This is a genomic window from Acinetobacter sp. BHS4, assembly GCF_018454425.1.
Taxonomy (GTDB): domain Bacteria; phylum Pseudomonadota; class Gammaproteobacteria; order Pseudomonadales; family Moraxellaceae; genus Acinetobacter; species Acinetobacter pittii.
In genome coordinates this window covers 2,419,778-2,647,646 of record NZ_CP075323.1, presented here as the reverse complement: position 1 = coordinate 2,647,646, position 227,869 = coordinate 2,419,778, and the positions used below count along the sequence as shown (strand labels likewise).

Annotated in this window: 250 protein-coding genes, 2 tRNA genes and 4 pseudogenes (1 of these 256 only partly in view); 163 read left to right on the top strand and 93 right to left on the bottom strand. The window is 38.7% G+C overall.

Features of this window, described 5'->3' with window-relative positions:
- Positions 1–583, bottom strand: the 5' portion of a protein-coding gene (locus KIP84_RS12815; RefSeq protein WP_213688659.1) for an NAD(P)/FAD-dependent oxidoreductase. Its footprint begins 905 nt before the window's first position; the window shows 583 of its 1,488 coding nt (coding positions 1–583); its start codon is at positions 581–583; its stop codon lies off the left edge, out of view.
- Between the two features lie 135 nt (positions 584–718).
- On the opposite strand from KIP84_RS12815, the gene KIP84_RS12810 reads away from it, so the two are divergent.
- Positions 719–1,732 carry an AraC family transcriptional regulator gene (locus tag KIP84_RS12810; protein WP_213688658.1) on the top strand — a complete coding sequence of 338 codons (1,014 nt, stop codon included), beginning with the start codon at positions 719–721 and terminating at the stop codon, positions 1,730–1,732.
- Positions 1,733–1,774: 42 nt separating this feature from the next.
- Here KIP84_RS12810 and ttdB read toward each other — a convergent pair whose 3' ends face one another.
- From ttdB to KIP84_RS12795, 3 genes are read right to left on the bottom strand one after another with little or no spacing between them, the layout of a single operon-like run.
- Positions 1,775–2,383 carry a L(+)-tartrate dehydratase subunit beta gene (ttdB, locus tag KIP84_RS12805; protein WP_000722967.1) on the bottom strand — a complete coding sequence of 203 codons (609 nt, stop codon included), beginning with the start codon at positions 2,381–2,383 and terminating at the stop codon, positions 1,775–1,777.
- Positions 2,380–3,279, bottom strand: a complete 900-nt coding sequence (ttdA, locus tag KIP84_RS12800; RefSeq protein WP_002163154.1) for a L(+)-tartrate dehydratase subunit alpha — start codon at positions 3,277–3,279, stop codon at positions 2,380–2,382. Before ttdA ends, ttdB begins: the two co-directional genes overlap by 4 nt.
- A 49-nt stretch (positions 3,280–3,328) precedes the next feature.
- On the bottom strand, positions 3,329–4,627 hold the full coding sequence (locus KIP84_RS12795; protein ID WP_130173972.1) for an MFS transporter: 1,299 nt from the start codon (positions 4,625–4,627) through the stop codon (positions 3,329–3,331).
- A 237-nt stretch (positions 4,628–4,864) separates the two neighbouring features.
- On the opposite strand from KIP84_RS12795, the gene KIP84_RS12790 reads away from it, so the two are divergent.
- Positions 4,865–5,785 (top strand): LysR family transcriptional regulator, encoded by a 921-nt coding sequence (locus KIP84_RS12790; protein WP_002163157.1) that lies wholly within the window; start codon positions 4,865–4,867, stop codon positions 5,783–5,785.
- A gap of 59 nt (positions 5,786–5,844) precedes the next feature.
- On the opposite strand, the gene KIP84_RS12785 is transcribed toward KIP84_RS12790, so the two are convergent.
- From KIP84_RS12785 to KIP84_RS12770, 4 genes are all read right to left on the bottom strand, one after another.
- Positions 5,845–6,723, bottom strand: a complete 879-nt coding sequence (locus tag KIP84_RS12785) for a class I SAM-dependent methyltransferase (RefSeq protein WP_213688657.1) — start codon at positions 6,721–6,723, stop codon at positions 5,845–5,847.
- Between the two features lie 113 nt (positions 6,724–6,836).
- Positions 6,837–8,360 (bottom strand): NAD(P)/FAD-dependent oxidoreductase, encoded by a 1,524-nt coding sequence (locus tag KIP84_RS12780; protein WP_213688656.1) that lies wholly within the window; start codon positions 8,358–8,360, stop codon positions 6,837–6,839.
- 22 nt (positions 8,361–8,382) lie between these two features.
- Positions 8,383–9,216: an SDR family NAD(P)-dependent oxidoreductase gene (locus KIP84_RS12775; RefSeq protein WP_017386375.1), complete on the bottom strand. Its 834-nt coding sequence runs from the start codon at positions 9,214–9,216 to the stop codon at positions 8,383–8,385.
- 65 nt (positions 9,217–9,281) lie between these two features.
- The gene (locus KIP84_RS12770; protein WP_005070390.1) at positions 9,282–10,241 is read right to left on the bottom strand and encodes a metal-dependent hydrolase; all 960 of its coding nucleotides are present in this window, start codon (positions 10,239–10,241) and stop codon (positions 9,282–9,284) included.
- Positions 10,242–10,767: 526 nt separating this feature from the next.
- On the opposite strand from KIP84_RS12770, the gene KIP84_RS12765 reads away from it, so the two are divergent.
- Positions 10,768–11,388: a TetR/AcrR family transcriptional regulator gene (locus KIP84_RS12765; RefSeq protein ID WP_002163161.1), complete on the top strand. Its 621-nt coding sequence runs from the start codon at positions 10,768–10,770 to the stop codon at positions 11,386–11,388.
- 78 nt (positions 11,389–11,466) lie between these two features.
- On the opposite strand, the gene KIP84_RS12760 is transcribed toward KIP84_RS12765, so the two are convergent.
- Positions 11,467–12,189 (bottom strand): pirin family protein, encoded by a 723-nt coding sequence (locus KIP84_RS12760; protein WP_017399397.1) that lies wholly within the window; start codon positions 12,187–12,189, stop codon positions 11,467–11,469.
- A gap of 606 nt (positions 12,190–12,795) precedes the next feature.
- Here KIP84_RS12760 and KIP84_RS12755 point away from each other — a divergent pair.
- The 3 genes from KIP84_RS12755 to KIP84_RS12745 all read left to right on the top strand — a co-directional run bounded on the left by KIP84_RS12755 (position 12,796) and on the right by KIP84_RS12745 (position 15,778).
- Positions 12,796–13,023 (top strand): hypothetical protein, encoded by a 228-nt coding sequence (locus KIP84_RS12755; RefSeq protein WP_002163179.1) that lies wholly within the window; start codon positions 12,796–12,798, stop codon positions 13,021–13,023.
- A gap of 320 nt (positions 13,024–13,343) precedes the next feature.
- Positions 13,344–14,663: an NCS2 family permease gene (locus tag KIP84_RS12750; protein WP_005070381.1), complete on the top strand. Its 1,320-nt coding sequence runs from the start codon at positions 13,344–13,346 to the stop codon at positions 14,661–14,663.
- Positions 14,664–14,779: 116 nt separating this feature from the next.
- On the top strand, positions 14,780–15,778 hold the full coding sequence (locus KIP84_RS12745) for an adenosine deaminase (protein ID WP_213688655.1): 999 nt from the start codon (positions 14,780–14,782) through the stop codon (positions 15,776–15,778).
- Positions 15,779–15,822: 44 nt separating this feature from the next.
- Here KIP84_RS12745 and KIP84_RS12740 read toward each other — a convergent pair whose 3' ends face one another.
- Positions 15,823–16,377, bottom strand: coding sequence for a cytochrome b (locus KIP84_RS12740; protein ID WP_206218435.1), 555 nt, complete (start codon positions 16,375–16,377; stop codon positions 15,823–15,825).
- Positions 16,378–16,617: 240 nt separating this feature from the next.
- On the opposite strand from KIP84_RS12740, the gene KIP84_RS12735 reads away from it, so the two are divergent.
- Together KIP84_RS12735 and rnhB are read left to right on the top strand one after the other, a co-directional pair.
- Positions 16,618–17,007: a hypothetical protein gene (locus KIP84_RS12735; RefSeq protein WP_213688654.1), complete on the top strand. Its 390-nt coding sequence runs from the start codon at positions 16,618–16,620 to the stop codon at positions 17,005–17,007.
- A gap of 70 nt (positions 17,008–17,077) precedes the next feature.
- Positions 17,078–17,644 (top strand): ribonuclease HII, encoded by a 567-nt coding sequence (rnhB, locus tag KIP84_RS12730; RefSeq protein ID WP_002163155.1) that lies wholly within the window; start codon positions 17,078–17,080, stop codon positions 17,642–17,644.
- Positions 17,645–17,711: 67 nt separating this feature from the next.
- Here rnhB and csrA read toward each other — a convergent pair whose 3' ends face one another.
- The 11 genes from csrA to KIP84_RS12675 form a co-directional block, all read right to left on the bottom strand.
- Positions 17,712–17,966: a carbon storage regulator CsrA gene (gene csrA / locus KIP84_RS12725; protein WP_000906487.1), complete on the bottom strand. Its 255-nt coding sequence runs from the start codon at positions 17,964–17,966 to the stop codon at positions 17,712–17,714.
- A 246-nt stretch (positions 17,967–18,212) separates the two neighbouring features.
- The gene (locus KIP84_RS12720; protein WP_002115333.1) at positions 18,213–19,493 is read right to left on the bottom strand and encodes an aspartate kinase; all 1,281 of its coding nucleotides are present in this window, start codon (positions 19,491–19,493) and stop codon (positions 18,213–18,215) included.
- Between the two features lie 209 nt (positions 19,494–19,702).
- Positions 19,703–19,918: a hypothetical protein gene (locus KIP84_RS12715; protein WP_213688653.1), complete on the bottom strand. Its 216-nt coding sequence runs from the start codon at positions 19,916–19,918 to the stop codon at positions 19,703–19,705.
- A 1-nt stretch (position 19,919) separates the two neighbouring features.
- Positions 19,920–20,237 (bottom strand): hypothetical protein, encoded by a 318-nt coding sequence (locus KIP84_RS12710; protein WP_213688652.1) that lies wholly within the window; start codon positions 20,235–20,237, stop codon positions 19,920–19,922.
- 3 nt (positions 20,238–20,240) lie between these two features.
- Positions 20,241–20,525, bottom strand: a complete 285-nt coding sequence (locus KIP84_RS12705; protein WP_213688651.1) for a hypothetical protein — start codon at positions 20,523–20,525, stop codon at positions 20,241–20,243.
- The gene (locus KIP84_RS12700) at positions 20,522–20,731 is read right to left on the bottom strand and encodes a hypothetical protein (RefSeq protein WP_078224784.1); all 210 of its coding nucleotides are present in this window, start codon (positions 20,729–20,731) and stop codon (positions 20,522–20,524) included. The genes KIP84_RS12705 and KIP84_RS12700 overlap by 4 nt, the downstream gene beginning before the upstream one ends.
- Positions 20,722–20,979, bottom strand: a complete 258-nt coding sequence (locus tag KIP84_RS12695; protein ID WP_000654796.1) for a hypothetical protein — start codon at positions 20,977–20,979, stop codon at positions 20,722–20,724. Before KIP84_RS12695 ends, KIP84_RS12700 begins: the two co-directional genes overlap by 10 nt.
- A 1-nt stretch (position 20,980) precedes the next feature.
- On the bottom strand, positions 20,981–21,943 hold the full coding sequence (locus KIP84_RS12690) for a hypothetical protein (protein ID WP_213688650.1): 963 nt from the start codon (positions 21,941–21,943) through the stop codon (positions 20,981–20,983).
- A complete protein-coding gene (locus tag KIP84_RS12685; RefSeq protein WP_213688649.1) occupies positions 21,940–23,058 on the bottom strand; it encodes an ATP-binding protein in 1,119 nt (372 codons plus the stop codon). Before KIP84_RS12685 ends, KIP84_RS12690 begins: the two co-directional genes overlap by 4 nt.
- Positions 23,059–23,070: 12 nt before the next feature.
- Positions 23,071–23,394: a hypothetical protein gene (locus KIP84_RS12680; protein WP_213688648.1), complete on the bottom strand. Its 324-nt coding sequence runs from the start codon at positions 23,392–23,394 to the stop codon at positions 23,071–23,073.
- Between the two features lie 2 nt (positions 23,395–23,396).
- On the bottom strand, positions 23,397–23,837 hold the full coding sequence (locus KIP84_RS12675) for a hypothetical protein (protein WP_031985107.1): 441 nt from the start codon (positions 23,835–23,837) through the stop codon (positions 23,397–23,399).
- A gap of 194 nt (positions 23,838–24,031) precedes the next feature.
- Between KIP84_RS12675 and KIP84_RS12670 the strand changes: the two genes are divergently transcribed.
- Positions 24,032–24,247 (top strand): hypothetical protein, encoded by a 216-nt coding sequence (locus tag KIP84_RS12670; protein WP_000560785.1) that lies wholly within the window; start codon positions 24,032–24,034, stop codon positions 24,245–24,247.
- 428 nt (positions 24,248–24,675) lie between these two features.
- Here KIP84_RS12670 and KIP84_RS12665 read toward each other — a convergent pair whose 3' ends face one another.
- From KIP84_RS12665 to KIP84_RS12655, 3 genes are all read right to left on the bottom strand, one after another.
- On the bottom strand, positions 24,676–25,185 hold the full coding sequence (locus KIP84_RS12665) for a hypothetical protein (RefSeq protein ID WP_000923285.1): 510 nt from the start codon (positions 25,183–25,185) through the stop codon (positions 24,676–24,678).
- A 172-nt stretch (positions 25,186–25,357) separates the two neighbouring features.
- Positions 25,358–25,534: a hypothetical protein gene (locus KIP84_RS12660; protein WP_000370480.1), complete on the bottom strand. Its 177-nt coding sequence runs from the start codon at positions 25,532–25,534 to the stop codon at positions 25,358–25,360.
- Positions 25,535–25,548: 14 nt separating this feature from the next.
- Positions 25,549–26,313 carry a LexA family transcriptional regulator gene (locus tag KIP84_RS12655; RefSeq protein WP_213688647.1) on the bottom strand — a complete coding sequence of 255 codons (765 nt, stop codon included), beginning with the start codon at positions 26,311–26,313 and terminating at the stop codon, positions 25,549–25,551.
- A gap of 77 nt (positions 26,314–26,390) precedes the next feature.
- Between KIP84_RS12655 and KIP84_RS12650 the strand changes: the two genes are divergently transcribed.
- The 54 genes and pseudogenes from KIP84_RS12650 (at position 26,391) to KIP84_RS12385 (ending at position 65,911) form a co-directional block, all read left to right on the top strand.
- The gene (locus KIP84_RS12650; RefSeq protein ID WP_000165919.1) at positions 26,391–26,576 is read left to right on the top strand and encodes a Cro/CI family transcriptional regulator; all 186 of its coding nucleotides are present in this window, start codon (positions 26,391–26,393) and stop codon (positions 26,574–26,576) included.
- Positions 26,577–26,585: 9 nt separating this feature from the next.
- On the top strand, positions 26,586–26,942 hold the full coding sequence (locus KIP84_RS12645) for a hypothetical protein (protein ID WP_000041063.1): 357 nt from the start codon (positions 26,586–26,588) through the stop codon (positions 26,940–26,942).
- Positions 26,943–26,997: 55 nt separating this feature from the next.
- Positions 26,998–27,273 (top strand): hypothetical protein, encoded by a 276-nt coding sequence (locus KIP84_RS12640; RefSeq protein WP_002054973.1) that lies wholly within the window; start codon positions 26,998–27,000, stop codon positions 27,271–27,273.
- On the top strand, positions 27,270–27,566 hold the full coding sequence (locus tag KIP84_RS12635; protein ID WP_002059544.1) for a hypothetical protein: 297 nt from the start codon (positions 27,270–27,272) through the stop codon (positions 27,564–27,566). The genes KIP84_RS12640 and KIP84_RS12635 overlap by 4 nt, the downstream gene beginning before the upstream one ends.
- Positions 27,563–27,925: a hypothetical protein gene (locus KIP84_RS12630; RefSeq protein ID WP_032068932.1), complete on the top strand. Its 363-nt coding sequence runs from the start codon at positions 27,563–27,565 to the stop codon at positions 27,923–27,925. The genes KIP84_RS12635 and KIP84_RS12630 overlap by 4 nt, the downstream gene beginning before the upstream one ends.
- The gene (locus KIP84_RS12625; protein ID WP_000280082.1) at positions 27,918–28,847 is read left to right on the top strand and encodes a DUF1376 domain-containing protein; all 930 of its coding nucleotides are present in this window, start codon (positions 27,918–27,920) and stop codon (positions 28,845–28,847) included. Before KIP84_RS12630 ends, KIP84_RS12625 begins: the two co-directional genes overlap by 8 nt.
- Entirely contained in the window at positions 28,840–29,589 is a 750-nt protein-coding gene (locus tag KIP84_RS12620) for a hypothetical protein (RefSeq protein ID WP_213688646.1), read from the top strand. The genes KIP84_RS12625 and KIP84_RS12620 overlap by 8 nt, the downstream gene beginning before the upstream one ends.
- A complete protein-coding gene (locus KIP84_RS12615) occupies positions 29,586–30,041 on the top strand; it encodes a hypothetical protein (RefSeq protein WP_005124477.1) in 456 nt (151 codons plus the stop codon). The genes KIP84_RS12620 and KIP84_RS12615 overlap by 4 nt, the downstream gene beginning before the upstream one ends.
- Positions 30,041–30,442 (top strand): DUF559 domain-containing protein, encoded by a 402-nt coding sequence (locus KIP84_RS12610; protein ID WP_000097329.1) that lies wholly within the window; start codon positions 30,041–30,043, stop codon positions 30,440–30,442. Before KIP84_RS12615 ends, KIP84_RS12610 begins: the two co-directional genes overlap by 1 nt.
- The gene (locus tag KIP84_RS12605; protein ID WP_001277128.1) at positions 30,439–30,915 is read left to right on the top strand and encodes a hypothetical protein; all 477 of its coding nucleotides are present in this window, start codon (positions 30,439–30,441) and stop codon (positions 30,913–30,915) included. The genes KIP84_RS12610 and KIP84_RS12605 overlap by 4 nt, the downstream gene beginning before the upstream one ends.
- On the top strand, positions 30,887–31,141 hold the full coding sequence (locus KIP84_RS12600; protein ID WP_000861102.1) for a hypothetical protein: 255 nt from the start codon (positions 30,887–30,889) through the stop codon (positions 31,139–31,141). The genes KIP84_RS12605 and KIP84_RS12600 overlap by 29 nt, the downstream gene beginning before the upstream one ends.
- A gap of 485 nt (positions 31,142–31,626) precedes the next feature.
- A complete protein-coding gene (locus tag KIP84_RS12595) occupies positions 31,627–31,845 on the top strand; it encodes a hypothetical protein (protein ID WP_001017700.1) in 219 nt (72 codons plus the stop codon).
- A 211-nt stretch (positions 31,846–32,056) separates the two neighbouring features.
- Positions 32,057–32,317 carry a hypothetical protein gene (locus KIP84_RS12590; RefSeq protein WP_000171851.1) on the top strand — a complete coding sequence of 87 codons (261 nt, stop codon included), beginning with the start codon at positions 32,057–32,059 and terminating at the stop codon, positions 32,315–32,317.
- An 81-nt stretch (positions 32,318–32,398) separates the two neighbouring features.
- Positions 32,399–32,617 (top strand): hypothetical protein, encoded by a 219-nt coding sequence (locus KIP84_RS12585; protein WP_213688645.1) that lies wholly within the window; start codon positions 32,399–32,401, stop codon positions 32,615–32,617.
- Positions 32,618–33,005: 388 nt separating this feature from the next.
- Positions 33,006–33,557: a hypothetical protein gene (locus tag KIP84_RS12580; protein ID WP_004793740.1), complete on the top strand. Its 552-nt coding sequence runs from the start codon at positions 33,006–33,008 to the stop codon at positions 33,555–33,557.
- A 1,014-nt stretch (positions 33,558–34,571) separates the two neighbouring features.
- Entirely contained in the window at positions 34,572–34,748 is a 177-nt protein-coding gene (locus KIP84_RS12575; protein WP_213688644.1) for a hypothetical protein, read from the top strand.
- Positions 34,749–35,682: 934 nt separating this feature from the next.
- The gene (locus tag KIP84_RS12570) at positions 35,683–36,138 is read left to right on the top strand and encodes a hypothetical protein (RefSeq protein WP_213688643.1); all 456 of its coding nucleotides are present in this window, start codon (positions 35,683–35,685) and stop codon (positions 36,136–36,138) included.
- Positions 36,139–36,198: 60 nt separating this feature from the next.
- Positions 36,199–36,666 (top strand): hypothetical protein, encoded by a 468-nt coding sequence (locus KIP84_RS12565; RefSeq protein ID WP_213688642.1) that lies wholly within the window; start codon positions 36,199–36,201, stop codon positions 36,664–36,666.
- Positions 36,635–37,276, top strand: a complete 642-nt coding sequence (locus KIP84_RS12560; protein WP_213688641.1) for a putative metallopeptidase — start codon at positions 36,635–36,637, stop codon at positions 37,274–37,276. Before KIP84_RS12565 ends, KIP84_RS12560 begins: the two co-directional genes overlap by 32 nt.
- 58 nt (positions 37,277–37,334) lie before the next feature.
- Positions 37,335–37,805: a DUF2280 domain-containing protein gene (locus KIP84_RS12555; RefSeq protein ID WP_213688640.1), complete on the top strand. Its 471-nt coding sequence runs from the start codon at positions 37,335–37,337 to the stop codon at positions 37,803–37,805.
- The gene (gene terL / locus KIP84_RS12550; RefSeq protein ID WP_213688639.1) at positions 37,795–39,222 is read left to right on the top strand and encodes a phage terminase large subunit; all 1,428 of its coding nucleotides are present in this window, start codon (positions 37,795–37,797) and stop codon (positions 39,220–39,222) included. Before KIP84_RS12555 ends, terL begins: the two co-directional genes overlap by 11 nt.
- A complete protein-coding gene (locus KIP84_RS12545; protein WP_213688638.1) occupies positions 39,219–40,661 on the top strand; it encodes a DUF4055 domain-containing protein in 1,443 nt (480 codons plus the stop codon). The genes terL and KIP84_RS12545 overlap by 4 nt, the downstream gene beginning before the upstream one ends.
- A 10-nt stretch (positions 40,662–40,671) precedes the next feature.
- Positions 40,672–41,775, top strand: a complete 1,104-nt coding sequence (locus KIP84_RS12540; protein ID WP_213688637.1) for a minor capsid protein — start codon at positions 40,672–40,674, stop codon at positions 41,773–41,775.
- On the top strand, positions 41,772–42,002 hold the full coding sequence (locus KIP84_RS12535) for a hypothetical protein (RefSeq protein ID WP_213688636.1): 231 nt from the start codon (positions 41,772–41,774) through the stop codon (positions 42,000–42,002). Before KIP84_RS12540 ends, KIP84_RS12535 begins: the two co-directional genes overlap by 4 nt.
- Positions 42,003–42,023: 21 nt before the next feature.
- On the top strand, positions 42,024–42,239 hold the full coding sequence (locus KIP84_RS12530) for a hypothetical protein (protein ID WP_032063798.1): 216 nt from the start codon (positions 42,024–42,026) through the stop codon (positions 42,237–42,239).
- A gap of 52 nt (positions 42,240–42,291) precedes the next feature.
- A complete protein-coding gene (locus KIP84_RS12525) occupies positions 42,292–42,606 on the top strand; it encodes a Gp49 family protein (RefSeq protein WP_213688635.1) in 315 nt (104 codons plus the stop codon).
- A 115-nt stretch (positions 42,607–42,721) separates the two neighbouring features.
- Complete coding sequence (locus KIP84_RS12520) at positions 42,722–43,489, top strand: DUF6651 domain-containing protein (protein ID WP_213688634.1); 768 nt, start codon at positions 42,722–42,724, stop codon at positions 43,487–43,489.
- A 27-nt stretch (positions 43,490–43,516) separates the two neighbouring features.
- Complete coding sequence (locus KIP84_RS12515; protein WP_151744877.1) at positions 43,517–44,464, top strand: major capsid protein; 948 nt, start codon at positions 43,517–43,519, stop codon at positions 44,462–44,464.
- Between the two features lie 68 nt (positions 44,465–44,532).
- Positions 44,533–45,198 (top strand): Ish1 domain-containing protein, encoded by a 666-nt coding sequence (locus tag KIP84_RS12510; RefSeq protein ID WP_213688633.1) that lies wholly within the window; start codon positions 44,533–44,535, stop codon positions 45,196–45,198.
- Positions 45,199–45,202: 4 nt separating this feature from the next.
- Positions 45,203–45,592: a hypothetical protein gene (locus KIP84_RS12505; RefSeq protein ID WP_213688632.1), complete on the top strand. Its 390-nt coding sequence runs from the start codon at positions 45,203–45,205 to the stop codon at positions 45,590–45,592.
- A 3-nt stretch (positions 45,593–45,595) separates the two neighbouring features.
- Positions 45,596–45,964 carry a glutamate 5-kinase gene (locus KIP84_RS12500; RefSeq protein WP_213688631.1) on the top strand — a complete coding sequence of 123 codons (369 nt, stop codon included), beginning with the start codon at positions 45,596–45,598 and terminating at the stop codon, positions 45,962–45,964.
- Positions 45,965–46,002: 38 nt separating this feature from the next.
- Positions 46,003–46,674: a hypothetical protein gene (locus KIP84_RS12495; protein ID WP_213688630.1), complete on the top strand. Its 672-nt coding sequence runs from the start codon at positions 46,003–46,005 to the stop codon at positions 46,672–46,674.
- Between the two features lie 47 nt (positions 46,675–46,721).
- A complete protein-coding gene (locus KIP84_RS12490; RefSeq protein ID WP_213688629.1) occupies positions 46,722–47,129 on the top strand; it encodes a hypothetical protein in 408 nt (135 codons plus the stop codon).
- Positions 47,101–47,469, top strand: a complete 369-nt coding sequence (locus KIP84_RS12485) for an HK97 gp10 family phage protein (protein ID WP_213689843.1) — start codon at positions 47,101–47,103, stop codon at positions 47,467–47,469. The genes KIP84_RS12490 and KIP84_RS12485 overlap by 29 nt, the downstream gene beginning before the upstream one ends.
- A gap of 1 nt (position 47,470) precedes the next feature.
- Entirely contained in the window at positions 47,471–47,869 is a 399-nt protein-coding gene (locus tag KIP84_RS12480; RefSeq protein WP_213688628.1) for a hypothetical protein, read from the top strand.
- Positions 47,870–48,058: 189 nt separating this feature from the next.
- Positions 48,059–48,265 (top strand): hypothetical protein, encoded by a 207-nt coding sequence (locus KIP84_RS12475; RefSeq protein WP_213688627.1) that lies wholly within the window; start codon positions 48,059–48,061, stop codon positions 48,263–48,265.
- Between the two features lie 96 nt (positions 48,266–48,361).
- Positions 48,362–48,715 (top strand): hypothetical protein, encoded by a 354-nt coding sequence (locus KIP84_RS12470; RefSeq protein WP_213688626.1) that lies wholly within the window; start codon positions 48,362–48,364, stop codon positions 48,713–48,715.
- Positions 48,715–49,686: a phage tail protein gene (locus tag KIP84_RS12465; protein WP_213688625.1), complete on the top strand. Its 972-nt coding sequence runs from the start codon at positions 48,715–48,717 to the stop codon at positions 49,684–49,686. The genes KIP84_RS12470 and KIP84_RS12465 overlap by 1 nt, the downstream gene beginning before the upstream one ends.
- Positions 49,687–49,782: 96 nt before the next feature.
- Entirely contained in the window at positions 49,783–50,700 is a 918-nt protein-coding gene (locus tag KIP84_RS12460) for a phage tail tube protein (protein WP_213688624.1), read from the top strand.
- A 70-nt stretch (positions 50,701–50,770) separates the two neighbouring features.
- Positions 50,771–51,280: a hypothetical protein gene (locus KIP84_RS12455; RefSeq protein ID WP_207291027.1), complete on the top strand. Its 510-nt coding sequence runs from the start codon at positions 50,771–50,773 to the stop codon at positions 51,278–51,280.
- A gap of 501 nt (positions 51,281–51,781) precedes the next feature.
- On the top strand, positions 51,782–52,075 hold the full coding sequence (locus tag KIP84_RS12450; RefSeq protein WP_096639727.1) for a DUF4258 domain-containing protein: 294 nt from the start codon (positions 51,782–51,784) through the stop codon (positions 52,073–52,075).
- Between the two features lie 14 nt (positions 52,076–52,089).
- Positions 52,090–52,548, top strand: a complete 459-nt coding sequence (locus KIP84_RS12445) for a helix-turn-helix domain-containing protein (RefSeq protein WP_000274930.1) — start codon at positions 52,090–52,092, stop codon at positions 52,546–52,548.
- A gap of 104 nt (positions 52,549–52,652) precedes the next feature.
- Positions 52,653–53,333: a hypothetical protein gene (locus tag KIP84_RS12440; RefSeq protein ID WP_000721572.1), complete on the top strand. Its 681-nt coding sequence runs from the start codon at positions 52,653–52,655 to the stop codon at positions 53,331–53,333.
- A 25-nt stretch (positions 53,334–53,358) separates the two neighbouring features.
- Positions 53,359–53,598: pseudogene (locus tag KIP84_RS12435) on the top strand (hypothetical protein).
- 128 nt (positions 53,599–53,726) lie between these two features.
- Positions 53,727–58,604, top strand: coding sequence for a tape measure protein (locus KIP84_RS12430; RefSeq protein WP_213688623.1), 4,878 nt, complete (start codon positions 53,727–53,729; stop codon positions 58,602–58,604).
- Between the two features lie 90 nt (positions 58,605–58,694).
- Positions 58,695–59,282, top strand: coding sequence for a hypothetical protein (locus KIP84_RS12425; RefSeq protein WP_213688622.1), 588 nt, complete (start codon positions 58,695–58,697; stop codon positions 59,280–59,282).
- Between the two features lie 35 nt (positions 59,283–59,317).
- Positions 59,318–59,794 (top strand): hypothetical protein, encoded by a 477-nt coding sequence (locus KIP84_RS12420; protein ID WP_213688621.1) that lies wholly within the window; start codon positions 59,318–59,320, stop codon positions 59,792–59,794.
- A 60-nt stretch (positions 59,795–59,854) separates the two neighbouring features.
- Positions 59,855–60,253 (top strand): hypothetical protein, encoded by a 399-nt coding sequence (locus KIP84_RS12415; RefSeq protein WP_213688620.1) that lies wholly within the window; start codon positions 59,855–59,857, stop codon positions 60,251–60,253.
- A pseudogene (locus KIP84_RS12410) lies at positions 60,253–60,759 on the top strand (DUF1833 family protein). The gene KIP84_RS12415 and the pseudogene KIP84_RS12410 overlap by 1 nt, the downstream one beginning before the upstream one ends.
- Positions 60,756–61,118, top strand: coding sequence for a hypothetical protein (locus tag KIP84_RS12405; protein WP_213688619.1), 363 nt, complete (start codon positions 60,756–60,758; stop codon positions 61,116–61,118). Before KIP84_RS12410 ends, KIP84_RS12405 begins: the two are co-directional and overlap by 4 nt.
- A complete protein-coding gene (locus KIP84_RS12400; protein WP_213688618.1) occupies positions 61,111–64,548 on the top strand; it encodes a host specificity factor TipJ family phage tail protein in 3,438 nt (1,145 codons plus the stop codon). The genes KIP84_RS12405 and KIP84_RS12400 overlap by 8 nt, the downstream gene beginning before the upstream one ends.
- A gap of 68 nt (positions 64,549–64,616) precedes the next feature.
- Entirely contained in the window at positions 64,617–65,006 is a 390-nt protein-coding gene (locus KIP84_RS12395; protein ID WP_033848481.1) for a hypothetical protein, read from the top strand.
- A 41-nt stretch (positions 65,007–65,047) separates the two neighbouring features.
- Positions 65,048–65,593, top strand: coding sequence for an N-acetylmuramidase (locus KIP84_RS12390; RefSeq protein ID WP_213688617.1), 546 nt, complete (start codon positions 65,048–65,050; stop codon positions 65,591–65,593).
- Positions 65,594–65,911 carry a DUF6527 family protein gene (locus KIP84_RS12385; protein ID WP_032006863.1) on the top strand — a complete coding sequence of 106 codons (318 nt, stop codon included), beginning with the start codon at positions 65,594–65,596 and terminating at the stop codon, positions 65,909–65,911.
- A 107-nt stretch (positions 65,912–66,018) separates the two neighbouring features.
- Here KIP84_RS12385 and KIP84_RS12380 read toward each other — a convergent pair whose 3' ends face one another.
- Positions 66,019–66,792 carry a hypothetical protein gene (locus KIP84_RS12380; protein WP_213688616.1) on the bottom strand — a complete coding sequence of 258 codons (774 nt, stop codon included), beginning with the start codon at positions 66,790–66,792 and terminating at the stop codon, positions 66,019–66,021.
- Positions 66,793–66,971: 179 nt separating this feature from the next.
- On the opposite strand from KIP84_RS12380, the gene KIP84_RS12375 reads away from it, so the two are divergent.
- The gene (locus KIP84_RS12375; protein ID WP_213688615.1) at positions 66,972–68,618 is read left to right on the top strand and encodes a phosphoethanolamine--lipid A transferase; all 1,647 of its coding nucleotides are present in this window, start codon (positions 66,972–66,974) and stop codon (positions 68,616–68,618) included.
- Positions 68,619–68,876: 258 nt separating this feature from the next.
- On the opposite strand, the gene KIP84_RS12370 is transcribed toward KIP84_RS12375, so the two are convergent.
- Positions 68,877–70,079 (bottom strand): site-specific integrase, encoded by a 1,203-nt coding sequence (locus KIP84_RS12370; protein WP_213688614.1) that lies wholly within the window; start codon positions 70,077–70,079, stop codon positions 68,877–68,879.
- A gap of 286 nt (positions 70,080–70,365) precedes the next feature.
- Positions 70,366–73,002 (bottom strand): alanine--tRNA ligase, encoded by a 2,637-nt coding sequence (gene alaS / locus KIP84_RS12365; protein WP_039757442.1) that lies wholly within the window; start codon positions 73,000–73,002, stop codon positions 70,366–70,368.
- Between the two features lie 269 nt (positions 73,003–73,271).
- On the opposite strand from alaS, the gene KIP84_RS12360 reads away from it, so the two are divergent.
- From KIP84_RS12360 to KIP84_RS12340, 5 genes are all read left to right on the top strand, one after another.
- Positions 73,272–74,291 (top strand): type I glyceraldehyde-3-phosphate dehydrogenase, encoded by a 1,020-nt coding sequence (locus tag KIP84_RS12360; protein WP_005076995.1) that lies wholly within the window; start codon positions 73,272–73,274, stop codon positions 74,289–74,291.
- A gap of 311 nt (positions 74,292–74,602) precedes the next feature.
- Complete coding sequence (locus tag KIP84_RS12355; RefSeq protein ID WP_014206187.1) at positions 74,603–75,769, top strand: ATP phosphoribosyltransferase regulatory subunit; 1,167 nt, start codon at positions 74,603–74,605, stop codon at positions 75,767–75,769.
- Between the two features lie 63 nt (positions 75,770–75,832).
- Positions 75,833–77,152, top strand: coding sequence for an adenylosuccinate synthase (locus KIP84_RS12350; RefSeq protein ID WP_002121613.1), 1,320 nt, complete (start codon positions 75,833–75,835; stop codon positions 77,150–77,152).
- 123 nt (positions 77,153–77,275) lie between these two features.
- Positions 77,276–77,593: a hypothetical protein gene (locus tag KIP84_RS12345; protein ID WP_002121533.1), complete on the top strand. Its 318-nt coding sequence runs from the start codon at positions 77,276–77,278 to the stop codon at positions 77,591–77,593.
- A gap of 115 nt (positions 77,594–77,708) precedes the next feature.
- Positions 77,709–78,488, top strand: coding sequence for a M48 family metallopeptidase (locus KIP84_RS12340; protein WP_002121572.1), 780 nt, complete (start codon positions 77,709–77,711; stop codon positions 78,486–78,488).
- 54 nt (positions 78,489–78,542) lie between these two features.
- Here KIP84_RS12340 and KIP84_RS12335 read toward each other — a convergent pair whose 3' ends face one another.
- Positions 78,543–79,592 carry an NADP(H)-dependent aldo-keto reductase gene (locus KIP84_RS12335; protein ID WP_213688613.1) on the bottom strand — a complete coding sequence of 350 codons (1,050 nt, stop codon included), beginning with the start codon at positions 79,590–79,592 and terminating at the stop codon, positions 78,543–78,545.
- A gap of 159 nt (positions 79,593–79,751) precedes the next feature.
- Positions 79,752–80,459 (bottom strand): cAMP-activated global transcriptional regulator CRP, encoded by a 708-nt coding sequence (crp, locus tag KIP84_RS12330; RefSeq protein ID WP_005070320.1) that lies wholly within the window; start codon positions 80,457–80,459, stop codon positions 79,752–79,754.
- A gap of 240 nt (positions 80,460–80,699) precedes the next feature.
- Here crp and KIP84_RS12325 point away from each other — a divergent pair, with 240 nt between their 5' ends.
- From KIP84_RS12325 to KIP84_RS12315, 3 genes are all read left to right on the top strand, one after another.
- Positions 80,700–80,819 (top strand): hypothetical protein, encoded by a 120-nt coding sequence (locus KIP84_RS12325; protein WP_002121587.1) that lies wholly within the window; start codon positions 80,700–80,702, stop codon positions 80,817–80,819.
- Positions 80,820–80,897: 78 nt separating this feature from the next.
- Positions 80,898–81,320: an OsmC family protein gene (locus KIP84_RS12320; RefSeq protein ID WP_002121528.1), complete on the top strand. Its 423-nt coding sequence runs from the start codon at positions 80,898–80,900 to the stop codon at positions 81,318–81,320.
- Positions 81,321–81,415: 95 nt separating this feature from the next.
- Complete coding sequence (locus KIP84_RS12315; protein WP_213688612.1) at positions 81,416–81,841, top strand: GNAT family N-acetyltransferase; 426 nt, start codon at positions 81,416–81,418, stop codon at positions 81,839–81,841.
- On the opposite strand, the gene KIP84_RS12310 is transcribed toward KIP84_RS12315, so the two are convergent.
- Positions 81,838–82,647: a M23 family metallopeptidase gene (locus KIP84_RS12310; protein WP_213688611.1), complete on the bottom strand. Its 810-nt coding sequence runs from the start codon at positions 82,645–82,647 to the stop codon at positions 81,838–81,840. The genes KIP84_RS12315 and KIP84_RS12310 overlap by 4 nt on opposite strands.
- A gap of 337 nt (positions 82,648–82,984) precedes the next feature.
- On the opposite strand from KIP84_RS12310, the gene KIP84_RS12305 reads away from it, so the two are divergent.
- Together KIP84_RS12305 and clpB are read left to right on the top strand one after the other, a co-directional pair.
- Positions 82,985–86,950 carry a Dyp-type peroxidase gene (locus KIP84_RS12305; protein WP_213688610.1) on the top strand — a complete coding sequence of 1,322 codons (3,966 nt, stop codon included), beginning with the start codon at positions 82,985–82,987 and terminating at the stop codon, positions 86,948–86,950.
- A gap of 322 nt (positions 86,951–87,272) precedes the next feature.
- The gene (clpB, locus tag KIP84_RS12300) at positions 87,273–89,852 is read left to right on the top strand and encodes an ATP-dependent chaperone ClpB (RefSeq protein WP_017399356.1); all 2,580 of its coding nucleotides are present in this window, start codon (positions 87,273–87,275) and stop codon (positions 89,850–89,852) included.
- 50 nt (positions 89,853–89,902) lie between these two features.
- Here clpB and KIP84_RS12295 read toward each other — a convergent pair whose 3' ends face one another.
- On the bottom strand, positions 89,903–90,397 hold the full coding sequence (locus KIP84_RS12295; protein WP_213688609.1) for a CinA family protein: 495 nt from the start codon (positions 90,395–90,397) through the stop codon (positions 89,903–89,905).
- 265 nt (positions 90,398–90,662) lie between these two features.
- Between KIP84_RS12295 and KIP84_RS12290 the strand changes: the two genes are divergently transcribed.
- Positions 90,663–91,079 (top strand): hypothetical protein, encoded by a 417-nt coding sequence (locus KIP84_RS12290; protein ID WP_130118647.1) that lies wholly within the window; start codon positions 90,663–90,665, stop codon positions 91,077–91,079.
- An 18-nt stretch (positions 91,080–91,097) separates the two neighbouring features.
- Here the strand turns inward: KIP84_RS12290 and rlmKL are convergent, their stop codons facing one another.
- Positions 91,098–93,308 carry a bifunctional 23S rRNA (guanine(2069)-N(7))-methyltransferase RlmK/23S rRNA (guanine(2445)-N(2))-methyltransferase RlmL gene (rlmKL, locus tag KIP84_RS12285; protein ID WP_213688608.1) on the bottom strand — a complete coding sequence of 737 codons (2,211 nt, stop codon included), beginning with the start codon at positions 93,306–93,308 and terminating at the stop codon, positions 91,098–91,100.
- A gap of 240 nt (positions 93,309–93,548) precedes the next feature.
- Between rlmKL and KIP84_RS12280 the strand changes: the two genes are divergently transcribed.
- From KIP84_RS12280 to KIP84_RS12260, 5 genes are all read left to right on the top strand, one after another.
- A complete protein-coding gene (locus tag KIP84_RS12280; protein WP_014206195.1) occupies positions 93,549–93,893 on the top strand; it encodes a hypothetical protein in 345 nt (114 codons plus the stop codon).
- Positions 93,894–94,017: 124 nt separating this feature from the next.
- Complete coding sequence (locus KIP84_RS12275; protein WP_002121555.1) at positions 94,018–95,034, top strand: aspartate carbamoyltransferase catalytic subunit; 1,017 nt, start codon at positions 94,018–94,020, stop codon at positions 95,032–95,034.
- 12 nt (positions 95,035–95,046) lie between these two features.
- Complete coding sequence (locus tag KIP84_RS12270) at positions 95,047–96,282, top strand: dihydroorotase (protein WP_213688607.1); 1,236 nt, start codon at positions 95,047–95,049, stop codon at positions 96,280–96,282.
- A gap of 213 nt (positions 96,283–96,495) precedes the next feature.
- Entirely contained in the window at positions 96,496–97,917 is a 1,422-nt protein-coding gene (locus KIP84_RS12265; protein ID WP_213688606.1) for an OmpA family protein, read from the top strand.
- A 93-nt stretch (positions 97,918–98,010) separates the two neighbouring features.
- Complete coding sequence (locus KIP84_RS12260) at positions 98,011–98,790, top strand: F420-dependent NADP oxidoreductase (RefSeq protein WP_213688605.1); 780 nt, start codon at positions 98,011–98,013, stop codon at positions 98,788–98,790.
- Positions 98,791–98,803: 13 nt separating this feature from the next.
- Here KIP84_RS12260 and KIP84_RS12255 read toward each other — a convergent pair whose 3' ends face one another.
- From KIP84_RS12255 to trmB, 3 genes are all read right to left on the bottom strand, one after another.
- Positions 98,804–99,430: a glutathione S-transferase gene (locus tag KIP84_RS12255; protein ID WP_213688604.1), complete on the bottom strand. Its 627-nt coding sequence runs from the start codon at positions 99,428–99,430 to the stop codon at positions 98,804–98,806.
- A 298-nt stretch (positions 99,431–99,728) separates the two neighbouring features.
- The gene (locus KIP84_RS12250; RefSeq protein WP_017386358.1) at positions 99,729–100,103 is read right to left on the bottom strand and encodes a hypothetical protein; all 375 of its coding nucleotides are present in this window, start codon (positions 100,101–100,103) and stop codon (positions 99,729–99,731) included.
- A 172-nt stretch (positions 100,104–100,275) separates the two neighbouring features.
- A complete protein-coding gene (gene trmB, locus KIP84_RS12245) occupies positions 100,276–100,992 on the bottom strand; it encodes a tRNA (guanosine(46)-N7)-methyltransferase TrmB (protein ID WP_213688603.1) in 717 nt (238 codons plus the stop codon).
- Between the two features lie 145 nt (positions 100,993–101,137).
- On the opposite strand from trmB, the gene KIP84_RS12240 reads away from it, so the two are divergent.
- Together KIP84_RS12240 and KIP84_RS12235 are read left to right on the top strand one after the other, a co-directional pair.
- Positions 101,138–103,576 carry an ExeM/NucH family extracellular endonuclease gene (locus tag KIP84_RS12240; RefSeq protein WP_213688602.1) on the top strand — a complete coding sequence of 813 codons (2,439 nt, stop codon included), beginning with the start codon at positions 101,138–101,140 and terminating at the stop codon, positions 103,574–103,576.
- Positions 103,577–103,783: 207 nt separating this feature from the next.
- Entirely contained in the window at positions 103,784–104,395 is a 612-nt protein-coding gene (locus KIP84_RS12235) for a glutathione binding-like protein (RefSeq protein WP_086227573.1), read from the top strand.
- A gap of 60 nt (positions 104,396–104,455) precedes the next feature.
- On the opposite strand, the gene KIP84_RS12230 is transcribed toward KIP84_RS12235, so the two are convergent.
- Entirely contained in the window at positions 104,456–104,800 is a 345-nt protein-coding gene (locus KIP84_RS12230) for a hypothetical protein (RefSeq protein WP_002121546.1), read from the bottom strand.
- A gap of 172 nt (positions 104,801–104,972) precedes the next feature.
- Positions 104,973–106,538, bottom strand: a complete 1,566-nt coding sequence (ahpF, locus tag KIP84_RS12225; protein WP_005076939.1) for an alkyl hydroperoxide reductase subunit F — start codon at positions 106,536–106,538, stop codon at positions 104,973–104,975.
- A gap of 256 nt (positions 106,539–106,794) precedes the next feature.
- Between ahpF and KIP84_RS12220 the strand changes: the two genes are divergently transcribed.
- Together KIP84_RS12220 and KIP84_RS12215 are read left to right on the top strand one after the other, a co-directional pair.
- Positions 106,795–107,013 carry a DUF1653 domain-containing protein gene (locus tag KIP84_RS12220; protein ID WP_002119929.1) on the top strand — a complete coding sequence of 73 codons (219 nt, stop codon included), beginning with the start codon at positions 106,795–106,797 and terminating at the stop codon, positions 107,011–107,013.
- Positions 107,014–107,058: 45 nt separating this feature from the next.
- Complete coding sequence (locus KIP84_RS12215) at positions 107,059–107,646, top strand: O-methyltransferase (RefSeq protein WP_014206205.1); 588 nt, start codon at positions 107,059–107,061, stop codon at positions 107,644–107,646.
- A 65-nt stretch (positions 107,647–107,711) separates the two neighbouring features.
- Here KIP84_RS12215 and KIP84_RS12210 read toward each other — a convergent pair whose 3' ends face one another.
- Both KIP84_RS12210 and ahpC read right to left on the bottom strand, forming a co-directional pair.
- A complete protein-coding gene (locus KIP84_RS12210; RefSeq protein WP_005070287.1) occupies positions 107,712–107,927 on the bottom strand; it encodes a KTSC domain-containing protein in 216 nt (71 codons plus the stop codon).
- A 194-nt stretch (positions 107,928–108,121) separates the two neighbouring features.
- Positions 108,122–108,685, bottom strand: a complete 564-nt coding sequence (gene ahpC / locus KIP84_RS12205; RefSeq protein WP_003652649.1) for an alkyl hydroperoxide reductase subunit C — start codon at positions 108,683–108,685, stop codon at positions 108,122–108,124.
- Between the two features lie 352 nt (positions 108,686–109,037).
- On the opposite strand from ahpC, the gene hrpA reads away from it, so the two are divergent.
- Both hrpA and KIP84_RS12195 read left to right on the top strand, forming a co-directional pair.
- On the top strand, positions 109,038–112,895 hold the full coding sequence (hrpA, locus tag KIP84_RS12200; RefSeq protein ID WP_213688601.1) for an ATP-dependent RNA helicase HrpA: 3,858 nt from the start codon (positions 109,038–109,040) through the stop codon (positions 112,893–112,895).
- A gap of 95 nt (positions 112,896–112,990) precedes the next feature.
- Positions 112,991–114,097, top strand: a complete 1,107-nt coding sequence (locus tag KIP84_RS12195; protein WP_032004013.1) for a beta-ketoacyl-ACP synthase III — start codon at positions 112,991–112,993, stop codon at positions 114,095–114,097.
- A 100-nt stretch (positions 114,098–114,197) separates the two neighbouring features.
- Here the strand turns inward: KIP84_RS12195 and KIP84_RS12190 are convergent, their stop codons facing one another.
- The 7 genes and pseudogenes from KIP84_RS12190 to benA all read right to left on the bottom strand — a co-directional run bounded on the left by KIP84_RS12190 (position 114,198) and on the right by benA (position 122,358).
- Entirely contained in the window at positions 114,198–115,454 is a 1,257-nt protein-coding gene (locus KIP84_RS12190; RefSeq protein WP_213688600.1) for an OprD family outer membrane porin, read from the bottom strand.
- Between the two features lie 44 nt (positions 115,455–115,498).
- Positions 115,499–116,857 (bottom strand): aromatic acid/H+ symport family MFS transporter, encoded by a 1,359-nt coding sequence (locus tag KIP84_RS12185; protein ID WP_213688599.1) that lies wholly within the window; start codon positions 116,855–116,857, stop codon positions 115,499–115,501.
- Between the two features lie 478 nt (positions 116,858–117,335).
- Positions 117,336–118,529: a benzoate/H(+) symporter BenE gene (benE, locus tag KIP84_RS12180; protein WP_213688598.1), complete on the bottom strand. Its 1,194-nt coding sequence runs from the start codon at positions 118,527–118,529 to the stop codon at positions 117,336–117,338.
- 57 nt (positions 118,530–118,586) lie between these two features.
- Positions 118,587–119,372 (bottom strand): 1,6-dihydroxycyclohexa-2,4-diene-1-carboxylate dehydrogenase, encoded by a 786-nt coding sequence (locus tag KIP84_RS12175; protein WP_213688597.1) that lies wholly within the window; start codon positions 119,370–119,372, stop codon positions 118,587–118,589.
- 18 nt (positions 119,373–119,390) lie between these two features.
- Positions 119,391–120,407 carry a benzoate 1,2-dioxygenase electron transfer component BenC gene (gene benC / locus KIP84_RS12170; protein WP_017481377.1) on the bottom strand — a complete coding sequence of 339 codons (1,017 nt, stop codon included), beginning with the start codon at positions 120,405–120,407 and terminating at the stop codon, positions 119,391–119,393.
- Positions 120,408–120,459: 52 nt separating this feature from the next.
- Positions 120,460–120,979, bottom strand: a pseudogene (gene benB, locus KIP84_RS12165) (benzoate 1,2-dioxygenase small subunit).
- On the bottom strand, positions 120,976–122,358 hold the full coding sequence (benA, locus tag KIP84_RS12160) for a benzoate 1,2-dioxygenase large subunit (RefSeq protein ID WP_031947818.1): 1,383 nt from the start codon (positions 122,356–122,358) through the stop codon (positions 120,976–120,978). Before benA ends, benB begins: the two are co-directional and overlap by 4 nt.
- A gap of 106 nt (positions 122,359–122,464) precedes the next feature.
- On the opposite strand from benA, the pseudogene KIP84_RS12155 reads away from it, so the two are divergent.
- Both KIP84_RS12155 and KIP84_RS12150 read left to right on the top strand, forming a co-directional pair.
- A pseudogene (locus tag KIP84_RS12155) lies at positions 122,465–122,594 on the top strand (hypothetical protein).
- A gap of 44 nt (positions 122,595–122,638) precedes the next feature.
- Positions 122,639–123,598, top strand: coding sequence for a LysR family transcriptional regulator (locus KIP84_RS12150; protein WP_057069826.1), 960 nt, complete (start codon positions 122,639–122,641; stop codon positions 123,596–123,598).
- A 52-nt stretch (positions 123,599–123,650) separates the two neighbouring features.
- Here KIP84_RS12150 and KIP84_RS12145 read toward each other — a convergent pair whose 3' ends face one another.
- From KIP84_RS12145 to KIP84_RS12115, 7 genes are all read right to left on the bottom strand, one after another.
- Positions 123,651–124,532: a transporter gene (locus KIP84_RS12145; RefSeq protein ID WP_213688595.1), complete on the bottom strand. Its 882-nt coding sequence runs from the start codon at positions 124,530–124,532 to the stop codon at positions 123,651–123,653.
- A gap of 185 nt (positions 124,533–124,717) precedes the next feature.
- Complete coding sequence (locus KIP84_RS12140; protein WP_213688594.1) at positions 124,718–125,779, bottom strand: phenol 2-monooxygenase domain-containing protein; 1,062 nt, start codon at positions 125,777–125,779, stop codon at positions 124,718–124,720.
- A 14-nt stretch (positions 125,780–125,793) separates the two neighbouring features.
- Positions 125,794–126,156 (bottom strand): phenol hydroxylase subunit P4, encoded by a 363-nt coding sequence (locus KIP84_RS12135; protein ID WP_213688593.1) that lies wholly within the window; start codon positions 126,154–126,156, stop codon positions 125,794–125,796.
- Positions 126,157–126,215: 59 nt separating this feature from the next.
- Positions 126,216–127,742, bottom strand: a complete 1,527-nt coding sequence (locus KIP84_RS12130) for an aromatic/alkene/methane monooxygenase hydroxylase/oxygenase subunit alpha (protein ID WP_213688592.1) — start codon at positions 127,740–127,742, stop codon at positions 126,216–126,218.
- Between the two features lie 45 nt (positions 127,743–127,787).
- Entirely contained in the window at positions 127,788–128,054 is a 267-nt protein-coding gene (locus tag KIP84_RS12125; protein ID WP_000049450.1) for an MmoB/DmpM family protein, read from the bottom strand.
- An 11-nt stretch (positions 128,055–128,065) separates the two neighbouring features.
- A complete protein-coding gene (locus KIP84_RS12120) occupies positions 128,066–129,064 on the bottom strand; it encodes an aromatic/alkene monooxygenase hydroxylase subunit beta (protein WP_213688591.1) in 999 nt (332 codons plus the stop codon).
- Between the two features lie 20 nt (positions 129,065–129,084).
- Positions 129,085–129,372, bottom strand: a complete 288-nt coding sequence (locus KIP84_RS12115) for a phenol hydroxylase subunit (RefSeq protein WP_057062323.1) — start codon at positions 129,370–129,372, stop codon at positions 129,085–129,087.
- 369 nt (positions 129,373–129,741) lie between these two features.
- On the opposite strand from KIP84_RS12115, the gene mobR reads away from it, so the two are divergent.
- Positions 129,742–131,412: a phenol degradation transcriptional regulator MobR gene (gene mobR, locus KIP84_RS12105; RefSeq protein ID WP_063098446.1), complete on the top strand. Its 1,671-nt coding sequence runs from the start codon at positions 129,742–129,744 to the stop codon at positions 131,410–131,412.
- A gap of 57 nt (positions 131,413–131,469) precedes the next feature.
- On the opposite strand, the gene KIP84_RS12100 is transcribed toward mobR, so the two are convergent.
- Positions 131,470–131,670, bottom strand: coding sequence for a heavy-metal-associated domain-containing protein (locus KIP84_RS12100; protein ID WP_077164555.1), 201 nt, complete (start codon positions 131,668–131,670; stop codon positions 131,470–131,472).
- Between the two features lie 166 nt (positions 131,671–131,836).
- Here KIP84_RS12100 and KIP84_RS12095 point away from each other — a divergent pair, with 166 nt between their 5' ends.
- The 3 genes from KIP84_RS12095 to KIP84_RS12085 all read left to right on the top strand — a co-directional run bounded on the left by KIP84_RS12095 (position 131,837) and on the right by KIP84_RS12085 (position 135,220).
- Entirely contained in the window at positions 131,837–134,308 is a 2,472-nt protein-coding gene (locus KIP84_RS12095; RefSeq protein WP_213688589.1) for a heavy metal translocating P-type ATPase, read from the top strand.
- 75 nt (positions 134,309–134,383) lie between these two features.
- On the top strand, positions 134,384–134,785 hold the full coding sequence (cueR, locus tag KIP84_RS12090) for a Cu(I)-responsive transcriptional regulator (protein WP_001020650.1): 402 nt from the start codon (positions 134,384–134,386) through the stop codon (positions 134,783–134,785).
- Positions 134,786–134,812: 27 nt separating this feature from the next.
- Positions 134,813–135,220, top strand: a complete 408-nt coding sequence (locus tag KIP84_RS12085) for a GFA family protein (protein WP_005076906.1) — start codon at positions 134,813–134,815, stop codon at positions 135,218–135,220.
- Between the two features lie 607 nt (positions 135,221–135,827).
- Here KIP84_RS12085 and KIP84_RS12080 read toward each other — a convergent pair.
- Both KIP84_RS12080 and KIP84_RS12075 read right to left on the bottom strand, forming a co-directional pair.
- Positions 135,828–136,184 carry a four-helix bundle copper-binding protein gene (locus KIP84_RS12080; protein ID WP_005070246.1) on the bottom strand — a complete coding sequence of 119 codons (357 nt, stop codon included), beginning with the start codon at positions 136,182–136,184 and terminating at the stop codon, positions 135,828–135,830.
- A gap of 458 nt (positions 136,185–136,642) precedes the next feature.
- On the bottom strand, positions 136,643–136,972 hold the full coding sequence (locus KIP84_RS12075; protein ID WP_029769000.1) for a hypothetical protein: 330 nt from the start codon (positions 136,970–136,972) through the stop codon (positions 136,643–136,645).
- Positions 136,973–137,413: 441 nt separating this feature from the next.
- Here KIP84_RS12075 and KIP84_RS12070 point away from each other — a divergent pair, with 441 nt between their 5' ends.
- Entirely contained in the window at positions 137,414–138,007 is a 594-nt protein-coding gene (locus KIP84_RS12070) for a LysE family transporter (RefSeq protein WP_005802640.1), read from the top strand.
- A gap of 48 nt (positions 138,008–138,055) precedes the next feature.
- Positions 138,056–138,274 carry a hypothetical protein gene (locus KIP84_RS12065; protein ID WP_213688588.1) on the top strand — a complete coding sequence of 73 codons (219 nt, stop codon included), beginning with the start codon at positions 138,056–138,058 and terminating at the stop codon, positions 138,272–138,274.
- 252 nt (positions 138,275–138,526) lie between these two features.
- On the opposite strand, the gene xseB is transcribed toward KIP84_RS12065, so the two are convergent.
- Together xseB and xseA are read right to left on the bottom strand one after the other, a co-directional pair.
- Complete coding sequence (gene xseB / locus KIP84_RS12060) at positions 138,527–138,721, bottom strand: exodeoxyribonuclease VII small subunit (RefSeq protein ID WP_002119890.1); 195 nt, start codon at positions 138,719–138,721, stop codon at positions 138,527–138,529.
- Positions 138,711–139,976, bottom strand: coding sequence for an exodeoxyribonuclease VII large subunit (gene xseA, locus KIP84_RS12055; protein WP_213688587.1), 1,266 nt, complete (start codon positions 139,974–139,976; stop codon positions 138,711–138,713). Before xseA ends, xseB begins: the two co-directional genes overlap by 11 nt.
- A 255-nt stretch (positions 139,977–140,231) precedes the next feature.
- On the opposite strand from xseA, the gene KIP84_RS12050 reads away from it, so the two are divergent.
- Positions 140,232–140,308, top strand: a tRNA-Met gene (locus KIP84_RS12050).
- Between the two features lie 175 nt (positions 140,309–140,483).
- A complete protein-coding gene (locus KIP84_RS12045; RefSeq protein WP_002119938.1) occupies positions 140,484–140,717 on the top strand; it encodes a hypothetical protein in 234 nt (77 codons plus the stop codon).
- A 152-nt stretch (positions 140,718–140,869) separates the two neighbouring features.
- Here the strand turns inward: KIP84_RS12045 and KIP84_RS12040 are convergent, their stop codons facing one another.
- A complete protein-coding gene (locus KIP84_RS12040) occupies positions 140,870–141,541 on the bottom strand; it encodes a LexA family transcriptional regulator (protein ID WP_002119885.1) in 672 nt (223 codons plus the stop codon).
- A gap of 672 nt (positions 141,542–142,213) precedes the next feature.
- Between KIP84_RS12040 and KIP84_RS12035 the strand changes: the two genes are divergently transcribed.
- The 3 genes from KIP84_RS12035 (at position 142,214) to KIP84_RS12025 (ending at position 143,644) form a co-directional block, all read left to right on the top strand.
- Complete coding sequence (locus tag KIP84_RS12035; RefSeq protein WP_213688586.1) at positions 142,214–142,468, top strand: hypothetical protein; 255 nt, start codon at positions 142,214–142,216, stop codon at positions 142,466–142,468.
- 210 nt (positions 142,469–142,678) lie between these two features.
- Positions 142,679–143,068, top strand: coding sequence for a hypothetical protein (locus KIP84_RS12030; protein ID WP_002119864.1), 390 nt, complete (start codon positions 142,679–142,681; stop codon positions 143,066–143,068).
- A gap of 30 nt (positions 143,069–143,098) precedes the next feature.
- Complete coding sequence (locus tag KIP84_RS12025) at positions 143,099–143,644, top strand: glycosyl hydrolase 108 family protein (RefSeq protein ID WP_213688585.1); 546 nt, start codon at positions 143,099–143,101, stop codon at positions 143,642–143,644.
- 96 nt (positions 143,645–143,740) lie between these two features.
- On the opposite strand, the gene KIP84_RS12020 is transcribed toward KIP84_RS12025, so the two are convergent.
- Positions 143,741–144,358, bottom strand: coding sequence for a LysE family translocator (locus KIP84_RS12020; RefSeq protein WP_063098453.1), 618 nt, complete (start codon positions 144,356–144,358; stop codon positions 143,741–143,743).
- Positions 144,359–144,597: 239 nt separating this feature from the next.
- Here KIP84_RS12020 and KIP84_RS12015 point away from each other — a divergent pair, with 239 nt between their 5' ends.
- From KIP84_RS12015 to KIP84_RS12000, 4 genes are all read left to right on the top strand, one after another.
- On the top strand, positions 144,598–145,530 hold the full coding sequence (locus KIP84_RS12015; RefSeq protein ID WP_032056596.1) for a lauroyl acyltransferase: 933 nt from the start codon (positions 144,598–144,600) through the stop codon (positions 145,528–145,530).
- A 343-nt stretch (positions 145,531–145,873) separates the two neighbouring features.
- A complete protein-coding gene (locus tag KIP84_RS12010; RefSeq protein WP_005070223.1) occupies positions 145,874–146,089 on the top strand; it encodes a cold-shock protein in 216 nt (71 codons plus the stop codon).
- A gap of 222 nt (positions 146,090–146,311) precedes the next feature.
- Positions 146,312–146,536, top strand: a complete 225-nt coding sequence (locus KIP84_RS12005) for a hypothetical protein (protein WP_002117453.1) — start codon at positions 146,312–146,314, stop codon at positions 146,534–146,536.
- Positions 146,537–146,890: 354 nt separating this feature from the next.
- Complete coding sequence (locus tag KIP84_RS12000) at positions 146,891–147,700, top strand: pyrroline-5-carboxylate reductase dimerization domain-containing protein (RefSeq protein ID WP_213688584.1); 810 nt, start codon at positions 146,891–146,893, stop codon at positions 147,698–147,700.
- A gap of 15 nt (positions 147,701–147,715) precedes the next feature.
- Here the strand turns inward: KIP84_RS12000 and KIP84_RS11995 are convergent, their stop codons facing one another.
- Together KIP84_RS11995 and KIP84_RS11990 are read right to left on the bottom strand one after the other, a co-directional pair.
- A complete protein-coding gene (locus tag KIP84_RS11995; protein ID WP_002117441.1) occupies positions 147,716–147,832 on the bottom strand; it encodes a hypothetical protein in 117 nt (38 codons plus the stop codon).
- A gap of 178 nt (positions 147,833–148,010) precedes the next feature.
- Positions 148,011–148,496: an Lrp/AsnC family transcriptional regulator gene (locus KIP84_RS11990; protein ID WP_213688583.1), complete on the bottom strand. Its 486-nt coding sequence runs from the start codon at positions 148,494–148,496 to the stop codon at positions 148,011–148,013.
- A gap of 364 nt (positions 148,497–148,860) precedes the next feature.
- Between KIP84_RS11990 and KIP84_RS11985 the strand changes: the two genes are divergently transcribed.
- Together KIP84_RS11985 and KIP84_RS11980 are read left to right on the top strand one after the other, a co-directional pair.
- A complete protein-coding gene (locus tag KIP84_RS11985; protein ID WP_151283288.1) occupies positions 148,861–149,628 on the top strand; it encodes a class I SAM-dependent methyltransferase in 768 nt (255 codons plus the stop codon).
- A gap of 283 nt (positions 149,629–149,911) precedes the next feature.
- The gene (locus tag KIP84_RS11980; protein ID WP_060465949.1) at positions 149,912–150,250 is read left to right on the top strand and encodes a hypothetical protein; all 339 of its coding nucleotides are present in this window, start codon (positions 149,912–149,914) and stop codon (positions 150,248–150,250) included.
- 167 nt (positions 150,251–150,417) lie between these two features.
- On the opposite strand, the gene KIP84_RS11975 is transcribed toward KIP84_RS11980, so the two are convergent.
- Entirely contained in the window at positions 150,418–150,897 is a 480-nt protein-coding gene (locus KIP84_RS11975) for a hypothetical protein (RefSeq protein ID WP_213688582.1), read from the bottom strand.
- A gap of 80 nt (positions 150,898–150,977) precedes the next feature.
- On the bottom strand, positions 150,978–151,505 hold the full coding sequence (locus tag KIP84_RS11970) for a hypothetical protein (RefSeq protein WP_032053445.1): 528 nt from the start codon (positions 151,503–151,505) through the stop codon (positions 150,978–150,980).
- A gap of 631 nt (positions 151,506–152,136) precedes the next feature.
- Between KIP84_RS11970 and KIP84_RS11965 the strand changes: the two genes are divergently transcribed.
- On the top strand, positions 152,137–152,697 hold the full coding sequence (locus KIP84_RS11965; protein ID WP_069119820.1) for a TetR/AcrR family transcriptional regulator: 561 nt from the start codon (positions 152,137–152,139) through the stop codon (positions 152,695–152,697).
- Positions 152,698–152,765: 68 nt separating this feature from the next.
- Here the strand turns inward: KIP84_RS11965 and KIP84_RS11960 are convergent, their stop codons facing one another.
- Complete coding sequence (locus KIP84_RS11960) at positions 152,766–153,701, bottom strand: metal-dependent hydrolase (protein WP_069119818.1); 936 nt, start codon at positions 153,699–153,701, stop codon at positions 152,766–152,768.
- 300 nt (positions 153,702–154,001) lie between these two features.
- Positions 154,002–154,235: a DUF2171 domain-containing protein gene (locus KIP84_RS11950; protein ID WP_002113991.1), complete on the bottom strand. Its 234-nt coding sequence runs from the start codon at positions 154,233–154,235 to the stop codon at positions 154,002–154,004.
- A gap of 249 nt (positions 154,236–154,484) precedes the next feature.
- Here KIP84_RS11950 and KIP84_RS11945 point away from each other — a divergent pair, with 249 nt between their 5' ends.
- Genes KIP84_RS11945 through KIP84_RS11930 form a run of 4 tightly spaced genes read left to right on the top strand, consistent with a single transcriptional unit; the run spans position 154,485 to position 157,495 of the window.
- Positions 154,485–155,498, top strand: a complete 1,014-nt coding sequence (locus tag KIP84_RS11945; RefSeq protein ID WP_213688581.1) for an acyl-CoA dehydrogenase family protein — start codon at positions 154,485–154,487, stop codon at positions 155,496–155,498.
- Complete coding sequence (locus KIP84_RS11940) at positions 155,486–156,280, top strand: PIG-L deacetylase family protein (RefSeq protein ID WP_213688580.1); 795 nt, start codon at positions 155,486–155,488, stop codon at positions 156,278–156,280. Before KIP84_RS11945 ends, KIP84_RS11940 begins: the two co-directional genes overlap by 13 nt.
- On the top strand, positions 156,255–156,854 hold the full coding sequence (locus tag KIP84_RS11935; protein WP_213688579.1) for a class I SAM-dependent methyltransferase: 600 nt from the start codon (positions 156,255–156,257) through the stop codon (positions 156,852–156,854). Before KIP84_RS11940 ends, KIP84_RS11935 begins: the two co-directional genes overlap by 26 nt.
- The gene (locus KIP84_RS11930; protein WP_057076984.1) at positions 156,851–157,495 is read left to right on the top strand and encodes a glycosyltransferase family A protein; all 645 of its coding nucleotides are present in this window, start codon (positions 156,851–156,853) and stop codon (positions 157,493–157,495) included. The genes KIP84_RS11935 and KIP84_RS11930 overlap by 4 nt, the downstream gene beginning before the upstream one ends.
- A 4-nt stretch (positions 157,496–157,499) precedes the next feature.
- Here the strand turns inward: KIP84_RS11930 and KIP84_RS11925 are convergent, their stop codons facing one another.
- A complete protein-coding gene (locus tag KIP84_RS11925) occupies positions 157,500–157,862 on the bottom strand; it encodes a DUF3592 domain-containing protein (RefSeq protein ID WP_032056580.1) in 363 nt (120 codons plus the stop codon).
- Between the two features lie 242 nt (positions 157,863–158,104).
- On the opposite strand from KIP84_RS11925, the gene KIP84_RS11920 reads away from it, so the two are divergent.
- The gene (locus KIP84_RS11920; RefSeq protein WP_032056578.1) at positions 158,105–159,352 is read left to right on the top strand and encodes a mechanosensitive ion channel domain-containing protein; all 1,248 of its coding nucleotides are present in this window, start codon (positions 158,105–158,107) and stop codon (positions 159,350–159,352) included.
- 86 nt (positions 159,353–159,438) lie between these two features.
- On the opposite strand, the gene KIP84_RS11915 is transcribed toward KIP84_RS11920, so the two are convergent.
- Both KIP84_RS11915 and KIP84_RS11910 read right to left on the bottom strand, forming a co-directional pair.
- Positions 159,439–159,843, bottom strand: a complete 405-nt coding sequence (locus KIP84_RS11915; protein ID WP_032056577.1) for a hypothetical protein — start codon at positions 159,841–159,843, stop codon at positions 159,439–159,441.
- 133 nt (positions 159,844–159,976) lie between these two features.
- Positions 159,977–161,242 carry an MFS transporter gene (locus KIP84_RS11910; RefSeq protein WP_032056575.1) on the bottom strand — a complete coding sequence of 422 codons (1,266 nt, stop codon included), beginning with the start codon at positions 161,240–161,242 and terminating at the stop codon, positions 159,977–159,979.
- Between the two features lie 111 nt (positions 161,243–161,353).
- On the opposite strand from KIP84_RS11910, the gene KIP84_RS11905 reads away from it, so the two are divergent.
- The 5 genes from KIP84_RS11905 to KIP84_RS11885 all read left to right on the top strand — a co-directional run bounded on the left by KIP84_RS11905 (position 161,354) and on the right by KIP84_RS11885 (position 164,978).
- Positions 161,354–161,800 (top strand): helix-turn-helix domain-containing protein, encoded by a 447-nt coding sequence (locus KIP84_RS11905; protein WP_032070619.1) that lies wholly within the window; start codon positions 161,354–161,356, stop codon positions 161,798–161,800.
- A gap of 85 nt (positions 161,801–161,885) precedes the next feature.
- The gene (locus KIP84_RS11900) at positions 161,886–162,215 is read left to right on the top strand and encodes a hypothetical protein (RefSeq protein WP_032056572.1); all 330 of its coding nucleotides are present in this window, start codon (positions 161,886–161,888) and stop codon (positions 162,213–162,215) included.
- A 517-nt stretch (positions 162,216–162,732) separates the two neighbouring features.
- Entirely contained in the window at positions 162,733–163,257 is a 525-nt protein-coding gene (locus KIP84_RS11895; RefSeq protein ID WP_032056571.1) for a type II toxin-antitoxin system antitoxin SocA domain-containing protein, read from the top strand.
- Positions 163,258–163,264: 7 nt separating this feature from the next.
- Entirely contained in the window at positions 163,265–164,554 is a 1,290-nt protein-coding gene (locus KIP84_RS11890; protein ID WP_050679203.1) for a hypothetical protein, read from the top strand.
- Positions 164,555–164,666: 112 nt separating this feature from the next.
- A complete protein-coding gene (locus KIP84_RS11885) occupies positions 164,667–164,978 on the top strand; it encodes a hypothetical protein (RefSeq protein ID WP_032056568.1) in 312 nt (103 codons plus the stop codon).
- Between the two features lie 14 nt (positions 164,979–164,992).
- Here the strand turns inward: KIP84_RS11885 and KIP84_RS11880 are convergent, their stop codons facing one another.
- On the bottom strand, positions 164,993–165,469 hold the full coding sequence (locus KIP84_RS11880; RefSeq protein WP_213688578.1) for a hypothetical protein: 477 nt from the start codon (positions 165,467–165,469) through the stop codon (positions 164,993–164,995).
- A gap of 427 nt (positions 165,470–165,896) precedes the next feature.
- On the opposite strand from KIP84_RS11880, the gene KIP84_RS11875 reads away from it, so the two are divergent.
- Positions 165,897–166,166, top strand: coding sequence for a hypothetical protein (locus KIP84_RS11875; protein ID WP_223155605.1), 270 nt, complete (start codon positions 165,897–165,899; stop codon positions 166,164–166,166).
- Between the two features lie 25 nt (positions 166,167–166,191).
- Here the strand turns inward: KIP84_RS11875 and KIP84_RS11870 are convergent, their stop codons facing one another.
- The 14 genes from KIP84_RS11870 to KIP84_RS11805 form a co-directional block, all read right to left on the bottom strand.
- Positions 166,192–166,488, bottom strand: coding sequence for a hypothetical protein (locus KIP84_RS11870; RefSeq protein WP_002057891.1), 297 nt, complete (start codon positions 166,486–166,488; stop codon positions 166,192–166,194).
- Between the two features lie 104 nt (positions 166,489–166,592).
- Complete coding sequence (locus KIP84_RS11865) at positions 166,593–166,796, bottom strand: hypothetical protein (RefSeq protein ID WP_049590649.1); 204 nt, start codon at positions 166,794–166,796, stop codon at positions 166,593–166,595.
- Entirely contained in the window at positions 166,793–167,047 is a 255-nt protein-coding gene (locus tag KIP84_RS11860; protein WP_213688577.1) for a hypothetical protein, read from the bottom strand. Before KIP84_RS11860 ends, KIP84_RS11865 begins: the two co-directional genes overlap by 4 nt.
- On the bottom strand, positions 167,044–167,460 hold the full coding sequence (locus tag KIP84_RS18855) for a hypothetical protein (RefSeq protein WP_228308294.1): 417 nt from the start codon (positions 167,458–167,460) through the stop codon (positions 167,044–167,046). Before KIP84_RS18855 ends, KIP84_RS11860 begins: the two co-directional genes overlap by 4 nt.
- Positions 167,457–167,693 carry a helix-turn-helix domain-containing protein gene (locus KIP84_RS11850; protein WP_032023928.1) on the bottom strand — a complete coding sequence of 79 codons (237 nt, stop codon included), beginning with the start codon at positions 167,691–167,693 and terminating at the stop codon, positions 167,457–167,459. The genes KIP84_RS18855 and KIP84_RS11850 overlap by 4 nt, the downstream gene beginning before the upstream one ends.
- Complete coding sequence (locus tag KIP84_RS11845) at positions 167,690–169,171, bottom strand: UvrD-helicase domain-containing protein (RefSeq protein ID WP_213688576.1); 1,482 nt, start codon at positions 169,169–169,171, stop codon at positions 167,690–167,692. The genes KIP84_RS11850 and KIP84_RS11845 overlap by 4 nt, the downstream gene beginning before the upstream one ends.
- A 71-nt stretch (positions 169,172–169,242) precedes the next feature.
- Entirely contained in the window at positions 169,243–170,274 is a 1,032-nt protein-coding gene (locus tag KIP84_RS11840) for a RecT family recombinase (protein ID WP_213688575.1), read from the bottom strand.
- Between the two features lie 12 nt (positions 170,275–170,286).
- Positions 170,287–171,267 carry a lambda-exonuclease family protein gene (locus KIP84_RS11835; protein WP_213688574.1) on the bottom strand — a complete coding sequence of 327 codons (981 nt, stop codon included), beginning with the start codon at positions 171,265–171,267 and terminating at the stop codon, positions 170,287–170,289.
- 8 nt (positions 171,268–171,275) lie between these two features.
- On the bottom strand, positions 171,276–171,563 hold the full coding sequence (locus tag KIP84_RS11830; RefSeq protein ID WP_213688573.1) for a hypothetical protein: 288 nt from the start codon (positions 171,561–171,563) through the stop codon (positions 171,276–171,278).
- Between the two features lies 1 nt (position 171,564).
- Positions 171,565–172,152: a hypothetical protein gene (locus KIP84_RS11825; RefSeq protein WP_228308293.1), complete on the bottom strand. Its 588-nt coding sequence runs from the start codon at positions 172,150–172,152 to the stop codon at positions 171,565–171,567.
- A gap of 114 nt (positions 172,153–172,266) precedes the next feature.
- A complete protein-coding gene (locus KIP84_RS11820; protein WP_213688572.1) occupies positions 172,267–173,148 on the bottom strand; it encodes a DUF2303 family protein in 882 nt (293 codons plus the stop codon).
- 66 nt (positions 173,149–173,214) lie between these two features.
- Positions 173,215–173,589 (bottom strand): hypothetical protein, encoded by a 375-nt coding sequence (locus tag KIP84_RS11815; protein WP_213688571.1) that lies wholly within the window; start codon positions 173,587–173,589, stop codon positions 173,215–173,217.
- Positions 173,590–173,751: 162 nt separating this feature from the next.
- Positions 173,752–174,057 carry a hypothetical protein gene (locus KIP84_RS11810; protein ID WP_068525136.1) on the bottom strand — a complete coding sequence of 102 codons (306 nt, stop codon included), beginning with the start codon at positions 174,055–174,057 and terminating at the stop codon, positions 173,752–173,754.
- Positions 174,058–174,059: 2 nt separating this feature from the next.
- A complete protein-coding gene (locus tag KIP84_RS11805; RefSeq protein WP_213688570.1) occupies positions 174,060–174,785 on the bottom strand; it encodes a S24 family peptidase in 726 nt (241 codons plus the stop codon).
- A 103-nt stretch (positions 174,786–174,888) separates the two neighbouring features.
- On the opposite strand from KIP84_RS11805, the gene KIP84_RS11800 reads away from it, so the two are divergent.
- From KIP84_RS11800 to KIP84_RS11640, 33 genes are all read left to right on the top strand, one after another.
- A complete protein-coding gene (locus tag KIP84_RS11800) occupies positions 174,889–175,077 on the top strand; it encodes a hypothetical protein (RefSeq protein WP_057071015.1) in 189 nt (62 codons plus the stop codon).
- An 8-nt stretch (positions 175,078–175,085) separates the two neighbouring features.
- Positions 175,086–175,442: a transcriptional regulator gene (locus tag KIP84_RS11795; protein WP_213688569.1), complete on the top strand. Its 357-nt coding sequence runs from the start codon at positions 175,086–175,088 to the stop codon at positions 175,440–175,442.
- A 58-nt stretch (positions 175,443–175,500) separates the two neighbouring features.
- Positions 175,501–175,722, top strand: coding sequence for a hypothetical protein (locus KIP84_RS11790; protein WP_213688568.1), 222 nt, complete (start codon positions 175,501–175,503; stop codon positions 175,720–175,722).
- The gene (locus tag KIP84_RS11785) at positions 175,719–176,591 is read left to right on the top strand and encodes a hypothetical protein (RefSeq protein ID WP_213688567.1); all 873 of its coding nucleotides are present in this window, start codon (positions 175,719–175,721) and stop codon (positions 176,589–176,591) included. The genes KIP84_RS11790 and KIP84_RS11785 overlap by 4 nt, the downstream gene beginning before the upstream one ends.
- Positions 176,588–177,199 (top strand): hypothetical protein, encoded by a 612-nt coding sequence (locus KIP84_RS11780; protein ID WP_213688566.1) that lies wholly within the window; start codon positions 176,588–176,590, stop codon positions 177,197–177,199. Before KIP84_RS11785 ends, KIP84_RS11780 begins: the two co-directional genes overlap by 4 nt.
- The gene (locus KIP84_RS11775) at positions 177,196–177,564 is read left to right on the top strand and encodes a hypothetical protein (RefSeq protein WP_213688565.1); all 369 of its coding nucleotides are present in this window, start codon (positions 177,196–177,198) and stop codon (positions 177,562–177,564) included. The genes KIP84_RS11780 and KIP84_RS11775 overlap by 4 nt, the downstream gene beginning before the upstream one ends.
- Positions 177,561–178,442 carry a DUF1376 domain-containing protein gene (locus tag KIP84_RS11770; protein WP_213688564.1) on the top strand — a complete coding sequence of 294 codons (882 nt, stop codon included), beginning with the start codon at positions 177,561–177,563 and terminating at the stop codon, positions 178,440–178,442. Before KIP84_RS11775 ends, KIP84_RS11770 begins: the two co-directional genes overlap by 4 nt.
- A gap of 1 nt (position 178,443) precedes the next feature.
- Positions 178,444–179,196, top strand: coding sequence for an ATP-binding protein (locus tag KIP84_RS11765; protein ID WP_213688563.1), 753 nt, complete (start codon positions 178,444–178,446; stop codon positions 179,194–179,196).
- Complete coding sequence (locus KIP84_RS11760; protein WP_031946179.1) at positions 179,189–179,617, top strand: hypothetical protein; 429 nt, start codon at positions 179,189–179,191, stop codon at positions 179,615–179,617. Before KIP84_RS11765 ends, KIP84_RS11760 begins: the two co-directional genes overlap by 8 nt.
- An 11-nt stretch (positions 179,618–179,628) precedes the next feature.
- Positions 179,629–179,838, top strand: a complete 210-nt coding sequence (locus tag KIP84_RS11755) for a hypothetical protein (RefSeq protein ID WP_213688562.1) — start codon at positions 179,629–179,631, stop codon at positions 179,836–179,838.
- Positions 179,839–180,588 (top strand): terminase small subunit, encoded by a 750-nt coding sequence (locus KIP84_RS11750; RefSeq protein ID WP_213688561.1) that lies wholly within the window; start codon positions 179,839–179,841, stop codon positions 180,586–180,588. It abuts the gene before it with no gap.
- Complete coding sequence (locus KIP84_RS11745) at positions 180,581–180,916, top strand: hypothetical protein (protein ID WP_213688560.1); 336 nt, start codon at positions 180,581–180,583, stop codon at positions 180,914–180,916. Before KIP84_RS11750 ends, KIP84_RS11745 begins: the two co-directional genes overlap by 8 nt.
- Entirely contained in the window at positions 180,906–181,178 is a 273-nt protein-coding gene (locus tag KIP84_RS11740) for a hypothetical protein (protein ID WP_213688559.1), read from the top strand. The genes KIP84_RS11745 and KIP84_RS11740 overlap by 11 nt, the downstream gene beginning before the upstream one ends.
- A complete protein-coding gene (locus KIP84_RS11735) occupies positions 181,178–182,800 on the top strand; it encodes a terminase (RefSeq protein ID WP_213688558.1) in 1,623 nt (540 codons plus the stop codon). Before KIP84_RS11740 ends, KIP84_RS11735 begins: the two co-directional genes overlap by 1 nt.
- Positions 182,801–182,877: 77 nt before the next feature.
- Positions 182,878–183,159, top strand: coding sequence for a hypothetical protein (locus KIP84_RS11730; protein WP_151748956.1), 282 nt, complete (start codon positions 182,878–182,880; stop codon positions 183,157–183,159).
- 1 nt (position 183,160) lies between these two features.
- The gene (locus KIP84_RS11725) at positions 183,161–184,849 is read left to right on the top strand and encodes a portal protein (protein WP_213688557.1); all 1,689 of its coding nucleotides are present in this window, start codon (positions 183,161–183,163) and stop codon (positions 184,847–184,849) included.
- Entirely contained in the window at positions 184,846–185,175 is a 330-nt protein-coding gene (locus tag KIP84_RS11720) for a hypothetical protein (RefSeq protein WP_213688556.1), read from the top strand. The genes KIP84_RS11725 and KIP84_RS11720 overlap by 4 nt, the downstream gene beginning before the upstream one ends.
- Positions 185,144–185,809 (top strand): hypothetical protein, encoded by a 666-nt coding sequence (locus KIP84_RS11715; RefSeq protein WP_213688555.1) that lies wholly within the window; start codon positions 185,144–185,146, stop codon positions 185,807–185,809. Before KIP84_RS11720 ends, KIP84_RS11715 begins: the two co-directional genes overlap by 32 nt.
- A 17-nt stretch (positions 185,810–185,826) precedes the next feature.
- Complete coding sequence (locus tag KIP84_RS11710) at positions 185,827–186,822, top strand: major capsid protein (protein WP_213688554.1); 996 nt, start codon at positions 185,827–185,829, stop codon at positions 186,820–186,822.
- Between the two features lie 14 nt (positions 186,823–186,836).
- Positions 186,837–187,241 carry a Bbp16 family capsid cement protein gene (locus KIP84_RS11705; protein ID WP_213688553.1) on the top strand — a complete coding sequence of 135 codons (405 nt, stop codon included), beginning with the start codon at positions 186,837–186,839 and terminating at the stop codon, positions 187,239–187,241.
- Positions 187,242–187,243: 2 nt separating this feature from the next.
- Positions 187,244–187,501 carry a hypothetical protein gene (locus KIP84_RS11700; RefSeq protein WP_213688552.1) on the top strand — a complete coding sequence of 86 codons (258 nt, stop codon included), beginning with the start codon at positions 187,244–187,246 and terminating at the stop codon, positions 187,499–187,501.
- Positions 187,502–187,569: 68 nt separating this feature from the next.
- Positions 187,570–187,935, top strand: coding sequence for a Gp49 family protein (locus tag KIP84_RS11695; protein WP_213688551.1), 366 nt, complete (start codon positions 187,570–187,572; stop codon positions 187,933–187,935).
- Positions 187,936–187,949: 14 nt separating this feature from the next.
- On the top strand, positions 187,950–188,504 hold the full coding sequence (locus tag KIP84_RS11690; protein WP_213688550.1) for a hypothetical protein: 555 nt from the start codon (positions 187,950–187,952) through the stop codon (positions 188,502–188,504).
- A complete protein-coding gene (locus KIP84_RS11685; protein ID WP_213688549.1) occupies positions 188,504–190,516 on the top strand; it encodes a hypothetical protein in 2,013 nt (670 codons plus the stop codon). Before KIP84_RS11690 ends, KIP84_RS11685 begins: the two co-directional genes overlap by 1 nt.
- Positions 190,513–190,986 (top strand): phage protein Gp13 family protein, encoded by a 474-nt coding sequence (locus tag KIP84_RS11680; RefSeq protein ID WP_032055960.1) that lies wholly within the window; start codon positions 190,513–190,515, stop codon positions 190,984–190,986. Before KIP84_RS11685 ends, KIP84_RS11680 begins: the two co-directional genes overlap by 4 nt.
- Complete coding sequence (locus tag KIP84_RS11675) at positions 190,983–191,669, top strand: hypothetical protein (RefSeq protein ID WP_228308292.1); 687 nt, start codon at positions 190,983–190,985, stop codon at positions 191,667–191,669. The genes KIP84_RS11680 and KIP84_RS11675 overlap by 4 nt, the downstream gene beginning before the upstream one ends.
- Positions 191,670–193,964, top strand: coding sequence for a transglycosylase SLT domain-containing protein (locus tag KIP84_RS11670; protein WP_213688548.1), 2,295 nt, complete (start codon positions 191,670–191,672; stop codon positions 193,962–193,964).
- Positions 193,930–194,640 carry a surface-adhesin E family protein gene (locus KIP84_RS11665; RefSeq protein ID WP_213688547.1) on the top strand — a complete coding sequence of 237 codons (711 nt, stop codon included), beginning with the start codon at positions 193,930–193,932 and terminating at the stop codon, positions 194,638–194,640. Before KIP84_RS11670 ends, KIP84_RS11665 begins: the two co-directional genes overlap by 35 nt.
- An 89-nt stretch (positions 194,641–194,729) precedes the next feature.
- The gene (locus KIP84_RS11660; RefSeq protein ID WP_213688546.1) at positions 194,730–201,554 is read left to right on the top strand and encodes a GNAT family N-acetyltransferase; all 6,825 of its coding nucleotides are present in this window, start codon (positions 194,730–194,732) and stop codon (positions 201,552–201,554) included.
- Positions 201,555–201,670: 116 nt separating this feature from the next.
- Positions 201,671–201,910, top strand: a complete 240-nt coding sequence (locus KIP84_RS11655; RefSeq protein WP_213688545.1) for a hypothetical protein — start codon at positions 201,671–201,673, stop codon at positions 201,908–201,910.
- A gap of 110 nt (positions 201,911–202,020) precedes the next feature.
- Positions 202,021–204,486, top strand: coding sequence for a hypothetical protein (locus KIP84_RS18850; protein WP_228308291.1), 2,466 nt, complete (start codon positions 202,021–202,023; stop codon positions 204,484–204,486).
- A 119-nt stretch (positions 204,487–204,605) separates the two neighbouring features.
- A complete protein-coding gene (locus tag KIP84_RS11645; protein WP_213688544.1) occupies positions 204,606–204,977 on the top strand; it encodes a hypothetical protein in 372 nt (123 codons plus the stop codon).
- Between the two features lie 9 nt (positions 204,978–204,986).
- On the top strand, positions 204,987–205,526 hold the full coding sequence (locus KIP84_RS11640) for a glycosyl hydrolase 108 family protein (RefSeq protein WP_213688543.1): 540 nt from the start codon (positions 204,987–204,989) through the stop codon (positions 205,524–205,526).
- Between the two features lie 50 nt (positions 205,527–205,576).
- Here the strand turns inward: KIP84_RS11640 and KIP84_RS11635 are convergent, their stop codons facing one another.
- Positions 205,577–206,269 carry a hypothetical protein gene (locus KIP84_RS11635; protein ID WP_213688542.1) on the bottom strand — a complete coding sequence of 231 codons (693 nt, stop codon included), beginning with the start codon at positions 206,267–206,269 and terminating at the stop codon, positions 205,577–205,579.
- 179 nt (positions 206,270–206,448) lie between these two features.
- Here KIP84_RS11635 and KIP84_RS11630 point away from each other — a divergent pair, with 179 nt between their 5' ends.
- The gene (locus KIP84_RS11630; RefSeq protein WP_213688541.1) at positions 206,449–206,649 is read left to right on the top strand and encodes a hypothetical protein; all 201 of its coding nucleotides are present in this window, start codon (positions 206,449–206,451) and stop codon (positions 206,647–206,649) included.
- 24 nt (positions 206,650–206,673) lie between these two features.
- Here the strand turns inward: KIP84_RS11630 and KIP84_RS11625 are convergent, their stop codons facing one another.
- From KIP84_RS11625 to cysS, 3 genes are all read right to left on the bottom strand, one after another.
- A complete protein-coding gene (locus KIP84_RS11625; protein WP_213688540.1) occupies positions 206,674–207,687 on the bottom strand; it encodes a site-specific integrase in 1,014 nt (337 codons plus the stop codon).
- A 213-nt stretch (positions 207,688–207,900) separates the two neighbouring features.
- Positions 207,901–207,976: transfer RNA gene (locus KIP84_RS11620), tRNA-Gly, on the bottom strand.
- Between the two features lie 63 nt (positions 207,977–208,039).
- Positions 208,040–209,461 (bottom strand): cysteine--tRNA ligase, encoded by a 1,422-nt coding sequence (gene cysS, locus KIP84_RS11615; protein WP_005076856.1) that lies wholly within the window; start codon positions 209,459–209,461, stop codon positions 208,040–208,042.
- A gap of 213 nt (positions 209,462–209,674) precedes the next feature.
- Here cysS and KIP84_RS11610 point away from each other — a divergent pair, with 213 nt between their 5' ends.
- From KIP84_RS11610 to KIP84_RS11560, 11 genes are all read left to right on the top strand, one after another.
- Positions 209,675–210,652 carry a KpsF/GutQ family sugar-phosphate isomerase gene (locus KIP84_RS11610; protein WP_002122342.1) on the top strand — a complete coding sequence of 326 codons (978 nt, stop codon included), beginning with the start codon at positions 209,675–209,677 and terminating at the stop codon, positions 210,650–210,652.
- Between the two features lie 3 nt (positions 210,653–210,655).
- Positions 210,656–211,195, top strand: coding sequence for an HAD-IIIA family hydrolase (locus tag KIP84_RS11605; RefSeq protein WP_002122322.1), 540 nt, complete (start codon positions 210,656–210,658; stop codon positions 211,193–211,195).
- Positions 211,196–211,232: 37 nt separating this feature from the next.
- Positions 211,233–211,781: an LPS export ABC transporter periplasmic protein LptC gene (gene lptC, locus KIP84_RS11600; RefSeq protein WP_213688539.1), complete on the top strand. Its 549-nt coding sequence runs from the start codon at positions 211,233–211,235 to the stop codon at positions 211,779–211,781.
- Positions 211,765–212,313, top strand: a complete 549-nt coding sequence (gene lptA / locus KIP84_RS11595) for a lipopolysaccharide transport periplasmic protein LptA (protein ID WP_002122334.1) — start codon at positions 211,765–211,767, stop codon at positions 212,311–212,313. The genes lptC and lptA overlap by 17 nt, the downstream gene beginning before the upstream one ends.
- A complete protein-coding gene (gene lptB / locus KIP84_RS11590) occupies positions 212,313–213,056 on the top strand; it encodes an LPS export ABC transporter ATP-binding protein (RefSeq protein ID WP_002122331.1) in 744 nt (247 codons plus the stop codon). Before lptA ends, lptB begins: the two co-directional genes overlap by 1 nt.
- Before the next feature lie 273 nt (positions 213,057–213,329).
- Positions 213,330–214,796: a TolC family protein gene (locus KIP84_RS18975; RefSeq protein ID WP_017481420.1), complete on the top strand. Its 1,467-nt coding sequence runs from the start codon at positions 213,330–213,332 to the stop codon at positions 214,794–214,796.
- The gene (locus tag KIP84_RS11580) at positions 214,793–216,934 is read left to right on the top strand and encodes a type I secretion system permease/ATPase (RefSeq protein ID WP_005802602.1); all 2,142 of its coding nucleotides are present in this window, start codon (positions 214,793–214,795) and stop codon (positions 216,932–216,934) included. The genes KIP84_RS18975 and KIP84_RS11580 overlap by 4 nt, the downstream gene beginning before the upstream one ends.
- Positions 216,931–218,127: an HlyD family efflux transporter periplasmic adaptor subunit gene (locus KIP84_RS11575; RefSeq protein ID WP_005076849.1), complete on the top strand. Its 1,197-nt coding sequence runs from the start codon at positions 216,931–216,933 to the stop codon at positions 218,125–218,127. The genes KIP84_RS11580 and KIP84_RS11575 overlap by 4 nt, the downstream gene beginning before the upstream one ends.
- Before the next feature lie 92 nt (positions 218,128–218,219).
- Positions 218,220–218,819, top strand: a complete 600-nt coding sequence (locus KIP84_RS11570; RefSeq protein ID WP_213688538.1) for a YigZ family protein — start codon at positions 218,220–218,222, stop codon at positions 218,817–218,819.
- Complete coding sequence (locus KIP84_RS11565) at positions 218,812–219,423, top strand: chloramphenicol acetyltransferase CAT (protein WP_002115833.1); 612 nt, start codon at positions 218,812–218,814, stop codon at positions 219,421–219,423. The genes KIP84_RS11570 and KIP84_RS11565 overlap by 8 nt, the downstream gene beginning before the upstream one ends.
- A gap of 155 nt (positions 219,424–219,578) precedes the next feature.
- Entirely contained in the window at positions 219,579–220,421 is an 843-nt protein-coding gene (locus KIP84_RS11560; protein WP_002115820.1) for a universal stress protein, read from the top strand.
- Between the two features lie 116 nt (positions 220,422–220,537).
- Here KIP84_RS11560 and KIP84_RS11555 read toward each other — a convergent pair whose 3' ends face one another.
- From KIP84_RS11555 to mutS, 5 genes are all read right to left on the bottom strand, one after another.
- The gene (locus KIP84_RS11555; protein WP_002115787.1) at positions 220,538–221,206 is read right to left on the bottom strand and encodes an O-methyltransferase; all 669 of its coding nucleotides are present in this window, start codon (positions 221,204–221,206) and stop codon (positions 220,538–220,540) included.
- Between the two features lie 138 nt (positions 221,207–221,344).
- On the bottom strand, positions 221,345–222,067 hold the full coding sequence (locus KIP84_RS11550; RefSeq protein ID WP_005802595.1) for a D-Ala-D-Ala carboxypeptidase family metallohydrolase: 723 nt from the start codon (positions 222,065–222,067) through the stop codon (positions 221,345–221,347).
- 131 nt (positions 222,068–222,198) lie between these two features.
- Positions 222,199–222,522 carry a ferredoxin FdxA gene (gene fdxA / locus KIP84_RS11545; RefSeq protein WP_002051033.1) on the bottom strand — a complete coding sequence of 108 codons (324 nt, stop codon included), beginning with the start codon at positions 222,520–222,522 and terminating at the stop codon, positions 222,199–222,201.
- A gap of 343 nt (positions 222,523–222,865) precedes the next feature.
- Positions 222,866–223,396: a GNAT family N-acetyltransferase gene (locus KIP84_RS11540; protein ID WP_213688537.1), complete on the bottom strand. Its 531-nt coding sequence runs from the start codon at positions 223,394–223,396 to the stop codon at positions 222,866–222,868.
- Between the two features lie 61 nt (positions 223,397–223,457).
- Positions 223,458–226,097 carry a DNA mismatch repair protein MutS gene (gene mutS, locus KIP84_RS11535; protein ID WP_213688536.1) on the bottom strand — a complete coding sequence of 880 codons (2,640 nt, stop codon included), beginning with the start codon at positions 226,095–226,097 and terminating at the stop codon, positions 223,458–223,460.
- A 403-nt stretch (positions 226,098–226,500) separates the two neighbouring features.
- On the opposite strand from mutS, the gene KIP84_RS11530 reads away from it, so the two are divergent.
- Complete coding sequence (locus tag KIP84_RS11530) at positions 226,501–227,841, top strand: aspartate aminotransferase family protein (protein WP_086400066.1); 1,341 nt, start codon at positions 226,501–226,503, stop codon at positions 227,839–227,841.
- Positions 227,842–227,869: the final 28 nt, after the last annotated feature.

Below are 227,869 nucleotides of genomic sequence, written 5' to 3'. Positions count from 1 at the left end.
CAGGTACAAACTGAATTGCACTTGCACCTGTACCGATCACTGCAACACGTTTACCAGTTAAATCATAATCATGGTCCCAACGTGCTGAGTGAAATGCTTTACCTTTGAAGTTTTCAATGCCTTTAAGTTTTGGATAAGCAGGGCGGTTGAGTTGGCCTACCGCACCGACTAGAAACTCAGCTTCAAACTGTTCACCAGTCGTACTTTGAATGTGCCATACACCTTGCAGTGCATCAAATTTAGCACTGGCAATTTCAGTATTAAATTGAACATGCGGACGAATATCATATTTATCCGCACAGTGGCGTAAATATTGATAAATCTCTTGAGATGTTCCATAGCGATTTTTCCAGCCTAGCTCTTGCTCAAAAGAAAAAGAATACAGATGAGAAGGCACATCACATGCAGCACCTGGATACGTATTGTCACGCCAGACACCACCAACATCGCTAGCTTTTTCAAAGAGTGTAAATTGTTCAAAACCTGCTTGTTTGAGACGAATGGCAAGTCCTAGACCACCAAAACCTGTACCAATAATGGCGATACGTACATTTTTATTTGAATTAGACGACGAGTTAAACATGGGCTGCTCTAAATCCTTAAAAACAGTGAGCGAAAGAATCGCAATTTCCTGTATGCAGAATAGACGTTTATTAACTTGATTTAGAGGATGGATGAGGACAAAATATTGTGATTCGAGGACATTCTGAGCAATACAGTGAAGTATGCATGGGCTTTTGAACGCAGTGTACATAGTGTTCGGTTAATGGCTGATTTTGCGGGGGAATCAGGCATTTCTTATGAGACGATTTTAAAAGGGACTGGGCTTAGCCAACAACAATTACTCGACCCTAATATGGTGGTGACAGGCCATCAGGAATTACAGTTGATTCATAACTTGGTGGAGCAACTAGGAAACAAGCCCACATTAGGCTTAGAAGTGGGCATGCGCTATCATTTCACCACATTTGGGCCATTAGGTATGGCTCTGATGAGTAGCGCTAGCATTCGTGAAGCGCTGGATTTAGCTTTAACCTATTTTACTTTAACCTTTGCTTTTACCCGCTTTGATGTATCTGATACCTTACAGGGAATTCGCATTGAAATTGATGAGCAAGATATTCCATCTTTAGTACGTCAATTCATTATTGAACGCGATGCCGCTGCGCTCATTACGGTACAGCGAGATTTGGTGCAGGACAATTTTTGCCAATATTTGGCTTTTTCTTTCCAACCCAAAGGTGATGCCGAGCCATATCGGAATTTATTTGGGGTTACGCCAGAATTTGGCGCAGCTAAAAGTTTTGTAATTCTGGATCCGCAAAAAGTGGATCAAAAATTACTCATGGCGAATGAGTTGGTTTTGCACACTGCAGAAGAGCAATGCCGTCAAATATTAGAAAAGCGCCAATCACAAAATAAATTTACAACCTTAGTGCAACAGCAGCTGATGAGTATGCGCGGGGAAATGCCATCTATGGATATAGTGGCTGAACGTTTGCATTTAAATGTTCGTACTTTACGCCGTCATTTGGCATCAGAGAGGATGACTTTTATTCAGATACGTGAAGAAGTTAGACAGGTTCTAGCTGAGCAATATTTGGCATTACCAAAAGTTTCGGTTGAGCAGATTGCCGAGTGGTTAGGTTATGCAGAACCTGCCAGTTTTATTCATGCTTATAAAAGATGGCATGGGAAAACACCTCATGCCATGCGTTTAGTACAAAAATAAAAAATGAAAGGCGCTTTTGCTTTCCTTTCATTAAGGAGCGGTTTATTTAATAAAGCTTAGTTGCTTACTGATTTTTTCTAAAATCGGGGCTTTCTTGGCCTGAAATTCAACTTTGTTTTGTTGAATCAGGTTGTTGCCTTTGGTGTCGATAGAAATAATGAGCGGACCAAATTCTCTTACACGATTTATCCAAAGGGTTTCTGGCATACCTAGGTCTTGCCATTCAGCGCCTTCGATCTCTTCAACTAAAGTTGCTGCGAGTACTGCACAGCCTCCTGGGAAAATCGCATGAACGGCAATATTTTCCTGACATCCAGCAGCTGTTTCTGGTCCCATGCCACCTTTACCTACAATAAGCTTAACGCCAGTTTGCTTGATAAATTCCCGCTCGAATTTCTCCATCCGCATACTGGTTGTTGGGCCAATCGAAACCATCTCGAAGTCGTTTTCACCTTTTTTGCGCACAATAGGGCCAGCATGAAAAATCGCTCCGCCTTCAAGATTAACTGGCAGTTCACGACCTTGTTCGATCAGTCTGCGATGGGCAACGTCGCGACAAGTCACTAAACGACCAGTCAGATAAACCACATCACCGACTTTAAGGTCTAAAAGATCTTCATCTTTAATAGGAGTTGTCAGAATTTTTTTCATAGTACAACTCCTTCATGAGACAAGATTTCATACGACATATCTGGATTAATCTTAATTTTGCCACGGCGATGTGCCCAGCAACCTGTATTTACGGCAACCCCAATGGTTGATGGGTGGCGTGCAGAAGATTCAATATTGACTCCCATTACGCTGTTATTTCCTGTGAGCCCCTGAGGACCAATACCAATTTCATTAAGACCTTGTTCTAACAGTTGCTCCATCAAGGCAGCGCGTGGGTTATCACTTGTTGAGTCAACCGGACGCATAATGGCGAGCTTAGAAAGGCGAGCCGCTGTTTCAACTGAAGTCGATACGCCAACACCAACCAGTAAGGGTGGGCAGGCATTAACACCGCGTTCGGTAATAACATCCATCACAAATTCAGCAACGCCTTCATAGCCTTGACCTGGCATTAAAACTTTTGCTGCACCTGGTAAGGTACATCCGCCACCAGCCATATAGACATCAATGGTACAAGTGTCGAGTTCAGGCACAATACGCCAATCTAACCATGGAATTTGGGTACCTGTATTTGTACCGGTATTTTTTTCATCGAAGGTTTCAACAGCGTTGTGACGTAAGGGGCCTATGCGTGTTGCTTCGGCAGTAGCTTCGCTCAAAATATCTTGAAGTTCACCAAGCAAAGGGAAGTTAGCACCTGCTTCAACAAAATATTGAATGACACCGGTGTCTTGGCAGCTTGGGCGGTTGAGTTTATCTGCAGCTTGCTGATTTTCTTCCATCGAGTCATAAACTGATTTAGCCAATGGATTAGTTTCTAAGGTACGAAGTTCAATTAACTTGCTTTTCACATCTTTGGGTAAGCGTTTTCCAATATAAGCCGTAAATTTGGCCATGGTGTCCGTAAGGGACTGGACTGCGATATCTTTGTCCATGTTGTGCTCCTTGAAGAAACTTGTTCAGATTTAATTGATGTAAATAGGGTTATTGGGTGGCTTTAGCAGTGTTTACTTTCACTTTTTGGGAGAAGCTCAGCACTAGTGTTAGTAAGGTCGAGATAATAAGTAGACCGGCAACAAAATAGAGTCCACCTGTGAAATCTCCAGTTTGATCTTTAATCCAGCCGATCATGGCAGGGCCTGCAAACCCACCTAAATTTCCGATTGAATTAATCGTTGCAATGCCTGCTGCTGCGGCTGATCCTGACAAGAACATGGTTGGCATGCTCCATAGCGGTGGCTTGGCACAACTAATACCGACATTCACAATGGTAAGTGCGGCAATTAATCCAATGACATTGTGTGTGCCTGCTGCAATTGCGAGACCAACTGCTGCGGTTAAACATGCAAGAGCAACATGCCATGTACGTTCATTGGTGCGGTCAGAGTGTCGAGACCATAAAACCATGGCAATGACAGAAACAATTGGTGGAATGGCATTTAAAAGCCCCACAGTCATAGAAGTTACGCCAAGCTGTTTAATAATTTGTGGCGCCCAGATGCCGAGTGTATAAAGCCCAGCCGACGTTCCGAAATAAATCAATGCAAGAGCAAGTACTCGTGGGTTGGCAAGACCGCGAAGAATGCTGTGATGCTGTGGTGCATTTTTCCCTACATCCTCTTCCTTCATGGTTTTTACAAGCCATTCACGTTCATCCTGTCTTAACCAAGTAGCTTGTTCAGGGCGATCCGTCATATATTTAAAAACAACAACGCCTAAGATGATTGCTGGTATTGCCTCAATAATGAACATCCACTGCCAACCAGCGAGACCCCAAATTCCATGCATTTCAAGTAATGCGGCAGAGATTGGTGAACCCACCGCGGTAGCAATCGGAGCGGCTGCCATGAATAAAGCAATCACCCCAGCGCGATGGCGAGCAGGAAACCAGTAAGTTAAGTACAAAATAATGCCGGGAAAGAAGCCAGCCTCGGCAACACCGAGTAAAAATCGCATAATGTAAAAGCTGGTTGAGCTTTCTACAAATGCCATGCCTGCTGCGATCAACCCCCAAGTCACCATGACTCTAGCAATCCAGATGCGGGCACCGACTTTATGCAAAATAATGTTGGATGGGACTTCAAATAAGAAATAACCCAAAAAGAAAATTCCGGCACCAAACCCGAGAACCGAGGCTGTAAAGCCTAAGTCTTCTTTCATGGTGAGTGCGGCAAAACCAATATTGACGCGGTCGATATAGGCTATAAGGTATAACAACATAATAAACGGTACGATTCTCCAAGTAATTCGACGTAACGTTCGCTTTTCAATATCCATTTCCATGTCATGACTCCATATTCATGACTACCAATCCTGATTGGTAGTTTTCGCTTTCTTTACCGCTATTGATTCGGCTAGATGGCTTTTCCCGTTCATCCACAGCATTCCTTCTGCGGACATTTTTATGCTCTTAAATAAGAGATGGCTTATGTCGGGAAACATTGAAATGGATGTTAAACCCTTTAAAAAACTGATGAATCGATATAAAGTTAAATCACTATTGCAAAAAACTTAATAATCATGAATGCAGATACGGAATTAGCTTTCTTTTGTTTATTGGTTAAACAAGGAAGTCTTGTCGCGACGGCACGAGAGTTAAACTTGACTCCACCTGCGGTTTCCAGACGTTTAAATCAACTTGAAGAGCGTTTAGGTGTAAGGCTTTTAAATAGAACAACACGCCGAATTAGTTTAACCAGTGAAGGTGAGGTCTACTTTGAAAATGCGGTTCGTATTTTAAAAGAGATTGATGAAATGGAGCGTTTGGTTTCAAGTAGTCGGGCAGCACCCAAAGGGGTATTGCGTGTGAATGCTCCTTTAGGCTTTGGCCGTTCTTATATTGCGCCAGCGATTTCTACATTTGCCAAAATCTATCCTGATGTCGATGTCCAACTGCATTTAACAGACCGCCCGATTAATCTGCCAGATGAAGCCATTGATGTCTCAATCCGCTTTGGCGAAATACCTGATTCACGTCTAATTGCAAAAAAATTGGCAGCCAACCGCCGTTTATTATGTGCATCACCTAGCTATTTAAAAACGGCAGGGCAACCACTCACTCCTCATGATTTAACACAGCATCAGTGTATTGTGATTCGGCAAAATGATTCAGCTTATGGGAATTGGCGGTTAAGTCATGGCAAACAAGTTGAAACTGTTAAAGTTCATGGGCAACTAAGTACCAATGATGGGGCAGTTGCATTAAATTGGGCCTTAGAAGGCTATGGTATTTTGATGCGAGCAGAGTGGGACGTAGCAAAATATTTAAGAAGTGGTAGATTAGTTCAAGTGCTAGCGGACTATGAAACACCACCAGCAGATGTCTATGCGGTGTATTTAGAGAGACTGAATCTGTCACCTAAAGTCGCGCACTTTTTAGATCATTTACGCCAATTTTTAAATCAGCATGTCGATGGGCCAGAGCCGCGTTCAAGCTGGTAATGGTGCTATTAATCTTGATTATAAAAAAGCCAACTTAAAGTCTAAGTTGGCTTTCAATATTATTTTCTATTTAAACGCAAATGCAGCAAACGCGTTGCTGAGGTGTGGCGAATTTCATCAATCCTTCCATTAAAATAGCGTTCAGTGATGGCTTCACCTGAAAGATCTTCGACTACTTCAAATCCCATCTGCTCCACTGCATGATGTAAGTCTATTGGTTTAAATTGACCTAATAAAGGCTCTTTCAACAAATGGGTAAACTGCGCAACCCCCATACTTCCAAGTCGCTCAATACCGTTTAATTCCTGAAAATCGGTCGAATAGTCGAGCACCACTTCGCTGCCGTTTGCAGCAAATTCAGCAATACTTTTTAAAGTTTGCAAGGTCGTTTGCGGGTTTAAATAGTGCGTTGTACCTAACCATGAAAAAAATGCAGGAGCAGATAAATCATAGATACTTCTGGTCAGAGCTTCTGAAATAGACTCTTTCTCAAAGTTAATCGCAACAAATTCAACGGTAGCAGGAATATTGCCTAGCTTTTTTAGTTTGGCTTGTTTGGCCGCTTGAGTATCAGGATGATCAACTTCAAAAATTTTCAAAGCAGGGTAATGGTGTGATTCACGTAGTGCAAAAGAGTCTAGGCCAGCACCCACTAATACATATTGTTGAGTGTTCTGTTGAACTACCTGAGCAAGTAAATCTTCGGCATAACGGGAGCGCCCAACCACTTGCCCAGTAAGTAAACCTAAAGTGCGGTTTAACACCGAAGAATTCATCACTTTAACAATCAGTGGGTTAGAGAGCAGTTTTTTCCAGCCTTTACTCGTTAGTTCAAAAGCATAAGGATCTGAAAATACAGGGTTCTGTGTATTTTGAAAATGATTGGCTCGTAATGCAGCAGCGGCTTCAGCAGTACGGCTTGATTGTCCTTCTTTCATCTTTATCCTGTTTTTTTATTTCTTGAAGATATTCAACAAAGAAGGCAGTGCATTTCATGAAAACCTAAAATACACTGCCTATTTCTTACAACAGATTTGATCGAAATTACAAATTAGTAAGTTTTCGTCGTTTGATACGTCACTTCATAATCTTTCAAATCTACTTTTTTCAAACGCTGTTTAAGTTTTTTTAATGACCAAGGCCATGCGGCAAAGTTACGACCGTTGGCATCAAGGTAATAACTCTTACATCCGCCACTATTAAATACAGTTGTTTGCAGGTGTTTTTGAACCAAGTCATTGTGCTTTTTAATCACATCAGATTTAACATTTAACTTGCTAATTCCTTTGTTTTTAATTTTCAATAAGCCATCTACGATATAGTCGAGTTGTGCTTCTGCTAACCCAATGAAAGAATCATAGACCAATACGTTTGGACCCAAAACTAAAAATGCATTCGGTACATTCTCAATATTGGTTCCTAAGTAAGCCTCTGGTGAAGTGTTTTTCCATAAATCATTTAAACGTTGTCCTTTTTCATTAAACACACGTTTACCGATTGGTGGGTGAGATACTTCAAAGCCTGTACCCCAAATAATCACATCAACTTCGTGGCGTTCACCATTCGCAGCAACCACCGTATTGCCTTCAACTTTCACTAAACCATGAGGGATCAGGGTCGTGTTCGGTGCCTGTAGTGCTGGATAATAATTGTTAGCAAACAAGATACGTTTACAACCAATATCAAAGTTTGGCGTTACATTTTTACGTAGAACTGGGTCATTAATTTGCAATTTAAGTAATTGCTTACCCAATACATTGACTGGTTTTAGGGCAAGTGGATTACGTAAACCAAAGTTAATTGCATTCAGTGTTAACGCTACACTTTTACGCCAGCTCGCCTGAATAGCTGGATATTTAGCAATGACTGATTTACTAAACTCGCCCAAGTCTGTATCTGGTTTTGGTAATACCCAAGGTGCTGTACGTTGGAACACAAACAGTTCTTTCGCTTTTGGTTGAATTTGTGGCACAAACTGAATAGCAGATGCACCAGTACCAATCACGGCAATGCGTTTACCTGTCAAATCATAATCATGGTTCCATTTTGCTGAATGGAACATTTCGCCTTTAAATGTTTCTAAGCCTTCAAGACGTGGAATTTGAGCTTCGGTAATTGGACCTGTGGCAAAAATAACCGTTTTAGACAAATATTGACCAGTAGTGGTATCAAGCATCCATACATGACGTGAGTCATCCCATGCTGCGTTAAGCAACTCGTTGTTAAACTCAATTTTAGATGCAATATTAAACTCGTTACTCACATCTTCCAGATAACTCAAGATTTCTGGTTGGCGCGCAAATAAATGGCTCCATTTTGCACTTGGTGCAAATGAGTAAGAATAAAGAGCAGAAGGTACATCGCAGCCACAGCCTGGATAGGTGTTCTCACGCCATGTTCCACCCACGCGGCTAGCTTTTTCAATAATTTTATAATTGGTATAACCAACTTGATCTAGGCGAATGGCAGCAGCGATCCCGGAAATGCCCGCACCCACAATAAAAGTATCGAAAATATGGCTTGGTGATTTGACAGCTTTTTTTGCTGATGCATTTGTTTTCATTTGAGCAGTCATATGTGTACTACCTATAAATTTCTTATTTAAATAATTTGTACGATGTACCAAGGAACTTGGTATACAAGCTTGGGGATGCGCGTTTCATGAGCCAGAATAACTTCGCATCAATTTGAGGAATGGTATACATCTCATCCTGATCAAGGCGATTAAGGGTTAATCTTGCAACATCATCACTTGTGGTGAGCGCATAGTTCATCAGTGCATGGTCTGCCAGCTTTGAATAGCGCCCCGGAATTCGACCATTTTTAATGATATTGGTAGGTACCAGCGTCGGGCAGAGCACGTTCACCTTAATGTTAAACTTACGCAGTTCGGCAGAAAGCGTTTCTGAAAGCGCACGCACACCCGCTTTAGTCACGTTATAAGCAGTCATTTCTGGGGCAGCCGTGTAAGATGCCGCAGATGCCACATTAATAATCGCGCCGTAACCTAACTTTTTAAACTTGGGAACAAATGCATGACAACCATGAATAACTCCCCAAAGGTTAATATTCATGACCCAGTTCCAGTCTTCTAGGCTGAGTTCGTCAAATTTACCGCCTAAACCTACTCCAGCATTATTAATGACAAGAGTCACAGGATGCCCAAGTAAGATTTCAGCAGTTTCAGCAAGATGGTTAACCTGTTCAGCATTACCCACATCACAGCGCATAGCAAAAGCTTTTGCACCTTCTTGTTCAAGAAGTTTTACTGTTTCTTCAGCAGCTTCCAGATTAATATCTGCACACACTACGCTGCCACCACGTTTCGCAAGTTCAATTGCAAAACTTCTACCAATCCCACTGCCTGCACCCGTCACTACAGCATAAGCTTTTTGGCTTGGTTTAACTTTCTTTTTGCCAAATAAAATCATGATTCATCCATAAATAGCTTGAAGAGATACCAGCTACCTATTCGATAGCTGGAAATGCAGGACGATTAAGACATGCGTACTGGTGGGGTAAATTCTTTAACAAAGTAAGGAGCAATTGCGCCGCCTTCGGTCAGCAATTTCTTTTTGTAATACTCAAGATATTCAGTCGTATCATGATCATTTGGATGAAAATCTGGGCGTAAGTAGTCAAGAATTTGACCAATCGTACTGCCGAAAACTCCATCTTTTGGACCAAAGATTAAGCCTACACCGCGACGAGCATCTTTCCAGAATTTCAAGGTCAGCATCTCTTGTGGCTTTCTTAAAACAGGCACAAATAATGTAGTCGCAGGGATTAAACCTAAAATGGTAAATAACGCGAGGAAGAAACCAGACGCGCGTAGTGCATAACTACCATTTAAAAGTTGATAGACATCGTAGGCAATATCTTTATGCTCAGATTCTTCAAGCATATGCCACATCCACAATGCACGGCTTTTTTCGTCATCTGAATAATAGAAGTTCTTTTCGTGCTTCATCATGTATTCAGCAAGTACCGCAGTAAAATGCTCAATACCTGCCATCATTGATAATTTGAGTGGCTGTGGAAACTTTAAGAAAACATACTTAAAGAAGTTTGAGCCAAGAAAGCGATATAGTGCAACAGGATATTCAGCATCTTGAAGGGCATCGTTATATTCATTGTGCAATTTAGAATGAATTGCTTCTTGGCCAATCAACGACGTTACTCGCTGCTTTAATATTGGATCTTTAATAAACTCACGGTGATGGCGAGCGGTTTCAATCACCAGATCTTCACCGTAAGTTAAAAACACCGAAAGTGTGGCAAAAAACAAAGTAGCAAATTGATTGTCCATATAGAATCTGACATCAATTTCTTTACCATCAAAACCAATATTTAAATGTCTGATTGGAATTGAGCTTTTGCTAGCAAAATCTGGTAGCTCAATTTCACGCTGAAATTTAAGTTTGTTGAATGATTTTTTAACTGCGGTCGAGATCATGGCGACACCCTGAGGCAAAGTAGTGGTGCATTTTGATGAAAATTAATAAACTCAATGATCAACAAAGCACTGTAAAATTCCATTTTCAAAAACAGATAATTCTCTGTATTGACTACGGTGTTGTTGCTCCGTTATTTGTTTGATTATTTGGCTGAATAACGGAAGAAGAACCGAGGCAGACAAAAGAGCTGCTTAAAGAGTCTTCTTTAATTTTTTCATATTAATCTGACATTATGTTCGGATTCAATTCGGGTAAATTTTTAAATATATAAAAGTATTTTATAGACATTCTTTGTAATAATAATTTTAAATAAATTTGATTTATGTTTTTGAAATATAACAGATTAAATTTGTTTTTGATCTCGGAAAATAGTAAATAAAAGCATCGATTGATTGATAAGTTGAGATCTGTTTTTCTCAGTTTTTCTGATTAAGTTTGACAACTATTCGGATTTTGTTTTTTTATTTCTACCAAGTCAGATTACATGCTAATCTGACTTTATGTTCGGATTATTAATTAGATCGTATGACTACGCGTAAACCACGTCAAACTCGAGCTAAAGTCACTGTCGACACGATTATTGAAGCAGGTTTTATAGCCGTGGCACTTCATGGACCGAGTGGAACCACGACACGTCATATTGCAGAAATTGCAGGAGTGAGTGTCGGGTCTTTATACGAATATTTTAAAAATAAAGAAGAAATTTATGATGCAATGAATCACTTTTTTGTTCGCGAAATTCTGGACATGATTACAGAGCTTACACCGACAATTTTACAGTTGGAGTTAGAGCCTGTTATTGAAATGATTTTTTATACTTTTAGTGATTTATTAAAGAAAAATAATGACCGTTATTTGACTGTTTTACGTTATGCAGGAGAGTTGCAGTACGACAAATACATTCCCAAAATTGAACAGGCTTTAATGGAAGTCATCATGAAATATATGATGCATAATCCAAAATACCTAAAAATCAATAATTTGCCTGTAATTACCTATATCTGTATTAATAGTGGAATTTTTAATGTCGCACGGCATCTTATTTTGCCCAACCCTTATATTAGTTTTGATGAAATGGTGCAGGGGCTAACTACTATGATCATGAGCTATATCAATACAGAGATGGCTCGTTCAGAAGAGCACTGAGCTGAGATAGAATTTTTATAAGTCCAAGTAACGATAAAAAGCCCTCACATAAAAGTTTATGTGAGGGCTTAATTGATCTTATGGCATGGTTGGAACTTCTTCAGGACGCATATCGAAAATCAAAATTTCGGCGTTATCACCATTGGTAAACGATAAGCTTCCACCTTCACGAATACGTGCAGCATCGCCGGTGTTAAAGGTTTTACCATTTACATCAACACGACCTTTAGCAACGTGTAGGTACACATAACGACCATCAGGAATCACAAAGTCAGCAGTTTCTTCACCATCAAAAAGACCTGAGTAAATATTAATGTCTTGTTTGATCGATAAAGTTTTCTCGCCACCTTTCGGTGAGATGATCAAATGCAATTTACCGCGTTTGTCTGCTTCATCAATATGAACTTGTTGATAGTCTGGCTCTGTATTCACTTCATTTGGAACAACCCAAATTTGCAAGAAATGAACGCCTTCTTGAGCTGAGTGGTTAAATTCACTATGAGCAACACCACGACCTGCACTCATCAGCTGAATGTCACCCGGCACAATCACAGAGCCTGTACCCATCGAGTCTTTATGCTCTAATGCACCTTCAAGTACATAGGAAATAATTTCCATATTACGGTGAGGGTGAGTACCAAAGCCTTTAGATGGAGCAACGTTATCATCGTTAATTACAAGCAGATCCGAAAAACCAACTTGTTTAGGATCCCAATAGTTAGCAAATGAAAAGCTATGTTTTGATTGTAACCAACCATGATGTGCTGCACCACGCTCGTGAGATAAACGCATATCAAACATGATGTATTCTCCTGATTTAATTTTTTATCTGAGTACAGTTTATCGTAGCGTTTATTGGAATGAAGCTAGGAAAATAGAAAGCTTGGTGCGATTTATAGAACGATGAAACTTGGACGTAATTTTGCTAGTCAACCAATAGAGTCAACGGAGAAAAAATATTTTTTAAATAAGATGAAGATTTCTTTGAGATGAATTTTTACTTTCCATGCTAAACACGCAATATAGAAATTAGTCGCTAAAGAAACAATTTTAAAGAAAAGTACATTAACGAAAATAGCTCCTTTTTATCTCATTTAAAGCTTAGCAAATAAAAACAAATTTCAAGCCATATACACATTTGTCTATGCTCTATCTTTAAAATAACTTAAGAGTTAAAACCGATAAAAAGATAATATTAAAAATAACTAAAATAAGCTCTTATTAAATAAAGTTACTTTTCAATGGAAAAGTTTAGTATTTATTAGGTTTTTTCATGATATTTTTAAAATAACTTTTATTTTCAATAATTTGAATAAGAGTGTGTTATTGTAAATAAATGTGAAAATATTCACAAAGCTATAATTTTTTGTTAAGATCATTAACATTAAAAACATAGAGATAATAATAATGATCAATAAAGTATTAATAGTGTTGTGTGTGGGTATCGTCTTTGTATTAGGGTATTGGGCTTATTTAGATACTCAAAATAAAAGACATCAAGAGCTAATGCAGATCATACAAGAAGCTGAAAAAAACCTGCAAAGTATCGAACGAAATCCGAATCATGCTCATCACAGCAATTTAGCTTCTTTTCATATGCAACAATATATAGGCGAGAAAAAAATTATTTTCTAGCAATAACGAGCTATAAATTTCTAACTTTTTACAGTGTCATTGGTCATATCTTTTCATAAATTTTGATCATGTTTCTGTTGAATCTGTTAAACTTATTGAACGTATAGTAAAAAAGCTGCATAGGGGTTATGCAGCTTTTTTGTGTTTCAAGAGGGGCTGTGGTTGTTTGCTATATAAAGCTAGAAATCAAATGAGTGGCATATTTGTTGCTTCTTAAATTTGAGATTCTTGTTTATAGGACTGAACAGAAAAACAATATTGTTCAGAGACCTACATAGACGTAAATATTCCACAGTTCAGATTTTGCATAGAGGCTACTTATGGCGGCGCCCAATTCTTCGGCAGGCTGGTTAGAGCGTTTATTTAAGCTAAGCGACAATAAAACCACTTTCCGAACTGAAGTTCTTGCTGGTGTAACTACATTCCTAACGATGTGTTACATCATTATTGTCAATCCACTCATTTTATCTGAAACCGGCATGGATCATGGTGCCGTATTCGTTGCGACCTGTTTGGCAGCAGCAATCGGATGTTTAGTAATGGGGATCATTGCTAATTATCCAATCGCACTGGCCCCTGGTATGGGTTTAAACGCTTACTTTACCTATTCGGTTTGTATGGGAATGGGCGTGCCATGGCAAACAGCTTTAGCCGCTGTTTTTGTTTCAGGCCTTGTCTTTCTTGCAATTAGCTTCTTTAAAATTCGTGAAGCGATTGTTAATGCGATTCCAATGTCACTTAAGTTTGCAATCGGCGGTGGTATTGGTTTGTTCCTAGCACTGATTGCACTAAAAAATGCTGGAATCATTGTTGATAACCAAGCGACATTAGTCGGTTTGGGCGATATTAAACAGCCTACAGTATTATTAGCGCTATTCGGATTTTTAATGATTGTGGTTTTACACCAATTAAAAGTTCGTGGTGCAATCATTATTAGTATTTTAGTGGTTACGGCCATCGCTACTGCTTTAGGTTTAAATGAATTTAAGGGTGTAGTGGGTCAAATTCCTTCAATTGCACCAACATTCATGCAAATGGACTTTGAAGGTCTATTTACAGCAAGTATGGTCGGCGTCATTTTCGTATTCTTTATTGTCGATTTATTTGACAGTACAGGGACTTTGGTTGGTGTTTCGCACCGTGCAGGTCTTTTACAAGACGGTAAATTACCTCGTTTGAAGAAAGCATTATTTGCAGACTCTACTGCAATCGTTGCAGGTGCTGCATTAGGTACATCTTCAACTACACCATATATCGAATCAGCTTCAGGTGTAGCAGCAGGCGGACGTACTGGTTTAACAGCTGTTGTAGTTGCAGTCTTATTTATCTGCTGTTTATTTTTAGCACCTCTTGCTCAATCTGTACCAGGTTTTGCAACGGCGCCAGCTTTATTGTTCATTGGTGTGTTGATGATCCAAGGGATCACTCACATTGATTGGGATGATATTACTGAAGCTGTTCCAGCATTTTTAACCATTGTATTTATGCCATTCACCTATTCAATTGCTGATGGTATTGCAATGGGCTTTATTAGCTATGCATTAGTTAAATTATTCACGGGTAAGGCAAAAACTGTACCGTACATGGTATGGATTATTGCTGCGCTTTGGGTATTTAAATTTATCGCGTTTGGCGGTTAATATGATTTTTTATAATTTTCTTCTTGAGCTATCTTAGACATAGTTTTCAATAAGAAGAAAATTATAAAAGGGTGTGATTTTGACCACACCCTTTTTTCTTTAGACGTGGAGTTAATATGAATCAAGTCGAGCTGATTCGCGCCTTACCAAAAGCCGAATTGCATGTGCATATTGAAGGGACTTTCGAACCTGAATTAATGTTTGCAATTGCCCAGCGCAATCAGATTCAGATTCCTTACAAATCTGTTGAAGAAGTAAAGCAAGCTTATAACTTTCATAATCTTCAATCATTCTTAGATATTTACTATGCTGGCGCGAATGTTCTTGTACATGAACAAGACTTTTATGATTTAGCGTGGGCCTATTTTGAGAAATGTGCCGAAGATCATGTCGTTCATACAGAAATGTTCTTCGACCCGCAAACCCATACAGACCGTGGTGTTGCATTCTCAACTGTGATTAATGGTTTAAAACGTGCGTGTGCAGATGCTAAAGCTAAGTTTGGTATCAGCTCTCAATTGATTATGTGTTTCTTACGTCATTTAAGTGAAGAAGCTGCATTTGAAACGCTTGAGCAAGCGTTGCCGTTTAAGCAAGATATTATTGCTGTAGGCCTTGATTCAAGTGAAGTAGGGCATCCACCAGCTAAATTTGAACGTGTTTTTGCTAAGGCGAGTGAAGAAGGCTTCTTAATCGTGGCTCACGCTGGGGAAGAAGGTCCTCCTGAATATGTATGGGAAGCTTTAGATCTACTCAAAGTGAACCGTATTGATCATGGTGTACGTTCTGAAGAAGACAAACAATTAATGGCGCGTTTAATTAATGAAAAAATGCCATTAACGGTTTGTCCTTTAAGTAATTTAAAGCTATGTGTTGTTAAGGATATGAAAGATCACAATATCCGCCGTCTTTTACAAAAAGGCGTACACGTGACGGTTAACTCAGATGATCCTTCATATTTCGGTGGATATATGAATGATAATTTCTTTGCCATTCAGCAAGCTTTAGACTTAAACAATGATGAGTTGAAGCAACTCGCAATTAATTCTTTTGAAGCTTCATTCATTTCAGATGAAGAGAAACAAAAGTGGATTGCAGAAATCCAAAAAATCTAAATAAAAAAAACCGCCTATCTCAGGCGGTTTTTTATACATCAGATTTATTTAGGTTGTTTAGTCATACTATTTAAAATATTGTCTTTATCAATAAAGTGATGTTTTAAAGCTGCTAGTACATGCCCAACAATCAGCAAGCCTGCAAACCAAGAAATATAAATATGTAAAGGTTTAACGATAGCTAAAAGCTCATCATTTTTTTGAACTAAACGTGGAATATCAAATAAATATAAAACTGGAGCCGGATGGTCTGCACTCCAACTAAATAGACATCCAGTGATAGGTAAAGCCACCAAAATCACATAAAGGAATAGATGACCAATGTGAGCCAGAGTTTTCATCATTGGAGACATGCTGTCAGGTAATTTTGGAGCTGGATGTGTATAGCGCCATAAAATCCGGATAATCACCAAAAAGATAATGGTGGTTGCAATATTTTTGTGCAGCGTAATGACATCACCTTTAATGGTACTAGTATCATAACTTAAAAAATTACCACTATAGAAACCAATAGCCCATGCTGCGATGAAAATGATTGCCATCACCCAATGCAGAATTTGTGCGGTACGGGTGTAATACTGAGATGAAGCAGCAGGCATAGAAGACCCTTTTTTTGTCGTTTTGATTTGTGATTTTAGGGGAAAGCACAGATTTTGAGAAATGTTTTAAATGTGACAGAGCGTGCTAAAAACAGAACGTTTTACCCCAAAAAAAAGCATTTGATGAGCTGAATTTCGCTCGGCAAAATAGTTTGCATAAATGCATCAAATTATTTGTTTCTTCTAAAGTTGAGTTTAGGCACAATACGCGCTGCCAACGTTCAATCAAAGGAAAAAATGATGAAAAAATTGATGCTCGCTCTAGCACCAGTTGTTTTAGCTTTAACAGCATGCGCAACAACTACAGGCACTGGTACAGGTGCTGCTTCTGCACAAACCACAACTCAACAATTAGGCGTTGCTGCGTTAAAGGTTGCTGTAAATGCGAAATGTATTACAGAGATTAATAATGTTGCGGCTTGGAAAACAGCAACAAAATATATGACTGCTGAGCAACGTGATAGCATCCAAACCAATGTATGTGGTTGTGTGAGCGAAAAAGCTCCAAACAGTGTGACAGCAGTAGAATTAGCTGCAGCTGCACTTGATGTAAACACACGTGCTACAATCGTAAACCAAGTGGTTTCTAAAACTGTAAATGCTTGTGTGACAGAAGCTTTACAAAAGTAATTAATAAATTATGTGTTAAAGAAGGCTGATTACTATTGATCAGCCTCTTTTGTTTAAAGGTAGTGAGTTGATGTTTATTGCTGGTGTAGATGAGGCGGGACGGGGGCCTTTAGTAGGTTCGGTTGTGGCAGCAGCCGTTATTTTAGATCCGAATAATCCAATTTTAGGATTAAATGATTCTAAAAAATTAACTGAAAAGAAACGTGAAAAGTTGTTTATTGAAATACAAGAAAAAGCCTTAGCTTGGTCAATTGCTGAAGCAACACATGCTGAGATTGATGAGCTAAATATTTTACAGGCAACTTTTTTGGCTATGCAGCGCGCTGTCGATGGCTTAAAAACTCAACCTCAAAAAGTGATTGTCGATGGTAATCAAATTCCTAAAGGAATTATTATTCCTTGTGAAGCTATTGTTGGTGGGGACGCAAGCCATGCTGAAATTAGTGCAGCAAGTATCTTGGCAAAAGTGACACGAGATCGACAAATGGCGGAATTAGATCAGCAATATCCGTTATTTGGTTTTGCCAAACATAAAGGATATCCAACCAAAGCACATTTTGAAGCGATTGCCGTGCATGGCGTGATTGATCAGCATCGTCGTAGTTATGCACCTGTTAAACGTGCTTTAGGTCTATAAATACAACCACTTAAAAAATTTAAAGCGACTATAAAGTCGCTTTAATTAGGGAGAGAACAACTTCATACTAACGATTGAAGTTTTTCTGTGCATAATTATCATCTTCATAAGAAACTTGATAATCTTGATCAAGATGTTGAAGGTGTTCATGCATTGCACGTTCATGTTGAATACGTTGATAAATTTCTTCGCGATGAACAGAAACCTCTTTTGGTGCATTCACACCAATACGAACCTGGTTTCCTTTGACGCCAAGCACAGTAACACTGACTTGATCCCCAATCATTAATGTTTCCCCGACACGGCGGGTCAGAATCAGCATGTTTATCTCCTTGCTAAACGCTTAAAACTGCAATATTGGTACCCAAATAAAAAGCTCAACCTCAGTTTTCAGTCAGATTCTAACAGAAATATGAGAACAAAGTCATATTTTGATAATCTCTGCCAAAAAACTTTCCGTTTAATATAACAGAGCCGCTATAAAAAAAACTATAGCGGCTCTGTGTTTTCTTTGATTATTGTCGGACAAGTAAACATTTTTTAATGAATTCTTGACCGGTTGGTAAAATTAAGCGCGGGCGCTGCTTTCACCATGTTCACGATCCAAACCAAAAGCGGTATGTAAGCAGCGAACAGCAAGTTCAAGGTATTTCTCGTCGATAATCACAGAAACTTTAATTTCAGAAGTTGAAATCATAAGAATGTTGATACCTTCATCAGCAAGGGCAGTGAACATTTTGCTCGCTACACCTGCGTGTGAACGCATACCTACACCAACGATAGACACTTTAACGATGTCATCACGTGTTGAAACTTCACGTGCGCCAATATTTTTAGCAGTTTCGTTTAAGATTTTTTCAGCTTTCGCTAAATCAACACGGTTTACAGTGAAAGTAAAATCTGTTGTGCCATCTTCTTCAACATTTTGCACTATCATATCGACTTCGATATTGGCATCACTTACTGGTGATAAGATTTTAGAAGCAATGCCTGGTTCATCAGGTACACCTAAAATCGTTAATTTTGCTTCGTCACGGTTAAAAGCAATACCTGCAATAATTGGCTGTTCCATAGTATCTTCTGCCTCAGTAGTAATGAGTGTACCAACATTTTCTTTAAATTCGTCGTCAAAAACGCCGTCGTCGTCATTATCAAAGCTTGATAATACACGTAAAGGAACTTGATATTTCCCGGCAAACTCTACTGAGCGAATTTGTAAAACTTTAGAACCTAATGATGCCATTTCTAGCATTTCTTCAAAAGAAATACGGTCGATTTTTTTGGCTTTAGGAGCAACGCGAGGGTCAGTAGTGTAAACACCATCTACATCAGTGTAAATCTGGCATTCGTCAGCTTTTAAAGCAGCAGCAAGAGCAACACCAGAAGTATCTGAACCACCTCGACCTAGTGTTGTGGTATTTCCATTAGCATCAAAGCCTTGGAAACCAGCAACCACAATAACACGGCCTGCATCTAGGTCATTGGTCATGACATCTGTATCAATAGACTCGATACGCGCCTTGGTAAATGCACTGTCAGTTTTAATACCGACTTGACGTCCGGTATAGGATTTAGCTTCCACACCAATCGAATTAAGTGCCATAGCTAACATGGAAATCGTCACCTGTTCACCGGTTGAAACCATTTGGTCTAACTCACGTGGGTCAGGTGTTTCGGTAATGGCTTTAGCGAGAGCAAGTAAGCGGTTTGTTTCACCACTCATTGCAGATACGACCACAACAACCTTGTGACCGTGATCATGCCAACGCTTCACACGACGAGCAACATTTAAAATGCGCTCGGGGGTACCCATAGAAGTACCGCCATATTTTTGAACGATTAATGCCATATCGCCTAAACCCTTATAATTAAACGGGAAAAGTATATTCTTGCTTCCTTGGTTTCATTATATGTACACCATTATGTACATAAATGAAATTGCTGAGTTTATCTAGCAAGCCGTGATTCGGCGGACAGTATATAGTAACGTAAATATGCTAACAATCATTGATCTGGACTAATTTCATCAAGTTTGCTGATTGTTAGCTTCTATATTACTTATATTGCTTTCTTTAACTGTTCTTTCTTTTGGCATTCATTTTCCCATTCGATTACATCAGAAGTGAGATATCGTTTCATTGTTCCGCCTTCTGAATCAAAAGCAGGGGCAGGAAAAGGAATGCCCCAAGGGGTTCTTTCTTCCCAGCGATTTAAAGTGCGCTTAGTAATATGAAACATCTCACAAACACTATTGGATGTCAGATATTTATCCACTTTATCTCTCCTTACTTTCCGCTTTAACTTCGTACTCTCCATTCACCCAGCCATCCTCATAATCCAAGCCTGGTCTTTCAATTTGGATGGCATGCTCTTTAACATCTCTCCAATTCATATTGTTTGCAGCCCAATCATGAATTTCATAGTCATCAGATTCAAAGAGAGGGACGGTGTCAGTAATTAGACTTTCTTCGAAAGATATTTCATCAACACCTGCATAATACTTTGCGCGATTCTCAGCAATGATGCGAACTGGTACAGCCCATTTGCTTTCGTCTGGCATAGTCACGATATAGTTTTTATCCAAAATACTCATCAATCAGTTCCTCAATTCATTGCGTTCTTGTTTCAAACGCATCACTAAGTTATTCAGAGTAACGCTCACAGTTTTCTCAAAATTCTTAGTGGATTGAAATTCTGCAAACTGAGACAAAGCCAAACCAAAAATATGGTATGCAAAAACTTTTGCTGCTTCAGGATCGTTTTTAAGTAGCTCTTCAGTACTTGGGCAAATAATATTTTGAAAGATATGTGCTGCTACTTCAGCAGGTGTACCTTCAATACGATTAGGTGTTAGATTCACTTCACCAATAACTTTACTCATTCCTTTATGCCCTCATTTAATATTTCCCACTCACCCCAATCGCCTAAATAACCAGATTTTGAAATGCTTGTTGTAATCACTTGACCATCATCACAAGTTACTTTCATTCGATTGGCGTCTATGCGAACAGCTTTATAAACAACATCCATTTGTAAATTTGCTGGTAAAGGGCTGGGGCCATTTACAGACTTAATTCTTACTTCCATTTTTGAGCCCTCAAATATTCTTCTTTAGTCCACTCAACAAACTCTTTATAAAGCTGCTGAGCGGGTTTATTTAACCGGTTGTTGTAGTCTATTGTTATGCGGCGCCAAGCTACTGGTACGGCATAATGTTTCGTTAAAAGCATTGCTTGGTTTAACCCTTGCTGGACTATTACAAAGCCCAGCAAGTGCAAGTAATTAGTAAAACCAAGTAAGTGCTTGTTATTCACTTTCTTGAATTGGTCTTTCATTCTAGTAACCGTCTCCTAATAGATAATCAGAATCAGGCTCTTGGGTTGAATTAGATGTAGGATTATCTAACTCGAAGCGGCGTTTTCTTATATACCCCATAAGCTTCGGTTGAATCTGTGGATCTCGTGCAGCCACGTCTATTTCCAAAGCATCTAACGTTGTAAGGTCTGGTGCATTTTGGATCTGGACCATTAAAGAAGGTGGTTCACCTGAAGGAGCCTTTTCTTTTTCCAACTCTTCAAGCCGTTTATGAGTAGCAAGTAAAAGAGGTTCCATTTGCTTATCAGTCCACGCACGTGTATAGCGATAAAAAGCATTTACTTCGTCAGGAGTTTTTGATTCCCTAACTCGTTGCAGAAGGGTATCAAGGTTTTTTTGATATTCAGGATCTAATGTCGGGTCATTAGTATCTGGAACTAACTGGTCCTCAGAAGTGGTGATATTAGTTTGTTCAGTAATAACAATTGCAGGCTGAGTTTCTGCAGGAATAACTTCACTAGTCTTTTCAGCTTTTGTTTTTTTGCCTCTTTGTTTTTTGGGTTCCTCACCAAGACGAATAACACTAAGATCATCAGTGATTTCATAACCGAGTGCTTTTGAAATAGCTTTTAATTGAAGCTTGGCATTTTCTGCATCACGCTGCACAAAACCACTATTAATAGCCTCAATGAGTGCAGAGGTTTTAAATCCAACAATATAAATGGAAGGTAAATATGTATTAATTACAAAAACATCCTGACCCGCTTTATACTCATCAATTGTCAATGGTTTAGTGAAGGTAATACCAGCTAATTCAATAGTTTCAAGTTTGATGCAAAACTCATAGCCTGATTTAGCAAAGATGGTTGCAGGGAATTGGTCTAATTCCGAAAACTCCAGCATGTCACCAACTGGTCTACATAAAACCGTAAATCCATTTTGAAGAGCATCAAAAGCTTCTGAAGCTGTTAGTAAATTATTCATGCTGTCATCCCCGTTTTTGCTAATGTTTCAATGTCTTGTTTAACTGCTGTAAGTTTTGCTGCTTCAATTTGGATAAGGGCATCAATGCCTAAATGCTCACAAACCGTTTTTACATCTAGGCCACGTTCAGCAATAAAGTTTTGAAGTTCGTCACGCTGCTCTTCCGAAATAGTTGAAGGTAAAACTTCCAGTTCCAGCCACTTCCTTTTTTCTTTGTTGTAGGTGAATCCTAGGTTAGTTGCGTAGTGCTTCATGCATTCCCACATGTTTTTAATATGTGGATGGTTTTGATCTAATGTTTCTAGCAATACATTAAAATCAGAAGGGTACTGCGCCTCTTCACATGCTTTATTCCATTGCTCCCATTCTTGCTGCAATTTCATAGTTGCCTGCTGCTCAGGGGTCAAGGTGTTTAAATGGTCCTTAGTACGCTGAATTAAATTAGCCATAAAGTTAGCGTTCTCGGGTTTGCGTAGATCTGGAACAATAATGTTTCCTAAAGCACCAGAATCTTTAGTATGAAAACCTTCGCCGCCTTTGAACTTAAGTACTTTGTTGGTATTACCTTTTGCATCAGTTTCTTCTGCAAGATAGGCCATAGCATCAGCTAGCCGGTAAATCTCTTGACGGTTTTTGCCGCCTAGATCTGGACGAACCAAAGTCAAAGTATCGTTTTTATCTTCAGTAGCATGAGCAATGAAAATGACATCTTTGCCAAATCCAATTAGTTTATTGACGAATAAACTAAACATGTTGTTGGCAACACCTTGAACGTTCAGCTTTAAAGAACCATCACTTTTAGTGTTTTTTTGATTGCTTGCGAGGTAACCTTTAATCAGATCAAGGACACGGCCAATAGTATCGAAAACAACTGTATTGTATGGAGCTAGGTCGTTCTCTGTGATATTAGCTATATCAAGCCATGTTTCAGCTACTACCACATCACCACGGCGATTTGCCCCAGTACGGTAAGCACCTTTGTCAGCATCGATAATAAGTGGTTTATCAGCAGTCATGCCCAAGGTTGTTTTATGCATACCTGGGTCGCCATAGAAGTAAACTTTAATGGCATTTACTAAGATTGGCTGAGAAGGTCGAATAATGTTTAAAGCCATAATATTTTTCTCCTATCTACTACCAGTAAAGCCACGTTTTTGCTTATAAGCTTTACGGTCAGGTGAAGGGATGTGTGAGCCGCCTAGATCTTTAGCTAGTTGCTTAGAGCGTTGAAAGCTGATCTCTTGAGTTAATACTTCCCAAACTTTCGGATATTCAGTTTTGAACTTTTCAACATCTAAAGGCGTCTTAATTTCGTCTTTAACTTTGTAAAGAACTGAGCCATTACCATTAGAGACGTATACTTGCCATCCAATACGTACAGAGTAAAGCCCAGTATTGTCACGGCCTAAATATGACTTATAGCCATCAGGGTGTTTTTTGAAATTAGACATCTTTAAGCCTCCAACAACTTGTTACGTTCGATGAAGCCTTTTAGAAGGCCATTGATGTTTCGGATGTCTTCAAATTCGGTGAAATCGTTATATGACTTACCATTAACATCAGTAATTTCATTTACTGTGAGTTGAGTAATTTCAACAGCAGTGAATTCAGAACCCGGAACGCCGTAACTGTCTGGATGAGCTTCAAAATCAAAGCTAACGTTTAAACGGAAACTATCTAATTTGATTACGGCAACGCCAGAATGTTTACCTGTGATTTTGGCAGTTAAGACACCGTAAGTACTTGGTTGAGTCTTAGGGGTAAATAGAGAAGGGGCTTCTTTTGCTTGGAAAGCTGGCTGCAATTGGCAAGCAACTAAAGAACCACCAGAAATTGCAAGAGCAGCCATGCTGACAAATGCAAAGGAGTTGAAAGGGGTAGCTTTTACGTTCATAATTGATCTCGCAGTTTGCAAAAGCACATCGGACCTGGGGAGGGGCGGTGTGCTTTTTTGATGTCTACGAGATAAATATAAGAAAACTTAGTTTTATTGTCAATAAGAAATCTTATTTTAATTTAAGAAAGCTTACTTTTATGCTTTAATAGACAAAAGAAAACCCACACGGGGTGGGTTGGATGGAGTTTGTTATGATCGCTAAGAATAAAAGAAACAGTTGTTGTGCACGCCTAGATATTTGGGATGAATCTCCAATAATTTTAGAAGGCGAGCTAAAGCTGATTGTGCTAGAAGCGCTATATGCTGGTGAATTAGATTTAGAGTGGAGACGCGAGTTCTTTTCAGATGCCATTGAAAAGTTAGAAAAACTAGCAGGTCACCACCCAACTCCTAAGCGTGCTTCTTAAGTGTAATTTCTGAGCGGAAGTTTCTATTTGACTTAATGTTATCAAGATAAAATTGGTCTTTGTCTGTTGATGATATGAATTTATTTATCGTATCCCTATCCATCATTGTATAGCAGATCCTATCACTGTTTTTAAGATCAATTTCAAGAGCATGATCGTTTAAGACAATATAGAAATTAATTAGTTCAGAATTAATATTTACAATTTTACTCACGTGAAATACTCCTCCCGATATGTTTTTAAAGGATCGTGTCGGGTCACGATAGGTAAGTTTATGAAATTAGAAAATATAGTAATTATTGAAAACAGACTTTTCCAAAACTCAACTCAAATTTACTTTGAAAATTTTCCATTTGATGGTGATGAGTTTTATGTGCCAGTTGGTGATTACACTAAGCCAATTGGTTTCCTAAAGTTTAAGCAAATTGCTAAGCCAGGCTGCTTTGAATTATCCGAATTAGTGTCCCTAGATTATCCCAGCCCAAATCCACAATTTTCGTTGTCAGGTGTTTTATACTCTCGCCAGAAAGCGATCGAAGCCCATCAATCAATTTGCGCTTATCAGCAGGCGGTAAATCGGTTGCCATGATTTTTGATTCTAATAAAGTTTTAAATTGGTCTGCTTCGAATTTTATTGTCACCACTCCAAATATTGCAGATAAACCTCCATCATTAGCCATGAAATCTGCACCCTTTTGGGTTAAGCGAGTATACCCAAGTGTGAATGTTGAGTTTTGTATTGCTCCAAAGCCAAGCTGAAGAAATATACTTTTAGGCTCTAATAATTCATGGGATTGTAGATAATATAAATTTGCAAATACCTTCTTCCTAGATTCGTCTTCAAGTTGGTACACTTCATGTGAAAAATCATAAGCTAAAGGGTAGGTTGAAGCCATTTTTTCCATCAACTCCAATTGCAAAACTCTATCAAGCAACATGAATTTCTCCAAACATATGTTATTCTCAATTTATCAATTATCTTGTGATATTGGTGGGCGCAAAGGCTAATGCTGCCAACATTAGTCAATCCAAGACCTTCCTAACCTTGGATGGAAAGACCGACTTATCATCGGTCTTTTTTTATTATTTAATTTTCTGTCCAAGCTTTCCTTATTTTACCAACTGCACTACTTGTTCATTTGTAAGGACTGGAATAAAGACTTTATCACCAATGTCCTTTGAGAGGATCTTCACTTCTTCGGCTGTTAGCACCAAAGCTTCACCATGTTTCGCAGCATCATTGATGCGAGCAATAATCTGGTTGATTGGTCGTTTTGAATTGTCCATAAGTCTTCCTGTGATTAATGCGAATAAGGATGTTCTTGTCTGTGCTGACTTGGTGGTACGATGTCAGTAATAGCTGTAATGCTTTCTACCTCATCCATTTCAAAGAAAAATCGCTCACCACCATTCACAGAAAGCAAGCTTAAAACCCCGCCATTTATGCCAACAAATTCTTTAATTGTGCATCTTCCATCCTTCAAGCATACCTGAACAAACTCATTCGGCACGAGTTCCGCATCTGGATCACAAACCACATACCATCCATTACGGATAGCTGGAAACATTGAGTCGCCAGTGCCTTTAATACCATAGGCTCTTGGTCCTGCTGAGTGAGTTGGAACATACCCATCTCCAGCATTGCCTTCATAACCCATATCTGTGAAATAGCCATCCATGCCCATCTTTGAATAAGCCTTAACAGGAACATATCTTTTTTGGGTGGGGAATGGTTTAACAGGTAATTCAAGAAATTTAACAGCATCTTCGCTATCGGGAATATTGTATTTTTTCTTAAAAGCTTCGATATCCAGAACTTTCAATTGCGCAACAGTGCTATCCAACTTAGGTCCGCTTTCATCTCCATTAGTTATATATGAAGTCGACACTCCGAAATAAGCGGCCATTTTGCTTAATGGGTCTGCTTTAGGAGCATAAGCATCTTTCTCCCAACCAGTGACATTAGGCGCACTAACCCCGACGATTTTTGCCAACTCGCCTTGGGTTAATTTCTTTTCTCTTCGTAAGGCGCGAATACGCTGACCCATAGTTTCTAGATTCTTCATATAAGTTATCTTACATCTTGCAAAAATAAGTTATCTTTGTTTTAATACTAAGAAATCTTATTTTTGAGGTTGCACAAATGACCAAACAGGAAGCTTATGAGTTGCTTGGTGTCAATGGTGTTGGCTTAGCAAAGTTATTAGGAATTGAGCCACCTGCTGTTTACCAGTGGCCAAATGAAAAGATTCCTTTAGCTCGCGAATACCAAATCAGAGATTTGGCAAATGGCAAAGAACCAATCAAACGAACTACTTCAAATGCTTAGGACCTAACCATGAGCAAATTATCAGTTGATATATCTGCAAGCGCCAGAAATGGCGTATCCCGCATATTGCATGGTCTTGATATAAGCAATCAAAAAGAGATTGCTGAACAATTAAAAGTTGATCCAAGCACTATTACTCGGCTTAAAACGGATAAGAAAAACAATGGCTTGAATGAAATTGAAATGTTTTGCGAGCTATTGAGTTTACTTGGTTTAAAAGTCGTTCCTAAAGATTATCAGAGCATTGATAAAGAACGTGTTGCTGCACTTTTAGTTATGTCTAAAAGCTGGATGAACCGTATAGAAACGGTGGATGACTTATTTCATGACGAAATCAGTGGTCAAAAAGAAAAGCTTGGATATTAAAAAACCACTACCTGCTGTAACAGGAGTGGTTAGGCATTCAATTGAGGTGGATCAAATGAACACAAACAATTTATCAGAACAACCAATCGAACTCAACTCACCAGATTTTTTAATAGGTGACGTTGTAGTGCTTACTAAAGAGTGTCGAAGTTTTAAATCAAACGATTTATTTGAGGTTAAAAATAAAACTTTGACTAGTTTATGGACCATCAAATCAGAGAATCATTTGATTCTGGTTTCTTCAAAAGAAATCCGCACAGCAACAGTTGCTGAACTTAATGCCAAACGCCGACTAACAAGCGCTGAGCAAGCATTAGCGGAGGTGTCATGAACAGCTTTACACACCAAATCAAAGATTCTCGCCAGCAAAGTGAAATCCAATCTTTCTATGAGCCTGCATTGCGAGTACTTGGGCACCTATTTGAGGTGAAAAAGCAAAATTTACGTAACAAAGGTTATGACGAAAATAATGCGGCGGTAACCAAAGTTGAATTTTCAGAGGCTATGGCTCGTCAATTTCGCATAACGCAGTGGTTGGCACAGCAGATTGTAACCAGCTTAACCAAGGCGTGTTTGGTTGATTCTTTTGGAGGCTATGTTAAGCCAAAGGGTGGTGAAAAGTGAGATATGCAGCAAGAAGAAAACAGGATATTTCCGTTTCCACCACACCGCTAGAGGTGGTAATTCCACTGGAACAACCAGTAAAGATCTATTCGGCTAAAGAATTAGCAGCTATGCCACTTTCAGTTATGAATGCCGCAATTGAGGCTCAGGAAAGATTTTATCAACTTGAAGAATTAACCCATATGGGGGGGCAGGCTATAGCAGTTCGCCGTCTCATGAAGGATGGGCACAAACTAATTCAGGTGAAAGAAAAGTCTCGTATTCGCTACAAAATCAACAACGAATTTATTCCTCCAAGAATTATTCGTCAGTTGGAAATGCGCGGTCTTGTAAAATTAGGAGCAGTCACTGATGTATAAATATCTCCACCATATCAGCGACTTTATGGTTGCTACAGCGCACCTTAGCCCAGTTGAAGAGTGCTTTTATCGCCGTGCTCTCGATTTTTATTATTTGAATGAAAAACCATTACCCAAAGAAACCCAGTCGGTTTTTCGTCGGTTACGTGCAAATACCCAAGAAGAAAGGGATGCAGTATTAATTGTGCTGCAAGAGTTTTTTGTGGAAGAGGAAGACGGGTTTCACAACAAACGTTGTGATTCAGAAATCGCCGCTTATCAAAAAGTAGGGGATAAAAATCGTGAAAATGGTAAGAAAGGTGGGCGTCCACGTAAGGAAAAACCAAAAGAAAACCAAAGTGAAGGCGACTCGGTTAATTCTGAAAACCCACAAAAACCCAGTGGGTTAATTTTGGGTTCTGAAAGTGAAAGCCAAAAAAACCTTAACCATAAACCGTTAACCGATAACCAATATATAGATAGTAGTAGTAATGCGCGTGAAGAAAATTCGCAATTTACACCAATCCAATTTGCTCAGTATCAGATCGATGATCACAAGCGTTACTCAATGCGTGAATTCATTTCTGAATACAGCGAGTTTCAATACGATTTCATCTCACTTGCTCAACAAAGATTTGTTTCTGTACCTGAAATCGACTTGAGAACCATGATTCAAAATTTCGGTGACTGGTACTTTGCAAACGAATCAAGCTCGTTGAATACACCAAGCATCTGGTTGGTTAAGTGGTTCTCTTGGGTTCAAAACAACGAGAAACAAGTTGCTGCTAACCGCAAGAAGCAAGAGCAAATCACTTCAGTTGGGCAAAAAACACAAGAGCCGGGTTACTTCGCAAATCTTTTTGAAGAACAAAACCAGTCTCAAATCGTGGATGTAACCCCTTCAAAAAAGTTTCTAGTGAGTGAGGAGGTAGGTCATGCATGAGATTACCTTGAACGAAGTGCGTCAATTAATCGCTTCTCTTCGCACTGTTTACGCTGCTCAGTTCAATAAGCAATTTCCAGCAACAGGCGAAAGCGCAATTCCTCTGTCAGTGGTTGAGCAAATCGCACTTAAAACACTGGTTGGCGTTCAACAAAACCAATTTAACAACGCACTTGGTCGTTTACTTACAGCAGGTGGACGCTTTATGCCGTCATTTGCCGAGTTTCGCACCTGGTGTATCGGTGAAAGTTGGATGTCTCCAGAAGAAGCTTGGTCTCGCGCATGTAAGTTTACAACTGACCGTTCCGTGGTTATTACCCAAATCACTAAGTACGCCTTAGACGAGGTTAGGTATTTGATCGAAGCCGGCCAAATGCGAGGAGCTCAAGATAATTTCTTCGGGACCTACAACGTGATGGTTGCTAAAGCTCAGTTAAAAGGCCGTCAGCAAGAGTTTTACACTCCACCGCTACAACTAGAACACAAAGAACCTAAACACGTTCCTGTGAGCAATGACGAGGCTCAAAAGCATCTCAAATCATTGATGGAAAGATTAAAAATCAATGGTCGTAAACCTGCACCAGTTCAAAAACTTGAGGCAAAAGAAAAAGAGCCTGAGCTTATAAAAGAGTTGGGCCCTGATCCTTTCGATAATCCACACGAATACGCAGAGATGTGCCGTCGGGAGGGTATGCCAATCCCTAGAAATATTCTTCAGCTAATTGATGGGGCGAATGTATGAATGCAGTTGAGTTTATGAAGGAACATGGAATCGAAAAGGCTCGATTTGTTATTGGATCTGCTGAAGTAGGTGGTGTTGTAACCCCAAAGATTTTAGACCTTAAAAAATTGGTTCAATCGTTGGAACTAATAGAGCAAATTGGTGGAGTTGAAGTTGCTAAAGGCAAAGTATTTATTGCTGATTTCAATGATTTCAAAATGATCAAATTTTTAATAGGTAATAAAGATTTTGTTGTTCATATAAAAAGAGTTCAGGAGGCTATAGCAGACCACGAAGCAGTTAATGGAAATGAGATAGATCCTTTAATCAAGTTAAAAGCTGGTTTAACAAAGTTAAGAGATAAATTTATAAACGATGCCCATGCATTAACGCTTTTGGGTGACCTAGATAAATCACGTGTTTATAACGGCATTGCTAATCAATTAGATCACTTATTAAAGGGCGGTGCTTAATGTCATCAATGAGTCTTGCTGAATATCGTGAATTATTTCCTATTCAGAAAAATAAAAAGCGCCGTTCAGCAAAGCAAGGTACAAGACAGCCGAGTGAAGGCGAGACGGTATTAGCAACACATTTAAAAGCATGCAAGATCAGTTTTGAACAGGAATATAAATTCCATCCTGAACGTAAATGGAGAGCAGATTTTTTAATAACGGGTACAAAGATTTTGATTGAGGTGGAAGGCGGGATCTGGAGTGGAGGCCGTCATACAAGGGGCAAAGGCTATATAGGGGATATGGAGAAATACAACTCCGCAGCAATGATGGGTTTTACAGTTTTACGGTTCAGCACAGAGCAAGTGAAAGCAGGCGTGGCGATTAAACAAATTGAGCAATTGGTAGGTGAAAAATGAGTGCAGTTTTAAAAACACAACAAATGGATTGGTCTAAATATACTATTGACGGTTGGTTAGAGCAGTTTGGCGCATGGTGTGAAACAGTTAGAATGAAAGGGGGTGATTTGCCAGATGGGCTTCATATCAATCAAATTTACTGGTTGATGCGTGAAGCTGGCAAAGAAGTACAAAAAAGTAAATCTTATATTCGATGTGAGATCAGTGATTATGAGGCGGATCAAATTCAAGCACTTTTACGAAGTCTATTAAATTCTGATAAAACAGATTTTACAACTAAGTTTGCATTAATTTGTTTAATTAAAAATAAGGTTGAAAATAAAGGATTGTTGAAGGTTGCTCAAGAAACAAACCAATCTAAAGCTCAGGTCGCAATTATGGTGAGTTGCGCTAGATTTTATTTATTAGGTCATGATAAAAGATTAAGACAAAATGGAGGTTCAAATGAAAACATACACTGTAAAACTATATGAAGGCGTTAGTCGGGAGAAAGTTAATGAAACTTTGAAATACTACCCTGATTATTTTGGTAAAATATCAATAATTACAAATGTAATTAATAATAAATTGCAATTAACACTAAAAGCATTTGAAGGAATCGACGTTATAACTGCCAATGATCTAATGATTAAAATTGTTGAACGTTTAAAAGCTTCTCAATTAGTAGAAAAGCATAATTTAGACTTGTTGACTGTCTAGACGCTTTATGGCATATTTTTGATATAGTGGACGAAGTATAAGTAATTCACTGATCTAAAGCTCATCGTTTGATGGGCTTTTTGTTTTTATACTTGCTAGATTTCAATTATGATTTAAAATTAAATCAGGTGGCTCGTCGCCAAACATCGCCACCTGAAATTCTATTAGAAATGATAGTTATTTGTTTGTGTCACCTCCATATTAATTAATTGTAGAGTTGATATTGTGTTGTACTGGTGGTGGGCACCAAGCGCCACCAGTACAATCGTTAAAAGCGCCCCTTTTCTTTGCATTAAGTAATGTTCCTTTGATTTAATGGTTAGATTTACACCACACATTAGCTGTCTTCATCCTAAATACATGGTCGTTACATTATAAATCATCTAAATTGAATGCTTGTCTAAATGTTAAGCGTTTAAGAATGCTCACTTAAGCATGTTTATATTTATGCTATAGTCCAGTCTAATTAGAATTTGGTACTTAAAATGAATATCTGTGTTGGTGGTGAACTAGATGGGCAAAAGATAGAGAAAGAAGGCAGATTACTAAAAGCTTCTGATATCGACCCATCTTTTAAAACTGAGTACTACAAGCAAGTTTTTAACCGCGACAACATTAACTATCATTTTTGGCTGCCAATTGGATCTGACTTACATGATATGTCTGAGAAAGTTCTAAATATCATTAGATCACCTAAAAACTAGTTTTATCGTTTGCCGGACGTATTACGGCGCAAAAGGGCCCCGCTAAATATCGATTATTGGCGGGGCTTTTTTCTTTAATTAATTTGATGATTTAGTTCTCGGTAGTAAATAATTTACTATTGAGAACTAAGTATTTGAAAAATAAAAATAATTTGATTTTTTGTTTTATGTTTAGTATGTTGGTAAATATTAATTATTTTTAGGTGAAAGTATGACTTTATTTATTGGTGGTCGCCATCATGGACAATTCTTGTCGAAAGACGAGTCAGATTTGAAGTTAGAAAGTATTCCAAAGCAGTACGGACCAAGAACAGGTATGCAAAGGCCAACAGAGTCGTACTTTAGAACCCAAGTAAGCTTCCAAGGAGAAGTGAAAACGTTTTATATAATTTCTGGAAAACAACCAATCGAAATGAGAGATGAAATACTTGATTTATGGGATCAAGTAAAATCAGACATATATGCTATCTAAATAGTTTAAGAAATTTTCTTCCTTTTTCGGGTGGTTGTCTTTCGTGCTATAGTCCAGTCTGATTAAAAACTGGTAAATAAAATGAATATCTGTGTAGTTGGTGAGCTGGATGGGCAAAAGATAGAAAAAGAAGGTAGATTATTAAAAGCTTTCGCTATAGACCCAACATTCACAACTGAGTATTACAAGCAGATTTTCAACCGCGACAACATCAATTATCAATTCTGGTTGCCTCATGGCTCAGATTTTCCCGAAATGTCTAAAAAGGTTTTAGAAATCTTAAGAACACCTAAAAATTAATTTAATAGTTTTTTACTTACAAATGTTGACGTTAAACTAATTGTCAATGCGAATTAAAGGTATTAAACTGAAAATTAGTATGCATAGAATGCTTACTATTTCAGGTTTCAGTGGAATTCACTAAACTCATTCTTAAAAGGGATGGGTTTTTTTAATTAAAAATTTTTTAAAATTTAAAGTTAAGGTATATTGTAAATACATATATTGAAGTGTATGATTTATTTAAATACTGCGCTGAAAGTTTTTTGTTTTTTGACCCGTTTCTTTTTAGAAGCGGGTTTTTAATTTTTCTTTATGTATTTAAATTAGATGAAAGTATATGTTGCTTTTATTAGGTAGCTTATTGTTTACTTCGCATTAAAATTATTCTTTCTAAGAAGTTAATAAAATGAAAAATTATTTAATAGGGTTAGTTATTACTTTGGGTATTAGTGGATGTGTATCTATACCGTCCATAGACTTTTCGCAGCAAAAAGTTGAAAGGTTTAATCCAGTTAAAAATTGGATTAGTGTTGATACCGCTCCAGTCAAGGATATGCCAAATGGCAAAGAAATCTTTAAATTGAAAGGGGGAAGTGAAGTTTATGTATTCTGGTACCAAGATGAATGGGCGTTATTAAATCCAAATATGGATAGACAACAATGGATAGATACTAAATATTTGTGCAGTTTTGCTGGTTGTTATACTCCACCAGTCACCTATAGATATTCAAAAGGGAGTTTTGATAACAGGCAGCCTGTTTACTCAACTCCTCAAAGAGAATCAAAAAGCTATAATAATACTAGAACTAGAAGTTCTACTACTACACGGACTCCAAGAAGTTATAGTAAAACGACTAATAACTCTTGTTATTGCACATCTGGAACTTATTGTGTTGGGCCTAGAGGTGGACATTACTGCCTTAATAGCACAGGTTCAAAAAGATATCTTCCACGATAAACTGTATAAGCTTTAAGAAGCTCTGCTAAATATCGATTATTGCAAGAGCTTTTAATTGTAAATGGATTTATTAAATGAGTATTTAAATCAACTAAGATAATTGTTTCGAAGTAGAAGAAAGCAAAGTAATTTTTTTATCAAAGGATTTTGATTGCTAAAGATGCGATTAAAGAATTATTTTAAATTTTATATGACTGTATTAAATAGATTTACAAAGGTCTGCCAATACGTTTTTATAAGTTACTAGTTTAATATATGACTTGATAAAAACGTGAAATTTATTTATATTAAACGGGTATTCTACTTCCTATGTAGTTATTCAGTTTATAGTCCGTACCTTCCCCAAGGTGCGGACTTTTTTTAGATTACATAATTCCTAAATTTCAGTTTAAAAAAATATGGAGTGACTTAAGTGTGTATGACTTGAAATTCATAGTTGAGAGAAAGCTCTAAAACTTATATTTGGACCGTTTAAATTCACTCGCAAATTTTATAATGGTACTGTTGTTCTAAATGTCTTAATACATAATATTGCTGAGACGAAAAATTTTATTTGACTTTTATTCAAGAATGTTAGTTTAAAATTTTTTTTGCAGCTTAGCAGTGCTCCAAATAGCTTAATTCTAACCCATCTTTGGGCAGAGTTTGATCATACAAGGTAATAATACTCGAAGACGTCAATTTTATTGCTATCAAGCGAGATTAGAAATTCTAAGGTACATAGAAGTCAGGTTTGTATTTGGATTTTATATTTAATTCAAAGAAGGATACTCTATATTGCTTTAATAAAAAAAAGAGAATAAGAGAACAGTAGTCAAACTAATATTAATTTTTAATGTAATTTTTCACATTGTCCTATTAAATATGATAATTGCATCACAAAACTAAAATTTTAAAATTGAAAAATCCGTTTATTTATATTTCGTATTTTGAAAAAAACAATATTGTATAAGTATTGTATATAAATTGTATTCATGTAAATTACGTAATTATTATTTTATTCTAGGATAAATCATGAATAACAATGTTGGTGTTGTTGTTTTCCTCTTATTGATGTTAGCATCAGTTTTAATGATAATAATTGGAAGTATAGCTTTGGATGCTTTAGTAATTATCATTGGAGTATTATTAGGAATGTGTGCTTTATTAGTAAAATTAGAATTTAATATATACTTGCCTTTTGAGAAATGAAAAAACTAAAATATTTGATTAAGTCGAAATTATAAAATATGAAAATTTTAGTTACATTCCTCCAACTGGTGGTTTTTTTATATAAAGCCTAAAAAGTTAGCGCCTACTATACTAACAAAGAATAACTAGAATTTCGGTTAGTTGTAAAACATTAATTTATCCGTTAATGTGACCTAGTTCAAATTTCAGTGATATATCACTTATTAGAAAAATCGATCATAAGATGTTAATATTCTGTAATGCTTTCACATCATATCAAGGCTATAGTTCAAAAGTTCTTATGCTATAGCAATGTCTTAATAGAAGAATGATTTTTTTAAATCAATTTTAATTATCTTTATTCTTCAATAGAAGGACTAAACTTAAATTTTTATATAACTTATTAGAAGTAATTTATAATTATATCTCATCTCTTGCTAACTAGTGTAAGGTGTAAATGTACTCTCAATCCAAATTTCTACTAGAGAGTCTTTATAGGCTATATTGATTCCTTTTATTTTCTATGTAATTATTAAAGAAGGAAGTATTAGCAAGAAGATATTTCCTATTTCAGGTCTAAGCGTTTTTTTTCGCTAAGCCCATTTCTGAATAAAAATAGGAAGTGGGCTTTTTTATTTTTAAATATTTCAGTATTATCAGTGTGTTGCTTTAAGTAACACTAAACCTTATTGATCAGCGCAAATATCAAAAAAAGGGGGAGCTTGCCTACTAGGCAAGCTTTTTAAATTGATGATTTAAACACAATAATCCATTTTAAAGCTCAATAGAAAGATCAAACTTGCATAGCTTTTATTCGTACTAATTTATTGAATATAATCGTTTTTATAATTTTTAAAATTTCCTTAAACTAAAAATGGAAAATTTCTTGTTGCAACATTGTTATAATAGGACTACCTTAAGAAAAAATACTTTATAAAAATGAGGAGCTGCTGAAATGCCACAGTATCTCATGTTTGCGGAAAATATTTATAACAAAATTAAAGATGAGGAATTATTTTCACATGACTGTATTGAAAATATGAACTTACTTATGACATGTATACGCAGAGAAATTGAGGGAACAGAATTTAAATTAAAATTTAATTTTATTGATTTTGTTGAATTGTTCAGTAGACCATTAGATGAATGTAAAGTAAAAATAGATGTGAGTTTGATTCCTCCTCATAATTCAGAAGATGAGTATATTTTATGGTTAGCTGGATTAATCGAAAAAATTACAGAAGGTGGACCTAAACCACCTCCGCCTATAAAGAAGTTTATTCCAGAGTATATGAGCTTGAAATCTGAATTAGATTTTTTACCCTTAAATGAGGAAAAAATTCAAAACGAAGGTAAAGAAATTACGGATTACTTTAATTCAAAGCTCTATAAGTCAACTTTTAAGAAGTAATATCATATTGCCTGTGAGTTTAGCCACCGCCTAAGGGCGGTTTTTTTATGGGTTAGAATAATGGATTCTACAGAATACTTTTGGCTTACACGAAAAAAAGAACCTAAAACTAAGCCCAAATCCAGACCGCTACCTAAAGCTACTCAAAAGTACTTAGAAGCTGAAGAAGAATTTACACAAGCTTTAGATAATCTTGAAATTAAATACGAAAAGAAATTCCAGTTTAAATCTACAAAGCATTGGCGGTTTGATTTTCACTTAATCGAACATCGTATTTTAGTTGAAATAGCTGGTGGGCCTTGGTCTGGTGGACGAAAGGGCAAGCTTAAAAATAAAGCTTGGAGTGTTGATCGCTACGATGTGGCTGAAAAGATGGGCTACACCGTAGTTCGCATTGAGACAGCGGTAAGGTATCGTATTGATGAGTCTGGACCGCTACAGATGCGAAAAGATTACGCTAGCCAATGGCTTAAAAATTTAAAGAGGCAAATATTCGATGGATCAGATCAGACCATTTCCACCAACTGATTTTATTGATCAAGCTGAAGAAGAGGAAGCAATTCGTTTAATACCGGCACCAGATTTAAAGAAGTGGGTTATTGCTAATTACTTAACGATTGGTGGGCCTCTTCATAACCCGGATCATGATCATATTGCTGAGTTGCTTCATGATAATGAAGAGTTCTTGGCATTTGCTTGGGCTTCTTCTGCTTACAAAAGCAAACAAGCTATGGTTTTAGGCCAGTGCGAAAAAGTCATGTTCAATGTTGGTGGCTGGCGTAAAGCTAGACAAGAGCAACAGATGCGCGATTGGTTTGGAGCGGTTCCAACTTACTTAATTACGGTCGATGCTTCATTTTGTGAGCGGGCCAATGATACTGAGTTCTGTTATTTGCTTGAACATGAGCTGTATCACATTGGCGTTATGAAAGATGAAGATGGCGAGATCCTTTATAGCGATAATACAGGCTTACCGAAGCACTATCTTGCTGGTCATGATGTTGAAGAGTTTATTGGTGTAGTTAAACGTTATGGACCAAGCAAGAACGTTAAGCGGCTTATTGAAGTCGCCAAGAATCCGCCGTTTGTTTCGGATCTAGATATTTCAAGATGCTGCGGAAACTGTGTAATCAATTGAGCCTTAGGGCTCTTTTTTTTGTCCTGTTTGCTGTACGTAGCTGTACGAAGGGGAATTTATGGCAGCACTAAAAGAGCCTGTGAAAATATTTATTGTTCAAGCTCTTGCATGCCGTGATACCCCTCAAGAAGTGGTTGAACAGGTCAAGCAAGAGTTTGGAGTTGATATTAGTCGTAGCCAATGCGAATGCTATGACCCAACAAAATATTCGGGCAGAAACCTAAGCAAGAAATTTGTTGAGCTTTTTGAATCGACCAGAGAGAGATTTGATGAAGGCTTAATTGATATTCCAATTGCTAATAAGTACTACCGTCTGAAGCAATACCAAAGACAGCTTGAGAAGACTAGAAACGTCAAAACAGCCTTAAAAATTCTTGAGCAAGCCGCTAAAGACATTGGTGGTCAATTTACCAACCGCCAAGAAATAACAGGCAAAGACGGCGGACCATTACAAACGGTTAATTCAGATGTGCCAGTTCCAATGGAAGAGTATTTAAAAGCGCGGAGGGAGGTCTTAGATGAGTACTGATGCGGCTCGGGATAAAGCTATAAGGATCGAGGCGCAAGAAGATTTATATTTCTTCACAAGGTACATGTTTAAGGAGCGCCGTAACTATAAATGGATGCAGAACTGGCACCACTTAGAAATCTGTGAAGCTTTGATGAAGGTTTATCGTGGGGAAACTAAGCGGTTAATTATTAACGTTCCACCTCGATATTCAAAAACTGAAATTGCCGTAATTAATTTTATGGCCTGGTGTTTTGGAAAGAATCCAGATTCAGAGTTTATTCATATCAGTTATTCGGCAATGCTTGCTGCAAATAACGCATTTCAGACTCGCAATATGGTTCAAGAAGAGGCATATAAAAAGGTATTCCCTGATCTTAAATTGCGTGATGATAGTAAAGCTAAGGATTTTTGGCGTACAGCTGCAGGTGGAGTCTGCTATGCGACTGGTACAGGCGGTACAATTACCGGTTTCGGTGCAGGCAAAATGCGTGCAGGCTTTGGTGGTTGCATCATCATTGATGACCCACATAAGGCCGATGAAGCCAAATCAAAAACTATCCGTGAAGGTGTAATTGACTGGTTCCAAAATACACTCGAGTCTCGTACTAACTCACCTGATACGCCGATTATTGTCATTATGCAGCGATTGCATGAAGACGATTTGGCTGGTTGGTTGTTAGGGAAGAGAGAAGACGGTTTACCAGCTGAGGGCGGTAACGGTGAGGTGTGGGATCATCTTTGCCTTTCAGCAATTCAAGAGGATGGTTCTGCTTTATGGCCAGCTAAACATAATATTCAAAAGTTGCAGCAAATGGAGAAAGCTGCACCGTATGTTTTTGCCGGGCAATACCGTCAAATGCCTTCACCGCCAGCTGGCGGTTTTTTTAAGCCTGACAATATTGAAATTGTTGATGCGTTACCTGCTGATATTGTGAAGCAAGTAAGAGCTTGGGACTTTGGTGCAACTGAGAATGAAGGCGACTTTACTGCAGGTGTGAGAGAAGCTTTGGGTGCAGATGGCTTTACTTATATTGTCGATGTAACAAAAGGGCAACTTGGTCCAGACAATGTCAATAAACGCTTAAAACAAGTCACTGAGTTAGATGGGATGGGCGTATCGGTAAGGATTCCTCAAGATCCTGGACAAGCTGGCAAATCACAAGCAAGTTCATTCGTGAAACTTCTTGCAGGATATGACGTCAAAGCTAAACCTGTTTCGGGAGACAAACTCACACGAGCACAGCCTTTTGCGGCTCAAGTTAACGTGGGTAACGTCAGAATGCTGAGAGGTGATTGGAATAAAGACTTTATTGAAGAGCTTCGAAATTTTCCGAATGGAACGCATGACGACCAGGTTGATGCTGGTTCGGATGCATTTAATGAATTGAATGGAGGTTTTGAAGCCTTCTTTGCTGATATGGGATTTGCTCGATGAGTGACGTAACTTTTAAACATCCTGAGTATGTTAAAAACTTGCCATACTGGCAGAAGCTAGATGATGTTTGTGAGGGTGAGGATGCAGTTAAGGCTAAAGGTGAAAAATATTTACCTAAGCCTAATGCACATGACAAAACGCCAGCAAATAAGAGTGCTTACTTAGCTTATTTGATACGTGCTGTGTTTTATGAAGTTACAGGTACAACATCAAACAGTTTAGTGGGTGCTGCATTTGCTACAGATCCAAGCTTTAAGTTTCCATCCCAGCTCGCTCATTTAGAGCGTAATGCTAACGGCGCAGGCTTAAGTGCTTATCAATTGGCACAAACTGGTATTCGACACTTATTAAAGCATTACAGATGCGCCCTGTATGTTGACTACCCAACAGTTACACCGGCACGAAATCTTGCAGAGTTTAAACAGCAAAAAGCCTATCCGATGATTCACTTATTGAATGCCATTGATGTGATCAATTGGGATTCAATGATGATCGATAACCAGAAAAAGCTTTGCTTGGTGGTCATCCGTGAATTTACTTCAGAACGAGGTGCTGATGGCTTTAGCAAAACTGAGGTAGAGCAGTACAGAGTACTTCGTTTAGAGCCTGATGGTGAAGGAAACTTCATCTATACAGTTCAGGTATACACAAAAGGCGATAAGGGTACATGGAAGGGCGAAGATAAGAAGTATCCAACTGATAATAATGGGGATTTCTGGTCTTATATTCCATTCACTTTTGTAGGAGCTATTGATAACTCCGAAGAGATTAAGAAACCTCCATTGCTCCCATTAGCTAATCTTAATTTAGCTCATTATAGAGATAGTGCGGACTTTCAAGAGTCCGTTTTTTATATGGGCCAACCACAGTTTTATGCAAAGGGAGTCAATTGGGCTTGGTACGACGAGGCCAAAAAGCGTGGCATTTATATCGGTGCAAAAGTCCTTTTACCTTTACCTGAAAACGGCGATTTGGGGATTGTACAAGCAGATCCAAATACTTTAGCTCGGGAAGCAATGAAGGATAAATGGGAACAGATGAAAGAGATGGGTGCGCGCTTAATTGAAAAGGGTTCAGCGGCCAAAAAGACTGCTACTGAATCTAACAGTGATGACGCCGTGCAGCATTCCGTTCTTTCACTTTGTGTTGTGAATATGAATGAAGCTTTTTCGATGGCATTAAGATGGGCAGCTAAGTTTGTAACGCCTAATGTTGATGTTCTGACTAAAGATGAACTGATGTTCGAAATCAGTCAGGAATTTAATAAAAAAGGGTATCAAGCTGAACTAGCACGTCAATTGTATGAGGCAGCACTACAGGGCCGTTCTTCATTTAAATCTTGGTGGGAATATAACCAGACTGGAATGTTCCCAAAACAAAAGTATAAAGAAGAGCTGGACAACATCGAAGGCGAAAAAGACGGAACAGTGAATCTATAGGTAGGGTGATATGACTAAAGATAATAAAAATCTTTTGGAGGTACTCACTCAACATCAGGCGTATCTTTATCGTGCTTCTTCGCAATCAGTAAATGAACTACTAGGTTTATTCAATGATGATACGAACGCAATGCTTTTAATGCTTCGTGACCTATTGGATGAGCTAAGTGAATCAGAAAAGATTGCTCTAGCTGGAGGAAAATACACAACTTCAAACCTCCGGGAAATAAGAGATTTAATTTCTCAATGGTTTAGTAGTGTAAACACAAGCTTGCCGGCAGCTTTCGCAGTTTCAGCTACTGCGATGGCCGTATATGAAGCCAGCTATATGGCAAAGTTATTCGGTACAACTATAAATAAGCCTGACGGCGAAAAGCTTTATTCTGCAGCAAAAAAGGTTCCACTTACAGGCGGTGCTCTTGTTGATGATCTTTTATCAAGAATTGCAGAAAGTGCCCGCCAAAAAGTTGAATATGCTATTCGTGATGGTATCAGCACTGGCAAAACGAATCAGGAAATTGTTCAGCGTATTCGTGGTACCAAACGGCTCAATTATGAGGATGGAATCTTAAATGGTACAAAGAATGATATTGACCGTACTGTTAGGACTGTACGCAGTCATGTGACCAATCAATCTTATTTAAATAGCTTTAATCAAATGGGTTATGAATATGTGCGCTTTATTAGTGTTCTTGATGGTAGAACCTCAAAGCTATGTGCGTCATTGGATGGAACCATATGGGAAATTAACGATCCATCTAAACGTGTACCGCCGTTACATCCACATTGCCGAAGCATTTTGGTACCAGTTGAGAAAGATGGGAAACTTCCAGGGGAGCGTCCATTTGTAATGGATGAGCGCAAAGTAAAGGACATCCCGAAAGATGAGCGCAGCCAATTAATAGGGCAATTGGATGCAAACATTACATTCAAAGAGTTTTTCAAAAAAACTGATGACTTTTTCCAAAAAGAGTGGCTTGGGCCAAAGAGGTACAAGCTTTATAAAGTAGGAAAGTTTGATTTTGAAAAGTTCTTTGATCCTGAAGGCCGACTTTACACATTGGACCAACTTCGAAAGTTGGATGAGCAGAAATTCAAGGAGTTGGGCTTATGATTGAATCAAAAGTTAGACATTTAGTACTTAAGCGTCACCCAAGCTTAAAAGGCTTTTTAGTTGTGTGTGATGAAGAAACTGGAATGCCACTGGCAGGGCAAAAAGCGGTTCATATGAATAGTGATGCTCAAGATGGACCAACAACGATTAGCGTAACATTCGAGGCTTATGGTGAGAATGGAGTCCGCTTAGTAGGTGATGAGCCAAGAGCACTTTTAATAAAGTAAACGTAGCGAAAGGTGGTAAAAATGTCTGAAATATCAGTTGCTGAGTATGTAAAGAGAAAAGAAGAGTTAGAAAGAACACTAACAGGCCATATTGCTGAATTAATCAGTAAATTTGAAAAAGATACAGGTGTAAATATTCAAGATGTTTATGCGAATTTTTCAAGTGCCACATGTTTGGGTGGTTCAGAAAAACACTTTCTAACTGGTGTGACAGTTAAAACCTCAATTTCTAATTAACCCAATTTACTAATTCAATAGCACCTTAGGGTGCTTTTTTTGTGAGAAGAAAATGATCAAAGACGTAACAGAGCAAGAGTTAGTTGAAAAGTCTGTAGCACCTCGAGTAACTAAAACACAAATTGATGCATTGATGGAGCGCGTTTCTTACACGGTTGAGCAATGTCCCGGAGGCACAACCTCTACTTTTGTTCATGCATTTTTAGATGGAAAGTTTTTTCTAGCTTCTGGTTTTAGTGCATGTGTGAATGCTGAAAACTTTGATGCAGAAATTGGTGAACGTATGGCTCGAGGTAATGCAGAAAAGCATGCTGAAAATAAGCTGTGGGAACTAGAAGGCTACCGTATATTTGCTTCGAACTTTTAAATTATTAAATTGAATTCAAGCGTCCTTAGGGGCGCTTTTTTATTGCCTGCCGAAAGTGGATGCAGACGGCGAAACCGGGTGGATGCCCATTTTGAAAATATAGGTTGGATGACCAATGAAACTTAAAACAGTAACGATCGACGGTAAGGTATATGCGGAAGTAGAGGGTGATAAACCTATCTATGTTCATGATGATGGTAAAGAGATGCCGCATGATGCCGCTCACTCTGTAGCAACTATTGCACGTTTAAACAATGAAGCAAAAACGAACCGTGAAGCGAAAGAAGCGGCAGAAAAAGCTCTAAAAGCTTTTGAAGGGATCGATGATCCAGTGGCAGCTAAGAAAGCAATTCAGACAATGCAAAATCTTGACGATAAAAAGCTGGTGGATGCTGGTGAAGTTGAGAAAGTGAAAGCTGAAGCTATCAAAGCTGTTGAAGATAAATACGCTCCAATCGTTCAACAACGTGATGCACTTGAAGCTTCTTTACATAAAGAGCTTATCGGCGGTGGTTTTGCTCGTTCTAAGTACATTCAAGACAACATTGCAGTACCAGTTGATATGGTTCAAGCGACATTTGGCCAGCACTTCAAAATCGAAGAAGGCAAAGTGGTTGCCTACGACCAAAAAGGCGAAAAGATTTATTCCCGTGTCCGCCCTGGTGAACTTGCAACTGTTGATGAAGCTTTAGAGTCCTTGGTTGGTGGATACCAGCATAAAGACTTAATCCTTAAAGGTGGTAAAGGAAATGGCGGTGGTTTCCAAAGTGGGGGCAAAGGTGGAGCACCTTCAGGTATGAAGCGAAGCGAGATGTCAGTATCTCAAAGAGCCGATTACATCAAAGAACATGGCCAAGAATCCTTCCTAAAACTACCAAACTAATTATTAAACATTTGGAGATAAGTCGTTATGACTACAACAGTTAATTCAGACATGATCATCTACAACCAATTGGCGCAAACTGCTTATTTAGAGCGTTTGCAGGACAATTTGAATGTCTTTAACGAGGCATCAGCTGGAGCGATTGTTTATCGCAATGAAATCATTGAAGGTGATTTTAGCAAAGATTCCTTTTACCGAGTGGGGGGCAGCATCAAACATCGTGATGTGAACTCAAATGCTAAAGTTAACCCTGAAAAAATTGGTGCTGGTGAATCTGTAGGGGTGAAAATTCCCTATAAATATGGTCCTTATGCTTCTACTGAAGAGGCATTCAAGCGCCGTGCTCGTACACCTGAAGAGTTTGCAATGATTCTTGGCTATGATTTGGCTGATGCTTTAGTTGCAGGGCGTTTACAGTACAGCTTGGCTTCATTAAAAGCAGCGATTACAAGCAATCCTGAAATGGTTGCAAAAGGCAGTATCGCAGTAGATGGTCGTAAAGCTTTAACCAAAGGGATGCGTAAGTTTGGCGATAAGTTTGGCCGTATTAGTTTGTGGGTAATGAACTCAGACACCTATTTCGATATTGTTGATGATGCAATTACTAAGCAGATTTACGGTGAATCTGAAATCGTTATCTATGGAGGTTTACCTGGTACTTTAGGTAAGCCTGTACTGGTTACTGATGCCGTGGGCGATGATGATGCATTTGGTTTGCAAGTGGGAGCTGTTACTGTTACTGAATCACAAGTACCAGGCTTCCGAGCTTACGACATTAATGATGAAGAAAACTTAGGAATTGGTATGCGTGCTGAAGGTACCTTTAATATGGATCTTCTTGGTTATAGCTGGGATACAACCAAAGGTATTAATCCTGATCTTTCTTTACTGGGTTCAAGTGCAAACTGGCTGAAACATGCGACCAGCAACAAAATGACGGCTGGTACATTGTTAGATTTGTCTGGTACTCCTTAATACTTTAAACATCTAATTTTCTTGGAGGGCTATTAAGCCCTCTTTTTTATTATAAAGAGAAAAGCATCATGAAATTAATCTATACACGTGTTGCCGCAGCAGCAGCTTTAGAAGTCGGCACAATTGCAAATCCTGACTATTATGAATATCCAAATCGTAGTGCTGAAGAAGTAATAATTTATGGTGACTATCCAAAAATCCAAAATGACTATGAAGCTTTGGATATTCCAGTTGAAGTTCGCAAATTGGAAGAACCTGCAAAAACGACCTTGGCCACAGTAAATGTCGAGGTGGGTATTACTCCAGAGCTGCAAAAAGTCATTGATAAAGCAAAAGCTGACTGTGAAAAGGTTATTGAAGAAAACGGGCAACTTAAACAGAAAATCGAAATCTTGGAACAAGCTAATGGTGATAGTTCAAAGTTAATTTCTGAAAACTCACATTTAAAAGATGCTGTACTCCAGGCTGACAATGCTACTAAAGCAGCTGAAGTAATGGTAGTAAGCATCCAAGCAGAATTTGATGCTTTTAAAAATGATGTTACTGCTATGCAAGCGCGTATTGCTGAATTGGAAGCTGGAAAAGGGGCAGAAAATTCAACAACAGAAACGGCGACAAATGATTTTGAAAGTTGGTCTAACGACCAATTAAAAGAATATTTGGCCAGTAAAGATATTGGCTACAAACCATCTGCAACAAAACCAGAACTACTTAAGTTGATCCCAAAGGAATAATGAAATGAGCTTTATTACTGTAGATGACGCAAATTCAATTTTGGGCAGCGATTTTGCACCAGACAGTGATAAAGCTCGTCTGGTTCAACTTGCAAATGTCTGGATGAAGAAACGGATAGGTTTTGTGCCGGATCCTATTGTTTCACTCCTTAAAGACGCTGCTTGTGAAATCATTAAAGGTATTCTGGCCCAAGTGATTTATAACGGCAAAGAGCAGCTGCTTAAACGAAAGAAAGTTAAAGCTGATTCAGTAGAGTCTGAAAAAGAATATCAAGAAGGCACTGAAGCTATTTCGAGCTTTGAACAGATAGCAATTGATTATATTGATTCGCTTGATTTGAAAGATCCTAATACAAGTTTTAATGGCTTCGGCATTCCACTCTACAGGGCATAAATAATGGGATTACGCGATGAACTTCAGGCAGATCTTGCTGAAGCATTTAATGAAGATCTGGAGGACACCGTTCATTCTTTTACATGTGAGCGGATTTCTAAAACGAATTGGGATCCTAAGACAGAAACTCATGTTGAAGTTAAAGAAAACTATACTGGTCGTGGTGTTCTGTTTGGTTCATACAGTCAATATGAAATACAAACGCTTGGAGTACTGGCCACAGATAAGAAAGCGATAGTGCTGCAAAATGAAGTGTCCATGACTCCAAAAATGGAAGATGAGTGGGTAACACCCTTAGGTATTTTTCGTGTCAAACATATTCAACAGGATCCCGCTGCAACTATTTGGAAATGTCAGTTGAGGAAGGTTTGATTACTTGTTCTAATATCCTTCTAAACTAGGGGGATATTATGTTACTAAAAGGAAATAATGCTGAAAAAATTGCGACTACTTTAATATTTTTCATAATTTTGCTAGTAACTTATATATTAGTTAACTTAGCCTTTAGTTCAATCACGCACACTACACTAGAAAATATGGTGAAAGATGGAATGAGCTTCTCAGCTACAGCTATAGCTCCCATCATAGCTATTTTGTTATTTAGTGATTGGCGGGTACAACATTTAGCTATCAAAATGGAGACCGCAGCTGAAAAAATTGTAAAAAATTTACTCGATATTAATTTTGAAATAGATATTTTAGATGCAGAAGTTAGAAAGGATATTAAAAACATAAATGTTGAAGATACTCAAAAAATAATTTTTGATCTGAGAAAGCGCTTAATTGAACAAAATACTCAATTAGGTATTACGTTTGATGGTGAACCTAAAACAAATGACTTTATTAATCAGATTAATGATTTAATGTATGAGATGTTAAATTATTTAAATTTAATGAATATTGCTATTACTGCTCACGAAAAACTTAAGAATAATACGACAATTTTTGAGAGTGATGAAGTTAAAACGTTTTATGCGGACAAAGAGAATCTCTATTTCAAAAAGTCTTTTGAAAGATTTACTGGATTTGTAGAAACGCTTTCTACAATAAATAATTCCTTGCGAGAATTTAAGATTAAATAAAAACCCACTTCGGTGGGTTTTTTAATGGGCGCAATTTAGGAGTTTAAATGATAAGCACAGATTACGTACCTTTATGGCATATCTCACCATTTCAACATGTTCAATACACTCTTGCTAGAAGTCAGCTTCACATGGATCTGTTGTTCGAGGACATGAAAAATGTTGATAAGTTCTTGTCTGCTGAAGGTGCAGCGGCTCAAGTTAGTTACTATTCTGATGGTGCTTATGCAGTTGTTCAGTTGGGCGATACTTCAGGAAGAAATTTAATTGAAGTGTACGGATTGCTTTTACATGAAGCTGTTCATGTTTGGCAGAAGGTGAGGAAACTCATGGGAGAAAAAGAGCCTAGTTCAGAATTTGAAGCGTATTCAATTCAAGCGATCGCTCAAGACCTTTTTAAAATGTATGAGGAAAGCGAGGTGAATGATGGGATGGAAGGGGAAAAAGCCAACTGAATTTAGTTTTGACGTGGCTAAAACGGCAGAGGAAAAGGTAAAGAAAATTACCATGGATGCTGTTCAGTCTTTGGTCGTTTCAAGTCCTGTTGATACTGGCGCTTATCGTGCTTCTCATATTGTTTCGATTGGATCAGGTGATTATGGTGTGCGTGGACCTGAAACAAACGCTGTGCAAGATGCAGCTATTCAAGCCGTGAAGTTTAAGCTGGGTAATTTAGTCTATATTCAGAATAACCAACCATATGCTGAACGCTTAGAAAATGGCTGGTCTGATCAAGCGCCACAAGGTATTTACAACACTACGTTTACTTATATTTCTCAAAAGTATGGTGGTTAAGATGGCAATGACTTTAGAGCAGACAAGGCAAGCCATTATCGATCGAATGCAAAGCTTTACTGGTATTGCCCAAGACAGAATCCAGTATCCCAATGCACCAGGCTTTTCTGTACCAAAAGAAGGCTTGTGGTGTAGTCTAACCATTGCAGGCGGCCCGAGTTTTACCTCAGGTGTAGCAGATAAGCCTTGTAACCGTCGTACTGGTAATATTATGGTCCAATGCTTCGATCGGCTGCATACTGGAGAAAAAGCTCTAACAATTCTCGGTGATTCTTTATTGGCTCATTTTGAACATTTCTCTTTTAATGATCTGGAATGTTTGAACGGTCAATCGATTAAAGTTGGTAAAGACGCTGATTTTGTGCAATACAATGTGACCATAGGATTTACGGTGAATTGATATGACAAAAATACACTTTGAAACGGTTACTGGTGAGGTTCTCGAATATAAGGACATAGAAGAAATCTCATGCAGACACAAAAATATTGAATATTAGAGAATAGAAAGTATTGAGCATCTATCAATTTGGGTTTGTAGCAAATGTGGGTGTAAATTCAACGAAAGCCAATTAAAAGTTGAGGTCACAACATGATTGAAAGTAAACCAGATATGTCAATTTATAATCCATTCAAACTGTATGACGAAGAAGAGGATGTGAATTGCCGCCACAACCAAGTTGAAACAGCATGTCATAGTTATGACGGCAATCATTTATGGAAGTGCTCTAATTGCGGGAAGAAATTCCGTAACGAAGAAATAGAGGTACTCAAAGAAGAGCACAGAAAGAATCAGTAATTATTAAATAGCTAATTCAGACCGCCTTAGGGCGGTTTTTTAGTTTTACTCACTACCACCTCATCGGTGGTTTTTTTATATCTATAGGAATCACTTATGAGCAATTTTGTTTTTAAGCGTGGTGACACATTCAACTTGAATTTGCAACTGGTCGATACGGACGATGCCTTGCAATATCCACCTGATGATGTTCGCCGTGCCATTGATCTGACAGGCTACACGTTTACATCGCAAGTTAAATCATTGGTGGATGGAGCGGCAGTTGCCACATTGACTTGTGCAGCTTTAAGCCAAAGCACACAGAAAGGTTGGCTTAACGTGAAATCGGGAGCAAGCACAGCTGCATGGCCTCTGGGTTTGTGCCAAATGGATATTAAAGCCGTAGTTGGCGGTGTTATTCAACATACTGAAACTTTGACTTTTCAGGTGATTGATGGAGTAACAGCATAATGGCAAATCTAGTTTTTAAATTTTCATGGGATCATCGGCCATTTCAATATAACTCTGCTCAAGGTAAGCGGCAATTTATGCTGCCGTTTGCATCTGGTATTCCAAACTTAACACCTGATTGGACCCAAGTTCAGGGATTAAGAGATGCTGCTACTAAAGCCGTTGGTGAGCAAGTTGGCAATGTGATGCAAGTTGGTGCATTTGGATGGGGTGTTTCTTCGCCTATGGTCACTGCCAGTTCAAGTGAAGCAAATGACAAAAAAGTAAATTGTATGTTTGCAACACCTTCAGAGTGGGCTGGCTCAATCTCTCCTGGTGTAGTTGGATCAAATCAGGGTATATGCATTAACTTGGCAGCATTATCTGGAAATTATTGTATTCAACTCTGGAATCCCATTCAGTCTTATAACCCCCAAATTAGAATTAAAAATAACAACGTGTGGGACACTTGGTCAAAAATCTATTGTTCAAGAAATACCACTGTTGATGCTAATGGATTTATTAAAGCAGCCTCGCCAATAGTTAAATTATTTAGCGATCATATTGAACTAAATGAAGAGGCAGATAAACAACCGATTGAATTTGAGAAAGTCGATGTGGGTGAATACCTGCTTAAAGGTTCGTTAGGTTTTGCTCTGGAAGGTTGGTATATCGAAGTGCCAAAAGATGCAAACGGAAATACAATCGTTGCTGTGGTGTATGACACTCTAGAAAATGGCGACATTTCAATTAAAACCTGTAAACGTAAATTTGATTTTGAACTTGCTGCAGTAGTTGCAGATCTCGACAACCCTATCGAAATTCCAGAAGCACGTTGGATTGATATCCGACTGCATGAAGAGCCAGAATCGGAGTCTGAAGAACTGATGAGTGAAACGCCAGTCGACTTCCAGCTAACTAACTTATCAGAAGCAGTTTCTGCTGCCATGATTGGTATAGCCCCGCCAGAACTATCAGAAGAAACCAAGTAATGACCCGCTAATTTAGCGGGTTTTTTTACGCCCATTATTTTTACCGACCCGCTCATGAAGCGGGTTTTTTTATGCCTAAATTTTGGAGAACTATAAATGAGTTCAGGCGCAAAAATTCGATTATATGCTTGTGAAGAAGCCGTATTAGGGACAACTCCAGCAAATCCGATCTGGTATACAGTTCGCCGTGTAACGGATGGGCTTTCAGAAAACGTTTCTACGGAAGAAAGCAGCGAAGTGGTTGATTCACGCTATCGTCAAGGCGGTGTAGTTACAGAAGCTGAAGTAGCAGGCCAATTAGAGTTTGAATTGTCACTTGGTACCTTTGATCTATTTTTAAGTGCTTTAGCCTTCAATAACTGGGCTGCAAATAGCTTAACAATTGGTGGTACAGTCCGTAAATCATTAACGCTAGTTAAAGTTTTTGAAGATGTAGGTCAGGTCTTTATTTACCGTGGCGTTCAGGTAAATACTGGTGAAATTACGATCCAGACCACAGGAAAGATTACAGGTAATTTTGGTTTAGTTGGTAATTCATTTACTCGTCAGCAAGTTAACCCGGTTACCAATCCAGTAGCAGCATCAAGCCGTCCATTGGTCAGTATGCCAAACGTGGAAAACTTGCTTATTAATGGTCAATCAATTCAAGGTAAAGCGTGCATGCAATCGCTTACGCTTTCAATTAATAACAACCTTGAAGCAATCCGTTGTATCGGCTCAGGCAAATACACACCAGAGTTCTACATTGAAAAAATGATGGATATCGAAGCAAATGCTTCATTCATGTTCTCGGCAACTGCGGCAGGGTGGATTGATGCCATTAAAACCCGAGATGTATTTACATTGACTTTCGATATTAAAGACAGCAAAGGCAGTAAATACTCGTTTAACTTCCCTCAATTAGAAGTGATGGAAGCCAATCACCCGGATGGTGGTGGTGATGACATCATTACTGTAGACATCAACTTTGCTCAAGTTCGTACAGCTCCAACGATTGTACGTGCTCTTGTGTAATCAGCTTAATCAGTAACAAAGCCTATGGAATCCCATGGGCTTTTTTATTTCAAAAATTTCAGAGGTTGCTATGGCTTTAAAAGTCGGAATTATTAAAAGCTCGGATGTTGCTAAGTGGTGCACTTTTGAAACTGAAGGTGGACAGGCAGAGTTTAAAATCCGGGGAATTGGTTATAAGCCCTTTCAAGTTGCATTAGAGAAGGCAGGAAACCAAATCACATCCAAAGGCTATGATGTGATGGTAAAAGATGAAAATGCCAAGCTATATCATGAATTATTACTGGATGCATGTGCTGCTCACCTGATTGAAGATTGGAAGGGGATAGTTTTTTCAGAAGTTGTAGACGGTCAGCCAGTTGAATCGGAAAAACCATATACCCCTGAGAATGCCTCAAAACTTCTCAATCAAGGTGACATTGGTATTTCAATCTGGTTATTCATTAAAGAGCAGGCCCAGAAGATTCAGGAAGAAGCCGACAAGGACAAGGCTTTAATTCTGGGAAAGTCATCGAGCTCTACAAATACCAAAAAACGTATGCGTCGAAAACGCCGCACGAAATCGAACAAATCAAGTTCTTAGGTGGCCACATTCCGGATCCGCCAGAATATTCTTATGCGGCTGAATCCATTCTTTCGGCATTTAGCACTATATGCAGATCCAGACGGTACGAGCAGAGCATCCCGTTATCATTAGACCAGCATGCAATCAATGTCTATGCTGAGCATAATGATTTGCCTGTGGCTGCTCATATTTTTAATGACTGTATTTTTGCTTTGGATAACCTGTTTCTGGATGAAGCGTTTAAAAAGATTTCTTCCAAAAGCAAAGGTAAGTGACCAAATTGGGTATTGCCAGGGGCTGAAAAGCCCAATTTGATCAAAACGTCAAACAATTAAGCAGTTGCTCTTAAACGCGACTCAAAATAACGCAGTCGATGTTACAAAATACTTGATCTGGATTGACAGAAAATTACCTTTAAGGTATTGCGCGTGATTATCAAATGATGAATAATCACCTTACCGTCAATATTTGACGGTTCAGCATTCTTTTACTCTTTTGAGAACCTTGGTGTTTGCTTGTATGTGTTTAACATTAACTGAAGCTAAACAAAAACTTAGAGCATCTGCTAGAGATACTAGCAAAATCAAGTTAACTACACATGCAAAAGAAAGAATGAAAGAACGCTGTATCTCCATGAAGCAAATTATTTGCTGTTTTGAACATGGAGACATCACTGAGGGACCATATTTGGATGCTCGTGGAACTTGTAAAGCAAATGTTTCTGTTCGTACTGCTGGTGAATATATTACCGCTACAGTTGCATTTAAAGAGACCGCGAACGGTGACCTTTCAGTCGTAGTTACTACATTTTAAGAGTAGGCTAAATTATGTATCACTATGAAGAATGTGGCTTAAGTAATATTTGGCTACAGAATGGTTTTACTATTGAAAATGATGAGGAATTTGGCGAATTGGTATCAATCCAATCTGTCCATGAACTCCATAATGCCATAGGCCTATATTTAATAACTCATAAGCCAGAACTCAATGGTGAAGAAATAAGATTTCTTCGTAAAGAGCTAAATTTATCGCAAAAAAATCTTGCGGGGCTTTTACGTGTTGGCGAATCTAGTATTCGACACTGGGAAGCTGGTCGTTCGTTAATTGGAAAACCAACAGATTTATTACTCCGTGCTTTATATCAAGAGCACGTACAAGGTGATGGTGAATTAAGACAGTTAATTGAAAATCTTAATCATCAAGAAAGAACATTAGTTCCAAGTGAAATTAGTTTTTCATATGGAAATAACCATTCATGGCATCAAACCAATTGTGAAATAGCTTAGTTAGTTTTATTTGATAGAAACCACCTTCGGGTGGTTTCTCTTTATGTGACATTCAGTAACCGCTTTGTTAAAGTTAGTACACTTTATAACAAACGGTGAAATTCATGAAAAAAATATTGGCTGCGGGTTTAATTGGTCTTGGGTTGGTGGGGTGCGCTACTCCAGCCTATAATTATCAAGCTATACCTAAAAATATAAGCAAACCGCCAATTGGATCAGTTAATAAAGCATTTGTAGGGGATCAAATGCTTGAACAGGGAATGGTGGTTGATCGTGAAGTTCTAAACGTCCCTGAAAATATTAAAATTAGTTTTGCTTATTCACTTACTTCAGGCATTTACTTAAAAACAGGCAAAAATGAAAAAGGGCAATATTTTCAGCCATTCAACACTGTCAGTGGTGGGGGGATGGTTCAGAAAAACCCTTTAGCTGACCCATTTAAAGTAGTTATGTTAGATACTGAAGGTAAGCTCTGTGTAGTAACAGTATTTAATGCAAAAAACTGTACTGATAAACATCAAGCTACTATGAAGACAGTAGCAATTGCATCAGATAATTCCTTCCAACAAACATTAATTTATAGTGGAAAATTTGGAAATAAAATTAATGTCGGGTACCGTGAATTCTCAAGTAATCAAGCACGTCCTGCATTCAATAATGATGTTGAATATGATTTAAGCCAATCTAAGCAAATAGGTTATAAAGGTGCTTTATTGGAAGTAATTGATGCCACTAATCAAGATATTACTTACAAAGTTTTGAAGAACTTTAACAAGGTAGATTAAGAGGAGTGCACCACAATATAAACCAATGAGAGAAAGTGAAGTTTGTAATGCTATCGGGTGGGTGTTAATAGCTCTCGGCTTTATCGCAGGTTTTTTATTTATTCTTGCATTTGGTCGAATTGAAGTAGCTTCTTACTAGGGTAAAGAAACGGTTTGGTCTGGAGTTATGATAGCAACAGGAATCGGAATTATATTTAATGGATTCCTTGCAGGCTACTTATTTCAAAAAGTAGCTAGTATTCTTCGTTACCATGAGAATAAATAATATCTTGTATAAAAAGCACCCTAGGGTGCTTTTTAAAATTGGTTTAACTACCCTGCTTGGTAATTATATTTAACTTAAATAGAACCCACTCAATGAGTGGTTTTTTTATTGCCTGGAGAAAAGTAAAAATGGCACAAGAATCTCGTTTGGTCATTGTTATTGATTCGCAAAATGCTGAACGTAACGCGCGTAATCTAGGCAATGAGCTCAATAGTATTGAACGTAAAGGTGATTATGCTTCAAAGTCAATGGATGGCTTATCTGTCTCGACACGTGCACTTGCTAGCTATATGGCAGGGTTGTTAACAGTTGGAGCTGCCGTATCTAAAATGGATACCTATACAGGCTTGCAGAATAGATTGAAGTTGGTTACTAACAATCAAGCTGAGTTAAATAAAGCGACTGAAGATACTTTTCAGATTGCTCAAAGAACCTATTCTGCTTGGGATTCGGTTTTACAGGTGTATCAGCGCTTTAGTGATAACGCCAAAACATTAAATCTTACTATGGATGATACTGCCCGTTTAACGGAAACCGTATCGAAAGCAGTGGCTATTAGTGGGGCAACTGCAGAAGCAGCTGATGCAGCTTTAGTCCAGTTCGGGCAAGCACTTGCAAGTGGAACACTACGCGGTGAAGAGCTGAACTCAGTTATGGAACAAACTCCGGCATTAGCAAAGGCTATTGCACAAGGTATGGGGATTACCGTAGGAGAGTTGCGTTCAGTAGCAGCTGAAGGAAAAATTACTTCACAAGAAATTGTGAAAGCTCTAAGAAATGTTGAGTCTGATGTAGATGCGTTATTTGGTAAAACTGATATCACAATTGGACAATCGCTAACTCTTTTAAATAATGAAATTACCAAATTTGTAGGAGAAGCTGGGAAAGGCTCAGGAGCCGTACAAGTACTTTCTGGTTCGATTCAGGTACTTTCAAGTAATTTGAACTTACTGGCTGACGGAGCACTTATCGCTGGTATCGGATTAATCACCCGTGCAATTTTACTAAAAGGAGCTGCTGTTAAAGAGGGAATCGTTTCTACATTGGCTAGTCGTCAAGCTTCTATAACTAAGGCTCAAGCAGAACTTGGTGAAGCGGCAGCAACTTTAAATACAGCTAAAGCACACCTTGCTAATGTTCAGGCAACTAATGCTGAGACTCAAGCCAAATATGGAGCTACTGCAGCCGCTTTAAGATACACCCAAGCTCAAGCCGCTGTGACAGCAGCAACCAATGCACAAACTGCTGCACAAACCAGATTAACTGCTGCTACGTCATTAGCTGGTGGTATTGGTAGCCGAGCTCTTGGACTTATTGGAGGTCCTATAGGTGCTATTACTATTGGTATTTCCGCTTTAGCCGCAGGCTATATGTATTTTCAAGAGCAGGCGGAAAAAGCCAATAAAAAGCTAGAGGAGCAAGCAGCGGTTGCAAATAAAACGGCTGAAGAACTTAAAAAATTAAGAGGAGTTGAAAAGCAATCTGCTATTGATGATATGACCAAGGCATTGGAAGCTCAAAATAAGGAATTGAGAAAGACTGAGCTTGCTGTCGGTTCTGCATTAATTAATATTCAAAACTATGCAGTCGGTAATGCGGAACTTGCCAAAATTTCTAATGATGCACGTACGGGTACTATTAGCTATACCGAAGCCATTGAACGATTAAATGGAATGAAAATTCCACCTGACCTATATAATGCACTTAAGCAACAAGTTGAAAAATATGACGAAGGCTATCAAAAGGGTACTAAGTTAGTTGAAGGTTTAAAGAATGTTGGTGTTGAAAGTAAGTTAGCTGGGAATGCTGCGCAAAACGCTGCACTTCAACATCAACAACAAGCGAATGCAATTGGTAATACAGCAACTGAAGCAGAAAAAGCATCGAAGGCTTTACAGGATTATCGGGATAAGCAAAGAGATAATGTGCTTGATTCAATCTATAAATCAGGTTTGCTTGATTCGGGGTATACCGTTGCTCAGGCTAACGCGATTCTAGAGCTGCAAAAAGCTAAAGGGATGAGTGCAATTTTATCTAAAGATGAAATTGACAGTGCTTTGCGAAACCTCAAAATTATTGAGGAACAACAGGAGCGCGAAGAGAAACTAATTGACTCCAAACGTAAGCAGACAAAGGAACTGGAGCAGCAGGAGAAGATTGCTAAACGCCTTGTAGGTGTATCGGGTAAATCAGGAATTGGTACGGGTCCTCATCTTGATGTTCGCTATGGCGGTTCAATGTCTGGCCAGAAAGTATCGAATGAACATCTAGCCCGATTACAGGCAGGCGGCAAACCATTGTCATCCTACAAGATCAGTTCAAATTACGGTCCACGAAAAGCCCCTACTAAAGGGGCTTCTTCATTTCATAAGGGTATTGATTTTTCAATGCCTGAAGGCACGCCAATCACGACCAATGTCGCCGTGAAAGATATCAAGACATGGTATGACAGTAAGGGTGGTGGTTATGTTAGCGAGGTGATCTTTGAGGACGGAGTGTCACTTAAGCTTCTTCACCAGTCACCGAGTATGCAAAGCAAGGTTAAGAGCGGAGCAAGCAAAGGCAGTGATAAAGCTTCGGGTGACATTCAATCGCAACTTGATCGTCAGTTAGATGCTCAGCGTTCACTTGAAAATGAGGTAGCTAGTGAAGTACAGCGGATCCAGAATAACTTAACAGTTAGATTGGAGGACGTTGATAAAGCAGGTTTTACCCCGGAACGTACTGCTGAAATCAAGGCAGAATTACAGCGCCGTGCAGATAATGATATTGCGATCGCCAAACAAGCGATTAGAAGCAAACTTGAGGATTATAAGGAGTTCCAGAAAACCGAGGCTGATTTACTTAAAGAAAGTTTTGATCGCAAAAAGTTCAATGCGACTCATGACATTGAATTAAGTAAATCTGAACAAAAGCAAGCAGTAGAGCTGCTAGAACAGCAGTATCAGCAAGAACTAGGATTGATGAAATTAGCCCAAGAGCAGCGATCATTTCAAGCCCGTTTATCTCTGCTTTCCGAAACTCAGGCCATGCAGGAACGTTATAGACTGGAAAGAGAGGAAATTCTTAAGAATACAAAGCTTTCTATTGAAGAGCGGCAAAAGCTAATCGCATTATCTAAAGCCACACAGGACAAAGAGACACGCGACAAAGTTAATAACGCTGTTCAAAATTGGGGTGGTATTCAGGCTGATATGAATGGTTCCAGTGAGTTCTTTAAACAGGATCAGGAACGGTTTAGCCGTTTGGGTGCTGCAAATGATTTGGCAGATAGTAAATTTGGTGCAGCTGATTTAGATGAACAAAACTCATTAGAAACACTCAATGCTCAACTTGAGCAGCAGCTTATTAGTCAGCAAGATTTCGAAAACCAGAAAACTGCCATTATTCAAGCTGCTCAAGAGCAACGAAGTCAAATTTACAGTGAGTATGCTCAGAACACCAAGGATATCGAAGACAAATATCAGCAAGATCGATTGAACGCTCAGATTGCCCTTGGTGGGCAAATGATGGGTTCAGTTACCTCAATGTTTGGTTCAATGTTTGGTGAACAGTCCAAAGCTTATAAGCTGATGTTTGCTGCAGATAAAGCTTATGCAATTGCAGCTGCAGGTATTGCAATTCAACAAAATATCGCAGCAGCCTCAAAAGTTGGTTTCCCTTATAACTTGCCATTAATTGCTGGAGCAGTTGCTCAAGGTGTCAGCATTATTGCAAACATCCGGGCAATCAAAGATCAGGGTTTTGCTGATGGTGGTTACACTGGATCTGGTGGTAAGTACGAAGCTGCGGGTATTGTTCATAAAGGCGAGGTGGTGTGGTCCCAAGAGGATATTAAACGCTGGGGTGGTGTAGGTTTAGTTGAGAAAATGCGTAAGAGCTCAAGCCCTGAAGCATTTATTAATAACCATGCTACAAACAATACTTCAGCGGAAAATGTCTTTAATCGTTCATTCCTAAGCTCAAAAGCTTTTAATGATAATCAAAATATCTCGAATATCTTTAATCAACCTACTCAAGATAATCAGATTATCGTTAATGCTCTCAAGCCAAGCAAAGACGCGGCATCAAGATTCGGAGATGTTAAAAACATTACTAACCAGTACGCTGGGAACAACTCAAGCTTTAGCAACGTTCTAGATAAATCGATTCAAAGTAGTAAGTCTTTTACTGCCAATAAATCGAACTTATCTAATTTTTCTAACTCGAAAATTCAAAATAGTAATGTTTCAAACAGTACTACTCAGAATGCTCAGAAAGAATTGCTGAAGGACGTTTCTGTCTTAAAAGGCAATGGTTTTGCTGATGGTGGTTATACAGGTAAGGGTAAGAAATATGATCTAGCCGGAGCTGTGCATAAAGGTGAAATAGTTTGGTCACAAGATGATATTAAAAAATGGGGCGGTGTTGAGAAAGTAGAACAGATGAGAGAGGCTACAAGTCCAAAATCATTTATTTCTAACTATGCTCAAAATAACACCTCTTTTGAAAATATCGTGAATCGGGCTAATCAAAGTTCACGAGCATTTAACCAAAGTAGAGATATCTCGAACATCTTTAATCAGTCTTATCAAGATGATCAGATTATTTATAAGGGTAATGGCAGTGTACCTACTGCATCTTTTTCTGCTAGTTCTGATCTATTCCATGACGGAAAAGTTTACTTCTCATCAAATGGTTTAGTTCAGGATCGCTCAAATCTTGAAGGCGTGCAGGACTTTACCTTAGGTCAGTCTAATCGCCCTCAAGCTGAGTTTATGCCTACTTTTGAGCAATCCTCTCCAACTATCAATTTTAAGATTGAAGTCGTGAATCAAGTCAGCAGTGCAACTGTTGAAGCTGAACAATTGGATGAGAAAACTGTCCGGATCATTGTTACAGATGAACTGGATAAGCAGCTTCCAAGAAAGGTACCTAAACTTGTAAGTGATCAAATTGCTAATCCAAACTCAACTATTAGTCGATCTTTGACTGAGAATACGACAGCGAGAAGAAATCGTACTTAATAATTTGAACCCTTTTCGGAGGGTTCATTTTCATAATATTTAAATTTCAAGGTGATAGAGTCTGTTGGAATTAAAATTGATGGTTAAGACATGAAAAAAATAATTGTAATTTCTACAACACTTTTAGGCCTTACGGGATGTGCCATTCCTGCGGTAAATAATCTCGTAAGATCTACAAATATGTATCAAGATGAAATAGCAGGTGATACAGCGAATTTAAGGGTTTATAGAAGTAATGTACCCATGGTGCAGTTCTATATTACTTATCAAAATAATGAGGGTGAAAAAATTTCAAAAAATCTAATAACAAAGCAGATTTCAAATAATTTAACAAAGTATGGTTCTATGCATGAGCCCAAAAAATTAAATATGCCTAAACCCACAATCAGTTTAAATAATGGTGAAGAGTTTTTTGAGTTTAAAGTACCCGCAAATAAGAAGTTAACTTTCAGGCTTACTTCTGTTATTGGGTCAACTACTATGTATAGTTGTGATGTAAAAATGGACTATAAATTGGACAGAAATGGAAATTATGAATTGATCCGTTTCAAACAGATCAAAGATTTGGTGAATCCAGCTTTACTGACTGAACCATCTCAAGATGGAATCTACTGCAAGTTTGTAGTGAAAGAGATTTTTGAAGATGGGAAAGAAACTGTAATTAAACCGATTTTTTAAGTTCTAACTACTTTATTAAATAGGGGGAAATTGCGATGCATCAGAGTGAGGTTGGATTCTGGGGTGGTGGTAGTATGTATGTATCAGGTGTTCCCAATGATGTACAGAAGTTCTTTGAAGCACTCACAAAATTATCTTTAAAATTTCCAAATGATTTTGAGTGGCCTTTAGTACTTAATAGATTATATAAAAAATATGTTCGATATGAAGATATTAATAAAACTAAAGAGATTATGGATTTCTGTAAAGCAAAACTGACAGAGCCATCTGAAAATGAAGATACGTATGTATTTTTAAAGTACTTTAGACAATTTGATTCTGCAGTAGAGAGCGCAATTTATTTTTACGAGTATTTCAATGATTATGTACCAGTTAGAATAGCTGTGGTTGATTTACCATGGCAAATGGTTGAAGCCCGAAGACCTCTTCGTGAATATGATCAATTAGAAGGCGAACCTTATTGGTTGACTGATTATAGTTGGGAAGAAATGGAACGGTTAGGCAACTTATAAATTGTAGATTCTTATTATTTAAAGCCCCTTTGGGGCTTTTTTATTACCTAAAGGAAAGTTATGTACAAGTTAAAGCTAAATCCTCAGACCAGCGGCTATGGCGTAACACCGGGTGATGATGTTAAGCGTCAACAAATGGATGGTGGGCGTGGACGCTATTACATTGATGTAAAACGTAACAGCCACATTGTCGATGTGAACTGGAATTTAAGTAAAACTGATTTCAACAAAATGATGGCTTTCTGGCGTGTCTATCAGACCAAGCCAGCCTCGTTTTATGCGGATTTGGTCATTGACCAAGGAACACGTCAACAATACCAATGCAATTTCATACCGAACTCGTTCAAGACTAATGAGGTGAATGGAAATCTATACCGGGTAAATGCTCAGCTCGAAGTTGTACAGAACCAGCCGAATCTTATTGCCGATGCAGCATTGATCAAAGATTGGGAGGTTTAATGGAAAACGAATACGCCAAGTTCTTTCTCAATCGTAAAGTTGATATCTATCAACTGGAGTGTATTGAGTTATCACATCCATCTTTTCTAAACACTTATCGTGTTGTTCGTAATGATGATCGTGGGGTGTATGTTCAGCACAAGGAAGGAGCAGGTCAGGCCTTTTATGAATACTTACCCATGTTTATTCAATGATCTGGAATGCTGGGTGATCTGGACCAGATCTTAATAGTTTCAATTTCCGGACTTGGTGATGTGCTGCCAGATGAGTTTGAACGGGTAATTGAAGGGCAATATTCAGACGTTAAGCCTACCGTAAATTATCGGCTCTATAGTTCAGACAACTTGAATACACCAATCCACTATTTGTTAGGACTACAACTTTCAGGTGTATCAATGAATCATAAAGCTGTGACATTCAAGGCTGAATCACCACGATTAAATACTGCGAAGACTGGAGATATTTTTGCATTGGATCGCTTTAGTGGTCTGAAGGGGGCTGTATGAAAAGTCATGATCATTTGCTTGATAAGCAATACGATGAAGAGCAGTACAACTGTGTTCATTTTGCCCATGAAGCTGCTTTAGATTTATATGGAATAGATCGCCGTGAAGCTTTGGATTTATTTATGCAACCTAAAGGTAAAATTACATTCCTACCATCAAGATTAAAACTCTTAAATCCGTTGCCCATGCCGAAGGAGGGCTGCATAGTCGCCTTCCATCCTAGACAAAGAAATAAGCCCCCGCATGTGGGGCTTTTTCGTTTAGGGCGCGTACTGCATTTAATGGAAGGTGGGGTTACTTATTTAGCTGAAGACGTCATCAAAGCAATAGGGTTTAATCGGGTCAGTTACTATGATTAAGATTATTTATAAACAGGATCCTTTGTCTGAAGAGAAGACAATTGAACATGCTCATACAATAGGGCAATGGCTAACTTCCAAATACGAATCTATGCCTGAACATGTCCGTATTTTTCATACATCAAGTAATATGGATCATGCGGAAATTTCATTTGCCAATGAAGTTACACCTAAGAATGCCCATGACTTAAAACAGCTTGATTTCTTACCTGGTACTTTCATTGTGATTGAAAACCCGAAAGGTATGCCAGCCCTCATTGCGGCAATCGTATCTATTGTTTTAAGTGTGGCTGTTGCATTTTTAATGCCCGCACCATCGATTGCTCAAACCAATCAGAATAACAACCAATCCTCATCTGCAAATAACGAACTTTCAAATCGTGAAAATAAGATGAGGGTAAATGGTCGCATTACAGATAACTATGGCGCTGGATGGAATACACCTGATCTGATTGCTGTGCCTTACAAGGTTTATGAAAACAATGTTGAGGTTGAGCATATTGTTGGTTGTATTGGTCGTGGCCACTATCAAATTAATGGCGCGTACGATGGTGAAACCAATATTGTTGATATTGCTGGGGCATCAGTAGAAGTTTTCCGACCAGGCGTCGATATTGTTTCTGGACAACCTTATTTCTCTGTTGGTACTGAAATTACAACACCGCCTTTAACTGTTCAGCATCAAAACTCAGTGAATGGTCAGGTCTTACGGCCAGCTGATACACAGACTTTAGAAGGGACCAATTACCTTCTTTTTGCATATCCAAACGAGATCCTTCGGGCAGCTGCTAATAATACCGATTTAACAACAAAGTTTGTTAGTAATGACCGCATTGAAATCACAAATGCTTCATTTACTTATAACGGGCAAACATATGATTTAAACGGTACTTACAGTGTTCTATCTGTTGCCGACGACCGAATGACATTATCAAATCCTGCTGCGGTTAATCCAAACTGGTTAAAGCTAAAAGAGCTATCTAACCAGCAAACCGCAGCGGCCTCTCCAAAGCTTGTATCCATCGGAGAGAAATGGATAGGTCCATTCATACTAGACAATATTGAACGTAGTCGAGTGCTTTGTAATTTTGTGGCCACAAATGGACTTTATACAGTTTCATCAGGGGGCAATCAGGCAGCTGTAAACGTCACGATTGAGATTGAAGTTACTCCTGTGAATGAATCGGGTGCTGCAATTGGTAATCCAATGCTAAAGCAGATTATTCTCAAGGGTTCAGCTAAGTCACGGCAAACGGTTGGTGCAACACTGGATATGGTCACATTTCAGGGGCGTTGTAGCGTACGTGCACGCCGTTTAACTCCGACTCCAGCAGTCACAACAGTTGTTGATGAGGTGAAGTGGCAAGCGTTGTACGGTGCTTATCCATTGCAAAGCACAATGTATGAATATGAAACGGTTTTCCGTGCACGTACTTATGCAACGACTGGAGCATTGTCGGTTAAATCTCGAAAGATCAATTTCGATCTTCAGCGGATGTTGCCAACCTATAAAAATGGAGCAATGACGACAGAGCTATTTCCAACATCAAGCTTTGCTGATGCATTGGTCTCAATGGCACTGGATGACAAGATTGGCCGCCGTACGATTGAAGAGATTGATATAGAAAATATCTATCGTACCTATAACGATATAGTCGATTATTTTGGTACACCTTTAGCGGCTGAGTTCTGTACAACGATTGATGATACAAACCTTTCGTTTGAGGAGCTGGTTACCAATCTTTGTGATGCGGTCTTTTGTACAGCATACCGGCAAAATAATAAGCTTAAAATCTACTTTGAACGACCAACCGATAACTCGGTCTTACTGTTTAACTTCAGGAATATCATTCCAGATAGTTACAAGCATGACCTGACCTTTGGTGTAATGGATGATTACGATGGGTTGATCTATGAATACACGGATCCGACCGATGATAGCCGTATCAATATCTACTTGCCAGATAAAGGAGCCAAGAACCCAAAAGAGGTAAAATCAGTAGGTGTTCGTAATAAGTGGCAAGCGCATTTTAATGCGTACCGGCTTTGGAACAAACTTCGCTTTCAGCGTAAATCCATCACCTTTGATGCAGCACCAGAATCAGAATTACTGGTTTTACGCGACCGTATTGCCGTAGCGGATTACCGCAATGGCATCCATCAAAGTGGGGAAGTGGTAAAGCAAGAAGGCTTAATTCTTACATTGAGCCATGATGTCGACTTCATACCTGGCAAGAGTTATGTCATTTACTTGCAAATGGGAGATGGTACCGTTGATCTAATTCCTGTTACTGCTGGATCTGCCAAGAATAAAGTAGTTTTAGGGCGGTTGCCAAACAGGGCTCTTAAATTGAGTGCAGATGATTTCATTAATACGATCTATACGGTTGTTAATGATGATACTAAGGACTCTTTACCTTATCTGGTGGCAAAGAAAGAGCCTGTTGACCAATTCTCAAATACGATTACTGCAGTCAATTACGATGTGCGGTATTACCTCAACGATAAAGACTTTATTGACGTGCCAGTTGATGATTCACCAATTTACATTCGATATGACCAGTTAGATATTAATCTGGCGCGTTTATATCAGATGCAAAGAGGCGACTTGCCAACTACAGGTGAAATTAGTTTCGTGGTTGAGGCGGGTGCTTTGGTATCCAGTTCGAGTTCACTTAGAGCTGAAACCAGAATGGTTTACAAGCATACTAATAATTACGAGACTAAAGAGTTTATTGTTCCTGCTGCTCCAGAAATAGCCGCAATTGATACGGGAGAATTTCCTTCTGACCTTACCGTAAATCTTACAATCAAAGGTTCTGTTGTCGGGCGTGGTGGTGATGGCGGTTTACCTCATTTGGCATTTAGTGCCTGGTCAAGTGACCCAAATTATAACTTTACCAGAACACGCCGTGATGGGTTCCAAGGTGCACCAGGTTTAAAGAACCGGCACAGCAAATTGAACCTCATTATTGATGGCGGAACACTGGCTCGAGGTGGGTCTGGTGGAGGTGCTACTCCTAGTGGGATTTACACTGAACTAGGTTATGGAGTGCAAGGTGTTCCCGGTGGTGCAGGTGCACCGTTTGGTCGAGTTATGACAGGACAGCCAATCTACAATGATACTCAGGACTGGCGTTGGTATCTGGAAGGGGGTTATTTATTGGTTGTTAAAGTTACAGATGCAGAAGCTGAGATTCCAGGTAAGGGATATAGAACTCCTAATGATGGCCGTTATGGATCCCCTTTATCCGGTGATGGCGGAGGCTGGGGGCAGCGTGGTACCAAGTCTACTAATGATGGAACGTGGAACTGGCAATACCATGGTACCACTGAAGGTCAACCAGGAGCAGGTGGTACCGCAATTATTGGAGTGGCACCGCTAACAACTCAATTGATTAACGGAGGGAAAATTCTACAAACCCTTTAAACCTTAAAATAACTTTGAGCACCCAATTCGGGTGCTTTTTTATTGTCTAAAAATATCTGGAGAAATTAATGGAACCAGTTTCTACAAGCGGTTTAACAGCATTATTAAAATTTTATGGGGCAGCAATTATGGTGACTTTAGCAGTCGCTTTAGTTGCAGCAGTTGTATTGATGACACGTATGCCACGCTCACCTCAAGAGTGGGCAGTGGGCTTGATTTGTACAGTTGTATCAAGTCTGGCTGGTGGCTCATTCATTATTGTGAAGTGGGGGCTTCACGAATGGATTACTGATATTTGGGGAATGATTGCACTCGGCGGCTTCTTCTTTATTTGTGGCATTCCCGGTTGGGCTTTGGTCCGATGGATCTTCAACTTTATTGATAAACAGGAAGGTAAGACGATTGTCGAAGTAATTAAAGAAGTTAAGAAAGCCAAAAGAGACATCGAAAACAGTTAATGCCGCCTTCAGGCGGTTTTTTACATCTAAAGGAAACTGAAATGAATATTGAACAATACCTTGAAGAACTCATAAAACGTGAAGGTGGTTATGTAAATAACCCAGCGGATCGTGGCGGCGCAACCAAATACGGTATTACTGAAGTAGTTGCACGTACTAATGGCTTTAAGGGAAGTATGCGAGATTTACCGCTTGATGTGGCCAAAGCTATTTATCGCAAAAACTATTGGACCGCTCCACGTTTTGACCAGGTGAATGCCGTTTCTTCTGCAGTAGCTGAAGAGCTTCTAGACACTGGTGTGAATTGTGGTACCGGTTTTGCAAAGCCACTTTTACAACGTGCTTTGAACTTGCTTAACAACCAAGGTAAGGCTGGTTTTCCTGATCTTGTAATTGATGGTGTTTATGGCTCGGAAACGCTGAGAGCTCTAAAAACCTATTTGGCCAAACGTGGGAAAGACGGCGAGAAAGTGCTTGTGCGAGTTCTTAATATCATGCAAGGCCAGCGTTACATTGAAATCTGTGAGCGCAATCCAAGTCAAGAACAGTTTTTCTATGGCTGGATCAGCAATCGAGTGGTGATCTAAATGGCTCAAGCAGAAACAGTAACAGAGCTTACGCCATATTTAGAATATTGGAGCAGCGGCATCTATATGTTTAAGTGCCCCGGGTGTAAATATTTACATCCTTTCCATGTAAAAGAGGGCGCACATCATAATGGTAGCATTTGGAATTTTAATGGTGATGTCGAAAAGCCCACATTTACACCTTCATTACTTGTTAATGACCATTATCCAGCAAGCCGATGCCATCTGTTTTTGACTGAAGGGAAGATTCAATTCTTGACTGATTGTCATCATGAGCTCGCTGGCTTGACCGTTGATATGGTGCCAATCGATGTTTAAAATTTTGATGTTATGTATCCTATTATCAGGATGCTCAGCTCATACAATCAATAGTGATGTGAATATAGTTATTTGTGTAAAAGCCCTCTAAGGAAGGCTTTCACAGTTTATGCATTTTTGATATTAGCTAACTGATTATTTTTACTAAAATAAATACATATTAAAATAGCAATTAATATTACTCCGGATGCTGCAAAACGGCTTAAGTCTAACCCTCCAGCGGAAAGGGGCTTATCTAAAAAGTCTCCAACCACAGCACCCAAAGGACGAGTTAAAATAAAAGTACTCCAGAATAAAAATGTTCTTGAAGCAGAAGTGAATTTATACAAAAACACCATCAATAAAATGAGTGATGAGAAAAGAGCAATCCCGCCACTATAGCCTAATCCAATCGTATCTGCTGACCAGTCACCAAGAGCTGTACCCAAAGTTTGACTAAAGGTAATTGTTAACCAATAAAAGACTTCTGATTTAGGTTTATTAACGGTATGAGGGGAGACGCTGCCTTCAACTTTATACCAACCCAATAGTGAGAAGATGACTAAGCCGAGGAGTAAGCTACTTCCTCCACTATAACCAATACCTAAAGATCGAGTGACAAAGTCTGCTAATGTTGTACCAACAGTTGTACTCGCAATAATGGTAAACCAATATAAATATGGTTTATAACTTTTTGCCTTAATTTGACAGATCAATAAGATAATAAAAATTATGGCAAAAATAAAAGTACTAGTTAAATACCCAAGTTTCAATGACATTGAAAAACTATCTCCGCCAGTTTCACCAAAAGTAGTTGCGAAGATTTTAGTAATCCAGAATAGAAGGGTAACTTGGGGGACTTTAGTTATATACTCACTCATTTCATGACTTGAATTATTCATCTAAGAGTCTCAAATGATAAATTTATCAAACAATAAATTTTTAAAATTAAGATGAGCTTAAAGATTTGTTTTTAATAATATAGCTTTGTATTCTTATTGGTTACTAAGCTCATTTTTTAATTTCTATTTAAGTTTTACTAGCTAAGATTTCGAGTTTTTAATATTTAGTGGTTTTTTAAATGCTAGTAAATTGTTTAAAATTCAAAAGGATAAGTAGTAATATTACACTATCAAATTTTAATTCGCTTTTATCTATCTGGCTAGGTTTATTTTTGAATATAGGTTTTTTTAAAAAAATCTATCAACTTACACCTTATAATAGTATTAAGTCAGCTCTTTTCTTAGGGGCGACATTAGTTATTTTAATAGCAGCATATAATTTAATTTTTCAATTAATAAATTGGAAATGGACTGCCAAAATCTTTGCAATTTTATTGATATTTATTGGTGGCTTTAGCTCTTATTTTGTAAACACATTGGGTGTCATTATTTCACCCGACCAAATTCAAAATATAGTGCAGACCGATGTTTCGGAAGTTACCGATCTAATCTCTTTACGCTTTGTTTTATGGACAGTTTGTTTTGTTATTTTGCCCATTTTTTTAATTACTCAAGTTAAATTTAAACAAGAAAAAGCATCACGGTTATTATTGAAGAAAGTATTTTCATTGGTAGTTTCATTTGCAGTGGTCGGTGTTTTACTTTTTACCTACTATGTCGATTTTGCTGCAATATTTCGTGAACACCGTGATTTAAAAGGAATGATTTCACCGCAAAATAGTATTTCATCGCTTATGTCTTACTATCATAAGAAGGCTCCGAAGAAAAATCTACCTCTTGTGTTATATGGTCAAGATGCTCATCAAGTTCAGCAAGTACAAAAGAACCTCCCTAAGTTAATGATACTTGTTGTAGGTGAAACGGCACGTGCCGAAAGTTTCTCTCTAAATGGGTATGCAAAAAATACGAATCCGGAGCTTTCTAAACAAGATATTTTCAACTTTTCGCAAGTGAGCTCATGCGGTACGGCGACAGCTGTTTCTGTGCCATGTATGTTCTCGGGTATGCCACGTGTAGATTATGATGAGCAATTAGCTAGTCACCGCGAAGGTTTATTAGATATTGCAAAACGTGCGGGTTACCAAGTGACTTGGATTGATAATAACTCGGGTTGTAAAGGTGCATGTGATCGCGTTGAACAATACCAGATTCCAGAAAACTTAAAGAAAAAATGGTGTAAAGATGGCGAATGTTATGATGACATTCTCATTGACAGCTTAAAGCAGTATTTGGCTACTATTGCCAAAGATGATGATCGTCCGCGTTTGATTGTTCTGCATCAAGTGGGTAGTCATGGACCTGCATATTACAAGCGTGCACCTGAGGCATATCAACCTTTTAAACCGACTTGTGATACTAATGCGATACAGGGCTGTTCGCAAACTGAATTGCTAAATAGTTATGATAATACAATTGTATATACAGACCATGTATTAAGCCAAATGATTAATACTCTAAAAGAAATATCAAAGTATCAGACAGGTTTATGGTATTTATCTGATCATGGCGAATCAACCGGAGAACATGGTTTATATTTACATGGTTCACCTTATGCAATCGCACCGAGCCAACAAACACATGTACCAATGATTATGTGGTTCTCTGAAAGTTGGAACCAACATAATCTTGCTCAAGTGAATTGTTTAAGCCAAAAAACTAAACAAAAGTTAAGTCAGGATAATTTATTCCCAAGTTTGTTAAGTTTGCTGGATGTAAAAACTAAGGTAGTAAATAACAAACTTGATATGTTGAGCCAATGTAAATAAATATATTTTTAATTTATATAAAACGAAGCAAAATAGACTTGTTTCGTTTTATAAAATGTATTGGTTCGTAATTAGCACACATTTTAAGATCCCTCTAAAATTATTTAATAAACCTTCGTAAGCTATGCATCAAACTTACAACAATATAATTATTCTTAAAACCCAAAGACCACCCAGATTCTTTATAGAAAGGTTCACCATATTTAATTGTATGCTCGATATAAAAGTAAACCCAATATTTCATTTCTTAATTCTCAATTATTTAGTAAGTAATTTAATTTTTTCTAACCATTTTGCATATGCTTCAGTTTGCTGGGGTAGGTACTCATAATAATCATATGTGCCTTGTTCGCCAGACATTACATGGCCAATCATGAGTTGAGCCACATCACGCGATGTAAATGCACTGAAGTTAGTTCGTGCTGTTCTTCGTAGGTCATGAAGGGACCAATGCTTCATAAAATAGTCATGATGTCTTCTTAGGCGCTCCATTAAATAACGAGGCAATGAATTAGATGATCCATGACTCATAGGTGTTTCTTCACTATCATTCGTTAAGAAATACTCACATGAGCTATAGTCGAAAGCTTCGACAATTAATGCCTCCATTTCAGGCAAAATAGGGCGAATAATTTCACGGCCAGTTTTCTTTCCTGTCTTATTGTTTACTACAGGAACAAGCCAGACCTTTCTATTTAAATCGAAATCAGTCTTTTTAGCTTTTCTGAGTTCGCCATTTCTACAACCAAACATTAAACATAGTTTTAAGAAAATTTTGTTTTTAGGCAAAATGTTTGATTCTTCAATAGCCAGCCATACCATTTTTATTTCATCATCAGATAGAAATCTGGTTCCTCTATTTCGCTCAATGCCCAAATCTTCCTTGGCATAGATGTCAGATAAAACATTTACCTCAAGTAATTGTCTTTTTTTGGCCCATTTTAGAACCTGTTTTGCATTCGTTAATACGCGATCAGCAATCGAAGGTACATCATCTGCTAATTCTTCAAGTAAGGCTAACCATTGTTGCAGAGTAATGCGCTCAACTGGTAAATCACCGATTTCAGGTATTACATGCTGCTCAAAAGTATTCTTAATTTGCTGGGCAGATGTTTTCTTCTTTAGACAATAACTTTCATACCAATCATTAAAGACATCTTCAAATGTGCTTGCATCGATGTATTTTTGCTGCTGTACACGAACCTCAACTTTAGGATTCATTCCCTTATCTAATAGTGAACGCATTTCACTAGCTTTTACACGTGCATCTTTGAGAGAGATATGAGGGTAGGTGCCAAGGTCTAAACGTTCAGCTTTACCAGCAAAACGATATCTAAGCTGAAAAACAATTTTACCTTTAGGTGAGACTCGAACACTCATTGAGTCTCGATCTGCTATTTCTTCAACCTTATCACGTGCCTTGCCGTTATTAGCTTTCAGCCACACTTCAGTTAAAGCCATAGTCCACCTGTGTACATAATTTTAGTTGAGCGAGAGGTAAGTGCAAATATGTACACCAATGTGTACATAATTAATGAGACTTATTCTGTCCTAAAATGTCTTAGTATGTCTATATTAAAAACGAGGGAAATATTGAGAAATAAAGCTTTTATTGTTGTTTTTGTCTTAGTGTGTCTTAGAGTGGCTAAATGGCATTAATTCTTTTGAACGATTAATGCCATAGTTGTTCCATATAAGCCATGACCCTGAGAGGCTTTTCAGGGTCAGTTACACAAAAAGTGAAGTCTTATTTTTGTTCAAGCCATGCAGGCAATGCTGCGATAACTTGTCCAAACTTCTCGTTAAGTGGCGCGCCACCTTGTGCTAAGTCAGGTTTACCACCACCTTTACCACCTAACTCGGTTGCTAGATGTTTGATGATGTCACCTGCTTTTAGAGTTGCAGTGTATTGTGATGCAACTGAAGCAAGTAAGCTGACTTTGTCACCCTCTACACCAGCTAACACAATAACTGCATTCTCTAATTTCGATTTAACACTGTCGTGTAAGTTGCGAAGTGATTTTGCATCTACACCTTGAACAGTGGTAATAAGCGTTTGACGACCAGCAATGGTTTGTACCTGATCAATCAATTCTGACGCTTGGAAGTTTGCCAATTTCTGATTGAGCTGTTCAATCTGCTTTTGTAATGCAGAAACCAATTCAACATTGGCTTGTACACGCTCAACAGTTTGGTCTTTCTGTGCTTTTAATAAGCCATTAATGTGCTGGATATCAGCATCAGTTTTTTGTACTACATCTAGCGCTTTAGTACCTGTAACAGCTTCAATACGACGTACACCAGCAGCTACACCACCTTCAGAAGTGATTTTGAATAAACCAATATCACCTGTACGTTTAACGTGGATACCACCACAAAGTTCAATTGAGAAGTTTTTCTCATCAATAATTGAACCCATAGAAAGTACACGTACTTCATCACCATATTTTTCACCGAACAACATCATGGCACCTTTAGCTTTTGCAGCTTCGATATCAAGAAGTTCGGTTGTTACAGCACTGTTTGCAATAATTTCTGCATTCACTAAACGTTCAACTTGTTGTAACTGTTCAAAAGTTACAGGTTGGTCATTAGCAAAGTCGAAACGTAAGATATCGCTTGCAACTAGAGAACCTTTTTGTTGTACATGTGAACCTAAGATTTGACGAAGGGCAGCATGTAATAGGTGAGTTGCAGAGTGGTTACGTGCAGTTGCTTCACGAATGTCTGCTTTAACAATCGCTTCAACATTTTGATCGGCTTTAAGACTACCAACGGTCACAATACCTTGATGAACAAAGGCACCACCTGACTTTTTAGTATCTTGAACTTCAAAAATACCAGTTTCATTTTTGAAGATACCAGTGTCGCCAATCTGACCACCACTTTCAGCATAGAAAGGAGTTTGGTTTAAAACGATAAGCGCTTCATCACCTTCAGAAACTTCGTCAACTTGTACGCCATCTTTATAGATCGCTACAATTTGACCTTGACCAGTGGTGTTGATGTAACCATCAAACTGAGTTTCGCCTTCAACTTTTACAATGTTGTTGTAGTCGACTGCAAACTTACCAGCATCACGAGCACGTTGACGCTGTGCTGCCATTTCTACTTCAAAACCAGCTTCATCAATAATAAAGTCACGTTCACGTGCAATATCAGCAGTTAAGTCTGTCGGGAAGCCGTAAGTGTCGTAAAGTTTAAATACAGTGGCACCAGGAATCGTCTTATCTTTTAATTGAGCAAGCTCACCTTCAAGTAGTTTTAAGCCTTGCTCAAGTGTTTTAGCAAACTGTTCTTCTTCACGAATTAAAGTTGCTTCAATCACATCTTTACGAGCTGCAAGCTCTGGATATGCATCACCCATAACTTCAATTAAAGGTTGCAACATTTTGTAGAAGAACGTACCAGTTGCACCAAGTTTATTACCGTGACGAACAGCCCGGCGGATAATACGGCGAAGTACATAACCACGACCTTCATTACTTGGGTTTACACCATCAGCAATGAGGAAACAGCATGAACGCGCATGGTCTGCAACAACACGTAAAGAAGGCTGACCTTGGTCTTCAATACCAATAATATTTGCAGCAGCTTTTAATAAGTGTTGGAACAGGTCAATATCATAGTTTGAATTAACATGTTGCAATACAGCAGAGATACGCTCTAAGCCCATACCTGTATCAACAGACGGAGCAGGAAGAGGGTGAAGCACGCCATCAGCAGTACGGTTAAACTGCATGAAAACGTTGTTCCAGATTTCAATGAAACGGTCACCGTCTTCTTCAGGTGAGCCTGGTAAACCACCCCAAATGTGATCACCATGGTCAAAGAAAATTTCAGAACATGGACCACATGGGCCAGTATCACCCATTGCCCAGAAGTTATCAGATGCGTATTTTTCGCCTTTATTATCACCAATACGGATAATACGTTCTGGTGCTAAACCGATTTCTTTGTTCCAGATGTCGTAAGCTTCGTCATCGGTGTGGTAAACCGTGGCATAAAGTTTATCTTTTGGTAAGGCAAGCCATTGTTCGCTGGTTAAAAATTCCCATGCGAATTTAAGTGCATCACGTTTGAAATAATCACCGAATGAGAAATTACCTAACATTTCGAAGAATGTATGGTGACGTGCAGTGTAGCCAACGTTGTCTAAGTCATTGTGTTTACCGCCAGCGCGTACACATTTTTGAGATGTAGTTGCACGCACATAGTCACGTTTCTCAAGACCTAAAAAGCAGTCTTTAAACTGGTTCATCCCAGCATTTGTAAATAATAAAGTTGGGTCGTTGGCAGGAACAAGAGAACTCGACGCGACACGTGTATGCCCTTGCGTTTCAAAGTAGCGCAAAAATGCTTCACGAATTTCAGCAGATGTCATTAAACGAGTACTCACAACCAAGTCACTCCATATTTTCGAATTTGGCTAAATGTATCAATGCCTGTTTGTTTTATGCCAAACCTTGCATGTGATACGGGGCTTATTTTTTAAAAACGCTAAATTGTAGCGGAAAAACCCCACCGAACCAACGATTTTAAAAGGAATATCTTACAAAACTGTGATTTGGCTAAAAATCTATATTCAATTGGCCTTGACGTGCTTTACTATATGCCTTCTTTAGTTTGTAGTTTTGTTGATAAGGATTGGTCATGCAACGTATCGCCATTAATGGGTTTGGTCGGATTGGACGTAATGTTTTACGCGCCTGGTTCGAAAGCCCAAAACAATTTCATTTTGAAATCGTGGCGATTAACGATATAGCAGATGTCCAGACATTAGTGCATTTATTTAAATATGATTCTACGCACGGCCGCTTCAATGGAAATGTAGATATATTCATTGAAAATGAAAAAGTTTTTTTGAATATTCAGTCAAATCAACGAACGCTAAAAGTTGAGGTTTTAAAGCAGAAACAACCTGAACTTTTACCATGGTCTAGTTTAGATATTGATGTGGTACTTGAGTGTACAGGACTGTTCCGTTCTCATGCGGATGCGACACGTCATCTACAAGCAGGGGCGAAGCGGGTCATTATTGGGGCGGCACCTTTTGATCATGTTGACGCAGCCATTGTTTATGGTGTGAACCATAATGAAGTCAAAGTGACTGATCAGATCATATCAAGCGTTTCATGTACTACGCAGGCTTTAGTTCCATTAGTCAAAATCATTGATGATGCTTTCGGTATTGAAACTGCGCTTATGACAGAAATTCATGCAGTGACAGCAGATCAATCTGTTCTTGATCACGCGCATCGTGATTTACGTCGTGCTAGAGCTTCAGGGCAAAATATTATCCCGACCACATCTAGTGCACTCGGCGCATTAAAGCGTGTTATGCCTAAAATGGAAGACCGTATTGATGGTTATTCAATTCGTGTACCAACTATTAATGTGGCGGCAATTGACTTAACTTTTATCGCGCAATCTCCAATTACTGTGCATCACATTAATGAAATACTAATTAAAGCATCTCAAACAGACTATGCAGAAATTATGGCGGTAACAGATGAGCCATTAGTTTCGAGTGATTTCAATCATTCACCTTATTCACTCATCGTTGATTTAACTCAGACGATGGTCGTTGGCCATCAAGCTAAAGTATTCGCTTGGTACGATAATGAATGGGGCTATGCAAACCGATTATTAGATTTGTGTGATTCTTTCTAAATTTAAAATACCTTAAGAAAGCTATTCAAAGATTAAATCTGGTTAACTAGCAACAAGGAGATAGCTCAGATATTGGCCCATTCTTTGGTCGAAGAACTTTTGTCTATGATATGAGTGAATGAGAATAAAGTATTGAATATTATTATTAATTCATTAAATCTTCTTTTTGACTTTAGAGTTTATTAAGAAAGATTTATGCAAATTGTCAGGTGCATGGCACAAAGTATCATGCTACACTAAGAGAAATCGGGTGTGTTCCCGATTTTTTTATGTGGGGTCGTTCCACGTTGATCAGATTTTAGGCTTGAAATATGACCATTTCAGAGACATGGTTGCTGCCTGACGGGGTAGCAGATGTATTGCCGGAACAGGCGCAAGTCATTGAAAAACTTCGCCGTGAAGCTTTAGATTTCCTCGCGGTACGAGGTTATCAATTGGTATATACACCATTTATCGAATACATCGAATCGTTGTCTTCATTATCAGAATCAAATCAAGACTTAGATTTAGTAACTTTTAAGGTCATTGATCAGCTCTCAGGCCGTTTACTCGGTGTTCGTGCTGATATGACGCCGCAAGTTGCACGTATCGATGCACATGTAAGACCAGTTGAAGGCGTTGCACGTTACTGTTATTCAGGGACTGTATTACATACTAAACCACAAAATTTCAATGCCACACGTGCACCGCTACAATTAGGTGCAGAGTTATACGGGCATGACAGTATCGAAGCTGATGTCGAAATGGTCGATGTTATGCTGGGGTTGATCGAGAACATCTATACTTTACAAGGCGCGCATTTAGATTTGGGTCATGTAGGGTTGTTCCGCAGTTTAGTAAAATGTGCTGGACTGTCAAAAAATGAAGAGCATGAGCTTTCAGATCTTTATCAAAGAAAAGCGTTACCAGAGTTAGCTGAATTTACTCAAAACCTCAATATGGGTTCTGATTTCTATGCACTTGGCCGTTATTCTAGTGATTTAGAAGCATTGCAGGCGAATTTAAGTGCAAACATCTTACAAGATGCTGAATTTAAGTCAGCATTAGATGCACTTAAAACAACACTTGCGCAAATTAAAGGCCGTTGGCCAAATCTCAATATCGGTATTGATGTTGTAGAGCTACGTAGTTATCACTATCACACTGGCTTAATGTATGCGGTCTATGCACCGAATCGTGCTGCGCCTTTAGCACAGGGTGGCCGTTATGATGGTATTGGTGAGCACTTTGGCCGCGCACGTCCTGCTACTGGCTTTAGTTGTGATTTATATGCCTTAGGTGCAAATCAGTTCGCTGAAATCGAAACTGTTGTTGCTCCAAAAGGCTCAGAACAGGATTTACTCTCAGCAATTTCGAATGCACGTGCTCAAGGTTTACGTGTAGTTCAATTGTTAGGTAATGATGATTTAAGTTCTATTCCATATGCGACCCATCAACTCGTGTCGCAAAATGGACAATGGAATATTGAAAAGATTTAATCGCCAACGGTAAATTTTTACTGGTGGTTTCCAATTTTAACAGCATGATGTAATGAGGCTATTATGGGCAAAAATGTTGTGGTACTTGGTACCCAATGGGGCGACGAAGGTAAAGGTAAAATCGTCGACCTGCTCACAGATCAGGCGGCTGCGGTAGTACGTTATCAAGGCGGACATAACGCAGGTCATACTCTTGTCGTAGGTGGTAAAAAGACTGTATTGCACCTCATTCCATCAGGCATTTTACGTGAAAACGTATTGTGCTTAATTGGTAATGGTGTAGTACTTTCACCAGCAGCGTTAATTGAAGAAATGGGAATTTTGGAAGCGGAAGGTGTTCCTGTTAAAGAACGTCTACGTATTTCTCCAAACTGTCCACTCATTTTGCCTAACCACATTGCACTTGATCAGGCACGTGAGAAGAAACGTGGTAATGCTAAAATCGGTACTACAGGTCGTGGTATTGGTCCTGCATACGAAGATAAAGTGGCTCGCCGTGCAGTGCGTGTTGCTGACCTTGTTCGTGGTGGTGCAGCGTTAGAAGAAAAACTCCAAGAAATGCTTGAGTTACATAACTTCCAATTAACTCAGTTCTACGGTGTAGAAGCTGTTAAATTTGAAGATGTATTGGCTCTTTGCAACCAATGGCGTGAAGTGCTTGCTCCATTAGTGATTGATGTGACTAAAGTGTTGCATGACTATCGCAAAGAAGGTAAGGCTGTAATGTTTGAAGGAGCTCAAGGCTCACTTCTAGACATCGACCACGGTACTTATCCGTATGTTACAAGTTCAAATACAACTGCTGGTGGCGTAAGCTCTGGTTCAGGTATGGGACCTTTACATCTTGATTATGTATTAGGTATTACTAAAGCTTATACAACACGTGTAGGTGCTGGTCCATTCCCAACAGAATTAGTTTACGATGCAGCTGCTGATTCTGGTGACCCAATTGGTAAACACCTAGGTACAGTTGGTCATGAATTTGGTGCTTCTACTGGCCGTCAACGTCGTTGTGGTTGGTTTGATGCTGAAATTCTTCGCCGTTCTGTAGATGTAAACTCACTTTCAGGTATTTGCTTAACTAAACTTGACGTTTTAGATGGTTTGGAAGAAGTAAAAATCTGTGTAGGTTATGAAAATACAGATTCAGGTTGTGTAGGTTCTTCAGATGCAGTTTCTTTTGAATGCTTGAAGCCAATCTATGAAACTATGCCTGGTTGGAGCGAGTCGACTGTTGGTTTAACGAGTATCGATCAATTACCAGCAAATGCTTTGGCTTATGTTAAGCGTATTGAACAATTAATCGAATGTCCGATTGATATCGTTTCAACTGGTCCAGATCGTGCAGAAACAATTGTTTTACGTCATCCATTCTCTGCTTAATTAGCAAAGATTAAAAAGGCCTCCTGAAAAGGGGGCTTTTTTTATACCCGACTAAAGTGCAGTTTTCGTTTTATCAGATTCAGATTAAAACGTTCTATATAGATAAGGGAGGATGGGCTCAGGATGAAGCTGCAACCAACTATTTCAAAAACAATTTTTTATTCTTTTTTATTTGCTATTGGTGGTTCACCCACGCTGGCGATGTTAGTTATTTATGGACAGGAGTATCATGAAGATTTCTTTATGACTGCTTTTATGAGCTTGTCGGTTTTGTTCGCATGCGTGTTAATTCCTGTAGTACTCATACAAAATAGTTATTTACTCTGGAAACGGGAAAGTCCTAATCTTGAAGAGAAAGTTAAAACCTTAAGTCATGTTTATTTGGGGTTAAACGTAATTTGTTTAATTTTCTGGATTTATTTGATGACTTTATCTACTTGATCGTTACATAAATACTATGATCATGAAGAAATGAGACATTCAAAGCATGAGTGGTATTTCTTATAATAAGTGCAAAAGAATAAACAGCTTTTTATCGATTTAGGTGATCCGTGTTATGAATAAAAAACTCTTTTTAAGCTTGTGTGCAGCAAGTGTGATGACCATTTCTGGCTGTGCAACAGTGGCGGACATGGCTGGTGCAGATACTGCAACCTTAAATGCTCAATCTGCTCAAGGTTTTAATAAGATGGTGCAGGAAGCACGTGGTAAGGGTGCTCTCGATACAAGTTCTAGTACATATAACCGTATTAATGCTGTATTCAACCGTTTAAAACCATATGCGAACCAGATGAATCAGACTGGTCAACCATTTAGCTGGCAGTTAGCGGTGTTGAAATCAGATACGATTAATGCTTACGTTGCACCTGGGGGCAAGGTAGTGTTCTATACAGGTATTGTGAATAAATTGAACCTGACAGATGCTGAAATTGCAGCTGTTATGGGACATGAAATGACACATGCTTTAGAAGAGCATGCAAAAAGTAAAATCGGTGCACAAGCTTTAACTGATTTAGCTCTAGGCATCGGTTTAAGCTATGCGGGTAATAACGTAGGCCAGCTTGGTACTGCTGCCGCTCAGTTAGGTACACAAGTGGGTGTGGGCTTACCATATTCTCGTAGCTTGGAAAGTCGTGCTGACCAAGGTGGTTTAATGTTGATGGCGCGCGCAGGCTATAATCCAAATGCAGCGATTACACTTTGGGAAAAAATGAATAAGCTTGAAGGTGGCGGTGGTTCATCATTCTTGTCTACTCACCCATCTAACTCACAACGTATTGGTGATATGCGTAAAAACTTACCTGCGGCAATGGCAGTTTATAATAGCCGTAAATAAGATGTAAATTTTATATAGATAAAGAAAACGGATGCTTAAGCATCCGTTTTTTATTTAAGGAGCAGGGTTGGGCTGTTGAGTATGGATGGCCTCAATACCTTTTAGAACTTCACTTGGTAATTCAATCTCAAATGCCTGAATATTTTCTTTAAGTTGATCTAAATTAGTGGCACCAATAATTGTGCTGGTCACAAAGAATTGTTGTTTAATAAAAGCTAAGGCCATCTGAGTTAAGCTTAGTCCATGCTTTTCTGCTAGCTGTGCATATTGTTCAGTCGCCCATTCGCTTTGAGGGTTGCTGTAACGGCTAAAGCGAGGGAATAGTGTTACACGAGCATTAGCGGGACGCGCACCATTTCTAAACTTGCCAGTTAGGTAACCAAAAGCCAGAGGAGAGTAGGCGAGCAAGCCGACATCTTCATATTTAGCAATCTCTGACATACCTATTTCATAAGTACGGTTGAGAAGACTATATGGGTTTTGAACACTTACGAATTTACTGACACCTAGCTTTTCGGCTAAATGTAAAAATTTCATAGTGCCCCACGGGGTTTCATTTGATAAACCAATATAGCGAATGCGCCCGCGATTAATCTCTTCTTGTAGAGCGAGTAATGTTTCTTCTAGAGGTGTTGTGTCGTAATCATTTTCAGCTTGCTGATTGCCATAAGCGAGCGTACCAAAAAAGTTGGTATGACGTTCAGGCCAATGCAGTTGATAAAGGTCGATATAGTCCGTTTGGAGGCGTTTAAGTGATCCATCTAGAGCTTTAGCAATATGGTCACTGTTAAAGCGTGTATTGCCTTCTCGGATGTGTGTTCCTCCAAAGCCCGGACCTGCAATTTTAGATGCGAGAAAGACTTTGTCACGTTGTTCATTTTGGGCAAACCAATTGCCAATAATTGTTTCAGTTGCGCCATAAGTTTCAGGTTTTGGTGGAACAGAATACATCTCTGCCGTATCCCAAAAATATAAACCATTGGCCAAGGCGTAATTGAGTTGTTCAAAAGCTTCTTGTTGGGAGTTTTGCTCACCAAATGTCATGGTGCCTAAACAAATTTCTGGAAGTTTAAGGCCTGTGCGACTAAGTGGGTTAAATTGCATACAGCGGAATCCTTGGAAATTTTGAGTTAGCCTAACGGAGAATATGTATTCAACTTAAATCATAAAATTAGAATAGTTTGTAAGTTTTGTGTATTAACTCATTGTTGCATATAAAAAAAGCAAACCGAAGTTTGCTTTTTATTAAAAATTTAATGAATATTATTCTTCATCGTCGTAGTCATCATCAGAAACAGTGTTTTCTTCTAATGATGCATCAAAAATAAGAATGGCTTTACCATCAGTTTGGATCATACCTTGATCTTCTAAGGTTTTGAGTACACGGCCAACCATCTCACGCGAACATCCCACAATACGGCCAATTTCTTGACGAGTAATGCGAATTTGACGACCATTCGGCAAAATCATTGCTTCTGGTTGAGAAGAGAGATCGATTAAGCAACGTGCAATACGACCAGACACATCAATGAACGCAAGATCTGTCATTTTACGGGTCGTATTTTTTAGACGGCGAACTAATTGTGCAAAAACAGCATAGCTTAAGTCTGGGTATTGTTTGCTAAGTTCGTGGAAGTTGTCATAAGAGATCTCTGCAATTTCACAGACATCACGAGTTCGAACTTCGGCTGTACGTTGAGGGTTCGGTTCGAAAAGCCCCATTTCCCCAAAGAAATCGCCCGGATTTAAATACGCAACAACAATTTCACGTTCATCATCTTCACGCAAAATAATTGAAACTGAGCCTTTTAAAATTAAATATAAAGATTTTGACTCTGTTCCGGCATCAACAATTGTGGTTCGTTTTGGATATCTGTTGATGTGAGCACGTTTTAACAATGCTTTAACGGATTCAGGTAGTTGCCCCGGAGATAAAGCATCTGTGCTGAGTTGTGAAAAATTTGAAGTCATGCTTAATATGTTCCGAATAGGGTAAACAATTCACACAAGCTCGAGATGAGCTATTACACAGAAGAGATGAAATTCCTTATCAACTCATTTTATGTTAGTGTACAAAACAAGGGCCCGTTGACATTTCACAGATGGTTGCAACATAAGACAATTCTTTTAGACGTACCAAATAAGAACTATGAAATTTAGCCATTCTAAATAAATAGATCTTAACAACGGAACGTACAAAATAACTTGGTCTTGCGCTATGCCTGCGCTGCTTTAATTGCAACTCAGATTATGGCTGAAATTTCACAAACTTTATTACAAAACTGGACAAAGGATTGCCATTGTCTGGGTTTTGCGTCTTATTTGGATTAATTTTTAGCTATAACGCAATCCATAGATGAAATGTCAACAGACCCTGCTTAAATTTATAATTTTTTTTGGGTAGTTGCAATGCAAACAAGTGTACATTGGCTAGAGAATGTTGCTTTTGAAGCGAAATCGGATAGTGGGCATAGTGTCATCATGGACGGCTCACCTGAGTATGGTGGTGAAAACCGTGGTCCACGTCCTATGGAATTGATATTAATGGGACTTGGTGGGTGTGCTTCGTTTGATATTGTGACCATTTTAAAGAAATCTCGCCAAGATGTGACGAATGTTGTATGTAATTTAAAAGCTGAGCGCGCTGACGCAATTCCGGCTGTGTTTACTAAAATCCACTTACATTTTGTGGTAACTGGTAAAGCTGTGAAAGAAAAGCAGGTTGCAAAAGCAGTTGAATTGTCTGCCGAGAAATATTGTTCAGCAAGTAAAATGCTTTCCGATGGTGGTGTTGAAATTACACATGACTTCGAAATTATTGAAGCGGAATAAGGCATTTTTTTGCTAACTAGAAATTAAAAAAAGCTGACATTAGAGTTGGCTTTTTTATTGTCAAAAATAACTAAAAAATAATAGGGAGAAGAAAGGTGAATATTCGTTCTGCTAAATCAAAAGATACTCAAGCTATATGTGATCTACTTAAACAGATGGGATACCCACAGCCTTTTGCTCTTATTCAAGAAAAATTTGAGATACTCCATAATGACGCTAATTCACAAATTTTGATTGCTGAAGAGAGGGATAAAATTTATGGTTTTTTATCTCTCTACTTTATTCCGCAAATTGCCTTACAAGGTGACTTTGCCAAAATATGCTATCTGTGTGTTGATGAGAATATGCGCAGTAAAGGTGTAGGGCATTTACTCGTAAAGGAGGCTGAGCAACAAGCCAGACGCCGAGGGTGTGATCGAATCGAACTGCATTCAGGAATGCAAAGACCTTTGGCACATCAATTTTACCTAAGAGAAGGCTATATCGAAGCGCCAAAGTATTTTCGTAAAGCTTTAAATTAACGAGCTGTATTTAGAAAAAGCTGAGGATCTACCCGAGCATTATTAAGGCTCATGCCCCAATGCAGGTGTGGGCCTGTCACGCGTCCTGTTTTGCCTACTAAACCTAGTGTTTCTCCTTGGCGGATATGTTGGCCTTTCTCTACTTTAATTGCGCTTAAATGGCAGAACATGCTGACTAAGCCTTGGCCATGATCAATCAATACAGTTTGTCCATTAAAAAAATAAGATCCAGTTTGGATAACCACACCATCTGCGGGCGCAATAACTTTTTGCCCTACTGGCGCAGGAATATCTAAACCTGAGTGAGGCGCGCGTTCTTCACTATTGAAAAAGCGCTTTCTTCCAAAAGAGTTGCTAAATTTCCCTGAAGTCGGGCGTATAAATGTGGGTAGGGTTTGCCATGAGCTCTGTGTAAATGAGGTATACACATCATTTTGTTCTTTTGCTTCTTGAGCGTAGCGGTCTAATTGACTTTGATTAGGGTTCACATAATCTTGGTTCGTGACTTTAATGCGTTGCTCAGCGTAAGGATAAGACTTAACTGCTATTTGAATCGGGGCTTTATTTGTGTCGAGTTGAATACTGCCGATTGGAGTAGATAATGGAATGCCAAGCACGGCATAACGCTGCTGACCTTCTTGGCTAATTAAAACAGGCTTTTGTTGAAAAGTGACCTGAGTAATATCAGTACTTAGAGGAACAACTGCAATTCCACCAGGTCGTCTGGAGTCCTGTGGGAGCTCGGCAAAGCAATAAAAGGGTATGGATGTAAAAAGTAAAGTGGAGAAAAGCTTTTTTATAAACATAGCTGCCTTATTTTTTATGCAAAGAATAATGAAGATTATATCAATAAGATTTACTTAAAGGTTGTTTTAATTTTTTTAATGATATTATTTATTATTTTATGTTAATAATTTATTGTTTTTTTATGCAGATATCTTTAATTTTATGGTTTTCAGGAATTTTATATTTTAAGTTTTCTAAACTTAATATTTTATTGAAATTTTTATTAATTCTTACTGTTTTGCTTTGATATTTTAAATATCTTGTTATTTAAATTTTTATTATGAATAATGATTTTGTAATTAAATTTATAATCATAATTTTAATTATTATATAAGAAATTTTAAAGGAACTAATATAATGTTAAATATATCTTATAACGATCGTTTTACTGAAGTATGGAAATATATGCAACGTGGGTTGGTTTATCCAGCTCCCCATGCAACTTTTAGTACGGTTTGGCTTAACACAGAAATTACACGTGAAAAAATTAAGCAATTAATGATCGCTGTGCGTCAAAAGGTGCATCATACTGAGGAACTTTCCAGTAAAAATACAACTTTGTCGATTGGTGTGTCTTTTGATAATTGGGATAAAATTTGTAAAACAGAACGTTTATCGCGACCCAAAGGAATGCAATTACATTATCCAGATCAAAACAATTCAAATATCTCAAAAGTTTTTGCGGACTCTAATGGGAGTTTTAAAAACTCGAATGGTGATATTTGGTTGCATGTAAAAAGTGATGATGCTAATGCATGTGAAATATTACAGGAATATATTAAGGAATTTTTAGGTTCAGATATCAAAGAAATAAATGAACAATATACTGCTTCACAATCTAAAACTGGTCGTAATGGTAAGGTTCTGGGTTGCCGTTTTTCTGAAAATTTAAATAATCCATCTGATCCAATTTCGCTAGCAAAGCATACTTTGATTGGTGCAGAAGATATTGATCATTTTGGTGGTTCTTATGTTTTATCCCAACGGTTTCTAATTAACTGGGATCAAATCAATATGATGTCAGAAGATCAAATTGAAGATTTGATTGGACGTAAAACTGATGACACAATTATTCCAGACCGTGATAGCCGTTCGCACATTAAAGCTTCTCGTGTACAAGATGAAAATGGAAATACCACGCCTATTCTACGCTTAGGTTTACCGTTTGGCCGTGCTGAATCAAATTCAAGTTTTAGAGTGCCAAAATCGGTAACTAAAGCTGATGAAGCAGGAATTTATTTTGCTGGTTTTGCAAAAACTGCTGCCATTTTAGAAGAAGTGATGGCAAATCAAATTGGACCAAGACACGATTCAAAGGAAGATTCAAAGCAAGACGCTTTGAACGGCTTTATGAATGACCGTCTATTCAATAATCTTCACTCGGACTTGGGAGGAATATTCTATATTCCAAGTTTAAAAGATTTAAAATTAGATTTAGATAATGATCGAGCATCAGAATATCTAAATACCTTTAATTATCTGAGCGACAACGATAATCTGGATTGGAAGTCATTTCCAGGTATGGATTGGACGCGTTTTGATCGCCATTATACGAATAGTTCTGATAATGGTTTGATGTACTACAACCATAGTAATTATCTTTTTAATATGGCGACTGGGCTAAATCCTCATAGTGAGTTTTTTAAGCCGCCATCAAACCGTATTTTAAGTCTACTTGAGAATACATTTTCTTTATGGCAAGACAACTGGTATTTCAACCGAAAGCAAGAAGAAATTGAGCATGGCATAGATTATTATATTAACCAGTTTAATATTTCTGATAAGCCTGAAAATATTATGGATTTATCAATTATGTTGCGCAAAGGCTGGGCTATTCGATTAAGTTTACAGTTATTTTCATCAGAAAATTACGGTTTCCGTGGAAGAAAAATTTTATTAAAAAATGGTGAAATGATTCCATATTCGAACAGACGTGAATGTGATGGTAAGGTCATTTATGGATCAGATACCTATCGCATCATGCCTGATGAAATTATTGTAGGAGCCATGCCAAACCTGACCTTGGGTGAAGGTCGTTATGTCATGAAGTATTTATCTGAGGAAGAACGTATTCAGGGCTTTTTGCGTAACTTAAGTGAAGCATCAGGTGTTGGACATGTTATTCCGAATTATAAAAAAGCATTAGATTTAGGTTTGGCTGGTTTACAACTGGAAATTGCTAAACATGCAAGCAATGCGCAGACTCCAGAGAAAAAAGATTTTTATGAAGCTTCTAGATTGGCGCTAACCGGTATTTCTGAATATTTCTTAAACTACTCGAAGCTTGCATTTAAAATTGCAGATCAGATGCAAGAAGGACAGCAATTCGAAAAAGATAACTTAACTGCGATTGGTCGACGAATGGAAAAGTTGTCGAAAGATAAACCAGAGACATTTATTGAAGCAGTTCAATTTATTTTTACATTGCATAGCTGTCTGCATTTGAATGGTGAACCAACAGCATTTGGACGCATGGATCAACTGTTACAACCTTTCTTGGACAATCATTCAGCTACGCTCGGAGAGGCACAAGAAATTATTGATGCTTTCTATATTAAGCTAGATGAAAAAGTACAACAAAACCGTATTTTCATGGAAGATCATCAACCTTTCGGTAATCTTGCGATGGGTGGTAGTTCTGGCCCTTATCCTCAAGGAGCATCATTGGGGCAATGGATTCAGCAGATTACAGTCGGCGGTACAAAAGTTGACGGTGAAGCAGACTTTTCTAAAACTGAGCCTGCTTACAATGATGTGACACGATTATTCATTCGTGCATCAGGTCGTTTACCATTAAATGCTCCGTGTTTGTCTTTAAGAACTCGCAAAGATATTCCTGAAGATATTTTAGAAGAAGCTGCACATGCAATTTTATCTGGTGGTGCTCACCCGATTTTATTAAATGATGAAAAGCTTATTCCTAGTCTTCTCCAAAGTGGAGATGGTGTAGGGGGAGATGCGCTCTCTAATTTGCCAATTTGGAACTCTAAAATCGATATTCGTTCAGCGCAGAATTACGCTTGTGATGGTTGTTATGAACCACAATTTCCGGGCGAAAACTGGTTCTCTTTAGGTGGCTTCTCGACATTACAGCCTTTGGAATGTGCATTAAATCAAGGTAGAACAATTTCAAGTGCTGGGCAAAGCTATCTGTTTGGACAAACTGTTTCATTAAATAGCAGACCTGCCGATCAGATTGATAGTTTTGAAGATCTATTAGAGTTATACATGCAACATTTTGAGTTGCTCAATCGCAAGGCATTTAATGGGCAAATTCTAGGTTATGGTGCCAATACGGATATTTGCCCATCTCCAATTCTAAATGTCTTAATGGATGACTGTTTGGCTAAAGGGCAGGATTTTTATAGTGGTGGTGCTAAATATAATATTTATGGACCATGTTATATCTCGCTCAGTAATACCATTAATTCGCTATATGCGATTAAGGCAATGGTATTTGATCCATTAACCGCAGTAACTACATTACCTGAATTGTTAGAGTGCTTATGTTGTGACTGGGGTTATAAAATGACTGAGCCATTTATTAGTAATTTAGCTGGGCATGCTCGTATTGCTGCACAAGCTGATCGCTATAAGCGTTTACGAGAGATTGCTTTGGCACAACCGCGTTATGGACGAGGAAACTCTGAAGTCGATAAACTAGGTGATCAGATTGTTCAAATGATTGCAGAGATATCAGTCGAAACATTTACAAAACCATGGCCCCAATTTGCGCAAAGCATTAAAGATTTAGCTGTGCGCTATGGTTCAAACGAACATCCTTTTGGTCTTCAAATTCAACCTGGTGTAGGAACTTTTGAAAATCATGTGGAGATGGGGGCATGGAATGGAGCGAGCGCTGATGGTCGTCGTTTAGGTACGACAGTAGCATCTGATTTAAGCCCATCACCAAGTCCAGCAGATTTAGCGATTGACCATCAAACTGTTGAGTTTAGTCGTGCTTTGAAAGGTTTTGACGGTAGGGGTACAAATTTAATGGCAGATGGAGCACCTACGGACTTTAACATTCGTGAAGACTTTGGTGTTAAAGATTTGATTGGTATTTTAAAACAGTTTAGTCAAGGTAGTTCATCTAATATTTTAACAATAACGGTGGCTAATCCAGAAACATTTAGTGAAGCTGTAACATCACCTGAGCAGTATAATTTATTACGAGTACGCACTGGTGGTTGGTCAAACTTCTTTACATCTGTGTTCCCGATTATTCAAGAACAGCATCAGCGTCGTCCAATCTCGACGCCAGATATTCCAAAAGAAAAAACAGAGCAAGCTAAGTGTCCGTTCCATCAATTGCATAATTGATTAGCCATTTTATAAGGCAGTCTCTCAAGTGAGGGACTACCTTCAATATTTTTAAATTTAAATACGATAATTAATAAAGATATTATGGCTTTAAAATTGCCATTTATGATAAAAATTCAGAAGAAATATCACGTTTTTGTTTTCTCTTAAAAATTATACAAAATATACTTGAAATAGATCATTCATAAACCCATATTATAATGGAGTTTTACTCATTGTTATTTTTATAACATTATGAAAAATATATAAAAATTTATTTGAAATCCGAAGAAGTGTTCCCATCTATTAGACAAGTACAAATTTGTTGTGAGGAATAACAAGAATGCGTTTTGAAAAATTTACAAACCGCTTGCAGCAAGCCCTCTCAGATGCTCAATCTTTAGCGATGGGTAAAGACCATACCGCTATCGCAGGTATTCATATTTTGTCTACCTTGTTAGAAGAGCCATCAAATATTAGTTTGTTGCAACAAGCAGGTGCACGGTTACCTGAACTTAAACAAAAACTTGAACAGGCTATAAAAGATGCGCCCACAATTGCCAATCCAACGGGTGATGTCAACTTAAACCCAGAAGCTGTTAAAGCACTTAATTTGGCAGACAGATATGCACAGAAAGCAGGTGATGAATTTTTATCAACTGATTGGGTGTTGTTGGGTTTGGCAGAGACTGGCGAAACTAAAAATATTTTAAGTGCGGTAGGCGTAACTCCTGACAGCTTACGCAAAGTAATTGAACATATTCGAGGTAATGACAAAGTCATGAGTAATAATCACGAAGACCAACGTGACTCACTGAATAAATATACGATTGATTTAACAGAGCGTGCTTTATCTGGAAAACTTGATCCTGTCATTGGGCGTGATGATGAAATTCGCCGTACCATCCAGGTGTTATCGCGTCGTACTAAAAACAACCCAGTTCTTATTGGTGAGCCGGGCGTAGGTAAAACCGCTATTGTTGAAGGTTTGGCACAGCGTATTGTGAATGGCGAAGTGCCAGAGGGGTTAAAGAATAAACGTGTTTTATCCCTCGACTTGGGTTCATTACTGGCTGGTGCTAAATATCGTGGTGAGTTTGAAGAACGCTTAAAAGCAGTTTTAAAAGATTTGGCGAAACACGAAGGCGAAATCATCCTGTTTATTGATGAGTTACATACGCTTGTAGGCGCTGGTAAAGGCGATGGCGCAATGGATGCAGGGAATATGTTAAAACCTGCATTAGCTCGTGGTGAATTGCGCTGTGTGGGTGCGACCACATTAGATGAATATCGCCAATACATTGAAAAAGATGCTGCTTTAGAGCGTCGTTTCCAGAAAGTATTGGTTGATGAACCAAGTGTTGAAGATACGATTGCGATTTTGCGTGGACTCAAAGAAAAATATGCTACTCACCATGGTGTGCAAATTTTAGACTCTGCGATTATTGCTGCGGCGAAAATGTCTCATCGTTACATCACCGATCGTCAATTACCAGACAAGGCAATTGATTTGATTGATGAAGCAGCTTCTCGTATCAAAATGGAGATTGACTCTAAACCTGAAGCACTTGATAAGCTTGATCGCCGTTTAATCCAGTTGAAAATGCAATTGGAAGCTGTGAAAAAAGATGAAGATGTCGGCAGTAAAGCTGAAGTCACTCATCTTGAAAAACAGATTGCTGAAGTCGAGAAAGAATACAACGATCTTGAAGAAATCTGGAAGTCTGAAAAAACTTTAGTAGAAGGTACTAAACAGGCTCAGGTGGAACTTGATAAAGCGCGTATTGCTTTTGAGAAAGCTCAGCGTGAAGGTGATTTGGCTGAGGCAGCACGTTTACAGTATGGCGTAATTCCAGAGTTGCAAAAACAACTCGAGCAAGACGAGGTTGCAGAAGAAAACGAAGAGCCAAAACTGATTCGTACTAAAGTGACTGAAAATGAAATTGCTGAAGTTGTTAGTGCCGCAACAGGTATTCCGGTTGCTAAAATGATGCAAGGCGAGCGTGAAAAACTCCTTCATATGGAAGAGTTTTTACATGACCGTGTTGTTGGGCAAGATGAAGCAGTTGTTGCGGTATCGAATGCAGTACGTCGTTCACGTGCCGGTTTGTCTGACCCGAATCGTCCTAGTGGTTCGTTCTTGTTCTTGGGTCCGACAGGTGTTGGTAAAACTGAGTTGACTAAAGCGCTGGCTAACTTCTTGTTTGACAGTGATGATGCGATGATTCGTATCGACATGAGTGAATTCATGGAGAAACATTCGGTTAGCCGTTTGGTTGGTGCACCTCCAGGATATGTGGGTTATGAAGAAGGTGGTGTTTTAACTGAAGCTGTTCGCCGTAAGCCATATAGTGTGGTGTTGTTTGATGAGGTTGAAAAAGCGCATCCAGATGTATTCAATATCTTGCTCCAAGTATTGGATGATGGTCGCTTAACCGACTCACAAGGTCGAGTAGTAGACTTTAAAAATACGGTAATTGTGATGACTTCGAACTTAGGTTCACAAGATGTACGTGAGCTAGGCGAGGGTGCAACAGACGATGAAGTGCGTACCATTGTAATGAATGCGGTAAGTCAGCATTTCCGTCCGGAATTTATTAACCGGATTGATGAGCTTGTGATTTTCCATTCACTCAAAAAAGCACAAATTCGTGGCATTGCCGATATTCAGTTGGATCGATTACGTTCGCGTCTTGTTGATCGTGACATGAGTTTAACTGTAGATGACACTGCTTTTGATTTATTGATTGATGCTGGTTTCGATCCTGTATATGGCGCGCGTCCATTGAAACGTGCGATTCAACAACAGATTGAAAACACATTAGCACAAAAAATCTTGTCGGGTGATTTTGTCGCAGGTGATACTATTCTAGTCAAAGGCGAAAATGGGCATTTAGTCTTCGATAAAATGAAACTCAGCTAAGCTTTGTCTGCTAAAACCGAAAAGAGAATATGGAAACATATTCTCTTTTTTTATGGTGAATCAGTTTTTATGGTTGAAGTGAGTAAAGCAATTATGGCATCTGAAACTTTCTGAGTTAATGTCTTTAACTTTTGTTCTGAGTGGCCAGATAAAAAATAGTGATAATGGTAAATATGCTTTTGATAAGACATACAAATAAAAAATGTACCTACAGGTTTTTCTGGGGTTTCACTTCCGCCAGATTTTAATAGCCCAGTACAACTGACAATAATATCAGCTTGTTGAAATAGGTTTTGACCAAGTCTACACATTTCTTCGGTAACTTGTGGTGACTCTGCTGTGTAAGTCTCTATTAACTTTGGATCGATATTTAAAATACTAATTTTAATGCTTGGGTCGTAGCTAACTAAGCCACCCAGTAAAATATCTGCACCACTATTTTTATGAATAGAAAACTGACTTGTTAAATAACCGGAACTTGCACTCTCAATAAAAGCAATTTTGAGCTGGCGATCTTCTAATAGTTGGCAGCAGTACTGAAGCATTATTTCACCTCGAATGGTGTTTATTTATAACTAAAATCAATTATAGAAAATTATAAAATCACAGTAAGTGATTTAAAGGTGTGATTCAAGTCGAAGATAAAAATCTATAAAAAGGCTTAATATTTGAAAAATGCTTGGGAAATATTTCTGGTTTTAAATTGATTAATGTTAATTGTCGGGAAATCTATTCATAACATTGCGACATGTTTAAAAAATTGTTAATTTTGTTCGATATAACAAACAATAACAATTTAGGATAAATGCAATGAACAATAAACAAGGATTTGCGCTGTGTATTTTAGGTTGTATTTCAATGATACCCATTAATGTATGGGCTGCGCAGCCTCTAAGTGAAGGGGCTTTGGCAACGCAAACAGGGGCGGTGAATGCAGCTTTACCTGTGATTATTGCGAAAGCTCAAGACGATGCTAAGAAACCAATGACAGAACAGCAACAGGCACGTCAGGCATTAGGGGATAATTATTTACAACAAGTTCGATGGGATGCACTTAGAACAAGTGTACTTTCACCTTATCAAGAACAAAAACAAAACCATGTTATCGATAGTAAGGAAAAGAAGAAACTGGAAATGATGGCATTACCGGAAAGAGCAGACCGCTTTACCAAATATGATTTTGAATCAAATAATGTTCATGGTGAGGTTATTATTACCGTGAAGTAATAATAACCTCTAGTCTTATTAATATTGATCTAGGCCAGGATGCTGGATTTTCCATGCACGGTGGATTTTTTGATTACGTTTAAAATCAGGGCCAATGGTCTCAGAAGTAATTTCTTCAACCTGAAAAATAGCTTCGATCTCTTCGTCCATTTCAAAACCACGATAGTTGTTTGAGAAATAGAGTGTTCCTTCACTATGTAAACGGTTCATTGCACGTTTAATGAGTGAAACATGGTCACGTTGGACGTCGAAAGTACCGTAGAACTTTTTAGAGTTTGAGAATGTCGGTGGATCGATAAAAATAAGGTCGTATTGTTCATGACCTTCTTTTAACCATTCAAAACAGTCGCTCGCAAAGAACATGTGCTGTTCATCTGCATGATCTACAGTCAGGCCATTTAAAACGAAGTTTTCTTTTGACCAGTTCAAGTACGTATTAGATAAGTCTACACTTGTCGTGCTTGCTGCACCGCCTAAAGCAGCATGTAAGCTTGCTGTAGAGGTGTAGCTATATAAATTCAAGAAGTGTTTGCCACGAGCTTCTTGAGCGATACGTAAACGCATTTGACGATGGTCAAGGAATAAACCCGTATCTAGGTAATCTGTCAAGTTAACTAAAATTTTAGCTTTACCTTCCTGAACGATAAAACGTTTTGAGGCAGTACTTTGTTTTGTATATTGATTTGTACCTGTTTGGCGTGCTCGTGTCTTAATAAAGATGGCATCGCGGTTTAAACCAGTAACAGCACGAATTGCAGCGAGTGCTAAATTAAAACGTTTCTTTGCTTTTTCAGGATCAATTGTCTTTGGTGGTGCATATTCCTGAACGTGTAAGCGATCGCCATATAAATCTACAGCGACATTAAAATCAGGTAAGTCTGCATCATACAAACGTAAGCAATAAACATTTTCTTTCGTTGCCCATTTTTTCAAGGCAGTCATATTTTTTTGCAAACGGTTAGCAAAATCTTGAGCTTCTTCCATTTCAATAGGTTGAGCTTGCCAAGTTGCTAAGAATGGTTGTGTAACTTTTTCTGGCTTAATTGAACCAAAGCGAATGTAAATCGGTAATTTACCATTCATTAAGCGTAAAGTTTCAGGTGCTTCAAAAGCTAAAACATCGGCTTGTTCAATTTGCGCTGCAATAATTGCTGCATATTGATTTGGGAAATGTTTTTGTAAAAGCGCAGATAAACCTAGGTAAAGAGAGCGGTTAGATGCTTTATCACCTAAACGTTCACCGTAAGGAGGGTTTGTCACAATAAATGCAGTTTTGCCTTCAGCTGAAAAATCAGGCCAGTCAGCTAAAGTACGTTCTTCAATCTGAATTTGACCTAATGCTTTTTCAAAGCCAGCCGCAATAATATTTTCACGGGTTGCTTTTACAGCTTCCCAGTCTGCATCGTAGGCATAAAATTTAGGTAAAGGTAATTCAAGTGCCTTTTCATGACGTTCTGCTGCTTCAGCTTTAATTGAAAGCCAAAGTTCGCGGTCATGACCATGCCAACCATTAAATCCAAAACGACGAACAAGTCCTGGCGCACGGTCAGTCAAAATCATTAATGCTTCAATAATAAATGTACCTGAACCACACATTGGGTCGAGCACAATCTCTGGCTTACGTTGCTGAAGCTGAGCTTTTTGTAAGATTGCCGCAGCAAGGTTTTCTTTGATTGGTGCATCCGTCATATAACGGCGGTAACCACGTTTATGTAATGAATCACCAGATAAATCTAAGCAGTAAGTATGTTCGGTTTTACCTGCTAAAACATATAACGTAATTTCTGGTTGTTTGGTGTCAATGCTCGGACGACGACCTACAGCTTCCATAAAAGAATCGACAACACCATCTTTTGCTCGAAGTGTTGCAAATTGAGTATTAACCTTAATTTCACGTTCTGCATGTAAGCGAATTGCGAAGGTACTTTGTGGTGCAAAAATAAGTGACCAGTCAAAGCTAATCGCACCTTCATAAAGCTCTTCTGCTACATCACGTGCATCGTGTGTATGTTCGAGTTCATAAGTATGAATTGGAAGTAAAACACGTGAAGCAAGACGCGACCACATACAGATGCGATAAGCATGTTCAAGCGTCCCTTCAATGATTAAACGTCCTGCTTTACGTTCTGTCACTTTGGTGCCAAGCTGTTCTATTTCTTCTTGTAAGAGGGCTTCTAAACCATCAGCACAAGTAATCCAATAGTGGTTTAAACGTAAAGAGGTATTCATAAACTCGATTGACCAAAACATATAAATATTAACGATGCAAAGTTTAACTTATTTTGATGTGTAAAGGTTTTTAAATTATTGCAACCTATCATAATCCAACCAATAAACTGATTTTTAAAGATTAATACAGTAAAAGTGGTATGTATTTTGCTAAGTCAATCCTATCAATGGTTATTTATTTAACAAACACAGCTATTTTTTAACCATTTTTATTATTTTAGATTAATGGGGTAATTATAAATGAAAGACATGATGGGGAATGGTTTTGTTTCTAATGCAGATGCTTTCTCAGTAGCTACACAAATATATGTACGCATGCGTAGGGTGACGGGGCGGGTAATAGATGCCCTGTATGTGGTTCAAAATAAAGATTATGCAAAATATGTTATTGGGCTTGCACTAGAGTCGGACGACGACGAATTAAAACGATGCGTTGAACGATTAAAATCGTTGGTTGACACAATACCGGAGCTTTCTCAAAAAGAAAAAATTACTGTTGTTAACGATGATGAAGATTCAGAAATCAGTGCCGAAGACATTTATCGAGCACAAGTTCCACATCATTATATTGGTGCCTTAAGATAATCTAGATCAAGGTCCTAAATTTTCTGGTTAATTTAGGGCCTTATTCTGTAAAGTTCTTCTGCGAAAAGAGCGGAATTCAGCTACACTATGCACGTTTTCGCGATTCGACCCATAGGAATCCATTATGCATATTGCAGCGTTGCATCAACCGAGCCAGGTTCAGCTCAATCAAGACGGAAATTTAAAACATTTTTTAACCATTGAGGGGCTTTCAAAAGAAAACCTCACCAAGATTTTAGATACCGCACAAAGCTTTTTAGATGATAATAATAATTTAATTAACCGTCCGCTCTTAGAGGGATTGACGGTTATGAATCTCTTCTTTGAAAACTCCACCCGTACCCGTACTACTTTTGAAGCAGCAGCAAAACGTTTGTCTGCCAATGTACTGAACATTGATATTGCACGTTCAAGCACTTCAAAAGGTGAAACTCTACGCGATACACTCTGGAACCTTGAAGCAATGGCTGCAGACATTTTTGTTGTTCGCCATTCATCTTCGGGTGCTGCACATTTTATTGCTAAAGATGTATGTCCTAAGGTCGCGATTATTAATGCAGGGGATGGACGTCATGCACATCCAACGCAAGCGATGCTTGATATGCTGACCATTCGCCGTGAAACTAAAAAACCATTTGAAGATTTAAGCGTTGCCATTATCGGGGACATTAAACACTCTCGCGTTGCACGTTCGGATGTGGCTGCATTACAAACTCTAGGTTGTAAAGATATTCGTGTGATTGCACCGAATACATTATTGCCAGTGGGCTTTTCGGAATATGGCGAGCACGTTCGCTTGTTCAACAAGATGGATGAAGGCATTACTGATTGTGATGTGATTATTGCTTTACGTATTCAAAACGAGCGTATTGACTCTCCAGCATTATCTTCACAGTCTGAATTCTACAGAATGTATGGCTTAAACAAAGAACGTCTTGGTTTAGCTAAACCAGACTGTATTGTGATGCATCCGGGACCAATGAATCGTGGTGTAGAAATTGATTCAAGTGTTGCTGATGGAGATCAGTCGGTTATTTTGAAACAAGTAACTAATGGCATTGCAGTTCGTATGGCCGTATTGGCGTTATCGATGCAAGGCCAACTCCAAGAGCAAGGTTTAATTGAAGCGATTACGTTGTAAGGAATGGATCACATGAGTATTGTAAAAATTGAAAATGTACGTGTGTTAGACCCAATCCAAAAAACAGACAGCGTACAAACTGTATATATTGAAAATGGCAAGTTGGTTGCTCCAGTAGAGCAAGTGGAGCAAACCATTGACGGACAAGGCAAATGGTTAATGCCAACCATGGTTGATTTATGCGCGCGTTTGCGTGAACCGGGTCAACAGCAACATGGGACATTGAAATCGGAAGGTAAGGCAGCACGTGCCAATGGTATTTTGCATGTTATTACACCACCTGATTCAAAGCCGATTGTACAAGACAACGGTGCTCTCATTCATGGCTTGATTGAAAAGGCATGGCATGATGGGGGCATTCACATGCATATCATTGGTGCTCAGACCCAAGGTTTAAATGGTAAGCAACCAGCAAATATGGCGGGCCTGAAAAAAGGTGGTTGTACTGCTGTTTCTAATGCGAATGCTGCTTTTGAAAATGACGATGTAGTTATTCGTACCTTGGAATATGCAGCGGGTCTTGGTTTAACGGTTGTGTTTTATGCTGAAGAGCCACAGATTGCTAAAGACGGATGTGCACACGAAGGCTTTATTGCTTCTCGCCAAGGTTTGCCAATGATTCCGGCAATTGCTGAAACTGTGGCGATTGCGAAATATTTGCTTATGATTGAAGCAACTGGCGTAAAAGCTCACTTTGGTTTGTTATCTTGTGGTGCATCGGTTGAATTAATCCGCGCAGCAAAAGCAAAAGGTTTACCTGTGACTGCCGATGTAGCAATGCATCAGTTGCATTTAACTGAACACTTAACTGATGGTTTCAATTCGCTAGCACATGTTCGTCCACCATTGCGTTCTGAGCAAGATAAAGAACTTTTACGTCAAGGTTTAAAAGAGGGCGTGATTGATGCAATTTGTACGCATCATGAACCTTTAAGCAGCTCCGCAAAAATGGCACCATTTGCTGAAACTCAACCGGGCATTACTGCTTTTGATACTTATGTATCTTTAGGCATTCAACTCATTAATGAAGGCTTATTTGAACCTTTAGAGTGGGTGGAGAAAGTGACTAGCGTACCTGCGCAGGTTGCTAATATGACTACGCGTTGGAAAGATGAAGCAGGATGGGTGTTAGTCGATCCTGAATTAAGCTGGACAGTAAGCAAAGACACGATTTTATCGCAAGGGAAAAATACTCCATTGTTGGGTCAAAAGCTTAGTGGTAAAGTACTTCAAACTTTTGCTAACTGATAAAATGGTTATTTAAAGTAAATTTAAAATATAAACAGGTAGATCAATAAGATCTGCCTGTTTTGTAAAGACTAGATGCAAATTTGTATATAAATTATTTAAAAAACAATAAAAGATTGAACGCAGATTAGAATAAAAAACTATCAGCAAAGAGAAGTATTTGAATAATCAAAAGTTGCTGGTTACGACGTATAAAATTCGGGAGAATAACCAATGTCGATAAACCCTATAGAACTGCTTAAAGAAAAAGTATCATCAACTATATTAAATAATCAGGACGGATACCTAGGCGAAAAATCGAATGCTTTATCTAAGTTTTATCCAATTTTACTTTCATTGTTAGCTGCTAAACCTGATCTTATTGGACAATTAAAAAATAGTTTGACTCCTTCATTATCAGACCTCTTTTCTCATAATGACCAAATCAAGAATACGGTACTTACTCATTTAAGCGGTACGGCACCAAATAATGAAATCGAAAGTACACTCAATAGTGCAATTAAACCCAGCCTTAATGCAATTTCGGATGTTGCCGGAAATGATCAACAAAGTATTGTGAATTATTTACGTCAGCATGCCGAAACAATTCGTTCACATTTACCGGGATGGGCTGTTGGCCTATTAGCGCCACTAGGGCTTGGTGCAGGCTTGTCTTCTGTTACACCGTCAACAGCACCACCACTTGCCGCTGCGACTGAAAATACAGGCAAATCTCGTGGATTCTTGCCTATTATTGCACTCATTATTCTGGGTCTTATCATTGCTTGGTTATGGCGTTCTTGCCAACATAAGGAGGCTGTGCCAGTACCAGAACCAGCGGGTGCAAGTGGTGTTGAAGCTACTACCGCAGCTGCACCTGCGAGTTTAACATTAAGCACAGATGATAAAGGTGCTGTGAGCCAGTGTCAGGCAGGTATTGGAGATCAAGGATTCTTAGCAACACTACAAACTCAAGTTAAACAGGTTTTCTCATCAACCCAAGATTGTAATGTTGATACCAGTCAAACATATGCAGCTGGATTTACAGATAAAGATGCTCTTGCTGGCGTGCTTGGTGCATTGAAAGGTGTGCCAAATGCATCTTTAGAATGGATAGGTGACAAAATTACTTTGAAAGCAGGTGATGCAGCAGCGTTAGCAGCATTAACTGCTAAAGTAAAAGCGCTTGTTCCTCACACTGAAGTTGTTTCTACAGCCCCACAAACAACTGAGCAATCCGTAAGTAATAGTTTAAGTGCTTCGCAAACAGCTTTAAGCTCAATTGACCCGAACAATGTCGATGTAAATGCATTAGTAAAAGCACTTAACTTACAAATCATTAACTTTGCGAGTGGCTCAAGCGATATTCCTGCAGATAACAAAGCCATTCTTGATCAAGCTGCAGCACTCTTAAGTAAAGTGACTAATGTAAAATTAAATGTGGGTGGTCATACTGACTCGACGGGTAATGCAGCAGCAAATAAAGCTTTATCACAACGCCGTGCTCAAGCAGTAGTCGACTATTTAACATCTAAAGGTGTAGATGGATCTAAATTAGTTGCACAAGGTCATGGCTCTGATCAGCCTGTTGCAGAGAACACGACAGAAGAAGGACGTTTTAAAAACCGTCGTATTGAGTTTTCAGTAGCTCAATAATGTTCTGATTTATGAAAAATTAGTTATTTTAATTTGAAAAAAGCTTCTCATTTTGAGAAGCTTTTTTGTTGGAACAAATAGTGTTGGATTGATATGAAAATCAGTGTGGTTGGAAGTGGGAGAGTTGCCTTTCATTTAGCAAAGGTACTGTTGGCTCAAGGACATCACATCGTACAAGTCTATGCGCGTGATTTTGAGAAGACCCAAAAGTTTGCAGAGCAATTTCATGCAAAAGCATGTCAGTCTCTTCGCGAATTTCAACTGACCGATCTTATTATTTTATCGGTTTCAGATAGTGCTATTGCTGACCTTGCAAACCAGATTCATGAATTATTTCCTGAAACACTTATGGTTCACACCTCTGGTAGCACAGATATTGGAGTCATCAGTCATGTGCACAAAAAAGCAGGGGTATTTTATCCATTACAAACATTTAGCCTTGAAAGAGACGTTGACTGGTCTGCAACACCATTATTTGTTGAAGCGGTAACAGATACTGATCAAGAACTACTTTCAGATTTAGCAAATAGCCTAAGTAAACGAGTATATCAATACACCTCAAAACAGCGTTTAACTTTGCATTTGGCAGCTGTGTTTGCTTGTAACTTTAGTAACTATTGTTTTGATATGGCAAAGCAGGTTGTAGATAAAGAGCAGGTTGACTTTAGCTTGCTCTATCCTTTAATTATAGAAACAGCAAAAAAAGCGACTGAAAATGATCCAAAGCAAATGCAAACAGGGCCTGCGGTAAGGGGAGATCAGAATATCTTGGCAATGCATCAAGACTTATTAGCTCAAGCAAATCAAGATGATTTAAAACAGGTTTATCAACTTTTAAGTGATGGCATCGTGAAACGCCATCACTCGGACTAAAAGTGATTTCAAATTAAGGTTCGCCGTTATTGCCCCATTTTAAGAAGCCAGCACGCTGATTTAAACGTTCAAAATATCGGTCGACATGCTTAAGCGTTGGATGGTCAAAAGGAGTGGCCTTCCAGCGCTGTACAGATAGACCAATTGGAATATCGGCCAAGCTAAATTGTGAACCAACAATATAGGCTTGAGTTTTTGCTAGTTGTTGATCGAGAATCTGCATATGATGATTCCAGTCATCAATACCTTGTTGTAATAAGTTTGGATCTTGATGATCTGGAGAATGTCTCAAGAGAGACATAATTGTATAAGTCCAGCTGTTATTCAGTTCGATGGCTTGCCAATCAATCCACTGATCAACAAAGAATCTTTCTTTCGCTTGAGTAGGGTAAAGCTGATGTTCTTTATCGTAAGCATTTGCCAAATAACGGATAATACTGTTGGACTGCCAAAGGACTAAATCTCCATCTAAAACAACAGGAATTTGACCATTTGGATTTAATTGTAAATATTCAGGTGATTGAGCGGAGCGAAAGCCTCGTCCCCAATCTTCTCTTTCATATTCAAGATTTAATTCTTCGCACAACCATAAGACTTTGCGAACATTAATGGAGTTATCACGCCCTAAAATTTTTAACATAGTATTTTCTGACTTCTCGTGAGTTTAAGTAATTAGTTGTTGAAGCGTTCATTTTTATATTTTTAACATGATTTATGAATATTAATAAGTCTAGAGAATAGCTAAAGTGACATTTAAAGAAAATTATAATGATTGAGAGCTTTTTATTTTAGGGGGGAATAAAGGAAGATAATATACCTCAAGAGGGGGATGCTGGTAATTAGAAGTAAAATAAGTATCTGCTTGTTACGTTGTCTGTATCCGCTTTTAGTAGGTAATAAAAAACCGCACTTCACTTCGGCGGTTCATTGAATTTTGTTTATTTACATTTGTTCTCTGGCTTGTCTAATTGCTCGCGCAGCCATTCAGAATCCTCCTGTAGATTTTCTTTAGTATATCCCATTGTTCTAACCTCTTCTGAGGCTGATTCATATTCTTTAAATCTACTTAAGATAAAGTCAAAAAGTTCAATATTTTCTTTCCATCCTTTGCAATCAAGAGCTTTGAGTTTATTAGACCTAACAAGATCTTCTTGCTCAGTTTTTGCTTCTGTGGAAATGATTTGATTTCTGTCCGATTGTGTTTGAATGTATCGTTCCATTAACTTGTAATATTTAAGTTCAAAGTCTTCTTGAGTTGAGGCAAAGCAGCCACTTGAGACAATTATGCAAATTAGAAATGCGAAAAGCTTCATTGTTATTTTCTGTCTAGTTAAAATGGTGATTATTATTATATTTATATAACTAATAATTCAAAAGTTATTTTCATTTAAATCTTTATACTCAGTTAATTTTTAATTCTACTTATTCACTAGATTGGTTTTAAAATAAAAAAGGCCTAGTAATAAACTAGGCCTTTTTTTTTATTTACTTAATCTTTTTAAAGATAAAGTCATTAATCTTATGACCTGACTCAATACCACGGCGTTCAAACTTAGTCACTGGGCGCCAGTCTGGACGCGGGTAGCTGTTGCCTTTACCCGCCAAGTTTTCAAGATCTGGACGATTGTCGAGTACATCAAGCATCCATTCTGCATACGGTTCCCAGTCTGTTGCTGCGTGGAATGTACCACCAAGCTCAAGTTTTTGTTCAACTAATTGCATACGCTCATGAATAACAAAACGGCGTTTGAAATGACGTTTCTTTTGCCAAGGGTCTGGAAAGTAAAGTTGAACGCAGTTAATGCTGTTGTCTGGCATTTCACGTAAAACCTGAATCGCGTCTGCATCAAGTACACGTAAGTTTTTAACTTCTGCTATACCTGCTTCATAAAGACACTGAGCAATACCAGGTACGTGAACTTCAATACCCACATAGTTACGTTCAGGGTTGGCTTTTGCCATAAGCACTAATGAACGACCCATACCAAAACCGATTTCAACAGTTAAAGGACGTTCTGGATGTTCGAAGTGTTGGCGTAAGTCACCAACAGGATATTCCAAAATTAAATCGCGATGTTGTTCTAATGCCGTGCGTTGAGACGTATTAAGTGGTGCTGAACGACGCATAAACGTCACAATTTCACGGTGTTCAGGCAAATTGTCTAAGTCTGCAATTTGCGTTTCTAACTGATCGATCGACATAACCTTGGCAATATTGAAATTCAAATGCGGTATTTTAAGTCTTCATGTGGTCAAGTCAAATGTTTCGGTGTTTTTCTTCATGTAGATGTCATGTTCAATATTTAATCTAAGAATCTATATAAATTTCAAATGAACATATTTACTCATGAAAACTTTTCAATTACGCACACTTTCTGTGCTATTAGGGGCACTTGGTGCTTTTACATATAGTCCTTGGGTACAAGCACAGCTCATGTTTAGTCAATATGTTGACGGCAGTAGTAACCGCAAAGGTTTGGAAATTTATAATCCAGATGGGACTACAGTTAATTTAGCCGACTATGAAATTCAACAATTTAATAATGGCGGTACAGCAAAAACAGCGACTTTCCGTTTACAAGGATCGTTAACCAGTAAGCAGAAGTTTTTAGTAGGTCGTTCTGAGTTGCAGGCTGAACTTGGCAGTAAAGTAAATCAGATCGCTGCATTATCTTTTAATGGAGATGATGCGGTTGTACTTGTTTATAAAGGTACGCCTGTAGACCGTTTTGGGCGTATTGGTGAGCGACCAGAAACAGGATGGGGAACAGCCGTTTCGAGCTTAGGAAATAGTTTTAAGCGTATTGAAACTGAGAACCCAGCTTTAAGTATTGATGCAACTGCAGCATTTGATTTGGACCGTTCATGGTCAGCTTGGACAAACCGAAATGACTTTTCAAATTTATCTGGCTCAATAACACAGCCACCTGTTGAAACGGTGAGTTGTTCAAGCTCCGATACACCAATTGCTGATTTATCAACCGCAGCACAAAACCAGAGCTATACTGTACGTGGGGTAATTACTGCCGACTATCGCTATGCCAATGGTTTCTCTGGTTTTTATGTTCAGACACCAGATACGAAAGCACGTGCGAATGTTAGCAATGCTATTTTTGTTTATATTCCAAATAGCAGCGCTGTAAAAGGTGGACAAGTTGGTGATGAAGTTATTTTGCGTGGTCGCTTAACAACTTATCAAAACCAATTGCAATTAGATCAATTACAACAAAATATTCAAACTTGTAATAGCAATATGGCAAATCAGGTGCAGCCGATTAGCCTTGAACTTCCATTTGCTAGCTTAACAGGTGGTTCGACCCATTCTCCACAGCGTTATCAAGGTATGTTGGTTAAATTACCTCAGACTTTAACGGTAAGCGAGAACTACAATTATGGCCGTTATGGTGAATTATCTCTAAGCTTAGGTCGCTTATATATTCCAACCAATTTATATCCAGCGTTATCTCCTGAAGCTAAAGCTCTTGCTCAGAAAAATTTATTGTCGAAAATTATTTTTGATGACGGCTATAACAACCAAAACCGTACTCCATGGTTACCGACAAATTTTAGCGCTGCCAATACGCTACGTTCGGGTTATCAACTTAAAAATGCTGAAGGGATTTTAGAATATCGTTTTAATGGTTGGCGTGTGCAACCAGTGCTTGGACGTATTCAACCTGAAGTAATTACTCAAACAAACCCGCGTCAAAATGTCATTACCAAAAATGCTAATCACATTCGTGTAGCTTCATTTAACGTTTTGAACTATGACAATGGTGCAACTGGTTTCCCAACAGAGCGTGGTGCAACCACACAAGCTGAGTTTGATAAACAGCACCGTAAAATTGTGAGTGCTCTCAAAGCAATTGATGCCGATGTGTATGGTTTAATGGAAATTGCGAACAATGGTTATGGTCCGAACAGTGCAATTGCTCATTTAACCAGTGCTTTAGGTAGTGATTGGAAATACGTTGTTCCTGAAAACTTAGACCATTTAGGTGGTGATGCGATTGCGGTTGCTATTATTTATAACAGCAAGCGTGTTAAGCCTTTGAATAAACCCGTTGTGCTTGATTTGGGTGACAAGAACCGAACAACATTGGCGCAAAGTTTCCAAGCAGTTCGTGGTAATAAAACGTTTACCATTATTCCAAATCACTTGAAATCGAAAAGCTGTAGTGGGGTGGATGCTAGCTCTATTGATGCAGACCAAAAAGATGGTCAAGGCTGTTGGAACCCGACTCGTGTGAAAGCAGTAGATCAAATCGTGCAATGGTTAGCGAAAAATCCAACTCAAGTGCAAAAGCAAAATGCTTTACTTGTAGGTGATATGAACAGCTATGCAAAGGAAGAACCTATTTTGTCATTTGAAAAAGCAAACTACAAAGTTTTGCTGAATGACGCTAAGGTAGGACAGGGTGCTCAGGCATATAGCTATGTGTTTGGTGTTGCGAGTGATGCCAACGGAAATGGTGGAGCGGGTAACTTAGACCATGCAATTGCTGATGCAGCTCTATATCCAAAAGTAGTGAGAACCTTTGCATGGCATATCAATGCAGATGAGCCAACCGTTTTAGACTACAACGAAGAATATAAAACGGATGAGCAAATGGCATTGTTCTATGGTGAAGATGCTTATCGTTCTTCAGACCATGATCCGGTAATTGTTGATCTGGATTTAAATGGTAAAGATTCAAGCCAGCCTGATGATGATAAGAAAAACGGTATTTTTGATTTCTTAACTGAATTAATGAATTGGATTAGCCAGCTTTTTAAACGTAATTAATGGAAAAATTGCGTGACGTAAATGTGTTTTATCATATTTTAAACAATCGTCACGCAAGACAACTTGCAAGGAATAAATTTTTCAAGAATATTAGATGGTGTAAGTATTTTATAAGTTTACGCTTTTTTACAATTAAAGAATTGTGCAAACCTTGCAGGTTTTCTAGAAGCAATTTAAAACGTTAATATGAGATAACAAGGATCAGATATGAAATTATATTATTCGCCAGGCGCATGTTCTTTAGCTGCACATATTATTTTAAATGAAATTAATGTTGATTTTGACTTAGAACGAGTAAATTTAAAAACACATAAAACAGAAAAAGGTACAGATTATTACGAGATTAATCCAAAAGGATATGTACCAGCTTTAGAAATTAACCCTGGTTTAATGTTAACTGAGAACGTGGCGATTTTACCTTTCCTTGCTCAGCACGATCCTAAGCAGGATTTAATTCCGCCATCAGGGATGGGCCGTGCGAAAGTATTGGAATGGTTGGGTTATTTGAACTCTGAATTGCATGATGCTTATGCAGTTTTCTTTGGGGCACCTTTAACGAGCGATGAAAAAACCAAAGCTTATGCTGAAATCGACCGTCTTTTAAAATATATCGATAACTATTTGTCTGAATCTGATTACGATTATTTGGTAAATGATAATTTTGGTCCAGCAGATGCTTATCTATTTGTTTTAACAAATTGGTCAAACTCAATTGAGCATGACTTAACACCGTATAAGCACATTATTGCATTACGCAATAAAGTTGCAGAGCGTCAATCTGTACAAATTGCGATGCGTGACGAAGGCTTAATTTCATAAAAGATTTTAAGAGCCAAAAAAAGCCCCTAATCAATAGGGGCTTTTTTATACTAAAGACGATTAGTGTTGAGCGTCTTTTTTCACTTCAGCAGCTGTATTTTCAACAGCTTGAGCTGTATCAGCAGTCGCTTTACGTGCAGTCGCTTCTGTTTCAGCTGCAGCTTTAGCAGTCGCATCAGCAGCGTGATCGGTTGCAGCATCGATCTTCTCAGCAGCATTATCAGTTGCAGTTGCAATATCGTCAGCAGCTTTATCACCAGCAGATTTGATATCAGCACTTGCTTGTTGAGCAGCATTTTCTAAGTGTTCACCTGTAGTTGCGCCAGTTTCTGGAGCTTTATCTTTATTACAACCAACAAGGGCAACAGTCGCAGCAAGACCTAAAGCAACAAGTAATTTATTCATTGTGTTTTTCCTTCTAATTCATGGCATCCAAATATGGATGTCTAAAATATAAACATAAAGTAAATGATTAATAAAGATCGAAAATTGTTAAAAAGTTGTAACTCTAGTATTAAAAAAGCCTAGCATTTTGTAATGCTAGGCTTGAAATAAATAATAATGATTTTGACCGATTTTACTGCCCAGAACGGATGATGTAATCAAACGCTGAGAGTGATGCTTTAGCACCTTCACCTGTAGCAATAATGATTTGCTTGTAAGGTACAGTCGTACAGTCACCCGCCGCAAATACACCTTGTACATTGGTTTCGTTGCGGTCATTGACAATGATCTCGCCTCGGTTGGTTAATTCAACTTCACTGTCTTTCAAGAAGTCAGTGTTTGGCAGTAAACCAATCTGTACAAAGATCCCTGCAAGCTCTACCACATGCTCTTCATCAGTCGCACGGTCTTTATATTTAAGGCCAGTCACTTGTGAACCGTCACCTAACACTTCTGTACTTAAGGCATTCATAATCACCGTTGTGTTTGGCAAGCTATGCAATTTGTTTTGCAACACTTGGTCAGCACGAAGTTTGGTATCGAACTCAACCAGAGTTACATGCTCAACAATCCCTGCAAGGTCAATCGCAGCTTCAACACCTGAGTTACCACCACCAATCACAGCAACACGTTTACCTTTGAACAATGGACCATCACAATGTGGGCAGTACGCAACACCACGGGTACGGTATTCTTGCTCACCCGGTACATTCATCTCTCTCCAACGTGCACCTGTAGAAAGGATCACAGTTTTTGATTCAAGTTTGGCACCGTTTTCAAGTTCAACCGCAACCAGACCGTTTTCAGTTTGGTTTGCACCTGTGATTTTGCTGACACGTTGCAGGTTCATGATATCGACATCATATTCACGGACATGTGCTTCCATCTCGGCAGCAAACTTAGGACCTTGAGTCTTTTGCACAGAAGTGAAGTTTTCAATATCCATGGTGTCCATGACCTGACCACCAAAGCGTTCAGCGACGATACCCGTGTTAATGCCTTTACGTGCAGCATAGATTGCAGCTGTTGCACCTGCAGGACCACCACCAATCACCAATACATCAAAAGCATCTTTGGCATTGAGTGCTGCTGCATCTTTTTCAGCTGAGTTGGTATCAAGTTTTGCCACAATCTCTTCAAGGGTCATACGACCTTGACCAATGTGCTCGTTGTCTTGGAATACCATCGGTACAGCCATGATTTTGCGTTGTTCCACTTCGTCTTGGAAGAATGAACCATCAATCATGGTTGCCGTGGTGTTCGGGTTGTAAATCGCGATCAGGTTAAGTGCCTGTACTACATCCGGACAGTTATGACAACTTAAGGATACAAACACATCGAAGTTTGCTTTAAGGTTTAAACCTTTAATTTGATTTAAAACTTCATCCGACACTTTAGGTGCATAGCCAGAGACCTGCAACAGTGCCAAGATCAAAGACGTAAACTCATGACCCATTGGTAAGCCTGCAAAGAACACACGAGGCTGTTCACCTGCTTTAGCCACACCAAAGCTTGGACGACGTGTATTATTACCGTCAAAACGGGCTGTTACCTTGTCAGAAAGCTCAGCGATTTCACTTACCAACTCTTTAATTTGAGCTGCTTTGTCTGATTCATCTAAAGCAGCAACTAGTTCGATTGGACTTTCTAGACGTTCTAAGTAAGCTTTTAATTGAGTTTTAATGTTTTGATCTAACATCTGTTTTTACTCCAATGCATCCAAATTCTTTCAATAGATGCATAGTACGTGAAAACATTAAATAGTTAAAACAGTATGTTTTTATAGATTTAATCGGTTTTTTGAATTGTTGAGGCTATTAATAAGTAAGATCAATAATTTATCTCTAAAATGTTCTTTTTTATGTTTTGTAGTGTTTTAAAGTGAAAGTATTTAAAAATTTATATATGTTATATGGCTGTAAAGATTTTATGTCATAACATTAAAAGGTACTTTCATGTCATTGCAACGCGGCATTTATCAGCATTATAAAGGTAATCTCTATCAAGTTTTTTCTGTAGCAAAACACAGCGAGACTGAAGAAGAGTTAGTCGTTTATCAGTGTCTTTATGGTGACTATTCAACTTGGGTACGTCCGCTAGAGATGTTTACTGAAACGGTGCAAATGGCTGATGGAAGTATCGTGCCGCGTTTTAAGTTAATTCAAAGCACTTAACGCAAACGACTTTTATATAAAATAACGATTTTAAAGGGTGAATATATGCCAAATACTTTTTTCTTACAAAGAGTTGCCGATTTATATGACACCTTTAAACGACATGATGCACAGCAGACAGATCGTTTGCTGCGGTATCGTAATATTGAGGCGGAGTCTGCAAAATTACTATCGCAATTTATTCGGATGCAGCAAGCTAAATCAATTTTAGAAATTGGGACTTCAACAGGTTACTCTACTTTATGGCTTGCTGAGGCTGCTCAAGCTACTCATGGAAAAGTAACCACGCTTGAAATTGATGCCAATCGTAGTAATGAAGCTAAACGCCATGCGACTGAACTGGCATTAGAGGAGTTGGTAGATTTTTGGGTGGGAGATGCAGCCGACTATTTAAAAGAAACTCAGGAAACTTTCGATTTTATTTTGTTAGATGCTGAGCGACCTGCTTACGAGAATTATTGGCCAGATTTAAAACGGCTGATGAAGCCAAAAGGTGGCGTACTCATTATTGATAATGTTATTTCACATGCGGCTGAAGTCAGCTCATTCTTAGCTTTAATTAAAAAAGATGAAAATTTTATGAGCAGTATTTTGCCTGTAGGCGCTGGTTTATGCATTGTAGTGGCAAGGTAAGCCATTTAAAAATCTGATTTATTCATTCATAAAGGCCTGTTCAAAGCAGGCCTTATTTCATTATGTTATGAAGCATTCACTAAAGATAGGCGAGTAAAGTGTAAGTCGAATTCTAAATATTTATGTACAAAAGCAGCTTTGTCTGTTGATCGTAATAAGTTGTCATAAATAAATTCTGGTACAGGATGATAAAGTTCGCCTGAACCATCGCTATAAAATATTTTTAGATGACGTGAAGTCGCATTGTATTTCCATGAAGTGACTGCCACAGTATTCGCCATAAATTTTTCCCCTTTTATTTCATATTACTTAAGCTCAAAAAACAACGGTTATTTATTCGACATTACTCAAACTTCATGTAATGGGGAAGGGCATAATTGTAAAAGTATCAGTAGAAAATGTGATGTGCTTATTCAAAACAAAAGAACCATCCGATGAGGGATGGTTCTTTGAGTTTTTAAAATCTAATAAGAGATTAGATTTTACCAACTAGGTCGATAGAGGGAGCAAGAGTAGCTTCGCCTTCTTTCCATTTAGCTGGGCAAACTTCACCTGGGTGAGCGTGTACGTATTGAGCAGCTTTTACTTTACGAAGAAGTTCAGATGCATCACGGCCGATACCACCAGCGTTGAGTTCAACGATTTGGATTTTACCTTCTGGATCGATAACGAAAGTACCACGGTCAGCTAAACCTTCAGATTCGATAAGAACGTCGAAGTTTTTAGAAAGAGTCCAAGTTGGGTCACCAACTAATGGATATTGGATTTTTTTGATTTCTTCAGAAGTGTCGTGCCAAGCTTTGTGAGTGAAGTGTGTATCAGTAGATACAGCATAAATTTCAACACCAAGTTTTTGGAATTCAGCGTAGTTGTCAGCTAAGTCACCAAGTTCAGTTGGACAAACGAAAGTGAAGTCAGCTGGATAGAAGAATACAACAGACCATTTACCTTTAAGGTTAGTTTCGTTAACTTCAACAAATTGGCCGTTGTGGTAAGCAGTTGCTTGGAATGGTTTAACTTCAGTATTAATCAAGCTCATCATTGTCTCCATGATTGAGGTTTATATTTAAACTTGTTTACGAGATGTAGAATAAATAAAAATTCTTTATTGGGGAAATAGTATTTTTACATGACTAAAATCGGAAAATCGAATAAGTGATAAATTTACGATTTTTAAGTCCCCAAACACTGTATTCGATTTGACTGCAAAAACATGTAAATCAAATGACAGTTATCGTAAAAGAAACTTGCCTAACAACATGAAGTCTCGTTAGTCAAAATTCAAGGGTAAAATTTTAAAAAATTAAAAATATATAAAAAACCAACTGTTTTACCTTATGGTCATTAGAGCGTAAAATAGAGGATTGTTGTATTTTCAGGAAAATTTGTCTGTGCAGAATGATTTAAATATTGATCAGTGGGTGATGGCAAGAGATCGTTACCGTTTAAATCGTTTGCGTAAAGATAAAAAAGCCAATACAGCAGAGATTGAAAAATTATTTGAACAATCTAATGCCAAAGTAAGGCAGCGATTTGAACGTCTCCCTAAAATCAAATTGAATCAGGATTTACCTGTTTCTCAATATGCAGACCGTTTAATTGATGCGATTCAAAAGCATCAGGTCATTATTGTGGCAGGTGAGACGGGTTCAGGTAAAACCACTCAGCTTCCTCAAATTGCAATGCTAGCAGGCCGTGGCTTAACGGGAATGATTGGTCATACCCAGCCACGTCGTTTAGCTGCACGTAGTGTTTCTCAACGTATTGCAGAAGAAGTCGGGGAAAAGCTTGGCGAATCTATCGGTTTTAAAATCCGTTTTAATGAACAAGGTTCGCAGGACTCTATCGTACGGTTAATGACTGACGGTATTTTGCTTGCCGAGTTAGGTAATGACCGTTATTTGTCTAAATATGACACGATCATTATTGATGAAGCGCATGAACGCTCACTCAATATCGATTTTATTATGGGCTATTTAAAGCAATTACTGCCAAAACGCCCAGATCTAAAAGTTATCGTGACTTCGGCAACTTTAGATGTAAATCGCTTTAGTAATTACTTTAATGACGCACCTATTTTTGAAGTAGAAGGGCGTAGTTATCCTGTCGAAGTACTTTATCGCCCAATTTCAGAAATGAATATTGGTGGTAGTGATGACGATGAGTTTGATGATTTTGAAGAAAACCTTCCGCGTGCAGTGGTACAAGCGGTAGAAGAATGCTTTGCTGATGCAGAAGCAAAAGGTCACCCTGAACATGCCGATATTCTGATTTTCTCAAGCACAGAGCAAGAAATTCGAGAGTTGCAGGAAACCTTGCAAAAGTATGGGCCTAGACATACCGAAATTTTACCGTTGTATGCGCGTTTAGCCGTTTCTGAACAACAGAAGATCTTCAGCCCTGGCGGAAAGGGTCGTCGTATTATTATTGCGACCAACGTGGCCGAAACTGCACTTACGGTTCCAAATATTCGCTATGTGATTGATAGCGGTTTTGCTCGTATATCACGTTATAACTACCGTTCTCGTGTACAACGCTTACCAATTGAAGCAATTTCTCAAGCCGCAGCCAATCAGCGGAAAGGTCGTTGTGGTCGTATTGCTCCGGGTGTGTGTATTCGTTTATATAGCGAAGAAGACTTTTTAAGTCGTCCTGAATTTACAGAACCTGAAATTAAACGAACCAACTTAGCATCTGTTATTTTGCAAATGCAGAGCTTAGGGTTAGGTGAGTTAGAAAACTTCGATTTTATTGAGCCGCCAGATTTCCGCCTAGTTAATGATGGGCGTAAGTTGCTGATTGAGTTAGGCGCACTTAACGAGAAGAAAAATGAGCTGACCAAAGTTGGGCAAATGATGGCACGTATGCCAATTGACCCGCGACTCGCTCGTATGATCGTGGGCGGTGCTCATTTTGGCGTACTCAAAGAAATCTTAATTGTAGTAAGTGCTTTAGCTGTTCAGGACCCGCGTGAGCGCCCAGCTGATAAACAAATGCAAGCTGACCAAAAGCATGCATTATTCAAAGAAGCGGATTCAGATTTTCTGTTTTATTTAAAACTTTGGGAGACTTTAAATCCTAAAGGCGAAGCAGGAATGTCTGAAAATAAACGACGTCAATTTGCCAAGCAGCATTTCTTAAGCTGGTTGCGTTTACGTGAATGGAAACAGACACATCAGCAATTGGTTGAGTTAGCCGAAGGCTTAAAACTCAGCTTTAATGAAAAACCTGCGAATTATGAAAACTTGCATCGTGCATTGCTGACAGGTTTATTATCCTTCATTGCCAATAAAACTGATGAACGAAATACCTTTATGGCAGTGCGTCAGCAAAAGGCTAAAGTTTTCCCTGCGAGTACTTTGCATAAAACCAATACCTCTTGGGTGATGGCTTTTGAGATGGTCGAAACCTCTCAAGTGTACTTACGTACTTTAGCCAAAATTGACCCTGAATGGATTTTGCTTGCTGCACGCGACTTGTTGAAATATCACTATTTTGAGCCACATTGGTCTAAGAAAGCGGGAATCGTCAATGCGTATGCGCAAATTTCTTTATTTGGTTTAATTATTGAACCAAAGCGGTTAATTAATTTTGAGAAAGTTGACCAACCTGCTGCTCATGAGATTTTCTTACGCGATGCATTAACCACTGGTAACTTGGGTACAGTTCCACCATTTTTAAAACATAATTTGCTTAAACTTGAAGAAGTAGAGCGAGTTGAAGATAAATTGCGTCGCCGCGATTTAGTGGTGGATGAAGAAACAATTTATCAGTTTTATGCGTCGAAAATTCCTGAGGAAATCGCGAGTCGCCGTAGTTTTGAAGACTGGCGTGCGACAGTAGAAGCAAGTAATCCTCGTTATTTATTTATTGACGATGATGCGCTCTGGCTCAATGACAGACCAACAACGCAGCAATTCCCAGATCATTTACACAATGGGCAGCTGCGTTTAGCAACTACATATCATTTTGACCCGAGCCATGACGAAGATGGTGCTACTGTTCAAATTCCTGTACAGGCGCTGCCTCAAGTTGATGAAAATATATGGTCATGGGGAATTCCGGGTTGGCGACAAGATTTAATTGAGGCTTTACTCAAAGCTTTACCTAAAGACAAGCGTCGTAATGTGGTGCCAATTCCTGATACAGCTCGTAAGCTCATGCAAGGGGTTGATGCGGTACATTTACGTGAACATATTTTTAGTTATTTAGCTTTTGCCTTGCGTGGTGAGCAAATTACTGAAAAAGATTTCTCGTTTGAACGTATTGATCCATATTTGGTACCTTTCATTAAAGTGATTGATGAAAAAGGTAAGCTGATTGCGAAAGGGCGTGATTTACCTGAGTTAAAAGCACGTTGCCGCGTAGAAACACATCGTCCAGTTAAACAGCAAAAAGGTGAGTTTAAAAACTTTCCTGAAAACTTTACTTTTGAGGCCTCTCATAAAGTCACGGGCGTTGTAGTAAAGCAATATCAGGCTTTAGTCCCTACAAAAGCTTTTGCTGAAATTGAAGCTAAAGATGACTCAGGCGTTGTTATTCAGACTTTTAATGATCAGGCTGAAGCCATTAAGCAACATCGTGAAGGGATTATCCGTCTGGTCCATATGCAACTTGGCGATTTGGTTCGCCAGTTGAAAAAGCAGATTTCAAAACCGCTTGCTTTGGCATATTCACCTTTGGGTGATAAAGCTAAGCTTGAGCAGATGTTGGTCTATGCTACGTTGCAAATGGCAATTACAACTTTGCCAATTAATGCAGATGAATTTAATAAACTACTCGAGCAAGTCAAAAAGCAATTTTTGAGTTATGGTCAGAAAGCACTTGAGCAGTTAAGTGATATTTATATTCAATGGCAGCAAATCCGTCGTCAGCTTTTAGTACTTGATGCAGGGGTGTTTGGACGCAGTATTGATGATATTGAAGATCAGCTAGATTTAATGTCACTTAGCAATTTTGTTTATTGCCAACCGGTCGATCTTTGGCAGGAATATCCGCGATATTTAAAAGCGCTGCTATTGCGTTTAGATCGATTGCCAAATAATCTACAGCGAGATCATGCCGCTATTGATGATGTCGATCCATGGATGGACAAGGTGTTTAAATTCAAAAACAACCCCAAAATCAAAGGATTGTATTTGATGTTGGAAGAATTCCGCATTTCTTTATTTTCTCAACCGATGAAAACCAAGATGCCTATTTCGCCAACTCGACTGCAAAAGTTATGGGATCGTTTGGGAATCAGTTAAGATAGATCGGGGTCTGTTTATGCTGTTGTTTAGCCTACAACGCAATTTATAAATGAAAGATTAACAGACCCTATTCATTTTTTTAGGAGTTTTACATGGGCATTCGTATCACAGGTACTGGGTTATTTCACCCAACAGAAATCATTTCTAATGAAGAACTGGCCGACAGTTTAAATGCTTATGTGGAACAATATAACCAAGAGAATGCAGAGAAAATTGCAGCAGGTGAGCTAGAAGAATTACGTGGTTCTAGTGCTGAATTTATTGAAAAAGCGTCTGGTATTAAGCGCCGTTACGTGATTGAGAAATCAGGTATTCTCGATCCAAATCGTTTGCGTCCTCGTTTGTCTGAACGTTCAAATGATGAACTTTCACTTCAAGCAGAGTGGGGCGTCATTGCTGCGAAACAGGCAATGGAAAATGCAGGCGTAACAGCTGAAGATATTGATGTTGTGATTTTGGCATGTTCAAACATGCAGCGTGCTTATCCAGCTGTAGCGATTGAAATTCAGTCGGCACTTGGCATTCAAGGTTATGCCTACGACATGAACGTTGCATGTTCAGCTGCTACTTTTGGTTTGAAACAAGCAGCAGATGCAATTCGTTCAGGTGCTCGCCGTGTTTTATTGGTGAACGTTGAGATTACATCGGGTCACCTAGACTACCGTAACCGTGATTGTCATTTTATTTTTGGTGATGTTGCGACCGCTTCTATTATTGAAGAAACCACCACTAAAACTGGTTTTGAAATTTTAGATATTCATTTATTTACTCAATTTTCAAACAACATTCGCAATAACTTTGGTTTCTTAAACCGTAGCGAAGATGCGGTCGTTGATGACAAGTTATTCCGTCAAGATGGCCGTAAGGTATTTAAAGATGTTTGTCCATTGGTGGCAAAAATCATTAATGCACAGTTGGAAAAAATGCAGTTAACTGCAAATGATATTAAGCGTTTCTGGTTACACCAAGCCAATGCCAATATGAATGAATTAATCTTGAAATATGTGGCTGGTAAAGAGGCAGATCTAAGCCGTGCACCAATTATTCTAGATGAGTTTGCCAATACCTCATCAGCAGGTGTTATTATTGCTTTGCACCGTACAGGCCACGAAGTGGATGATGGCGAATATGGCGTGATTTCATCTTTCGGTGCTGGTTATTCAGTAGGTTCGATTGTTGTTCAAAAGCACGTTGCTTAAGTTACTAGATTAATTAAAAACGCTCGTAAGAGCGTTTTTTTATGGGTCGAAAATAATAAAGCGGACTAAAATTAGCCCGCTTCAATTGAATCAAAAATGATTAAAACTTTTTGGTGTAGTTTACAAACAGGCGATCTTCACCAAAGTCATTGCCGTGTTTTACATTGTAATCAATACGAATATATTGCAGAGCCACGCCTTTTAAGAACGGCTGTTGAAATGCATAGTTTAAAATCACATTAGACTCGGTTTCATGATTCTTTTCGCCATTGGCTGATTTAAAGTCATGGCCGTAAACATATTTCACCATCGCATTTAGGCCCGGAACATAATCTTTAAAGTCGTAGCCATACATCACATGATAAGACTTTTCATCTTCTTTAAAGAACCCTGTTGCGTTCCAGTTAATGAAATAGGTCTCTGGTAAAAAACCATCCGGTAGAGGGTAAGCCGACTCACCGATAATCTGTTGATAACCCAAACCAAAGGTATGGTTTTTTACTTTGAGCGTTTCTAACACCCCAATGTTTTGCGCATCAATATCAAAAGTATTGCCATCATCTTTTGCATTGAAGTATTTAAACTTAGACGTAAGCGCAAAATTAGGTTGTTTCCAATTATGCTCAAACCCTACATAGTGTTTGTTGTAGAGGTCTTCCAAATTACCGAAGTAATATTCACCCTTGAGTGACGGCGTGAATTGATAGCGCAGATCTATGTAGTTCAGGCCATCAGATTCTTTAGTCATTCCATTTGCCGTGAATGAAAACTTTTTAAAGTCTTCTTCATTTCGTGGAGAGACTTTTTCCACTCGGCCAATTTCTGCATAAAGCTGATCTGAAAGTTGCGACTTAAGATTGGTTCCCCAATATGAGGCAAGCAGTTGTCGGCTCGCATCGACAGCAGTTACTGGTAAGTCTAACCAGAGTTCACCGACGCTTAAAAGGGTTTTGTCATACCCTAGCTTTAAAGTAGCGCCGTATTTTAAGAAGTCGGATGCTTGAGATTGTGTTTCCTTATTAAAAGGCAAAACCGTGTCCGCAACATGTTTGTCTGAACTCAAGCGCACGGCGTATTGTACAGAAGCATCTGCACCAATCGTAATAGGCTTGTCTGCAATTTGCAGAGGGGTATCATGCATTTTCGACTTATAAAATAATGACGCTGCCTGAGACCAACTGCCAGTATCTTTGAGGGCATCATTATCAAAATTACGGTTGATATAGGCGTTTTTTAAAGTGAATTTCCATTCATCTTCAGTTTGCTGATTTGGATTCGCAGCGAATGAATTGCCATACATCAACACTAAGGTCGCGAAAGTTAAAGCACATGGCTTAAAGCGGTGTAATAATTCCATAATCCATTTCCAAAAAGATGCGCCAGTCCTCGGCGCATTTATATTTACTGCTGGGTAAGCGTGTTTTGAGGTTTAAAAGTTGATGGCGTTTGTGCAGCAACAGAGGCTTTTAGATTGACCATAAATATTGCAAGTGCAGCAATCACACCCGGAATTGCAATCGCTAAGAAATTCATTTGGTGAGGAAGCTCAAGTGTGAGTAGGGCTCCGGTTAAAACTGGTCCGATAATTGCGCCAATACGGCCAATGCCAGATGCCCAGCCCATGCCAGTTGAACGAAGTGCTGTCGGATAGAACTGCGCAACAAAAGTGTAGAGTAAGATTTGCGAACCAATTGTGGCAGCACCAGCAATCGCAATCAGGCTATATAAAATAAATTGTGGACTATTAATGCCAAGCAGAATTAAAGCTGCTGATCCCACAATAAACATGATCGTAATAACAGGTTTTAAATGGAATCTGTCCGCTAAAGCACCGCCACCAATTGCACCGACCATGCCGCCAATATTGAGTGCAAACAGGAATAACATGCTCGCACCTAACGAGTAGCCCGCTTGCAGCATGAGTTTAGGTAACCAGCTTCCTAAGGCATACACCATGAGTAAGCACATAAAGAAAGCAATCCAGAACATAAATGTGCTGAAGGTACGACCCTGCTGGAAAAGTGCACGGACAGGTGCATCTGTTGTGGTGCTCTCGTTTAATACCAGTTGAGTATTGGCGTTTACCTGAGTTTGAGGTGCAATTTTACTCACAATACTTTTCGCCTGTTCGCTATGGTTATATTTCACTAAAAAGGCGAGAGACTCTGGCAAAAATTTCCAGATGAGTGGGAGCAGTAACAGGGGAATACCCGCAATTAAAAACATGATTTGCCAACCCATATCTTTAACGAGCCATGCACCGAGTAGAGCAGATGTCATGCCGCCAATTGCATAGCCACTAAACATGATTGCGACTAAGGTACTGCGGATTTTTTTTGGTGCATATTCGGTCATAAGTGCCACAACGTTTGGCATAACGCCACCAATCCCAAGACCTGCGATAAAACGCAAAATAGCAAACTCAGTTGGTCCTTTGGCAAAGGCACCCATAAAGGTAAATCCGCTAAATAAGGTGACACAAATCAGGATGGTCTTTTTACGTCCCAATTTGTCTGAAAGCGTGCCGAAAATCATGGCACCAAACATCATCCCGAATAGAGCAGCACTGGCGAGTAAACCAGCTTCAACAGCAGTTAAAGACCATTGCTGCATTAACAGAGGAAGAGCAACCCCGTAAATAACTAAATCATATCCATCAAAAATAATAATAAGTAAGCACCAGATTAAAACTTTCCAATGAAAAGAGGTAAAACTGGCTTTATCAATTAACTCATTAATATTAACCTTGCTCGTATCCATTTTCTTCACCTCCAATTTGTGAAGCATCGCGTTATTTTTAAATAAACTATTTTGTTATTGGATTAGAGTCAAAAACCTAATTGATATATCTTTATGTCTTTAAGGTATTGTGTTTAAATTAATACAAGCAATTGAAAAATATAATTTATTTTATTGCATTTGTGAGGGTTTTTTGTTGTGTTTAAAATAGGGTTAAATATTGTATAGTGAGAATTTTAAGGATTTTATAGGTACTTTTTTATAGATTTTATTGATGAGAATAACAGCTAAAAATATAGCTAATTTTATATTATGAATTGAAGTGAAAATATAAAAACAAAATACTAAAGTCTATTATTTAATTATTTTAGAGATTCATCTTAAAAATGAAATTTAATCTATATTCAATAAAAATCGCCAAATCAGAATTAGCGAATTATTTGCATCCTGATGTGGCGATTGAGGCTTTATTTTAGTGGTGGGTGCTTAGATAAAAAATTTAATTTGTGGCTGGAGTTGAGCGTGGTGTGAGAATGAAATGGGCGATTACACCAATACAAATGCCCCAAAAAACTGAGCTTAATCCAAGGAAATGCATGCCTGATGCGGTAGCTAAAAAGGTAATAAGTGCAGCATCACGTTGATTGTCATTTTTCATGGCAACAGAAATATTGGTGGCAATGGCACCTAACAAAGCTAAACCTGCCAGTGCTGCAACCAACTCTTTAGGAAGTAAGCTAAATAGCATGACAATACTGCCAGCAAATAAGCCTCCTAAAATATAAAAAATTCCGTTGGCGATTCCTGCGATATAGCGTTTTTCTTTCAGTTCATGTGCATCTTTGCCCATACATAAAGCTGCGGTAATTGAGGCAAGCACAATGGTAATACCGCCGACACAGGCAACGGCTAAAGAAGCAATACTGGTGACAGTAATAATGGGTTTGGCTGGGGTGTCGTAACCGCTGAGTTTCATAATCGCCATACCCGGTAAAAACTGGCCGGTTAGGCTGACTAAAATGAGAGGAACGGCGAGGTTGAGTGTTGAGCTCCAAGTCCATTCTGGGCTAATCCACTGCGGGATCGCTAAACTAAAACTCACATCAACCGGATTCATTTTGCCTAAAATGAGGCTTAATAAAACTCCGGCAGCTAACACCCAAATCATGGTATAGCGCGGCATTAAACGTTTGGCAATTAGAAAGACAATAAGCATGCTAAAGACAATAAAAGGCATGCTATCGGATGCGGTAAATAGACCAATACCAAATTGAAAAAGAATACCAGCCATCATGCCCGCAGCGACATCTTGCGGAATCCACTTCAGTAATTTGTCGAAGTAACCTGTAACGCCAATTAAGAATATAACAATGGCAGAAGTAATATAGGCGGCTACTGCTTCATTCAATGAGACATTGGGAAATAAGGTAACTAATAGAGCAGTGCCTGGTGCTGACCATGCGGTTATGACAGGCGTTTTATATTTAATCGAAAGATAAATACCTGAAACGGCGGCACCAATTGAGATTCCCCAAATCCATGACACCATCATGTCGGTGGACACATGAGCACGCTGAGCAGCTTGGAAAAAAATAATCAGTGGGCCTGAGTAAGAAATTAAAACCGCAAGAAAGCCAGCAACTGTTGCTGATATGGACCAGTCATTTTTTAATGTCTTTAACAGGGTTGCCATGTGTGATTGCCTCCATGCAAATCATGTTATTTACCCAATCATGCAAAATGATCAGGGTTAACCCTGATCTCCACCTCCGACTGAAATAACCGAGCCAGTCATATATGATGCTTCATCTGATGCAAGAAATAAAATTGCATTGACTTGTTCTTGAATTGTGCCATAACGGGCCATAAATGTTCGATCTATTGTTTGATCAACCACTTGCTGCATCCAGTCTTTTTCATTTTGACTTAACGGGTTGGCATTGCGTGGTACTTTGCGAGGTGGTGCTTCAGTTCCACCGGTCGCAACGGCATTGACTCGAATTCCGTCTTTGGCATGTTCAAAAGCAAGCGATGCCGTTAGAGCATTTACCCCACCTTTAGATGCCGAGTAGGGAATACGATTAATACCACGGGTTGCAATTGAAGAGACATTTACAATAACACCAGATTGTTGCTTAATCATGGCGGGTAACACGGCACGGCAACACCATAACGTTGGAAACAACGAGCGATTCACTTCCTTAATGATCTCTTCTTCGTAAAACTCTTCAAAAGGTTTCATCCAGATCGCGCCACCCACATTATTAATCAGGATATCTACCCGACCATAGTGTTCAATGGCTTTTGCAACAACCGCTTGCGCGCCTGCATAGGTTTCAAGATCAGCATTAATCGTAACAGCATCACCACCTGTACTCTGAATTTCTTTGAGAACGTCTTCAACGTATTCAGAGCGGTCAGCCATGATGACTTGTCCGCCTTCAGCTGCAACTTGTAGTGCCACGCCACGACCAATACCTTGAGCACTACCCGTAACAATCACGACTTTATTAGTAAATCTTTGACGGTTTGACATAGATAATTTCTCCACCTGTTAATTCGCAGAGAATTTTTCAAACAAGAAATTAGCAGGTTTGATATTTTCAGTTTCTAACCAGCCGCGTACAGCCTCTACCATTGGCACTGGACCACATAGATAAACATCGACATCGCCACCGTTTAACCATTCACTTTCAATATGACCAGTGACATAGCCTTTGCGTTCATGGTTACTCTCAGGACTTGCGACCACAGTTCGATATTCAAACCATGGGAATTTCGCCTGCAACTCATTGAGTTTCTCTAAAGCAACCAAATCAAAGTCATTGGTGACGCCAAAGACTAAGCGAACAGGTTGTTCGGAGCCTTTTTCCTCAAGCACTTGTAACATCGACATAAATGGGGCAATACCAGTACCGCCTGCAAGCATCAACACTGGACGCGCTACATTACGTAAATAGAAGCTGCCGAATGGACCGGTAAATGTCATTTTGTCGCCAGCTTGAGCATTTTTGCTTAAGAATTCACTCATCTTGCCATTTGGTACATTACGGACCACAAATCCCGTTAAGCGGTTGCCCGGTTTTGAGCTAAATGAATATGAACGGGTTTCGCCAGTTTCTGGAATTGCAACATTTACATACTGACCTGCAAGGAAATGAATATCCGGTTGGCCTTCATCAAGTTGAATGTCAAAAGTGATGGTTGAATCTGATAAGTTTTCAACGCGGGCTAAAGTACCTTGGAAACTATGAATTTCTGTTTTACAGACATCTGATGAGGCTTGAATTTGGAATACCGCATCGGAAGTTGGGCGACATTGGCAAGCAAGAATATAGCCTTGCTCAGCTTCTTCAGGGGTTAATGCATCTTCAATATAGGTTTCTTCTGGCATGTCATAACTACCGGATTCGCAAAATGCGCGGCAAGTTCCACATGCACCATCACGGCAATCCAAAGGAATATTAATTTTTTGGCGATAGGCTGCGTCAGATAGGGTTTCGCCTTGAGCTACGTTAATGAAACGTGTAACACCATCTTCAAATTGAAGTGCAATATTGTGGTTTGACATGGCATGTATCCTACAAAATATTTGAATCTTTTACCCTCAGCCAACAGTCCGTTTAACTGAGGGGGTATGTCTTAAAGGTGGTAAATATCAATCACTTGATTGATGTAGTCATTTTTCAAAACGACATACTTGCTCAAGATTTTTGGTTGATCACCTGAAAAATCGATCACATAACGTGACATACCGAAATAGCTATAATTTGTCTTGTAACGGAAACTCAAGGTATTCCAGTTAAAGCGAACAGTAACTTTGTCGCCGTCGCGCTCAACGACTTCAACATTGGCAATATTGTGGCTTGTGCGTGTGTCTGGCATGGTTGCTGATGAGCGCTCAGTTTTAATACGGAACACGCGATCTTCTAAACCTTGACGGTCTGGATAATAAATAAGTGAAATTTCAGATTGAGGATCTTCAGTTAATCTATCGTCATCATCCCAAGCTGGCATCCAGAATGAAGCTTCTGGTGCATAGCATTCAAGCCAGTCATCCCATTGTTCATCATCTAAACAGCGAGCTTCACGATAGAGAAACTGAGCAATATTTTCTAAAGTTGCTTTGTCTTGAGCACTCATGCTGTTTCTCCCTGATCAGCAATTTCTTTCTCTGATGCAATCGCGTGTTTCATGGTTTGTAACCAATATTGATGTTGGGCTAGATACAGGCCTTCATCCTCAGTTTTAATCCCGCTTAACATGGGTTTTAAACCGATTTCGTTCGCTGCATCGTCTGGTCCATAAATCCAATGTTTTGAACCACGACACATGTCATTCCATTCAAGAGCAATACCTGCGTAGCCTGCCTGACAAGCACGGAATTCTTCTAAATCGTCTGGTGTTGCCATGCCTGAAGCATTGAAGAAATCTTCATATTGACGTATACGACGTGCACGAGCTTCAGGTGCTTCGCCCTTAGGTGCGATACAGTAAATAGTGACTTCAGTTCGATTAACCGAAAGTGGGCGAAGTACACGAATTTGTGAACCAAACTGATCCATCAAATAAACATTTGGATAGAGACAAAGATTACGTGAACGCTCAATCATCCATTTCGACATCGCTTCACCGTATTTTTCGGTGTATTCGTCTGCTTTCGGGAAGTTTGGACGGTCTTCTGGGTTTGCCCATTGTGTCCACAGCAACATATGGCCATTTTCAAAGCCATACGAGCCACCGCCTTGTTTACCCCAAGAACCTGCACTCATCGCACGGATGTTATCAGCAGCTTGAGTTTCTTTACGGTGTTGAGTTGTTGCTGCATAGTTCCAGTGAACAGCAGAAACATGATAACCATCGGCACCATTTTCAGCGGTGAGTTTCCAGTTGCCTTCATAGGTATAGGTAGATGAACCACGTAAAACTTCAAGGCCATGTTCAGACTGGTCAACAATCATGTCGATGATTTTGGTGGTTTCTCCCAAGAATTCTTCAAGTGAAGGAACATCGGGATTTAAGCTACCAAATAAGAAACCTTTGTAACTCTCAAAACGAGCCACTTTTTTAAGGTCGTGTGAGCCATCTTGGTTAAAACAGTCAGAATAGCCTGCTTCACTTGGATCTTTAACCTTAAGCAATTTACCTGAGTTGTTAAAAGTCCAGCCGTGGAAAGGGCAAGTATACGTTGCTTTATTACCACGCTTGTAACGGCAAAGTTGTGCTCCGCGGTGTGAACACGCATTGATCATGGCATTCAATTCACCGTTACGGTTGCGGGCAATAATGACTGGCTGACGACCAATGTGAGTGGTGTAGTAGTCATTATTATTTGGAATTTGGCTTTCGTGTGCTAAGTAAACCCAATTACCTTCGAAGATATATTTCATTTCGAGGTCAAATAGGGCTTCGTCAGTAAACACTGAGCGATGAAGTTTAAATTCACCTGTATCGATATTATCGACAAGTAATTCATCAATACGGTCAAGATGGCTAGTATTGATTACAGGAATACGTGGCATGTCCGTTCTCCGACTTTCCAAAAGTGTGGAAGTCACCAAGGCCTTAGCTATGATCTAAAAGGTCTTGATATCCTAATATTGTCAATGAAGCGCATGAGTGCGCTGGGTGTTTAACCGTGAATTGATGAAGATGAATAACTGGAAGATTGGCAAGAAGGCTTGTTCACAAAGCAATTCATCACTTCATCGGTTTGTTGCTTGTATATACCTTAAAAGAATGGTTAAACTGTGTCTAAGACTGAATTTGCATTTTTTTATATCTTAAAGGTATGGATGCCTTATGGAACTAAGACATTTACGGTATTTTGTGGCTGTTGTTGAAGAGCAGAGCTTTACAAAAGCCGCGGAAAAACTATTTATTGCTCAACCACCTTTGAGTCGACAGATTCAAAATTTGGAAAGTGAGCTTGGAATTCAACTGTTTGAGCGCGGAAGCCGTCCTTTACAGACAACCCCAGCCGGACATTTCTTTTATCAGCACGCCGTTAAACTTTTGTCGAATGCTGAAGAAATAAAAAGTATGACCAAACGTATTGGTCTAATTGAACGTAGTGTGACGATTGGTTTTGTTGGGTCTTTACTCTATGGTTTACTGCCTCGAATCATTTATTTATTTCGTCAACAACAACCTCATTTGAATATTCAATTGATGGAGTTAAGTACAACCGAGCAACTACAGGCATTAAAAGAAGGACGTATTGATGTTGGATTTGGACGCTTAAGAATTAGTGATCCTGCGGTGAGACGTATTTTGCTGCGTAAAGAGCGATTAGTGGTTGCTGCGCATACGAGTCATCCCATTGCTCAGCGTACTGAAGGGGTATATCTGGCCGATCTCATTGATGAAAAGATGTTTATGTATCCCACTTCGCCGAAACCTAATTTTTCGACTCAGCTTTTGAATATTTTTGCCGAGCATAGTTTGGTTCCAAAAAATATGCATGAAATACGGGAAATTCAGCTGGCTTTGGGCTTGGTAGCAGCGGGTGAAGGTTTGTGTATTATTCCTGCCAGTGCCGATACCATTCGTTTTCCTCATTTAAATTACATTCCGATTTTAGATAATGGCGCAGTCAGTCCAATTTTTATTACTGCTCGCGCAATGGACCGAAGTGAAGACTTACAGCTTTTATTTGATTGTATTTATCAGGTGTATGATCTTGAAGGTATTCCATATAAACGCACTGTTTTCACGCTCGATCAGAATCCGATAGATGATTCAGACGGTATCGATTTTTAAATAAAGCGAGGGCATAGCCTCAAAGAAGGTTGAAGCTATGCGTTAAATGGTTCTAGAAAGCCCAAATCAGTTTTAGCCAGCTGGTATGGCCTTCGGGACGATATTCGACTTCGGTTTCTTTTAGAAATTTGGCTTCGATAGACCAGTTCTTATCGGCATATTGAATGCCTGGCCCAATTGCAAAAGCCTGTCCTTTAAACCCAATGTCACTTCCGTTTACTTTGTCATCTGTGGTTTGTTTAAAAGCATAGCCTTCAACTGCAACTTTGAGTTTGGGGTTAATGCGGTAGCCTAAGCTATAGTCACCCGCAATGTATTGTCCAGACTTATAGTCGGTCGCGTCGTTACGTGTATTCCAGCTATAAGACAGTTTAGTTGAAAGGTCTAAACCTGCTGCGTTGGCATAACTATAGGCAAGAATAGGTCGAATGGTGTGATAGTTTTTTCCGAGATTGGCTTCAACTGGATGTGTCGTACTTGGAGTGTCGTATTCACCTGTCCCAAGTACGGTTTCTAGGGCTGCAATCCAGTGATGATTTCCTTGATGCCAGCCGAGCATACCACCCAAAATCAAGTCTCCGAGTCCTTGGTTTGAGTCAGCCATCCCATTTACTTTAAGGCGTAGATCAACCAATGGCTGGGCTGCATAAAACCCGAGTTGTCCATCCATAATTTTTTGATCGGTCATCCAGACCAACCGCGGAACCATGGCGTTGACATCAACATGGAACTGATCGGGACCATTTTGAAACTCTGATGCGTGATAATTTTGATAATAACTGAGTAAGTAGACGCCAGCAGGTGGTAAGGCACCCGCCATCATTCCTTCGGCACCTAAAGCAAAAGAGTCCGAACCGTTTTCTGTCGCAAATGCAGAAGGAAGGTAAAGGGCGCTGATTACACCACATATGATTGCAGCAATTTTGTTATTCATAGAATGTCCTATTCTGTGTTGTTTGGCTTGTCACTAAAAAAACGTTATTCCTTAACGGTCTTTAAAAATTTGAGTCTGTTTAACCTGTAAATTTGGAATGCAGAACTCCTGTGAGCCTTGTATTTGCTTTCTAAATTACAAATACAAAACTCATTTGAAAAAGCGGATTGCTTAAAGGTTTATGTTTAAATATGTTTGAATAAAGCTGAACGCGATTGTCCAGCAGCGCCATCGGCCGCACTTAAGAAACGTTCAGTGTGAATGTCCCGTTCGAATAAGCGACTTTGCATGAGTGTTGAAATTGCCGAGTCGATCATGATGGGTGGGCCGCACAAATACGCTTTGTGTCCACCACATCGATTTTCAAAGTAATCGGCAACGGCCTCGTGCACAAATCCAGTAAATCCAGTCCATTGGTCTTCTGCTTTTGGTGCATTCAGGGCAGGGATATAGCGGAAGTTCGGATAGTCTTTTACAAGCTGTTCAAATAATTCTCGGTTGTATAGCTCTGCCAAGTCTCGTGCTCCTTGGAAGAGGTAAATCGTGCGACTATCTCCAGATTCAAGTAAATCTAAAATCATCGATTGTGGACTTGAAAGACCTGAACCACCTGCAATGAAGATGGCATTTTGATCATCTGACTTGCGTACGAAAAATTGACCATAAGGGCCTGAAATATCAAGCTGATCGCCCGTGGCAAGTTGTTCATGCACATAAGTCGTCGCTGCACCGCTTTCAACTTTACGAATATGCAGCTCAACAATACCCACTTCACTTGGTGAATTGGCAATTGAAAACGCTCGAGTTCCTTCAATGTTTGGGAACTGGACATTGATATATTGGCCAGCTTGGAATTCGATTGGCCGATCTAGTTGTAGTCGGATTCCTTTAATGGTTGGCGATAAGTCTTTTATTTCAATTACGGTCGCTTGATAGTCTTGAACCAAATGACCTAAGAAATCTGGATCTTCATCAACATCGGCTTCAATGACCATATCGGATTGTGGTTTACAGCAGCAGGCAAGCACCTTATTTTCATCACGTTCAATATCCATGAGTGCAAATGGCGAGGCTTCACCGACATCATAAAAACCGTCGGTGACTTGAACCTTACATGTCCCGCAAGTGCCATGACCACAGGCAAAGGGTAACCAAACGCCTTGACGTAAAGCGGCATCTAAAATGGTTTGGTCTTCTTCTACTTCAATCGTTGTTCCGATCGGTTCAATGGTGACTTGATAACTCATGACACACCTCCGAATTAAACGTAGCTGTCGTTATAGCCATTTAACTCTGGCGTAACGAAACGAAGTAATGACTTATGTCCAAAACCAAGCTCTGCCAAAGTTTTTGTACTCTCTGGTTCGATTGTTTGACCATTTAAGGTGTATTGCACTTTTGACCAATCAATTTTGGCAAAATCTGGATGTTGGGCAAAACCACCTGTAATTTGTTGCTCAATCAACTGTCCAAAAGTTTGTTGAGGGGAGGCAAGCATGGCATGTGCCGAGCAAAAAAGGGTGTGATGATCCCAACCCACGTAAAGTAAGAATTGATCGCCATAATTTTTTTGTAGATCAAGCGGTTCAAATTGATAGTTGTTGTGTATTGCGCGAACAGTCATGTTCAATCTCCTTATTTTCTATCAGGCAGCTTGATCACTGCCTGAACAATTCCTTGTGTTTAAGCTGCGTTGCCTTTCCATTTTTTCCAGCGCTGTTGGTCTGGCGAGCCTTCAATATCCAGATTGTCGGCGCCGACATTCATGCGGTAATAATCGCGGAGCATGGTTTCGAGGTCACCACCACCACAGTTACCTTGCAAAATTTGATTTACAGGTAGCCATGCTTGTATATATTTCTCAGGCTCGCGTTCGAAAATGTCATGACAGCCATCTGAACAGGTGTGGTAGCGTTCGCCTTGGTAGATGCTATGGCGATAACTAAACTGAGTTGGGTCATCACCCATTTCGGTAAAGGTCATTGGAATCTGACAAACCTGACAAAGCTGTGGTAAGCCCGCGCTATAGAAGCGTTTACCTTCAGCTTCCATTTTGCGAGCCAACTCCCATTTTGGACGGTAGTATTTATCAAAAGTGTCTGGATATTTAGCAGATAACCAATCCATTTCTTCGTCGGTTGGAATCCATGTATGGAAACCGGCAGCATGACCAAAGTTATAAAAAATCCACCATGCCTGATGTGAGACATGCTCTTTTTCTTTCACAATGACATCGCTATATTTCGGCATACGGATGCCATAGCGGCTTAAATCTTTAAATAACGCACCGCCTGCCTGCTCAAAATAAACTTCCCAAGCTTCTTTCCAAGACATCACTTTGTTTGGCAGCATGTAATCCATCATCATGCCTACAATTGAAAGCAAACGCGTCCCACGCCAGAACCATTTATCAATCCATTCCTGCACAATTGGCACGTTGTCTTCATGCTGTTCGAGCAAGAATTTTACGATTTCAAGACCAAGCGTCATGTGACGAGCTTCATCTGACTGTGCACTAAAACCAAAGGTTACGGTTGCCATATCGCCGTTATAAGCTGCACCCGACATAAACGGAACAAACAGCAAGTTGGTAAGCACATACTCAAAAGCAAAACTAATGGCTAATAAAAACTCGAAAGGGCCAGCAGAACGGGCATCTTCAAAAAATGATTTAGGCACAGACAAATACCAAACGCGGTCATGCATGTGTGCCCAATCCTGAAAACCATCAAAGAACTTGTTGTAATGGCTCATGGCATGAATTTGAGTCTGTACATGACGCAGCTCATCAATCGACTGCATCTGAGATGCAATACGTGCTCCAATACCACTAAATTGGCGACCTACATGGGCATAGCCTTGATAAGCCTGATATTCAAGGGGGGTCACCGCTGTTAAAAAGAGTTTGATCGCATTTAAGTAGCGTTCATTGCTGACATTCATCTGACCATTGTTTTGAGCAAAGGCATCAAAAATGGCATAAAGTTTTTTCTCTTTTTCTGCCTGATATTTCCAGTAAGCATCCATAGTTAAACGGAATGGATCTTCCCATTTAGACCAGTCAGTAATTTTGATACCTTCAAACTCTTCATAAGGGAAGGCATCTTTACGGTCAGTATAGGAAAAGTCCCAGTCCAGATCACGGGTTAATGCGCGGTAACGATCTTTAGCATTTAATTTTTTGCTGGTTTCTTTCGTTTGAGTTGTCATGATTGATCATCCTTAAATCTTTGTTAAACAACGTCTATGTTGTGATTAATTCCAGTGAAGGCGGAAAGTATCGTCATCTTCTTCGACATTGCCGCCCAGCGTAATCATGTTGAGTTGTAACGATTGGATGTCCCAATCTTGGCCTAGTTTTTCAGATACGGTTTCAGCTTTAATCACCAAATCAGTTTCACTTTCAATTCGGATCATGGCGGGTAAATACTGAATTGAAGCTTCAGGGTTATCTTCTTCAATCGCTTCGAGGATGTAGCGTGAAGTATCGTTGTCTTGTAATGCGAGATAGACTTTAGACATGTTGCTTCTCCTTAAGCATTTGTAAGTGGTTGTAGGCCGAGTTTTTTTGCGCGATCAATCACAACTTGTTCTGCTTGATCAACTGCATCTGCTGTTAAGGCTGCTGTTGCCCAAGGTGTAAAAGCTGCTTTTACTTGAGCTAAAGACTGAGTGAACCATTCATTTAATAGTTGTTTATTGTGATCTGACTCGGCTGCGGCAGTTTTAATGACGGTGTCTGACCACTTACGTAAATCACCTAAAGTGTCTTTCATAAATTCAGTCAGCATGGCTAAGTCGCGAGCATTTTGAGTGACTAACCACTGATCAAACTGTTGATAAACAAGCTCTGTCGCAAAGCCGTCAATCACAAGGTTTTGTAATAAGAAAAGTTTGAAGTAGTCTTGCTCGGTGAGGCTTTCTTCACACAAACGTCGTAAGCCTTGCCATGCAGGATGTTGCATCCAAGCCTGTTTTGCCTGCTGTAGTGAGTCGCCGCTGTTGCCATCTAAAGCTAAGCCAATACGCGAGATGTACTGCGCAACTCCTAAATGATCCATTGCGGCATAAATACAAGCTTGGGTAAGCACCGTGCCATATCCATAGGCACTGCCAGACATCATGTGTAAGTTTGCAGTTTGTTCAACGTGGCGAAATGGCAATAGGTACTCAATGACCTTAGCTTTGACTTCATCAGACAAATGTTCTGCAAGCTGACGTTTTTCAAAAAAAGCAAAATTACTTTCGGCGGTGTCTTGTAACCGCGCACGGTGCTGAACATAAGTTCCATAATAGAATTGACGTGGATCTTTAAATGCATACCAATCTTGCATTTGCAGGGCAGTATGGGTTTTATCATTTAAGGTCTTTTCAGGTTTCCACAAAGGACGATAGTGAAAGTTAGTTTCTGCCTGTACATCAAAACTTACTTCTTGATATCGAGTTGCTGGCTTACTACCAAATCGTCTTTCGATATAGGCGTAGTTCTGGCGGATAGGTTCGACATTTGACGTTTTGATTTCTAAAGTCATGGCTTTATCTCCTTATATTTTTACATCTGATCATCGTGATCGTTGCTATTACGTTGCGTGCCGACTAAGGTTGCTTCAGTGCCATAGCGCCATTTTTCTTCCTGAGCATCATTAAAAGCTTGTTGCTCTTGCGTCATTTCAACCACTTGATTGGTCTTACAAAAATCATTAAATGCATGTTTAGGCAAAACCAGTTCCACAAATAGACTTGGGTCATGAATGGCAAAATCGAATTCGATAAACTCTGCATTTAAGTCGCCAGTGACCCGAATATATTTGGTTAATGCTTCGACTTGAGATTGCGTCATGCTGTACTCCATCAAGACATGGTCTTGAAATTGATGAATGCTCCTTGCTCTCGCTATAAGCTTTACAAAAGCTATGCCAAATTTATTTTTATAATTAAAAACAATTGCTTAGTGTTTTTATTAACAGTGCAGCATTTTTAAAATTCACCATTTCATGAATTTTTTTGAATGGTGAAATAGAGATATTCATGATTTGATGAATAGGGTCGTAAAAATTTCTTTTTAGATTGTTTGAGGCTTTAAATGGAGAGATTTAGAAATACTTTTTTAGTATGAAGTTATGTCTTTAAGGTACTAGGACATTTATCTTGTTCTTCGATAAGATGAGATAAAACCCAAATGTGTTTAATGGATTAAAACAGATCACTCATGGCTCGAGTAAAATACGATACAACGGGACGATACGCAGATCATCCGCAAGAAATTCATGATTTGCTGTCTAAACTGCATTTTGATACTGCCCATGGCCAAATCTGGTTTGATGAATATCGGATGCTACTTTTACACACCAGCATTATGGGATATTTGCGTAAAGATTTAGCGCACATGATTGGGCTTGAGCGAACCAAGCGTTTCTTTATTCGTTTAGGGTATCAAGCTGGGTTAAAGGATGCCGAAGTTACAACAAAAATGCGTCCCGATTTAAATGAACACGATGCTTTTATGGCGGGTCCACAAATGCACGCCATTCGTGGAATGGTGCAAGTACAGGCCAACCAGCTCAATTTAAGCCACGATAAAAAACAATTTTATGCCGATTTAAACTGGCTCAACTCTTTTGAAGCCGATGTGCATTTAGAGCATTTTGGTCCAAGTGATGAACCTGCGTGCTGGATGCTTTTGGGTTATGCATGTGGATATAGTAGTTTTGCGACGGGCATGACTATTATTTATCAAGAAATAGAGTGTAAGGCCTGTGGCGATGAGCACTGCCGTATTATCGGTAAGCCTTTAGAAGAGTGGGAAAATGCAGATGAACTGATTCAGTTCATGTCACCCCAACCCATGGAAAAAGAACTGATTGCATTGCAGGCTGAACTGTTTGAATTAAAAAAATCAATTTATAGCGACAGCGAAGTCGATTACCAATTATTTAGCTCTGTGGGTAAGTCAGCATCTTATAAACAGGTCTGTGCATTACTAACAAAAGCAGCAGGTTCGAAAGTTTCTATTTTGCTACAAGGCGAAACAGGGGTTGGTAAAGAAGCTTTTGCACGAGGAGTTCATGAAAATAGCCAAAGAAAAGACCAACCTTTTGTTGCGGTAAACTGTGCAGCGATTCCACCAGAGTTAATTGAGTCTGAATTATTCGGGGTAGAAAAGGGTGCTTATACAGGAGCGCATCAATCTCGCATGGGTAAGTTTGAACGAGCCAATGGTGGTACGATTTTTTTAGACGAAGTGATTGAGCTTTCACCTCGTGCGCAAGCGGCACTATTACGCATTTTGCAAGAAGGTGAATTTGAGCGAGTTGGAGACTCACAAACTCGTATTTTAGATGTTCGTGTAATTACAGCAACCAATGAAGATCTTGAGCAAGCGGTGAAAACAGGACGATTTCGGGCAGATTTATATTATCGCTTAAATATTTTCCCAGTGCAGATTCCGCCTTTGAGAGAGCGCCGTGAAGACATTCCTTTACTGGTTGAACATTTTCTTCGTCGCTTTGAAAAAATGTACGGCAAAACCATTCAAGGTGTAAGTGAAAAGACCAAAGTTTTTATGCAGCAATATGAATGGCCGGGAAATATTCGAGAGTTGGAAAACTTATTAGAAAGGGCGGTTTTATTAACGGACGATCAGCAGCTGATTAAGTTAAATGCCATTTTCCCACAGATTAAGCATGACCCAGAGCAGGCTGTAGCTGTTAAAACTGACTTTGAGCAATTATTGCAGGCAGAGTTTAATTTAGAAGAACACGAGAGGCAGTTGATTTTAACAGCCTTAAAAAAAGCAAATCATAATGTGTCTGAAGCGGCACGCTTATTGGGACTAACTCGGGCAGCACTGGATTATCGAATTAAAAAATTTCAGCTTTGAGTCAATATCAACAAGCTCAAAAATAAAGGCCTAACTTTAAACGTTAGGCCTTATTCATTATTGTACTTTCGCTGGGAAACCATCTTCTTCAAGCGCTTCGGTAATTTTATCGACGCTTTCACTGCTTTCAACAGTCACGATTTTGGTCGCTAAGTCCACATCTACTTTTGCATTTGGGTCGATATCTTGAATCGTTGCAGTCACGCCACGAGCGCAGCCACCACAAGTCATATTTTCAATAAGTAGTTTCATGTTCATACTCCATCAAGAATGAGATGTTTGTTTGGATAACACTGAGTCTAAACCTTGTCATGATTGTAAGGTCAAGACCAAATTTTTAAAAAAATATGCTTGACCTTCCCATGATGGGAATCTGTATGCTCAATACAGAATATTAAATTTTGCAGATTTGCAGAGGTGTTTGATGGACTCAAAAACCACAAAATTGCCAGCATATAGTGAAACACTCTCAATTGAGGGCATGACTTGTGCCTCATGTGTAGGTCGTGTCGAAAAAGCACTTAAGAAAGTTGAAAATATAGAGATTGCTAACGTTAATTTGGCAACAGAAAAAGCGGTTGTTTATTCAAATCAGCCGATTCAGCGTGAAGCACTGGTTAAAGCAGTTGAACGAGCAGGTTATGATGTTCCCAAAGCTGCGCCAGTGGAGTTGTCTATTGAGGGCATGACCTGTGCATCTTGTGTTGCACGTGTTGAAAAAGCCCTTAAAAAAGTAGATGGCGTTCAAGAAGCTACGGTCAACTTAGCAACAGAACAGGCTTGGGTGCAGGCAGATGCATCAGTCAATGTTGAAGACTTAATTCGCGCTGTTAAAAAAGCAGGTTATGACGCAAAAGCATCTGAAAAAAATCAAGATGAGCAACTCGATAAAAAAGCATCAGAGTTAGATCAGCTTAAAAAAGATTTGATCATTTCGATTGTGTTGGCCTTACCTGTGTTTATTTTGGAAATGGGTTCACATCTCATTCCAGCTTTTCACATGTGGATCATGGACACCATTGGTCAATACAATAGCTGGCTTTTACAGTTTGCTTTAACCACATTAGTTCTCGTTTTTCCAGGTCGCCGTTTTTACCAAAAAGGGATTCCAGCCCTATGGCGTTTAGCACCAGATATGAACTCGCTAGTGGCAGTTGGAACCTTGGCTGCCTACAGTTTTTCAGTCGTGGCAACCTTTATGCCACAGGTTTTACCACAAGGTACGGTCAATGTTTACTTTGAAGCGGCTGCTGTAATTGTCAGTTTAATTTTACTCGGACGTTATTTTGAAGCCAAAGCTAAAGGACGTACTTCGCAAGCGATTCAACATTTGGTAGGAATGCAGCCTAAAACAGCCCGTATTCAACGTGACGGTCAAGTGGTTGAAGTTGCTGTTGCTGAAGTGGTCAGTGGAACTATCGTAGAAATTCGTCCGGGTGAACGTGTGCCAGTCGATGGTGAAGTGGTTGAAGGGCACAGCTACATTGATGAATCTATGATTACGGGTGAACCTGTCCCAGTCGAAAAAGTAGTGGGACAACAGGTGGTCGGTGGTACGGTCAATCAAAACGGAACACTGAACATTCGGGCAACCGCAGTGGGTAGCTCATCTGTACTTTCACAAATTATTCGTATGGTTGAACAAGCCCAAGGTTCTAAACTTCCGATTCAGGGCTTAGTCGATAAAGTCACCATGTGGTTTGTACCTGTAGTGATGTTAATTGCTGCAATTACTTTCTTGGTTTGGTTTATTTTTGGGCCAGAACCTGCGCTCACTTTTGGATTGGTGAATGCCGTTGCAGTACTGATTATTGCATGTCCTTGTGCGATGGGACTTGCAACACCAACTTCTATTATGGTCGGTACTGGACGTGGTGCCGAGTTAGGTGTCTTGTTCCGTAAAGGTGAAGCTTTGCAGCTTTTACAAGAAGCGCAAGTAGTTGCAGTTGATAAAACGGGCACACTCACCGAAGGCAAACCGACACTGACTGACTTTAATGTGCAACAGGGCTTTGAACGCAAACAAGTGCTGACTTTAGTTGCCTCAGTCGAAGCCAAGTCTGAACACCCGATTGCACTCGCGATTGTTCAAGCAGCAGAAAGCGAAGGCCTAAACTTATTACCCGTAACCGCTTTTAACTCGATTACAGGTTCAGGTATTGAAGCTGAAGTTTCAGGCCAAAAAGTACAAATAGGCGCAGATCGTTATATGCACCAACTTGGTTTAGATACCAGCTCATTCCAAGCGATTGCTGCTCAGTTAGGTGAAGAAGGTAAAACACCGCTTTATGTTGCTATCGATCAGAAACTTGCAGCAATTATTGCCGTGGCAGATCCAATTAAAGAAACAACCTATGCTGCGATTGAGGCCTTGCATCAATTAGGCCTCAAGGTTGCCATGATTACAGGAGACAACCGTCATACGGCGCAAGCAATTGCCAAAAAGCTGAACATTGACGAAGTTGTGGCAGAGGTTTTACCCGAGGGCAAAGTGGACACAGTCCGCCAACTGCAAAAACAGTATGGGCGCTTAGCTTTTGTTGGTGATGGTATTAACGATGCACCAGCCTTGGCGCAAGCAGATGTCGGTTTAGCTATTGGTACAGGAACAGATGTTGCCATCGAAGCAGCTGATGTTGTGCTCATGTCAGGTAGTTTAAAAGGCGTACCGAATGCAATTGCATTAAGTAAAGCCACCATGCGAAACATACGTCAAAACCTGTTCTGGGCATTTGTATATAACGTAGCCCTAATTCCAATTGCAGCAGGGGCATTATATCCAGCATTTGGTGTGTTACTTTCACCGATGTTTGCAGCAGGCGCGATGGCACTTTCTTCGGTTTTTGTTTTAGGCAATGCATTACGCTTAAAACGCTTTCATGCGCCAGTAGAGTAAGCGTGCTGAAAATCAACTTTTGGTTTAAGATCATGACAGCAGGTCTTAAACCAAATTTAATATTTGAGGTGTGAGATGAATATCGGTCAGGCATCCAAACATTCGGGCATTTCGGCGAAAATGATTCGCTACTATGAAGAAATCGGTTTACTTGAAGCAGCTCAGCGTTCTGCTTCTGGCTATCGCATCTATTCAGAAACAGACCTTAAAACTTTAAACTTTTTAAAGCATGCTCGAGAGTTAGGTTTTTCATCTGAACAGATGAAAGAGCTTATTTCACTTTGGAAAAATACCGATCGGCATAGTGCAGAGGTGAAAGCCTTAACCGTCAAACACATTGCCGAGTTAAAACAAAAAATTGCCCACCTACAAGAAATGGTTAATATTTTGCAGGCTTCTGCCGATGATTGCTGTGGCGACCAACAGGCTTCTTGTGCCATTTTAGATCATATTGAAAAAGGGGTAGGTGTAAGCTAAATCCCATAAAAATAAAAAGGTAAAATCATGATTTATACAGCTTCTTGTCTTTGTAATGGTGTTCAACTCAGCATTAATGCTGAATTAAATCCTATTATGGTTTGTCATTGTAAGCAATGCCAAAAAGCACAAGGGGCTGCTTTTGCTGCCATCACTCAAGTACAAAAAAGCGATTTAGAGATTGTACAGGGTGAAAATCTTTTGCAAGCGTATTTTGCTTCTCCAAACAAAAAGAGAGTGTTCTGTAAAACTTGCGGTTCACCGATCTGGAGTGAACGTCTAGATAAGCCAGAAGTGGTACGCCTGAGGGTCGGACTTATTAATGAAGAAATATCGACGCCAGTCATCTCTCATGCTTTTGTCAATTCACAAGTGAAGTGGTATCCAATTTGTGATGACGCTCGCCAATATCCAAATGGGGTAGAAAACCCTTAAATATTAAGGTTAGATCGTATTTTGTTCATTTGTAAAAAAACGTGAACAGGACTAGTCATGAATAAATAATGTGCTATAACTGTACCTAAGGTAATCGTAATATCTCCTCGCTCCACAGGGAAACTTGGGACAGGGCAAAAGATACGATAAGACCTTACATATAGCTAGCAAAGAGCAAACAAGAGTTGGATAGACACAACGCTTATATTGCTCACCGTTGCAGAAAAGCCCGTGAAACGGGCTTTTTTAATGCCTGTAAAAAAACTATTTCTTATTTGGAAATATCTTATATTTTTAAAATACTTATGAAAAAGTAATGTAAAAATAATAAAATATTTCAAATATACAGACTCTTCTGTATTGCAATTTGTTTTTATTAAGGGTACATTTGGTTAACGGTTTAAAGTTCAAGTTTAATAATGAACTCATGGTCGTTGTGGGAGATCTAAGAGCCTGCATTTTCCCCAAGATGCGGGTTTTTTTATGCCTATAAAAAAGTAAAAATTGTAATTAGTTTAAATAAAGAATATTTAATTCAATGTTATTTAAAATATTTTAATGAGCCTACGATCTAAAGATTGCGTAGGCTTAAAGTTGTAAATACCACTTAGGCACGATATGCCAGACAAGCTTGTGCGCAAGCAAGGCACGCTTTAGCACAAACTTGGCAGTGTTCATGGTCATGTTTACTGCATTCTGCTGCACAAAGTTGACAAGCGTTCGCACAAAGTTGCATGGCTGATTCTGCTAGTTCAGAGTTTCTGAGTTCTAAAGACGTACAAAGTTGGCAGGTTTCTACACATGTCATGCAATGCTTAATACATTCACGCATCATGTGCACATGTTCTTCTTGCAAACATGCAGCTGCACATGTTTTGCAGGCAATCATACATTCAATACATGCTTGAATTGAGGTAGAAGCATTACAAAATAAAGAAGAGTTGGTTTCTTGTTGAGTTTCCATAAAAGTTCTCCTGTCGAAGACTATTATTAAAAAACAGAATATTGTTATCTCTTTTCATTTTATAAAATCATTTCTTTGGTAGGTGAGTTTGAAATGAAAGGTCTACAAACGCTCAATAGGGTTTAACCTCGTATAAGAATGTTACATCTAGCTACTTCATTTATAAATTTCAAAACTACTTGCCCAGCATTAGATTTAAAATTTGATTCGATATAATACTTTTGGCTAATTTCTTATTGTGTGAAAATTGTGCAAATTATCAGTGTGAACTTTAAGGGCACACGAAATGGAAAACGTTAATCAATTTGCTCACGGAGCTGAGCATGAAGTCCACATACATTGCAAACGATCATTAAGCACTTTAATACTGAGTATGCTCGTATTAATTACAACTGGTCGTTAAAAGAAAAAGCACCTAAGGGTGCTTTTTCTATATGAGTTTAAAGTGAAACCTTTACTTAAGAGTCTATAAAGCCACGCCGTTTTTTGTAGGCTTTACGGTCATAAGAAGGGATGTTTGATTGCTGGAGATCAATCGCAAGTTGTTTCTTGCGTTGAAACTGAACTTCACTTAGAAGAGCAGCATGAATTTTGGGGCGATCAGTTTTAAACTTTTCTACATCCAACGGAATCGTATCTTCGTTCTTAACAATGTATAGCACAGAGCCATTGCCATTCATTTCATAAACCGTCCAACCAACTCGTACAATGTAGAGTCCGGTTTTCTGATTCTTACCTAAATAAGATTTAAAACCATCTGGATGAGGGCGAACATAAGCATTCATCATGCATCCTCCATCATCTGATTTATTTGATGAAAGCGACAATCAAAGAATTGATGGGGAACGGGACATCATATTCAGTAAAATCACGATTTCTAGTTGTTTATATATTGATCATTTTTCAAATTTCAAGTCAGAAAAAAGCGTTTATTAAATAAGCTAAATAAGGGTTAAATATTAAAAATAACGGCTTATTTTTCTGTGAAAAAAAGCTTGATTTAATTGTTTGGCGAGCAGAAAAAATAGCGCTTATTCTATGTTTCTGTGATCGATTTTGCATATTTAAAATTATTGAAATAGTAAGTGAATTTGTAGTCAGGTGGAGTTAATTATTTGTTTTAAAATTAAAAAAATAAAATTCAATATTTCTTGTTACAACCATTATGTCGACAATAGATATTCCTTTTTGACATATTTCGCCTAGCATAACTAAAGAGTTCGTTGCCTATGGTGTCATTTATGTTTATTGGACTTGTGGTCACCATTTTGTTGACTCCAGGCCCAACAAATACATTGTTAGCCTCGGCTGGAATACAAGCAGGGGTGAAGCAGTCTCTTAAACTTATTCCTGCTGAAGTGATGGGTTATCTGATTGCAATTACTTCATGGGGTGTTTTGCTTGAGTCAGTTTCACATTTTATCCCTTGGCTTCCTGCCTTATTAAAGTTAATAAGTGCAACTTTTATTCTCTACCTTGCATTTAAACTTTGGATAACATCAACAAACGACATCAAATTAGACAGCCCACTGATTACACCTAAGGCTTTATTTGTTGCAACACTTTTAAATCCTAAAGCTTTACTCTTTGCTTCTGCTATTTTTCCACATGCAGCATGGGAAGTGCTTCACGTTTATTTTGTGCATATTGCTATTTTTTTATCATTAATTACACCCATTGCATTTTTATGGATTGCTTTTGGAACCGTATTAATTTCAAACAAAGTAACTTGGTTAAACCAACGTAATTTACAACGTACGGCTGCATTTATTTTAACTTTTTTTGCGATGCCAATCGGCTATTCTGCGATTAGCTCATTTTAAACTTAACCCATTATTTATATTAAAAAATTTATTTTTCAGGAGATTTTCATGACAAGATTAAAAGTAATTATCAAGGATCAGTTTGATAAAGAATCAATTGCTTTGGCAAAAGTTAGACCCATGAATAACCATGCGCTTGAGCTTCATAAAAGTGTTGAACATATTGAAATTAATGACGATATTATTTTACCCAATATGGATTTGCTCTATGAAAACCCTAAAGACGGCAAAATTTATCAGTTAATTGGTCCATTCAGTGAGGAATAACTTTTAAATTAAATTTAACAATAACCATGAGTAAAGTTTGTGTTTTGTACGGTCTTAATAGAAGTCATTTAGTTAAGAGATGGTGAAAATTAAGCCAAACTAACGTATAGACACAATTAAAATATTGAACATCTAAAATGGTTATGGGACTATGCCTGTGTAAAATGTGACCTAATCCACATTTTTACATTTCAGGATTAAGTGGATTTCACTAAGCCCATTCCTTCAATGAGAAGTAGGAGTGGGCTTTTTTTATTCTTTAAATGTCTCATCTAAAGCCTGTTGTACGGCTTCAATACGTGATTTACACGCTTTATAAGCCGTAATAGATTCTTCAACAATTTTCATTAAATTATCGATATCCGGGCTTTCCTGAGATTCAAGTAATTCGGCATTTTTCTTCAAAATGTCATGACCATCTTTAAACGTTAACTCTTCATTCTTCATTTGGAATTACCTGTGTTATGTTGGCTTCAACCACACCATCTTGCATCTCAATGGCAATGGCTGGGCTTGAAATTTGATGTATAGAGCGAATCGCTTTTCCTTCTGATCTCACAATTGCATAGCCCTTGGCCTGAACCTGTTTCGGGTTTTGCAAAAGTATTTCTTTCATCAAAGATTCGATTTGGGCTAATGAAAATTTAACTTGTTGCTGTGAGCTAAATTGAATACGTTCTTTCATCTGGTCAAGCAAACGATGTGCCGAGCTAAGTTGACTCTGTGCCGAAGATTTAATGTGATGAAGCAGTTGATCATTTTTGCTTTGATAGGTCGTGATTTGATGCTGAGAAAGTAGCTTAATCGTTTGCAGGCTATCTACAGCTTCTTGGACGCGTTCAACAATGTGGTTTCGGATACCAGCAATGACTTTACTTGGTGTATCAAATGAGCGATGAGCAATTTCATCAAGAATTGTACGGTCTTTTTCATGACCAATACCTACCCAGATCGGTACACTACGTTTGCAAAGTAGGGCGGCAAGTTCATAATCATTTAAATAAGCTAAATCATTTACCGATCCACCACCGCGAATAATCACAATCAAATCAGGTGGAAAGTTAAAGGTGCTGGCCCATTGTCTTAAACCTGAACCTAAGGATTCAATCAAACTGGTTGCAGCCGTGTTTCCTTGAAAAGTAGCGGTGTGATACACAAAATGGCAAACCCCATTTCGCTCAAGTGCATCTGCATCTTTTTTAAAGTCACCAAGGCCCGCAGCATTTTGAGGGGCAATGACTAAAACATTTTGAATATCAAAAGGAGTGGGAAGAAGTTTATTTTTATGGATTAAACCTTCTTGAGTAAGTCGTTCAATAATTTGCTGGTAACGTTTAGCAATTTCACCCAATGTAAAGCTTGAGTCAATCTCTTCAATGTTGACCGAAAATCCATATTGAGGATCAAAACGTGCTCTAATTTTGATGAGTACATTTAAATCACTTGAAATCTCAATTCCAGTTTCACGTTCGAACTTTAAAACAATTTTACTCGCTGAAAATTTCCAGATTGTGGCTTTACAGCTGGCAATGACTTTATCCGTCTCTGTATCTTTTTCTGCGAGTTCTAAATAGTAATGACCGCCCTTAATATTTAAATTTCGAATTTCTGCTTTCACCCAAACTGGCTCATCAAAAGCCACACGTATGACTTCCTGAACTGTGCCGAGATATTCACTAAGGGAAAACTGAGGTTCAGACATACGAACTAAAAATTAAAGGGCCAAACTAGATAGTATAAAAGCCATCCAACCAAGGCAATTGCTGTCTATGAATATCGGGTTCTATTTAAAATAAATACAACAATTTAAAGAATTAAAAATTGAAAGTGATAAGTGAATTTAGACTGAATGGTTAAAATGAAAAAATAATAAAAAGAGAATTGTTAATAATTACAACCGATTAAAAAATAAAGTTTGCTTTATAAAATATATGAGCGTATAAAGCTAACTTCCAATTGCGGGGTGGAGCAGTCTGGTAGCTCGTCGGGCTCATAACCCGAAGGTCGTTGGTTCAAATCCGACTCCCGCATCCAAAAATATTATGCTCTGTGATGTACCACTTTTCATAATACGAAAATTATGAAAAGCAATTAGCTTATAAATAACCCTATATAAAGCTAAATATTAAATTCTAGACGAACTGTCCATACCTTAAATCTAGCGTTCTAATTACATACCGTAAAATCACATGAGCTCAGTGATGAGTGAATGATTGTGAATATAGTAAATGAGTGGCACATTGCCACAGCCGTAAATGGCAACGAAATTAATGTGAGGATTGTTCCTCATGTACGTAAACAAAACTCTCTCGATGGATATCGTTGGGTCGAAGTTGGTAAAAAAATTCAACTTCAATCTGGTGAAGAAATTGAGTTAAACCAAGATGGTAAAAGCTTCTATGCTGGGTTTAATCAACTTTATCGTTTAAATACATATTGTTGATAAAACCATGGTAATAAAGCGAGAAAACCTATCTCTTTTAAAGGAGATAGGTTTTTTTATGTCTACAGGTTATATAAATAATTAAAGTTATAAAAAGGCTGAAGTGATTAAAAATAAGTGCATTATTATTTTAATTATATTTAATAACTAAATTAGCCTGCTCGCCAGAACTGGCGACCCATAACCTTAAAGTTTTTACCGTTCTCTTCTGTTACGCGTCGATCTCTAAATTTTTCATTTAAGCTATGCAAAATTAAAGAGCCATCTGCCTCTTTAAAAATCTGTTTAATCATTCCTTCGCCAGCAAAGTAAACCGCATAAATCTCGCCATCAATGACTTCTGTTTGAGAGATATCAATACCCACCAAATCTCCGTCTTTAATGTAGTCGGTCATGCTATCGCCTTTAGCTTTAATAATACGCATGCATTCTTGAGCAACGCGTTTTTCTTTAAAGAATGAAGCAGGGAATGGAATTTTTCCATTAATAGCATCAAAGTGAAATTCAATAGATTCGCCAGTCCCGCAAGAAAAGTTAGCTTCTACAACTTCAATCCAGACATATTGATCGGTAGATTCTGCACTTACTACAGTCGGGCTAAATACATCACTTTCTCTAAAAGAATCTTCAGTATTCCCCGTCGTTAACCAATAACCATCCACTCCTAAAAATTGAGCAATTAAAGGAAGAAATGCAGATTTTAAATTTTTCCCTGACTCTAAAGCCTGATAGGCAGGTTGCGACATCTTTACAGCTTCTGCCACTTCAGCCTGAGTTTTTTTGGCTTTAATTCTAGAGTCTTTTAAACGGTCTTTAAGAGCCATAATGGTTACACCAGTAAACTTATAACAAATATATAACTTAAGTTATATAGAGTTAAACAACTATAGTTATTGACTAATAATAACTATAGTTATAATATCAGTTATATCTCAAGATGAATAGAGAAAATTTAAGTGGTACCTAAGTCACTATTTATCGCTTTATCAAAGCTTTGGGATGGAAGCTAAATTTATTTTGTTTCTAGAGGTAGCAAAATAAAAGGGAGATAGCTGAATTATTATTTGCAAACAGGCTATCAAAACAAAAATTGGAATAAAAAAAGCCCGATTCCGTGGATCAGGCTTAATGTTCGTCGATAAAGGGTATCAAGAACATGAAGAATTTAACAAAGATTGTGAGACCTAACAAAAGTTTCCGATATACGGCAAAGCCTTATATGAACTTTTTGGTCAAAAAATTAAGGCGTGTAAAAAGCTTAAATCCACAAAATTTAATACTTTTTTACATTTTTAGAAAAGGAAATATTTGTTTATAAATTAGTGGCTTAATTGCATATAGTTTGGTTCTTTATGATTGTTGTACCAGATGAAACGTTTTGAACACACATTTGTAGTCATAGCTTAGCTATATTGCTCAAAGAATGTATCAAAACCTCAAGAATAACAAACGATAAAGACGCCTTACTAACGAGTACATTGAGTTGGAGATAGTGAATGACTACAGCAATGCAGAACAGAGCTAAACAACTTAAAAATGCAAAACGTGGAGGGTATATCCCGACAATTGCCAAAGACGTAAACAAATATAAGGTACAAAAAATAAAAAGGGCACTTGAGGAGGCCAAGCAGATTGTAAATGAGCTTGAAGATGACGCATTCGAATTCGATGATCAAGTCTCTATGCAAAAAGCGATTGGTGCAATCACAGTGATTGAGTTGATTGAACAAGCCTTAAACGGTGTACACTAACAGGCTTTAGCATACAAACATTCTTTCTCGGACCTCTGAAATAAATGGGGTCAAGGATAAGTTCGTCTTGCAATTTAGCGCTGCTGTAAAGCGTTAGTGTTTTTTATTGACTGTAATAAAGAAAACGAAGGGTATTAATAAGCATTGAAAACCACAAACTAGTCAACGTAATGAGTTTTCAAGTTTTACCCTTTAGCGCAGGACAAAGTCATGGAAACAGTTTCTAGCAGTGGGTTAGCCACATTTTTAAATTTTTATAGTATTGCAATTATGGTGGCTCTGGCAGTCAGCTTAGTTGTCGCAGTTGTATTAATGATGCGGTTTCCTCGTTCTCCACAAGAATGGATTGTTGCTCTCATCTGTACAGTAGTTTCAAGCCTGACAGGCGGCTCATTCATTATTATGAAATGGAACCTGCATGAATGGGTATCCGATATTTGGGGAATGATCACCCTATCTGGATTTTTCTTCATATGTGGTTTACCGGGCTGGGCTATTGTGAGATGGATATTTAACTTCATCAATAAACAAGAAGGCAAAACGATTGTAGAGGTCATTAAAGACCTAAAAAAAGCAAAAGATGATCTTCAAAATAGCTAAAGACAGCTTTAAATATAAAGGTAGAATAAAATGAATATTGATCAATACTTAGAAAAAGTTATCAACCGAGAAGGTGGGTATGTTAACCATCCATCAGATCATGGCCATGCGACTAAATTTGGCATTACAGAAGTAGTCGCTCGATCGAACGGATATCAAGGCAACATGCAAGACTTGCCCTTAAGTGTCGCCAAATCTATTTATAAGCAAAAATACTGGCTTGAACCCCAGTTTGACCAGATTAATGCGATTAGCCCAGCTATTGCAGAAGAGTTACTGGATACGGCTATAAATTGTGGCGTCAATTTTACAAAGCCTTTATTACAACGTGCTTTAAATCTGCTGAATAAGCAGGGGAAGGAAGATTGGCCAAATCTTGTGGTAGATGGTCAGTACGGACCTCTAACTTTGCAAGCACTGGCGACCTACTTAAATAGACGTCGTAAAGAGGGAGAAAAAGTATTTGTGCGCATTTTAAATATTATGCAAGGGCAGCATTATATTGAAATTACCGAGAACAACCCTAACTACGAAGATTTCTTTTATGGTTGGATATTAAACAGAGTAACACTCTAAAAATGTATTAGAAGAGAACATGTTTAAAGATCTAATGAGTTAAAAAGCCTAACCATGAGTTAAGGCTTTTTAACAAATAATAGGTCGAGCAATGCTTTATTGTGCGATAAGTAAAATGGCAAGTAGAAAGAAAATAGCACCACTAATTTTATTGAGCATCGAGAAATTATTTCCAGCTAACATTTTCTCTTTAAAAATTGAAGAGAAATTTGCATAAACTAAATGAATTAAAAAACCAATAAAACAAAAGGTTAAAGAAAGAATTAAAAATTGATTTAAAATCTCTTTCTTGATATCAATAAATTGAGGGAACAGTGCGATAAAAAATACGATTGTTTTTGGATTAAGCAAAGATGCAAATAGGCCCTGATAAAACAATTTAGATTTACTTACAGCTTTATCTTTTTGTTGATCGGTCATTAACTCTTGGGTTGCAAGTTTTTTAGTGAAGTTTTTATATCCGAGATACATTAAATAAAATGCACCAATAAATTTTAAAACCGTAAAAATAGTAGGGTTACTGGTAATAATAAGCCCTACACCGCTGGCAGAAATTACAGCAATCACAAACATACCAATAATTAAACCACTTATTCCAAACAAAGCAGTTTTAACACCATAGTTAATTGAATTTGTGACAGTAAATAAAACTCCCGGTCCTGGGCTTAATAGGGTAAGAAATGCTATTGTTATAAATACTAAAAGACCGCTCACGCTGATATATCCTATTTATCAATTGAGGCAAGATTGTGCGGTTACTTTAAATGAGAAAATAATTGTTGTATACAGAAGGTTATGTATATTTAAGCCTTAAATAGATTAAATATTTAAAATATAGATTTGTATAAATAAATAGGGCATATAAAACTATAAAAGTGAAAGCAACATAAACACACAACGTTAAAAATTGAGCATGTTAGTATACTAAGTCTATACCTCAAGAAATCTATAGTATGACGAAAAATGAACGGCAGTTTAAATCTGGCGAGTTTCAATTTTCCTTTTTAGCGTTTAAATATTGGGGTATATGGTTTTTAGCTTTTATTCTAATGTTATTTGCGATGTTACCTTGGGCTATTCAATGGCGCCTTGCTGACTTACTATCAAAAATAGCGTGGAAATCTTTAAGTTCTCGAAGAAAAACTACACTACGTAATTTACAAGCATGTTTCCCAGAAAAAACACCTTTGCAAATTGAGGCAAAAGCTAAACAGGTTTTTGTTGATACTTTAACGGGTGTATTTGAAGCTTTAAATGCTTGGTATTGCCCAAATTGGTTTAAAAGTCGTGTTCACATAGATGGTTTAGAAAATTTAACCAATAATCAGGAAAATGGCGTACTTTTATTAGGTACCCACAGTACGCTTTTAGATGCAGGTGGAGCGGCGTGTACTTTATTTTTTAATATGGACGTGGTTTACCGACCTCAAAACAATCCGTTTTTAGATTTTCTGATTCATCGTAGTCGTGCGCGAGTGTATAAAAACCAAATTGCTCGAGACAACATGCGTGGACTCATACAAAACCTTAAACATGGGCATGCGATATGGTATAGCCCAGATCAGGATTTTGGCTTAAAACAAGGCGTAATGGCATCATTTTTCGGTATTCAGGCAGCTACCGTTACAGCGCATCGCAGACTAATGGATATCTCAAAAGCAGCAGCCGTGCCTTTATATTTTTACCGTAGTGGTGATATTCGTAATCCGCAATATCATGTTTTAGTAGAACCTAAATTAGAAAATTTCCCGAGTGGCTGTGAAGTCAGTGACGCTGAAAGGGTAAACAAGATTATTGAAAACCAAATTCGCATTGCCCCTACACAATACATGTGGTTTCATCGACGCTTTAAAACACGTCCTGCTGGTGAACAGAAATTCTATTAATGGCGTCAGTAACTCAAGAATTAAAAGTACTTCTTTCAATTAAAATATAGAATATTAGATTTTTAATTGAAAGGATCTTTAATCAAATCAAGATGAAAGATGTAGAACCAGCAGTATAGAATTTTTCTTGCTTTAATTATTTTGAATATCGATTGCAAATGATTTTGAAGCGTGTATAGTCGAGCATAACTAACAAAATATTCTTGTCATCATAAATTTCTATTTCGCAGTTTTATTTATAAGTCTTCGGTTCATTCAGATATTTAAGTTTTCACGTCTATTTTTTAGTTAAATTGGTTTCCCCAATAATAAGTTATAATATTTTAAAATTTAGGATAAATATATGTCTACTTCTACTGGTACAGTAAAATGGTTCAATGAAACTAAAGGTTTTGGTTTTATTGCGGCTGATGAAGGTAAGGATATTTTTGCTCATTTTACCGATATTCAAACACAAGGTTTTAAAGTTCTCTTAGAAGGCCAACGTGTTGAGTTTACTGTAGTACAGGGTAAAAAAGGCCCGCAAGCTTCAAATATTGTGATTCTTCAGAATTCATAATTTCATAGAGCGACTAGAGTTGTTTTAAATATATTATTTAAATAGAATATGTTTAAGGCTAAAGCGCTTTAGAAGAGTTTAAAAACCCACTCTATGTTGTGGGTTTTTTATAAGTTTTAATTAAGCTTATCTTTAAAAATAAAAAGCAGAATAAAAATATGCTCTTAAAAGTGCTTCTAAATTTTTTGTTAAAATATAACTAATTAGGTGTATGGTACTAAAATGGATATTTGTATTGGCGGTATTTTAGACGGTCAAAAGATAGAAAATCATAATGATGTTTTTAAGATAGAAGAGCACTATTCAGACAATAGCTCTCAGTATGTTAAACAGCATTTCCACCTATTTGGAAAAATATTTACCTTTTGGGTATGCGAAGATATTGATTTACAACAGGCGATCAGAAAAGCCGAGAGAATTTTAGCGAATAAGAAAGAAACTCTTTAGTTGTTTGAACTAGAACACTTCCGTGCCTTAATTTGGTTTAAAGATTTTCTTATTAAGTAATAGATATTTTTTATATTAGCTTAATAGAATTCGTTACAGAATTTTTTACAATACTCTTGTATATGTTACACAGCTTAACATTTTTTTTGTGGTATTTACTAACAATAGTAATACATTAGGCTTAATCTAAAGTTGTTTTATTTATTGCGCGAATAAAACAAAACCCACTTTAATAATATATCTTATTAAAGTGGGTTCTTTATTCAGACGGTCATCATTAATTCAATATACATAATTAAATTATAGATAATATTTGTTGTTATAAACCTCTCTTAAGAAAGGAAAACATTTTAAATGTTAAGTGCAGTACAACCTAATATTTGTTTTATTGGCAGTAGTAATCTAGCTTTAGCGTTAATAGGAGGGTTGGTTTTAAAAGGATTTAAAAAAGAAAAAATACACCTTATTGAAGAGAAAAAGATTAATGATACAAATGCTTTAAAGCAAAAAGAAAATGGACTAAAAAAAGCTGAAATTGTTGTTTTACTACTAGAGCCTAAACAGTTAAAAGAGACACTTATACCGCTAAAAAAATGGTTAGCTAGTAAAATTATAGTTTCTATGATGGCGGGAGTAGATATTGCAAACTTGACTCGTTTTACGGGTTCGAAAAAAATTGTTCGTGTAATTTCAAATCCGCCTGTGCTGACGCATACGGGGACACATGTGCTTATTGCTTCAGAGCAAATGGACCAGCTTGATAAAGACCTAATCGAAATGCTGTACTCTGCAACGGGTCAGACTTTTTGGGCGCCGTCTGAAACGCAGTCAGACGCAATTATTGCTTTGTCTGGTTCTGGGCCGGCTTACTTTTTCTATATTTTAGACAGCATGATAAAGACAGGGGTTTCTTTAGGACTTGATAAACAATTTGCTCTAGATTTAGCACTCCAAGCGGCTAGTGGCGCAGTTGAAATGGTCCGTAAAAGTAATGTCCCGCCAACGGATCTGTGTGGCAAGGTGACGTTGGCTAACGGGATTACCGAATCAGCACTCAGAATGTTTGAGCTAGGAAATGTATCTGATGATATACGTTTAGCTATGAAGGCCGCATATCATCGTAGTAAAGAAATCACTTCAGAAATTATTACTGAGGTGAGTTAAGTATTCTTTAGCAAACTAGGCCTTTAAAAAGTATTCCCAAATAACGAAGCCTAAGCCAAACCCAATAAACGAGTAGAGAGTAATAATAAAGAATACAAAACTGGCCTTATTTTTTTTCTTCAAAATGTTCATGGCGATGCCTCCAATTCAGATTAATTATATTTTGAAGAAGTGAAGGCTGTAATGATAGATACAGAATTTTTTAAAAAAAATATAACAGAGCTATGATCTGTTATATTTTCTAGGTTTTATCTTAATAAGGGTTTTAAAATCAAAAAATTAATGAATTTCCTGTACGTGTTTAGCATTTCTATTCGATTAACATTAAATCGGCTGTATTAGCAGATTTGAGAGGGCGTAGGGCAAAGGTCGAACGGGTGTGGCGTATTCCTTTAATTGAATAAAGCTTCTTTCTTAAAAATCGTTCGTAATGGTCAGCATCTTTGACTGCTACTTTAACTAGATAATCATAGTCACCTGTGACGAGATGAGCTTCCACTACTTCAGGTATATCTGCTAATGCTTCACTGAAATTTTCTAGCATTTCGTCATCGTGGCGCTCTAAAGTAATTTCAATAAAAAAAACTTCATGAATGCCAATCGCTTTTTGGTTTACGTTTACCGTATATCCTTCAATAATTTTTAAAGTTTCCAGACGTTTCAGTCGAGTCCAACACGGAGAAGATGAAAGCCCTACTTCTTCGGCCAGTTGAGCAACGGTTAAACGGCCATTTCCACTTAATGCAGATAAAATTTTCCGATCTATACGATCTAGTGTGTATTCTATTCTGTTCAAAATATAAACCAAAGAAGAATCTTCTGATAAAAATTAATATACTTCATTTTTATGCTGTGAATGTTTAAAAATTTTAAAAAATACAGGAAACATTTTGAGTCAAAGGTACATACACTATTTCTATGCATCGAACCTTTCTGGATAGAGGTTGGGATGGAGCAAAGAGCACTGTTTCAGTAAGGGTGACTAAACAGTGCTCTTTGCGGATTTCTTATTAATCTTTAAATCTATTTTTATTAAATGGCATGACATATCAAAACAAATCAAATAATAACTTTTATTTATCAATTGAAGAAAAACTAATCATTATTTTTTATCTAAATTTTCCTTTAATGTAATTCCATTACAAAGGAGGAGCAAGGTTATGATCACCCAGCATGATATAAATCAAAAACAATATCAAAATAAATCTCTCGACTATTTAAATAGCCAAGCTCATTCTGAAGGCGTTGAATTTAATAAATTTATTAATGAAATTCAGAAAATTGAAAAGGCTGTAGTCCTTGATTTAGGCTGTGGTGGTGGTCATGTTTCCTATAATGTTGCTCCGCATGCCGACCTTGTTTTTGCTTACGATTTATCTCATGAAATGTTAGACACCGTGTCTAAGACGGCTAGCCAACGCAAATTAAAAAACATTTTTGTGCAGCAGGGCATTGCTGAGGACATGCCTTTTAGTGATCAGCAGTTTGATGTGGTCATTAGCCGATATTCTGCGCATCATTGGCAACATGTTCCGACTGCCATGAAAGAAGTAAACCGCGTGCTTAAGCCTGATGGTATTGTTATTTTTGTAGACATTATTAGTTCTAGCTCGCCCATATTAGATACGTTTTTGCAGACCATCGAAACTATTCGAGACCCAAGCCATGTACGAAATTATAGTGTAAAAGAGTGGGTCTATTTTATTGAAGATACAGGCTTTGACTTGGTGGGTTTAGATAAACAAACGCTTGCGTTAGACTTTGATAGTTGGGTAAAGCGAATGAAAACGCCTGAAGATCAAATCAAAACTTTACGTTATTTGCAGGAAGGTTCATCTGACCTTGTGAAGAAATATTTCAAAATTCAAAATGACGGTAGCTTTGAAAGCCATGTGGGTTATTTTGTCTTTAAGAAATTAGGGTTTTAACGTGGTGTCATGAATAAGGGTTTTAGTAGATTTGAAATGAATTAAATATCACTAGAACTCTTTTTTCGAATAACTCTAATTATATTAAAGATGGTTATAAAAAAATTTAATATCATTCATTTGTTAAAACTTAATCACACAATTTTTGTAAGGTGATTAAGTATTCAAAAGAGATGAGGGTTATCTAATTTTCTTTATTATTAATAGACACTTATAAGTAATTATTATTTAATACGCCCGCAATATTATCACTAATACTTTTAAAAACTTTGTCGGGGAAATAATGCGTAATTTTTTAGTAACGATTTTCACTCTATTCGTGGGAACATCAATTTATGCTGCTCAAGAATCTAAAAGTCTTGTAGGGCAAACACAATGCGAGAAAACAGTAGAACTGCATGGTTTTTTAAGCCGTGCTCAACTTGATTGTAATTATCATTATTCATCAGAGGCACTAATTCATGAAGCTGAAAAATGCACTAAACATGAGTTAGGTGATAAATATGGTAAAGAAGTCATGAGATTCGGCATGAATCAATTTGAAGAACGTAAGAAAGAAGATACAAAAGGTCAATTATGTAGTAGGGTTTTAAAAGAGTTTCCAAACTATATTAAAAAATAAAAAAATAAGGTTTTAAAAACCGATTCTAGCAAGCCGATAAGATGGACTTAATTGTTCATTTTGTCGGTGTATCACTAAATATAATCTGCCAACAAACTAGAAAATAAATTTTAAGAAGCTCTGTAATATAAAAAATATCTAATTTTGGCTCTATTAGTGATCATATTTTAGTTATGAAAATTATTAGCAGATGAAAAATATCTCTTTAACTCTATTTTAAAATTTTCCCATAGTGCCTCAGTCTCTAATTCTGAATAGTCTTCTAATGCCATCTCTAGTTGACCCTCGTATGAGTAAATTAAGAAACGCAATTCTTCTTTTTCTAAGTAAAGATTTATGGAAAAAATATTTTGAAAAAAGGAATATATCTGGTCTTTATGATTCACGGTATTTATATGCTTAAAAATATAATTTTCCAAAACTTTTGTTGTTACTTTATCTATCAAAGTTTCACTAAATTCACTTCTTTCAGTTAGTCTGAAGTATTGTAAAACTTGCTCAGTATTTGATAAAAAACAGATGTCTAAAGCTAGCTCATTTGTTGGATCATCTTCTAGAGCATGCATGGCCCAGTCCTGAATTTCTTCAGGTGTGATTAATTTTAGATCTAGCTCCAATTTTAATTGAAATTTATAACTATTAGACATTTATATAACCTAAATTTATTACATGATATTTAGAGGAACTAAGAGCAGCATCTTTCAATATACTTTTATGTTTAAGAAAACTATATAAAATTTTCACTCCATTTTTTGTCTAATTCTTTTAAATCATTATATGCTTTTTCAAATTCGCTCAACGGAAAACTTAGGTGAGGAGTAGAAGGCGAGGTTTCCCAGACTACGGATGTCACAACATCGTGAATATGGTTAAATGCGTAACCAAAACGAGTCCATACGACTTGATCTGCTGAAACAACTTGTTCCACCATAACCACATTGCACACTAGATCTAAATCATCAGGGCAAATTAAAATTGGAACTACAGTTGAAATTGCTACATTTTCATAAGCTTCTGGTTTAAGAAGTTTCCAAGCATTACTTAATGCTAGCTCACTATCATAATCATATAACCAACCTTGCGCTGGAACTAAAGTTTCTGCGAGATCAGTAATATGTGTATTTTGGTGCACCCATATATTTAATGGAATATTATCAATTGCGAGAATAGGGAAAGGTTTTAAATTGCCATTTGCGTCTTTAATGCATCCCGCCATCGGGTGTTCAAATAAAAGAGTAGCTGAGATAGTATTCATATTTATAAGTTAATGTGAGTTAAGAAAATATAATATATTCTATTCAATAGATTAATGAATCTAATCTAATGAAAAACAAAAAATTATTTATCCATTTTCTAGTCAATATCACATTGACACCTAAAACCCCTCCGATTATCCTTTGCCTGCTGGCCTACATCGCCAGTCGGTTTTAGCAGACCGAGAGCGTATAGCGCATCAAAAAAGCAATTTTTTGGTGGCGAACTCGTTCGTCCCCCATTCGTAGCGGTAGGACGGAAGGGGGACGCCTTGTGCGTGCTGGTTCTATATGCCCAGTCTGCTAACCCTCTTTCGTTCTGCCACCATAATCATTTAGCAGTGATTGGCAGAAATTTTATGCATATAGGATTTCATTCATGCCTACTTTTTCTAAATTGACCTACGCCAAAGTCTCACTATTTATACCGTTTAAATACTCTATAAATTGGTTTAATCGACTCTAGGTTTTCTACACCTTAAGAATCTAAAACACAGCAACTATAAAACTTGAGATAGGTCAGCACGCCATTTTGTGCGGCTTTTGCATGCCTGTTTTTAGCACTCATTTTAAGAGTGACGGCATTTCTATCTCATTTACATACAACAAAAAATTATTTTAAGCGGTATATCTATGCCAAATTTACAATCTTCCTTTAAAGCATTAAAAGTGCTTCACGTAGCAAAAGACTTATTTAATCAATATGGGTTTCATAAGGTCGGTGTTGACCGAATTATTAGTGAAGCCAAGGTTTCCAAAGCCACTTTTTATAATGCCTTTCACTCAAAAGAACGGCTAATCGAGAGGTGTATCAGTTTCCAAAAAGACACGCTAAAAGACAAAGTGTTTTCAATTCTCTATTCTTACAATGAACTCATGGTGCTGGATAAACTTAAGCAAATTTATTTTTTACATGCGAGTTTAGAAGGGCCATATCATTTACCCTTTAAAGCATTGTTTGAAATTAAAAGAGTCTATCCCAAGGCCTATGGCGTTACGATTGAGTACCGAACTTGGCTCATCAATGAAATTTATAAACTACTTTTAACTGTCAAAACTACGGCTTCGATTGAAGATGCTTACATGTTTTTATGCATGATTGACGGGGCGATGTTCCGACTTTTTGAAAAAAACAGCATTGATGAAAGCGCGCTAGTTCGATTGTTTCTTTTTAATCTGTGTCGTTCTAGATAACACTTAAACGAAAGAAAGCCTCCCAAAAAGGAGGCTTTACTTTGTATTGAAATAAGCGCTTAGCTTGATTACACAGGTTTTGCAGCCTGTGCCATTCCTTCAAAATATTGAACTGCAGGCGAGCGAGCCATATAAGCTAGAGCTTGCTCGGTGTCTCCCTCATGAATTGGGTTAAATTTTGGAGAAGCCCATCTTAACGTCGCTTTCCACAAATATTTAATAGTCGGTAAGTTGTCTGAGCGAGTCGCAGTTTTTTCAAATTCTCGAATAATTTTGAAGTAGCCACGGCGCATCAATTTTTGAATATCTTCATGCTCTAAATCTTGCTTACCTAAACTACGGGCAAAGTCAGCAAGGAAGTAAATAAACAGTGGGAAAACCGCCGCCATAATCACTTGGCGCGACACATAAAACCCAAACTTGTTTGTTAAAAGGTGCTCAAATAAATCATAAGCAACACAGCGATGTTCTACTTCTTCAGCCAAATGCCAACGGAACAAATCTGCCATAGCAGGGTCAGCTTGGTCCCAAGATTTACTGTCCAGCGTCCATTGACCAATGGTTCCCGTAAAGTGCTCGATTGCAGCAATCACGCCTACTCGGAAAAGTAACCAATACTCATCAAGCTTTTCGCCTTTTAAAAATGGTATGCCTAAAGGTTTGTCACCCAACAAAATGTTAAAAACAAAATGGGCACGGTTGAGTGTTTCTTGAATGTCGTAACCATTTTCACGTAAGAAGTCTTGTGCTTTTTCATGGGCACGTGCATGAGCAGCTTCTTGACGGACAAATCCAATCACTTCTTGTTTTAGTGCTTCATCGGTAATCAAGGGCAGGGTTTTATTAAACACACGGCAAAACCAAAATTCACCAGCGGGCAAGAGCATGTTGATGCCATTGGCGACATGCGAGCATAGAGGATCATTCGGCATCCAACAGACCGATGATTCGGTAAAATCGAAATGGACCTTTCTTGCTTTAAGCTGATGATTCCCTGTGATCATATACGTCACCCTATTCATAATTGTTCATTTAATGCGAATGGACAATTTTTAGCATTAAGTAAAATTGATCACCATGTGCTTAAGGGACAAAATGAGCTTCAAAAAGGTTTATAGAGATAAAAGCAGCTCTGTTAAAGATTGGGTATATTTAACACAACACGAGGGTAAGCTTTTTTATTTTAAGTATGAGATGAATAAAAAAAGCTCCTTAATAAAAAGGAGCTTTGGTTTTTATAATTTAAATTTTTAATTATAAATTTATTTTATTTTAATCTAGCTAAAACTAGCTAGCTTAGAAGTTTAGATCGCTTGCCACTGATCTTTAACTTCTTCTGAGTTTTTATTCAAAATAACTTGGTCTTCTTTTACCTCCCCAATCCATCCAGTAGGAATGAGGTGATGTTGACCACTTTCGTCTCGGGTGAGTTTTAACTGGTTTTCACCATCGAGATGATCGACAGTACCTACTTTAGTACCACAAGAAGCAATAACATCTGCGTGTTTTTTAATATCATTAATATTTAAAGTGTTCATTTTAGACCTCTTCTTTGGAAATAGAAAAACGGTAAGAACTAAACTACTTTAAATAATAGATTAAATGTTGAGTTTTTAATAAACCTTACATGATCGGATTATAAGTTCACTTAATCGTGATATTTGAGTAACAATGAAATAATTAGATATAAAACTAATAATATTTTTCTTTTTATTACAATTTATATGTTTATCTATACAGAAATCTTTAGTTATGGTTGGGTTAAGTCTTATAAATAATTATTTGCAATGAATATTAAAATACCTATAAACATGACGATACTGAGCAGTTTGAGTGAATTTGAAGCTGCCTTAGCTGAAGATAAAAGTAAGCTTCGTATAAATTTACTTTTTCAGCTTGTAAATTTAACTCAAAATTTGCCTCATCCAGCTTCGGGTCAAACCTATCAACGTTGGCAACTTTTTGCGCAGATTGCTGGAGTCGACTTAAGTCTAGCTAAGCTATTTGAGTCTCATTGTGATGCTCTAAGCATTTTAAATGAATTGGGTTATCAGCAAGAAATAGATGACCAGACTTGGGCAGTTTGGGCAGCAGACGGTGGACCAGCCCCATTGCAAATAAAAGACAATCTTTGTAATGGCATAAAACCTTGGTGCTCTGGTGCTGAATTTATTCAAAAAGCTTTAATAAGTTATAAAGACCAACAAGGGCAGGCGCAGCTTTGTATTGTCGACTTAAGTCATCCATCCATTACAACCGATTTAAGCCACTGGCACGCTGTAGGCATGCATGCGACACAGACTGCGCAAGTAACTTTTAAAAATACACCTGTTAAATTGATTGGTCCGCCAAATAGTTATTTAAAACGCCCAGGTTTTTGGCATGGTGCAGCAGGTGTGGCGGCCTGTTGGTATGGTGCCGCCGTGCGTCTAGCTAACTTTTTGCAAGAAAGCTGTCAGGCAAATCCGAATCCTTATAAAAAATTGTATTTAGGTGAGGTCGCTCAGCAACTAGAAATCACCAAGCAATATTTTCAATATGTTGGCAAGCTTATAGACCAGAAACCAATGCTAAGTCATGAGCGGGAAATACGCATATTACGTGCTCAAACAGAACAATGTTGCCTGAGCGTTATTGAGCGAGTAGGGAAAGCCTTGGGTGCACGTCCTTTTTGTGAAGAGGCGACATTTGCTCAGCTCATGGCTGATCTGCCTGTGTTTATCAGGCAAAGTCATGCTGCTTTTGACTATGAACAAATTGCAGAACTCTGTGTGTCGGAGCAAAGCCTATGGGAACTTTAAAACATCCTTTGGTTGAAGACCGCGTTATTTTGGGTGAGGGGACAGCCAAAGAGCAATGGTTAAAGGCATTTAAAGAACAACCGTTAGCAGCTTTAGATCTTGAGTTATTTCGCTCAAAAAGAGTGGTAATTGTTGCGCCACATCCGGATGATGAAGTGCTTGGCTGTGGCGGATTAATGCAGCAGCTGATTGCACTGAACTGCAAGATTTTGGTGTTAGCAGTAAGTAACGGCACACAAAGCCATCCTAACTCTACAAAATATTCTCCAGATCAGCTCAATATTCTTCGCCCGCAAGAAAGCTTGGCAGCCTTAAATTGTCTAGGCGTAGCAAAGTCAACCGAGCATATAGAGCTTAATTTGTTAGATGGACAGATCCATTTGCAAACCGAACAACTGTGGCAGAGTTTAGACAAGTTAGTTCAAGCCGATGATATTCTGATTTGTAGCTATGAATTTGATGGGCACCCAGACCATGAAGCAGTGGGTAAAACCGTACAAGCCTATGCAACCGCTAAGCAACTACTCTGTTTACACGTATTAATTTGGGCTTGGCATTGGGCAGAGCCTTTAGACCCGCGCATTGATTGGCACCGAGCAAAAGCATTTTCCTTAACACAAGAACAGCTAACTAAAAAACATCAAGCAATTTTGCAGTTTAAAACCCAACTTGAAGCAGATGAAACTACGGGTAATGCTGCGGTTCTCTCTCCAAGTGCGATTAAACGTCTTTTAATGCCTTATGAGGTTTATTTGAGTGATTCATTCTCGCGTGTACTTTGAAGATTTATATCGTCATAACAATGACCCATGGGGCTATGATTTTCATTGGTATGAAGCACGTAAAAGACAAATTTGTCTCGCGCTGCTGACAAAACCCCGCTACCTAAAGGTGCTAGAAGTCGGCTGTTCAAATGGACATTTAAGTTTTCATTTGGCGCAAAGAGCTGATGAGTTAGTGTGTATAGATGTCTCTGAGCGTGCTGTTCAATTGGCGTCCGCACGGCTACAAGAGTTCGAGCATGTTGTGGTTGAAAATAGAAAAATACCCGAAGACTACTCAATTCAAAAGTTTGACCTGATTTTAATTAGTGAGATGGCCTATTACTTATCCAAGGATGAATTGCATCAGTTTATTGAAAAGTTAAAGCATAGTTTAAATGATGATGGCGAGATTCTGTGTTGTCACTGGCGCCATGAAATTCAAGATTTTGAGTTAGACGCTGAACAAGTCCATCAAGCTTTTCAGCAACATTTCCCATTTCATCATTACCTCAGCTTAAACGATCCGGATTTTATGATTGATCTGTGGACGGCGAACACTTCCTCTCTAGCTCAGCAGGAAAAACTAAGATGAAAATAGGTATCGTCATTCCAGCGCATAACGAAGAGCACTATCTATCGGCCTGTTTGCAATCTATTCAGGTCGCCATAGATAACATTAGTGGTTATGAGGTAGAAGTGCTTGTTGTACTCGATAGCTGTACAGATCAGTCGCGGTTGATTGTACAAAGCCATCACATTAACTGGATTGAATGCAACTATGCATGTGTCGGCAAGGCGAGGGATTTGGGAATCCGTCATTTAATCGGGTGTGGTGTAACTTGGATTGCCTGTACCGATGCAGACACCGTAGTGAGTCCTGATTGGCTGCGCTATCAAATCCAGCACCAACCAACAGATGCAATTTGCGGTACTGTAACGCTAGACGATTTTAGTCATCTCTCTATAACGAAACAGCAAAAATATTTAGCGCACTATAAAGATCAGATGGATCACGCGCATATTCACGGGGCAAATTTAAGTTTTAGTGCAGAGGTCTATCTGTTGGTTGGTGGCTTTGAGCCTATTTCATGTCATGAAGACGTGTCTTTAATCAAAAAATTGATCAAGCATTGTTGCAATATTACTTGGAGCAATCTGGTGCGAGTGACCACAAGTAGTCGGTTAAATGGACGCGCACCTCAAGGTTTATCGTACTTTTTAAATAATCTCTAATGACCTAAATCATCACTTCGCCCAATATCGAAATATTCTTTAAGTTTTTAGGGTCATATTTAATATTAATAATACTACCGACTTTATATTTATAGTGATCTTGCTTAGCAATAAGCACCTTTAGATTTTCAGTAATGACTTGGCCTTGCTCAGTTTGAAATTTCAATTTGACATAACATAAAGGGCGATATTGCACCTTAGCTAATGAGTCTTGAAAATATACGACCTCGGCAGAAGTCATCTTTCCTCGTTTATAAATTAAAAATCTTTGAACCTGATTTTTAAGAAAAAATGTCCAAGCAATATAGATAAACAATAAGCTGAACCAGACTGTTCCAATAAAAGTCAAAAAAACAGAAAATTTCACTCACTCAAACCAGAGTTATTCGTTTAACGGATTATTCTAAATGAACTGATAAGCCCGATCTAGCTTATATAATTGGTCTAAAACATAAGCAAATGAAGCTTTAAAATTAACGGATCATAATTAAACTTGGGCAGGGTATATAACTTAGTTGTTGTATTTATGACTACATATGTAAACAAACCTTATGAGAAACGTTCTTAACCCCTAAAATTCTACAAAAGAAATTTTAAAGGTGTATAGGTTTGGATTTTTTAAATTTTTTCCATGATATTCGGGGTGAGTTAAGTCAATATCCTTGGCTAGAAATGTTGGTTTCACTCACGATTTTGATTTTATTTGCTGCAATAGCAAATTTTATTGCCAAACGCATTATTGTTCGGGGCGTTCGACATTTAGTCACAAAACTCAAATCACCAAATCAGTCTATTTTCGCTCAGCATAGCGTTATAAAGAAATTTGCAAATATTGTTCCTGCCGTTGTGATTATGAACGGTATTGCAACGGTTCCTCATCTATCTCCGAAGTTTATTGCTTTTGTAGAAATGGCTGCGCAAGCATTCATTTTTCTTACACTCGCGCTTACGGTTAGCGAGCTGTTAAATATCTTTAATCTTATTTATCAGCGTAATCCAAAATCTAGAAACAAACCGATTAAAGGTTACTTGCAACTGGTTAAACTCATTTTATTTGTTGTCTGTGGCCTCATGATTTTGGGAACATTCCTTAAAAAGGATGTGTTCACTTTACTCGCTGGTTTTGGTGCAATGGCAGCGGTATTAATGCTGGTTTTCCAAAACACTATTCTGTCTTTGGTGGCGAGTGTACAAATTGCCTCTTATGACATGGTGCGTATTGGCGACTGGATTGAAATGCCATCACTCAATGCAGATGGTGATGTAATTGATATTTCACTGCATACCGTGACTGTTCAAAACTTCGATAAAACCTATACCACCATTCCGACCAATAAGCTCGTGACCGATACATTTAAAAACTGGCGTGGTATGAGCAATTCGGGTTGCCGTCGAATGAAGCGTTCACTTTTTATCGATCAAAGTAGCGTTCATTTCATGAGTGATGAAGAGCAACAAAAGCTCAAAGACTTTTTATTGCTAGATCAATACTTAAATGCAAAGAATTCTGAAATTGAAGAATTCAATAAGCATTTAAGCAATCAATCTCGTTACAACAAGCGCCGTCTAACCAATATTGGTACATTTAGAGCCTATGTTGAATTTTACTTACGTCAGCACAAGGGCATTGCTCAAAATCAAACTATTATTGTTCGTCAGTTACAACCGACAAGCCAAGGTTTGCCACTAGAGATTTATGCATTTACCAACACGATTGCGTGGGTTTCTTATGAGGCAATTCAGTCAGATATTTTTGACCATTTAATTGCGATTCTTCCCGAGTTTGGTTTACGTGTTTACCAAGCACCTTCGGGTCATGACTTGCAAAGATTGACGGCAGAAATTCACCCAAGTTAAGTTTTTAAGCTGTAAATAACAGCGCATAAACTATTTGGAAAAAGCTCCCAGACGGGGGCTTTTTTACTCATACTCTTCACAAAAGATTATCCTGCAAACCAAATATTCTGATGATCACACATGGGACTCAAATGTTTAATCCGTAGATTGTCTTGCTCAAAATTACCAATACCTCCAGCAATATCTAATATGCCCCCTAAGCCGATCTGCTGACCTTTATAACTTAAAGTGCTTTTTTCAGCATCCCACTGAGCACTATGTTCTGGAAAGACAATGAGTATATCTTTCACATAAAGACATCCTTGCTTTAACTCTAAGTTTCCTTTTAAGCGTGCTGAACCAGAGAAACCATCGTACTGATAGGCTGGGAGTTTCATAGCATTGGTACTGTCGTTTGCTTCTTGCTGGTGGCATCCTGCAACAAGGGCAAATACAGCCGTGTAAAGTAATTTATTATTAATACCCAATTTTGTTCCTATAGGGATTTGCATATATTTGATAGTAATTGTCTAAAGTTGCATATCAATCTTTAGATTGTTAATGAAGATTTCATTCTATTACCGTTCGAACTTAAGATTTAAAGACTAAACTTTCTTATTCATGGGCTTATAAAACTTTGGGTTATTATATTTTATTTATTTGTATATTGTTATCTTTTTCATGAGTGATTTGAGGCACGATATGACGGGTCATCCACCAAAATAATAATGCCAGAAGGCTAACACATGCACCGAGTGCACACACGCCAAGCCAACCAGCATAAGCATAAGTCGCTGTTGTGCTGATTGCACCCAATCCACTACCTACTGCATAAAAGAGCATGTATAGACCAACAAGACGGCTATGCGCTTCTGGACGAGTGCGAAAAATCATACTCTGGTTGGTCACATGCAAAGCTTGCCCACCTAAGTCTAGTAATACGATGCCAATCACAAGTGCCCAGAGCGAGTAGGCCATGAGTGAAAGCGGACCCCATGCAAGCAGTAATATTAACAGTGCTGCCAAGCTTGTACGCTGAGCATATCCACGGTCTACCCAGTAACCCGCACGTGCAGCAGCCAGAGCACCTACAACTCCGACGAGTCCAAAAGACCCAATTACAGTATGCGAGAAGCTATAAGGCGGGGCACTTAACGGCAGTACTAATGCGCTCCAGAAAATATTAAATGCCGAGAACATGAGTAAAGCTAACACACCGCGCACTTGTAGCACTTTTTCTTGGCGTAGTAGTTTTAACATAGAGGCTAGAAGCTGCGGGTAGCGCATGGCACTAGGTTGAATATTTAAATGAGGCAGACGTTTCCAAAGCGGCAATGCAATCATGAGCATGATGATAGCTGCGCAGAAGTACACGCCGCGCCAACCCGCCACATCACTAATTCCCCCTGAAAATACACGGGCAAGCAGTAAACCAATGAATACACCACTTTGTGCAGTACCGACTACATGTCCTTGCTCATGTGGGAGAGCAGCACTTGCAGCATAGGCAATAAGTCCTTGAGTCATGGCTGTACCGAGTAAACCCACCGCAAGCATTCCTGCCAAAAGAATAATCGTAGAATGGGCAAAGCCAACCACGAGCAATGCAGATATTAAGGCTAGTAACTGTAGGGCCATTAACCGACGCCGATTTACCAAATCACCCAAGGGCACTAAAAAGATTAAAGCTAGCGCACAACCTATTTGAGTGGCTGTCACTACACCACCAATAGCGGCATGACTAACATTAAAGTCACTCGCCAAAATGTCGAGCAAGGGCTGCGCATAATAGACATTTGCTACGCTTGCACCACTTGCTATAGCAAATAGCAAAATTACGCCACGAGGCATACTTGAAAGCGGTTTATCACTTTCGGCGGATGAAGTTGAAGATGCAAGAGAAGCTTTCATTGTCCTAAATCCAATTAATCTAGTTTTAAAATGCAACTGGTTGAATATTAAGTCTACTAGTTTTAAAATGCAACTAGGTGGCTTATTGCTGATGATTGGTAAGGAAACTCGATGGCGAACTCTACATTGTTAAAAGACGAGCCTTGTCCTGTTGCGCGTTGCGTCAATCTGATAGGAGACCGCTGGTCACTGCTGATTGTGCGCGATGCTTTTGATGGAATGCGCCGTTTTGGAGATTTTCAGCGGAGCTTGGGAGTGGCGCGAAATATTCTTTCAGATCGACTGAAAAAATTAGTTGATGCTGGTGTTCTTGAACTACAAGATGCTTCGGATGGCACGGCTTATCAAGAATATGTATTGACCGATAAAGGGGAGAGTCTGTTTCCAGTGATTGTGGCTTTACGACAATGGGGAGAGCAAAACCTATTTGAAAATGGTGAGCGCCATTCTCTGTTGATTGATAAAAATACAGGACAAGAAATTCCATTTATGGCACCAGTCGCGGCGGATGGAACAGTGCTGAGAGCTTCTAATACTCAAGTGCAAAAGGTGAAATAAAAGAAGAGAAAACAAAAATAACCGTTTTTAACTTAAATTTGGGCAGATTAGTTGGTACCCTTGCGCGTCAAATTAAGGTGAGATTATGAGATTTATATTCCTCTTTATCAGCGCAATTTCAATTCAATGTTATGCAGCATCAGAAGCAATGGAACTTCATTACTGTGAAACTGTGAAAAAAGCAGCGAGTGGAGTGATGGATGCAAGACAACATAAAGTGCCCGCTAAAGAGTTACACGACATAGCCAATCATCTTGAAGAGCAACAAGCCAAACAACTTTATCAAGAGCTTATCAAATCTGCATATTCTTCAAAGCTATTTGAAGACCCTCTCATTAAGTCAAAAGCTGTCGAGAACTTTCAAACCACGTGGCATGAACAATGTTTGGCAAAAGAATTAGCTAAAAATATTTGAGGGTGGTAATGGGAAATGTGGAAATCGATTATTAACCTATGAAAACATAATGAAACTAGGACTGCTATTCCATAAATCTGCTGATTTAAGAAAAGTTAGACATTGTGCTGAGGTATATAGACGACATGTGTTTGGAGGAAGCGCAGTAAGAATATTGTTAAATCTAGTAATGTCAAAAATTAGCAATTTTTAGTTGAGAATTGTTAAAAACAAATGAAAATCCAGCGGTTGTTACTTTTTAAGAGCTACAAAAGCTTGACAAATGGTTTCTATTTCTTATTGACAAAAATGTCATTAGTACATACCATCTTTACAGACCCTATTATCATTTGATAACAGGGTATTTTTGTCTATATAAGTTTCTGATTTTGAAGATTTCAAATCTTTAATTTATAAAGCTATCCACAAAATTTTTTAGAAAGAAGAAAGTAATGAATATCCATCTATATTTTTAAATCTTAAATCCTATTTTTGACAGATTTAATGATTTATTAATTTTAGTTATGTGAGGTGGGTTATGAATAATTATAGTGCTATGGATGTTGCAAACTTTATCGTTTGGTATGCAAACAATGTTTTAAATAGAAAAAGTTTGACTCCATTAAAATTGCAAAAAATACTTTATTATGTGCAAGGGACTTTTTTAGCAGATCATAATCGCCCATTGTTTAATGAAGCTATACAAAAATGGCAATATGGACCTGTAGTCCCTTCTGTTTATTTCGAATTTAAAGATTACGGAATTAGTCATATAGATAGACCACGGAGTACATTTTCATTTCAACAAAGTGAAGAAGGTGGGTTGGGTTTTAAATTTGATGATTTTGACCATACTAAAATTGCTGTAGATTCATTGGTTTTTAATCATATAAGTAAAGTAGTAGAACTTTTAATTGATGAACGACCTTTTGATCTTGTAAATAAAACACATGCTGAAATTATGTGGTCGAGAGATCAAGAAAAAATTTTAAATGGTATAAGAGATATTGAATATTGTAATGAAGAAGTTGCACAATACTTTAAAGAGAATCCACTTTTTTAAAATATAAATGTCTCAATCACTTCCTAATGATGTTAAAACCGTAACACAGGTTATAATCACTGAGTTATTGAAAAATTTCAATAACTCAGCTGATAGTATTCGTTCGACAAACACAGTAGCTGATTTATTTATCCAATCTGTTTTAAAATTTAACTTATTTAAAGAAAATAATTTTTTTTCTCGTGAAATACAAATTGTTAGTGAAGAGGAGTTTTCTTCTGCAATTCTTAAAATGAGAAATGGAGATTTGGAAAGCGTAAAGTGTATTGCTGAATATATAAGTCTTTCAGAATCAAGAAGATTTGAGTTTGAAGTTCCTTATGAGTATATTACTGATTATGTTTATTCAAATGACTTACAAATCGAATATGTAGTCTTAGAAGATAGATTAAATCTTTTTGCTCAATGTATTGAAAGTAAAATTATTGACTATGATAATAATGATATAAAAACCTTAGAAAAGGTTTTTAGAAAGTTCAGAAGACATTTATTATTGGCTATCTTTCAAAAAAAATATATTGATGAAGTAACAAAAAAAGAAGCAAGAAAAGCAGGAGTTATTGCTAATAATGCTCAAACTATTGCTAATAATGCTCAACAAATCTCAAATAAAGCAAAGGATGACTCTGAAAGAGCAGAAAAGCTAGCAACTAAAGCTGAAGAGCTAGCAGGAAAAGCTGAAGACCTTGCGAGTGAAGCGGATGCTCAAGCTAAATCTACAATTGCTAATTATATCGCAATTTTGGGGATTTTTGCCTCAATTATTTTTACACTTTTTGGTGGCGTAAATTTAATTAGCGCAACTGTGAAGTTATTAGAGGCTAATTCAAGATGGCCTTATTTAACTTTTATTATCGCTTTGTTGATGATTTGCTTATTAACCTTACTTAATATGCTGATTAAATGGGTAAATTCTATTAATAATCTTAAAGAGGAATTAGAAAAGAGAGGAATTAATTCAACGTCTAAATCAAATAATCATAAACAAGGTAAAAATATTTTAGAAAAAAATTGGGGAGTAGATTTCTATACAAAATCGATAATTTGTTTCTCTGCAATTTTATTGATTAGTTTAGGGGGAATGTATAAAATTAAAAAGGAAAATTTCTTTAGTTTTTCTACTGAAACAACTTCAAAGCATTTGGAAAGTAATAGTGTTAAAAACTCAAAAAATACAGAAGATAAGTTAAATAGTAAAGATGATATAGGCAATATAGAAAAAACAGTATTTGAAAAGTACACTATTTCAAATAAACCTGATAATAATGAGCCTGATAAAGCTGAGCAGTCAGACTAATCTAAAGAACCCTCATTGGATGGTTTTTAGTTCTTGAAATGCTGAATTTTAATCATATATAACGATTAAAATAAGAGGTAGTTTACTTAAAAAATTCTTATAGGAGCATAGGGTGATAGGGTGGAAGTATAAAGGGCGGAATTATTATTTTAATCATTTTAATGCTCTAACATTCATTGGGATGTTTGTCGTATTACCTTTATTATATGGTTGGATAGAAGGAGTTATACCAGATATTTTTTACGATAACTATTTTTTAATCATTTTCAGTCTTACTATGCTTTTTTATAGTTATGCAATTTATAAGGTAAGTATTGATTCATATGAACCATATTACTATGACGAGAAGGGTAAAAAAATAGAGGGCGAAGAAACACTTGAACAAAGAGCTAAACGCTTAAGAAAGTTTAAAAAAAGTAAATAAAAATTAAAAGCACCCTAGGGTGCTTTAGCCAATCGATTTACTGCAGCTTGAATAATATCGGGTAAAAGCTCTTTTTTAGGACCTTCGCGGTCAGCAATAATTTTTACAATATTCTCACTAGTCAAAATCCAACAATCATTCGGAATGAATTGAAGCTGAGGTTTTCCATCAAAATGATTAATAGTTAAAAACATCCTTTGAGAGTGCATTATTCTAGTAATTATTGCTCTTACAATCTCTTCTTCAGGATAATTTGGCTTTTCTGGCACGTCACCACCTAACCGAGCGATCTGATCATGTAAACTCCAATAATAAGTCATGATTTGATTGTGAGTTTCCCTCTCAAGTAAATCAAAAGAAGAGGGAGTATTCGTTTGGATAGATACCTCATTTGTTCCTGTTGAATATACTGTTGGTGCACCACACTTAGAACATGCATAAGCAAGATTGCTAAATTTTTTCTTACATTCTTTACAATTAATTAAGGCCATTTTTTTCTTTCTATAAAGTGGTTCTAGAACCTATAAATTTACTTTGAAATAGTTTCAGATTAATTTTTTTGGTTATGTCAGAATAATTTTAAATATTAGTTATTAAGATCCATTAGATAAGAAACAATCAGATGTAGTCTGATTTTAGTTAATTGAAAAGCAATAAAAAAACCACCTAATTCTTTCGAATTAAGTGGTTTTTAAATTTTGGAGCGGGAAACGAGACTCGAACTCGCGACCCCAACCTTGGCAAGGTTATAATAATTTAAATAAATCAACTATTTAAAACAGAGTGGTGGCGCAATGGTGGCAGGGTAGTTTTATTGTAATAAAATATTTATTTTATCTATTTTATAAGCAAAATGTGTATTCTTATCAGAATTACTTATATCAGAGGTTCGAAATGTCGATAAGCCGTAGCTTTAATTTGAGCGCACTTGAAAACTTAGCACAAAAAATTGAAAGGGTTAACCAAAATAACCACGAAGTTTTGATTAATAAACTAAATAATTTTGTAAATGCCAATACTAGATTTGAAAGTCTTAAATTGCTCTTCTTAGAGGCTGGATTTAGTGTCGAAACTTCAGAAGATTTTGCGAATGTACCTCAAGATCAAATTGACGCTTTTGTCAATGAGCATACCCGTTTTGAAAGCCTAACAGCCTTGCAAAATGAAGCTTTAAAAGAATATTTATAATTAAAGGCGCATATAGCGCCTTTTTTTAATTTTTTCGTCTAGCTTGCCTTTGGGCTTTAGCCTTATTTAGATTATCTAAAATCGGCATGACGGTTGCGGGACTATAAAGGTGCTTCCCATCACCGCCAAGATTAAACGCTCTTAATTCATCAATAATGGTTTTTCTTGATAAATTGTACCGTTCCATTAACCATGAAACCGGCACACGGTTTGGTATTTCCTCCGCTTTAATTTCTAAAACCTTACCGATGTTTGGTACATCGTCATGTATAAAAATCTGTGGTGGTTTTTCTGACTCTACAACAACAATATATTTTCCCATCTTTATACACCTTATGTATTAGCAATGTTCTCAGGAGTAATCACAGAGGGTCAGCAATGCGATTACACCTGTAGAACATTGCTAAGAATGTTCATTAGAAATATTTAAAAAGGCATGTCTTCCAAATGCTCTGTTTTAATAACTGGGTCAGGAATATGAAGAGTGCAGCTTGATACCAAAACATGAAATTCTTCACCAGGATTAAGTTTTGCCAATCGGTGTGCTTCACGTTCAGCATTCGCATAGCTTTCATGCTTATAAGTTGGATTGCCGCGACCTTCACTCCAAACTAAATAAAATGGTTTCATGACTGTTCTGCTCCCTGATTACGTTCACTTAATGCACTCATTAAGTGTGCTTTTAACTCTTCAAATTCAACTTCAAAGTCCTTAACAGAAATGGTAGAACCAAACATGTATAAGGCTTGATTTGCCACATTAAGAAGATATTCATTTGCAAAAGATTGGTGAGCAACTGCTAAATGGCCCGCTGTTTGTGCAATCTGCAATCGAATTTCTTCAACCGATTTGTCTATTAATTCTTGAAAATTACTGCTCATCCCTCAGCTCCCGATTCGCTTGCTTCAGTCAAAATTTTGTATTCCCGAACTAATTCCCACTTTTTTGCTAACAAATTGCTTTTGTATGCTCGTTCAGCAATTTCAACCCAAACAGGGTCATTCTCTGGTCTCGGCTTTGGAACTCTCTCAAACGCTAGTCTTTCCGCTATGTTTTCACTAAGTTCAACTGGTACAAGTTTGTAACCCTCTGGCACCGCCTGAGCTTTGGCTTTTTTCCATAACTCCCATTTTTCTTGCATGTAACTATCAACATACTTTCCAACATAGTGTTGTTCAGACTCGCCAAGTCCATTTGAATCGAATCTTTCAAATAAGCTTTCGGGTTTAGCGCAAGGTCTTTTGCTTAGTTCATATAGTTCAAAATTACTTCTTTCAATTTCTGCGTCTATCATGCTGTCACCTTCGTTTTTAAAATGTTGTGAGCTTTCAAACGTTGGCGCAGGGTTCCACGATTCAAGCCAAGTAATTCGGCTGCCTTGGTTTGGTTGCCACGTGTTTTTATCAACGTTTCCGCTAATAAAGGCTTTTCTAAAAGGGCCATAACTTCTGCATGTGCATTGGTAGTGTTTGACTCAAGCACAGCTCTAATTTGATCTAATGAAACAACTACGGTTGATGTAATCATGCTGCAACTCCCGATTTAATATTTTTGAAAAGAGGGTTGAGGGCCGTGATATCCAATTGTTTTTTTGCACGGGTTGCGGCCACGTATAACAAACGTGCTTCATCTGGTGTTAAAGGTTTTTCACCTTCAGAAACTGCTTCTTTATAGAAGTAGTCACCGCCTAATTTGACCTTGTTAAATTCAAGGCCTTTTGATTTGTGAGCAGTTGTCACAACACAGTCATAGTCGTTAGAGCTGCTTTTTAATAAGGCTTCAATGAGTGCGTTTTCACCTACTTTTTCAATCAGGCTCACCAGTGGTTTAATGTCGCTGTTTGATACTTCATGACTGTATTCAAGTACTTCTTCCCACGTGCTGAAGCCTTCAAATGCACTTCCATCGGCTACGCGAACACCTGCTTTAATTTTTTTGGCATCTTCAATATTTTTAATTAAAGAATCTGTATCAACTTCAAGACGTGGTTCACGGCCTAATTGAATAAGCTCAACCATGTGTGAAAGCGCAGCGGCATTAGTGCGGAAAATAATTGCATCGGCCACACTGTCATGAACTTCGCATACCTGTGATTCAATTTGTTCAAAGCCACGTAAAGGAATTTCTTCATCAAGCACATTGAATAAAATTGTATTTGCTAGGTCCGCAATATCTTGACCAAAACGGAATGACTGGCTTAGTCGTGTTTCAGGTATTTCAAGCGATTGCATTGCATTTACAGCACCACGAAATGCATAAATTTGTTGGTGTCTGTCACCAACATAAATGACCTGAGCGCTTTGATTATTTAGAACGTTAAGCATGATCGGGTCAGCATCTTGTGCTTCATCAAACAAAATAAAATCTGTGTTGATGACTGGTTTACTGAGTGCCCAATATTTTAGATAGTGGTCATGCTCTAAACGGTTTACACCGAACGGGTCAAGAATGTCTTGCCAATAGTCATTAGCCTTAGGCAAAAGAATTTTTGCAAGTTCAGCTCGGTGTGTTTCTTCCATCCAATCAGGTAGAGCTGCATAAACTTGTGCTAACTGGATTTCTGAATAATTAGATCGGCAAAAATAACCAATGGCATTAATTAAAGAAGTAGCCATGCGCTTATTGTTGAATAAACGTTTTTGGTCATCTTCACCGCGCTGTTTAGTTAAAGCCACGGGTACTTGATACGATTCAAGGTCATGTCGTGAAGCAATTTGATTCGACATTAAGCGACGATTTTTAAGCTTATTGGTAAACCAACGCGGTACTGAATTAAATGCAAGACTATGGAATGTTTTGCAGCGAACGTTTCGATTAAATTTGCTTTCTGCTTCTGTAGCAATTGCTTTGTTAAATGCCAAGTACATACCAGATTGATAGCTTTTAGCATTACCAATTAATTTAAGTGTTGATGTTTTTCCTGCGCCTGCATAAGCCGTAACCTTGCAAGACTCTCCATTAATTGCCATATCAATGGCTTGTTTTTGTTCAATAGTTGGTTTCATGGGTGAATTTCCCTAAGCACCCTTAAAATTAAGGGCGCTCGTATAAAATTTATTTAAAAAGAGCTAATGAGTTACGCGGTTAATTCAGCCGTTTTTCTTTCAAACAATGCGCTGACAGAATCAATCTGTGCATCAGTTAAGAATGATGTGTTTGGTTCAAATTGCTTTTCCATAATTGAATTGATTGCTTCAATTGAGTTTGCAATTTCCAAATCATCTACAAGCTGAAGGTAAAATTTCTGATTTGCGTATGCGTTTTTAATATCAGTCTGTGCCGGTTCGCCAAGATCAGACGGAATGGTTGAGCCAAGAGTTTTTAAATCTGCTAGGTTTTCAACCTGCCCAATATCCTGAATGCATTTTTCAACATTGAATGACACAGCTAAATCAATCACGGTCTCATTTGACTGTTCGCGTTCAGCCATCTGAGCTTTCAACCCTGCTGTTCCTTTATGTTTAGGAGTCTTTGAAGGCTCAGGAGTAACGTCCATTTCTTCGCGTTCAATAACTTCGTCTGGTGTATAAACACCTAAAATTACATCTGGTGTATACAAACGTGACCAACGTTTAATAGCTAAATAAGCAATCTGTTGGCGTGGATCAGCAATCCACATTGGAGAATTTCGCACAGGGCCTACTTGACCCATAGTTAGCACAATCTCACGCGGTGATGTTTCACCTCGTAAAGTTGCCCAAACTTTTACACCTCGATCATAAGATTTATCTTCTTTACCATTAACTTTTGACCAGTCGCCAAACCATTCATAGTTAAGACGCTCTTTAACAGGTGCACGATTAATAATTACGGCATTAACAAGTTGAGCTTCATAACCTAACACACCATTAATTTGATGTGTTTTCTGAGCAACTGCAAAAGGATCCATTTGCCATTGAATAGACTGCATAATAATTGCAAGGCAGTCACTTGGATTGTTTTGCAAATGTTTAGGAACAGAGAATTTTGAAGCAGCCATTGTTTCAGCTAGCTTCTCAAAGCGTGCCATCATTTCAGGATTCATTAAAATTTCAAATGCTGAAATTGGTGCGGGTTGAGCTGATTGAGCTGAAATGCCTTGATTAAAATTAGATACTGCTGTGTTCATAATTAAAATTCCTTAAATTAGAGATTCTTTAAATTTGGTTGAAATACGAAATACGCGCGTACTACTGGTATTGCTGTATTTCTCGAATAATTCGGGTTGTTCTTTCTTCAACAGCTTGCTATCAATGCGTGTTGAAGATTGTTCTTTGTATGTGCAGATTGATTTGCCTTGGCTAATCATCATTTCCGCATCCTGCATAGCAGTAACCAATTCAAGTTTGATTGCTTCTTCACGTGCTTCAGCATCTTTTTTTGTTTGCTGAACTGTAATGAGTTCTTCGGTAAGCTTGATTTGATTAAAATTGGCTTCAACCTGTTTGCCGATTACGTGTTTAGACCAACGATGTAGAACATCATCAAAGCAAGTCGGGTCGGGTGGTACGTCTGCAAGCACATGGTTAAACCAAAATGCTTTTACTTGGTTGAAAATAGATTTAATTAAATCTTCATCGCGTTCGATGCGGTACATACGGAACTTATTACCGCCAATCAACACAGCTAAATGAATAACTTGACAGCCTGTAATCATCAGGTACCAAAGACACTGAGTTAGGTAATAGTCTGGTATCTGGTCGGTGTCTTGTTCACCGAACAACTTGCTCATGTATTCACTAGCTGTTTTACACTCAAGCAATTGGTCAGTAGTCAAAGCACCATTTTTAAAGCGTACTGTCCCTGAAATTTCAGGATTGATCACGGCACGGTCAATATTCCCAAGCGCCCAAGGGTGATCTTCCAAAAATAACTGTTGTTTTACACGCTGTACTTTCATACCTGATCGGCGTGAAAACTCTTTAGCAACTACATCTTCAAGCAAATTACCAAAGTGAGCAGATTCATTTTGATCTGATTTTTCACTACGACCTGTCTTATCAAGCCATAATTGATATGGTGATTTGTAAGGGCTAAAACCTAGAATGGCTGCTACATCTGAACCGCCAATACCATTTTTACGGTTTGCTAGGAAAGTTTCACGATCAACATGTGTATTCATAAAAGCTCCTATAATGGCAAGCCAGTTTCAAGCTGAAAAATAAGATGTTCGACTGCCATATACATATTTGGATGTAGACCACAATGCTTGCGTTGAATAGCCTCAATTAGCTTTTGTTTCATTGCATCGACACTTTCATTAGTGCCTTTCTCACGTTCAGCAATCATTGCGTCTGCTTGGTTGTAGGCTGCTTCCGCAATAATCGTACGGTCTTTCCAATCAGCAGAGATAAATCCTTGCATTGCAGCTGTAGCGAAATAATCTCTTAGGTCCATAGGTTGAGAATGAATTTTCATATTAGCCACCCAACTTTGCTAATTTAGTTTCAATTGATTCTTCAAGCGCTTCATTGATCTTTACAAGCTCAAAGCGGTCGATATAGGCATTTACAACACCTTCTTCATCAACAACATTGATTGGCTCTAAGCGGTCAATTTGAATGCCTGTAGCACGGTTAAAACCATTGCTGTTGTCATATCCTGAGAAGTCAAAACCAACTTCAATGCGAAAGCGCATATCACTGGTAAGAATTGATGCATGACAATCAACGTGGCAGTCGTTGTAAGGTCCTAAATCCAAGTCATCGACTGTGTAAATAGGTGAAAAAATACTTATTTGCTGTGGGCCTAAATTCTTATAAGCCATGTGAGCAGACGCTAGCGCAAAACTCATCGTCACCACCAAAACCACAATCCCGCCAATAAAACATGTTCCAAAACCTAAAGCAGGGCTGTTTTTATATGCGTCTTTAATTGCCGCAATTAATTGGTCGCGTTTATTACGCAAAGCTTTTTTAATCCGCTTTACTTTTTGTTTTCGAATTAATCCTTTAATCAGATTACGATGATTATTTGAAATTTGACTAACCATAATGTTCTGTTCCATAATGACCCCGTTATCTTTAGCTGTTGAATAACAGTGAAGAAGTAATGCTTGTTTAGATCGCCCCGTCCTTCGCCAAAATTTCGGGGCTTTCTTATGTCTAAAAGTTAGAAAAAATTAAACTGAACCTTCCAGAATTTGCACATAAGAAGGGATGCCGTTTAATTGGCCTTGAACTTCATCATTCCCAACAGTTTTGCCGTGACGAACATACTCAACGGTGTCTTCCATTGATTTTTCGATAGCTTTTTCAAGTTGGTCTAAGTCGTACCAGAACGTAATCACACCTTCTTTAATGCGATAGCGGAAACGCGCAGGCAGGGCATAGTGATTGCCGCCACGATGTACTTGGATACCGAAAACGATTTGTTCAGGAATTGATAAATTGCCCGCGGTACCGGCACGCGCTTCAATTGTTTCGTTGTAAGTCAACTGAACTTGGCCGTTATCCGTGCGGATGCCAGATTTAAAATCAACGTTAGTTTTTGCATTCAATGTTTGTACGATTTCATACAAAACTGCTGCATCTGGCTGATTGATGTAAGGCATTACATCTTCTAGGAATAAAGCAAATTCAGTTTGCGAAAATTTACGACCAGAGTGATTTTCAATTTTCTTAAATTCAGGGGTTTTTTCTGCGACAAAACGAGCAATATGTTTGCAATGACGTGGTGAAAGTTCAGCACCTTCATTTTCAATAGAGTTATCAACTTTGTGATAATCAAGTACTGCTTTAAATTTACCTTCCAACACATCAACAAAAACTAAAGAGTTCTTGTCCGCATATCGAGAAACATACGCAATAAAGTCTTTAGCTGTATTTAAAGAAACACTTTGCTCTAAGTTAATAGGACGAGCTAATAACTCTTTAAATGGGTGTACTTCACTACCTTCAGGCACTACAATAAAAGGCAAAACGTCTGTTGATTTGGTAGCTGTTTTTAAGCTTGCTTGACCAAGCTTGTAGTTAGTTTCTGCAATATTGTTAAGTTCGCTCATTGATTTTTCCTGTAATGGCTTGTTTAGAAAAAATTATTAAAAACAGTTATTAAGTAATCTAATTAATTAACTTAAAGACTTAATTGTTGGTTTGTCGCCTGTTGGAACTTGCTTGAGCTCGACAGGTGCACCCGCATCAATGTGCTCAAGATTTAATTTCTGTTGGCGTGGGTCTTCACGCACAAGCTGTTGGTCGCCATCTGTAAATAGAACAGTTGGTTCTTTGTCGAATTTAGGAAGAGTGGACTTAATATCGTCCTGAATTTTGTAGGTACCACGGCCATTAGGCTTAATTGTCAAAGTAACCGTTACTTTTGAAACCTTGCCTGTGTCATTTGAAGCTTGAAGTGCTTCAGTCAAAAGCGAATCAAGTTGTTCAATCGTGTCGCCACGTTGCAGATTTGCTAGGGTTTGACTGAATGAAGTGTTCTTAGCTGGCATAACATTCACCTAACTTTTGAGTTTAGTAGTTGGTGAAATCAGTTTAGTAAACTGAACAAAATAGGTCAATAGATTTGTTCAGAAAAATGAACTTTTTTTATTTCTTGTTTAGTAAACAAAATAAAAAACCCGCATAAAGCGGGTTTGTGAAATTATAAAAGCTTAATAGGATGCGTCTGGATTGTTTTCAACTTCAGCATTTAGTTCTTCTACTGCATTATCTGCATCAGGCACAACATCACGCCAATTTTCATTCTCAAATCTTTGAAATTGGCTATTAACTTCTTCAGTTTTAGCTTCTAGATTTGATATATGTTCTTGTAATTTGGTTACTTGGTCCTCCAAATCAGCTATTTGCTGATCCTTTTCTGAAACCATATCATCATAATCTTCTTGCGTTATTGATGGCTTTCCACAACCAACTAAACCCACCAATAAAAACCCAATCAAAATATTTTTTAAATTCATGATTATCTTCTTATTTTTCTAGTATCAAGTTTCATCCAAAATTGCCCGATTACGTGAATCCCTTCAGCTTCAATTCTTTCAGGTGAATAATACTCATCAGGAAATCTAAGCTTATCTTCATTTCTTGATACTGCTTTAAATCCACCAGGACCTTGCTCATTCCAATTAAACAAATATTTGATTTTAGTATCATCTCCAACTTGGAATGCATAGATTTCGCCATCAAAGATTTTTTTTGCTGAGATATCAACTGATATACGCTGCCCATCTAAAAGATCAGGGGCCATACTATCGCCACAAACTTTAACTACTTTTGCATAATATGAATCAACATTGCATTCATAAAGCAAACCAGTAGGTACAAAAAACTTATTGGTACTAGGAGATTCTATATTTAAGTGTCCATTTCCAGCACTTACATAAATTTCGTCATAAAAATCAATCGCTGTAAAACCCTCTGGTACGGGATCATTTTCATCATATATCTGCACTTCAGCATTTGTAATCTTACCGTTGCTGCCTTCATCGTTTTTTCCAGTCAATAGCCAATCTGGTGAAGTCTTCAAAAAAGAAGCAAGGGTAATTAGTCGCTTTCCTGTCGGTTCATTTACACCTGAAATCCAGTTAGTAACAGTACCCTTGCTTGCTCCCGTAGCAGCAACGATATCTTTATGCTGAACCTTTAGTTCCTGCATTCTTAAAATGATTCTATCAGCAGTAGTTTGCATAAAAATATTCCTAAACTCTTGTTCAAAATACTAAACAATTAAATTGACATGTTCCTAAACTTATAGTTCAATAAACTAAACATAATAGTTTTGGAAACTAAACATGACTGTTGATGACTTAATTAAATTCTACAAAGTCAAAAGTGATGCTGATTTAGCGCGCAAGTTGAAGCGCCCTAGATCAACAATTTCCTATTGGCGTAGTGGGGGGATTCCCACTAGTACACAAGCAACTTTTCAAGTCTTAACCAAGGGACAAGTTAAGGCTGACATGCAGACTAAATCTGCTTAGGAACTCACATGAACAAATTATCAGTCGATCTATCTGCAAGCGCCAGAAATGACGTCTCCCGAATATTGCAGGCGCTTGCATCAAACAAAAATGTAGAAATTGCCGACCATCTAAATGTAGATGCAAGCACTTTGTCGAGAATGAAAAACGACAAGAAAAGCAATGGCTTAACTGAAATTGAAAACTATTGCGAGCTATTGAGCTGCTTAGGTTTGAAGGTGGTACCAAAGGACTATCAAAGTATTGATAAAGAACGGGTAGCTGCTCTTTTGGTGATGTCAAAAAGTTGGATGAATCGTATTGAAACCGTTGATGACCTATTTCATGACGAGATCAGCGGTCAAAAAGAAAAACTTGGATATTAAAAAAGCCTGATCTCGCGAATCAGGCTTAGTTGTTCATTAACCAGAAGGATTAAATCACATGACTAATTTAACAGAACATAAGTGCAAAAACAAATGTCCTGAGTTTAAAGGAGAGCAGTGTAATCACTGTTTAGTTCAACCTGTGGAAATGCGAAAAATTGAAGATATGGGCGATGACCGTCACATTGAAAATCATGTTTCAAAAAACTGTCAGGTTTTTTCTTGCGATGTATCTGTGCATCTCAGTCGTGCTTTTGTAGCTATGGGAGAGGTGTCATGAATAATTATAAAATCAAAGCAAAAGGCAGGGCTGAGAGCAAAGAGATTCAGGAATTGTTTTTTGAGCTCGGTTTTAAACATAAATGGGATGGTGCAGTAGTAAAAAATAGCTGGTCTAGCGCGCGCCTTGTTTATGCTGAAGATGGAATTTTGTGGTCAGGCAATTGTTCTGATGATTTCAACGAATGTGATTTTAAAGAACTCACTATCCCTAAACTCCGCGACCTTGTGATTTTGCATCGTAATAATGTACATGATGCAACACATTGTGATAACCAAAAAAAATTCATTTATTTAACAAGCGACCAGATTATTTATTACTGGGATGGTGAATGGCTTTATTCAGCTATTAACAAGTCAAATGATTATGAAAATTACATAACGAATAGTTTAACTGTAATTCCTAAAGACCAAGAAATTACCACTGAATACAAGACAATCAAAGTTGAAGGCCTAGAAGGCTTAGTTGACGGTAAGGCTGCTTTAACTGCTGCATTGACAGGTGAAACAGTTCAAATCAGCGTTGAGCCTTGGGAAGAAAAAAATTGGGATACCTTCAATCCTCTTGAAGATGATCTATCAACTAAAGTTTTCTTTACTGGCATGTCGCAAGATGTGCAAAAAGTCTTTTTCCGCATTAAGCCTAAAACCATTTTAATTAATGGTGTTGAAGTTCCTGCACCGTTTAGGCCAGAAGCTGGTGAAAAATATTGGTGGATTAACCAAAACATAAAGTTGGGTTATGAGTGGGATACGAACGATGCTGAACAAACAGATTTCAATCGAATTGACATGGGAGTTTGGCGCACTGAAGAACAAATAAAGCAAGTGGTTGCAGCACTGAAAGATGTATTCGAGGTGCAGTCATGAAAGAACGCCCTATTATTTTTAATACCAATATGGTTAAGGCTATTTTAGAAGGTCGTAAAACTCAGACTCGTCGCCCTATTAAACCTCAACCATTAGGCCATAGCCTTGAAAGTATTCTTGATGGTAAATGGTTTACTAAAAGTTTTGATGGTCTTTTATCTCCGAAAATTAAAGACCTTCCAATGCATTGCCCATTTGGTCAAATCGGTGACCATCTTTGGGTGCGTGAAACGTGGTACCAAAAAGGCACAATAGGTCGTACTTATCCAGATGCAGAAGATGAATTTAAGTTTTTCCCAGAAAAACAGGCTGCTTACTATGCTGATGGTTTATTTGCACCTTGGACATCGAGGAAACGCCCATCTATCCACATGCCACGCTGGGCATCACGCATCTTGCTTGAAATCACAATTATTCGTGTTGAGCGATTAAATGATATTTCAGAGGCGGATTGCTTAAAAGAGGGGGTTGGATCACCAATCCTACGTGACTGTAAAAAGCCTAAATTTATGCAGTTATGGGAATCTCTATACGGTTCTGATTCATGGACAGAAAATCCGTGGGTTTGGGTAGTCGAATTTAAGGTTATCCAAGGCGGTGAATCATGACAGCGATGATTACCCTACAACCAAGCCGCTACATGAGACGTAAAGGCTTTGGCTCTGAAAAATGCAAAGCAATAAAACAATCAGTTCCTTTTGTTGAAGCACGTCGTGGTGAATACACACATCGAGTTCGCCACGTCACGCTTATTACTTTCCGAAATAAATCACATTTTGCCGTGCATTGTTGGTGCGGCATGACCATGTGTGTCGGTGGCACAGGGAAAGGAACAGGGATTTTACTTGATACACCAAGCGCTAATCGTCCTATGTGCGCTACCTGTGAAGGTAGGGTAATTGGTGCAGGCTTGCTTGGTTCACGTGAAATATCTGGCCGACAAGTTATGTATCGAGCAAGTGAGGTGGTATGAGCAACCAAGACGTAGATATTTGGATGCCAATTTATATTGGCGACATGCTTGCTAAGACCACTCGAATGACCACCGAGCAAATCGGTGCGTCATTTTTACTCATGATGGATTATTGGCGCAATGGTGCAATACCAGATGACAACAACGTTATTGCAAGCGTAATTCGTTCAAATTTGAGTAAGGCGAAGGCTTTAAAAACTATCTTGATAAATTCAAATTTATTTGAAGTAAAAGACAGTGAATTATCTTCAAAATATTTGGACGATTTAAAGTCTCAAGCTGAAAGCAATAAGTCTTCAAAGTCAGAGCGCGCAAAGAAAGCAGCGGAAGCACGATGGAACAAAGAGCAAGATTCTAGCAACACTAATGCATCTACTGAGCATCAATCTAGCAATGCTAATGCATATGCACAAGCAATGCATAAGCATGATGCAAGCAATGCTCAAGGTATGCTTGAGACATGCCCTTCATCGTCACCTTCATCTATATATATACATACACAATCAGAATCGCCAAATTCCCTCGATGAAGACCTGAGTTTGTGGAAACCCTCACTTCATGAAATTAACTCATGGAGACAAAGAGCAGGGTTACCGAAAACAACTCAGGAAGAGTTTGATACGTTCATGATTACCTTCCTCCCGCATTACGCACCTGAAATTCGTTCAGGTCGTCTCATTGAAAACAAGATTTACGCGAAATATATCCAGTGGGTGAAAGATGATGCTTTGAAAGCAAGCCGTCTGGCGAAAAGCAAACCCGCTGTTAAAACCAATTCGGCTAATGATTCTAGAAACGTCAATGACGCTTGGAAAGATGAGCCTAAATCAGATGATCGCCCGTTCACAGGAACCGTGAACATACCGGAGGATTTTTAAGATGAATGCGATGGTGAATATTTTAAACGGCTTCAAAATGGCTGAAGGATTCTGTGAAATCCACCAGGTGCAAAAAGTGCAAGCGGGACCGCATCAAATTTGCCCACACTGTGCAATTGACCATGTTCACGATTCAAAGCAAGGCGACCAATCACGTGTTGATCAGATGGTACGTGACAAGCATTTTGGCGGTGCAATGCTACCTGAACGCCATGCTCAATCTTCATTTTCAAATTATCAAACACGTACACAAGCACAAGCAAATACGCTTACCAAATGCATCGAGTATGCCCAAGCATTACTTGCAGGTAATAAATCCAATTTCATCATGGTTGGTTCAACTGGCACGGGTAAAACGCATCTTGGTTGTGCTACTGCATCAACACTTCTCAAAAAAGGCCTGTACGTTCGATACATCACAAGCGAAGAGCTTGCGCAGCGTGTCATGAATGCATGGGATAAGGACACAAAAGATCAATCAGAAGCATCGGTAATCTTTGAGTTCACCCAATACGATTTATTAATTATTGATGAATACGGTTTGCATGATCGTGACAAGCGTTTAGAGCTTGTTCATAAGATTTTGACAGCACGTTATGACCGTAAAAAACCAACGATGCTGATTTCAAATTTTTCAATGAACAAACTCAAAACAGATTTAGGCGACCGCCTATGGTCACGCTTTCAGCATGACGGTTTACACACTGTTGAGTGCAATTGGTCTGATGCTCGTGTAGGTGGTACCCATGTCTAAAATCATTATTGGGATTGATCCTGATTTAGATAAATCGGGTGTTGCAGTACTTGGGAAATCACAATTTGAATTAAAAAATCTTAATTTTGCTGAAGTGATTGAATTATTCCAAGCAGAACAGGACCTAATCAAAAAAGTTGTGATCGAAGCAGGTTGGCTAAACAAAAAAGCTAATTTCAGAAATGGCGCTAATAAATCCCTTGCTGTGAATGAGCAGATTTCAAAACGTGTTGGTGAAAATCATGCAACAGGTAAATTGCTCGTTCAAATGGCTCAACACATGGGGTTGGCAGTTATCGAAGTAAAACCCACTAAAACCAAAGTCAACTCTGATGAGTTCAATCGAATTACAGGTTGGCAAGGTCGAACAAATCAAGAACAACGCGATGCGGGAATGTTGATTTGGGGAATGTGGGTATAGGAGGAATGTTTATGCCAGTACTTGCTTTCCTGCCTGAATTTGTCGTGAAAGACAAGGTAAAAAGAGATTCAACACCAAAGGTGACTGAATTAGATGTAAAGAATATTAGAACTTTGCACAATCAAGGCTTGTCTTATCGTCAGCTAGCAAACAAGTACGATATTTCTCATGAAATGTGCAGACGTATTTGCACAAAGTTTTGCTACAAGGAGGTGTTTTAAATGGCTCTAAGTGGAAAACAACAACGTTTTGTAGATGAGTACCTGATAGATCGTAATGCAACTCAAGCATACATACGGGCAGGATACAAGGTTAAAAACGAAGATGTAGCTGCTTCATTGGCTTCACGCATGCTGAGAAATGACAAGGTTAAGGAAGCTATTGCCAAAGGTGAAAACGAGCTTGCAGAGCGAAACAAGATCACTCAAGACAAGGTATTAAATCGACTTTGGGAAATGGCAACGGCTGACCCTAACGAGCTAATCAAATATGTGCGTGTGAATTGCCGATTTTGTTGGGGTGAAGATCACTATTACCAATGGACTAAAGGCGAGTATCACAACGCTTGTTACAACGCGAGAGTAAACCAGAAGCCTGCACCAGACTGTGATGGTGGTTTTGGCTTTGATAAGACCAAAGCGCCAAACCCTGATTGCCCTGAATGTAAAGGGGAAGGCAACGGGTATGTAACTGTTGCAGATACAACACGTGTAAGTGCCCAAGCAAAAATGCTTTATGCGGGCATTAAAGAATCTCAACACGGCATTGAAATCAAAATGAATGACCAAGTGGCGGCTTTGATTAAAGCAGGTCAGCACATTGGCATGTTCAAAGAACGTGTAGAACACAGCAACGACCCTGAAAACCCATTAACTGACACCAAAGCATCAAGCAGAAAACTTGCTGCGCTTGCCAAACTAAAAAAAGCAAAGGCTAAGGCCGATAAAGCAAAGGGGAATGATGATGCGTGAACAATTTGAACTAAATATTAAGAATTCTCCAAGCTATCAAAAACTTGTATTTCAACATGGTGAGCGCCTTTTTATTTATGAAGATGGGCAATACAAAATCGCTGCTGTGCAATTGGCTTGGGAACTATGCCAGAACAACCCACATGGGCATAACACTTCATGCACCTATCAATTTGAACTTGCATTTCATCGCCTGCAAGACACGCCCGAACTGCGCAAGATTTATTGGTCTGCGTTAGGGCAATTGCAATTTGATTCTAACGATCAGGTTATCCCACCAGAACTTGAAGAGTGCCCATGTTGCAAGGGGAATCAAGATGGATATTGAGTGGATTAGGAAGCAAAGAAAAGAACTTGATCATCTACTTGGCGGAGTGTTTAAAAAAAACGCTATTAATTTTGGAGTGTCATTGCTGTCAGATCAAAAGATTGGAGCATCAATTGATATCGGGTTTGAACGTTTTGATCGAATACCCCAAGACAAAAAGGCACTGCTCGAAAGGATTGAAAAATTAGAAGCTGAGAACAAAGAGTTAAAGCATAAGCTGATTATGAAAATGCTGAGATATGACAAAAAGGCTGACAATTGATGACCAAAACCACTGATGACGAAATCCTTGCATTGCTTGCTGAAATGGATGAATCAGAGATTGAGCAATATTTATTGACGCTCGATGAAGATGAACAAGCGGAAATAGCAAAACTACTTGCCGATGCGCCTATTTGGTTCCCATTGGAAGGCCCACAAATGGCTGCGTATTTATCTCAAGCCGATGTGATTGGCTACGGTGGTGCGGCAGGTGGTGGCAAAACGGATTTAATTGTCGGTTCGTCACTCAATATTCATAAGCGCGTATTGGTTGTACGGCGTGAAAAAGCACAAACCGAGGGGATTATTCAACGAGCTGAGGAAATCTTAGGTCATAAGAACGGCTACAACTCTCAAAAATCATTCTGGAATTTAGGTAAAGGGAAATTAATTGAGTTTGGCGGCTTGGATAATCCTGGTGACGAGAAACGTTGGCAAGGCCGTGCTCATGATTTGAAGGCACTTGATGAAGCTACTGAAATTCGTGAATGGCAAGCACGTTTCGTTATGGGGTGGAACCGTTCATCTGATCCAACAATCAAATCCAAATGCCTTTTGACATTCAACCCACCCACTACAGCAGAAGGCCGATGGGTAATTGATTTCTTTGCGCCTTGGATTAAGAAAGGATACCCGAACCCCGCTCAGCCGGGCGAACTACGTTGGTTTGCAAGGGTAAACGGTAAAGAACAAGAGGTTGAAAGCAATAAACAATTTGTACTTATTGATAATCAAATCGTTTATGACTTTGAGCCAAAAGATTACAAGCCTGAAGACATCATCACACCGAAGTCACGCACGTTCATTCCTGCACGTGTAACAGATAACAAGTATTACATGGAGACAGGCTATATGAGCACATTACAAGCATTACCTGAGCCGTTACGGTCGCAAATGTTATACGGCGACTTTGGTGCGGGTATTGAAGATGATCCTTGGCAAGTTATCCCGACCGCTTGGGTAGAAGCTGCACAAGCACGGTGGAAGCCAGAAGATGAAATGCGCCTTATGTACAAGGGTGTGTTTGCAATGGATTCATACGGCTTAGACGTTGCACGCGGCGGTAAGGACAACACTATTGGTTATGCACGTCATGGCTTGTGGTACAACCGTGCAAATGTACTTGAAGGCATTCAGTCTAAAGATGGACCTGCAAGCGCATCGTTTGCTGTATCACATGTGCGTGATGGTGCGCCAATTCATGTTGATGTCATTGGTGTTGGTGCAAGTACATACGATTTCTTAAAACAATCAGGTATGCATGTTATTCCCGTCGATGTGCGCAATGCGGCAAATTCTTTCGACCGTTCTGGTCGTTTGACCTTCTTCAACCTTCGATCACAGCTTTGGTGGCAATTCCGCGAATCATTAGACCCTGCATACGGAAGCACCGTTGCTTTACCGCCCGAACCTGAGCTTTTAGCAGACTTAACTGCTCCGCGTTGGGGCCTGCAAGGCACAAACATCAAAGTCGAATCACGTGAAGATATCGTTAAGCGTATTGGCCGAAGCCCCGACTATGGCTCTGCAATTATCAACGCGCAAATCGATACACCTAAACGTCAAGTCATGCAGGCCATTCATGGTTCAAGTGCAAGACGTGATTACGACCCTTACGCGTAGTGTCAACAGGAAACGGGGCCTTGTGCATTTCACAAAAGCATAATGTTGGAAAAGACAACCTTGATTGGAGTTTAGCAATGTGCAGTAGCGATTTTTTATTTGGCGGTAATGACGTACTAGACAGAACGGCTAAGTTGTTTGGTATGGATGCCAAAAAGGCAGAGATACAAGCACCGCCTAAACAGCCAGTACGTCAGGATGCTAAATCACCAGACGCATCGGCAACGATTGACCGTGTTCAGAATGCACAAAATTCAATGTCAGGCGGTATTGCAAATACCTTGTATACCGATGCAACAGGTGTTGATGACGAGAATTTACGCTTAGGTAAAAAAACTCTTTTAGGTAGTGGCGGTTAATATGCAACAAGACGATATCAGAGCGCTGAAAAAACGGTTTGATGCTGTGTGGCAAAACCGTGTCACAGATCAGGACGACTATTGTGCTGAGTTAGCATTGCACGTTTTACCAGTTGCTATCAAAACGATTAAGAACCAAGAAAAGCATGATCGGTCGGCTTGGTCAAAGATCGTTGATAACACTGGTAAAGACTCGTTAAAAACCTTGGCAGCGGGCATGGTATCAGGTACATGTTCGCCAAGTCGTAAATGGTTCACACTTCAAGCTTCAGATGAAGTTTTACAAAAAGATATTGAGGTAAAACAATGGCTTAAGGCGGTTGAGGATGCTTGTTATGTGGCATTTTCTAAAAGTAATGTATACCGCGCTGTGCATCATATCTACATGCAAGAAGGTGCATTCGGTATCGGTGCAGCATTAGCGCCTGATCATGGCGATAAATCCAAAGCAGCACTTATGGATTTAATCCCTATGACCTTCGGTGAATTTGCCATCACCACAGATGAGTTTAATAAACCCAATGGTGTATATCGCAAGTTCAAATTGACCACGATAAATATGGTCAAACAGTTCGGTTTAAATAACGTTTCTGACTCAGTTAAAAGCGCGTATGACAACAATAACTTTGAACAAGAGTTTGAAGTTCAGCATGCGATTTATGAGCGTGAAAATGCAAAAGGGCATGGTCCTAAAAACATGCCGTTTGCATCGATCTACTTTGAACCAAACGCAAATGACAAGTTGCTACGTGAAAGTGGAATGATGAGCTTTCAAGTTATTTGTGGGCGTTGGACCGTTTCTAGTAGTGATGTGTATGGGGAAGGCCCTGCAAGTGATTGCATAGGTGATTTACGCGCACTTCAAAAAGGGCATCAACAAATTGCAGTAGGTGTTGATTATCAAGTTCGCCCACCTTTGCTTTTACCTGATTACCTGAAAGGCCAAGAGCGTGAGACATTGCCAAATGGTATTGCTTTCTATCAACAGTCACCATCGAATCAAGTTGCCCAAGTTCAACCGATGTTGAATGTTCAATTCAACTTGGAAGGTGTAATGGCTTTAATCGCACAATGCCAAGAGCGGGTAAAACGTTCATTTCACACTGACTTATTCATGATGCTCGATGCTTTTGACAAGGGAAAAATGACTGCAACAGAAGTTTATGAGCGTAAATCAGAAAAGATGCTTATGCTTGGGCCGGTTGTTGAACGCCAGATTGATGAGTTACTGCGACCACTCGTAGAAATCTGTGTTCATCGCGTTCTATCAAGCAATGCTTATCTTCGTCAGATTGCACCTGCTGCTATCCAAAATGCCAATGTCGAAATCAATTTCGTATCAATTCTTGCCCTTGCTCAAAAGTCTTCAGGATCAGCTGTGCTTGAACGCGCGTTAGCAATGGTTGGTCAAATTGCGCAAGTTGATCAGCAAGTACTAGACAAATTCGACACAGATAAATTCCTAGATGAATACATGGATATTAACGGCGTATCGCCAAATGTATTTAGACCTCAACGCATCGTTGATCAAATCCGTGGACAACGTGCGCAGCAACAGCAAATAGCACAAGAGCAAGCGCTTGCTGCACAACAGGCACAAACGCAAAACGCGAATGCAAACACGCTTAAAACGGTTGGTGATACCAATGCGGAAACTGTATCTGATTTATTTATGGGTGGTAGCGCATGAGTGAATTAGACAAGAAAGCAGACGAAAACAAGCGTAAGCGTGACCAGGAACTAAATGACCTGCGCACTATCCTCGCAACTGAACAGGGCAAACGGTTTTTAATGCGACTACTCAATAGAGCAAATCTATTACAGCCGACTTATGGGGTAGGTGCAAACACAAGCGATTTCGCATTTTTTGAAGGTCGTAGAGAGTTTGGTCTCTACATTCTCGGTGAAATTACACAAGCAAATACTGACGCATGGTTAGACATGCAAAAACAACATTTTAACGAACTTAAAGAGAAGGTGAGCCATGAGCGAAGTAACGACTACGACAGCAACTGATACCGCAACTACAACCACAACTGCGGCAACTGCGGATACAGCAACCACAACAACAGATACAGCAACTACGCCTGTAACTACTGAAACAACAACGGTTGAAACTACGCCTAGCAATACTGCTACTGACACAACTGAAGAAACACAAGACGTTTTACTTGGTGGTGAAAAGCCGCCTGCTGAGCAACCAGTTCAATACACTGATTTTCAAATGCCTGAAGGTTTTACATTAAATCCTGAAGATCAAACTGTACTTCATGAACTTGGTCAACAATTCAAAATGCCACAAGAAGCTGTGCAAAAGCTTGTTGATTTAGGCGTTCAAATGCAGCAACGACAAGTACAAGAGCAATTGAAAACCGTTGCTTCATGGGTCGATGCAGCCAAAGCCGACAAAGAGTATGGCGGGGAAAATCTGCAAAAGAACCTGTTGACAGCGCAGCGCGCCTTCAGCTTACCGCGTGGCGACAAAATCTCTAATATTCTTCATAAGAGCGGACTAGGTAATCATCCTGATGTTATCGGCTTTATGACAGAAGTTGGCAAGTTGTTAGAACCTGACAGCATTACTCATGGTCAGGGAACTAATACAACAGGTACCAGTCTCGGCAAACTTTGGTATGGCGATGATAAATAACTAACAGAGGGCTGAATATGTCTGTAATCGCACAATTACAACCGACCTTGATGGATTTAGCTGCACGCTACGGAAAAACACCCGAAAGTGCAGTTATTGAAATCCTTAGCGCAAGTAATGAATTACTTGATGACATGGTTTGGGTTGAAGCAAATGACGGTACTGGTCATAAAACAACAATTCGTACAGGTTTACCTAAGGGTGCTTGGCGTTTACTAAACTATGGTGTTCCTGCTGAAAAATCTGCAACTGCAGCTGTACGTGATACGTGCGGTTTGCTCGAATCTTATTCTGAAGTTGATAAGCAACTTTATGATATGGAACAAGACCCTCAAGAATGGCGTGCTAGTGAAGATGCTGCATTTGTTGAGGGTATGTCTCAAACTATGGGTGAAACCGTAGTCTATGGTAATGCGCGCGATACCCCTGCGGCATTTACTGGTTTTGCACCACGTTTCAATGACATTTCTCAATCTAATCCTGCAAATAAACGAAATATCTTAGATGCAGGCGGTACAGGTAATAACAATACTTCAATTTGGTTTGTAGTCTGGCATAAAGATACCGTTCACGGGATTTATCCGAAAGGCACTAAAGCAGGATTGCAAATCCGTAATCTTGGTGAGGTAACAGATAAAGACCAAAACGGCTTGATGCACCAAGTTCTACGCACTCATTTCGTTTGGAATGCAGGTGTTACTGTTCGTGATTGGCGTGCATTAGTTCGTATTGCAAACATTGATGTTGCTGCGCTTACTAAAGATGCAAGTGCGGGTGCAGACTTGTTTGACTTATTGGCCCAAGCTGCTGAGTTGTTGCCGCGTAAAACAAGTGGTCGTGTTGCGATTTATGCCAACCGTACTATTTCATCCTTCCTACGTCGTCAAAGCGTTAACAATAAAAACGTGCGCATCACGGTAGAAGAGCAAGGCGGTCGTAGCGTTACTAAGTTCGACGGTATCCCTATTCGTCGTGTCGATGCGATTTTAAACACTGAATCACGTGTGGTTTAAGGAGTAGCTTAGCTATGCTTATTGATAAATTATTGGTGATGTCGCTTGATCAGGCTATTACTGTCACAGCGACTTCTACAGACACACTTGATTTGCAGAAGGCATCAACAAGTGTAAATCGTTTGCCTGTTTTGGTGCGGGGCAAAAACTTGGCCCCAACTACTGCAACCATTACTGTGCAGCTTCAACAATCAAGTGACAACGTTTCTTGGGAAACCATTGAAACTTCCCGCGCTTATACAGGTGCTGAGCTTAATTCGGGTGTTATTGCTGAAGTCATGTTGCCCGTTAAACCTAAGCGTTACGTGCGTTTGAACTATTCTGTTGGTAGTGGGCCATTCACAGCAGGAACTGTGTTTTCACACATTTCTGATAGTCGTGATGTTAACACTGCTTATCCAGTTTATGCGGGGGCTTAATCATGGAATATAAGCAAGTTCGAGCGAATCAAAAAGGATTCTATAACGATCGCTTAATTCAAGAAGGCGAAGTTTTTTCTGTACCTGAAGAAGAAACAGCACTCTGGTTTGATGATGTTGAGCCAAAACAACCTGAGACTAAAAATCCTTTTTCATCTATGAATAAGGAAGCGCTAACTCAAGCCGCTTTAGATAAGGGTATTGAATTGGATGGCTCAGAGACAAAAGCACAAATCATTGAGCTTCTATTAGCTGAATAATTAAAAAAGGGCCCGTATCAGTACGGGCTTTTACCTCACAAAGCAAACGTAGCTAAAAGGTGCACCAAATGTCTGAAGAACAAATTGAACAGCAAATTCAAGAGAAAGGTTTAACAGCTCCACGCATTACACCTTCTCACATTGATTCAAAAGTTAAGCATGTTTATTACCTTTCACCTTTAGCAGCCATTGACCCTGAACAGGCAATGGATGAAAAGACATATCAAACATTACGTTGTTTAACTTTCTGCACAATCGTTTTGGAAAACGGCTTTACGGTTACAGGTGAAAGCGCATGCGCAAGCCCTGAAAACTTTGACCCATTCATCGGCAAAGAAATTGCCTATAAAAATGCTCGCGAAAAAATTTGGCAGCTTGAAGGGTACTTGTTGAAAGAAAAACTTTATCAAGCTGATTTAGACAAACAGTTCTAAAGCAGGATAGCCCCATGAGATCAATCGTTGATCTTTGCAATTTGGCCTTGTCGCACCTCGCACAAGGCTATGTTGTAAATGAGATTACAGAACCAACAAAACCCGCAAATCTGTGTAATACATATTACCCAATTTGCCGACGCGAATTGCTTGATAACGAACACCAATGGACCTTTGCGGTCAAACGGGTTCGATTGAATGTCGATGCGGGTTATGAGTTCGGCACCGCCTATGTTTTGCCAAGTGACAAAGTGCGATTGTTTCAGCTCGAGTCTGGTACTCGTTTCTACGTTGAAGGCAACCATTTATTTACTGATGACCCTGCGCCAGTTCTTCGATATGTCCATGATGTAAAAGACTTAGCATTGATGCCTGACAGCTTTAAACTTGCATTGTCATATCTTTTAGCAGGTCGTATTGCAGGTCCTTTGACTCAAAGTGAACAGATGCAAATGAAGATGATGGCTTTATTTGGGCAGAAACTAGGTGAAGCAATTTTTATTGATCTTCAACAGCATCGACTTGAAAAACGTCCTGAGCATGTAGGCTCAATGACTGAGGTACGATAATGCAATTTTCATTTAATGGTGGCGTTATATCACCAGATATGTTTGGTCGGATTGACCAAGCCAAATATCAAACTGGTGTAGCTAAATGCAAAAACTTCTATGTTGAATTGTTTGGCGGCCTGACTTATCGAGCGGGTTTCCGTTACGTTCACCATTATGAAAAAACATTAGGCAAGATGCGCCTTATTCCTTTTATCTTTAGTGAAGAACAAACGGTTGTTTTGGCAATCCGTGCCGGTGCGGTAAATTTCTTTGCTGATGGTGGGATGTTGCTTGATGATAACGATGCACCTTTAGAAATTGTTGTGCCTTATGCTGAACAGCATTTAATGCAGCTACGATATGCACAATCTGCTGACGTTATCACAATAACTCACCCGGACTACCCGCCACGTAAAATCATTCGTAAAGGTGCAACGGAATGGACAACTGAAGTTGTTACTGTTGGGTACGGTTTAGATGCACCGCAAAATTTAACAGGTACCGCAAATAAACCTAATACTACTGGCTATATTGAACGCGATTATGTGTATCAGGTTACAGCTGTAAATGATGAAAATGAATCTCAAGCATCGGCTAAATCTCCAATTCTAAAAAATGATTTAACATTATCTGGTAACACAAACGTTCTAACGTGGGATGCTGTAACAGGAGCTACGCGTTACAACGTTTTTAAACTTCGCTCAGGCCTTGCAAGTTATATTGGTGAAACAACTGAATTAAGTTTTACGGATGACTACATTGAAACGAATGGAGCGATTACACCGCCTTTAATTCGTAATCCGTTTGAGTTCTACCCAACAGCCGTTGCTTATTTTGGACAACGTAAGGTTTACGGCGGTGGCTATAAATCACCACAATGGTTGCGAATGTCTCGGACTGCTACCGATGATAATTTTGGTTATCACATCCCACTTCAAGATACAGACTCAATTCAAATACGTTTTGCTGCACGGGATGGCAACGGTGTAAAACACCTTGTTCCTATGAGCGATTTAATGATTCTTACAAGCAGTGCTGTTTGGCGGCTTTCTTCTGATGGTGCCGTAACAGCAGCAAGTGTAAGCGTTAATAAACAATCTTCAGAAGGGGCAAATGATGTAACACCTGTTGAGATTGGAGGAGCTGCAATTTTTGCTTCAGATCAAACGGGGCACATTCACGAAATCTCACTTGCCCGTTCGTACACTGTTTCTTATCAAACATTAGATTTATCTATTTTGTGCCCACAATTGTTTGATGGGCATAAAATAATTGATTGCGCATTATTGCGTAACCCTATGAATATTATATATTTTGTTCGTGAAGATGGGGTTTTATTATCGTTATCCTATGAACCACAACAACAAGTATGGGCATGGGCTGAGCATGATACAGACGGTAAATTCTTATCTGTTGCAGCAATTCCCGAAGAAAATCAAACAGTTTTATATGCACTAATTGAGCGTAACGGCTTTTATAATATTGAACGCATGCTTACCCGACAACCCATAGACATGCAAGACAAGTGTTTTTTAGATAGTGGACATCAATATAAAGGGGCACCAGTTACTTCTCTATCTGGCTTAGATTGGCTTGAAGGTCAAACAGTATCTGTTTTTGCTGACGGTGGTGTAAAACCGCCTGTTAAAGTAACCAATGGAACAATCCAATTATCCCGCGAATTATCTAACGTTTGGATTGGTTTGCCTTATGTGGCAGAAATGCAGACGTTACCAATACTTAATCAACAAATTAATCCAGTAAAACCCAAAGTTTTAAATAAAGCTTTTCTGCGTGTTCTTGGTACTCAAAATATTCTTGTAGGTGCTAACCAAGATATTTTGCAGCCTACAGCAATAACTGAATATAAACCACGCAGCCGTGAACCTTACGGCAGACCATTAGACTTAATTGACGGTATTGTTGAAGTTCCTGTTGCCAGTACATTCGAGCGAGACGTTCAAATTACTGTAAAACATGATAAACCTTTACCTATGAAATTATTGGCCTTAGAGGTTGAAATTAAATGAGACGAAATAATATTGAGATTCGCAAACCGACTGAACGCGACATTCGTATTCTCGTTGAAAATTTACGACCTGCGGATCAAGAAGAGTTAAAAGCATATTTTAGTGATAACTATGATTGGATCGTTAAAACCTGTGTGAAGGGTTCGCGTGACGCATGGTCCGTTGTTGTAAATGGTAAGTTGCTTTTCATTTGTGGTGTTGGGCTTACAAGTCTAATTGGTAATGTTGGTTGCCCTTGGTTACTTGGTACCACACACATTAAGAAATACCCAATTGAGTTTGTGAAGCAAAGCCGCAGCATTTTACGAGAAATGCTTGCGAATTATGACGCTCTTAAAAATCATGTATACATCAAAAATGATGCAGCAATACGATTTTTAAAGCACCTAGGTTTTTCAATTAAAGAACCTGTTATTCATGGGGCTAACGGTGAATTATTTCATCCGTTTAGTATTACGGTGGCATCATGATGGGTGGAATGGGCGGCGGCGGTGGAGGTGGCGGCGGTCAAATGGGTGGGGGTAATCTCTATCAGGCCATTGCTACAGCTGCGGTAAAAGGTGGTACAACCTATTTAAAGTTAAAGGCGCTTAAACAGTCTTTAGAACAACAAGCTGAATTGGCAGGTGCTAACGCTACACTTGCCGATATCCAAGCACGCGATGCAATTGATGATGGCCGAAACACTGTCACGGATTATCAACGCAACCTTTCAGGCTTTAAATCTAGCCAGATAAACGCGCTTGCTGATAACGGTATTGATGTTACGCAAGGCTCTGCGATTGACTTACTAGCAAGTACGGAAATGCTTGCGCAAGGTGATATCGACACTATCAAATACAATGCGGCTATGAAATCTTGGGGTCATCGTGTTCAAGAGACGAATTATATTAATCAGAAAAATTCTCTTGAAGCTCAAGCCAAATCGGTACGTCCGCGTTTAAATGCTGAACTTGCTGCTATGGACCAATTTGCATCTTCATTAATGGGTGGCGGCTCTGGTAGTCCAATGCAAGGCGGTGATTCACTTACTATGTCACAACCTACAAACGGCTCGTATAACACTAACAGTAATTTCTCAATGTCGCTTTATGGCAATGAGCAAGGCGCATCGTGGCAGAACTACAATTGGAATTGGATGGGAGCATCGTAAATGCGTATACCTCAGTTTACTTCACAAGTCGCTGAAGGCGATATGCCCAATGTCCAACTTAGCGGCGGGGTTACACCTGGTCAAGCTGTCGATATGGTTGGCAGTAAAGTAGACGGTTTTGCAAATCTAGCAAATACAGTTGCCAATAAATATAAAGAATACCAAGACGAAAACGACCGTGTACGCGTGATTGACGCGCAAAATAAACTTTCTGAATTGCGCTTGCACCTCGAAAACAACGACACAGACGGCTACATCAAGAAAAAAGGTGCTGAAGTTGTTAGCTTTGATGATGGTGAAGGTGGAAGCTTTGTTGATTATTACTCAAGAGCTTATCAAGATGGTGCAGGTGAAATTGCAAGCAAGTTAAGCAATGGTCGTCAACGCGCTATGTTTCAGCAAATTTATGCGCGTGATTCACTACAATTCAAAGGCACTTTGCAAAATTACTTTGTGCGTGAAAATGATGTGTATCAACAAAGTGTTTATTCATCTTCTGCTGAGCGTTTTGTTCGTGAGATAAATGAAAACCCTGCGGACTTCACCAAGATTGATGAAAGCCGTGAAAATTTAAAAGCATCTTTGGGCAAGCTAATGTCGCTCAACGGTAAATCTGCAACTGAAGCTGAAAACATGTACTTGAAATCTATTTCAGGCGCACACCTTAACAACATCAATGCTTTTATTGAGAATGGTGAATTAAAATCAGCGGTAACTTATAAGAGTAAATACGGTGAAGAAATCTCACTTGCTGATAGATTTAGAGTTGACCAACGCATTCACCAAAAATTAGAAGAACAACAGGTTGAGCTTTTAGTAAATAGAGCTACGACCGGAACACAAGAATATAGTAACCCTGCGTTAAATACTCCTCCTCAGGCATCTGCGGCAATTGCCAAAGAATTGAAAGCCTTAACACCTGAGCAAATGAAAAATATTAAATACAATGATCAGCGCTTAGATGTTTACACAGTACATGCAGCAAAAGAAAAAGGTATGGAGTGGGCTGCGCCATTATTGTTAGGTCTACGACTAGCGGGTGAAAGGTCTGATAATAGTGCCGTCTCCAATAAAGGTGCGCGTTCAGTTATGCAATTCATCCCATCTACTTGGCATGGATCGGATACGCAAAAAAATGGTTATAAATGGGACCGTCAATCTGGAAGAGAACGAGATATTGATAACCCTGCGGATACAATCGACGCTGCACTAGATTTTGTTTCTGATATTAGTAAGAAATTTAAAACTAAAGACCCGATGGTTATAGCAGCCTATTACCATGGTGGGGATGACGATGCTCGTAGAGTTTTAGCAGGTGGTCAGCCAAAGGGACCTATAGGTCGGGGTTACCTCGCACGAATGGATAAATGGCTTTCTCAAGAATTTGGAGATTATGCTAAGAAGCCTGCAAAGACTCGCGAGCAGGCTCAGGAAGAAATTTGGAATAGTGACGTTCCTCTTGACGTTAAAAATAAAGCATTATCTTTTACAGATAGATATTACAGTGGTTTGGATAAAGCCAAAGAGGAAAAACAAGACCAAGTTTATGATTATTACTTCAAGGGCATTAATGCTGGGAAATTCTCTTATGACCAAATTCCCGCTGTTGATATTAATGCTTTAGAGCCAAATCAAATTAGAAGCCTTGAATCAGTTAGTAATGCAAAATTCAAAAAAGACATTAAAACCGATTCGACTGTTTACAGTATGATTATGCTAAACAAAGAAGAATTGTTTAAAGGTAAGCCCCAATCTGTATTACATCAATATGCTGATAAATTATCACCTTCAGACTATCGAGCAGTCACAAAAATGTTCATCGATGTTAATTCTCCCTCGAAAGATGGAAAAAAAGATGATTCTCTAGAAGTTAGTCCGAAAACCGTTTCAGATTATTTAAATCCTTATTTACCTATGCTTGGCATAACTAATAAAACCAATAAGAATCAGATTGATCATTATGCTGCTGTTCAGGCTGATGTGACTCAAACATTGCGTGAAGCTGAAGCTAGAAAAGGAAGTAAACTGACCAAGGATGAGTTTAGCCGAGCTGTTCTTAAAACAATTGGACTAAATACCAAAATCACAACGTCACGTTCTTTGTTTGGCGTTTCAGTTGGTGATTCTGAAAGCACACTAAATCGCATATACTCTGTGAAAAGCAAAGATGATATTGCTCCTAATACTCAGAAAAAGATTGACGATTTATTTAAAAAGCAAGGTCGTGACCTATCAAAAGTAACACTGGCGGAATATCTTAATGCTTATTACTCAATGGCTAGAAGGGGCTTTTAATATAATGAGAACTTTAATTCTGTTATCATCTTTTTTATGTTTCACTCCGTCTGCTAATGCGGAATGGATTGATATTTTTAAGGATGGCAAAGAAGTCTACTCTGTAGATAAAGAATCAATGGATATAGATTTAGAAAATGAAAAAGCAAAAATATGGGTTAAAAACACAGTAAATATTAGCAAACCAAAATTGAACGATGTAGTGGAAGTAAAAACTTATTTCGATATCGCCTGTAAACAAAGAGCATTAAATTTAATTTCTATGGTTTCTTATAATAATAAGAATAAAGTTGTTAAATCATTTAATCCTTCAACACCTTTAAAAATTAATGCAATTCCCGAAACAGTCGGCGGAAACATTTTTCATGCGATGTGCCAAGATTTAATCCCCGCAATGAAAGATCAGCCTTTTGAAAAGTTCACTTCTTCTGTGATAAAGACCGATCAGTGTTTAAAGGATGCTGTAAATTCTAAAAGGTATTCAGTTGCGAATAAAAATAAGTTAAAAGATATTGCTTTAGAAAAATGCAATTCTTTACTTAATAATTCTTATAACACTGGGGTCTCTTATGCTTCTATCGAAAAAGGCGAAAATTTAACGGATGAAGAAGCCCAAGAGGTTAAATTAAAAATTTATAATCGCTTGGAAGAAAAATTAGATTTTTATATTCAATAACACGTTTATGCAGTGTCAACAGCAAACGGCTGTCTAACCAATAACAGCATTTAAGATTACAAATAACCGTAGTCTTAAGTGCTTTTATTATGTCTGATCAAAATGCAAATCTTACAATTGGTCAATTATTTGAATTAAACCAAGGCAAGAACCCAACTCAAATTGCAGATTCTGAAGCCCATGCGCGTAAAGCTGCTAAATCATTGGGCTTGGATTATGACAAGATGACAGAAACACCTGAGCAAATTGTTTCTGTAGCTGATGAGATCAACACGCAAAAACGCGTGAATGATGTTGTCGCAAGTGATCCTGTACTCGGTAAATATGCACTTAATCCAAATCAAGCTGCTGTGTCTTTAGATGACTTTGAAAACCTAAAAGACATTAGCGGTAAGGTTTCTCTACTTGGCTCGAGTCTCTCAAAACCATACCAAAGTGTTTCTTATGAAGACATTCAAAACGTTTTGAATAAAGGCACTTCACCAGAACAAAAACAACGCTTAAAAGAACTTGGGGTTTATGAAGACCCTCAAAAGAAAATTAAGCCAAACGTGAACACCAATTTAATTGATTCGTTCAGTTCAACATTAGTCCCCCAAACATCGGACCAAGTTTTCAAAGAGCATTACAACCGTATTAAAAAGACGGCGGGGGTAATGTCTGCTGAACGATTCAAAAAATATTATGAGAATCAAGTTTATTGGATGGAACATACGGCAAGCGCTGAACCTGTAAGCCCTCAAGAGCAAGGCAATCGCTACGTTAATGCCGCATTTCGTGCTGTTGCCGCAATTGGTCAGACTGAAGGTGCATTAATCAATGCAACTACTGGAAACGATAGCCTACTTAATTTAGCAACACGTGTTAAAAACAGAGCTGCACCATCACAAGAAATGTCGCAAGCGCTTTACCAGGCGCAACTTGCTGCGCAGACAAATGATGCAGGTGTGCTAGGTGCGGCCCAAGAATTGATAAGTAATGCCGATGCAGGCTTGGTCGGTGAGTTTTTAATTGAACAAGCACCTCCCGCATTAGCCGGGTATTATGCAGGCGCGGGGGTAGGTGGTGTTTTAACAAATTCACTTATCCGAAACACCGCCAAATATGCACCAATGGTCATGAACTTGGAGAAGGCCGCTACATTGGTTCGTGGTGTTACTGTGGCAGGGAATGCTGCACAAGGCGCATTGGGTGCGGGTACTGCTGACGCTATCGTGTCTTATGGTCAGAACATGGCAGAAGCACGTGAGAAGTTTTTAACCAAACAAGAGCAGATCGATTATGCAGCTGCAAAAACTTGGGGCTCAGCAAAATATTCAGCCTTAGGCGGTGCATTAATGCCTGTAACTTTTGGCGGCCCTTTGCGTACTGTAGGCGGTCAAGCTGTCATTCAATCAGCGGCAGGCATGTACTCTGTGCAAGGTGCGGCCGATGCGGTTGGTGAAAAAGCCGACCCTGTAGAAATGGCATTAGAAGGTTTGTTAGAAGTTGCAACATCTGCGCCTGAAGTAGCCATTACATCTGCATCAAAAGTTAAAAACCAACGTACAGCACAATTTGCATTAGACCAATTACGCCAAGATCAACAAGAAGATGCCGTGCGTTCAAGTACCTTTGCATCTGTGCTAAATAACCTTATTGACCGCAACAAGGAAAGTAAGACAGCACAGCGTGATGACTCCGCAAGCCAAGCATTTATCAAACAGGCCATTGAAGAACACGGCGCAGTTGAAGAAGTTTATATAGACGGTCAGACCTTCAACCAGTTATTACGTGACCGTAATATTGAACCTTCTGATTTATTCGAACGCGCACCAAGCTTGCAAGATCAGTTGGGCACAGCGGAAACATTTAACGGCACTGTGCAAATTCCAGTGAATGAGTTTGTTTCTGCCATGTCGGTTGTTGAGCGTCCAACAGACTTTGTTGAGAACGTACGTTCTGATCCGAACATGCCAACTTATCGTGAAGCTCAAGAGAACCTTGCAAAAACAACAGAACAAATGCAGCAAGAAGCCAACATATTTATGGAAGAGCAAGCGCGTTTTGAAAATGCCGAAGATGCTAAAGAATTGGTCGCTACAGAAGTTCAAAAGCAGTTGGCTAGTGTTGGCACATTCACTGCAAAATATAATCGTGCTGCGGGCGAATTAACTTCTGCTTTCTATTCAACCTTAGGCGATAAACTCGGCATTAGTGCAAAAGATGCTTTTGATCGCTTCCCAATCCGTATTGCTGATGAACCGACAACAGATAAGGGCACATCGTTTAATCAAAGTGCTACACCTGAACAAACAATTTCAGTAGATGATTTTGTTAAGGGCATTAAAAAACAATATGGAATTGAATTAGGTCTAAAAGGTAGTCCAACAAGCAATATTCTTTCATTGCATAAAATCGTTGTGCCTGAAGCTATGCGGAATCAAGGAACTGGCACCAAAGCAATGCAGGATATTATTAACTATGCTGACTCGCAAAATAAAACGATTGCGCTTACCCCAAGTTCTGATTTTGGCGGGAACAAAAACAGACTTACAGGCTTTTATAAAAAACTCGGCTTTGTTGAGAATAAAGGCCGCAATAAAGATTATGAAATTTCTGAAAGTATGTACCGTTCACCAAATGGTCGTAAATATAATCAAGCAAATGGGGGTACACGCGGTTCAATTACTTTCACCATTGGTCAAGATGGTTCAACAATTGTTCTAAGCAAAAATGCTGACTTTTCTACCTTCGTGCATGAGTTAGGGCATCATTTCTTAGAAATGAATATGCAAATTGCTTTAAGTCCTGATGCACCCGTGCAAGTCCGTGCAGATATGGAAACGGTAATGAAGTGGGCATCACCAGAAACAACGGACCTTGGCGAATGGGATTTTTTCACCGATGCGGAAAAAACCGAAGTTCACGAAAAATTTGCAGAAACGTTTGAGCAATATGTTTTTACGGGGAAAGCACCAAGCGCAGCATTAAAGCAGGTTTTCAACCGATTCCGTCAATTCATGATTGCTGTGTACCGGAACATTGAAAAGTTTATGGGCATCAATGACCGTGCAGAATTGAATGCCGATATTACAGGTGTAATGGACCGTATGCTTGCATCATCAAGTGCCATTGCTGAAGCACAAGCCGCGTCAAATCTTGAAATGTTAATTCATCAAGATGATGCAATGCGCCTTGGAATTTCGCCAAAAGATTATGACGAAATGCGCCAAGACCATGAAATTGCAACAGAATTATCTATAAATACATTAGAGCAGAAATCCCTGCGCAATATGCTTTGGTACCAAAAGCAAAAGTCTAAGTATTTGAAAATATTGCAAAAAGAAGCTGACAAAAAGCGGGCCGCGGTTCGTGAAGATATGGCAAAGGAAATTTCACAACAACCCGTTTATCAAGCCATGGCGTTTTTACGTCAACCGCTTGACCAAGTTGCTAAGCGCGATTCAACCAAAGTTGAACCTGAACGCGATAATCTATTTGAAGCAATTGCAAAGTTTGGCGGGCTTGATGCAAATGAAGTAGAAAGCACGTGGGGCATTGATGAAGCTGCCAAAACCAAATCAGGCATTGGCAATAAACCTGTCGTACGTTCTTCAAAGTCAAAATTAAAAGGCCTGTCGATTGAATCAATGGCTGAGAAGCTTAGCGAAGAAGGTTATTTAACTTTAGATGAGCACGGCAAATTTGATACACGCGAACTTGAAGATAAATTTACAGACCAGTTGCGCGGCGTTAATCAATATTCAACGCAAGTGAATCCTGAATTATTAGATTATTCGCAAGACATGGACTTGCTGCAACGTTATGCAGAAGGTCGCACGACCAAAGGCAAGTTGTCATTAGATTGGATTGAAGCCAAATACGGCCGTGACAGTGCTATTTATCAAAGTATTTCAAAAGGTGCCTACGGCTTTGCACAGCGAGGTGGTGAAAATCCCGATGTAGTTGCTGAGATGTTCGGTTATGAAAGCGGTGACGCATTGATTCGTGATTTGCTTAACTCACCAAGTCCAAAGCAAAAAATTGATGAACTCACTGATGCGCGCATGGCCGTGCAATATTCCGAATTTTTTGATCAGCAAAGCATTGTTGAAGCTGTTGAAGCCGCTTTGCACAATGATGTTCGTGCGCGTTTCTTGTCGGCTGAAATGGCTGCTTTAAACGGTATGCTTGGTCGTAAGTCTGCTTTGAATGAAGCAGCAAAAACAGTTGCTCAAGATATTGTTCAACGCCAAAAAATTAAAGACATTCGACCACATGTACGTGCGCAAGATGATGCTCGTTTGGGCCGTATGGCTAATGATTCTTTTCGTAAGGGTAATACAGTCGAAGCGGCCCGCCATAAACGAAATCAATTAGTACAGTTCTATGCAACCAAATACAGCTATGACGCAAAAGACCAGATTCAGAAAAACCTTGATTTAGTTAAAAAGGTTTTTGGTAATAACGAGAAATTATCAAAAAACCGTGACTTTGATTTCGTGACTGCAGCACGTGGCATTCTGGGTAAATATGACCTTGGCCGCGAATCTACTAATTACGAGCATCAACTAGAATTGATTCGTAAATACGACCCGACCACTTATGCTGAAATTCAAAACATCGGTGCTTTACCTGAAAACCAAAGCTACCGCGAATTAACACTTGAGCAATTCAATGCGGTAATGTCTGCGGTCGAAACGCTATGGCATCGATCACGTGAAAACAAGGTATGGCATACAACCGATGAAGCATTTGAACGCGAACAAGTCCGTGAAGAGCTAATACAACAATCAGGCGGCAAGAAAAGCGTTGAGAAAATTCAGCAAACTTTATTGGGTAGAGATAAGACAGCCGAACTTAAAGCACGATTCATGGAACTAGGTGCATCTGCAAAACGTGTTGACCAGGTTATTACATGGCTAGACGGCGGCCCAACTGGTAAATTCCGTAAGTATTTAATCAACCCTATGCAAGATGCCTTAGCTAAATATCGAATTGAAAAAGCTAAGATGCTTAAAGATGTAGTCGATATTTTTGAAGGTTTTGGCAAACTCGATAATTCAAAAATTGCTGCGCCTGAATTGAATAATTTTACTTTCGTAGGCAAGCAATCTTTACTGCATGCAATTCTGCATACGGGCAATATGAGCAACAAAGAGCGCCTTGTTTTGGGTTATGGTTGGGGCGCACGCTTAGAAGATGGCTCTGTTGATTTCAGCGCATGGGATCAGTTCTTTAACCGGATGATCACTGAAAATGTGATTACTAAAGAGGACATGGATAACATACAAAAACTTTGGAATCTTTTTGATAAATACAAAGAGCAAGCGCAAGTTACCCATAAAAAAATTAATGGTCGGTATTTTGACGAATTGCCACGTACACCAGTGAGTACGCCTTTCGGAGAATATGAAGGCGGTTATGTGCCTGCTGCTTATGACCGTATTCGCTCAAATGAGCAAGACCGCATTCAAGATAAAAACTTAGCCGAAAATAACTTACAGGCTTTAGATATCGCAACGACTGGCGCTAACTTTACCAAGTCACGTGCAGATCGTTACCACGATCAGCTTGAATTAGATATGTCTCGTTTACCAAGTCATCTTGATAAAGAGCTGCGCTATATTCATCTTGAATTACAGATTCGCCAAGTAGGGCGTTTATTGCTTAATAAAGATTTCCGAAATGAAATTGAACGTGTAATGCCGTTCGGTGTGAAACAAGTCTTTAATCCTTGGCTTAAAGCAATCGCTAATCAGACAGTCGATGAAAGCTCAGGGGTTCATCTGTTAGATAATATTTTCCGTGTATTACGTCGTAATACTGGTATTGCAATCATGGCGGGCAACTTGAAAAACGCCATTGAACAATTCACAGGGTTTACACAAGTATCAGTGGCGGTACCGCCTAAACAATTGCTGAAAGCGCAGGCGCACTATTTTACTTCAGTGGCTACACGTGAAGACATGGCGAATAACATTATGGAAATGTCTGACTTCATGAAAACACGGTTCGATCGTGCGGCCGATGAATATCGTTATGCCGTGGACGAAATTGTTTTCCAAAAGGGCGCAATTCAAACAGTGAAAGCTTTCACCATGAAACACGCCTATGTATTGCAAACAACGATACAACGACCAATGGAAATGATTTCTTGGCAAGCTGCATTCAACCATTACACCGAACAAGGTATGACACAATATGATGCCGTTCATGCAGCGGATGCGGTTATTCGTCAGTACATGACAGATATGTCACCAGAGGGAATTTCAAATCTTGAACGCGGCACACCTGCTAAACGTATGTTCTTGATGTTTTACAACTGGTTCAACATGATTTGGAATACGACTAGTTCAGAAGCTAAGTTAGCGCTTGAAGCAAGCAATGGTTCATGGGTTCAAGCTTCGCCACGTTTGGCATATATCGCTTTGATGATGATCTCTATACCTTCAATTTTATCTGAATTGCTCAGTGTGATATTTGCGGGCGGTTTACAAGATGGTGACGATGACGGCGATAAATGGGATGACTTATCCGCAAAACTTGCGCTTTCACAGTTAAAGATGCTTTCGGCATTTGTGCCTTATGCGGGTAATGTGGTGAACGCTGCAATCAGTAATACAGACGATAGCGTTGTAAATGACCGCTACACAGCTTCACCAGTGTTTAGCATGGGCGAAAGCGGGCTTTCATTAATCCAACATGCAAAACGTGCTTTAGATGAAGATAAGGAAGTAAACCAAGGTAAAGCAGCAAAAGACATGTTGAACACCGCAACCCTTGCAACAGGTATTCCGTTTGCTGTTCTTGGTAAGCCTATTGGGTATTGGTTAGCAATTGCACAAGGTAAGAAAGAAGCGCCAGATAGTATTTACGATGCTACCCGAGGAACGATTACAGGGAAGCATGCGCCTGAAGATGATAAGTAATTATTCAGCATGATCAACTGTTATTTCCCGTTATTTAACAACAATTTGCCTAAAAATTATAGTTGACTCCACATTTTTGTTAGTTCAATATCTAACCAAATTATGGAGTTTTAAACATGAATTATTTAGTAACTAAAGACTTGGGCAATGGTTTTTACTTAGGTAAAGGCAACGTCAGACAAGGTGGTAAAGAATTTATCGTTTTTAAAAGCGATAAAGAAATGCTCATAGGTGCTGAAACATATAAATACGATGCCGAAAGCAATCAATTATTGTGGGAAGGTATTGAAAACCTAGGACAAGTTGTTGTTGGTTTTGCCGATACTGAAGAAGAAGCCTTAGATTTAGCTTTCTAATTATTTTACATAATCACCTGTTGACACGTCCCGACCTACAACCCTCCTATTATTTGTAAGCTTACCTAAAATTAGCTGTAGAGAATACGGCCTTTTTTATTGGTGAGCTTATGACAGTTCAAGTTACCGACCGGCTCAGCCAACTTTATGTTGGGAATGGGGTAAATACGCGGTTTGATTTTGCATTTCGAATTTTCGACCAAGAAGACGAAACAGGTGTAGCTGTTCGTGTAAAGGTTGGGAATGAGTTTGAATTCCTTGATGAGACTACGTATGCGGTCACGTTTAACCCCGATGATCTTGGAGGTTACGTAACATTTGTTGAAGCACCTGATGATCAGACATTTTTCTATATTGCAGGGAAAACTCCTGTTGATCAGTTAGTTGACATTACTAATTATGATAATTTTTATCCAGATGTTATTGAAAGAGCATTAGATAAACTAACTGCTATTTTACAAGAATGGAAACATCTAGTCGATTTTGAAACTCAATCACGTATTCTCGCAGATATTGATTATGATGATTTAGCCCAACAACGAGAAGCTGAATTAAAGGCTTACATTGACGGAATTGCAAGCTCAATTCTAGGGTACCCAGTAGTTGGATTACCCTCTAAATTTGTTATTCACAATGGAGAAACTCAAGAACATATTAATGATTCTCAAAAATTATTTAATGAACGCATAGATAAGCAAGTAGTTTATGCTGATCAGTATGGGGTGATACCTAATAATCCTATTGAACAAACTTCACTTATTGAACAAGCAATTCAAGACACAGCATCAAAAAAGCAGCAATTAAAGTTTCGCGGGGGAACATACTTAATTGATCCGCGGAAGTTTAATACAACATTCCCAAGTGACAGTACATACGCTCTTAATATTTATGATTACATGGATATTCAGGGTGAAGGTAAGCCAGTTTTTAAAATCATTGATAATGTGTCTTCGTTAGCGGCACCTAAGTGGTACACGCTTTTTCATACTGCGACTTACAAACACGATTGGCGCATTAATGGCATTGTGTTTGACGGGAATGCCGAAAATAATCACAAAGGTGCGGCACGTTACAATCAAGCCTTCATTGGTGTCTTTGGAAATTCTGCATACTGTGACAATGTAGATGTTAATAACTGTATTTTTAAAAATAACCCGGGGGAAAACAATATTATAGTCGGGGTAACACAGGGAGTTTTTGTTGCAATACTTGGTAAAAACTGGAATTTATGCAACAACATACATGTTGATAATGGGCTTGATTCCAAAGACTTTACGGCGGTATTTGGCTACGCTAATAATGTTAAATGCGATTACGGTGTTTACATCCAAAATACCAGCCCGACTGTTTTTGATGGGCCTGGAGCAAGAAATGCTTTTGAAGTCCACGGGTCTGAACAAACATTTAACAATAACTTTATTAAATCCTACTTTAATGGCGCAATTGTGAACTCAAACTGGACATCGACATGTGACCAAATTCAAATTAACAATAATATTATGTCTGATATGTTCCTTGGTGGTGTCAGGTTGTGGCGCCAACCAACAGCTACACTTTCACAAACACTGATTAAAAATGCTCAGATTAAAGGAAATCAAATACACTTGAATAATAAGTTGTATGCTACAGAATCAACTTATAAAGCAGGTGTATTTGGTAGTGCAAACTTTGTATTAAGTATTGATAGTGTTGATATTTCTGATAATACAGTAACGACAGATACAGGAATGCAGAATATCTCTGCTTGTGTTTACTTATTAACTCAACCTGTTGCTACTGCAGAAGTTATGACTAACTTTAAGATTAGGCGCAATGTGGGGATTGGTACATATAACGGAATATATGTTTATGCCCCCAACACAGGTGCTTCATTTTCTGGTTTAGTGATTGAAGAAAACGAACATTTGAACCCTGTCAATGTCGGTGCTTCGGTCAATCCAATCTCCTTTTATCTACGCGCGGATGGAACATCTAATATTAATGATGTTGTTATTCGTAGAAACAAGTCTGTTAATTCAAAAAATGGATTGTGGTATCAGAATAATATCCTTGATATTACAGAAGAAAACAATGTATTTATTGGATCAACTACACCTCGCACTGAAACAACTCTAGTAAACAATGTTAGACGTGGCGATCGTTCGCATAAACAAGCAAATCTAATATCAACTCAAACGATAAAAGAGTGGCTTGTTTTACAGCGTCGAGCGTTCAAAATTTCAGTTGATTACACTAAGTTTGCAACTAGTATTCATCAAACACTTATGCAGATTCCTGCGAAAGCAAGAGTTTGCGACATTATTATGGATGTAGTTACCCCGATTGGTGGAACGACTTCTCCAGCTATAACCGTTGGCACTGCTAATAGTGGTACTGAATATTTACTTAGTGCAGCAGTAGACACGACAAAGCAGGTTGGTAATGCGAATTCCGAACTTGGTTCATTATTAACAGGAGGTAAAAATGGTAAATACGCGAGCTGGACAGCTACTACAAATATTATTGCGTCATTGAGTGGAACAGGGGTAATAACATCTGGAGTGGTTGACTTCTATATTACAGTTGAATATTTATAAACCTTTGCAATTAGTGCTATAGAGCCCCAATTGTTTTGGGGCTTTTTACTGTCAACAGATTTCGATACAGAAATTAAACCAATCAATAAAATGATGAAAACATTAGATTGGTGGAAAAAATGAACGACCCTTTAACTATTAAATCATTGCCTTGGATTATCAAAATATGGGCGGCAGTCATGGGCGGCATTTTTGCTCTCATGTTAAGCGGTGATATCGACATTGAAGGAAAGATTAAAATTAACCTTAGTGTCATTTTGAAATTATCTATCAGCATCACAATCAGCCTTTACGGTGGTTCAGCTTTTATTGAATACCAAGATTTAGGGAATCTTCACCCAATGACCCACGGTTTTATCATGCTGATTTTTGCTGTTTTCGGCATGCTCCTAATTGGTATCTGGTACCAAGCCATTAGGTTGTGGAAGGGTAAAACGATGAGTGAATTAATTTCTGAAATTAAAGAATCGTTCAAAGCCTTGTTTAAATAGGAGAGTGACATGTCAGTAGATAAATATATTGATGAACTTATCAAGCGCGAAGGTGGTTATGTAAATAACCCTAATGATCGTGGCGGCGCAACTAATTATGGAATCACTGAAGCCGTTGCACGGGTAAACGGTTGGAAGGGTCCAATGCGTGATTTGCCTTTGGATTTGGCAAAGCAAATTTATAAACAGCAATATTGGATTAACCCGCGTTTTGACCAGGTTAATGCTTTATCTCCTTTAATTGCTGAAGAGTTGCTTGATACTGGTGTTAACTGCGGCGTAGCTTTTGCAAAGCCTTTATTACAACGTGCATTGAATCTACTGAATAACCAAGGTAAAGGCGGTTGGCCCGATCTAGCCGTTGATGGTATTTATGGTTCTGCTACGTTAGGGGCTTTAAAAATCTTCCTTGCTAAACGTGGCAAGGACGGCGAAAAGGTAATGCTGAAAGTACTGAACATTATGCAGGGGCAGCGCTATATCGAAATCTGTGAGCGCAATCCAACGCAAGAGCAATTCTTTTACGGGTGGATTGCTAATCGAACTTGATAAAATGCACTAAACAAAGTACATGCTTAATGCATGTACTTTATATTAATTTAATGATCTTTAAAAATTTTTGAATAAAAATAATGTGCTTTTTCAGTTATTGAGTAATGGGAATCTTTTTGAAAAGCACCCGCCATAAAAACTTTTTTTTGAGTATTTTGTCTTAGAAAACCATGTGTTACAAAATTCATGTTGGGATATATGAACATTTCATCATGTTGATTACCAGGCTTAATGCTATTTGGTGTGATATTTACAGCATAAGATACTTTTTCTTCAGGCTTCTTGTATTGCATATATTTTTCAAACTGTTTAATTAAGTAGCTATCAAAACTCATAATAATATTTGCATACTCATCAAATTGATCTTTGTCTATTTCTTTGGTTTCCTTCCACATCCTTGTGATTCTTGCAATCATTCTTGCTTGTTTTTCTAAGTAAGTTTTTTCAACTAAACTCAATATCTCTAATCCTATCTCGGCATTGCTTTTTTCGGTAAAAAATTTTTTTGAAAACTCCTCCTGCGCTTCTGACTCATTTATAAAAGCATGCAAATTCTTATAGTATCTTTGATTCTTAAGATTATTTATTACTTTGCCAATTGCAACTAAAGTTGAGGTAAAAGGAATAGCACTAATTAAATCAACTGCAATACCTTCTGCCACACCTTCCAATGAAGTCCTTATAATATTTTCAGTTGTAGTTAGAGCAATTTCAGATGTGTTGACTTCTTCTTTTTTCATTTTGCATACCTGTAAGTTTAGGAGTTAATTTAACATTTAATTAATTGTTAAATATTCGCATTTAAGAAAGAGTTTCTATAAGTATTTTCGACTTATTAAACTATATAGATAATTATTAATTAAACACTATTTTGAATTATTTTTAATCTTTTCTTATAATTTAAAAAAGGAGCGCTTTAATGTCTAGTCAGCTAATCAAACTTCACGACTTTGCAAATACAAGGAATGTTGACCTTGTTGCCGACATTGATAAGAATGGCGAAGTTACCAATATTTATGATTACAATGGTAATGAACTGAAAATTAACTTCTTGCGTTATGAAGTTTATTTTCAAAGGACTTGGTGGCATTTCGATAAGAAACAACCAGTACAAAAATAAAGCCCCAATTAAGGGGCTTTTTGTTTATGCAGCGTTTAGCATCTTGGCAATTTCCGATGCTGTAGGGTTGTAATAAGTATTCACTAAAACACTAATTGTTTTATGACCTGTGATTTTTGCGAGAATTTCCACGGGTAAACGGTATTCATGAACGAATCTTGTAATTGCTTCATGTCTTGAATCATGGAATGTAATAACCCCATCCAAACCAACGCGACGTAAATTACGTTGCCAAATTAACCTGAAGGCGTTTGATGTAAGTGGAACCATTCGCGTATCGTTTGGATCCTCTGGCAACCAAGAAAGCATTTCTTTTGCCTTTGCCGTTAAGGGTACATCACGCGAAGAGCCGTTCTTAGTGTCTAATAGACGGATGAAGTCAGTAAAAATTAAATGCTTTTGTACACTAAGTATTTCGCCTTTGCGCATTGCAGTTTCAAGGGCAAATAGGAATGACCATGCAACACGATGTCTTGGCTGCGTGGGTGTCTTACCCCATTCATAATCCAAGCCTTTTACAACTTTATCAATGTGATCCTGATTAACACGTTGATGCCTTGGCGGGGGTGCTGATGGTTTAGTAATTTCTTTAAATGGATTTTCTTTAGTTAAAAATAGTTCTTTTCGTGCAAAGTCAAAAACTGAACTGTACATAGCCATTTCTCTAATGACAGTTGCGCCTTTTACTTGCTTTAAGCGCTTATCTCGCCATTGCTTAACTAAAGTAGGGGTTAGATCGTGTATAGATTCATCAGCTAGTTCGCCCCAATTTTTCTTTAAGCATTTGAGCATTTGAACAATTAAACGGGCGCTTTTCATTTTGCGGCCTTCATCTTGATAGTACATATCAAAGAGGGCTTGAAAAGAGATATGGATTTTTTCGGGTTCTGAAACAGGCTGTTCAGATTGTAATTCTAGTAGTTTGGTTGCTGCCCACTGTTCACATTCACTAGCTGTGTCACGTGTGGCTGCGTAACGTTTACCTTTGAATCGAACTTCAATACGCCAAGCGTTGCCGCGACGGGTCGGTTTCTGCATTTTTAACACTCCAAATTTCTGGTGGCGCACTGCCGACAAAAATTGAAGATGTACAAATGACACCCACTTTTCTGGCGGCGGCACGGAAATATAAAGCGTTTTTTAATGTGAAATATGACTATTTTGAATAGCCATAGCTGACCTATCGACAATAAAAAACAAGCCGAAAAGTTACTAGAACCTTTCAGCTTATTGATTTTTAACAACAAATTTTGGAGCGGGAAACGAGACTCGAACTCGCGACCCCAACCTTGGCAAGGTTATGCTCTACCAACTGAGCTATTCCCGCAATGTGAGCACATTATAGAGTGTTTCATTAAAGTGTCAACACTCTTGTGATCTAATTGAACGTTTAATCAGCACGACGCCAAACTGTACCTTGACGTGTATCTTCAAGTACCACACCTTGGTCGAGCAAAGACTGGCGAATACCATCTGCTTTCGCAAAGTCTTTTGCTTTTTTCGCATCCACACGTTGTTGAATAAAATCTTCAATTTCAGCATCAGACAAAGCAAGCGCTTCTTGTCCAATATCTGATTTTAAGAAATCATCTACATTGTGTTGTACCAAACCTAAAATGTTGGTGAGGTGACGTAATGTCGAATAAAGCACAGTCGCTTGGTCAGCTTGCTCTTCTTTTACAGCACGGTTTAACTCTTTGTTAAGTTCAAACAATACAGCCATTGCTTCAGCAGTATTGAAATCGTCACACATTGCATTGTTAAAACGTTCAATAAAGCTTTGATCAAGCGTTTCAGTTGTCGTTTGACCGTACACTTGTTGGTAAGCTTTAAATGAATGGTAGAAGCGAGTTAAAGAAGTTTTTGCTTCTTTAAGTGCCACATCAGAGAAGTTCACAGGACTACGATAGTGTGAAGACACAATAAAGTAGCGGATCACTTCAGGGTGGAATTTCTCCATCACGTCACGAATCGTAAAGAAGTTGCCTAAAGACTTAGACATCTTTTCACCATCAACGTTAATGAAGCCAACATGCATCCAGTAGTTTACATATTGCTCACCAGTCGAAGCTTCACTTTGCGCAATTTCATTTTCATGGTGCGGGAACATTAAATCTGAACCACCACCATGAATGTCAAAGTGATTGCCTAAGCAGCAAGTCGACATTGCAGAACACTCAATGTGCCAACCCGGACGGCCATTACCCCAAGGAGATGCCCAAGACGGTTCATTTTCTTTTGCATGTTTCCAAAGTACAAAGTCAAACGGATGTTTCTTTTCAACTTCTACATCAACACGCTCACTTGCGCCAGCTTGCATATCATCAAGCTTACGGCCAGAGAGGCGACCATATTTTTCAAATTTGGTCACTTCAAAATAAACATCGCCGTTTGAAGCAGGGTAAGCAGCGCCTTTATTAACCAAATTGCCAATCATATTTTGCATCTGGTCGATATATTCAGTCGCTTTAGGTGCTTCATCAGGTGCTAAACAGCCTAAGTTCGCTGCATCTTCATTCATTGCATCGATGAAACGAGTGGTGAGTTGTTGGATTGTTTCACCATTCTCATTCGCACGTTTGATGATTTTGTCGTCAATGTCGGTAATGTTGCGAATGTAGCGAACATTCCAGCCTTGACTACGTAAGAAACGAATAATGTAGTCAAATGCAACCATAACTCGAGCATGCCCGATATGACAGTAGTCGTAAACGGTCATACCGCAGACGTACATATCGATGTGACCTTCTTTGCGAGGTACAAATTCAACTTTTTTTCGTTGCTCAGAGTTATATAAAACAAACGGTTGCATAAGGGTTTTCAAACACTCAACAAAAACAGTGTTACATCATAACTGATGCATCATTTTTCACAAAGGTTTATGCAAGAATTTTATAAGCTTGTGAAATCTTATACATTTAAAAACGTGTAGATGATTGAGTTATGTTAGAATGCCCCCAAATCTTTTGATTAAAATCACCGATCTTCACAAGAGATCAGATCAATTATTTTGAGTCAAACTCGTATGCCCAATCCTACAGATTTCCAAAGCAGCGCATTAGCAACATTGCGTATTGAGCAACAAGCCTTAGACGTGTTAGCAACACAAATTGGTGACAGTTTTAACCGAGCTTGTGAAATATTGTTACAGTGCAAAGGTCGTGTTGTGATCACTGGCATGGGTAAGTCAGGGCATATTGGCCGTAAAATGGCTGCAACTTTCGCCTCAACTGGTACTCCATCGTTTTTTATGCATCCGGGCGAAGCTGGGCATGGCGATTTGGGAATGCTGGTTCGTGGTGATGTTTTAATTGCGATTTCCAACTCTGGAAAAAGTGATGAAATCATGATGTTGATGCCTTTAATTAAACATCTTGGCGTTCCTCTTATTACCATTAGCCGTGATGATAAAGGCCCAATGCCACAAAATGCCGACATCGCTTTAACTTTAGGGGAGTCTGACGAGGCATGTCCATTAGGTTTAGCGCCTACGTCGAGTACTACAGCAACTTTAGTTTTGGGTGATGCACTGGCTGTTGCTTTACTTGAAGCGCGTGGTTTTACTGCAGATGATTTTGCTCGTTCGCATCCAGCAGGTGCGTTGGGTAAACGCTTACTTTTACATGTAAAACATCTGATGCATACAGGCGATGAACTGCCAAAAGTTTCACCAGATACACCAATGAATCAAGTACTTTATGAAATTTCTAATAAACGTTTAGGCTTGACGACAATTGTAGATGAACAAGAACATTTGCTTGGTATTTTCACCGATGGTGACTTGCGCCGTTTAATTGATAAACAGCAAGGTTTCGATGTGAATTTGCCTGTTTCAGAAGTGATGACAAAAAAACCATCAACGATTTCTCAAGAAGCACGTGCGGTAGAAGCTCTACAACAGCTGAACCTGAAAAAAATTAGTCAGTTTGTGGTGGTAGATGACCAAAACAAAGTGATTGGTGTAATTAGTATGCATGACCTTATTCAGGCAGGGGTAAATTAATCAATGGCATCTTATGCATTGTTAGAACAAGCACGTCATTTACAGGCATTGGTTCTGGATGTTGATGGTATTTTGAGTGATGGCTTCGTAACCTTAACTAATAGTGGCGATGAAATTAAATCATTCGATATTCGTGATGGTTTAGGAATGAAGCTTGCACAGCAAGCCGGCATGAAAGTTATCATTATTACAGGCAGAAAAAGTAATATTGTTGAAAAACGTATGTCTGATTTAGGTGTAGACCTCGTTTTTCAAGGCCGTGAAGACAAAGGCTCAGCACTTCGTGAAGCATGTGCGCAGTTTAATATTTTGCCGTCTGATTGCTTATATATGGGCGATGATTGGCCTGATTTATCTGCTTTTGCAATCGCAGGTATGAGTGTTACTGTGCCAAATGGTCATGAAGAAGTACGTCGCCGTGCGCATTTAGTTACGCAATCGATGGGTGGGCGTGGTGCTGTTCGTGAAGTCTGTGATATGTTGCTGATCGCAAAAGGCATTTACCAAGAACTTCTTGAAAAATATCTTGCAGTACCGCATTAATAATAAGATTACTTAAAAAGGTAGGCTATTCCTGCTCATGGATACCAGAGTTTTATCAATTGTTGCTGTAGTGGTTGCTGCTATAAGTGGTGGTTACTACTACTATAGTGGCAAGGCAAAAAAACTAGACATTGGTTCTGCGAAGAATATGACATATTCAGCGCAGGGCGTCCATTTGACTCAAACTGATGATCAAGGCAATTTGTATATTCGTGCTGAAGTTCGTCAGCTTGAACAGGATATGCAACAAAAAACATCAAAGTTGGATCAACTTAATGCCTTGATGTATAAAGATGGCAAAGTTGATGCGACATTCTTTGCAAAACAGGCAAATGGTTATGATGATAACCGTAAAGTTATTTTATCGGGTGATGTGGTCGCAACTAAACTGGCGCCACAAGGGAAGATTGAATTCCAAACTGATGAGTTAACTGGATATCCAAAAACCAGAGAAATTGAAACAGATCACCAAGTGGTTGTTCAATCTCCGCAAGCCGAGTTTGTCAGCAAAGGGTTAAAAGCTAATTTGAATAATGGTCAGTACGAATTTTTTAATATTCGAGGAAAGTATGCACCAAAGTCTTAATTTAAAACGTTCTTCAGCTTTCCTAAAACAAGCTGCGGTAATTACATTCGTTGCTTTATCATCTGCTTCGACTTTTGCTTTACCGTCTGACCGTAATCAACAAATTTCGTTAGTGGCAGACCGTGCAACTTATAATGAGAAAACGGGTTTAACGACTTATACGGGTAATGTCGTGATTGAACAAGGTACGATGAAGCTTCAAGCCGACTCAATTGTTGCTACGCTAAACTCTAAACGTGAAATTCAAACGATTACTGCCAAAGGTAGACCGTCTAAATTCCAACAGCAAATCAGTGCTGACAAGGGCGTTGCACGAGGCGAGGGTCAAACCATTGTTTATAATGCAGATACAGGCATTATTACTTTGACTGGTGGTGCATATCTATATCAAGATGGTTCAAGCATCCGTGGTAACTCATTGAAATATAGTATGAACAAAGGCGATGTTGAAGCTCAAGGTTCATCGTCAAATCGTGTTCAAATTATTATTCCGCCATCAACTTCAAAAAGTTTCCCAGGAGCGCGTGACTAATGCAACAAGCTCTTCAACCCCAAACTTTGTGTATTAAGCACTTAGCAAAAAACTATAGTAAACGTTGGGTCGTCAAAGACGTATCTTTTAGTATGCAAAGTGGACAGATTGTTGGTTTGCTTGGTCCTAACGGTGCAGGAAAAACAACAAGCTTCTATATGGTTGTTGGGCTAGTGCGTATGGACAAAGGTGAAATTCACCTTGATGATCTTGATATGTCCGATTTGGCAATGCATGAACGGGCACGTAAGGGAATCGGATATCTTCCGCAAGAAGCTTCTATCTTTAGAAAGCTGACAATTGCTGAAAATATTATGTCTATTTTAGAAACACGCAAAGACTTAAATAAGCAACAGCGCCAACAACGTCTTACTGAATTATTGAATGACTTTAAAATCAGTCATATTAAAGATTCATTGGGAATGAGTGTGTCTGGTGGTGAGCGTCGCCGTGCTGAAATTGCACGTGCATTGGCTGCTGATCCTAAGTTTATGTTACTTGATGAACCGTTTGCCGGTGTCGATCCAATTTCGGTGGGTGATATTAAAGATATTATCCAAACCTTAAAAGATCGCGGTATTGGTGTGCTTATCACAGACCATAACGTACGTGAAACTTTGGCAATCTGTGAACGTGCATATATTGTGAGCGAAGGTGCGGTAATTGCAGAAGGCACGCCACAAGAAATTCTGGATAACGAACAGGTACGTAAAGTCTACTTAGGTGACGATTTTACAGTTTAAATAAAAAAGTTAATCTATTTGGCTAAAAAGAGGTCAATGCTTCTTTTTAGCTTTTTATATTTAATTATTAAAAAACAATAAATTACACGGTTCACTTGATGAAAAAATAATGTGTGAATTATTCCTGCATTTATGCTTCTTTATGCAAAAAAATATGTAGAATGTAAAAGCTTTTAAACGATAACAAACAAGATCAACAAGACAAGCATGATTGGATATAACCAGAGAAGAGTAAAAAGGACATGTAAAAAGCCAGCTTTCCTGAAAGGGTTGATGCTTTTAACTTCACTGCATGTACCTATGGTGATATATGCCGCTAAACCAAGTGAGCAATATCACACATTAAAAGACAACTTATCACAACTTTTTGCCCCTAAAAGTAGTGATGAATTTAAAGTCGCTAAGATGCAAGAGTTGAGTAATTTTAGGCTAGATCGTTCTAGAGTGCAGGAGTTTCCGACTGTTCAACTCAATGATAGAGCAGCTTCATCTTATTCAAATTTGCCATCAAGGAAAATGACTCTGCAGGAAGCGGTGAAAATCGCCATCCAGCGTAACCCTGATATTTCCCAAGCCATTTCAACTTTAGCTGGCCAAAACGCCGGTATTGATGTTGCAAAGGCAGGTTATTATCCTCAAATTTCAGGTGGTATTACCACAGGTGACTTGAGTAGTGGCGAGCGTGGTCGGCAGTTATTGACTTTAAACGCAACTCAAATGCTTTATGATTTTGGTAAAGTCAAATCAGGTGTATCGGTTGAGAAAGCCAAACTTCAAGTCGAACAGGCGAATGTGTTGGTCAGCATTGACGATATTGCACTTGATGTTGCACAGTCGATTATCAACATTCAGCGCTATCTCCAATTAAATAAAATTGCCGAGCAGCAAATTGCAGGTATTCAGCGAATTCAGGAAATCGCTAATTTACGTGCAAATGCTGGTATTAGTAGTCAAGCTGACCCGATCCAAGCTCAGTCTTATTTACAAGCTGCTCAATCTGGTCTGATTGCACAGCAATCTTTATTACGTCAGTACCAACAACATTTAAGAACATTGTTGGGTGCTGATGTTTCACGTACAGGTTGGATTATTTCAGATGATTTGGTGAAAGTATCTGATTTATATGGCGAACCTGAGTTTAATACCATTCCAAAAATGATCGCTGCACAAGCGGGCATTGAAGTGGCTAAAGCTCAAAAGGAACAGACCCGTTTAACACGTTATCCAACTTTGGCAGTGAAAGGCTCGGTGAGTCAGGCCATTAATGGAAAAAACCCAAACAATGATGAAGACGACGGTTTATATAGTTCCATCATGCTTGAGGCCACCAGTCAGTTTTATCAAGGTGGGGCAGTTTCTTCTCAGGTAAAAATGGCAAGTTATGCAGAGGAAGCCGCTAAATCTAAAGTGAATTCTGTGTATCTGGATGTGCTCGATCAGATCAGAACCAGCCGTGAGCAAATTGAAAATAAACAACGTCAAATGCAGGTTTTAGCAAACCGCCAAGCGACAACAGTTCGTACACGCGAACTCTATCAAGAGCAGTACAAACTCGGTACCCGTTCATTGGTTGACTTATTGAATGCTGAACAGGCGATTCATAGTGCCAATTCGGAACTTGAAACTGCACGTTATGACATCTACAGCAGTATTGTTCAGTACATTGCAGCAACAGGACGTTCCCGCCAAGCTTATGACTTAAATAATATTTCAATTCAGGGGTTCGAAGTACAACCATGATGACAAAAATAAATTACCAGCCCTGGTTACAGGCGGTCTTAACGATTGCTAAACATTATAGAATTGAGCCTTCAGAAGAAAGAATTCGTTTACAACTTGACTGGAACCAAAATCAAAACCTTGATGATGTTTTGCAGTTAATGACCCGTCAGGTTGGACTCAATTTACGTAAAGTACCTTTTTCATTAGATTTACTTAACCCATGGCGTTTACCGGTCATGGTCGAGTTTAACGACGGACAAGTTGGTGTAATTGATAAGGCCGATACTCAAGGAAATGTCAGTATCCAGTTTAGTGGAGATCACGGCCTTTCCCAAAATTTAAGCTTAGATGTCTTAAAAACAACAATTAAGAATGTCTATATTCTGCGTCCTGAAACGTCTATTCCCGATGCGCGTATTGACGAATATATCAAACCATACGAAGCAAGCTGGTTCTGGTCGATTGTTTTAAGAGACTGGAAACGCTACGTTGATATTATGTTTGCCTCACTCATTGCCAATGTCTTGGCACTGGCAACCATTATTTTCTCAATGCAAGTGTATGACCGTGTTGTTCCATCTCAGTCTATCCCTACCCTATGGGTGTTGGCAGGTGGTGTACTCATTGCAGCACTTTTTGAATTTACCTTACGTATATCACGCGTGTACTTATCCGATATTATTGGTAAGCGTGCTGACTTACGGGTGTCTGATCGTGTATTTGGTCATGCCTTACGCATCAAAAATAAAGACCGTTCAAAATCTACCGGTAGTTTTATTTCCCAGATTCGTGAGCTCGAAGGTGTTCGTGAACTGGTGACTTCAACCACCATTAGTGCAATTGCCGATTTCCCATTCTTTTTCCTGTTCCTGATCATTTTTGCGATTATCGGTGGAAAACTGTTTTGGGTGATGTTGCTGGTTGTGCCACTTATGCTTTTGCCGGGTATTCTGGCACAGAAGAAGTTAGCGCAACTCGCACAGGAGGGTATGAGAGAGTCTTCAATCCGTAACGCTATTCTTGTTGAAGCGGTACAGGGCATTGAAGACATTAAGCTATTACGTGCTGAGTCTCGCTTCCAAAACCAGTGGAACCACATGAACGAAGTTTCAGCCGATATCGGGATGAGACAGCGTAAAATTGTCGGTACCTTAATGGCATGGACTCAAATGCTTCAGGGCTTAACCTATGCAATTGTGGTGTTGGTAGGATGTTTTGCGGTGATGGAAGGTGAAATGACTACAGGTGCGTTAGTGGCTTGTTCCATTCTATCTTCACGTATGTTGGCACCGATTGCACAGATTACAGGTGTTTTAGGTCGTTTACAGCAAGCAAAAGTTGCCAAACAAAGCCTTGATGAGCTCATGCAACGCCCGATCGATCAGGCTGACCGTTCGCATCTGGTACACAAAGCAGTTTTAAATGGCGATTACGAATTAAAAAATGTCTTGTTCCAATATGGCGAAGAAGACCCGAAACCAAGTTTGGCAATCCGTCATTTAAAAATTCGTGCTGGTGAAAAAATTGCCATATTGGGACGTAATGGTGCAGGTAAATCGACACTGCTCCAGCTTCTATCTGGTATGCAAGTTCCAACTCAAGGCGCGGTACATCTAGATGGTCTCGATCTTTCACTAATTGATCCGTCTGATGTACGTCGTGATATGGGTTTACTTAACCAGAATGCGCATCTTTTCTACGGTACGATTCGTGAAAACCTCACTTTAGGCGCGCCGCTTGCAACGGATGAAGAAATTCTTCGTGCGTTAGTAGTGACTGGTGCATTACCTTTTGTTCAAGAGAAAAAAGAAGGGCTAGATCACCTGATTTTAGAAGGTGGTGTTGGTTTCTCTGGTGGTCAGAAACAAGCGTTGTTACTGGCTCGTCTATTGATTCGTCAACCTAACATTTTATTGTTAGACGAACCGACAGCAGCCATTGATGACGTGGCAGAGAAACAACTGATTGATCATTTAAAAGGTTGGCTGGCACATCGTACTTTGGTCGTTGCGACCCACCGCCGCGCTGTTTTAGAACTGGTGGACCGCATTATTGTCGTGAATGAAGGCAAAATCGTGATGGACGGTCCAAGAGATCAGGTACTCAATCAATCAACAGCCCAACAAAAACAAGTGAGCCAAGGGGGTAATTCATGAGCGAACCACAACAAGAACAACAACTCACCCGTTCAATGAATGTCTCTTATAGTGAGCCACCCTTACCACGTGCCAGTTTAGTGATCTGGATTGTGGGCATTGGCTTGGTTATTTTCTTTATCTGGGCGTGGGTATTTAAACTTGAAGAAGTTTCTACTGGTACGGGTAAAGTCATTCCATCTTCTAAAGAACAGGTCATCCAGTCTTTAGAAGGCGGTATTCTAACTAAGCTGAATGTACAAGAAGGTGACATTGTTCAAAAAGGCGAAATTCTTGCGCAGCTTGATCCAACCCGTTTTGCATCAAATGTTGGTGAATCAAGATCTTTACTGATCTCTGCTCAGGCGACAGCAGCGCGTTTGCGTGCGGAAGTAAACGGTACACCTTTGGTTTTTCCTGAAATTGTGATGAAAGAACCAAAGTTAGTACAAGAAGAAACTGCATTATATCGCTCGCGTCGTGCTGATCTTGAACAAACCCTTGCAGGTTTAAGACAGGCGTTGCAACTTGTGCAACAAGAACTGGCGATGACAGAACCGCTTGTGGCTAAAGGTGCAGCAAGTGAGGTTGAGGTTTTACGTTTACGTCGTGAAGCAAATGATTTGCAAAATAAAATGAATGATGCGCAAAACCAGTACTATGTGAAAGCGCGTGAAGAGTTATCTAAAGCGAATACGGATAGCGAAACGCAACAACAAATCGTACTGGGTCGTAGTGACAGTTTAGATCGCGCAGTGTTCAGAGCACCGGTACGTGGTGTGGTCAAAGAAATTGCGGTAACTACTCGTGGTGGTGTTGTTCCTCAAAACGGTAAACTGATGACGATTGTACCGATTGACGAACAACTGCTGATTGAAGCGCGTATTTTACCGCGCGACATTGCCTTTATTCGTCCGGGACAAGAAGCACTGGTTAAGATCACGGCCTATGACTACTCAATTTATGGTGGTTTAAAAGGTAAAGTTACGGTTATTTCACCAGACACGATTCGTGATGAAGTGAAACAGGACCAATTCTATTATCGTGTTTATATCCGCACTGATTCTGACAAGCTTTACAATAAAGAAGGTAAAGCGTTTGGTATTACACCGGGTATGGTGGCAACAGTAGATATTCGTACTGGTCAAAAAACAGTACTTGATTACTTACTTAAACCATTTAATAAAGCCAAAGAAGCGTTACGAGAAAGATAATAAAAAAGCCCCGAGATTCGGGGCTTTTTTTATAGGTTTGATTCTATTAAATTCACGTTATAATTTGATTTTTATTGTGCTTTATCTTATTTATGGCTTTTACGATTGCATCACAGATTACATTTGAAGAAGAAATTAAAAAAAGTAGATTTCAGGCCATTGCTGCGCCAGTAGAAAATGAACAGCAGGTTAAAGAATTTTTAGAATACAACAAGGATATCTCGACCACTCACCAATGTTGGGCTTGGAAAATTGGGCATAACGTACGCTTTAACGATGATGGTGAACCGTCAGGAACAGCAGGCCGTCCAATATTAGCGACTATTGAAGGGAATGACCTGACGAATATTATTGTGATGGTTAACCGCTGGTATGGCGGTATAAAACTTGGAACGGGCGGCCTTGTGAGAGCATACGGTGGCTGTGCTGGACAATGTTTATTATTGGCTGAACGTATTGAACTCATTGCAAAGAAGACAATTCACTTTTCGTGTTATTTTAATGAATGGGCCATATTTCAATATGAGCTGACTCAACAACAGATTGAATATCAGGAAACCTACACGGCAACAGGTGTAGATATTGAAGCGAGACTACAGATACATCAAATTGAACCGCTTGCCTTAAAACTCAGAGACGTAACACGTGGTCGTGAAGAATTAAAAATTGAAGAGGAATTAACAGATGACTGATTCCTTACTTAAATATCGTGAGCAACATAAGCACCGCTTAAACTATATGCCATGGTTATATTGGACGTTGAAACCTAAAAACCGTGCTTGGGCTGAAGAGTGGCAAAAGGAATATCAAGCTTATTTAATGGATATGGAAACAGTTGAGATTGGTGAAAATTGTTTTATTTCACCGCTAGCACATATTTTTGCTGAACCAGGCCGCAAAATTATTATTGGGGATAATAGTTTTATTGCGGCTGATTGCACATTGCATGGACCGCTGGAAATCGGCAATGAAGTCGCGATTAATCATCATTGTATTTTAGATGGGGGACGAACGGGCATAAAGTTGCATGACCAAGTCCGTATTGCCGCGTATTGCCATTTATATGCATTTGACCATGGGATGCAACTAGACCGTCCACTTTACCAGCAGCCAGTTACTTCTAAAGGAATTGAAATTGAGCAAGACGTTTGGTTGGGTGCGCATGTGGGGATTAAAGACGGTATAAAAATCGGTAAACATGCTGTGGTCGGGATGAATAGTATGGTGACTAAAGATGTTGAGCCGTACCATATTGTTGGCGGAAATCCCGCAAAATTTATTCGTTTAAGAGAATAATGCAGTCTCAAGAATGTAATAAAATGTTTGATCTTTAAACAAAAAAGTTGATTTTTATACATAAACCTTAACATACCAATTTTTATCTATGTTAAGTTAAAGCTAAGTTTTAATAATAATCTCCAAGGCAATAGACCTGAAGAAGAGAGGCTAACATGAACCGTGTTATTGCGTGTATTGACTCATCACCGTGTATTAATGCTATTGCTGATGCAGCAGCATGGGTTGCTAAAGCGACCGGACGGGAACTTGTATTATTACAAATTCTGGACTATTACCCAGCCAGTTACCATCTTGGTGAAATTAGTGGGGTAATCGGCTTTGAAAGCAATGCAATGCTGCTAAAAGAGTTAGCTGAGCTAGAGCAAAAACAAAGTGAACTCGCGTTAGACTATAGTAATAATTTACTCCGCCATATTTCTGATCTTATTCAAGAAAAGCACGGAATTACCAGCTCAAAAATTCAAGAAAAAGGTGATTTTTTAGAACAAAGTTTTAATCTCTTACATGAAAATGACATCGTTATTTTAGGTCGAGTCGGGGAAAGAGCAGCCGAGAAACACAAACCAATCGGTAGCAATGTTGAAAACTTCATCCGCGGTGCGAACTGTACTGTTTTGACCATTGGTGAAAACTTTAAAGTGCCAACACGATTTATCTTTGCTTATGAATATTCGCCAACTTGTCAAAAAATGATGCGCCGTATTGCCCAAAGTGACTTATTGCGAACACTGCAATGTCATTTGGTGTATGTAGGTGATCATCCAGAAATATTAAATGAACCAGAACATTATCTTAAACAAGCGGGTCTAGATGTAGTCACCGTTTACCGTTATGGTGATGTTGCACAAAATATTTTAGAGTACCAACAAGAACACGGTATTCAAATCATTGTGTTAGGGGCATTTAGTCATAGCAAAATTCATCAATTCTTCTTGGGAAGTATTGCGACAACCATATTCCGAAACGCGACTGTTCCATTACTTGTGGCTAAATGATGAGATTTGCATATAGTTATCCGCAAATCTTGTGGATAACTATATGGAAAAGCAACAGTAATAAAAGTAATTAATTGATTATAAATAATAAAATAAAAAAGATGATTTTTTAACCATTATTTCACAATTGCAATTGCGAAGCCATCATGACCTTTTGAGCCAACTGTTTGTAAGGCTGTACAAGACAATATTTGCGGATGATTTTCTAAGGCTTTAAACATTTCACGGATGCCTTCAATACTCGGTTTTTTATTGTCAGGATTTAAAATATCACCTGCTCGAATTACATTATCGAGTACGATAATCGTACCTGATCTTGAGAATTTCAGACTCAATTCTAAATATTCAGGATAACCCTGTTTATCTGCATCAATGAAAATAAAATCAAAAGGCTCGATAGATTGAGGATCAATCGCAGAAAGGATATCTGCAGCACGACCAGCTCGAAGATCAACTTTTACAGGAAGATTGGCATGATCGATATTTTTTTGTGCCATTTCTGCATGAGTAGCACGGCCTTCTATTGTGAGTAAATAACCATCTTCAGGTAAGGCACGACCTAACCAGATGGTACTGTATGCAGCAAAGGTTCCGATTTCTAAAACTCGTTTGCATTTATTCATTTGAATAAGCATCTGCAAGAACATACCTTGGTTAGGAGCTACTGCAAGATGATTTGAAAAGCCGTGTTCGTCGGTATTCTTTAATGCATATTCGAGTCGCGGGTCTTCGGGAATTAAATGTGAATCGATATATTGGTCAATGTCTGTCCACATCTGCTGCATAATCAAATTTACCTATATGTTGATCGGGCTATTTTAAACGTTTATGCATAGAGTGCAAAAATCTTCGTTTCAAGAAATTTTGGTTGATTGGGAAATGTACAATAAAAAAACTCCTTTCAGTTGAAAGGAGTTTTTTTATTAGAAATTACACATCGAACTGTTTCGGGTGAGGTCAGGGCCCCAAGTACGATAGCCTTGAGTATCAATATGAATTTGCCCGGAACTATATAGACCAATACCCATATTTAAGCTTTGACCATGCTGAGCCCAGAACTGACAAAGTTTAAACTTGGTATTTTCGATAAATGCATAATCTTGAGCTTGTGGGAATTCAGGACCAATACGGAAATCGATTGCCGAGTTAAATAAATGTTTAGATGAGCTTGCGCCACCTGCACATTCATTTAAAGGTAAATCTCGGTAAACCGAAGTCACTTCAAAGTCGGTAAGAACTTTTGCTGCAACTAAATATTTAAATACGCGTAGGGTAGATAAAGAATTTCCCCATAATTCGCGATTAGGTACAGCATATTCAGAGCGGCCACATTTTTGCCAATCACGCGCTGAACGTAATAACTCAAAGCTTGGCACAATGCCTGCAACGTTATTTCGGGTTAAGAATTTTTCGTATTCACGAACACGTTGGTAATTTTCACCAGAACTTAACCAACTTCGATAAGATGCAGGCTCAACTTTAGGGGGAATTGGGCGCTCGATAATAACGCGCTCTTGTGGAATAAAGATTCGTTTACCACTTGGAGAGGTTTTGCCTGTTGTTGTGTGTTGGGGAGAGCTGACACAACCTACCATAACCGCTGGGATTATGCATAAGGGCACCAGACTCTGCAAAAACTTCCGCATAAGAAAAATTAAGCACTTATAAATATTGCGGGTATTTTAATGCAAAACAGTGCACAAATTACGAGGAATTTGCAATGAAATGTTTGAATAGGGTATAAAAAAAGATCAGCGGGTGCTGATCTTTTTTGAAATTACTTTTCAAGATATTGTAATTTATCAGGTTTGCCGTTCCATTCTTCACGGTCAGCTGGTTGATCGCCAATTTGAGTAATGTTAGGCCATTTTTGAGAAAGTTCAGCATTTAATTCAATAAATACTTCTTGACCTTCAGGTAGCTCATCTTCAGAGAAAATTGCATTTGCCGGGCACTCTGGTTCACATAATGCACAGTCAATACATTCATCCGGATTAATCACTAGGAAATTCGGACCTTCGTAAAAACAGTCTACAGGACAAACTTCTACGCAATCTTGGTATTTACATTTAATACAATTTTCAGTGACAACAAAGGTCATGGCGACAGCTACCTAAAAAATATGGTTTCATTTCGAATAGCTTATTTTAGGCAAAAAAGGGGTAAACAAACAATTGCTTTTATTGATATTCTTTATTCATGCATATGAAGATAAGTTAATACGTTGATAATCAAACAGATCTTCTATGGTGAATAGAGCGTAATCTATAAAATCAAAATAATAATATATTTTATAAAACAATAACTTAAAAAATATTTTATTTAATTATTTAGATGTCATTTAAGTCAAGGCATCTATTTTATTAAACGCCTTAACTTTTTATTTTTTCTTTTACAAATTTTGATTTACGGTTTTTTTCCTAAAAAAACTTAAATTTTTAGAGCTAAAGCTTACATAGTAAATGGATATCTTCAGGTTCGAGCTGCCAAAGTTGTTGATCTGGAGCACTTAACGGTTGCGCGCCATGTTTCATATAGAAGTCCACAGTGCATCGACTTGGGGTTGCTGAAATATACAGTTGGTCTGCACCGAGTTGCTTGGCTGACTCTTTTGCGGCTTGCATAAGCTTAGCGCCAATGCCTTGACCTTGTTGGTTTGCATCGACATAGAAATAGTGGAGTAATTTTGCTTGGGGGTAATCCGCTATAAGTTGATTTGAGACTACGCTTATACCAACGAGCTTTTCAGAAGCATCAAATGCACCGACAAATATTGAACCTTGTGCAAAGAGTTGTTTGAGTTTAGGTGGGTCATTTTCTAAATGATATGAATCCCAATTTTGTACATCAAAAAAACAATCAACTAAGTCTAGATGTTGCTGTTTTTGTATGTAGTTTTGAGTGATTAATTCACGGCGGCTAATGTGCTGCCAAATAAGATCAATTTCTGAACTTTGCAAAGATCTTAAGATCATATAAATATTATTCTCCGATATGAATAAGCAGACCTAAGCCTGCTTATTCGGAAGTGCTTTATTAAGATTTGAGTGCAGCTTTTAACTCGTAGAGTTGTTCAAGTGCCTGACGAGGCGATAAGTTATCGACTTCAATTTGCTTAAGTAAATCTAGAGCAGGGGATGAAACTTCAATTTCGACAACTTTCTCTATGATTTGTGAACCAGAGTTTGCATCTGGTGGAGCAAACAAATCATTTTGAAAACTGGTTTGTAGATGTTGTTGCTGCTGTTTTTCTAAAATGCGTAAACGCTTCTGCGCTTCTTTAATAACATTGGCAGGAATACCCGCTAATTTTGCAACTTGTAAACCATGACTTTGACTTGCAGGGCCTTGTTGAACTTTATGCAATAAAATCAGATTGCCATTCAGTTCTTGCGCCGTGACATGATAGTTATCGATTCCTGCTTCACTACCAAGTTCGGTCAACTCAAAATAATGAGTCGCGAATAAACATAAACATTTTACGCGCTTGGTTAAATCGACCACACATGCCCATGCTAAAGATAAACCGTCATAGGTACTGGTTCCGCGGCCAACCTCATCCATTAATACCAACGACTGGTTGGTGGCATGATGCAGAATTTGCGAAGTTTCAGTCATCTCGACCATAAAGGTTGATTTGCCTGTAGATAAATCGTCGGCTGAACCAATACGTGTAAAAATTCGGTCAATTGGACCAAGTTTGACGGCTTTAGCCGGAACATAGCTACCGCAATAAGCAAGTAAACTGATTAATGCCGTTTGGCGCATGAAGGTTGATTTACCGCCCATGTTTGGACCGGTAATAATGGCCATGCGGTGCTGAGCATCAAGGAAAGTGTCATTTGGGGTAAATGGCGCTTTATTTAATGCTTCAACGACAGGATGACGACCAGCCTGAATTTTAATGCCCGTTTCCGGAGTAAATTCAGGGCGCGTCCAATTGTTTAAACGTGCTTGATGAGCAAAGTTTGCAATGACATCAATTTGAGCAATTGCTGAACTCATCATTTGTAAGTGAGCGATATTTTCGCGAAGGTTTTCAAGCAAAGCTTCGAATAGTGCTTTTTCACGAGAGAGTGCACGTGACTCGCTCGACAGGACTTTATCTTCAAAACTCTTAAGCTCAGGGGTAATGTAGCGTTCAGCATTCTTTAAAGTTTGACGACGGATATAGTCGGCTGGCGCCTGTTCTGCTTGAGCACGAGTCAGTTCAATATAGTAACCGCTTACACGGTTATAACCGATTTTAAGGGTATTAATGCCTGTACGTTCACGCTCTTTAATTTCAAGATCAATTAAGAATTGACCTGCATGATCTCGAATTTGGCGTAATTCATCAAGCTCAGCATCATATCCTTCTGCAATTACATTGCCATCACGAAGTAATACAGGTGGATTTTCAACGATTGCTGCCATTAAATGTTGATGAAGCGCTTTGAAGTCTCCAAGTTCTTCATCTAGTTGAACTAATAACTTAGATTTCTTCGCTTGAATGACTGGAGTTAACGCCGTTCTTAAAGCTGGAATTTGTGCGCATGCATGACGAAGTTGCACCAAATCACGTGGTCGCGCACTGCCTAGCGCAACGCGGCTAAGCACGCGTTCAATATCACCAATTTCTTTAAGCACTAAACGAACTGGGTTTTCGTGATATCCCTGAATGAGTTGCTCAATCGCATCTAAACGAGCATCAAGCAATGCAGTATCACGCACAGGTTGCATGAGTGTGCGGCTTAATAGACGGCCACCCATTGCAGTTTGGCAATCATTTACTAGTTGAAATAATGATGTTCCGTGTTCAAATAATGGCTCGATAATTTCTAAGTTGCGACGTGTAATTGGGTCGAGCGCAATAAAGTCTGTACTTTGTTCAAGTTGGATTGAACGAATATGCGGTAATGCAGTTTTTTGGGTTTCTTTTGCATAGTGAATAAGCGCAGCGGCAGCAGCCTTGGCTAAAGGTAATGGGTCTAAACCAAAACCTGAAAGTGTTGATACTGTAAACTGGTCACATAAGGTTTTTTGTGCATTATTTAGATTGAAGTCTACATTTGGACGTTTAGTAACAGGGCAATCTAAATGCTTTTTAATTTGTTCGATAATATTGGTGTCGACCAAATCTTCATCAATCAAGATCTCACTTGGCATTAAACGCGCAAGTTCAATAGGTAATTGTTCTGGCTTGTAATCTTGTTGTTGAACTTTAAAAATGCCTGCACTTAAGTCGAGTAAAGCAAAACCGATCTGGTTTTGATGAATGCACAATGAAACGAGATTAGATGATTGATAACTGCTGAGTAATGCATCATCAGTTAATGTACCCGGGGTCAGAATACGAACAACTTTACGTTCAACAGGGCCTTTGCCTGTTACTTCTCCAACTTGTTCGCAAATGGCTACCGTGCGCCCAGCTTTAACAAGACGCGCCAAATAACCTTCTGCCGAATGATAGGGAACACCTGCCATTGGAATAGGTCGGCCACTGGCTTTGCCACGATGGGTTAAGGTAATGCCTAAAAGTTTGGCTGCTAAATGAGCATCTTCAAAGAAGAGTTCATAAAAGTCACCCATACGGTAGAACAGCAACGCATGTTGATAGTCCGTTTTAACTTTGAGATATTGCTGCATCATAGGTGTGTGAGAAGATAAGTCAGCCATGATTTCAGCGCTATTCATGCGTATTAAACCCTTAAAAAATCAGTAATATTTTACGTTTGGTCATCTAACCAATTTCAAGTCTTTTAAAAATGAATGTCATTCAAGAAAAGAACACAACTGGATGAACTTTGAAAATTGGCATCCATAGTATAAAGCGAATTGGAGTCACTCCAGATGTGTAATGGTAACAAATTTGAGTTATTGAAAAAAAGAGTAGTGGAGCTCTGAAGTATAAGACCAATAAGTTGACTTCAAATTGTGGCTTAAGTGGTCTGAGGTCAAGTTTTTTTCAACATACTTAAGCAATATGGTTTGCGTAACTTCAATCAAATACTGAAATATGTTGAATCAGAGTATGAATTGCCTACGTCAGTCATTGTCTTGTGCAAAAGTATGCTGAATATAAATAGAGGAGTCATTCATGGGTACGCGTTCAACCATTATGGATACCAATAGCTTTCGTCCAGAACATGCTGCTGAGCTGGATCATGCTACCCGAAAACTGACAGACAAAAGAAATAAAATTTTAGGTGAATCCTATCGCTTGTTTTATCGTAATCCCGTGCATCTGGTAAAAGGACAGGGACAATATTTATGGGATGCAGCAGGTCATCAATATCTGGATGTTTACAACAATGTTGCCAGCATTGGTCATTGTCATCCTGCGGTCATTGAAGCGGTAAATGAGCAAATGAAAATGCTCAATACGCATACCCGTTATTTACATGAAAATATTTTGGATTATACCGAAGAACTCTTACAAACCACTCCTGATGAAATTGACCGTGCCATGTATATGTGTACAGGTTCGGAAGCGAATGATTTGGCGATTCGTATTGCCCGTGAATATAGCGGCGGTACAGGAATTATTGTTTCTCAAGAAGCCTATCATGGGACCAGTAGTTTAACATCAGGATGTTCTCCAGCACTTGGAACTGAACAACCTTTAGATGATACAACCCGCTTAGTTCCGGCACCTGATTATTATCGGATTCAAACTGATGATTTAGGTGAATGGTTCGCACAGCAGATTCAACAGCAAATTGACGATATGAACGCAAAAGGCATCAAGTTTGCAGGTTTTTTAGCGGACTCCATATTTTCTTCTGACGGTGTGATGCCTAATCCTGTTGGGTTCTTACAAAAAGCGGTTGATGTTGTCCATGCAAATGGCGGTATCTTTATTGCCGATGAAGTACAGCCAGGTTTCGCGCGCACTGGCGATTCTTTCTGGGGCTTTGGCCGTCACAATGTTGTGCCTGATATCATTACCACTGGTAAACCAATGGGTAACGGTGTCCCTGTGTCAGGGCTTTTAGCTAAGAGTGAAGTCCTTGCTGCTTTTAGCGATAAAATTCCATATTTTAATACCTTTGGTGGTAATCCTGTTTCTATGGCAGCGGCACAGGCTGTACTTAAAGTCATTCAGGAAGAAGAATTGCAAACCCATAGTAAATATGTGGGAGGGCTACTTCTAAAAGAACTCACTAAACTTATGGATAAACATGAGGTGGTTGGCGATGTCCGTGGCGCTGGTCTATTTATAGGATTTGAACTGGTTAAAGATAGAGGCACAAAAGAACCGAATAAAGCATTGGCTTTGAACCTTATTGAAGAGCTCAGAAATACTCATCGAGTTTTAACCTCAGTTGCAGGTCCTTATGGCAATGTATTGAAACTGCGCCCACCTTTGGCCTTCCAAACAAAAGATATCGATTGGTTAGTCGGTGCTTTAGATCAAGCCTTAACAAAATTAAAGTAAGTCACTCTAAATATAAAAAATACCCTTC

What these genes read in the sequence shown, in the direction of transcription:
- ttdB (WP_000722967.1), bottom strand. Translation starts at nt 2,383, where the DNA reads ATGAAAAAAATTCTGACAACTCCTATTAAAGATGAAGATCTTTTAGAC.
- ttdA (WP_002163154.1), bottom strand. Translation starts at nt 3,279, where the DNA reads ATGGACAAAGATATCGCAGTCCAGTCCCTTACGGACACCATGGCCAAA.
- KIP84_RS12795 (WP_130173972.1), bottom strand. Translation starts at nt 4,627, where the DNA reads ATGGAAATGGATATTGAAAAGCGAACGTTACGTCGAATTACTTGGAGA.
- KIP84_RS12790 (WP_002163157.1), top strand. Translation starts at nt 4,865, where the DNA reads ATGAATGCAGATACGGAATTAGCTTTCTTTTGTTTATTGGTTAAACAA.
- KIP84_RS12785 (WP_213688657.1), bottom strand. Translation starts at nt 6,723, where the DNA reads ATGAAAGAAGGACAATCAAGCCGTACTGCTGAAGCCGCTGCTGCATTA.
- KIP84_RS12780 (WP_213688656.1), bottom strand. Translation starts at nt 8,360, where the DNA reads ATGACTGCTCAAATGAAAACAAATGCATCAGCAAAAAAAGCTGTCAAA.
- KIP84_RS12775 (WP_017386375.1), bottom strand. Translation starts at nt 9,216, where the DNA reads ATGATTTTATTTGGCAAAAAGAAAGTTAAACCAAGCCAAAAAGCTTAT.
- KIP84_RS12770 (WP_005070390.1), bottom strand. Translation starts at nt 10,241, where the DNA reads ATGATCTCGACCGCAGTTAAAAAATCATTCAACAAACTTAAATTTCAG.
- KIP84_RS12765 (WP_002163161.1), top strand. Translation starts at nt 10,768, where the DNA reads ATGACTACGCGTAAACCACGTCAAACTCGAGCTAAAGTCACTGTCGAC.
- KIP84_RS12760 (WP_017399397.1), bottom strand. Translation starts at nt 12,189, where the DNA reads ATGTTTGATATGCGTTTATCTCACGAGCGTGGTGCAGCACATCATGGT.
- KIP84_RS12755 (WP_002163179.1), top strand. Translation starts at nt 12,796, where the DNA reads ATGATCAATAAAGTATTAATAGTGTTGTGTGTGGGTATCGTCTTTGTA.
- KIP84_RS12750 (WP_005070381.1), top strand. Translation starts at nt 13,344, where the DNA reads ATGGCGGCGCCCAATTCTTCGGCAGGCTGGTTAGAGCGTTTATTTAAG.
- KIP84_RS12745 (WP_213688655.1), top strand. Translation starts at nt 14,780, where the DNA reads ATGAATCAAGTCGAGCTGATTCGCGCCTTACCAAAAGCCGAATTGCAT.
- KIP84_RS12740 (WP_206218435.1), bottom strand. Translation starts at nt 16,377, where the DNA reads ATGCCTGCTGCTTCATCTCAGTATTACACCCGTACCGCACAAATTCTG.
- KIP84_RS12735 (WP_213688654.1), top strand. Translation starts at nt 16,618, where the DNA reads ATGAAAAAATTGATGCTCGCTCTAGCACCAGTTGTTTTAGCTTTAACA.
- rnhB (WP_002163155.1), top strand. Translation starts at nt 17,078, where the DNA reads ATGTTTATTGCTGGTGTAGATGAGGCGGGACGGGGGCCTTTAGTAGGT.
- csrA (WP_000906487.1), bottom strand. Translation starts at nt 17,966, where the DNA reads ATGCTGATTCTGACCCGCCGTGTCGGGGAAACATTAATGATTGGGGAT.
- KIP84_RS12720 (WP_002115333.1), bottom strand. Translation starts at nt 19,493, where the DNA reads ATGGCATTAATCGTTCAAAAATATGGCGGTACTTCTATGGGTACCCCC.
- KIP84_RS12710 (WP_213688652.1), bottom strand. Translation starts at nt 20,237, where the DNA reads ATGAGTATTTTGGATAAAAACTATATCGTGACTATGCCAGACGAAAGC.
- KIP84_RS12705 (WP_213688651.1), bottom strand. Translation starts at nt 20,525, where the DNA reads ATGAGTAAAGTTATTGGTGAAGTGAATCTAACACCTAATCGTATTGAA.
- KIP84_RS12700 (WP_078224784.1), bottom strand. Translation starts at nt 20,731, where the DNA reads ATGGAAGTAAGAATTAAGTCTGTAAATGGCCCCAGCCCTTTACCAGCA.
- KIP84_RS12695 (WP_000654796.1), bottom strand. Translation starts at nt 20,979, where the DNA reads ATGAAAGACCAATTCAAGAAAGTGAATAACAAGCACTTACTTGGTTTT.
- KIP84_RS12690 (WP_213688650.1), bottom strand. Translation starts at nt 21,943, where the DNA reads ATGAATAATTTACTAACAGCTTCAGAAGCTTTTGATGCTCTTCAAAAT.
- KIP84_RS12685 (WP_213688649.1), bottom strand. Translation starts at nt 23,058, where the DNA reads ATGGCTTTAAACATTATTCGACCTTCTCAGCCAATCTTAGTAAATGCC.
- KIP84_RS12680 (WP_213688648.1), bottom strand. Translation starts at nt 23,394, where the DNA reads ATGTCTAATTTCAAAAAACACCCTGATGGCTATAAGTCATATTTAGGC.
- KIP84_RS12675 (WP_031985107.1), bottom strand. Translation starts at nt 23,837, where the DNA reads ATGAACGTAAAAGCTACCCCTTTCAACTCCTTTGCATTTGTCAGCATG.
- KIP84_RS12670 (WP_000560785.1), top strand. Translation starts at nt 24,032, where the DNA reads ATGATCGCTAAGAATAAAAGAAACAGTTGTTGTGCACGCCTAGATATT.
- KIP84_RS12665 (WP_000923285.1), bottom strand. Translation starts at nt 25,185, where the DNA reads ATGTTGCTTGATAGAGTTTTGCAATTGGAGTTGATGGAAAAAATGGCT.
- KIP84_RS12660 (WP_000370480.1), bottom strand. Translation starts at nt 25,534, where the DNA reads ATGGACAATTCAAAACGACCAATCAACCAGATTATTGCTCGCATCAAT.
- KIP84_RS12655 (WP_213688647.1), bottom strand. Translation starts at nt 26,313, where the DNA reads ATGAAGAATCTAGAAACTATGGGTCAGCGTATTCGCGCCTTACGAAGA.
- KIP84_RS12650 (WP_000165919.1), top strand. Translation starts at nt 26,391, where the DNA reads ATGACCAAACAGGAAGCTTATGAGTTGCTTGGTGTCAATGGTGTTGGC.
- KIP84_RS12645 (WP_000041063.1), top strand. Translation starts at nt 26,586, where the DNA reads ATGAGCAAATTATCAGTTGATATATCTGCAAGCGCCAGAAATGGCGTA.
- KIP84_RS12640 (WP_002054973.1), top strand. Translation starts at nt 26,998, where the DNA reads ATGAACACAAACAATTTATCAGAACAACCAATCGAACTCAACTCACCA.
- KIP84_RS12635 (WP_002059544.1), top strand. Translation starts at nt 27,270, where the DNA reads ATGAACAGCTTTACACACCAAATCAAAGATTCTCGCCAGCAAAGTGAA.
- KIP84_RS12625 (WP_000280082.1), top strand. Translation starts at nt 27,918, where the DNA reads ATGTATAAATATCTCCACCATATCAGCGACTTTATGGTTGCTACAGCG.
- KIP84_RS12620 (WP_213688646.1), top strand. Translation starts at nt 28,840, where the DNA reads ATGCATGAGATTACCTTGAACGAAGTGCGTCAATTAATCGCTTCTCTT.
- KIP84_RS12615 (WP_005124477.1), top strand. Translation starts at nt 29,586, where the DNA reads ATGAATGCAGTTGAGTTTATGAAGGAACATGGAATCGAAAAGGCTCGA.
- KIP84_RS12610 (WP_000097329.1), top strand. Translation starts at nt 30,041, where the DNA reads ATGTCATCAATGAGTCTTGCTGAATATCGTGAATTATTTCCTATTCAG.
- KIP84_RS12605 (WP_001277128.1), top strand. Translation starts at nt 30,439, where the DNA reads ATGAGTGCAGTTTTAAAAACACAACAAATGGATTGGTCTAAATATACT.
- KIP84_RS12600 (WP_000861102.1), top strand. Translation starts at nt 30,887, where the DNA reads ATGAAAACATACACTGTAAAACTATATGAAGGCGTTAGTCGGGAGAAA.
- KIP84_RS12595 (WP_001017700.1), top strand. Translation starts at nt 31,627, where the DNA reads ATGAATATCTGTGTTGGTGGTGAACTAGATGGGCAAAAGATAGAGAAA.
- KIP84_RS12590 (WP_000171851.1), top strand. Translation starts at nt 32,057, where the DNA reads ATGACTTTATTTATTGGTGGTCGCCATCATGGACAATTCTTGTCGAAA.
- KIP84_RS12585 (WP_213688645.1), top strand. Translation starts at nt 32,399, where the DNA reads ATGAATATCTGTGTAGTTGGTGAGCTGGATGGGCAAAAGATAGAAAAA.
- KIP84_RS12580 (WP_004793740.1), top strand. Translation starts at nt 33,006, where the DNA reads ATGAAAAATTATTTAATAGGGTTAGTTATTACTTTGGGTATTAGTGGA.
- KIP84_RS12575 (WP_213688644.1), top strand. Translation starts at nt 34,572, where the DNA reads ATGAATAACAATGTTGGTGTTGTTGTTTTCCTCTTATTGATGTTAGCA.
- KIP84_RS12570 (WP_213688643.1), top strand. Translation starts at nt 35,683, where the DNA reads ATGCCACAGTATCTCATGTTTGCGGAAAATATTTATAACAAAATTAAA.
- KIP84_RS12565 (WP_213688642.1), top strand. Translation starts at nt 36,199, where the DNA reads ATGGATTCTACAGAATACTTTTGGCTTACACGAAAAAAAGAACCTAAA.
- KIP84_RS12560 (WP_213688641.1), top strand. Translation starts at nt 36,635, where the DNA reads ATGGATCAGATCAGACCATTTCCACCAACTGATTTTATTGATCAAGCT.
- KIP84_RS12555 (WP_213688640.1), top strand. Translation starts at nt 37,335, where the DNA reads ATGGCAGCACTAAAAGAGCCTGTGAAAATATTTATTGTTCAAGCTCTT.
- terL (WP_213688639.1), top strand. Translation starts at nt 37,795, where the DNA reads ATGAGTACTGATGCGGCTCGGGATAAAGCTATAAGGATCGAGGCGCAA.
- KIP84_RS12545 (WP_213688638.1), top strand. Translation starts at nt 39,219, where the DNA reads ATGAGTGACGTAACTTTTAAACATCCTGAGTATGTTAAAAACTTGCCA.
- KIP84_RS12540 (WP_213688637.1), top strand. Translation starts at nt 40,672, where the DNA reads ATGACTAAAGATAATAAAAATCTTTTGGAGGTACTCACTCAACATCAG.
- KIP84_RS12535 (WP_213688636.1), top strand. Translation starts at nt 41,772, where the DNA reads ATGATTGAATCAAAAGTTAGACATTTAGTACTTAAGCGTCACCCAAGC.
- KIP84_RS12530 (WP_032063798.1), top strand. Translation starts at nt 42,024, where the DNA reads ATGTCTGAAATATCAGTTGCTGAGTATGTAAAGAGAAAAGAAGAGTTA.
- KIP84_RS12525 (WP_213688635.1), top strand. Translation starts at nt 42,292, where the DNA reads ATGATCAAAGACGTAACAGAGCAAGAGTTAGTTGAAAAGTCTGTAGCA.
- KIP84_RS12520 (WP_213688634.1), top strand. Translation starts at nt 42,722, where the DNA reads ATGAAACTTAAAACAGTAACGATCGACGGTAAGGTATATGCGGAAGTA.
- KIP84_RS12515 (WP_151744877.1), top strand. Translation starts at nt 43,517, where the DNA reads ATGACTACAACAGTTAATTCAGACATGATCATCTACAACCAATTGGCG.
- KIP84_RS12510 (WP_213688633.1), top strand. Translation starts at nt 44,533, where the DNA reads ATGAAATTAATCTATACACGTGTTGCCGCAGCAGCAGCTTTAGAAGTC.
- KIP84_RS12505 (WP_213688632.1), top strand. Translation starts at nt 45,203, where the DNA reads ATGAGCTTTATTACTGTAGATGACGCAAATTCAATTTTGGGCAGCGAT.
- KIP84_RS12500 (WP_213688631.1), top strand. Translation starts at nt 45,596, where the DNA reads ATGGGATTACGCGATGAACTTCAGGCAGATCTTGCTGAAGCATTTAAT.
- KIP84_RS12495 (WP_213688630.1), top strand. Translation starts at nt 46,003, where the DNA reads ATGTTACTAAAAGGAAATAATGCTGAAAAAATTGCGACTACTTTAATA.
- KIP84_RS12490 (WP_213688629.1), top strand. Translation starts at nt 46,722, where the DNA reads ATGATAAGCACAGATTACGTACCTTTATGGCATATCTCACCATTTCAA.
- KIP84_RS12485 (WP_213689843.1), top strand. Translation starts at nt 47,101, where the DNA reads ATGGGATGGAAGGGGAAAAAGCCAACTGAATTTAGTTTTGACGTGGCT.
- KIP84_RS12480 (WP_213688628.1), top strand. Translation starts at nt 47,471, where the DNA reads ATGGCAATGACTTTAGAGCAGACAAGGCAAGCCATTATCGATCGAATG.
- KIP84_RS12475 (WP_213688627.1), top strand. Translation starts at nt 48,059, where the DNA reads ATGATTGAAAGTAAACCAGATATGTCAATTTATAATCCATTCAAACTG.
- KIP84_RS12470 (WP_213688626.1), top strand. Translation starts at nt 48,362, where the DNA reads ATGAGCAATTTTGTTTTTAAGCGTGGTGACACATTCAACTTGAATTTG.
- KIP84_RS12465 (WP_213688625.1), top strand. Translation starts at nt 48,715, where the DNA reads ATGGCAAATCTAGTTTTTAAATTTTCATGGGATCATCGGCCATTTCAA.
- KIP84_RS12460 (WP_213688624.1), top strand. Translation starts at nt 49,783, where the DNA reads ATGAGTTCAGGCGCAAAAATTCGATTATATGCTTGTGAAGAAGCCGTA.
- KIP84_RS12455 (WP_207291027.1), top strand. Translation starts at nt 50,771, where the DNA reads ATGGCTTTAAAAGTCGGAATTATTAAAAGCTCGGATGTTGCTAAGTGG.
- KIP84_RS12450 (WP_096639727.1), top strand. Translation starts at nt 51,782, where the DNA reads ATGTGTTTAACATTAACTGAAGCTAAACAAAAACTTAGAGCATCTGCT.
- KIP84_RS12445 (WP_000274930.1), top strand. Translation starts at nt 52,090, where the DNA reads ATGTATCACTATGAAGAATGTGGCTTAAGTAATATTTGGCTACAGAAT.
- KIP84_RS12440 (WP_000721572.1), top strand. Translation starts at nt 52,653, where the DNA reads ATGAAAAAAATATTGGCTGCGGGTTTAATTGGTCTTGGGTTGGTGGGG.
- KIP84_RS12430 (WP_213688623.1), top strand. Translation starts at nt 53,727, where the DNA reads ATGGCACAAGAATCTCGTTTGGTCATTGTTATTGATTCGCAAAATGCT.
- KIP84_RS12425 (WP_213688622.1), top strand. Translation starts at nt 58,695, where the DNA reads ATGAAAAAAATAATTGTAATTTCTACAACACTTTTAGGCCTTACGGGA.
- KIP84_RS12420 (WP_213688621.1), top strand. Translation starts at nt 59,318, where the DNA reads ATGCATCAGAGTGAGGTTGGATTCTGGGGTGGTGGTAGTATGTATGTA.
- KIP84_RS12415 (WP_213688620.1), top strand. Translation starts at nt 59,855, where the DNA reads ATGTACAAGTTAAAGCTAAATCCTCAGACCAGCGGCTATGGCGTAACA.
- KIP84_RS12405 (WP_213688619.1), top strand. Translation starts at nt 60,756, where the DNA reads ATGAAAAGTCATGATCATTTGCTTGATAAGCAATACGATGAAGAGCAG.
- KIP84_RS12400 (WP_213688618.1), top strand. Translation starts at nt 61,111, where the DNA reads ATGATTAAGATTATTTATAAACAGGATCCTTTGTCTGAAGAGAAGACA.
- KIP84_RS12395 (WP_033848481.1), top strand. Translation starts at nt 64,617, where the DNA reads ATGGAACCAGTTTCTACAAGCGGTTTAACAGCATTATTAAAATTTTAT.
- KIP84_RS12390 (WP_213688617.1), top strand. Translation starts at nt 65,048, where the DNA reads ATGAATATTGAACAATACCTTGAAGAACTCATAAAACGTGAAGGTGGT.
- KIP84_RS12385 (WP_032006863.1), top strand. Translation starts at nt 65,594, where the DNA reads ATGGCTCAAGCAGAAACAGTAACAGAGCTTACGCCATATTTAGAATAT.
- KIP84_RS12380 (WP_213688616.1), bottom strand. Translation starts at nt 66,792, where the DNA reads ATGAATAATTCAAGTCATGAAATGAGTGAGTATATAACTAAAGTCCCC.
- KIP84_RS12375 (WP_213688615.1), top strand. Translation starts at nt 66,972, where the DNA reads ATGCTAGTAAATTGTTTAAAATTCAAAAGGATAAGTAGTAATATTACA.
- KIP84_RS12370 (WP_213688614.1), bottom strand. Translation starts at nt 70,079, where the DNA reads ATGGCTTTAACTGAAGTGTGGCTGAAAGCTAATAACGGCAAGGCACGT.
- alaS (WP_039757442.1), bottom strand. Translation starts at nt 73,002, where the DNA reads ATGACATCTGCTGAAATTCGTGAAGCATTTTTGCGCTACTTTGAAACG.
- KIP84_RS12360 (WP_005076995.1), top strand. Translation starts at nt 73,272, where the DNA reads ATGCAACGTATCGCCATTAATGGGTTTGGTCGGATTGGACGTAATGTT.
- KIP84_RS12355 (WP_014206187.1), top strand. Translation starts at nt 74,603, where the DNA reads ATGACCATTTCAGAGACATGGTTGCTGCCTGACGGGGTAGCAGATGTA.
- KIP84_RS12350 (WP_002121613.1), top strand. Translation starts at nt 75,833, where the DNA reads ATGGGCAAAAATGTTGTGGTACTTGGTACCCAATGGGGCGACGAAGGT.
- KIP84_RS12345 (WP_002121533.1), top strand. Translation starts at nt 77,276, where the DNA reads ATGAAGCTGCAACCAACTATTTCAAAAACAATTTTTTATTCTTTTTTA.
- KIP84_RS12340 (WP_002121572.1), top strand. Translation starts at nt 77,709, where the DNA reads ATGAATAAAAAACTCTTTTTAAGCTTGTGTGCAGCAAGTGTGATGACC.
- KIP84_RS12335 (WP_213688613.1), bottom strand. Translation starts at nt 79,592, where the DNA reads ATGCAATTTAACCCACTTAGTCGCACAGGCCTTAAACTTCCAGAAATT.
- crp (WP_005070320.1), bottom strand. Translation starts at nt 80,459, where the DNA reads ATGACTTCAAATTTTTCACAACTCAGCACAGATGCTTTATCTCCGGGG.
- KIP84_RS12320 (WP_002121528.1), top strand. Translation starts at nt 80,898, where the DNA reads ATGCAAACAAGTGTACATTGGCTAGAGAATGTTGCTTTTGAAGCGAAA.
- KIP84_RS12310 (WP_213688611.1), bottom strand. Translation starts at nt 82,647, where the DNA reads ATGTTTATAAAAAAGCTTTTCTCCACTTTACTTTTTACATCCATACCC.
- KIP84_RS12305 (WP_213688610.1), top strand. Translation starts at nt 82,985, where the DNA reads ATGTTAAATATATCTTATAACGATCGTTTTACTGAAGTATGGAAATAT.
- clpB (WP_017399356.1), top strand. Translation starts at nt 87,273, where the DNA reads ATGCGTTTTGAAAAATTTACAAACCGCTTGCAGCAAGCCCTCTCAGAT.
- KIP84_RS12295 (WP_213688609.1), bottom strand. Translation starts at nt 90,397, where the DNA reads ATGCTTCAGTACTGCTGCCAACTATTAGAAGATCGCCAGCTCAAAATT.
- KIP84_RS12290 (WP_130118647.1), top strand. Translation starts at nt 90,663, where the DNA reads ATGAACAATAAACAAGGATTTGCGCTGTGTATTTTAGGTTGTATTTCA.
- rlmKL (WP_213688608.1), bottom strand. Translation starts at nt 93,308, where the DNA reads ATGAATACCTCTTTACGTTTAAACCACTATTGGATTACTTGTGCTGAT.
- KIP84_RS12280 (WP_014206195.1), top strand. Translation starts at nt 93,549, where the DNA reads ATGAAAGACATGATGGGGAATGGTTTTGTTTCTAATGCAGATGCTTTC.
- KIP84_RS12275 (WP_002121555.1), top strand. Translation starts at nt 94,018, where the DNA reads ATGCATATTGCAGCGTTGCATCAACCGAGCCAGGTTCAGCTCAATCAA.
- KIP84_RS12270 (WP_213688607.1), top strand. Translation starts at nt 95,047, where the DNA reads ATGAGTATTGTAAAAATTGAAAATGTACGTGTGTTAGACCCAATCCAA.
- KIP84_RS12265 (WP_213688606.1), top strand. Translation starts at nt 96,496, where the DNA reads ATGTCGATAAACCCTATAGAACTGCTTAAAGAAAAAGTATCATCAACT.
- KIP84_RS12260 (WP_213688605.1), top strand. Translation starts at nt 98,011, where the DNA reads ATGAAAATCAGTGTGGTTGGAAGTGGGAGAGTTGCCTTTCATTTAGCA.
- KIP84_RS12255 (WP_213688604.1), bottom strand. Translation starts at nt 99,430, where the DNA reads ATGTTAAAAATTTTAGGGCGTGATAACTCCATTAATGTTCGCAAAGTC.
- KIP84_RS12250 (WP_017386358.1), bottom strand. Translation starts at nt 100,103, where the DNA reads ATGAAGCTTTTCGCATTTCTAATTTGCATAATTGTCTCAAGTGGCTGC.
- trmB (WP_213688603.1), bottom strand. Translation starts at nt 100,992, where the DNA reads ATGTCGATCGATCAGTTAGAAACGCAAATTGCAGACTTAGACAATTTG.
- KIP84_RS12240 (WP_213688602.1), top strand. Translation starts at nt 101,138, where the DNA reads ATGAAAACTTTTCAATTACGCACACTTTCTGTGCTATTAGGGGCACTT.
- KIP84_RS12235 (WP_086227573.1), top strand. Translation starts at nt 103,784, where the DNA reads ATGAAATTATATTATTCGCCAGGCGCATGTTCTTTAGCTGCACATATT.
- KIP84_RS12230 (WP_002121546.1), bottom strand. Translation starts at nt 104,800, where the DNA reads ATGAATAAATTACTTGTTGCTTTAGGTCTTGCTGCGACTGTTGCCCTT.
- ahpF (WP_005076939.1), bottom strand. Translation starts at nt 106,538, where the DNA reads ATGTTAGATCAAAACATTAAAACTCAATTAAAAGCTTACTTAGAACGT.
- KIP84_RS12220 (WP_002119929.1), top strand. Translation starts at nt 106,795, where the DNA reads ATGTCATTGCAACGCGGCATTTATCAGCATTATAAAGGTAATCTCTAT.
- KIP84_RS12215 (WP_014206205.1), top strand. Translation starts at nt 107,059, where the DNA reads ATGCCAAATACTTTTTTCTTACAAAGAGTTGCCGATTTATATGACACC.
- KIP84_RS12210 (WP_005070287.1), bottom strand. Translation starts at nt 107,927, where the DNA reads ATGGCGAATACTGTGGCAGTCACTTCATGGAAATACAATGCGACTTCA.
- ahpC (WP_003652649.1), bottom strand. Translation starts at nt 108,685, where the DNA reads ATGAGCTTGATTAATACTGAAGTTAAACCATTCCAAGCAACTGCTTAC.
- KIP84_RS12195 (WP_032004013.1), top strand. Translation starts at nt 112,991, where the DNA reads ATGGGCATTCGTATCACAGGTACTGGGTTATTTCACCCAACAGAAATC.
- KIP84_RS12190 (WP_213688600.1), bottom strand. Translation starts at nt 115,454, where the DNA reads ATGGAATTATTACACCGCTTTAAGCCATGTGCTTTAACTTTCGCGACC.
- KIP84_RS12185 (WP_213688599.1), bottom strand. Translation starts at nt 116,857, where the DNA reads ATGGATACGAGCAAGGTTAATATTAATGAGTTAATTGATAAAGCCAGT.
- benE (WP_213688598.1), bottom strand. Translation starts at nt 118,529, where the DNA reads ATGGCAACCCTGTTAAAGACATTAAAAAATGACTGGTCCATATCAGCA.
- KIP84_RS12175 (WP_213688597.1), bottom strand. Translation starts at nt 119,372, where the DNA reads ATGTCAAACCGTCAAAGATTTACTAATAAAGTCGTGATTGTTACGGGT.
- benC (WP_017481377.1), bottom strand. Translation starts at nt 120,407, where the DNA reads ATGTCAAACCACAATATTGCACTTCAATTTGAAGATGGTGTTACACGT.
- benA (WP_031947818.1), bottom strand. Translation starts at nt 122,358, where the DNA reads ATGCCACGTATTCCTGTAATCAATACTAGCCATCTTGACCGTATTGAT.
- KIP84_RS12150 (WP_057069826.1), top strand. Translation starts at nt 122,639, where the DNA reads ATGGAACTAAGACATTTACGGTATTTTGTGGCTGTTGTTGAAGAGCAG.
- KIP84_RS12145 (WP_213688595.1), bottom strand. Translation starts at nt 124,532, where the DNA reads ATGAATAACAAAATTGCTGCAATCATATGTGGTGTAATCAGCGCCCTT.
- KIP84_RS12140 (WP_213688594.1), bottom strand. Translation starts at nt 125,779, where the DNA reads ATGAGTTATCAAGTCACCATTGAACCGATCGGAACAACGATTGAAGTA.
- KIP84_RS12135 (WP_213688593.1), bottom strand. Translation starts at nt 126,156, where the DNA reads ATGACTGTTCGCGCAATACACAACAACTATCAATTTGAACCGCTTGAT.
- KIP84_RS12130 (WP_213688592.1), bottom strand. Translation starts at nt 127,742, where the DNA reads ATGACAACTCAAACGAAAGAAACCAGCAAAAAATTAAATGCTAAAGAT.
- KIP84_RS12125 (WP_000049450.1), bottom strand. Translation starts at nt 128,054, where the DNA reads ATGTCTAAAGTCTATCTCGCATTACAAGACAACGATACTTCACGCTAC.
- KIP84_RS12120 (WP_213688591.1), bottom strand. Translation starts at nt 129,064, where the DNA reads ATGACTTTAGAAATCAAAACGTCAAATGTCGAACCTATCCGCCAGAAC.
- KIP84_RS12115 (WP_057062323.1), bottom strand. Translation starts at nt 129,372, where the DNA reads ATGACGCAATCTCAAGTCGAAGCATTAACCAAATATATTCGGGTCACT.
- mobR (WP_063098446.1), top strand. Translation starts at nt 129,742, where the DNA reads ATGGCTCGAGTAAAATACGATACAACGGGACGATACGCAGATCATCCG.
- KIP84_RS12100 (WP_077164555.1), bottom strand. Translation starts at nt 131,670, where the DNA reads ATGAACATGAAACTACTTATTGAAAATATGACTTGTGGTGGCTGCGCT.
- KIP84_RS12095 (WP_213688589.1), top strand. Translation starts at nt 131,837, where the DNA reads ATGGACTCAAAAACCACAAAATTGCCAGCATATAGTGAAACACTCTCA.
- cueR (WP_001020650.1), top strand. Translation starts at nt 134,384, where the DNA reads ATGAATATCGGTCAGGCATCCAAACATTCGGGCATTTCGGCGAAAATG.
- KIP84_RS12085 (WP_005076906.1), top strand. Translation starts at nt 134,813, where the DNA reads ATGATTTATACAGCTTCTTGTCTTTGTAATGGTGTTCAACTCAGCATT.
- KIP84_RS12080 (WP_005070246.1), bottom strand. Translation starts at nt 136,184, where the DNA reads ATGGAAACTCAACAAGAAACCAACTCTTCTTTATTTTGTAATGCTTCT.
- KIP84_RS12075 (WP_029769000.1), bottom strand. Translation starts at nt 136,972, where the DNA reads ATGATGAATGCTTATGTTCGCCCTCATCCAGATGGTTTTAAATCTTAT.
- KIP84_RS12070 (WP_005802640.1), top strand. Translation starts at nt 137,414, where the DNA reads ATGGTGTCATTTATGTTTATTGGACTTGTGGTCACCATTTTGTTGACT.
- KIP84_RS12065 (WP_213688588.1), top strand. Translation starts at nt 138,056, where the DNA reads ATGACAAGATTAAAAGTAATTATCAAGGATCAGTTTGATAAAGAATCA.
- xseB (WP_002119890.1), bottom strand. Translation starts at nt 138,721, where the DNA reads ATGAAGAATGAAGAGTTAACGTTTAAAGATGGTCATGACATTTTGAAG.
- xseA (WP_213688587.1), bottom strand. Translation starts at nt 139,976, where the DNA reads ATGTCTGAACCTCAGTTTTCCCTTAGTGAATATCTCGGCACAGTTCAG.
- KIP84_RS12045 (WP_002119938.1), top strand. Translation starts at nt 140,484, where the DNA reads ATGATTGTGAATATAGTAAATGAGTGGCACATTGCCACAGCCGTAAAT.
- KIP84_RS12040 (WP_002119885.1), bottom strand. Translation starts at nt 141,541, where the DNA reads ATGGCTCTTAAAGACCGTTTAAAAGACTCTAGAATTAAAGCCAAAAAA.
- KIP84_RS12035 (WP_213688586.1), top strand. Translation starts at nt 142,214, where the DNA reads ATGACTACAGCAATGCAGAACAGAGCTAAACAACTTAAAAATGCAAAA.
- KIP84_RS12030 (WP_002119864.1), top strand. Translation starts at nt 142,679, where the DNA reads ATGGAAACAGTTTCTAGCAGTGGGTTAGCCACATTTTTAAATTTTTAT.
- KIP84_RS12025 (WP_213688585.1), top strand. Translation starts at nt 143,099, where the DNA reads ATGAATATTGATCAATACTTAGAAAAAGTTATCAACCGAGAAGGTGGG.
- KIP84_RS12015 (WP_032056596.1), top strand. Translation starts at nt 144,598, where the DNA reads ATGACGAAAAATGAACGGCAGTTTAAATCTGGCGAGTTTCAATTTTCC.
- KIP84_RS12010 (WP_005070223.1), top strand. Translation starts at nt 145,874, where the DNA reads ATGTCTACTTCTACTGGTACAGTAAAATGGTTCAATGAAACTAAAGGT.
- KIP84_RS12005 (WP_002117453.1), top strand. Translation starts at nt 146,312, where the DNA reads ATGGATATTTGTATTGGCGGTATTTTAGACGGTCAAAAGATAGAAAAT.
- KIP84_RS12000 (WP_213688584.1), top strand. Translation starts at nt 146,891, where the DNA reads ATGTTAAGTGCAGTACAACCTAATATTTGTTTTATTGGCAGTAGTAAT.
- KIP84_RS11995 (WP_002117441.1), bottom strand. Translation starts at nt 147,832, where the DNA reads ATGAACATTTTGAAGAAAAAAAATAAGGCCAGTTTTGTATTCTTTATT.
- KIP84_RS11985 (WP_151283288.1), top strand. Translation starts at nt 148,861, where the DNA reads ATGATCACCCAGCATGATATAAATCAAAAACAATATCAAAATAAATCT.
- KIP84_RS11980 (WP_060465949.1), top strand. Translation starts at nt 149,912, where the DNA reads ATGCGTAATTTTTTAGTAACGATTTTCACTCTATTCGTGGGAACATCA.
- KIP84_RS11975 (WP_213688582.1), bottom strand. Translation starts at nt 150,897, where the DNA reads ATGTCTAATAGTTATAAATTTCAATTAAAATTGGAGCTAGATCTAAAA.
- KIP84_RS11970 (WP_032053445.1), bottom strand. Translation starts at nt 151,505, where the DNA reads ATGAATACTATCTCAGCTACTCTTTTATTTGAACACCCGATGGCGGGA.
- KIP84_RS11965 (WP_069119820.1), top strand. Translation starts at nt 152,137, where the DNA reads ATGCCAAATTTACAATCTTCCTTTAAAGCATTAAAAGTGCTTCACGTA.
- KIP84_RS11960 (WP_069119818.1), bottom strand. Translation starts at nt 153,701, where the DNA reads ATGATCACAGGGAATCATCAGCTTAAAGCAAGAAAGGTCCATTTCGAT.
- KIP84_RS11950 (WP_002113991.1), bottom strand. Translation starts at nt 154,235, where the DNA reads ATGAACACTTTAAATATTAATGATATTAAAAAACACGCAGATGTTATT.
- KIP84_RS11945 (WP_213688581.1), top strand. Translation starts at nt 154,485, where the DNA reads ATGAATATTAAAATACCTATAAACATGACGATACTGAGCAGTTTGAGT.
- KIP84_RS11940 (WP_213688580.1), top strand. Translation starts at nt 155,486, where the DNA reads ATGGGAACTTTAAAACATCCTTTGGTTGAAGACCGCGTTATTTTGGGT.
- KIP84_RS11930 (WP_057076984.1), top strand. Translation starts at nt 156,851, where the DNA reads ATGAAAATAGGTATCGTCATTCCAGCGCATAACGAAGAGCACTATCTA.
- KIP84_RS11915 (WP_032056577.1), bottom strand. Translation starts at nt 159,843, where the DNA reads ATGCAAATCCCTATAGGAACAAAATTGGGTATTAATAATAAATTACTT.
- KIP84_RS11910 (WP_032056575.1), bottom strand. Translation starts at nt 161,242, where the DNA reads ATGAAAGCTTCTCTTGCATCTTCAACTTCATCCGCCGAAAGTGATAAA.
- KIP84_RS11905 (WP_032070619.1), top strand. Translation starts at nt 161,354, where the DNA reads ATGGCGAACTCTACATTGTTAAAAGACGAGCCTTGTCCTGTTGCGCGT.
- KIP84_RS11900 (WP_032056572.1), top strand. Translation starts at nt 161,886, where the DNA reads ATGAGATTTATATTCCTCTTTATCAGCGCAATTTCAATTCAATGTTAT.
- KIP84_RS11895 (WP_032056571.1), top strand. Translation starts at nt 162,733, where the DNA reads ATGAATAATTATAGTGCTATGGATGTTGCAAACTTTATCGTTTGGTAT.
- KIP84_RS11890 (WP_050679203.1), top strand. Translation starts at nt 163,265, where the DNA reads ATGTCTCAATCACTTCCTAATGATGTTAAAACCGTAACACAGGTTATA.
- KIP84_RS11880 (WP_213688578.1), bottom strand. Translation starts at nt 165,469, where the DNA reads ATGGCCTTAATTAATTGTAAAGAATGTAAGAAAAAATTTAGCAATCTT.
- KIP84_RS11870 (WP_002057891.1), bottom strand. Translation starts at nt 166,488, where the DNA reads ATGGGAAAATATATTGTTGTTGTAGAGTCAGAAAAACCACCACAGATT.
- KIP84_RS11865 (WP_049590649.1), bottom strand. Translation starts at nt 166,796, where the DNA reads ATGAAACCATTTTATTTAGTTTGGAGTGAAGGTCGCGGCAATCCAACT.
- KIP84_RS11860 (WP_213688577.1), bottom strand. Translation starts at nt 167,047, where the DNA reads ATGAGCAGTAATTTTCAAGAATTAATAGACAAATCGGTTGAAGAAATT.
- KIP84_RS18855 (WP_228308294.1), bottom strand. Translation starts at nt 167,460, where the DNA reads ATGATAGACGCAGAAATTGAAAGAAGTAATTTTGAACTATATGAACTA.
- KIP84_RS11850 (WP_032023928.1), bottom strand. Translation starts at nt 167,693, where the DNA reads ATGATTACATCAACCGTAGTTGTTTCATTAGATCAAATTAGAGCTGTG.
- KIP84_RS11845 (WP_213688576.1), bottom strand. Translation starts at nt 169,171, where the DNA reads ATGAAACCAACTATTGAACAAAAACAAGCCATTGATATGGCAATTAAT.
- KIP84_RS11840 (WP_213688575.1), bottom strand. Translation starts at nt 170,274, where the DNA reads ATGAACACAGCAGTATCTAATTTTAATCAAGGCATTTCAGCTCAATCA.
- KIP84_RS11835 (WP_213688574.1), bottom strand. Translation starts at nt 171,267, where the DNA reads ATGAATACACATGTTGATCGTGAAACTTTCCTAGCAAACCGTAAAAAT.
- KIP84_RS11830 (WP_213688573.1), bottom strand. Translation starts at nt 171,563, where the DNA reads ATGAAAATTCATTCTCAACCTATGGACCTAAGAGATTATTTCGCTACA.
- KIP84_RS11825 (WP_228308293.1), bottom strand. Translation starts at nt 172,152, where the DNA reads ATGGAACAGAACATTATGGTTAGTCAAATTTCAAATAATCATCGTAAT.
- KIP84_RS11820 (WP_213688572.1), bottom strand. Translation starts at nt 173,148, where the DNA reads ATGAGCGAACTTAACAATATTGCAGAAACTAACTACAAGCTTGGTCAA.
- KIP84_RS11815 (WP_213688571.1), bottom strand. Translation starts at nt 173,589, where the DNA reads ATGCCAGCTAAGAACACTTCATTCAGTCAAACCCTAGCAAATCTGCAA.
- KIP84_RS11810 (WP_068525136.1), bottom strand. Translation starts at nt 174,057, where the DNA reads ATGAATTTAAAAAATATTTTGATTGGGTTTTTATTGGTGGGTTTAGTT.
- KIP84_RS11805 (WP_213688570.1), bottom strand. Translation starts at nt 174,785, where the DNA reads ATGCAAACTACTGCTGATAGAATCATTTTAAGAATGCAGGAACTAAAG.
- KIP84_RS11800 (WP_057071015.1), top strand. Translation starts at nt 174,889, where the DNA reads ATGACTGTTGATGACTTAATTAAATTCTACAAAGTCAAAAGTGATGCT.
- KIP84_RS11795 (WP_213688569.1), top strand. Translation starts at nt 175,086, where the DNA reads ATGAACAAATTATCAGTCGATCTATCTGCAAGCGCCAGAAATGACGTC.
- KIP84_RS11790 (WP_213688568.1), top strand. Translation starts at nt 175,501, where the DNA reads ATGACTAATTTAACAGAACATAAGTGCAAAAACAAATGTCCTGAGTTT.
- KIP84_RS11785 (WP_213688567.1), top strand. Translation starts at nt 175,719, where the DNA reads ATGAATAATTATAAAATCAAAGCAAAAGGCAGGGCTGAGAGCAAAGAG.
- KIP84_RS11780 (WP_213688566.1), top strand. Translation starts at nt 176,588, where the DNA reads ATGAAAGAACGCCCTATTATTTTTAATACCAATATGGTTAAGGCTATT.
- KIP84_RS11775 (WP_213688565.1), top strand. Translation starts at nt 177,196, where the DNA reads ATGACAGCGATGATTACCCTACAACCAAGCCGCTACATGAGACGTAAA.
- KIP84_RS11770 (WP_213688564.1), top strand. Translation starts at nt 177,561, where the DNA reads ATGAGCAACCAAGACGTAGATATTTGGATGCCAATTTATATTGGCGAC.
- KIP84_RS11765 (WP_213688563.1), top strand. Translation starts at nt 178,444, where the DNA reads ATGAATGCGATGGTGAATATTTTAAACGGCTTCAAAATGGCTGAAGGA.
- KIP84_RS11760 (WP_031946179.1), top strand. Translation starts at nt 179,189, where the DNA reads ATGTCTAAAATCATTATTGGGATTGATCCTGATTTAGATAAATCGGGT.
- KIP84_RS11755 (WP_213688562.1), top strand. Translation starts at nt 179,629, where the DNA reads ATGCCAGTACTTGCTTTCCTGCCTGAATTTGTCGTGAAAGACAAGGTA.
- KIP84_RS11750 (WP_213688561.1), top strand. Translation starts at nt 179,839, where the DNA reads ATGGCTCTAAGTGGAAAACAACAACGTTTTGTAGATGAGTACCTGATA.
- KIP84_RS11745 (WP_213688560.1), top strand. Translation starts at nt 180,581, where the DNA reads ATGCGTGAACAATTTGAACTAAATATTAAGAATTCTCCAAGCTATCAA.
- KIP84_RS11740 (WP_213688559.1), top strand. Translation starts at nt 180,906, where the DNA reads ATGGATATTGAGTGGATTAGGAAGCAAAGAAAAGAACTTGATCATCTA.
- KIP84_RS11735 (WP_213688558.1), top strand. Translation starts at nt 181,178, where the DNA reads ATGACCAAAACCACTGATGACGAAATCCTTGCATTGCTTGCTGAAATG.
- KIP84_RS11730 (WP_151748956.1), top strand. Translation starts at nt 182,878, where the DNA reads ATGTGCAGTAGCGATTTTTTATTTGGCGGTAATGACGTACTAGACAGA.
- KIP84_RS11725 (WP_213688557.1), top strand. Translation starts at nt 183,161, where the DNA reads ATGCAACAAGACGATATCAGAGCGCTGAAAAAACGGTTTGATGCTGTG.
- KIP84_RS11720 (WP_213688556.1), top strand. Translation starts at nt 184,846, where the DNA reads ATGAGTGAATTAGACAAGAAAGCAGACGAAAACAAGCGTAAGCGTGAC.
- KIP84_RS11715 (WP_213688555.1), top strand. Translation starts at nt 185,144, where the DNA reads ATGAGCGAAGTAACGACTACGACAGCAACTGATACCGCAACTACAACC.
- KIP84_RS11710 (WP_213688554.1), top strand. Translation starts at nt 185,827, where the DNA reads ATGTCTGTAATCGCACAATTACAACCGACCTTGATGGATTTAGCTGCA.
- KIP84_RS11705 (WP_213688553.1), top strand. Translation starts at nt 186,837, where the DNA reads ATGCTTATTGATAAATTATTGGTGATGTCGCTTGATCAGGCTATTACT.
- KIP84_RS11700 (WP_213688552.1), top strand. Translation starts at nt 187,244, where the DNA reads ATGGAATATAAGCAAGTTCGAGCGAATCAAAAAGGATTCTATAACGAT.
- KIP84_RS11695 (WP_213688551.1), top strand. Translation starts at nt 187,570, where the DNA reads ATGTCTGAAGAACAAATTGAACAGCAAATTCAAGAGAAAGGTTTAACA.
- KIP84_RS11690 (WP_213688550.1), top strand. Translation starts at nt 187,950, where the DNA reads ATGAGATCAATCGTTGATCTTTGCAATTTGGCCTTGTCGCACCTCGCA.
- KIP84_RS11685 (WP_213688549.1), top strand. Translation starts at nt 188,504, where the DNA reads ATGCAATTTTCATTTAATGGTGGCGTTATATCACCAGATATGTTTGGT.
- KIP84_RS11680 (WP_032055960.1), top strand. Translation starts at nt 190,513, where the DNA reads ATGAGACGAAATAATATTGAGATTCGCAAACCGACTGAACGCGACATT.
- KIP84_RS11675 (WP_228308292.1), top strand. Translation starts at nt 190,983, where the DNA reads ATGATGGGTGGAATGGGCGGCGGCGGTGGAGGTGGCGGCGGTCAAATG.
- KIP84_RS11670 (WP_213688548.1), top strand. Translation starts at nt 191,670, where the DNA reads ATGCGTATACCTCAGTTTACTTCACAAGTCGCTGAAGGCGATATGCCC.
- KIP84_RS11665 (WP_213688547.1), top strand. Translation starts at nt 193,930, where the DNA reads ATGCTTATTACTCAATGGCTAGAAGGGGCTTTTAATATAATGAGAACT.
- KIP84_RS11660 (WP_213688546.1), top strand. Translation starts at nt 194,730, where the DNA reads ATGTCTGATCAAAATGCAAATCTTACAATTGGTCAATTATTTGAATTA.
- KIP84_RS11655 (WP_213688545.1), top strand. Translation starts at nt 201,671, where the DNA reads ATGAATTATTTAGTAACTAAAGACTTGGGCAATGGTTTTTACTTAGGT.
- KIP84_RS18850 (WP_228308291.1), top strand. Translation starts at nt 202,021, where the DNA reads ATGACAGTTCAAGTTACCGACCGGCTCAGCCAACTTTATGTTGGGAAT.
- KIP84_RS11645 (WP_213688544.1), top strand. Translation starts at nt 204,606, where the DNA reads ATGAACGACCCTTTAACTATTAAATCATTGCCTTGGATTATCAAAATA.
- KIP84_RS11640 (WP_213688543.1), top strand. Translation starts at nt 204,987, where the DNA reads ATGTCAGTAGATAAATATATTGATGAACTTATCAAGCGCGAAGGTGGT.
- KIP84_RS11635 (WP_213688542.1), bottom strand. Translation starts at nt 206,269, where the DNA reads ATGAAAAAAGAAGAAGTCAACACATCTGAAATTGCTCTAACTACAACT.
- KIP84_RS11630 (WP_213688541.1), top strand. Translation starts at nt 206,449, where the DNA reads ATGTCTAGTCAGCTAATCAAACTTCACGACTTTGCAAATACAAGGAAT.
- KIP84_RS11625 (WP_213688540.1), bottom strand. Translation starts at nt 207,687, where the DNA reads ATGCAGAAACCGACCCGTCGCGGCAACGCTTGGCGTATTGAAGTTCGA.
- cysS (WP_005076856.1), bottom strand. Translation starts at nt 209,461, where the DNA reads ATGCAACCGTTTGTTTTATATAACTCTGAGCAACGAAAAAAAGTTGAA.
- KIP84_RS11610 (WP_002122342.1), top strand. Translation starts at nt 209,675, where the DNA reads ATGCCCAATCCTACAGATTTCCAAAGCAGCGCATTAGCAACATTGCGT.
- KIP84_RS11605 (WP_002122322.1), top strand. Translation starts at nt 210,656, where the DNA reads ATGGCATCTTATGCATTGTTAGAACAAGCACGTCATTTACAGGCATTG.
- lptC (WP_213688539.1), top strand. Translation starts at nt 211,233, where the DNA reads ATGGATACCAGAGTTTTATCAATTGTTGCTGTAGTGGTTGCTGCTATA.
- lptA (WP_002122334.1), top strand. Translation starts at nt 211,765, where the DNA reads ATGCACCAAAGTCTTAATTTAAAACGTTCTTCAGCTTTCCTAAAACAA.
- lptB (WP_002122331.1), top strand. Translation starts at nt 212,313, where the DNA reads ATGCAACAAGCTCTTCAACCCCAAACTTTGTGTATTAAGCACTTAGCA.
- KIP84_RS18975 (WP_017481420.1), top strand. Translation starts at nt 213,330, where the DNA reads ATGCTTTTAACTTCACTGCATGTACCTATGGTGATATATGCCGCTAAA.
- KIP84_RS11580 (WP_005802602.1), top strand. Translation starts at nt 214,793, where the DNA reads ATGATGACAAAAATAAATTACCAGCCCTGGTTACAGGCGGTCTTAACG.
- KIP84_RS11575 (WP_005076849.1), top strand. Translation starts at nt 216,931, where the DNA reads ATGAGCGAACCACAACAAGAACAACAACTCACCCGTTCAATGAATGTC.
- KIP84_RS11570 (WP_213688538.1), top strand. Translation starts at nt 218,220, where the DNA reads ATGGCTTTTACGATTGCATCACAGATTACATTTGAAGAAGAAATTAAA.
- KIP84_RS11565 (WP_002115833.1), top strand. Translation starts at nt 218,812, where the DNA reads ATGACTGATTCCTTACTTAAATATCGTGAGCAACATAAGCACCGCTTA.
- KIP84_RS11560 (WP_002115820.1), top strand. Translation starts at nt 219,579, where the DNA reads ATGAACCGTGTTATTGCGTGTATTGACTCATCACCGTGTATTAATGCT.
- KIP84_RS11555 (WP_002115787.1), bottom strand. Translation starts at nt 221,206, where the DNA reads ATGCAGCAGATGTGGACAGACATTGACCAATATATCGATTCACATTTA.
- KIP84_RS11550 (WP_005802595.1), bottom strand. Translation starts at nt 222,067, where the DNA reads ATGCGGAAGTTTTTGCAGAGTCTGGTGCCCTTATGCATAATCCCAGCG.
- fdxA (WP_002051033.1), bottom strand. Translation starts at nt 222,522, where the DNA reads ATGACCTTTGTTGTCACTGAAAATTGTATTAAATGTAAATACCAAGAT.
- KIP84_RS11540 (WP_213688537.1), bottom strand. Translation starts at nt 223,396, where the DNA reads ATGATCTTAAGATCTTTGCAAAGTTCAGAAATTGATCTTATTTGGCAG.
- mutS (WP_213688536.1), bottom strand. Translation starts at nt 226,097, where the DNA reads ATGAATAGCGCTGAAATCATGGCTGACTTATCTTCTCACACACCTATG.
- KIP84_RS11530 (WP_086400066.1), top strand. Translation starts at nt 226,501, where the DNA reads ATGGGTACGCGTTCAACCATTATGGATACCAATAGCTTTCGTCCAGAA.